Below are 230,686 nucleotides of genomic sequence, written 5' to 3' on the forward strand. Positions count from 1 at the left end.
TTCCCATGTAATAAGTACAGTCTTGAAAGAAGCCTCTGTCCTCTATATCTATCTCTGGCAACAACGAGCGATCTAGCTGATCGATGCTGATTTTTATCTGGTCATAGCCCTGAATAACTGCTTGGGCAAACTCTTTGGCACACAGAATTTGGATGTCATTCTTCAGCTGACCAATATTTCCCGGACAGTTGTAACGAGTCAGGCTTTCCACAATCTGTTTTTCCACAAAGATTTCTTTCTCAATTTTTTCTGATTCTAAACAGAAAAAAGAATCCACCAGTTGGATTCGTTCCTGTAAGGTCCGGTCTTTCAAATCTGGCAGCTTCAATACCATTTGAAACCTTCGTTTAAAGGTATGGAGCAGAGAACTCTCGATATTTTCAGTTGTTGCGCAAACAATCAGCACATTGACTGGATGGCTCTGACTGGAGGTTTCTCCCAGCTTTCGGTACTGCTGTGTATCAATAATCGTAAATAACATCTCTTGTCCCTCTGGCGGTAACCGGTGAACTTCATCCAAGAAAAGTAATCCATTATTAGCTTCCTCAATTAACCCATCCTTATCAGTATCTGCTCCTGTAAAGGCCCCCCGAACATAACCAAACAAGACAGACAGCAGTAGTTGAGGATTGTTGGAATAATCCGAGCAGTTCACGTGGACAAAAGGACTTTTACCTCTAAACTTACCGATCTCTTGGCCGTATTTGTACATTACCTTGGCAAACGTACTCTTACCTACTCCGGTTGAGCCCAGCAAAATGGTATGCAGACCATCAGGCGGATACATAATTGCAGCTTTGGCTGAGTTAACTTGGTTTTTCAAACTTTCACTTGTACCAATAAACTCAGTAAAAATGGAGCTTTTTTTAGTTGGAGAGGGTTCCTCTTTTCTGATTCTTTTAGGTAACGGTGACTCCTCAGATAACATATTCAAGATGTAAAGGACTGGTTTACCTGCAACTTTTTTTAATTGTCGGTTTTGCACTAATTTGTTCAATTCCCGACTAACGGCGGTGCGATTCATATTTAAGGCTTGAGAAATCTCTAACGTCGTAAAGGATACTTTCGATTGATCACTCTTTTTTTTGATCCAAGCTAGAACTTGTTCTGTTCGATTCATACATTCCCTCCTCAAGAAATATAATTAAAGTAAACTTCAATAAGACTGGCCTACACATTTTTCTGTGAAGGCCAGTCTTATTTTTATGAAAAACGTTGAGTTGTTGTTTCGGATTCAACTTTGTCTTGTAATGGAGATGCTGTTACTTTAAGGACCTTATTCAGCTCTTCAATATTCTTGCGTCCAATGGTTCTTAACCATTCGCGAGCAGCCTCTTCCCCCTTTACAATAAAGGGTTCTACACCATTTGCCCAGGTTGCACGACCGCAAAGAACACCGTTAAATGTTGATCCAGAATCTTTAGCAAAGTGTAATGTTTTCTGGAATAATTCTGCACTGACACCCGCACTTAAGAAGATAAATGGCAGATCAGTTGCTTTACTTTGTTCCTCAAAAAGTGCTGCTGCTTCCGATTTAGAGTAAACTTCAATTTCACCAAATCCTTCGACAAACTTCATATTGACAGGAACTTCGACCTTCAATACATCCACGTTATAACGAGGATTGGAGAACTCCTTCATCATATCATTCACTTTATGAGGTTTTACTTTGGCATATTCTTCTGAAGAGGCATCCATAATAGTGGCATCATAAGAAACCAGCTCCAAGAAGAATGGAATTCCTTCAGCCACACATTCAGAACCAATTCTTTCCATATAGGCCTTCTTTTGATCATTGATTTCATCGGCTTCATCGATGTCATAATACAATAAGAATTTGCAGGCGTCTGCTCCAGCTTCCTTCAGGCGCTTCACGGACCAAATATTTAATGAATCAGGCAACCGACCCGGAGTTGATGCATCGTAGCCTGTTTTTTCATAGGCTAGCAGCAAACCGGCATTTTCTGCTCGGGCTTTTGCTGCTGGCAAACCATATTCTGGGTCCAGCAAGATTGATGTTGCATACGGCGTTAATTCTTCTGAGACAATTTTCTTGAAATCGATAATATCTTGATCAGTCGCTGTTTCTTTGTATTTAGCGATCATCTTTTTCAAAGCACCACGCTGATCAATGGCTAAAGCACCGATTACTCCATCCGCATTACAAGTGTTCATTAAGTTAGTATATTGAACTGCATTTAATTTTTTCACGATTAGTTGGCTCCTTCTAATTGGCTTGAGATTAATTGGGCTAACTCTTTGCTTGAGTTAGTTCCGATAAATTGTGTTTTGAACTCTTCCTTCATTAACATGCGCGCTACTTGGGAAAGTACCTTCAAGTGAGTCGTACCGCCTTCAGCAACTGGGATAAATAGTGCAATCACATATTTCGTAGGCTTGCCATCCAGACTGTCCCAGTTGATCCCGTCTTTAAGTTTAACCACGATAATTGCTGGCTGACTGATCGCATCGCTTTTAGCATGAGGAATCGCAAAGCCATCCATCATTCCCGTAGTTCCTTCAGCTTCGCGTTTTTTTAACGCATCATAAACGGCTTGTTCATTATTGGCTAACTCTTTCTCTACAATGGTTTTCGCCAGAAATTGAAAGGTCGCTTCCTGGTCCGGCAAAGCCATATCGGTAAAAATCAATTCTTCATTTAACATATCTTTTTCACTCCTTTATGCTTTCTTCACTCGATTTTTTTGAATCAATCCTAATAAGACACCACCTACAATTGAACCGATTAGAATAGCAACGACCCACAAAAATCCATGAGTAACTACTGGCAAGACTAAGAATCCGCCATGCGGTGCTGGTACTTGAACTTTAAACATATAGGTCAAAACAGCTGCAATTGACGAACCAATCATCATGGTTGGCAGTACACGCAACGGATCTTTCGCTGCAAAAGGAATCGCTCCTTCTGTGATATGAGTAGAACCCAGAACAAAGTTAACCAATCCCGCATTTCGGTCATTTTTGTCAAAATATTTTCCAAACAGCAGTACGGCAAAACCAGTAATTAGCGGTGGAGCGATACAGGCTGCGGATACACCGGCCATAAAGGTTGTGTTTCCTTCTGCTAATAAGGCAGTTCCTGTTACATAAGCGGCTTTATTAATCGGTCCACCCATATCAAAGGCACACATACAGCCGACAATTATTCCTAAAACTAAGGGACTTGAATTTTCAAACCCGGCCAGAAAGTTCATCATCGCTTCATTGATAGAGGACATCGGACCAGAAACCACTGACATAATTAATCCAGTTACAGCAACACCCAAAACTGGATACAAGAAGATTGCCTTCAGCCCATCCAATGATTTTGGTAATGGTGTCAACAGCTTACCTAAGCCTAAAATTACATAACCGGCCAAGAAACCTGAAACAATTCCGCCTAAGAAGCCTGTTCCTCCATCAGCAGCAATCAATCCACCTACAAAACCAACCACCAAACCAGGACGTTTAGCAATGCTTTCGGCAATATAGGCTGAAAGTATTGGAACCATCATGCTCATAGCAAAACCACCAATGCTGTTTAAGCGAGCGGCAAGTTCGTTATATTGCGCATTGGTTGGATCAGCTGAGTAAATCCCCCACAAGAAAGAAATCGCAATTAGTACTCCTCCGCTGACAACGAATGGCAGCATATGGGAAACACCATTCATTAAGTTCTTATAGATTGAACGGCCAATTCCACTGGAGCTTTTTTCATGTTCCTGTTCAACCGCTGTTGTATTTTCTTCATGAGAAATTTTACCCTTGCCTGCTAAAGCATCATCAATTAGTTGTTCCGCATCTTTGATCCCTTTGGCTACAGGTACATCAATGACCCGTTTCCTTGCAAAGCGTTCAGCATGAACATCTTTATCCGCAGCAATAATGACAGCATCGGCACCAGCAATTTCTTCGGGGCTCAGTTCATTTTCGACTCCAACTTGCCCATGGGTTTCCACCTTAATGGTGATTCCCTTTTTCTTAGCAGCCTGTTCCAAAGCCTCCTGTGCCATGTACGTATGGGCGATACCGGTGGGACAGCCAGTAGCGGCAATAATTTGATATTTTGTCATTGCATGTTCCTCCTATTCGATTGTGATTTGTTTTTCTAATTCTGCAACATCCGACAGATCAGTTAATCCTTTTCTAAAAGCAGTTGAGCTCCCGGCTGCAATACTTGTTCGTAAAGTTTCAGCCGGGTCATTTTCTTTAATTAGTCCTGCTAAAAAAGTTCCTAATAGAGTATCTCCGGCACAGGCTGAGTTAACCAGCTTGCCCTTCGGTGAATTTCCTCGTAGACAGTGCTCCTGATTGATAAAAATGGCTCCTTCACTTCCTAATGACAACAGCACATTTTTAGCTCCTGCAGCAATCAGCTTTTTCCCGTACGTAACATACTCCTCTTCTTTCAAGCGCTCCTTGCCAAACCATTCGGCTAGTTCATCTTCATTTGGCTTTAATAGGAACGGTTTGTAAGGCAAGCATTCCAAAATTTCCGTATAGCTGCTGTCGATGATCAAGTTCACCTTATTTTCGAAGCAAATTTTACTAATCTCGATCAAAATACTCGGCGATACCCCCCGCGGCAAACTGCCGGAAACACATAGATAATCTCCCGACTTAAACTGACGAATCTGTTGAAGCAGTGTATCAATGCTTGGTGAATCAATTTCTGGTCCTTTGTTCACCAGCTTGTACTCGGTCTGCTCGCTATTAACTTGAGTAAAAACGTTAATCCGGGTTATTCCGTCAACTGGAACAAAATCGGTTTGAATGTCCTGCTTGTTTAAAAATTGTTCAATATATTCTCCAGTAAACCCGCCACTAAAACCCAGGGCTGTATTAGGAATCCCCAGCATTTTTAGCAATAGGGAAACATTGACGCCTTTTCCATTAGCCTGAATGTCGTCATCGATTGTTCGATTGACTACTTTGGGGATTAACTGCTCTGTTTCGATGTATAAATCAATCGCCAGATTCATGGTACAGGTATATACATTTACCATTTCTTTCCCTCCATCTCTGTGACTTCATTATGCCTTAGAAACTTCTGGTAATGTTTTCTAAAAAAGGGGAACCAGCCGGAAACATTTCCTAAACAGTTGGCAATTCATCTTTTTACTTTGCCTATGCCAAAAAATATCTTAGAACGGTTTGCTTTTAAAAATAAAAGAGCTTACAATATGATAAGAATTAAGGAGGGATCAAGCATGGATAGCAAGTTGAGTGAGGCAGAAGCTTATTTGTGGAAATACATAACCAAGCATATGAATGATATTCCAAACTTGTCGATTGTAAAACTGAGTGAATTAGCCAATGTTTCTACCAGTACAATTGTTCGAACCATGAAGAAAAAAGGCTATGAAGGCTTTACTTCCTTCAAACACCACTTAAAAGAACAAGCCAGCTCCACAATCAATTTTGCTAAAGTAGATCGAGTAGATGAAGAAATCCGCCGCTCCATTTTGAAAAATGAGCAGGAAGTAGTTCGTACCATTAACATGCTGGATACAGGGATTATTGAGGATGCGATTCAAAAAATCGGCAGCTCGCAGCGGATTATTCTTTTTGCCCGTGCCTTCTCTGAACTAATTGCCGAAGAAATGAAAATTAAATTCCAGCTGGCAGGAAAATATTGTGAACTGCATACTGATCCTAATATTATCAAGACCATGAGCACTCGTTTAAGTAAAAGTGATACCGTGATTTTTGTTTCTCTGAATGGCGAAACGGAGGAATTGGTGGTTGCTGCTAAAAACTGTTATAAAGAGGAGATCACAACGATTTTGATCACTGCTAATAATGACAGTCGACTGACTGACCTTTGTGAATTGTCCTTAATTGGCTTCAAATCAGAAATTTCTTTTTTCCCTGATTACGAAGTCCGCTCCCGTCTGCCTTTGTCGGTAATTGCTAGAATCTTGCTGGATTCCTATGCAATACGGGTAAGCCGCAACAAAGAAGACAATTAAAAACAAAAAACGGAATCTCCTGTGATTTTCTCCAGGAAATTCCGGTTATTTTATCTATTAATCTTCTACTGAGACAGGTACAATCTCAAATTTTGTGACATCCACCAAACCTAGATCAGTAATCTTCAGGCTGGGAATTACCGCTAATGACATAAAGCCTAGAGTCATAATCGGATCAACTTCCGTAGAAATCCCTAGTTCCTCATGAGCAAGCTGATTGATAATTGCTTCCTGCTGAGCTACTTCCACACCAGTCAGATCACTCATCAAACCAGCGATTGGTAAGGCTAACTGCCCAATGACTTCTTGATCATTGACTAATACGACTCCACCACCTAACTCTTTTAAGGCTTCTACCGCAACCGTCATGTCAGTGTCGTTCGTTCCGGTAACAATAAGATTATGGGAATCATGGGCGATAGACAACCCAATCGCACCTTTTTTCAACCCGTAATTTTTAAGCAAACCAACAAATACATTTCCAGTATTATGATGACGCTCAATCACGGCAATCTTGGTTACATCTTGATGAGCATCGTAAATAAAATCTCCCGACGCATCTCGTTGAACCGATACAACCGCTTTGTTGGTTAAGGCTTCTTTCGGTACGACCTCAATTGCTCGTGCTTTGTCAGAAGTTAGATGCATTTGGAGCTGAGCTGAGTGAAATTGGTCAATATGAACACTAGATTGAACGTTTTCTGTAGACACTTTCTGAAGTTCGGGTAAGTATTCTCCATTCTTGGCTACTAAAACACCGTCAATGTAAGTTTCTTCGACTGCAAACTTTTCCAAGTCAGAAAAGACGATAAAATCCGCCTTCAAGCCGGGAGCTACTGCTCCACGATCTGGTAATTGACAGCATTGAGCTGCATTAATCGTCGCCATTTGAATGGCGCGAATCGTCTCAAGACCCTCTTCAATACAAATTCGAATACTATTGTCTAAATGACCCACTTCTAAAATTGAAGCAGCCTGTAAATCATCGGCCACTAAAACACAACGGTGAGAATTATTCACTGTTACGCCTTTTATTAGCGTGCGTAAATTCTGCGTTACTGAACCTTCGCGCAAGAAGGCATACATCCCCCGAGCGATTCGATCCTGCAGCTCTTCAATCGTAGAGGACTCGTGATCGTTAGTGATCCCCGCTGCTGCATAAGCATTCAGATCCTTGGCGAAAACCATCGGTGCATGACCATCAATTCGTTTCCCATGATTTTTAGCTACCAAAAGCTTATCCAAAATAGCATCTTGCCCTTGAATAACGCCGGGAAAATCCATGAATTCCGCTAGACCATCCACTACTTGGTCTTTCATCGGTTGAAGCATGTCTTCAGCTGTAAGTACTGCTCCCGCATTTTCCATATTTGTGGCTGGAACACAGGATGGCAGCATATAGCGAATATCCAGCGCTGTTCCTCGGGCAGCTTCTAGCATATAATCAAGACCTTTTAAACCTAAGACATTAACAATTTCGTGAGGATCAGCTAAAACAGTGGTTGTCCCATGAGGCACCAACAATCGTCCAAATTCTTCGGGTGTCACATAAGACGACTCTACATGAATATGAGACTCAATCAAACCAGGGGCCAAATATTTTCCTTGCAGGTCATAACTCACTTTGCCCTCGTAATCACCGCCAATTCCGGCTATGACACCATTCACCACCGCAACATCGCCCTCCAAAACTGCGGCTTGATAAACGTCTATAATTTTAGCCTGTTTAAAAACGATATCTGCTGGTACACGCCCGGCAGCAACATCGATGATTTGCTTTAACTGTTGTTTGTTCAATTGGGTCACTCCTTAAAAAACATTTTCTCTATTATAACAGGAGTGCTGCGTATTGAGTAAAAAATAAAGAGGCTCCTTCAAAACTCTGCCTCTCACTTTTTGACAAGTGTTCTCCATTATTGAAGCTGCAGCTTAACTACCCCTTTTAGCCAGTTATGTACCACTTGATCTCATGCAGCATCCCTTTTAAAAACCTTCTATTACTATCATTACTAGCCAAGCTCTCTTATTATTTAACAGAGTTTAAGAAGTCCTTGTCTTTAAAACAGAAAAACATCAACATATACTTAACTGTTGATGTCTCCTGAAAGTTATGAATCTAGATAATTATTGACTAGATGCTTCAATACATGTAAATTGATCGGACCCTTATTTAGTAAAAATCTATGACTCATACAAACATACTTTTGGTCATGATCAGCATCAATTATTATTAAAACCAGTCAACCCTCTCGTAATTATTTACTGCTTAAAACTCTTGTTGAGTGACGCTCAATTAGGGTCACTGGTAAAGAAATGTCTTCCGCCTCTTTATCCGGCTCTTTAATTCGCTTCATTAACAGTTGAGCAGCCGCTTCCCCAAGCTCTTCAATGGGCTGGGCAATAGTCGTTAAGCGAGGCGTAACATACTCACACATTTCAACATCATCATACCCAACCACACTGTAATCCTCTGGAATCCTTTTTCCTAAATCTTCCAGTCCTCGATAGAGCCCAAAAGCTGTCTCATCATTAATGGCAAAGACCCCTGTAGCTTTTGTCTCTACTACTTGTTTGGCCACATTATAACCGCCGGACTTGTTCATACTTGTGTCTAAAATTGTAACTGTCTCTACTTGATTCTTGCAGGCCGCTCTGAAACCTCGTAGACGATTTTGTAAATTTTCTGGTCCTTCAACAGGCATGACAATTGCCAGCTGCTTATGTCCTAATCCAAGTAAATGTTCAGCTGCCAATCGACCCCCCTCAAAATCATCAGATACAACGGAATCAATAGCACCTTCTGTCCGATTTTGGTCAATGACAATAAAGGGATGATTATTGCCATGAAGCATTTCACATAATGCCTTGTTGGAAATGACTGGCGTTGCAATAATAAAGCCATCTACTCCACGACGCATCAGTTCTTCTAGATAGTCATGTTCCTTTGTCATATCGAAGTTCGCATTGCATAAGACCGTAACAAACTTTTCTTGATAAAGTGCTTTTTCGACTCCGGTCATTAGCTGGCCAAAGAATGGATTAGCAATATCTGAAAGCATGACTCCGATCGTTTTGCTGCCCTTGATTACCATTCGTTGGGCAAAATAATTCGGTGAATAATTTAATTCCTTCTTAGCCTCTATCACTTTAGCAACTGTGGCTGGACTAAATTTGTGGGCGTTTCCATTTAAAACCAGTGATACGGTAGCGATTGATACCCCAGAAAATCTTGCTACATCTTTAATTGTGGCTTTTTTCCCCATTATCCTGTCAATCCTTTACTCCATTATCTACAAACCTATCCCATAGATTAAACGTTTTATTTCAAAAGATGTACCGCTCTCAACCGATCCAGGTGGTGTAGTATCTTAATTATAAAATGTATTGATAACTTTTCAAGTACTTTTGGATAATTTTTGTCATGTTATGGGATTTTTCTCATTATAAAGCTAATGTTGTTTGTCTTGGAACTTACGTAAAAAACTGTGAAGCCTTAACGCACTTCACAGTTCTCTCCTAAATTAAAATAGCTATTGTTTGATACGGCTGCAACTTGAACTCAGAATTCAGTTGAGTTGCGCGATAGTTATCAACTAAAATTTCGCCAGTCAAGAACTCATCAGGCAAGTGAACGATCGTCTCCTCAGCAAAAAAATTATTTAAGACGACTAACTTTTGTTCTTCATGTTCTCGAATAAAGCCGTATACGGATTCATGTTCAGGAGCGAAAGCTCGATAACTGCCTTCTGCGATAATGGGATACTCTTTGCGCAAACGGATCAGCTTTTGATAATAAGCAAAGATTGATCCTTCTTCCAATTCAGTAGCTGCGTTAATCTCTTGGGCATGATTTCCAACCGCTAACCATGGTATTCCTTTAGTAAACCCAGCATTTGCTTCATGCGTCCATTGCATTGGCGTCCGGGCATTGTCTCGTGATTTACTTTGTACAATCGCAAAGGCTTCTTTTTCCGAGTATCCTTTTTGAGTCAGTTCTTGATAAGCATTCAAAGTTTCAACATCCACGTAATCAGCCATTGATTCAAAATCAGGATCAAGCATACCAATTTCTTCACCCATATAAATATATGGCGTCCCACGATTTAAATGAATTGCTGAGGCTAACATCTTTGCCCCTTCGATTCGATAGTTTTCCACATCTACAAATCTGTTAAGGGCCCGCGGTTGATCATGGTTATTCCAAAACCAAGCGTTCCAGCCGTTGTTTTCGCTCATTTGTGTTCCCCAAGTGTGAAACAATCTTTTTAATTCTGAAAAATTAAAGGGAACGTTTGTCCACTTTTTACCCTCTTCATAATCTACTTTTAGATGATGAAAATTGAAGGTCATAGATAATTCATGACGCTCTGGTTGAGTATACAAAATGCAGTTTTCTACAGTCGTAAAACTCATTTCTCCTACAGTAATAATCTCAGGATCTGCTCCATAAGTTGCTTCATTCATCATACGTATATACTCGTGGGCAATCGGACGATCTGTGTATTCTGGTTTACCCTCACTAACAGAATTATCTTTTAGAACCTCGTCTTTACCGATCAAATTGATTACATCAAAACGGAAGCCTTTAATCCCTTTATCCATCCAAAAACGTACAACCTTAAATAACTCTTCCCGAACTTCAGGATTACGCCAATTCAAATCTGCTTGCGTAACATCAAACAGGTGTAAATAGTATTTCCCAGTATCGCCGAAGGGTGCCCAGGCATTGCCGCCAAACTTCGATACCCAATCAGTAGGCTCTTCCTGAATAATAAAATACTCCTGATATCTTTTATCACTGGCCAAAGCCTTTTGAAACCATTCATGCTCGATTGATACATGATTTAATACCATATCCAGCATTACCCCAATTCCATGCTCTTCAGCAGTTTGAATTAGGTGTTCAAATTCTTCCATTGTTCCAAATACAGGATTGATGGCAGTATAATTGGAGATATCATAGCCATTATCTCTTTGTGGACTTGGATAAACCGGATTTAACCAAATCATATCTACCCCTAATAATTTTAAATAGGGCAATTTCTTTAAGATCCCTGCCAAATCACCAATCCCATCACCATCGGTATCTAGATAAGATTTGGGATAAATTTGATAAATTACTTTGTCCTTAAAAGACATCTTCTTCCTCCTAAAACGAGGCAGTTGTTTCACCAACTGCCCTTTGTTAATTATAAGTGTGTAACGGTCATTATCGTCTCAGCTGGGGTAATAGGCGCTGCTTCTAAAACCGGATCAACTTGAAATTCATTCGAGTTGGTTACAATAATTGGGGTTTGAACTTCGTAACCCGCTTGACGAATTGCTTCTAAATCGAACTCCATTAATAATTGTCCTTTAGTTACCGTATCTCCTTGATCTACTTTAGCAGTAAAATATTTACCGTCCAGCTTGACCGTATCAATACCTATATGGATTAATACTTCGGTACCGTCATTACTTAACAAACCGATCGCATGCTTCGTCGGGAACAATAGGCTGACCTGACCATCAAATGGCGCAAAGAGCTTTCCTTCCACAGGGTCAATCACTACTCCTTGCCCCATCATACCTTCAGCAAACACAGGATCTTTGGCTTGATTCAACGGTTGTACTTCGCCGTTTAATGGTGCAAACAATTCTAGAATCTGACCCTTTTTACTAGAGACAGGTTGATCCACCTCGTTTAGGTCAACAGACAGCTCCTCACCAATCCGATCGATTTTGTTAAAGATACCCGCACGTCGGAAGAATAACGTCAATAGGAATGGCACAACAATCGTAATCAGCATCGCAATCCCAAAAATCACATAGTCCTGTGGTCGGATCGCTAAAATTCCCGGCAAACCACCGACACCGATAGACAGTGCGCGAACTTTGAATAAAGTGACGAACATCCCAGCTATTCCGCTGCCAATCATCGCCGCAATGAAGGGATACATGTATTTTAGATTAATCCCAAACATCGCTGGCTCAGTAACCCCTAGCCAAGCAGAAATCACCGATGGAACAGATACTTGCTCTTCCTTTTTATTACCGCGGTGAGCATAAACAACCGCCGCAACCGCTGCTCCTTGAGCAATATTCGATAAACAAATCATTGGCCACAAATTAGTTGAACCAAAATCGGCAATCAGTTGAGAATCAATCGCCAAGGTGGTATGATGCAATCCAGTAATAACCAATGGCGCATAAACTGCGCCGAACACTCCTCCGAACAACCAGCTAAAGCTTGAAGTTAGTCCAGCATTGACTACTGCTGAAATCATCGTTCCGATTTTCCATCCGATTGGTCCTAAAATCACGTGAGCCGCCAAAATGGTTGGCAGTAATGAGAAGAACGGTACAAAGATCATTGAAACAGCTTCGGGAATATGCTTTCTAAAGAAGCGCTCTAGATAAACTAATAGGAAACCTGCCAACATCGCTGGTATGACCTGAGCTTGGTAGCCGATTTTCTCAACTGTTAAAAAACCAAAATTCCAAGTATAATTTGCAGCTATTTCAGCAGCTGAAGTACCATTTACCGCATAGGCATTCAATAGTTGTGGTGATACTAGGGTAATCCCTAATACAATTCCTAGAATTTCCGTTGCCCCCATTTTACGGGCGATACTCCAAGTAATTCCTACTGGTAGAAAATGAAAGATCGCTTCCCCAGGGAGCCATAAGAAGTTGTTCACAGCATCCCAAAATTGCGAGGATTCTGTGATTGTTTGTCCTCCAAGGAATCCCATCGGAACAGCTTCTAAAATGTTGCGGAACCCTAAGATCAAACCACCGACAATAATGGCAGGTAATAATGGCGTGAAAATTTCAGCTAAAACAGTAATGGCACGTTGAACAGGATTTTGATTTTGCTTAGCAACAGATTTGGCGGCCTCTTTTGAAACGCCTTCAATTCCAGAAATAGCAACAAACTCATTGTAAAAAACTGGCACGTCATTCCCGATGATTACTTGAAATTGTCCTGCATTAGTAAACATTCCCTTGACACTTTGAATATCACTAATCTTCTCTTCATCCGCTTTCTTTGGATCATTCAGTACAAATCTCATCCGCGTAGCACAGTGGGTGACCGCAGAAATATTTTGTTTCCCTCCAATGGAAACTAACAGTTCTTTGGCATCCTTTTCGTATTTACCCATCTTTTTCCCTCCAATTTAATAACTTGTATGGATAAGTTATTTCTGCCTTAACTATATGAAATTATGTTCAAATTGTAAACCGCTTACAATTTTGGCCTTTTGTTTTTAATTAGAATTATCTCATTTTATATAGCTACAAGAAAAAATTCACTGCACTTTCTTGTCTACTGTTTACCAACATGTATCTCCTAAAGCAAACAAGTCATCCTTATACATCAAAAAAAATAAGTTTTTTCTAATGTTCTAAAACCACTTAAGAAAGCGATTTACTTTTCATTTGTTTTAATTTATACTTTAGTTGCTTATCCGTACAAGTGAATATCAAGATTGGGTTAAAGGAGGTATCTGATGAAAACTTATGAAATGGTCTATCAGACAATCGAACGAGGTATTTTGAAAGGAATTTATTCTCCTGGCAGCTATTTGCCTAGTGAGAACCAATTACGCAAAACGTATGCTGTTTCTCGCGATACAATTCGCAAAGCACTGTCTCTACTGATGGCGAATGGATATATTCAAAAAATGCAGGGTAAAGGTTCCCTTGTACTGAAACGCGAACAGCTGCGTTTTCCAGTTTCTGGTTTAACCAGCTATAAGGAACTGCTAAATTCTTATGGTTATGAGAGTACCACTGCTGTTGTAAGCCTAACAAAAGTAACCATAGATGAGGATATGGCACGAATAACCGGTTTTGAGGTTGGAGAAATTTGCTGGTCCTTGATTCGTACTCGACAAATTGACCAGAAGAAAGTGATTTTAGATAAGGATTTATTACTGGCCTCCTTGATACCAGAATTGGATACAGAAATTGCTAAAGATTCTATTTATCGTTACATTGAACAGGATTTGCATATTTCTATCAGCTTTGCAGAAAAAGAGATTACCATTGACAGTTTGACAGATGAGGATCGAAAGCTATTAGATCTGAATCATCACGATATTAATATTGTCTCTGTTAAAAGTCGTGTCTATACTTCGGAAGCTCAACAATTCCAATACACTGAAAGTCGGCATCAGGTAGACAAGTTCCGATTTTTCGATTTTGCCCGCCGCAATCCTTCTACTATGTAACGAATAAAGGGCAGGTTCCATTGCATCACCCTGCCCTCATTTCTATTCGTTTTTCTCTAAGTCATCCCAATGTCGTTTGTACTGTGAAGCTGCTTTGGTAATTTGGTGAAGATCACCTGCTAAAAGATTTCCGCCAACCCCTACCATTACTGCACCTGCTGCATGCCACTCTGCTAAGTTATCCAAGTTCACGCCGCCTGTAGGCATCAAGTTTACCTGAGGCAGCGGACCCTTAATTGCTTTTATCATTTTTGGTCCAGCACTGCTGCCAGGAAATAGCTTGATTACTTCTACTCCACTTTTTAGAGCTTGCTGCATTTCCGTAATGGTAGCACAGCCGGGAAGGTATGGAATTTGATACAAATTACAAATCTCCGCTGTGGCCTGATCAAAAGCAGGGCCAACGATGAAGTCTGCTCCTGCCATAATCATACGTTCAGCACTCGATACATGTAGCACTGTACCTGCACCAATAACGATTTTTTTATTTTTAACCTGCTCCTTCTTTAATTCCTGAATAACTGATTCAGCTTCAGGAACAGTTAAAGTCACTTCAATTCCGGTAATTCCCCCCTTAATCAGTGCACGGCACACACTAAGAGCTTCATCTTTATTATTTCCTCTAACTACAGCAATTACTCCTGATTGCCTTAATTGCTGTAAAAGGTTGATTCGTTGCACTCTCTTCACTTCCTATTCTACGTTCACATGTTCATGCAACGCGTCCTGATTAGAGGTGTCATCACGTTTTGCCAGCATTAAAGTTAAAGCATCCAACGTAATATGAACAGTTTGATCAAACAATGAAGACAATAGTTGAACAGATCTTATACCTGCTCCGGTTTTCGTTGCTCCTGGCACTACAATGACCTGATCCGCTAATTCTGCTAATGGAGAGTTAGGGTCACTGGTCAACACCACAATATCCAGACCTATTTTTTGGGCAGTCTTTGTATCAGCTACAATACTCTTGGTCGTACCTGATCCAGAAATAGCGACCCATGTATCGCCTTTTTGAATGGACGGTGTGATTGTTTCCCCCATTACGTAATCAGTATACCCAATATGCATCAAGCGCATGGCAAAGCCTTTGCCTTGAAAACCGCTGCGGCCAGCTCCAATCACAAAAATTCGTTTATCTTTTTGAAAATAGGATAAAGCAGCCTCTAATTGGGTTTCATCTACCTGCTTCATTACTTCGTTAATTTCTGTCATGATGGTTGTTATCGTGCTCAATTTATTCCCTCCATAAATTGCTCTGCTGCTTGCAGCGGTTCAGATGCTTTGGTGATTTTTGAACCTACAATGACAATTTCTGTCAGTCCTTGCTTAGCTAATCCTTTCGCCTGTTCCAAATCAATTCCACCAGCAATCGCGAGATGCTTAATCGTTGGATACTTTTCGTGAAAAGTTTTCACACTAGCTACAGCGTCTAATTTATCTTTGCGATCAATGGAGTGATGCAGCGCGAAAATTGCCTGATCAAAATTTGTTAGCTGAGTAATCTTTTCATCAGCTACCTCCAGCAGGTCAATCATCATGGTTTTTTGCTGCTCCTGAGCAACTTCATAGCAAGCTTTTAATGTATCGTAAGAAGCAGCACCCATCACTGTTAATATATCTCCACCATAATGGTACCCTTGACGAAACTCGTAGGCTCCTTCATCAATTGTCTTTAAATCCACTAATAGTTCGGTGTCTGACAAAACAGTTCGAATTTGCTCAATTGCTTGATTGCCGTAATCTTTCACTAACGACGTTCCCATTTCTAAAATATCTGTTTTTCCATTTAAAGATTTGGCTAGTTCGACAGCTTCTTCAAGGGTAACTCGATCGATGGCTATTTGTAATTTCATGCTGGTTTCACCTCATTTTTTGCTAAAAAATCTGCTAACTCTTTAGGCGTAGGATAACCATCATTATCTCCTGGTGATTGAACAGCCAATGCACCTACCGCATTTGCTCGAGTAACTGATTCTTTCAGGCTTTTTCCTTCTATTAAAGCAGTAATTAGTCCTGCAGCAAATCCATCCCCCGCACCCACGGTATCCACAACTTCATTAACTGTAAAGCCAGGTATTGTAAAGCTGGTTCCATCTTTTTGCTTCACATATGCTCCCTCTGTTCCTAGTTTTACTACTACTGTTTGTGTCGCAGCACCGTTAGCCAGATAAAAGTCAGCAATTTTTTCCGGATCTCGACTTCCCATAAGAATCTCTCCTTCATTAATACCAGGTAAAATGATTTCAGCATGAGAAGCCAATTCATTAATGGTTGCGACCATTTTCTCCTGTGTTTCCCACAATTGAGGCCGCAGGTTTGGATCAAAAGTTGTCCGTATTTGTTTCTTCTCTAACAATTGAACAAAATGTCGGAATGCAGCCAGCGCTTCACTAGAAATTGCCGGAAAAATACCAGATAAGTGCACCATCTTTACTTCTGAAAAATCAATGTTATCTAAAATTTCTTGATTGAGGTGAGCGGCTGCTGAACCTTTACGGAAATAGAAGATACTCGGGTCTCCTTGACTGACACGATCCTTCAATTGAAAAGCAGTCCAATAATCTTCCGTTTGATCAATATAGTCGGTCCCTACCTGATTTTTGCGCAATTGATCAATAATAAATTCACCAAATGGGTCTTTTCCTAAACGAGTAATATATTCTGAAGTATGACCTAAACGTGAAACTCCTACTGCTACATTCACCTCAGCACCGGCTAAAAATTTTTGGAAATTCTGTGCATCTTTTAAACTTTTGTCTACCTCTGTTGATCCAAATAAAGCAATCGGTTCACCAATCGTTAAAAATTCACTCATCATTTATTCCTCTTTTCTATTAAAGTAAGATATAAGCAGTTGCTAGATTCAAAATAGTAGCCATCCATGCCCATGGCAGGCCGGTTAACAAGAAAGTCTTCGTATCCAATTTCGCGTATTGTACTGACCATAAATTCCAGGATTGAGTTATACATGCTGAGACACCCATCATAGAAGGTACTACCAGCAATCCGTACAAGAAGTATTGATCAAACATGCCGGTTCCGACTAAAATGGCAGCAGTCGCTGCCCCTGCTCCATACAGCATCAAAGGTCCTCGGAAGTAGGATAGTGGCGCGATTATGGCAATAATAATTACGAGAATCAGTTTGCTGTCTGGAATGATTTGTTGGAAAACACCTGTGAATCCTGACATTGCATGAACAGCTGCTGACTGAAACATCGTTAAAACAAACAACATAATCAGTAATCCAGCAATGTCACTAATCGCATGCTTCGCTGTTTCGTTCATCATCGTAACAAAGCGGGTATAGCTTTTCATATTTCCGGTGGCAGCAAAAGCAATAATAGTAGACAACAGCAATGCTGGTACTGCATCCCATTTAGCAAAAATGCTCAAAGCTACTGGTAACACTGGTAAAATATAGGTCCAAATAGGTACTTCAGCAATTTCTTCGCTGGAGTCGCTAGTTATAATTTCCGGCGTACCATTACGAATTTTTTTCGCATTAAATAAAATAAATAATAAAACAATCACCATTTGTACACCCATTGCAACGAAGCCAAAACGTTGGTAATGAGGGCCCCACTCAACTTGCGGAAAGAAAACTTGAAACTGAACAAAGAGCACATTGTTCACATACATTGCAGCCCCGATTGACATGGTGAAGACTAAAACAGCAATATTTCGTGGTACCCCGATCGAAAACATAATCGGGAACAAAATGACTCCGACTGCAATTGCTGACCCAACACCATAAGAACTGGTAAAAATCAACGCAATAACTAATGCGATTAATACCGTTGCTAAAACTGGACTTTTTTTACCCACGGTTTCTGTTCGTCGACTAATACTACCAGCAATTCCCGTATCCACTAGCACGCGGCCAAACCAGGAACCGAAAATAATATAGGCAGCTGTTTTCCCGTAATTTAAGACTGGTTCAGTGAAAATTTCTTGAATTGCTTGGTTAAACGGCACTCGGCCAATGATAGTCCATAAAACAGCCATGACAAAGAATCCGACCGTTAAATTACCGCCCTTCATCGCGTATAAAACAAAGACGATAAAGGTAACCGCTAACAATATTCCGACAATTGCACTACTCATGTTAGTCACCTCCTTAATATTGGTTCAATTCACTTAAAATCTTTTGATACGTTGAAATTGGTTTGGTGTGATCATCAATAAAAAATTCATTTTCCATACTATTAAATCGCTGGGCTAAATAATAAGCACTTAAGTAAGCCGCCAATGCTTCCTTAGCAGCATCCTCCATTTTTTGCTTTTCAATGATCGGTCGATTAATCGTATCCATGAAATGATAAGCGAAGGTTTCAGGATCGATTTTTGTTTGTTGGTCACGCATGTTTTTAAGCCTCCTCAAGTAATTGTTTGGCAGTCAAGATTTGTTTATCTGATGTCGTTGGGTACTCGATTGCTACTGGTATATTCTGTGGCAAAATTTCTAAAATTTTGCGCCATTTAATGACCCCTTTGTCCAATTCGGCGGCTTGAGGTTGATTGTTCTCATAAGCAACATTTTTTACATGAATGTAACGAACATATGCGGATAGTTTTTCCGCCGCGACCTCTTCAGACTCCCCAACAAATCTCCAGTTTCCTAAATCATAAACATAACCAATCGCTAGCCTCGCAATATTAACCGCTTCCATAAATGTTAAAATTGCCTGAATAGTTCCAGATGTCTGTGTTTGATCATTCTCAACATTAACCTCCACGCCTTCTTCAGTAAGCGCTTGAAGATTAGCCAATTCAATGTCCTTATGGAAATCACCAATATTCCACTTAATGTGTTTGACGCCTAATTCCTTAACTTCCATTAAATACTTGGTTAAGTTAGGATTGATCTCTCGATTTACAAATACCTCATCCGGCACACTATAAAACAACTCAATGTCATTTTTTTCAGCCAACTTTTTGATAACAGGTATTTCTTCTTTTATATTCTGAAAATACTCTCTTCTTAATTCGACTTTGTTAAAGCCTAACTCTTTCGCCTTCATTAACAACTCTGCTTGGAGTGCACCTGCTTCTGCCTCTTTTGCAAAAACAAGTAAGTTTAATACAATTTGTTCTCTCTTCATAAAACAGCTTCCTTTCAATGTGTTAACCGGTTTCTATATCAATATAGTAAACCGGTTTCCTAAAAGTGTCAACCGCTTTCAGTCTAAAAACAAAAGTTAACTGCATATAAAAAGAAGCTGAGTATGGAAAACGGTTCCCATACTCAGCTTCTTCGCCTTAATACTTTCTTAAACAATAACGGTTAAATCGATTTTCGCCAACATAATTTTGTTGGTACTATAATTTCATCGACCACAGATTCTTCATCCTGCAGCAATTGAAGAATCTGCTCAGCAGCAGTTTGCCCGATCGTCTGAGATTGCTGTTCAATACTGGTAATACCTGGTCCTACTAGCGCTGTTAGATTCCAATCATCAAACCCGGTAACCCCTACAGCCTTAGGAATATCAATTTTTTCCTCTACTAAAAAAGTCAACAAAGCCATTAATACTCGTCCATTAGAAGCAAACAACATCGTTTTTTTTGGCTGCATAATTTGTCGTCGAATCCGTTGATCAAGTTTATCTTCTAGAGTAGTTTCCAGCAATTCCGTTTCCATACCAGCCTCGTCTGCAAGTGTTTTAACGGTCTCATAACGAATTTCACGAGTTGTTGCTTCGTGCAAAGGCTCACTGACAACAACAATTTTTTGATAGTTTTCTTGAATAATTACTTTCATTATTTTATTAATTGCGGAGACATTATCAGTTATCACGGCCGGCCACAACACCGGAGAAGTTTGCCTATCCACCAGCAGTAAAGGAATGTTACGTTCTTTCAAAAATTCGTAGTGCTGCGAATCACGAGAAGAGGGCTGCAAAATGATGGCTTCAACACTTTGATCCATCAGCTTTTCCAGTAAATCATGCTCTTGCTCAACAGAGTTGGCTGCGTCCATAATAATCATTTGATAGCCTTGCTCCCCTAGCACTTCACCAATACCTTTTAATAGTAAGGAAGAGTACATATTGGAGATATCGGCAACAACGACTCCAATTAAATAGCTTCGCTTTGACTTTAGTGCTTGGGCCTGACGATTTGGTCGATAATTTAATGCTTTAATAACCGCCGCTACTCTTTCTTTTGTTTCGTGCGACATGTTACCGTAATGACCATTTAAATACCGGGAAATAGTAGTTTTAGACACACCGGCTTGTTCAGCTACTTGATTAATCGTCACTTTCTTCTTCATGTGTTTACCTTCTTCACTTTGGTGTTTCTTCTATTTTAGCGGAAGCTGCCCAGTTTGTGAAGGTTTAGTGTGCCAGCATTTCTTGTGCGATGTCCATTCCTGACAAATTGCTTGGATAATAGGTTGGCCAATGATCCATTTCCTCCAATAGCGCATCTTGGCTCTCGTTGCCACAATAAATATGAAAATGTCCCGATTTTTCTGGCTGAACTCCATGATCGCTAAATTGAATGTACTTGAACGCATCTGTGTCACCTTTTGCTTCAAATAAGAAACGAACTCCTCGATTCCCCGCTTTATAATTTAATATTTTATATCCAGCAGATTTATACTCTGCAGATTTCTCAGTTCCATCATCAAAAATAAAGGTCATTTTATCTCCTTTAATTTTGATTTCTTTGACATCGGTTTGATAACCCGTTTCATAATAAGCCTTATATTCCTCTGCCGTTTTGGAAGAATCCTTTTTGGTTTTGTATTCCATCACTTGATCCAATGTTCCATTTTCTAAATAAGGATAGACCGATTGCCAATTTCCAGCCCAGTCAGACAAAGAACGATCCTTTACATCACTGTCTTCGAAATAACCATTATAGACTGTCTTTTCTTTAGTTGGTGCCAAATTCTCTTCTTTAGGATTTTCGGTATCGGTTGTTTTCCGCAGGGCCTTCAAGTTTTGCTCCATAACGGAAACATAGTCTTCTCCATCGTCCATTTGTTGCTGAGTTAATCCTTCTAACGGATTTAATACTTCTGTTTTAATTTTCGTTTCAGCTGCTAAGGTTTCTGCGACGCTGCTTTTCGCATTCTCTTCAAAGTAAATATATTGAATCCCATTCTTTTCAACAAATTCTTTTAGTTCAGCCAATCGAGCAGGAGAAGGCTCTTCCTCAGCTGACACTCCTGAAATTGGTACTTGATTTAGGCCATATTCCAAAGCTAAATAACTGAATGCTGCATGCTGAGTCACAAAACTTTTTTGTTTAGCGTTAGAAAAAGCGCTAGAGTAATCAGAATCAAGCTTTTGTAATTTTTCCACATAATCAGCTGTATTTTTTTCAAACGTCTTTGCGTGTTCTGGATAGCTTTCACTTAATTGATCACAAATTGCTTCTACTTCTTTGATTGCTAAACTTGGGGCCAGCCAAACATGTGGATCTAATTCATGATGGTGACCTTCTTCACTGTGGTCATGATCATGTTCTTCTTCCTCACCGCCCGGCATTAACAGCATATCTTTAGTTGCTTTAATAATTTTTACATCTTCTTTTTCTAAAGAATCCTCCACATCCGGTACCCACATCTCCATATTTTCATTGTTGTATACTAAAGCATCTGCATCCTGAATCTTAGCAATCTCTTTCGCTGAAGGCTCAAAATCATGGGAATCCGTCCCAGCCGGAACTAGCAGCTCAACCTTTCCTGCATCCCCTACAATATTTTTGGTGAAATCATACATTGGATAAAAACTGGCTACGATAGTTAACTCGTCTTTTCCTGAATTCTCTTTCTTTTCTTCGTTATTTCCACAGGCACCTAGTACACCTGCTAATCCTAGTAATGCCAACCACTTCCATGCTTTTTTCATTCTTTCACATGCTCCTTTACGGTTTATATTTACAAATCGTAATATTTACGTTTTGCCGCATGGGTTTAAATTTAGCATAGACTAATTTCCTTTGTCAACAAAAAATAAAAATTTCTCTCAAAATGAAAAAACAAAAAATCTAAACAATATCCGTACTCTCTCTGCGATCCAATCAGACCGTTTCGCAAATTTTGCGTTTTAACAGAGTTGCTACTAAATATAGTTCAGATTTATTCGTTTTGTATTTTCGAAAGCTAGCCATCAATAATTTCAGTCTGATTATCCTTGTAATGCTTCACACTCAAAGTTTCAAAAACAGCCATTACCGGGTGATGATAATCTAACTGCTGCTGGAAATCGTTAAGCTTAGCCGTCAGAGCTTCATAACCTTCTATTTCTTCTAAAAAGAAGTAGCCTTTTAAAGCCAAGCTTTCATGATTAATCGAATCCACACAAAATAAACTGCCAGAGCGGTTATTTTGTATATTTTCAGCGGTTCTTCCATCCATATTAATATAGAATTTGAAATAGTGGAAACCGTTGCGTTCTAACGGCTTCGAAACTGCAATTACATGAGGAAAACCGCGACTATCAATTGTCGTTAAGGTAAACATGTCTGCCCTTTTTATTAATGCTTCAATTTCTTTATCCACTAGAATCCTCCTTTAAATTTAACTGTTTTCCTTTGGTTCGGGCACGTAAAGAGTGAGAAACTTATCCAGCCAATCCAACTCAACTGGCAAAGTTGGACCCTTGTCCCCATCAATCCGTGCAACAATATCCTGTTTTCCTAAAGGTGTAAGTTTCAGCTTTTTTGGTTCCAGATAAAGCAAGCTTTCTGTATTTTTCAATTTGCCGGTAAAAACAAAACGAGCTAACTGAAACAGCTTTAAGAATGTCATATTATGCAGCATACTGACGTGAAATGACTCTGATCCATCCTGAACGTAGTTCATACCGCCAATTGAGTGGGTGGTGGTAATTAAAGCAAACCAAACTTTTAAATTTTTTTTGTAAGAATCGGCCTCAATACTTACCTTGTAGGATCTTTTCTTACCAAATTGTTTCAACGCCTTCAATGGATAGACAATTAAACCAAATTTTTGTTTTTCCTGCTGCCGTACTTCATTGGAGATATCCGCAAAGGTACCAAAAGCAAATGAGCTGACAATCGCTTTTTTGTGCTCATCACATGCTCCAATTCCCACTTTTCGTGTGTGTCCTTTAACAATCACATCCATCGCTTGTTCTAAATCCATCGGAATGTGCCATCGTTTAGCAAAATTATTAACTGTCCCTCCAGGAATAATTCCAAAAGGCACCGTTTGATCCGCCTGTACAAATGCGGTAGCAACGATATTCAAGGTCCCATCTCCACCAATTGCTACTATCGCCTCATAATCGGATAAGTGCTCCTTGATTTTTTTGATAGCTGCCTCTGGATCAGGTGCCGTTAAAAATTCTGCTTGCTTATTGGCAGCCTTCAATTTTTCCTTAAGTTTGTGCGCTGTTTTTTCTGCCTCCCCATCTCCAGCATTCGGATTAAAAAAAATTGCGTATGTCATGTGAATCCCTTCTTTCATCAATCTAACCATACCATGACCTTGAAAAAAAAGCCGTTAAAATGATTATTTCTTACTCAAATAGTTTCCTTTCTCAGAAAAACTGCTATTATAAAAACTAGAAAGGAATGACTGTTATGTTTGAACCGAATAAAAAACGACGCAGCGAGGTATCCGCTGAGCAATTACCTGAACAAATGCAAAATGAATTGTGGCATATGATTTTCATGCGTCCTCATAAAGGATTGCCCTTAAGCTCACCACAACGCTTTAACTTTTTTAAAAATCCCAATAAAACTTTAAGTGTGGTCCATTCACAAAGTGAACCTTACTTTTCCGATAGCGTGACTGCACCTTACATACAGGCTTATGAGCACGTCTCCTTCCCTAGCCGTCTATACGTGTATGATACCGGAGAAGAATTAGTAATGACTTTAGAAGAAAAAAACTGAGTTTCTGTAAAAAGGACCCTCAAATGCAGACTAGAAATCTAACGTTTGAGGGTTACTCTCTATTTAATTACCATGACATTGCAAGAAGAGTGGTTGACTACATATCCCGTTGTAGATCCCAACATCCACTGACCTAATCTATTTAGTCCCGTTGCTCCCATCACGATCAGGTCGCTATCAAAATCTTCTGCCGCCTTAATAATTTCCAATTTGGGATTTCCAGCAGCAATCTGTGTCTCCAACGGAAAATCTACTTTTTCTTTCAGTTTAGTAATCATTTGCTGCGCTTTTTTTTGCAGTTCTTTTGTAATTTCAATCGAATTAACACTGGCAGTCCCTCGAAAACTAGTCACATCAATTACTGTTAACAACAGCAGTTGTGCCTGATTGCGTTTAGCAATTTGAGAAGCTTCTAAAAAAGCTTTTTCAGCCAAATCCGACCCATCTACTAGAACTAAAATTTTGCGATACTCCTTCACATTATCACCTTATTTCACAACTAAGACACTACAAGAAGCATTATTTACAACGAAGGAAGTTGTTGATCCCACTAAAGCTCGTCGAATCGCTCCTTTACCTGTTGGCCCCATAACAATTAAATCAATCGACTGACTTTCAGGAATAATTGTAGCAAGGTACTCTTTGGGGTTCCCAATTTCGATCACACTCGTTACTTCTTTTACTTGTGCTTGTTGTGCTTCATTAATTTTTTTCGCTATCTCCTTTTCGACCATTTCTTTTTCTTCATAAAGAATTTTCGAATACGAAAAGGCACTGTTACTAAGATCCTCTTCATTGATAATCCAAGCGATAAACAATGATGCTTGGTTAGCTAAAGCGATTGTAATGGCTTCTTTAAAGGCTTTTTCGGCTTGTTTTGATCCGTCTACAGCTACTAAAATTGTCTCATAATTTCCAAATATTGTAACCGCCTCCCTTTTCTTAATTATAGCATAATTTTGCTAAAGTACTCTTTGGGAGAGGCTCATTTTATTGCTCTTCCTCTCTATGAATGCTAAGATATGACCAAATTTTCTGAAAGGAAGCTTTGCAATGGATAGAAAACAACGAAAAAGAACTCATTTAGTTATTCACACGGCTTCTTCTACCGCAGCCGCCATTGGTGGAGGGATGGCTCAATTGCCTATCTCCGATGCGGCCGCCTTAATTCCTGTTCAAACAGCTATGATTATTGCTTTAGGCAAGATTTTTAATAAAAAAATTGAAGACGGTGCTGCAAAAGCCTTGGCAACGCAATTCATTGCTCAGCAAGCTGGAAAGATGACTGCCCGTTTCGTCGCTGGTAAAATTCCAGTTGCTGGTACGATTGTTAATGCCACTACTGCAGCAGCTATTACCGAAACTTACGGCTGGATGATTGCTAAAGAGTTTGCTGAGGAAGCTCAAGCTTTAAAAAAAGCTTAAAAGGATCGGCTTGAAATAAAAGCTGCCATTCTTTTTATTATACTATGTTTGTGGATGAACACGGTGTTTCACTCGTTCAATGAAGTAGTCTGCATTTAAGAAAGAGGTCCAGGTTCAACTCCTGGCATCCACATTATAATTCACAAGTGAAGCTTTAGTTGGGTAAATTCCGCTGAAGCTTTTTTGTGTGAAGAATGAAATGCTTCCTTTAAAATTCGAGATCATTCTTAAAGTTATTCACTAAATAACCTAATCAGATAATTTTTAGGCTCTAAATTTTTGATGCTTTCGTGGGCATATTTTTTGTCGTTTTAGACAGATGATGGTAAATTGAAGATGTAGCACATATCCCAACTACCCCATTTTTTCCGGTCACGTTTAGTGATCGGTTTTTTTATTGAATTAAAATCACTCTAATCAAGATGTGTTTCTTCTATCCTAAAGGTTACCTAGCTTTTTGTAATAATTTTAGTCACTCGTTAAATGTTATCTTTTCCTGGCAATTTTAGTATGCTATAATTCTTGTTAGATTGACCATGACTTTTAGAACCTGCAGATTACAGATAATTAATTTGTTTACAACTATTACTATCTTTCTCAGGTCCTTTAATTTGTTTACGCATGCTTCATGGTCAATCCCTTTTAAAAAAAACTATTTTTGCGGTCTTTGAGTGCTTCTCTTGTGAACTAAATTACAATCTGATATTATGACACTGTCTAGCTCAATTAGACGAGTCAATGTACTGGGGTAGTCAGGCTTGACTATCCTTTTTTAGGTGAATTTAATAGGTTTAGTGATTGAGAAAGAAGTGAAAAAATGCTCTTTATTAAGATTCCCCTACTAAACGACATTCCCCCGTTTGATTCTCCTGAAGAGTTGCGATTCACTTGTGTTACCAAAAGTCTCAGCGTCCATACAATGACACCTTATTTAGTATCTTGTGGCTCATTTTTCTATGTCGCTGAACTTATAGAAGGTGCTCCAGCAACGATTTGGACCCAACAAGACTTAGAATTCGCAAAAAGGAGTCTTAAGAGAAAAAATGCCGAAATCTATTTTAAACATTCAAATGATATGTACGAAAAGATTTCAAATTGAGTCCTGTGATATTTTTATATCACAGGTACTGAAAAACGGGTAAATAGTGTGGCTGGAACAGCTTCTTGAAAAACAAGCTGAATAACGAAAAGCTAGTTTAGGAGCTGTCCGCTTCCGTCACACACTTCTTTACTGCTCTTCTTAGAAGCTTCTAATTCCAAATCAAATTTCTGGCTGTTTATACCATCTGCTCTCCCCTATTTTGTCATTTTGCAATGAACAAATCTCATTATTCTTACAGAACTCCTTTATTTCCTGTGCTATAATCAACATAAGTTCACCGTTTGAATAAAGGAGTTTGTTATGCATAAAGTTTGTTTACACGATTTGATTACCCGAAAAACTTTTTTGGCGGAATTTTCTTCTATTCCGGCAGTTTCTGAAACGATTCAAATTGATAATAGTCAACGTTTCTATTTAATTCATGGCATTACTAAAAATATTACTGATCAAATGGAAGCTTCTCATGATTTTGATATTTATGTTGAACAGATTAACAAAGAATACTGGGTGAATTCTTTATTGGACAAAACCCAGAATTGTTAATTTTGAGAAACTTTACATATGGAAAGGCGACAATGAGATGACTACATTAACGATCAAGAGTTATCATATAAATAACGTCCAGTTAGGTGAAAAAAATTTAGTCCTTGAAACCGGGAGCCTAACTCTATCACCAAAATTACTATTTTTCGATCATCCTTTAATCGAAGCAATTACTATCAAAATAATTCCTCCAGATAATCGTAACCAATTCACGAACACCATCATGGATGTTATCCCTCTTTCGGCTAAAGCATTAGGAAGTCTAGGTGAGGGGATTACTCATACATTAACTGGAGTATATGTTTTATTGACTGGAGTGGATACAAACGGCCGCCAAATTTGCAATGGTGGCGGGTCAGAAGGTATTTTGACGGAGCAAGTTGCTTGGGGAAGAGCCGGAACTCCGGCGGATGAGGATTTCCTGATTTCCTTTAATGTGGTCTTGAAAGCAGATGCCTGGGTGTCGCGAGCTGGACCTGATGCTGCACATTTAGCGTGCGATCAGTTTTGTGCCGTTTTTCGACAACAGTTGCGTGCTTTTGACCCACAGGTCTATACTGAAAAACATGTGTTTGACGATCACCTCCGTCCTAATGCAAAGCAAGTTGTTTTAGTTAAAGAGGTTTCGGGGCAGGGTGCTATTTACGATACACGATTATTTCCTACCGAACCAGCCGGTTTTCAAGGAAGTAAATCAATCATTGATATGGGGTGTATGCCCCAATTAGTAACACCAAACGAATACCGTGATGGTATTATTCGAGCAATGGATTAAGGAGACGGCGACATGGGTTTAGGTGCAAGTATGAAAGAAACAACTTTACACCATTATCGTGATCCCTTTGTCGAACTTTTAGCTGAAGATGCTGAGATCGATTTACTGGGAGTGATTATCATGGGAAGTGCTGATGACACGCCAACAAAAATATTAGCTAGCAACCGAACTGCTCAGCTTCTTTGTTCCTTAAAAGCTGATGGAGCTATTTTGTCTTGCAATGGATTTGGCAATAATCATGTTGATTACGCTAATTTAATTAATGAAGTAGGAAAAAATAAGCTTCCCTTTGTTGCCATGAGCGTTTGTGATGCCGAGAATTTTGTGGTTACAAATAATTACCTAACTGAGGTATTGCCTTTTTACAAAAGCAATCAAGGAAAAGAGACTGGTATTTTAGCTCAAAACACCGTAACTAAAGAGGATGCTCAAAAAGCAATCGCACGTTTACGGTTAAAAATGCGTCATTCTTAAGAAGCTAAGAAGCTTCTTTTTTTTGAGGAAATCTACTTTACTTTTAGAACGTATGTTCGTATAATAGCAGTGAGGTGATGATAATGTCTATGATCAGTGCAAATTCTGTTTCAACTTTTTATCAAGCTTATTATTCTATTGTTCAAGAATCCGTTCCTTTAGCCCTATTTCTTAGCAACATTGTTGAAAAAATGGACGAAGAGCAACGAGATTATTTTAAAGTAGCGGCCAAACGTACAAAGCAAAATCAGGATAGTTACTTTTTGTTCGAACGTTCAAATGATGAACTTGTCTTTAAAGGGGTTCGCACGAAAGAAACTTGCCTTGCTTTTCCCAGTGGTAGAAATAAGGAGTGATTAGGATGAATACATTAAAAGGAACAGTCAGCCATTTGAAAGTAATAAAGTTCTCTGATTACCCTCTCGTATATTTCCAGCTAGATGATCATCATTGTTTAATCGCTAAACATAGTTTAAATTTCCTTGCTGACGTAGAAGATGGTATGCAAATCACCGTTGTTGGTCAGTTCAATGTTCGGAAACAATTCGTCGCAGCTAAATACGCTGTGTTAGGAAAAACGCGAATTATGATTGATATAGAAAAATTTCAGCAAACACATTTCATTTCATAAAAAAATCGTGAGGAGGAATCAATTGCATTCCTTCTCGCGGTTTCTCTACTCATTCTTAAAGTTTCGCGTTTCTTGTAGTGTCCCGTCACGTTTAAAAATTCTCAGTTCAGATTCTTTATTTTCAGCTATATCTTTCCCTCGTTGGATAGCTTCTGATTTTTTAGCAAACCGTTCGCTGGCACGTTTTGCACCGTCCGAAATGACTTCCCATTGATCTTCCTGATATTTGACTAATACAGTTGCATTAATTAGTTTTTTTGTATTAGGATTGGTTTCATGCGTATCATTTTTCTGTGGATTCTTAGCATTTTCTACTTGACGTAGTTCCTTCTCAGAAGCATCTGTGTACCATTTTTCCGCTTGACTAATCGCAATTGGAATTGCACGTTCTTCTGGATATCCGTCAGCTAAAAGTGCATTACCAATATCAATTGCTTTTTTGCGTGTTACCTTTTCCAAATTTTTCATAGACGCTGGATAGTCTTTCATATTCCAAGGCATTGGATTTCCCCCTTTTATGCTGCACAAATTAGACTTCTTACAGCTCCCTTCTATTGTATCGACTGATCTCTAAAAAAGAAAAAAATTAGCTCAATCAAAAAAGACACTCCTGCGATAGAGTGCCTTAGGGGAAAACATTGCTTACTCTCATAAGCAGACAAAGAAAGAATGAGAGTTTCTTTCTTCTAGATTTATCTTAGCAGATTTTCTCATCCTTTTACCATTTATATTTGAAATAATTATCCTAAATTTGCGTTGCCTATAAACAAAATGATCACTAAGTAATAAGTTCAAAATAAAAAAAGACCGTCCGTAAAAGCATACATGAATGCTTTACAAACCGCCTTTGATAATTTTTTCACAAAATGCTAGAAAAAAATTAAACATGGACGTATTCCAATTCCACTCCTCTAGCGGTATCTTCATTCACCACTACTTGATAGGTTTTGAATAATTTGGCCATTGTTTTTGAATCGAATGCAAGTACTACACTTGCTGGTAAATCAACCGCTTCAGTTACCTCGCTGATATTGACTTCCTTTTTATTTCTTTGTTGGAATTCAGCAAAAGGACGCATCATATTAGCAAACCCACTAGTCAGTGCAATCTCTTTCTTTTCACAACGAATGGCATCTCTCAGTTCGATTGGATTGGCAACAGTTTTTCTCATGTTATCACATCTCCTTTTCCATACTTTAGCATATTAAAAAAAAGAAAGCAATGAATTTGTGAAAAAAAGCACAAATGTTTTACTTGTTTGAGAGTTCGTTCACTATATCTTTATTTAATGCTATACTCAAAAAAAGGAGATTTTTTTATGAAAAGTAGCAAAAAGCAGCTTCAAACAAGAGGCTGGTTAGAAGAGGACGATCTGATAAATTTTAGAAAATGTTCTTTTGAAATGTTAATGGTACTTTTGGATTCAGAACAGTCGCTAGAACGCAGCGCTGCTGCTCGTTTGATCCCACTTACCGTTGATTCATCTGCTAAATTATTAGAAGTAGTCTCTAAAGAAAGAAAACTGTACTGCCGTTTAGAAATGATGCGCAAGCTGGAAACTGGAACGGTAGAAACAGCTAAACAAATGCTGCCTTATCTAGGAAAGATTGGAAGTAACCAACATCAGCAACCGTTGAATACACCTTCAGCTAAAAAATCTTTCCCACTGCCCCGCGATTTGATTGCTCGTTCATTAGGTAACATGTCGACAAGTATTTTACCTACGTTGTTTGAACAGTTGAATCAGTTAGACATGCCCGCATTAAGTGAATTGATCGATGCGATTGGTCTGCTTATTTTTTATCACCCTAATGAAGCATCTGATAATTACTTTAACGAACTTCAAACACTTTGGGAGGAAAGTATTTATGAGCCCTTGCTTCAATGGAAACTAGTTATTTGCTTTTCTTCCTTTCCACAAAGCGAAATGCTGCTTAAAGAAATTATTCAAACGAACGCTGATTTAGCAAGTGAAGCCCAGCGTTCATTAATCTTAAGGAGGCCTATGTAAATGAAGAATCTTAACCGTATCGAAAAACGCATTGCCCATTTTCAAGATTTTGGTAACGAACTCCCCAAGGCGAAGGTTTATTATCGTCTGGATTGGGAAATTTTATATTTCGATCTTTATGGCAAAATGTTTGGTCTAATGACCCAAGAAGTTAGTGAATCTGCTACTATCACCCTTAAAGGCTTACCCGAAAAGAATGAGGAACTGCGAGAACTTTATTCCGATATTACTCCTGGCTATCATACTAATAAAAAACACTGGAACACCATTAACTTAGCTACCACCCAATTAAGTGATGAAGAAATTGAAAATATGATTCGTCTTTCTTATCAGTTAGTGGTAAAAAATTTACCCGTAAAAGATCGAAAAAAAGTAGAAGTGTATCTTTCATAGCACTTCTACTTTTTGGCAATAATTTTTTTAATTAGAGGCTCAGGAACTGACTGGTCAAATCGAATGTTTAATCTCTTTTGCCCAGTAGCGTAACCCAAATCTTTCGCTTCCTTTACTTGTTCAGGTGTCAAATCCTCAGAGAAGCTGACACTCACGTGCGCTTTGTAAGCAGCTATATTGGCCCGCATTTCATTGTATAAGAAAAAAGGCAGTCCCCATTTAATTGTTTCTTCAACTGGTTGAGTTTTCCGTAAAAGACTCACTAATTGAGATAGAATATCTTGAGCCTCAGCAGGTGACTGTTCAATGTAATCCTGAGTATCAGTTGCTGGTATTTTTTTAGGCATCATGCTCGCTTCCTTTCGCTAACACTATAACAGAAATGCCTATATTCACCGAATGTTACGCATAAAATTTGATAATGTCTCTTAACCAGTTGGCTGCGTTCTTGCCAACACGTATTTCATAGTATTCCGTGAATCGTTCATCCAGTATATACATTTCAGCGACTCCACGATGGGCTTGGGAAGAATATTCTTGCCAACTATACTGCAACCACTTTTTGTGTAGTAAGAAGACTTGTTTGGCTAAATCACTAGGGAGTTCCGGTTGTTGACCATATTTCTTCAACTTTCTTAACAATTCTTGTTCCGTTTCTTCTTTCGTTTGAAAATCTGTTTGGGACATCGCTGACCATTTTTTGGCCGCTTTTTTCACTACATCCTCTCCATATTTTTCAAGCAGCTCTTCTCCATACTGCTCTTCGTTTTCCTGCCATGATTGCTGTTTAAACAACTCAAATTTTTCTTCATTTGTCATTTTCTGCTCTCCTTTATAATGAGCCAAGGTTTGATCAACTAATAAGAGCAACTCATCAATTTCTTGGCGTCTTTTCAGCAATTGCGTTTGCTGCTTATGAAGTGCGGTTTCAATTTTAAATTCTGGTTGATCCAAAATTTGTCGAATCTCTTTTAGTGGCAGCCCCATTGAACGGTAGACTAGGATCTGCTGCAAACGATCAACTTCTGTTTGTTTGTATAAACGATACCCTGCTAGATTAACTTCTGCAGGCTTCAACAAATTAATTTCATCATAATAGCGTAGCGTTCGAGGACTAACTCCAGATAAATCAGCCAATTGCTTAACTGTGTAAATCACTGTATTCACCTCCATGTAGTTAATTTACACCTTTACGTAACGGAAAGGTCAAGTCAATTTACATTTTATGCTTTGGTTTAATAAAGTTAAAAATAAAGAATTTACTGTATGCCATTACCTATTGTGTCAATTTTTTTACAGTTCCTTTTTTCATTAAAGGAACGTATCTCAGACCGACTTACTCTAATAGGAAAAAAATCGGTTTGATGATCTTTTTCGTCTGAATGGCAGAGTATGTTTTTCTGAATTATAGATCTAGTTTATTTTATCATGTTTTTGAAAGTTGGATTTTTCGTCCCTGCAAATCTTTTGAAAAATGTCAGCGGTATGATTTTAAAAAGAAATTTTTTTATCCATTTATTTAAAGATAGGAAGAATTAGTAGCTATTCTTTTCTGTAAGACAACCATAGAAATCTAAGAAATAGTATGAACATTTTTGTCATCTTAGCGTTAAAATTGTCACTTTCAGTAATTTTTGAAAACGTTCTCTTTTTTTGCTAAAATTATTGAAAGGAGGTTTCTTATGAAAAAGTTGTTTGTGGGAATGTGGGGTATCCTAATGTGTCTCACGCTATCCGCTTGTGGAAAGTCGGTCACGGTGAACGACCTGAAAGCCCATGATTGGGTAATGGAAACACACGAGCAAGAGGAAGATATAAAATTTATTGCATCCTTTAATGACAAGGAAATGGTTCTTACTATCGACACTCCAGAAACACCCACTGATGCATCTAACGAGTGGGAACAAGCTGGGGAAGAATTAGGTAAGGAACTGATTGAAAATATGGCGTTCCACGTAGCCTATCAATTAGAAGAAGAAACAATCCATCTAAAAAATGAAGAATTAGAATTAGATAATGATTACCGGGTGAAATTAGATGGAGAAAATGTGGTCTTCACTTCAGAAGAGCCCCAGGAAACGGAGACCATCACTCTGATTCCATTAGAAAAGACGAGTAACACGAACAAATAATAACGTATGTATTTTTTCTGTCAAAAACTAGTAAACATCCTGATTTGCTCTCCATAAATGCTTAATATTTGCTATACTATTTTTAATCAATAAAGAAGGAAGGTTCTTGTATGATCGATCATTTGAGTTTAGGCGTTTCAGATTTGAGCAAAAGCAAAACTTTTTACCAGAAAACTTTAAAACCATTAGGTTACGAAGTAAAAGTAGAAATGGAAAACGGTGTTTGCTTTGGTGCTAAAGATGGTGGCGATCTTTGGATTGTTAAAAGTGAACCTAGCAAAACCCATGTTGCTTTCAGTGCAAATACTCGTGAATATGTTGACGCTTTTTACCAAGCAGCTTTGAATGCTGGTGGTGAAACCAACGGAGCTCCAGGTCTTCGTCCCCACTATCATGAAAATTACTATGGTGCTTTTGTGATTGATCCAGATGGTTACAATATTGAAGCTGTTTGCCATAAAAAAGCTTAAAGGAGAAAATAATGATTATTATTAATGTATTACTAAAAGTAAAAGAAGAAAAAAGAGAAGAATTTTTGGTGTTTGTAGAAGATTTAGTCAACAAATCTCGGCAAGATGAAGGTGCACTGTTCTATGATTGCCTAGAAAGTCTGGATAACAGAAATCAATTCATGATTATTGAAAATTGGCGTGATCAGGCGGCCATTGATAAACATAATGCTACAGATCATTTAAAAAAATTCTTAGCAGAAATCGATCCATATTTATCAGCAGATAAAGAACTTAAAAAGGTTGAGTATCAAGGATAAAAAAGACTGATATACTTAAGAAGGAATTCAATGATGATGTGCTCATTATTGAATTCCTTTTTTTAAATTTTTTGGAGCATTGTAACGTACATTTTAAACGATAATGCCATTGATCCTTGAACTCAAAAACTCAAACCGATCACCAACCCAATCGAACAGCTATTTCTTGAAGAAATTCATTGTCGTACCTTTTAATTGTGGACCCACTTAAATAGACATCACTAGCTACTACAGCATTATCTTTACTTGGATAACCGTTTAGATACTTCGATTCGAAAATAGTAGTTATTTGATCTGGTGAATTTGATAAAGTTTCTTCGACTATTGTCAAAAACATTTTATGAAAAACCAATTGATTAATATTCCACTGAGTATTTAAATCATGCGAAACAGGATAGTCCCAAAATACATTTTTTTGATCCAATGTAACATCTGAAATATTCCTCAATACTTTTTTGATTGTTTTGATATCCCATAGAATATTACGTATATGCGTTCTAGTTGCTTTGTTCATAGTATTCTCCTTAGCGAAAAATATCCTGATAATGAAGCAGTCTAAAAATTAAATTTTTTATCCTAATTTTGACCCGTCTCATCATTCAGGATAGTTTAATCCTTTCATTCAATCGGGCTTCTCTTAGCCCCTTTTTTCTTCTTTATCTCTAATTTGTTGAAAAACTTCTCGCAGCTTTTCCGGTAGAGGAATAAACTCGGAAATATTCTCAAGAAATGAAATTCCTTCATTTGCTAAATAGAACATAATAACGATTTCCCGTAAAGGAATCGTATTTCCTAAAATTTTTTCAACCTCAACAGAAACAGCTACTACTGCAAATAGTAATACTTTTTTGATTAAACCTACAAAGCCAATTTCACTGTTGATTGTTTTCAATTTCCAAGCTTTAATCAGTCCAGTGACATAATCAAGTACCACTAAAAAGATTAGTGCATGTAAAATAGCATCCATCCCTCCAAGATAATTTACGAAGAATCCACCAATCAAACCGATAATGATAGATAGTTCGTTTAAATATTTTTCCATGTGTTCACCTCGATTCAAAACTAAAGTATTTCTCAGTTGACTGTTTAAATTATTAATACGCAGATTTTGGATTTTCTGGAGGCGCCCCTCTATACAAGAGAGCTCCTGTTACTAAAATTTTTTTAATTCCATCATTTGATGTTTTAATAAAGAAAACATGAGGCTTCTCAAAGCCATTAAATGTACAATCAGCCACTAACTGGAATGATTCAAAGCCTGCCCCGCCATAATAGTTAGGCCGAACATTATAACCCAAAATAGTAATTACGCTTTTCATATTACTAGGTACTTGTAATGCAGGGTATTTCCCGGATCCTAGTTGTACAGCATTACCCGTTTTCCAAACGCCAGCATTTTCCAATGATGCACTTGACCATCCCAGCCAAATTTCTCCACCTAAATAGATTTTCCCATTTGTTTGGAAGGCGTTTTGAGCATCTGGACTGTTATTTTCAGTATAAGGAATCGCCATATCAACATTTTTAAAAGAGGGCATCTTTGTATAATTTTTCTTTCCATTAACATCTTGATTCCCTTCTAGCATTACAGATTGAGCCTCAATGGTGTCCTTCACATTCTTCGGAGTCATCACCTTATTATTAACTGTTCCTAACAAAGCTTCCGCATCTGTAGCAGCTCCGTAATTAGGTACATTTCCTAATCCAACCTGATTCTTTGTCACAACATGGGGGTTATTTGTGTCATCAGTATGCTGCTTCAATTGATTAGTAACCTCTGCTGATTTGGCAAAACCGCTTGATTCTAAAACATCTAATGGATTCAAGGAGACGACAATCTGAACACCAACATAATCAATATCAATGTTTGAAGAGGTTACACCATTAGAACTATCCGAATAAACAAGTACATTGATTTTTCCTTTAGAATCAATAAAATTGCGATCATTAATTTCTGTTGTGAAATCATTATATTCTTGTGCTGCACTTTGCAACTGGGTAGAATAACTGTCAGTTGATTCCAAATAGATTGCAGCCTTCAGATTTTTATTGTTAGGTGAAGTTGCTTTCCCCCGCAGTGCTAGCGTAAATGAAACAAAGTTGTTTTTTATCAGCTGAATACTTTCCTCTACACTTTTTCCACTAAATACTGTTGGTGCAATCTGTTCAATGGCTTTTACTACATCAAATTTAAATAGTTGCTGCGGAATTACGCCATTTTGCGTTGAGCCTGTTGATAATCCTGAATCATCTCGAGCTACTATTTTGTTGTAAGCATCCTGATTTACTTCGTTCCAAGCTGCTGCAGGCTTTTTCAACGTGGCAGCCGTATAATCTGAATAACCTTGATGAGGATTCGTTGCTAGATTCCCAGCTGTTTTACTTGAAAAATCCATCATCTTAGGGGTATTTACTGAACCTGAAAACATTTTGATCGCATCCGCGGTAGTCAGACGGTTGCCGAAATCTCTGGTTAATCTTGCTTGTAAGGTTGGTTGCTTAATTCCTTCTGTATCGGTACGAGCTTGGACAATTTCAGGATTGCTGTCGCCAGATTCGGCAACAAGTTCGTCAAACTCATTTCTTAGCGTATCAAACTCTTGCTTATTTTGATTGGCTGTACCTACCGCACGATTGGCTGTTTCTACCGCTGTTTTTGAATCAGCGACTGCTTGATCTGCCTTTACATTTGCCTCTGCTCCGGCATTTTGAGCGATTTGTTTGGCATCATCTCCGGCATCGGCTGCAATTTGTTTGGCATCTCTGATTCCTTGCTCTAAGGTTCTTGAATAGTCGTCAACCTTTTGAGCTGACTGATTGGACTGGTCCATGATTTCGTTAATCTTTTGCCGCCCTTGATTAAGGGTATCGGTCTCTTTAATATGTTCAATTGCCATATGTTTTTCCTCCTTTAAGCTGCTTCACTTTAGCAGCTCAATTCAATTTGTAACTTCACTAAAACTGTCCGCCGATTTGACTTTGAATAAATACCCGACAAGTAATTTGCGCTTCTATTCTCGCTAATTTATTGGGTCTAATCTCGATTGTATGATTGCCCCGTAGAATTTTCCCATTGCTTTTTTTCAAACTTCCTACAATATCCAATCGATTTTCATCTAATTTATGGCTATCTTTTAGTAGTTCTCCATCCACATAAATATCTACCTTGCTGGCATTCTCATTGGCTTCATAAATTCCTAGTTGTAATGGATGTGTGTGATTTGGCAGATTTATCTTATGTTTATGTGCCGGTAAATCCACTTGATGATTATGTGCCGGAATCGTCACATTATGAGCGTGGGCGGGAATTGTAACGCTGTGGGTATGCCCAGCTTTATCAAACCTGAAATTATGGGCGTGACTTGGTAAATCCACACTGTGTGAATGATTTCCAGAAGAGCTCGCAGTATAAATGTCTTTAACTGAGCCGCTTCCACCAACAAAAAGACTATTGCCATTGGAAGCATTATAAACATTCGCTGTCTCATCATCCTTCCACTTATGGTTGACAGTATTACCACCTCGAAGCACCAAATGATTATGATCACCAGCAGGACTAGTATTGGTCGTTCCTCCACCACTTTGACCAGTTATTTCGTTTATATGGATATCCCCATCAGAACTGGTTGTCGAATTTCCTCCACCACCGTTAGAAGCAGCTACCGTTATTGCTCGATTGTTTTTACTGCTAATCGTTTTTGCACCGCCATCTTCACTGTTGATAGGTTTCGCTCCTCCATCACGAACAGCTTTCGTATACCCACGATATTTTTTGGTTTTATAGGTTAATTCCACCGTATTGATATGAAATACATCCTCATCTAAATAAAAATCAATTTTCGCTGGAAAGTTGTATTCACAATTATCCTGATAAGAGTAGCTCAATATATTTGTTGCCCCTTGGGAATAAGTTTCATTGATCTGCTGCTTCCGACTCAAATCAGAAACGGTGGTTGTGATGTCTCCGCTTAGATTGCCAAGCTCTAATTCAATATCCTGCGGAGCGCCAAATACATCATTTTTCCTTTCTTTTTTGATTCGCAAATCAATACTGCCAAAATCATTGGTATTAATCATTACGGTATTGCCCAATCTTAATTGATCAATTGCTAACGGCTGATCGGTTAGCTTCATCAGATCAGTCGCTCGAATAGTCCATGAAATTTTAGGTTCCAGCCATTTTTTTAATAGGCTTTCGGCACTGTCTTTTAACGACTGAGCCTGGGTAAAACGAGTATCTGTCCAAACATATTCAATTAATCCATGCTTCTCGATACTTTCTTTGTTTTCAATATAATAAATTCCATTGTTGACAGAAGAAATATTTAATTGGTTGACACCTTCACCCGAACCCAGAGGATAAATGCGATTGACTAAATTATTGGGATCTCTTTCAATTTCAAAGCCTTGCATGTTGTAGCCTTCTTGAATCCGAGCCACAGCGGATGTCTTAGGCTTAACCAAAGAGAGTTCAAACGGATATGTTTGTGTATTCCACTCCCACAAATACTCTTCATCAAAGACCTCTGGAATTGAAAACAGCGCATCTGCTAACCCATTCTCATTTTCCCAAGAGTAGGAAAAGTACTTCGTAAAGTCGCACTTTTTCAATACCCAATGTTTTGTCTTTTGTTTAGCTAAAATGAACTTGATCGCATCCGCTGTTTTTCTGTTTATACACTCGTGATAACCAAAGAGGACCGTATCTAGTAATGTGCACAACGCATGGGTAGCCGTATAGGTAATCGTATTTTGCGAGGCATCTTTTCGAATCGTTGAAGGCATGATCCGATACAAGCCAATATATTCATTCTCATTATCCACTAGCTCTACCCACAACATTTCTTGTAAAAACTTATTTTTAGGTTCATCCAGCGGCATGGAAAACTCGATGCTTCCAATCTGATTTTCAATTTTTTCATAACTAACATTAAATGCATTCTCAAGGATCGCTGTATACTCTCGCTTGAGATTCATTGCCATAAGCATATGCTCAGCCTCCTATAAGAATCGATTTGGATAGCGTATAGTTAGGCGGAAATCACTATCCTTTGCTTGGATGTACAATGGTTCGTTAGGATAAATATAAAAATCATTCATTGGTCGAATCATTGGTTGTCCATTTCTAGTAATATTAAAAAATTTGGTATCAATGACAACATCTGAACGGTCAAAGTCACCTAAATCAACGGTGTCATTCCTAGTCTTAATCCAAACACCTCGCCCAGTTCCTGATAAAGTAATGGTAGGTTTTACCTTCAATCCCTCAACGGTTGGATAAATTTCAATTGGTTTAATTTCTTTGCCTTCATCTCCCATTGTGTAGGCCCGATTTTGAAAAGTGATCATAGTGGATCCCCAGTAAGCTCCACCTTCAATCTTAATCGGCATATTTACGGCTCCAGATCCAGTATTTCCCATTAAATAATTTGCTTGGAAAGTAATAGTCTGAGAACCCCACATTACGCTTGTAGCATCTGAACGAGTATATTTATAAGGATCACTTAGTAAAATAGTAAAAGTGCCAATTACTTGATTTCCTCCTTCGGGCACCTCACCGACGTCCAATTTGCTGCCTGACCAACGCATCTCTGGCTCATCATTGAACCAAATGTCTACATCTTTCTCCGAAAACAAAGCTACATTCAGCCGATTGAATTTATCCCGAAAAGATTCATTGTTTGACGTCGTCAGCTGATACTTGATTGTCAGTACACGATCCGGAATTCTGGCATACACATGTCGTTTTCCGTCACGAATCCCTAATTGATAGCTTTCAACTTCTGTCGCTGCCAGTTCACGTCCGATTACATTTAATGTTCGATATCCGGGAATAAGTTTTTCGAGAAAGTTCCCATTAAAATTCAACGCCTCAGAAGGAAGAGGTCGTTCCTTTTGCGGTGCTGTTGTATCAATAAATTCATATAAACTCAAGGTTTATCCTCTCCTTCCTAATTGACTGTTCCTGCGATCCTGGTGTTTTTGAAGCAGTTTAGGCATAAAGGGTGCTGTTGTTTCAGCAATAATCCTTCCATCTGGCAACGTGACATAAATTGGTTGATCATTGCCGATAATAATTGGTTGATTCATTGATTCCGCTGAAAAATTAGCCCCAATACTTCCCATACTTTGATTCATCGCATAGTCCATCGATTGCATATCGGGAATAGCTGCCTGGGCCAACTGCTCAGAAGTTTTCTCAACGTTAGAAATCATACTGTCCATTCCCAATACAAACCCCTGACCAGTATATTCACCAATCCTTTTAAATACTCGAGACGGTGATTTTATTCTTAGAAATTCTTTAACCTTATCAACAGCCGAAGAAGCTAATTCACCTGCTTTTCGAACAACACTATCAATCATTGAGCCAATGCCCTCAATAAATCCACGCACTAAATCTTTGCCAGCCGCAATCATATTCGGCCCAGCCTCTAAAATTTTAGAAAGTAAATTCGACGCAATTTCCATCGCTTTCTCTCCTACTGCTGGAATTTTTTCAGCAATTGATTGGATAAATCCCTGGATCAGCTGAACTCCTGAGTCGATAACTTGGGGCAGCTTGTCGATTAGTCCTTGAATCAATGAACCCACAATCTCGCCCCCTTTATTCACAACATCTGCCAACTTTTCGCCAATAGTACTTAAAAATTGATAAATAATGCTTGCAGCTACTGGAATCAGCTGTACGACTGTTTTAGCAATTGCGGTAATCAATGTGCCTAAAATTTCAACCCCTTTAGAAAAAATTGTCGGTAAATATTCCGTAATAGCGCCAAGAAAAGCAGTTAGCACATTAGCAATGGTCTCGACAATTCTTCCAGTGTTTTCACTAATCCCTTGTACAATCGCCAGCAGCAGATTCAAACCCTGAATCATTAATTGAGGTGCTGCGCTAATCAAGCTGATTGCCAAAGTTTCAATCATCTGCAAGGCAGCTGGAATTAATTGCGGTAAAGCCGCAATCACTCCTTCGATTAGCGAACTAATAATTGCCACCGCTCCATTAAATATGGGTTCGATGTTGGCAGTAATAGCTTCCATTAGCGATGTTAAAATTTGCGCCCCCGAAGCGATCAAGGCTGGTAAAGCTGTCGTTATGTTAGTCACTAAGCTATTAATGATCTCTGGTCCCTTGGTAGCAATCATCGTAATCATACTGGAGATCTGCTCGCCAAATTGCTGATTGGCTAAACCTAAACCAGCCAAAACGACACCTAAAATTGCTCCTGGGCCTAATACTTTTAGTGCTAGACCAAACACATTGGTTAAACCACCAAGCATGCCGTTTACAATACCTTGAATTGTTTCAAATGCACCTTTCGATTTTTCAACCTCATCCTTCAACTGCACTGCTGGATTTGCGCCACCGCTTTTTTTCTCTCCGCTGCTTGAGGAAGAACATTTACAGCCTGAATTATCCTGGCCATCCGACTTAGCATTATCTTCTTTTTTACTTCCTAATAAGCCAGTTATTTTTCCTACTGACGAATCAACTACGCCGTTAAATTTACTTAAGGCTTTTTCTACTGGTGTAACAATGGCTTTTACATTACTCATTAATTCTAGAAATTTAGAAATACCGCTATTTTCACCTAGGGTTTCAAACGCTCGATTGACTTGATCTACACCGTTTAAAATCTTTTGCCAAGCCTTTGATAACTCATCAACACTTGAATTAACCGATTTCCCTAGGCTGTTTATGGCTTTACCAGAATTTTCCAATTCGTTTGCCGATGCACTAGAGCGCCCTGAGATTTTTCCAGTTGCTGCATCGGCTAAATTAGAAGCCATTCGTAAAATCCCTCGCACTGGCTCGCTTTCTTCTTTCGCTGCTTCTGTTCGTTGAAATAAACTATTCATATTAGAAAGTGTAATTTCAAAATTATACATGTCATCCATCTATTTCCCTCCTTTCGCATTATAATTTGCAATAAAGTCCTGCAACTGATCCTTATCAGCTTCCTTCACCGACACCTCTTCAGTTGCTCGTTTAATTGCCTTTTTATAATCAAAAAACTTATCAAAACGCGTATAAATGGGTTTCCCTTTTTTCGTTGCTTGGGCCATGGCATTAGCCCAAGCCTGTGAATGAATCATATATTGTTCATCCACCTGCTGCAGACGAAAGGCCTTCATTCTTAGTTCATATTCCACAATCGTCATTCGCTCAATATCTTTAAAATGGAAGAAGTTCAGACAACGCAAGGCGTTGATTTGAACTTCCTCATAGTAATCGCGAAATGATCGTGGTTTTACAGAGCTCCTTGAGCTTCCTGCAACGTTTGATTGACTAGGCGTTTTGTATACTCCGACTTTTTTAATTCTTCGATCACATCATTAATAAGTTTTTCAGCACCAACGTTATTTAAGTACTGATCCAATAAATCCAGCGTGATTTTAGGCTTTTCTGTCTCATTTGCCATAAGAAGTGCTTCAAATGCTGTTTGCATATCACCCAACATAAGATTAGTAATGATGGTACCAATCCCTAGTCTCAGTTCAATGCCGTTTTTATCTAACGAGTATTTTTCGTTAATTCTTGCTAAAAAACCGTACCCAAATTTAAAATGATAGTTTTTTTCATTTACCGTAATATCCACAAAAAGATCCTCCTAAGTGTTTGATTATGGTGCTGCTTCAACTTTTACTGTGTCCTTAAATGCGTAGTCGCCGCCGTCACTATCATCAATTACTAATGTTGCATACCCATTTTTTCCGGTCGATTCAATTGACCATTCTAATGAATATTCCACTTTATCTTCGGCATTATCTGTTGGTTCAAAGGTTGTAAGATAGCCTTCAAAATACTTTGCTTTATATTTAGAAACATTTTCACCAGTACCCGCTTCTTTGGTGCTAATCCGCCATAATTGCATCCGTTTTCCAGCATCAATTCCTTTCTCTTCCAATTCATCAATTCGTGTATCTCCTACTTTGTATAACGTAGTGGCTGATGCAGTCGTTTCAACAGCTCCTGGTGTAACAACTGTGCCATCTTTTGTGATCGTCGTTTCACTGCTTTTTGATTTTGAATAGCCGCTTTCTGTTGTGTAAGCCAATCCCCAAGCTGCCTCGTTTCCTTCTTCCTCTGTAAAGCGATAGCGCCACAATACATCGATTCCGTCTAATGCTGCCATATTCTATTCCTCCATTTTCTTTTTTTCTAAAGGTAATTTGTTGCTGATTAACAGACCGAGCTGATTTTTTAAGTCATCGATCATGGTAGTTAAAGCTTCCAATGCAAGCTCATGAGATTGGTCTGTTAATAGCAGCTGTTCTGTAAAACTGTATTGAAATTCTTGCCAAATTCTTTCTGATTGCCTCATAAAAAGTTGTTGGCGATAGTGCAACTCCAACCTTGAAAGCTGCTCTTCCTGTTTTTGCTTTTCTTGAGTCAGCTCTTTTTGTTGGTTCTCAAGTTGTTGAATATAAAGCTGTGTTTCTGCTAAACGTTGGCGAAATGCATTTTTTCTTGCTTGTTCTTTACCCACTCGTTTTTGCAGCTTTTCAATAATTCTTTCTGATTCCAAATGATTAGTCCTCCTACTCCCTCTGCAGCGGTTTACTTGTAACTAATTATTTTCAGATACGCACATTTTTGGTCATTGGGAGACCCCCACGTGTTTTATTTAACGTCCACAACCTCCGGAAACGGACCATTCTGTTGTTTAGAATTGTTGCGCTATTTGACATTACCAATTTAACGTATGTAATTGGTAGAAAGATATAAACGTTATTCTACTCTTACCAAAATTCCTCGCTCAATCGCTAATTTTTCTAAAATACGATAACGTTTCTTATAAATTCCAGCAGTAGAAAAGTAAGTTGCTTTAGCTATTTCAGGCCAACTCAAATAGTTGAATTCTCCCCATAAATAGATATCCACCAGCTCTTTTAGATCTTCACTTAATTGGTTATATACCTTCGTAATATCTTCATACAAAGCTGCATAATACCTGTAGCTTCTATTTCTCTCCTTTAGAAATAGAGCTCCTAATTCTTCCTCTGGGTGGGACATAGAACTTTTCATCCATATATTTACATCATTAGGATGCCATTCATCAGCTATTAGTGCCTCTGCCATTTTACTAGGTAACCTTTTATAAGAACGAAAATCCTCTTCTAAATTTGCTAATTTTGCTTTACTTAATTCTGCCATATTAACTCCTCCTTTTAATCTCTTTTCGAACATATGTTCTTTTTTAGTTAAAAAAAATTTAAATTCCCAATTTCTCCAGTAAGTTAGCAAAAAACTGATCCCGCAAACGTGTTACCTGTCGTGCACTTAAATAGACTTGATCTGCTACACTAGATAAATTGCAATTTTTGTATGGATTCATATACAGCTCTTTAATGATTATGCGAACTTCAGGAGAAGCAGTTGCTAAGGTCTCCTGAATTATTCTATGGTTTCTTTCTAAATTTCTCAGTCTCCTATCTGAAGAAATAGTTATGAGTAATCGGTCGTCAGTGTTCGGCCACTGAAGAGAAATTTCACCCTCCTTTTCCTTAATATACTCTTTCAAGTTAGGATAATCAGAAAGAATTCCTTTCAAATAATCTTTTTTCCATTTTTCCACGTGCGTAACTCCTTTCGCCAATTTTCTCATCACTTCTTTACTTAAATAGACAAATATTCTACAATAGAGAAGACGAATAGATCAGATTGGCCCTTTTTTCCGTTTCCTATACAACTATTGTATACATATATTCTGCATAATGCAACCATGTCGATTTTTTGTCTATGTTTTTTTTAGAAAGAAAGGTTATTCTCATGAATCTATACGAAAAAATAAAAATATTAGCAAATGAACAAGATATTTCCATTCGTCAATTGGAAGAACAATTGAATTTTGGCAATGGCGTAATCAATCGATGGCGAAAAAACAAACCTGGGATTGATAAAATTGAAAAAGTTGCTGATTATTTTGATGTCTCTCTCGATTATTTGTTAGACCGAGCCGCAAGTGTCAACGATACTGATGCTCCAGACAATCATTCAATTGCCAGGCAAATTATGCTTCGTTCGGATACCTCCGATCTCTCTGAAGAAGATGCAGAAGATATTGAAAAAGAAGTTGAGCGTTTCTTGAATTGGCGTCTGCAGGAAATCAAACGAGAACGTACAGAAAAGGATTGATTGTATGTCAGGCGAATTAGAGGAATATGTTCAATTTTCTACAAAAATTAACGAGTACCTTTCAGCCACAATGTTAGGGTTAGAAATGAATGTTGAAAACTATAATCACGAAGCAGTTTGGCAGTGTATAATGGGTGAAAGTATAAAAATCCGCGGTTTTTATTTCGAAGGCAAAGCACGTCAAACGCTCTCCGGAATGATCGTTAAAGATGCGCATGAAACTACCATTACTTACAATAAGCATATGAACCAAAACCGAATTAACTTTACAATTTCACACGAATTAATTCACTACCTTTATCATTTAAATAGAGAAACTCCTTACCATTATGATACAAAGCAAACTTTGAATACGTATGATTATAAATCGCTCATTGAATTTCAAGCCAATATCGGAGCTGCGGCAATTCTTTTACCTGACCCAGTATTTATCAATGTATTAAAACAAGGGAAGAAACCAGCCGACATTTCAAAAGAATTTGGTATTTCCGAAACAGCTTTAAAGCTGCGTTTAATTCAGACAATGCAAGCTGAATTTAGCGCCTCCTATGAAGCTGCCAGCAAAACTAGCTTTAAAATACTAAATCAATTCGGCCATACTGGGCAAACTTTGATGAAGGATCTGGGAACCAATCTCGAAAGAAAAATTATCGATACAAATCCTTTTTATGAGGCTTTGTGTATCTAGATAATATTTTATTAACGAACGAATAGAAAAGAGGAACAATTATGGGATTATTTGATGGCCTGATGGGCAATGCTTCTGAAGTTAAACAAACAAAAGCAGACAAAGAATTAGAAAATGTATTAATACCCAATGAAACAGTTGATTTAGCTTTTGTGTTAGTCAGAGATTTAATCGTTTTTACAGATTATCGATTAGTTATTGTCGATAAACAGGGAATGACTGGAAAAAAAGTTGAATACAAAAGTTATCCTTACAAAAGTATCTCACGCTTCAGTGTTGAAACTTCTGGACACTTTGATTTAGATGCTGAACTAAAAATTTGGGTTTCTAGTGCCCTGGAACCAGCAGAAGTACTACAGTTTAGAAAAGACAAAAATATTATAAAGGTCCAACAAGCGTTAGCTGCAGCGGTAATGAAATAACCAAAGAAGCGAAAAGTTCGTTCACTTTTCGCTTCTTTGGTACTTCTAGTACTTCTAGTTACTTAATTACATCCCAATCGTAAGCCTATGCTTGCCAGCCAGAGGCTGCATTAGAATAAATCAGCAATTGATTTGCTTGGCGCTCTTTCACTAAGAAAGTTCGGGTTGTTTTGTTTTCAATATTGATTGCATCTCCATTTGCCCAGTGAGTTGCTTGAGCACGAAGTTTTACTAAAGCCCCTCGAGTGATTTGATTTTTAGGTGCTGGGCTTACTTGGCTACTATTTACCCAACCAAAAACTTCTGGATTTGATGCCGAGGCCATTCTAGTTCCTTCAGCATTTCCACCAGTAACTTTATATACTGAGTCATATTCTGAAAGACTAATTTTGACGTTGGTGGATACTGCTTTGTACGCGTTCCATCGGGTCGTATTTTTGTTCATAGCAACATATCGCTCAGTAGCACCAGCAGGGATAATCTTATGCTTCCGCTCTAACAAACAATCCCAGTCATAAGCCCATACCTCCCAACCATTTGCCGCATCTGAATATAAAAGCAACTGGTTGTCTTTTCGATCTTTAACAATAAAAGATCGGGTTGTCTTATTTTCAATATTAATTACATCTCCTTGGCCCAATGACTTGCCGCAGCGCTCAGTTTAACAACCTCATTCGAACTAATTGTATTTGATCTGAATAGCATCAAATCTTTTTCTAAAACATTCCCTCCCCAAGCATCATCTAATGTTCGAATGTAAAGAGAACCATCATTATTGATTTTCGATACATTATACCCTCGCATCATATCATCATAGTTAATCGAGTTACCTCCATGCCATTTCGTAGCACTATTAGAAAAGTGTACCTTTTGGCCTACTTTAAATTTAGAAGTTGGAACAGGTGGTGGTGTGGGTGTACTGTTTTTCAACCGATAATAATAAACAGGTAAGCCGCTGTAATCACCCATCCAACCTTGAGCAGGGGTTGTTACAATTCCATTTTTCCCATAAGCAGGAGCTAAAGTACAATGAATGATTGTCTGATTATCTAAAAAGACCCCCGTATGACCACCAGATCCGCCAGATCCGCCAGATCCGCCCTTAACACCGGAGACAAAAAGATCTCCTTTACGAACTTCGCCTCTTCCAATCGACTGCAATACACTACCTTCTAATCGATACAAGCTGTCCGTATTACCTACCGCTGTTCCAGATGGCAGAAATCCTGCCTCCATTAATGCGAAATAAACGGAAGAACTGCAGTCATAACTATTCGGTCCCATTCTGTTAGTCATGGAATAGGTAACCTTTCCTTCTCTTGCCTTAAACCAATTAATTACTCCTTCAATACTTGCCATAAAAATCAATCCTTTCTCTTGTTTCTATTTTAGAAGTGGCCACCTCCTCATATAAATGTACACGAACTTATGTTCTGGTTGTGGACAAAAAAAAGACATCTTGATTTTTTTGATAATCTAAAAAATGCTATCTCCTACTTAGATGGACTACTGGCGCATGAATAAATAATAAGATGATCCGAACTATAAAAAATGATCTCGTCATTTAAGAATGTTCATCTCGTAGAGTTCGGATATTTTTATCGGCATTTTACTTCTATCATCATTCCTTTGAGAGGTTACACTTCAACCATTTTTTCAGCAATTTCCCACTCCGTTATTTTTCCAGCTGTTTTCATTCGGTCATAAATTTTACCATCCTTCAAGAAGATCACACTCTTCGCGCTATTGGCAACTTTATTATCATGAGTGATCATTAGAATAGTTACACCCATTGCTTCATTGATGCGCTTAAAAATAGCTAAAACTTCCGCACCTGCATTGCTGTCGAGATTACCCGTCGGTTCATCAGCTAAAATAATTCTTGGTTGATTAACCAGGGCTCGACAAATAGCTGTTCGCTGCTTTTCTCCTACTGATAAGGTTTGAGGGAGTTTATCCAACAAAGGTTCGATTCTCAAGGTATCAATCAAGGGTTTTAATTGCTGCTCTATTTCGTTGAGATTGCGTTTATCTAAAATAGCCGGCAGCAGAATATTCTCCCGTACCGTAATACTCTCCATCAATTGGAAATCTTGGAAAACAAATCCTAATTTACGGCGCCGAATATCCGATAATTCATCTGGATACAACTCCTGTGTATCTTTCCCCTCAAAGAAAACTTTTCCAGAGGTGGGTGAATTAACCATGCCCAATATTTTTAGTAACGTAGTTTTACCGCAACCTGAACGGCCCATAATACTCACATAATCGCCTTGATCAAGCTGTAAATCGATCCCCTTTAGCACATGTTGTTCCCCGTAACTTTTGAAAACATTCTTAGCTGTAATAATTGCTGTCATCAGATCACCCACTTTATAATTTGATTTCCGCACCAGCGATAACCGCAATACCAAATAAAAATGTACCCGATAATTGCTGATAAAAAGTGACTCCAGAATTCCTGACGTTCTACTTGATTAAAAAATCGTAAGCCAAACATTGTAAAAATAAACCCCATACTTGTACCTACAGCTAATACAATTGGTAATAGAAGAAATAATCGTAGTTGACGATTCACCAATTTTCGCCGATCTCTTTCACGAATGCCTAATAAGCCAAGTAGATTTTGCCGGTCCGTCCAGACATTTTTTTCACTAACATATTTATTTAAAAGTAAACTAAAGCACAGCAGCTGACTGATAATAACTAAAAAGATTAAAACCATCATTTCCAGTTTATTTTCAGTAACAACATTTTGCTTTCGTTGCCCTCTCGCATAAAATGGCTGAATCGACTCGTCCCAGCGACGTTCATCAGCATACTTTTCAGACAAAAACGCTAATTCTTTGACCATAGTCTCTTCGTCAGCTGTACGAATCAAAACCAACTGTCGAGCGAAATTGGGCTGTTCTTTTACGGCTTGTTGAAAATCTTTATTTGATAAAACAATTAGATTTTCTTGCAATCCTCGTTGAAACATTCCGGTTAAAATAGACCGTTCCTCGCTTTGAATCTGACGTATAGGAAATAGATTATCGACATTTGCTGTGTCATACTCTTCCAAAGGTTGGCCAATTCGCAAACGTGGCAACGAGCTTCCTGGATCCCAGTCAATCGGTTGCGCTTGAATACTGATAGTCTGTTGGTAAACTACATGCCAGAATCCCTTTGCTAAGTGCAGTGGTTGTTCATTCATTCCAATTTTCTTCCGTAATAGTTGATAGGTATCCTCTGATATCCCTACATGCTGCCCTTGGATAATCATCACCGGACGTTGTGTACCATACATTTCCGGTTCAGGATCCCCATCGACCGAAGTAATGGGTAACATCGGAAATATGTTCATTTCAGCATTTTGTTCTTCACTAATTTTCTTCAGTTGAAGAACATCTTCAGCTTTGACTTTTGCCATAATAGTGTAGGGAAAAATAGTTGCTTCTTCTGTCATTTGATACGTAATGATTCTAGGAATCAAAATGCCCATACAAAACACTTGCAATAGAATCAAAAGCACAACTAAACTAACACTCTTACGAAATTGATAGAAAAAATCAGTAAAATTCAAAAATTGTTCATAATAGCTGTGGCTGTGTTTCAATAGCTGCTGTCCAAGAGCTGCTCCACCATATACTATACCAAGTAACCCAATCGCTAATGGAGCAAAGATAAAGTATGTTTCTGAAGATTTTCGGCGGCTAAACCATAAAAAGGTAATGACTAGAGAAACTATCCCTACACTTAACCAAATAATTGGATATTTGACATTTCCTTTACGTACATCGACCGATTCTTTATGCTTAAACTGTAAAAGACGCAAAATTTGTTCTTGATGAAAAGCCAATGTTAAAACCGAAAACATCAATTGAATCAGTATCGCTATCACAAAAACTAACCAATCTACTCTAACTATTGGCAGCAACAAAAAAGTACCAAAAACTACAGCTAAGCTAATATTTAAAAGATATTCTCTAATAAGCATCCACAAATAGGTCTTTCGTCGAATACCCAAAAGAATCCAAAGTCCATTATTAGTTGTTCTAAAAGACAAATAAACCCCGGTAACATAAGTTAAAAAAATCAATAATAATAGACCCAATATCCCACCAGACTCAATGAATATCCGTAATAAGCCAGTTTTATTAAAGATACTCTCCTGATTATGAAGCACCGAGAATGAACGATAAAAAACCAATAGTAAAACAACAGAAGTATATGACACTAGATTGCCTACAACCAATATGACGGAATCTTGACGATAAAACAGCCAATTTTTTCGAATGATTTTTTTTAGCAGTTTAGGGTATGTACCTTTAAAGTCTAATCTCTCCTTTTTGTCTTCTTTCATAGTGAGCTTAGCAGCCTTAGTCTCAGCATATTCTCGATCTCGCTCTGGTTTTCCGTCAAGATAACGTGACAGCATAAACTCAATAAATGCCAATCCTGGAACGAATAGCAGCGCAATATTTACTTGAAAGAACTGCAAATAAGCGACCCCGATCATCAGGAAAAATAAACTAACATTTTTCATTTTTGGTAATAGCATATTTCTGTAGTCAAATGTTAACCCAACAGCTTCTGCAAAACTAAAAATAATTAGCAACAGCAGTAAGCCACTTCCAACCATTGCTTGTGTCCCAGAAGCAAAGTTGTGTTGCCAAAATGCCAAAAAATCATGATTAAATAAGCTCGTGAACCAAGCTCCAAAAACTGTATATTCCTTTTCAATTCCTTGGACAAAAGGGAATACGATCCCTAAAATAATTAGGATATATCCAAAAACGATGGAAATCTTATCTATTGGCTTTTTCATTATTTTTCCTCTTCCATTCACAAACTAATAATAACGCTTTCAATAAAAGCTTAACATGCTAATACATAAAAACAACCATGATTTTTTAGTTTTACAAATTATTTACTCAAACTTCATTTATCCAAAACAGATACTCTATACAATAAAAGGTGAAGAGAATCCACTTCAAAACAACGTAGTAGTCAACTATTCCCATTTATGCTATAATTATAAATGGAATTTCGTTATCAGCGTAATAGTTGCCTTTCGTTAGTACAAAGAAAGGAGAATGAATATGACATTCTATAACAAAGAATTAACTTATCGAGTAACTTTGGATACTGAATTGAATCTTTTCATCGTTTTTAATGAAGAGGATGCAAATCAATTTGCTACCGGTGTTACTATCGAACAAGCAGTACAAGAATTGAAAAAAATCGCATAAGGAGTGCAATTCTCAAATGAACGGTTCCAGTTCTCTGTAAAGGCATCTACTAGAAGTCAATAGTAGATGCCTTTTGTTTTGTCTTTTTATCAATATTTGCCATGTTTTTTTACTTTGAATACTGTTCTGCTAACGCTACAATTTACTTGTTGATTGTGCATCCTAATCGGTTTTTTCTATTTCCCCTTTTGCAAAAGATATGAATAAATTAACCTATATATCCTTTCAAAGAACGAGTTTGGGGAGAAAAAAGAACGTACGAAGGATCTATATTTCTCCAATTCTTAATAAGTGTTAAATTCTGACTATTGTGCTTCGCAGCTTCCATAAAAACATGCTATAATAAGTTAATACGAAAAATATTTTTATGCGACACTTTAACTCATTTTGATGAAATTTAATCAATCTGGCGTAACTATAGGGTTACAAGGATGTATTAGAAGGATTTGGGAATACATCGTTTAAACGAGAAATAGTTAATTTTTAGTAATAGTCTACACCCTCAACTTTAAAATATGAATATTGATTAGTTAGATAGCCTTCTCAGTACTGAGAAGGCTATCGTTCATTTTGCTGATATATTGAGCACTGTCGCTTTTAAAAGTATCTTCCAATTAATTTAGTAAGTAATCTGCCTTTTGTTATAAAACGGTTGATTGAGCTGCCAAAGAATGATAAAATTATCTTGTTTCGGGAGTGGATGGGTTCTGGTGTGCCCTCTGGTCTTCAAAACCAGTATGAGGAGTTAGTAGCTTCTTGGGTGGGTTCGATTCCCACACATTCCCGCCAATAATGCTTAGCCAAGCTGATCACTAGTGATTGGCTTTTTTATTTTATCAAAATAAGAGAACAGGCAAAAGTTTAAAGTGTATCGTTCACTATATACTTTTGCCTGTTCTTATACTCATTATTCAGCTGGATATAAATTAGCAGTGGTCTGATTCCCGTTTTGGGAATAGACACTTGTTGATTTTTGACCTTTTTCTTTTTCAACTGCTGCATTTTTATCATCTAAATTATGATAATCATATTTCTTAGCATCCACAGGAGTAAATCCCTGTGGTGTATAAAAACGCAGTAAATTTTCTTGATTTAGCTTATCAGATAAAGATAAAGCAGTCTTCACCTGCTTTTGATCCTTAGTCACTTGATCAGCAATTCCTGCCGCTGTGGGATCAACTACTTGACCTGTTTGATTGTCATAAGTTTGTCCGCCTAGTTCCGTGTATTGCGGAGTAACAAAATCGCCATTTCTAAAGGCAACTACTTGATTATGCTGTGGTGAAAAAAGATCCGTTCCAAAATGAATATAGCTTTTATCATCAATACCTACTAAATGCAACAACGTTGGCAATACATCAATTTCGCCACCATATTGATGTTGCACCCCACCATTTTCGAAACCTGGTATATGAAACATCAAAGGTACCCGTTGCATTTGAGCATTATCAAAGTTACTCCATGTGCTTGGATCTTTTCCTAACGCTTGTGCCAAATCTTTATTATTCGTATCAGAAATACCAAAATGATCACCATAAATCATAAAAATAGAATTCTGGTAAATCCCTGCATTTTTTAAATACGTGAAGAACTGTTGCAGTGATTCATCCAAGTAATGAGCCGTTCGCACATAATCATCTACAACACTATCACCAGTATTCAATGAAGGGAAATTGAAATTTTTGTCATCAGTATAATAAGGTGTATGATTCGTTACCGTTAAGAATTTAGCATAAAAAGGCTGTTGTAAATGTTCTAAATGCCCTGCTGATTCTCTCAGCATATCCTTATCTAAAATTCCATAACCCAAACTTTCATCTGATTGATTGAAGTAAGAACGGTCAAAAAAGTTTTCATAACCTAAATTCTTATACACATGGTCTCGATTCCAAAAACTACCAACGTTTCCATGAAAAACAGCACTGGTATATCCTGCTGATTGATTTAAAATGGCTGGAGCACCTTGAAAGACATTGTCTGAACCCAATTGGGTAAATAGCGACCCTTGCGGCAAACCAAACGTACCCGTTTCCAGCATATTTTCTGCATCACTCGTCTTGCCTTGACCTACTTCATGGAAAAAATTATCAAAGCCTAAGGTTTGCTTGTCACTATAAAGACTATTTAAAAAAGGTGTTACCTCCTGACCATCAACCTTCATTCCAATTAAAAATTGTTGGAAACTTTCCAAGTGAATAACAATCACATTCTTACCCTTAGCCACCCCAAATAAATTTGGATCAGCTGCAGCATAGTGACTGTCCGTGTATTTTTTTACTTCATCTAGACCATTACTAGAAGCATGCGCTCTTACACTATTGGCCATTTCAGTAGTGATTCCATCATATACCGTAAAAGCATCTAATCCTAAATATTTTACAATGTAGGAACGATCAAAGGTTCGCTGCAATAATTGAGGACGATTTGCTTCACTTAAGGATAAATTTACTGTGAAAAACAAAACAGATAATGCTGTCATAGCAATAGCAGCCGGCTTTTTAACTGACGGACTAACCAACGGTATTTTCTTAATGAACAGCCATAATAAAATTCCTAGAAACGTTAAAATATCCAACCAATAAAAAATATCATGTCCATTCATTAAAGCAAATGAGCTCCCTGAAATACCATCCGAAACCTTCGAAAAACCTAAAACTGACTTAACTGTAACGAAATCCGTAAACTCTCGATAAAAAATAATGTTCAAATATAAAATCAAAGTATTCAATACATCCAAGACAAACAAAGTGATTAATGCTGGTTTGATTTTTTTAACGTAAAGAAAAATCCCAAAAATTAGAGTGGTTGTTGCAACCGGATTAATCCACAAAATCATCGTTTGAATGGTTCCCTTGACTCCTAACGAAAAATCTAAGTAATAAGCTAGCATTGTTTTAGCCCAAAATAAGAGACCGACAACCAGTAAAATTACCCAGCGATTGGTAATTACCCGTCTAATTTGGTTCATCAAAACCACTTCTTTCTACTATTAAATTCTCCTCCATACACTATAGACCTTTTGATAAAAGAACGGGTCCTTCTGATAAATTATTTAGGATTTTTACAGTTTATTCTAGAAGATCAGCTATAAATATCCGATTAGTGTAACCAGACTTATTGAGTCAAGAAAACTTTCAGTCTAAACACTTAAAAAATTTTAACCTTTTATCGTTTTTTTTTCATAATTCTATCTGCGTTACATAAAATAACAAATCATCTGAAACTTACTCTTGTTGTTCAATTACTAAGTGTGTATACATCCAAACAGTAATCACATAATAAATCAAATATAAAAGGAAAAATATCCCAAATGGTATCCATAACTCTTGATAAGGATCGCTCAAAAATGCTGTGAACATTTTCAGTCCAAAAAGTACGTGAACCATTCCTAAGAAGCCAGGTCCTAAAAATAGAACTCCAATTTCTCTGCGAATAGATTGTTTCAATAATGATTGACGTGCACCAATCTTATTAAGCATACGATAACGTTGAACATCGCTATAAGCTCCAGATAAAATTTTAAACATTAGACAGCTTGCTAACATTGTCAAAAAGGCTAATCCTAAGAAGAAACCCATAAATTCAAATCCAGAAAACATGATATTATAGGAATTATAAGCAGAAACCTTTTGTGAAAAACTACCAATGCCGTCTTCATCAATTGATGGGTTGTTTTTCTCATTCTCGTGAGCCAAAGCTTGGATAGGTTTTAACTGTTTCAAAAAGTCATTTACTTGAACCAATTGCAACTTATCAATCGATTGATCAATAGCATCAAATTCAGCCTGAGAAACTAGATGCACTTCCTTGCTTTGTTGATCTGGTAATTCTACCGAACGTATCGCATCCTGAGCCGTAATATTATTCTGCATTTCTGAACCTGTATATTTTTTAACCTTGACTGAGCGATCTTGTTTGAACTCATGAGTAGAAATTGGGTTTTGATTGAACTCTTCCGTTAAATAGTACATATTCTCGGCGTCTTCTTTAAATTGATAGTTCACATCTGTCGTTGGATTTAATGCTGACACTTTTTGCTGATCTACTTTTTGAGCATTGTTTAGTACAAGGTCATACGGTGTCACTGCATTGGCCATTTTAGGAATCTCATTGCGGAAACCTAATCCTACTGTTAAAGCACCCAAAGCTAAAGCAACTAGCATGGCTACCATTGACAAAATTCGTGTATATTCCTGCATGCGAAAACTTAATTGTGATAGAGTAAAATTATTTAGTTTCTTAAAGGCAATATTATCTACTTTTTTCAGCATGGACAAAATAAAGACAATGACTGAATGGAATACAAAATAGGTGCCTAATACAATCGTAACCAGTGCTCCCGCAATTCCCAAAAGCTGAAGAACCATTAGTTGATCCATCATGACATAACCAGCTATCAGTAAAATTACACCCAGCAATGCTTCAAAAAACAAGCCCGATTTACGACGTTTTACTTGCAGCGGCGTTTGGTTTTCCCGCAACAAGGTCAAGATTGGTTTTTTAGCAATTACTGTCGCATTTGAAACAGCTGCAATCAAAAATAAAATTGTAAAGAAAACAACGGTCACTAAGAATGCTTTCCCATTAAGCGGTGAAAAGTGTTGAATTTGAATATTGAGTTTAGTTGTCAATAGATGATTCACTACCGAAGTTAATCCAAGTCCCACAATTGAACCACAAATAGTTGCGAGAATCCCAATCAAAAATGTTTCAATAAAAATCATTTGAGCAATTTTTTTTGATTTAGCTCCCAACATCATAAACATGCCATAATCCTTTTGACGCATTGCCATTAAAAAGGAATTGGCATAAAAAATGTAGACTAACGTAATAATCGACAGCAGGACAGTGCCAAAATAGAAGATAAAGACTATTGATGAAACCAACGAATTGCTTTTTAGAAAGGCTTCATTACTAGCCATAGATTGAAACATATAAAAGATGGCTGCTGCCATTATTAAGCCAGAAAACAAGACTAAATAGTCCCGCAAACGGCTTTTTAATCCTGTTAATGATAACTTGACTAACATACACATACTCCTTCTACTGTTCAAGGTTTCCTAAAGCTGATAAAATATCTCGATAAAATTTTTCGCGACTTTTTTCATCCCGCTGAATTTGCTGATAAATTACGCCATCTTTAATAAATAAGATTCGCTGGCAATAACTGGCAGATAGCGGATCATGGGTTACTAATAAAATAGAAACTTGATCCTCACGATTTAATTCTTCCATTGTGTCCAATAAATCTTTGGCACTTTTTGAATCCAAAGCGCCCGTCGGCTCATCTCCTAATAGTATTGTCGGTTGGGTCACTAAAGCCCGAGCGGCTGCCACCCGTTGCTTTTGACCACCAGATATAGCCGTTGGATAACTATCTAAAATATGGTCAATCGACAAACGTTGCGCTATCTTTTGAACCTCTCTCTTAATTATTTTTGGCTTTACCCCTTGTAATGACAAAGGAACCGCTATATTTTCGGCAGCGGTTAAATTTTCTAACAAATTAAAGTCTTGAAAAATGAACCCAATTTCCTTGCCACGAAAATCAGCTAGACGATTTCCTTTTAGAGTAGAAACATCTTTTTGGTTTATCAAAATATTCCCCTCCGTTGGATTATCCAACGTTGACAATAAATTTAATAAAGTTGATTTTCCTGAACCTGATGCTCCCATGATGCCAATAAATTCTCCTTTGTTCACTTCAAAGGAAATTCCTTTTAGAGCCTCTGTCTTTTTTTCATTTTTCTTACCATATACTTTTTTCACGTCTTGTATTTTTACTATTGTTTCCATTAATTTGCCTCCAATAATTTTTCTTGCGCTTTTTTAGGGACTTCTTTTTCTTGTACTTCTTCAAACGAAGTGACCCCCTTATTCTTGTTCCACGTCAATTTCAAAAAAGCTTCTTTACGTAATGGACGTTCTTTTACTGTAGAGAAATCCATACTCTTTTCCTCACCATTTTGATCATAGCCTGGGAGTTGGTATTGATATTTTGTATAAGTTTGGCCTTGACTATCGGTTTCATTCTGCTTTGTTCCATCCGTTGTTACTTGAACATAGTAGCTATCTCCTCCCATAACGACAATATCAGCTATTTTTAGGGCAGCTACTCCAATAACAATCAATGTGATTAAGCCAATTAAAAGTTTTTTCAATTTATATCGCTCCTTTGTTTTTTCTTGTAGTATAGGCTGAATTAGAAAAACGCTCCATCGAACAAAGACAAAAAGAACTAACAATTTTGTCATATAAAAAAAAGACTCAAACATGGATTTTTGCTCCATCGTTTGAGTCTTTTACTCCCATTATGCTAATGTTCTGATCGCTGAAGTTATGAACGCGAATTCCTCATCCTCAATTGTTCGTACATCCAAATAATTTTTTTTGTTTTTTATGCGACTAATTATTGGCATACGACTTTCCCGCAGCTTTTGTTGCAAAGATTCTGCCGAAATAACATCCGAATAAATCGATACGACATAAGTTGGCAACAAATGTTCAGGATAAGAACCGCCTCCGACTGCACTGGCATCCTTTTCAACAGTTATAGTTAAATCATTAGTATTTTTTTCTAGTTTCTCTGCTAAAATTGTTGCTTTGCTCAGACAGTCCTCTTCTGTTAATGACAACATACGTAAAACAGGAATTTCTTGAATTGCTTGCGTTGGATCGAGGTATAATTCAAAGGTTGCCTCCAAAGCACTTAAGGTCATTTTATCGATCCGCAATGCTCGCAATAGTTGGTTTTTTTTCATCTGTTGAATATATTTCTTTTTACCTACAATAATACCTGCCTGTGGCCCACCTAATAATTTATCACCACTAAAAGTTACTATATCACAGCCTTGATCCAGTGCTTCCTTAACTGTTGGTTCATATGGTAACCCAAATTGTCGCATATCAATAAATAAGCCGCTACCTAAATCATTAATCAATGGAATAGCGGTATGATCGGCTATTTTCGCCAATTCTGGTATAGGGACACTTTCTGTAAAACCGACAATTCGATAATTGCTCGTATGCACTTTCAAAATTCCGCCAGTTTCTTCATTCACTGCCTGTTGGTAATCATTTAAATGGGTTTTGTTGGTTGTCCCAACTTCTACAATTTTTCCTCCACTGGAGGTCACTACATCAGGAATACGAAAAGCACCGCCTATTTCCACCAACTCTCCTCGAGAAACCAAAACTTCCTGGCCCTTGATTAGCGTACTCAGAACTAGTAAAACCGCCGCCGCATTGTTATTAACTACTAATACATCTTCAGCACCAGTTAACTCCTTAATAATTTCCGTTAAGTGGCTGTAGCGAGAACCCCTTTCCCCAGATTCTAAGTCAAACTCTAAATTAGAATAGTGAAAACTAATATCTTCTACCTGCTGTTGGACTCGTTTACTTAAAGAGGATCTTCCTAGATTGGTATGAATTACAGTACCTGTTCCGTTAATCACACGACGTAAAGAAAATTGATGTTGTATTAGTTCTTCAGTAATCATTTGTTCAATAGTTGGCAATTGCGGTAAATCTTGACGTATTTGCTGCAGCACTTCTCGACGAATATTACCAAGAACTTCTTGAATCGCTGCTTTTACCGCTCCTCTAGGATACTCCGTGGCTAACTGTTCAATCGCGGGACGTTTCAAAAGAATATCCACTGCCGGCAATTGTGCTAAAAGCTCTTGAATACTTTTCACCATAATCTTCCTACTTCCTTCCAGCAACTTCACTCAATGCCTGTACTACCTGATCAATTTCTTTCTGAGTAGTAAAACGAGAAAAAGAAAATCGAACGGTTCCTCGTGCTGCAGTTCCCAATGCTTCGTGCATCAAGGGGGCACAATGATAACCCGAACGTGTGGCAATTTCATAGTCTTCCCATAATAAATCACTCACTAAAGCCGAATCAGCGTCAGCAATATTTAAAGAAAAAACATTTACTCGCTGCTGATTCATATCTCCATATACAGAAATATTAGGAAGTTCCTGAAGCCTTTTAATGAAATAGCGACCAACTATTTCTTGCGCAGGTGCTGGGTTTTCTAATCCCCATTGGACAGCAGCCCCTAAACCTGCAATTCCTGGAACATTTGCTGTTCCCGCTTCTAATAACGTAGGGAATTCCTTTGGTTGTGTCTTAGAAAATGAACGCATACCATCTCCACCAGTTAATACAGGTTCAACTACTATGTCTTTACGTACACAGACACCCCCTGTCCCTTGTGGTCCATACAACGATTTATGTCCGGTAAAACAAACAGCTGCAATTTCTTCATCGCTTAAATCGATCGATAAAACTCCAGCTGTTTGAGAAATATCAAGAACTAGTAACAAATCGTACTTTTTACAAAAGGTCTTTACTCGCTCCAAATCCAATACATTTCCCGTCACATTACTCGCATGATTGCATACCACTACCTTGGTATCTGGTCGTACTTTCTCCTCAAATTCTTGATAATTTAAACAACCAGTTGATGTTTCACTAGTAACAAAATCTAACTGAGCACCCGCTTGTTCTAACTGATATAAAGGACGAAGTACTGAATTGTGTTCCCAGCTGGTTGTTATTACGTGGTCTCCTGGTCGAATTATTCCTTTTAGCACTTCATTTAATGCAACTGTCGCATTATTAGTAAAAGCGACCTCATACCCTTCTGTGGCATGGAAAAGTTTCTTGATTGCTTCACGAGTTTCTTCAACTACCTGATAAGCCCGCAAAGAATAAAGGTGAGCTCCCCGTGATGGATTACCGAAACTGTCAGCACTCAACACCTCTGTTACTCGTTTAGCTACAACAGAAGGTTTATGAACTGTAGTAGCGGCATTGTCAAAATATAGACTCATCCTATTCACCCGTTTCTTTCGAAGCACCTAAAATCCGATAATTCTCCACTCTTTTAGTAATTTCTTGCTTATCCATATATTCTAAAATCAGCATTGATGATTTACGACTAGAGTTGGTCATGTCACGAAAATCTGCCAGTGTCATTTGTTCTTGTTCCTGAATTGTTTTACGGACCTTTTGAACCGCTTGCCAATAAATATTAGCCGATAATACGTATTCGTGAGTCAAAAAGATAACGGAATCTCCGTTTAGTGCCTCTAATACTTCCTCTGCATTTTTATCGAGTCCATACAAAGTATCTTTTTTAACCGGAGTATGACCATTTTTAGCCAACTCCGTTTCAATTTTTTCTTTCGCAAGCTGTTGGTATTTGTTAAAAGTAACTGTAAACTCAGTAACAGCCAATTTGTCCTGCTGTTCCTTAACTACTTCTGATTCTATCAATAGACGAATCAAAGCTGACAATTCCTTTTCAGTTAAGTGATTCCGCATGCGTGAACGAAATTCCTCTACCGGCATTCCTAAACGTAACCGATGTTTCTTATGATAGTCATTTAAGATGCCGATTGCTTTTTCTTGCAATGCTTGGTAACTACTTTGAGCCAGATAACCTGATTTCGTATCAATGATTTGCTGATCAATTACCATTTCTTTTAGTAATGGCTGTAATTCTTCAATAGACTGCCCCAGATATTCGTGCAGTTCCTTTGATGTAGTAAAAGGCTGTTTTTTATTATTCATGAAATCCAAAATGATCTCTTCAATACTTCCTGCCTCTTTAGCTTTTAAGCTTTCTAAGATTTCTACCTTGAACCGACGGTGTTTAGTTGGTGCTGCATCTAGAACTTCTCCACCAGCAATTGTATGCATTGGTGAATAGGAACGCAATATAAAATGGTCTCGTTCTCTAACTGCCACTTGATCCTCTAAACGTAATTGTAAAAAACCTTCTGTACCAGGTTTAATCCATTCCGTTCCTAAAGGTACCGAACGTGCCATGACTTCTCTAGTTCCAATCAATAAACGAACGCGATCCCATAGGCCAATTCCCATTTCAACTTCAGGCAAACACTTGACTTTTACATCTAACATCCAGGTCGGTTGCAGACTTTCAGAGGCTGACAATACATCGCCTCGCTCCAATTCGTCTTTACTTATATTAGCCAGATTCAAAGCTGTTCGCTGACCCGCCTGAGCCTGCTGAACATCTTGTTCATGAACCTGAATATTTCTAACTCGAACCTTTTTCCCACTCGGGTATACAAAAAGTTCTTCTCCCAACTGAACTGTACCATCCAACAGCGTACCCGTAATAACCGTACCAAATCCCTTAACGCTGAATACTCGGTCAATATTCAAACGAGCGATCCCGGTACTGCTTTTTTCAGACAGTTCCTCAGAGTGAACTTGGATGGCCGTCAATAGTTTTTCAATTCCTGTACCACTAACAGCATCCGTCTCAATAATCTCTACCTCTGCTAACGGTGTATCAGCCAATTGATCTCGAATATCCTCTACTACCAGTTCCTTTAATTCTGGATCAACCGTATCAACCTTGGTTAAAACCACTAAGAAGTCTTGAATACCTAGTAACGTCAAAATATCGATGTGTTCCTTCGTCTGAGGCATAATTCCTTCTGCAGCATCAATAACTAGCAGGACTAAATTGATACCTGGTAACCCAGCTACCATATTTTTAATAAACTTTTCATGTCCAGGAACATCTACGATTCCTACTCGTTGATGGTTAGACAAATCTAAATAGGCGAAACCTAGATTAATAGACATTCCTCGTTTTTTTTCTTCTTTGGTTGTATCCGTCTCAATTCCCGTCAAGGCCTTAATTAAGGTTGTTTTCCCATGATCAATATGGCCGGCAGTTCCAATTACAATATTCGCCATCTAAAGATCCTTTCTTAATTCATAGTCTGTTTTTAATCCTTCTCGTTTCACATGATAAAAGCTTTCAGACTTCACCTGCTGCAAAAGTGTACTTAATATTTCCTCTTCTGCTAACTCATACTTCAAAGAAAAGCCGCAACTGGCATGAATTTTCTCTGGAGTAGGAATAATTCGTACCTTTAGTTGGGCTTCTTTGGCTAGTTTTTCAGCTTTCATAGCTTCATGGGTGGAATAGAAAAGGACCACTCCATATTCTTGCATCGCCTGCTCCTTTACGGTTTCATCACTTTTGGCGCTTGTCGCATCATTTCCACAATACGGTACATGTTAGTGATTTCACCAATGGCTACTTTTTCTGTCAGCTCAAAGAAATTCAAACATGCACCACAGGCATAAATTTCTACATCCTGATCCGCCAAGGCTTGCAAATCTTCTAATGAGTCTGATCCCTCTGTTACAAGACTTACACCACCATTATAGAAAATAATTTGCTTTGGCAATACATCTTGTTCCTTTATAGAATAAATGAACATCTTTAAAAGATTTTTCCCAAGCTCATCTGAACCGCGGCCCATAATATTAGTATCTACCACTACAATATAATCCTCGTTTGTCACTATTTCTGGTGATTCTTTTATCTCTTCTGTATCCACCGCGTCGCCATTACCCTTAGAAATCTTTACTCGATAATTATCCTTGTCGGGTTCCATTTGGTAAATATACCCTAATTGATCCGCCATCTTTTTCAGATTTTGTGTGGCAATCTCATTATCAACCAACGTCTCCACCGCTTCATGTTCCTTTAATGCTTTCTTTGTTTCAATCACTGGTAATGGACATGCTTTGCCAATTGCATCAATTTTATACATGTTATCGTCTCCTTAATATACAATAATTTCTTTTTCTGCTGGCTCTGTTACCCTCCCAAAATCTTGCGCTGGAATTCCCGCTGAGTTCAGTTCAGAAACTAACTCTTTCACCTGTGATTCCGGTACACTAACTAATAAACCGCCAGAAGTTTGAGGGTCAAATAACAATTCTTCAATTGCAAAATCATCTACTACAAATTTTATTTTTCCCGTCATATAGTTGCGATTTCGCTGCCCGCCAGCAGTCAAAATAAATTCTTTGGCACCTTCATAGGCTTCTTGGAAATAGGGCAGCTGATCTGATTGAATTTCAGCAGAAAAATGACTATTCAACATTTCATGTAAATGTCCCGCCAAACCAAAGCCTGTGACATCCGTACAACTAGTAATCTCATAATTACGAATAATGGACATCGCGTATTTATTTAGAGTCTGCATACTTTCAGTTGCCTTGTTGAAACCTTCTTGACTAATTTCATTAGCACTATAGCCTACTGTAATGATACTTACCCCAAGTGGCTTTGTCAGTACTAAATGGTCCCCTATCTGACAAGTATTGTTTTGATAAATATGATTAGGATCAATTGTTCCAGTTACAGATAACCCATATTTTACTGAATGATCATGGATCGAGTGACCTCCGGCTAAAATGGCACCAGCCTCTTGTACTTTCTCCGCTCCACCTCGTAAAATCTCTTTTAAAATCGTTAAATCCTTCTCCTCAGGAAAAGCTACGATATTTAGTGCTGATAATACTTCGCCCCCCATTGCGTAAACATCACTCAAAGCATTAGCCGCAGCAATCTTTCCGAATAAATAAGGATCAGTAACCATAGTTGGGAAAAAATCCAATGTTTGAATAATCGCTAAATCGTCTCTTAGCTTAATGACTGCAGCATCATCTGTTGAATCAAATCCTACTAGTAAGTTTTCATCACTAGATTTTGGTAAATCAGCTAATAGTTCTCCTAAATTCCCAGGACCGATCTTAGCGTTACATCCACCGCAAACAATTAATTTTTCGATTGTATCCATCTGTGCATCATCCTCCACGTTTCCTATTATAACAGGTAATTTTGTTATTCTCTATGTAAGTTTCCTTTGCAGTTTATCAGGAATAATTAATCTTTAATTTATATCCAAAAACTTGTTTCAAAAGGCTGTAAATCATGCTACCATGACAGTGAAGTATCAGATAATTTAAGGAGCACTGCTTATGTTTATAGGATCTATCGTTAACGCATTGTCCGTTATGTTAGGCAGTATTTTAGGAGCCTTTTTAAGAAATATTACTGAACAAACGAAAGAAACCATGACACATGGTCTAAGTCTTGCTGTCATAGCCATTTCAATCCAAATGGCTACTCAGACTGCTTCGTTTATTTTAGTTATCATTTGTATTTGCCTAGGCGGTATGCTTGGAGAATTTTTTAAAATTGAAGACCGCATGAATCAATTTGGTCTCTTACTTCAAAAACGTTTTGCTAATGGTAACGGTAATTTCGCTGAAGGTTTTGTGACCGCCAGCCTAGTTTACGTCGTTGGCTCAATGGGTATCATTGGCGCAATCGAAAGTGGTATTACTGGAAGTAATCATACCCTTTTTATGAAAGCCATTATGGATGGTTTTATCTCGATTGTCTTGACCGCCTCGTTAGGTATTGGAGTCTTTTTCTCTGCATTTGCTGTTCTTATTTATCAAGGAGCACTAACTTTATTGGCTTATTTGATTGCTGAAGGTTTGCCAAATCAGCTATTAGATCCTCTGATGAATGAAATTAGTGCCGTTGGTGGTATTATTATTCTAGGTATTGGACTAAATATGCTAAAGCTGACAACCATTCGAACCTCTAACTTTTTACCTAGCATGATTGTCTTGATTTTGATTATGAGCATTAAATACTATTTTTTTTAACCCATAAAAACTCCAATCCTTACGGGCACAACCGCAAGTAGATTGGAGTTTTTAATATTAAAAAATTAAATTGGTGCTGACTTACGACTTTTACGAATATAAGTAATTCCAGTATAGATTACTACGAAGATGATGATCCAAACCAAAATTGTTAAATCTAGCCCTGTAACAAATTTCGCAGCGATAATTACTCCAACGATTCCTCCCATTGCAATACCCAAGCTTACTCGACGGGAGTATTCTCCCTCTCTAATAAAGTTCACACTAGCAACCGGCATCAAGGCCCCACAAGAACCTGACATAATTGGGAAAGCAACCAACGGACTCAAGCCTAACATATAGACCATTGCCATACATGGCGCATAAAGTCCGACACCAATGGTCATCAATGCTCCAAATATGGCATTGCCGATAATTCCAATAATTAAAAGTCCACCTGACAGGCCGGTAGCTGTATTCCCTTCCCCTAACAAATTGATCATCCCAGCTTGACGTAATGCCATCAGAACAGCTGTAACAATTAAAGCCCACCCCATCCAAAACTGGACAGTTTTTTCTGGTAATTTTGTTACTGTCTTTGAGCCCAGCCATGATCCAACAATCGAAGCTGCGATCAAAGAAAACAACGTCAAAGGATCCACGTCCACTACTGTTATAAAAATAAGGCCTTCCAATAAACAAGAAAGTGCATGTCCAACATTCAACGTTCCTGGCAACTGCTTATCGCTGTCTAATTGCTTAGTTGCATCTAACAACATAGCCGTAGGTGCAAAACTTCCGATACCCAGCGTATCTAAAAAATCTGTTACAAATCCAATCCCGATTGAGATAGGCCAACTACCGCCTCCAAGATTGGTTTTGTGTTTAATTAAATCTCTCCCAAAAACAACAATGTGCAGCAGTGCAAATAATCCTAAAGTGACCAAAACAATCTGTACCATTTTTTTCCTCCTGTTATTTGTATTAAAACATCAAAAACTACTCGTCCTTCTCTAAGGAAGGACAAAGTAGTTTTAGTAATATCTTATTATGCTGCAGCTGGTTTCATACTCTTACGAATGTAAGTAATACCAGTATAGATGATAACTACAATAATGATATACGTTAAAACATTCAAGTCTAAACCAGTAACAAATTTTGCTGCAATGATTACTCCGATGATCCCACCTGCTGTAATTGCTAAACTTACTTTACGAGCATAATCGCCGGTTTTTACAAAGTTTAAACTTGCTATCGGCATCAAGCCTGCACATGAACCCATCATTACTGGGAAAGCAACTAGTGGGCTTAGGCCTAACATATAAACCATCGCCATACATGGTGCATACAAACCGACACCAATCGTCATCAATGCTCCTAAGAAAAAGTTGATTACAACACCAATAATCAATTTGATCCCAGTCAATGCAGTAGCTGTATTATCCGCACCCAAGATATCAATCCAGCCTTGTTGACGTGCAAACATCAAAACAGCTGTAACAATCAACGCCCAACCCATCCAAAGTTGGACTTTCTTTTCTGGCAAACCTGTTACGAATCTTGAACCGATAAACGCACCTATAGTTGCAGAACCAACTAAGGCAAATAATGTAACCGGAGATACATCTACTACAGTCGTAAAGATAAATGCTTCTACCAATACGGGAATCCCATGTCCTACATTCAAAGTTCCTGGTAGCAAGCGGTCATGACTTAATTGCTTGGTAAAATCTAAAAGCATCGTAGTTGGAGCAAAACTTCCGATTCCTAGTGTGTCTAAAAAGTCTGTAATAAAACCGATGATTCCTGAAACAATCCAATTCCCATGTCCTAAATCATCTTTATGCTTAACGCAATCGCGCCCCATATTTACGGCATGTAACAAAATCAACCCAACATAAATCGCTAAAATAACTGTTACCATATCACTTACCCCTCCTTCATCTCTACCCTAAAAGGAACCCATCTTTTAAAGAATCTTTTGGATCAACTAAAAATGTATTGTATCCAGTAACATACGCTGACCCAGAGACACGAGGAATGATACCTTTATATCCACCCACTTCAGCTTCCTTAACAATTTCACCTTTGAATTTCGTGCATAAAATACTTTCGTAAACAAAAGTATCCCCAACCTTCATTTCGCCTTTACCATACAAAGTGGCAAGCTTCGCACTAGTTCCTGTTCCACAAGGAGAGCGATCCACTTGTCCGTCTCCAAACACAACCACATTTTGATAAGTCGCATCTGGGCTAGTAGCAGGTCCATAAAACTCAACTAAGTCAACTGTCTTAATGTGTTCTAAAGTAGGATGCTGAATTTCAATTTGATCATTCACTGCATCTCGAATGATCATACCTAAATCGTTAAATTTAGAAGCATTTTCTGGTTTAATCTCTAATCCGACAGAAGCCGCAGGTAAAATTGCAAAGAAGCTTCCTCCAAAAGAAATATCCATAGTGACTTCGCCAATTTCCGGAACATTGACTTTGACTGCTTCTTTGTATAAGAATGATTCCACGTTCTCAAATGATACAGATTCCGCTGAGAAATCTTCATCTAAGTGTACTGTTCCGCGAACAATTCCGGCAGGTGTATCTTGAACAACTTTGACTTCACGATCGCCTTCTTTAACTTCTACCCAACCTTGTTCAACTGCGGTAGTCATAGCAGCAATTGTGTTATGTCCGCACATATTCAGATAGCCACCCGAATCCATGAAGATAATTCCGTAATCAGCTTCTTCGTGGACAGGTTCCGTAATAAAAGCACCAAACATATCACGGTGCCCACGCGGTTCTAGCATAAGCATTTGACGTAATACGTCTTGTTGTGTTTCTAAATATTCTCTTTTTTCAGCCATTGTTTTACCAGGAAATTTTGGAATTCCACCAATGATTAAACGTGCTGCTTCTCCCGCTGTGTGTGTATCGATTGCTGAGATCATTTTTGATACTTTCATGTTTTTTCCCTCCAGGTTTATAGATATAGCTACTTTCATACTCAAATCAGCCTTAAATCAATATTAAGTAAAAGTATGCTATCTAATTTTTTGATCGTCTTTACGCATTTTCAATTTGATTGAAGCTAATGCCTTAACTGCATCTCGATGATTGATCGTATTTTCCCCAACTATCTCTGTTTCAATACCCTTTTCAGATTTATTAAAATCTAAAACAAAGTCAGTATACTTGTTTTCGACCACAAACTTAGCTTGTGATCCAATGAACTTAAGACCAATCACGCTGATATCTCTTTGTCCAATCTCTTCCAACATGTTCGCAAAATCAACATCTGAGTTACCCCATCCATCGGTTGAAGCAATTACACCATTGGTGCGCATCCCTTCAAGCCAAGCAGCTGCTCTACGGCCAACTAAATGTTTCATTTTGTTGCTTTGCGGTGTTCCCACTACCACAATGCCTTGAAAATCTATGTCAGGGTCATTCGACAAAAGATCTACTAACGGATCTTGAAAATGATGCAGTGAGGTTTCTTTTGTTGATGGGCCAATCCCCATAAAACATTCCCTCCTATCCGAATTCAAACTATACCATTGAGCGTATGACACCATCACGATATTCGTTTGCAGTAAGGTATACTGGCATATTATTCGTATCGATAATTGAAACGCCGCCTCTAAAACCACTTGGCTCTTCTGGAAACAGCAACATGTCATACATTGCACCTTGACCTGCTACTTGCTTAACTAAAGCTACTTTGGGTTTTCCAGGATTACTTTTTTCTTCATAAGTATGGGTTTCAACGGCCAGCTTACCTTCCAACATTTTCATCCGTTCTCTGATTTCTTGAATATAGTGATCTACAATTTCAAACATTTTTAAACTTAGCTCACGGTTAAAAGGCGTTCCTTTTTTCGCAATTAAGTCAATCCAAATAATGAAATCAGTTTCTTTTGGTGTTCCTGCTCGATTCAGCATCAAGTTTTCACGTAACAAACCTTCAGATGAGCCAAATTCATGCATCTGTTCGCCTTCTTCAATTGTCCCAGTCATAACAACAGTGACGCCTGTTAAAGTGTACGTGATTCCTGTCCCCAACGTTCCCAATACCTTCGTGGATATTGGTATAATATCCATGATGGTATTGGTTTCAATATCTAATTGATCAGGTTGGAGAACGTGAATGGTTAGTTTCTGAATATCGGGGCACGCACTGTCAAAGTGTTTTTTGATCTGTAGACGATCATGTGTCATATGAAATTGGTCACCAAGGGTTACCTCCGCCATATGGAAAACTTTGATTTTTAGTGTTTCGCCTCGCATAAAGTCACCTATATTCTATACATGCGCAATGTATTCGTAAGGTAATGGAACGATCTTACCTGGTGTCTCGATGGTTACTAAGTTAGTTAACGTATCTTTTAAGATACCTGTCTGCATTTCAATATTATGTGGTTCTCCAGCATTGGCGCCCATGGGTACCATCGGTGCAACTGCACGTGGTGATCCATTTTGACGTACTACTGGTGGTAATGCTGCAATTAAAATAGTAGGAATTCCCGCTTCCTCAATAGCTCTCTGCACGATCACGGCAGTTCTATGACAGGTTCCTCAGCCAGCGGTCATTACGACAGCGTCGACTTCTTCGTCCACTAATTTTTGTGCGATCTCAGGACCAGTGACATCGTGAAATGCTTCTTGGTCTCCTCCGCCGCCCATAAATGCGTAATGTACTGGTGCTGCTTCTTTGATAAAGCCTTCTTTGACTAATTCATGCAACCGGTCGATCGGGAACATTGCGTTCACGTCGCGGTTTACATCGGCGTTGTCGTACCCGCCGTGAGAGACCATCAATTCGTCGCTTGGTGTGCCGTCTGGTACTTCGCGGTATGTGGTATCTCCTGCTAAATTGAATCGTTTATCACTCTTTAAATGAACGCCTGCTGCCGTAGCTAATGCAACACGCATTTCTTTAAGCTCTTTTGTGACAGGTGTGAAGACAGATTTCGGCGTAATTGGCACGAAAATTTCTGACTGCAACCCTTCAAAGACTGTTAAGCCCATGTGTTAATTCTCCTCTCCTGGTGTCTGTGCTTGCTTCTTCTGAGTTTCCAAGCGTCGACGTTCATGCTCTTTGATGGCATGGACATAATGATCGTTGGGTTCCTCTTCCAAAACTTCTGGATAAGTCATTAAAAAGCCGACTTCCTGACCAATCGCTAAATCATATTCAGAGATGATCATGCGTCTGGGAATTTTCAATTGACCTAAACGTCCTTTAATGTCGATGGTTACACTGGCATCGTGAAGCTCGACAATGATTCCCTCAAACATTTGCTCTGTTGAAATATATTTGAGTCTATCCATAGTTATTCGTCACCCAAATCTAGTCTTTTTCGTAAATCTCTTGACGTTTTTTACTCTTCGGCAACACTTGTTCATTGTCTGCAAGGTCAATTTTCTTCCCTGTCGCTTTTTCAATGATTTCGATGTTGTTCAATTTCACATTTGGGTTCCACTTGCGTTCCGCTGTTTTGATTTCGCCGCCACCCATTAATGTTTTCAACATGGCCAAGTCACGAATCGCATCTTCTTTACACAAGGTGTTATTAGATAAGATTTCGTTTTCGATTCCTTGTTTGGACTTGTTATTATCCACCATAGCGCCCATTTCTGAGTTGCCGACAACCAATGCACCTTGAACAGCTGAATAAGAATCACCGACTACTTTCACGCCGCGTTTACCGATCTCTTCGATATGAGAAGCGAAGTCGATGTGGTTATTTCCGAAGCCTTCGGTTGTAACAATCGCTCCGTCGATATCCATCGCTTCAATCGTCATACCTAGACGTTTTGATACATAGTATTTTTCCGTGTTTGCCTGAGGTGAACCGACAAACATCACACCAACCAAGTCAATTTCTGGATCTTCCATTGCTTCCATTACCAATGGTTCTCTCCAGTAATGACGAGAGGTTTCTTTTGATGCTGGTCCAATACAGGTTAATGCATGGATTCCACCATCTAATACTTCAGTTGGAGCTAACATGATTGGCAAGTTCCCCAAGTCAACGTTTGGCTTCGCGCCAAGGGTGCCAACTGGTTCAACAGGCATAATCAAGTTATCGTGCATCGCACCTTGTCCCATGATTTCTTTCACGATCAAGACACGTTTGTTGCCAAAGCGACGTTTTTGCACGATTTCGTCTGTTTCTGCGACTAAAGCTTCATCAGCAACTTTAATGGCTTCACGAATTTCTTGTGTAATATGATCAGAAGCTTTATGAGCTGCCAAAGGTCCAGGACGTTCCATATTGGCGCCCTCTTTAATCGTTACTTGTGTTTTGATGAAGATTTCGCCTTTTTCTGGGGCACCAGGACGTCCCCACATAATATTGCGATCCAATTCACCTTCGGATGAACCAAATTCACCGATTTGTACGCCGTTGGCGTCTGTTCCAGTTACCACTAGTACGATGCCATCCAAAACACGAGTAACGCCATGGCCAATATCGCCTTCTGCTTTGGCCGCAATCGGTTGAACATCCATAATGGTTTCACTGTATTCGTTGTAACGATCGGGTGTAATAATTTCGAAGGTCATGCTTTCCACTAGCTCTTCTAGCTCAACTGCTTCCGCACACATCTCTTCCATTTTACGTAAAATTAAAGTTGTTCCTTCAATTTTAGTCTCTTCGCCAAATTCTACTTTGTTAATCTTTAAATAATCACGACGAACTGAGCGAATTACTTTTTCTTCTACCTCCGCAGCTGGTGCCTGCGGTGCAGGAGCGGCTGCTTGTTCTGGAGCAACTGGCATTGGTGCAGCTGGTGCTGCAACGCCCATTGATCCAGCAACAGACATAGGGACTTCTAAGTCAATGCCTTTTCCTTCAGCAATATGAATTTTGATGGTACCTCCTGTAAAAGGTGCTGCTGGTGATACAGGCGGTGCTGGGTGAACGGGTGCTGCTGGAGCCATTGGTTCTTCTGCCACTTCTGGTTCTGCAGCAGCTTCTTCCACTTCCTTCACACCATCAAGAATTTCTCTTGTTAAAGGAATCAAAGCATCTGTGGTTTCCTTTAAAGTTGTGCCAAGTACTTGTTCGATTGTTAACGCATTTTCAGGAATTTCCAGCAAGCCTGAATCCTCTAAATCTTCAAAGATTGCTGGATCTTCTAAATCATCTGGTGCGATTACTTTGCCTGCTTCTGCACGGCAACATAATACTGCAGGATCTTTTGCATGTTCTTTCGCAGTTTCTGCTGTGATGGACATTCGTTAATTCCTCCTAATATTTTTCTTAATTTGTCGGTAATTTACGATATAACCTGTGCCCATCCGCTCGCAGTACATGATCTGTATGATGATAAACCGGAACTCCTAACCTAGGAGCTACACCCATGACGGTGTTCGTTCAATCAGAACAGGATCCAGTCATTACTACCTCGGCGCCTTGTTTCTTCAAGGACATTACCGTCTTCGCTTGACCTGGACATATACCTGGTAAGGCACACCTATATCTTCCGTTCACTTCTACCATTCGCTTGCAGCGCTCTGCAGCGACAACTTCGGCACCCATGTTATTCACGATTTCGGTCATTCGTTCTGCGGACCCTCCGCATTCGCAAATCAGCAAACCGACTTTGCGGTGTTCCTGTGGAAACGGCATAGCTACGAGCACGCCCCCACTTGTTTTTGTAATTGGCGTGGTTTCTTCCCCGCTGCGTCCAGTCATCGGTCCACCGATGACGATTTCACCATGAGGTTCTACATAGCCGCCCACATTATTAATCAAAGTCTTGACGGGTGTTCCGATTGGCACATCTACAAAGACCGTTTCTTTTTGTTTTACACGTCCAGAAACAGTGACATCTTTGTCAATGAATGGTTTGCGGTCTTCAATGGCTTCTGCAATACGTTTGATGGTTTCAACATTGTCAATGACCGCACCGACTTCAGTCGGAAGTTGACCAGGTTCTAGAACAATATCCATGACTTCACGAACAATCATCCGTTCATCCCCTGCTGGATAAATATCCGGTAGCTGATGAACATCAATAGCAGTTTCTGTATCTACAGCTTTGATTAACCGCGTTACTAATTGGCGATGCTTACCTTTCACAGCGATGACACCTTTAGGTGCTTTAACCATCTCCATACAATACTTCATGCCACGAATTAATTGATCAATATGCTCATTCATTTGTTTGACATTATGAACTAGCAACGCTTCGCATTCCGCACCATTAGCAATGAATGTTCCCTTTGAAATTTCACAGGACAATTTTAGAAATGTTGGAAAACCAGCTCCACCAGCTCCAACCACACCGGCTTCTTCTACAGCCTTAATCATCGTGTCTGTTTCAGGGATCGGTAAATAGCTGGAAAAGTCTTGTTCTTCATCAATCATTAGGACAACGCTTTCTTCGCTAACATCTACAACTTTTCCCGAAAAACTACTATGAATATTAGCCCCAAGACCATTTGGCTCCGCAACCAACTGGCCTCGTTTAACCATCTCACCGGCTTTGACAATCCCTTTACAAGGAGCACCAACATGTTGTTTCAATGGTATAAGAATTTGTGTCAATTTATTTCACCTCCTCCGTTTTTTACTTGTTCGAACTTGAGCAAATCAGCCGCCCTTAGTTCAAATAAATCATATCACAATGACGGTTTTTAATAAAGACGATTTCTACTATTTATCTCATCTTCGTATCAATTTTATCTTCTAAGTTACTTCTATTTTTAATTATTTTTTTCGAAAAGCAAAAACGATAGAAAAAATCTTGAAAACTTTAACAAATAGCTTCAAAAGAAGAATATACGTTCATCATATCTCTTTCTAATTTCCGTCACACCATATTTTAATCCAGTTATTTATAATGATTACAAATATATCATATGCGTTATTTAGCATTTCGTGAAAGCGTTACTATTTTCGCTTTCAATAGATATTTATTATCAGATATTAGTAAATCTATCGATGTAATTTATATGTGACTCTATACACAAGTTACTCTTCACATTTTCCAAAAAAAAATAGACCTCAAAATGAGATCTATTTTTCAAACCATTATTCTGCTGTTTCCAATTTATCCAGATTTTTACTTCCAAACCATAGAATCAAACCTAAGACGATAACAATTGCGGCTAAAATACCATAGCCTCTTTGGAATTCCGCTGGAACATCGGTTTCTAAGAAAGCATAAATTTTTGGATAAATTAATTGGGCGATAAATACTGCAACCGGCCAAACACCAAGCAATAACCCCATCAATTTTGCCGGAGCTAACTTGGCAATAAATGAATTTCCTAGTGGTGAGAAAATCATCTCTCCAACTGACATTAAAAGGCTGACTAATACTAACCACATGATAGATGCATGACCTTGTCCCACCATATCCGCAACTACCATTGCCACGTAAGATACACCTACTAAAATCATTCCTAACGCTGTTTTCTTAAACATACTCATATCACCTTGTGGGCGAGCAGCTAGCTTTGTCCATAATTTACCTAAAATTGGACCTAAGATGATACAAGTTAGAGCATTCATAGAATCAAAATATGATGTTGGTACTTGGAAGCTTCCGACCACCCAGTTAGCACGACCTAAGAAGCCTGCTCCATCTCCATAACCAAAGTAGTAGTACGCTGGCATATACGCCATATACCAGACCATCCAAAATACAACTGAGAACAAAGTAACTAAAATAATAGCAAAGATTCGTTTTTTATCTCCAGAAGTCAATGGTGCATTTTCTTCACCCGAAGTATTTTTACCAGCCGACTCAAATTGACGCTGATCAATTTTAAATGGTTTCTTACCTGCTTCACCTAATGAACGGCTGTTAAAGATAAACCATACAGCATCGATTAAAAGTAAAAGGCCGCAAATCATGAAGACAAAGTTAAATCCAAAACCTGGGATTAACAATACTAGAAATGTTGTTCCACAAAACGAGCCAATATTGACGAATGAGTACTGAACAGAGAAAGCCTCATTCAATTCATTTTCATCACTAAACAATAGGCCGTTTATACCAGAAAGATTTCCTTTAAATAATCCTGTCCCAATAGCAACTAAAATGATCATTGCCCACACCATGCCCATAGAGTTTGCTTGCCAAGCTAGCATGTAACCGGCACCCATCAAAATCATTCCAACTGCTACACAAAGTCGTGGACTCAACCAGTAGTCAGCCAACCAACCTCCAAACATTGGTGTAATATAGGTTGCTGCTACGAAATAGGCAGAGATAGCTGCCCCCTGTGCACTAGTCATTCCTAATCCGCCAGAAGCAGCAGTTGTTGCGATCCAAATAGCCAGCATGTATTTTGCTGTATAAAAGGCCGCGCGTTCAAAAGAGAAGCCTAGTGAGCAGACATAAAAGCCAAAAGGTTTTTTCTTTTTAACCGGAGTCGTTTCCATGGTGTTCCTTCTTTCTTAAAATATTTTTAGTCGTGTGCAGAAAGCCACGATTCTAACAAATTCATATACTTTTCACGTTCTTCCACAAACGGCATGTGGCGACTGTACGCAAATAATTCCCATTGTGCTCCAGGAATTACGTCGTACATTGTCTTAGCAACAAGTGGTGTAGACAAATCGTTGGTTCCACTGGTAATCAATGTTGGTACATCTATTGACGATAATTTATTCGTATATTCATATGGCTGTAAGGTACCCGTTGGCATGTATTCATTTGGTCCCCAAGCAGTAACATAGCTTTCAGTTCCAGGAACTTTTTTCCGACGTAACGGTTCTGGAGAATCTTCAGTCGGTACCGCGGCTGCATGACGGATCATGAAGCGGTCATTAGCAGCTAGATAAGCCGGATCATCGTATTTGTTCTCAGCTTCTGCTTTAGCAATCGCAGCCTGATCCTCTTCCGTCATGAATTTGATCATGCGATGCTGTTCTTGTGCCCAAAGACTAGCAGAAGAAAGTGTACTAGAGAGAATCATACTCTTGATTCCTTTAGGTGCATAATCACATAAATAGATAATTTCTAGCATCCCACCCCATGACTGACCTAACAGATGAACTTCATCTAAACTCAAATATTCTCTCAAAGCGATCAACTCATTGACCCATGTTTCTTTGGTCCACAAGGATGGATCAGAAGGAACCGCTGACTTGCCGCATCCCAACTGATCATACATGATTAGTTGACGGCCCTCAACAGCCAGTTCGTCAAGAACTTCAAAATAATTATGAGTTGAGCCTGGTCCTCCGTGCATCAAGATTAACGGTTTTTTACCGCCACTTTTTTCTCCAATTATACGGTAATACGTCTTGTGATCTAAATAAGGCATATAGCCTTCTTCTACTTTCATCTTCATCCTCCTTAATTAATCAATGAGTCTGATATTTACCGATGTTTTTTTGATAGTTAACGATTTTTTGAAAGCCTTCTACCCGCAATAACTACGGATAGAAGGTTATTTCAATTTAACCGACAATTTCAAGCTCTTTTGAATAGTGGTTCAAGTTTTCACAACCGTCTTCTGTAACAATAACTAAGTCTTCGATGCGCACTCCTACTTCTCCAGGAATATAAATTCCTGGTTCGATCGAGAAGATATTTCCTACTTCAGCTACATTATCATTAGCTCCTGAAACATCTCCTGCTTCGTGACATTCAATTCCGATAAAGTGTCCTAGTCGATGAGTAAAATATTCACCGTAGCCCTTTTCTGTGATGTAATCACGAGCCGCTGCATCAATAGCTGATAACTTTACGCCTGGTTTTACCATGTCAATTGCACGTTGGTTAGCTTCCTTGACGATTTCGTAAACTTCACGACCTTTTTCAGATACTTTTTTATAGAAAAACGTACGAGTTAAGTCAGAAGCATAAGAATTTTTGATTCCACCGATGTCCAGAATTACACTATCGCCCGGCTTCACTTTAGAATCATCTGTTTCATGATGGGGGTCTGCTGCATTAGCTCCATAACCCACGATTGGATCAAATGAGAACCCGCTGTTGCCTAACTCTTTATAAATCTCACCTAATTTGTCAGCCATTTCAGCTTCTGTTAACTCCTCAGGTAATAGTTTTTTCAGACGATCAACTGCAACTTCATTATCTGCTTGTGCATCACGCATTAATTGCTTTTCTTCTTCATCCTTGATTGCACGAACGGCATCCGTTACTTGAGAACCATTACTTAATTTTGCATCCGGAACGAGTTCTAACAAGCGCAATAAAAAGTGCGCCGGCCAGTTTTTGTCAACACCAATTTTTTCATCAGTATTTATATACTCTAAAACTTTTTTCACCGCATCATCAGTATCATCAATAAATACTTTTTCTACCCCTAAGTCTTCTTCAATCGGAAATAATTTGTTGATAATCAGTGTATTTTTGTTTTCTGGAGTAATGACTAATACTAATAACCTTTCACCGGGATGAATCCAACGACCCGTTAGATAGAAAATGGTTGCTGGATCCGAAACTAATAATTGCCCATACCCTTGTTCCTTCATTTTTTCTATTACTCTTTCCACACGACGTTCTTTCAAAATAGTTCACTCCTTTTATTGGATTATTTGGCCTTTAAGGCTATTTAAAACAGTTGAATACTGTTTAAAATTATTATTTGAACGTAAATAAGAACCTGTTAGAAACCGGCGATCTTAGTAAAATCAAAAGTACAATTGCTCAACTATTCACCTATAACAGTTTTAAAATAACCATAAAAAGAGAAAAATTTCAAGTCTTTTCAAATAGAAAATTGTTTTTTTCTATTTTTCTCACTTACGTAAGTTTACTACAAATTTTTGTCAATTTAAACAATTCTTTTCATAATCCTCTAAAAACCTCTTCTTTTTTTAGCTATCTCATAAAAAGGAGCGTAAAAACCGGGAAATATTTCGTAATCCTCTAAAGCTATTTTTGCTAAGAAAGAACCAACGGATTATATTATAATAAGATTAGAAAAATCTTTATATAACATTTTTATTCTAATTGCAATCTTATGTTGCTTTAAAAAACATTCACTCCTGTATTTTTTACCTGTAATGAAAAAAAAACGAGAAACCTATTTCTAATTTTCACAGAAATGAACAAATGTCTATACACCTATACTAATCACCGTTTTTTAATAAAAAAAGAAGATAGAACACAGCCTGCTCTATCTTGAATTATTTTCAGTTGTATTTCGAATAATCATATTTTATTATTAGCCTTTTGACGACGACGATAGGAAAAAAAACATTTAGGAGACAGTTCATATCCTACTGTAATTCCGATAGAGATAGCAATAGCAATTTTTAGTACCTGAACACCTATCTGTGCCGCTTTAATTGAATCCCCGATAAAAAAGTTATACGTAAAATTGTACACACCCATTCCTGGAACTAAACAAAAAATTCCACAGATCAAAAAAATTGTAACTGGTGCTCGTAAAGCAAATGAAGCTTCTCTTGATAAAACGATTAATGCCAATGAAGCAATAAAAGTTGCTGCAATAGGAGCTGTCCAAAATTGCATTATTAACAAATAAATAAACCAACCTAGTGCACCAATAATTCCGCAAAGCAAATAATATTTCTTTGGGGCCTCAAATAGTATAGCAAAGGAAATAGTACCTAAAAAACCCGCCACTACCTGTAATATCATACTCACCATCTTTATCTTCTCCTATAACCAGTTAAATACGGTTAAAACCAATCCGACACCAACAGATACACATAATGCTGTAATTAATGCATAGATCATTTGACCCCATCCAGAGCTATAGTCCTCGTTAAATAAGTAGCGTATCCCATTTACTACAGCTACTCCTGGCAGCAAAGAAATAATTCCGCCAGTTACTAGACTAGTTAGCTGTAAGACTGGAAAAAAATGTACAAAAATACAGGCTAAAGTACTAACCCAAATACTGCAAGTAATATTCCAAATTATTTGTGACATATTAAATTTAGGTGCCAAAAAGAAACTATAAAATGCCAACAAAAATCCAAGTACAAATGCTCCAGCAGCATCCCAAAAAGTACCACCAAAAATGTAACAAAAGCTGGCACTACCAAAGGCATAAGCAAAAAATTTTAATCCAGCAGAAGCAAAATGCTCTTGCTTAATTATCGCCAATTGTTCCTTCGCTTCTTCCGGTGTATACTTCTTTTCAGCAATACGACGGGACAGGGTGTTAAGTTCTTCAATCCGTCCTAAATTGATCGGCGATATTGGGATATCGCGCACTCGTGCCTGAACTGTTTGGTCTTTTAGGCGAGCCGTCATAAAAATTCCATTAATTAAGACAAAGCTGTCAAACTCCTTCAGCTCCAGAGCATCAGCGACATGGCGGATCGTACTCTCAATTCGAACAATTTCTGCACCATTTTTTAACATGGTTTCACCAATATCATATACAAAATCAAAACGATCACGTTCATTCATACTTCAAGCCCCCCCTTTATTCCTTACAGAAAAACAACGACAGCAAACTGCTGTCGTTGACCTAGTATAGCCTATTTACCTCTTATAGTTCAATCAAATCATGAGAAATACTAATCATATTTTCGTAACCGTCATCTGTTATTAATACTTGATCCTCAATCCGTACACCACCCCAGTCAGGAATGTAGATACCCGGTTCGATAGTCATTACCATTCCTGTTTCTAACACATCTTCATATTGTTCATCGATATACGGCAATTCATGAACAAACAAACCAATGCTGTGACCAATATTTCGATAGGTATATTGAGGATATTCGGTTCCTTCTAAAGGTTTCAAGGAAGCTTGATAAACATCGCGAACCGCTACTCCATTTTTCATCACTGTCTCAGCAGCTTCCAAGCTCTGTCTTTCATATTCATAAACTTCCCGTTGTTTATCCGAGGCTTTTCCAACAACCACCGTCCGAGTCATGTCAGACATATAGCCATTGTATTGACAGCCAAAATCCATTAAGACAAAGTCGCCATATTCCACGGCTTTTTTAGATGGAATACCGTGCAATAATGAAGTATTAGCACCCGAGATTAAAATATTACCATAAGGCTGTGTATCTGCTCCTTCTTGTACCATGTATAAAGAAAGCTTGGCCGCTAATTCTTTTTCAGTTACACCTACTTTGATATCTTCTAAAATACGAGTGAAGGCACGGCAGGAAATTTCACAGGCATTGCGCATATATTGAATTTCTTGAGGAGATTTGATTGCACGCATTTTGTCGATTACACCACCAGCCTGTACAAATTCTGCAGGTGTTTTTTCATTAAAATCTGTATACATATCATAGGTTAAATAATCAGCTTCAAAAGCAATTGTTTTAATATTTTTTTCTTCAACTAGGCGTGCTACTGTGTCTCCCACTGTTTTTCCTGGCAACCGCCAGTTAATAATTTCATAATCAGGCACTTCGATGTCGGCTTGTTCCGTGTAACGCGGATCAGTTAAAAAGAATTGTTCATCTTTAGTTAATAAGATAAATGAATCATCTCCTGTCCAACCGCTGGTAAAACGAACATTAACTCTTTTAGCAATGAAGAAAGCATCAACTTTTTCTTTTTCTAAATACGCACGAATCTTCATCTCATTCATCATTTTACATACCTTCTTTTCTTTTATTCACTGAAACAATTTCTTGTTTCTATTTCTAGAGTAGCAGTCAACCTTTCAAGGGTCAAACCGTTTTCATTAAAAATAAGTAAATCCTCATTTTGACTGCATTCGTTTTTTTGTCTCTGTTTGCATGGGACTTTCATCAATCTCCCGATGTAAAAAGTAAGAAATAACTGTTCTGATGATGACAATCAGTGCTAGTTTGATAATATCCTGAAATGTCGGATTAATAATCGACTCAATGATGTCAGCAATGATAAGTACTTCTAAGCTTAACAATACATAACTACCTAAATAAGCTTTAATAAAATTATTCTCCAAAGCAATTCCTACCTGATCAGCTTTCTTTTGGAACAGATTTTTGAAGAAATCAAGACACGCAGTAAAGGCTCCCCATAAAATAATAAAGATAGATACCATATTCAATAAGAATACAATAACCTGAAAAACTGGCATCATCCACAATAAGAGCTCATGAGTAAGATTATCCATCACTTTTTCCTCCTTGATTAAAAATAGTTGTTCGAAAGGCCTGCATAGTCTCAGTGAATAGATGCTCTGGTTGATAAACTAATTGAATTTGATTATACAAACGCTGGCCCTCAAAAGACAAACAACAAACCTGATCATGATAAATCGATTGTTCCACCAACTTTTTAGGTAAAAAAGTAATTCCCGTTCCTGTGGCCGTCATTGCTAACAAAGCTGGTGAATTGATACTAGTCATCATGGGTACTGCTTGTTTTTGCTGGAGTAGTAACCAGCTATCCAAAGTCTTCCTAATGGCACTTCCTTGCTCTCGTAAAAAAAGTGGATATTGTAAAAATTCTTCTACAGAAACCGTCTTTTGCCTAGCTAAGGGGTGATCCGACCCAGCCACTACCACTAATTCGTACTGATCAAAAGGTTCAACTATTAAATCCTTTTCAGGCACACTTCCCTCCAACAAAGCCAAATCTAAATCTTGATTACGCAAGGCTGTCAAAATACGTTCAGCAGTATCCGCTTGGATTGTGACCTGATGTCCTTGTTGTATGAAAGCCGGTATTAAATCCGGCAACCAAAAATTAGCAATCGTTAAGTTAGCGCCTAATTTCATAGGTGCTTGCTTTTCAAGATAAACCGCAAAATCTTCCAGCTCTTGGTATTCTTGTAAGAAATGCTTGACCCGCTGATAAAAAGATTTCCCAGCTGGATTCAATTGGATAGCTCGCCCAGGGCGATCAAAAAGTCGAACGCCGATTTCCTTTTCTAACTCTTGAATAGTTTGACTGACGGCCGGCTGGGAAATAAATGCACGTTCGGCAGCTTCGGTCATATTTCCAACTTCTGCAACCACCATAAATAATTCTAATTGGCGGATATTCATAATTTTTCTCCTTATAAGTAAATAGTTATCGTTTTGATAATTACATTGTATTTCACTTATGGGTATTTGTCTCGTATACTGTCTTTAAGGGGGTTTTTTTTTGTCTTCATCTTATTTACGACTATTTGGTTATAATTTTTTTATTAGTGCCTTCACCTTTGGAGGTGGTTATGTAACGATTCCTATGATGGACAAATATTTTGTCACTCATGGTGATATTACCAAAGATGAGCTATTAGATTTAGCAACTATTGCTCAATCTTCTCCAGGCGCAATCGCAGTCAACCTATCAGTTCTCGTAGGAAAAAAATCTCGTGGCTACCTAGGTGCTTTTGTCAGTGGTATTGCAGCGATTTTACCATCATTTATTATTTTGTCTATTATTTCATTGGCTTATACCGCCTTTCAAAACAATCCTGTAATTAGAGCAGTACTACGAGGAATGGAGGCTGCTGTGGCGGCAATCATTGTCGATTTGGTAATTGATATGTATTTGGCTTTAAGGCGTGAAAAAAAGCTTTTACTGATGATTTTACCTTTTATTGCTTTCGTAGCTAATGCCTTCTTCAATGTCCATCCGCTTTGGATTTTAGTCGGAACCGTACTGATTTTGTTTATCCAGGCTAAAGGAGGCAAGAAATGAAATTATATTTAGAAATATTTATCAGCTTTTTCCAAATTGGATTATTGAGTATCGGTGGTGGCTACGCGACTTTACCATTAATTCAAGCAGAAATTGTTCAAGAACAGCAATGGCTTTCATTACAGGAATTTAGTGATATTGTCACCATCTCTCAAATGACGCCAGGGCCTTTGGCAGTCAATAGTGCAACATTTGTGGGATTGCGAGTAGCAGGTCCGGTGGGAGCTATTTTAGCAACCGTAGCCTGTGTAATTTCCGGGTGTTTAATTGCTCTTTTTTTAGAACGTCTTTTTACTAAGAATAAAGAAAATACCACGCTACAATTAGCTTTCTCTGGTTTAAAATCCGCCACTGTTGGTTTGATTGCAGCAGCAAGTTTATCCATGATTACTTTAGCCTTTAGCGGTACCCTAAACTGGTTTGAAGTAGATCATGTTAATTTTATTGCGGTCGCCTTATTTCTAGTTTTCTTCATTTTACTGAGGAAAAAGAAAATAAGTCCTATTTCTTTACTAATTTTAGCTGGCGTCATTGGTTTCATACTTTACTAAAAATTTTCTCAGTGTTTCATGTGAAACTCTGAGAAAATGAGTATCCTTTCCCAAATCACTTTAATAATATGAATAAATCTACTGATTGGTAAATTATTGTCCTATATGTAAAAAAGAGGCTGTGACATAAGTCTTAAAAAAATGTCGGTGAAATGACGATTATCGTTCATTTCACTGGCATTTTTGGGTAAAATAAAAGAGTATAGGTGGCTGCCTATACTCAAACTTTAATCCTCGAAAGGACCAAAACACATGACTAATTATAACATGGCTCAGCTTACTTTGAATATATCTACTTCCTATGTTCCCAAAAAAGAGAATACTGCCTGGTTTATTCATGAATTAGTTGAGGCTCTTCAGTTCAAGGAACCTTATCTTTTTGGTAGACCTCGGGAGTACGATCTTAGTTTGATGCTAAAACTCATTTTATTTGCTTATACTCGCAGCGTATTTACTAGTCGTAAAATTGAACAACTTGCGGAAGAAAGTTTGCCAGCACGCTGGTTGACGCAGGAACGTGTGCCTTCTTATCGCACTATTGCACGTTTCCGTATTTCCAACGATGTAGAAGCGTTAGTCAATCAAAGTCTGGAATCATTAACCAGCTATTTACGGGAACGTCAATTAATTGATGACGCCCTCTTTATTGATGGCACAAAGATTCTGGCCGATGCGAATAAATACAGTTTTGTTTGGAAAAAGAGCACACTTCGGTATGATCAAATGAATCGTGAAACGATCTTGGCCTTGATGACCGAGCTAAAGGAAGCCTATCAAGTAAAACATATTCCTGAAGGTTCAGACCTTACCTTGGACCGATTGGATGAAGTTCTAACACGGTTAGAGCTGCGTTTAGAAGAGGTAGAACAGGAAGTACAAGAGACCAAAAAGGTCTCACCTAATCCTGCAAAACAACAACGCCGAACAGTGAAATCACAAAAACGAAAACTAACGGAACGTCGCGAAAAAATGGCTGAGCATCACCTTCGTCTTACTCTTTGTGGAACTCGCAATAGTTATTCAAAGACGGATGTAGACGCTACTTTCATGCGGGTTAAAGAAGACCCAATGCGTAATGGCCAGTTGAAACCTGCCTATAATCTACAGCTTGCCACCTGCAATCAATATATAATAGGTTATGATGTTTACCAAAATCCGACAGACACAAAAACATTACTTCCATTTTTAGAAAAAATGGATTTGGTTGAAGAAACCGTGATTGTTGCTGATGCAGGATACGGGTCAGAAAAAAATTATCGACAATTGGAGGATCAGTACGCACAACATACTGCGTTAATTCCTTATGGAACAATGCTCAAAGAACAAAGTAAAAAATGGAAAACAGATGAACGAAAAGTCATGAACTGGACCTATTATGAAGAAGACGATTATTACGTGGATCTAAAGGGAGTCCGCTTCAATTTTCATGCCTACCGTCAACGAACGGATAAGGAAGGATTCGTAAAAGATTTTAAAGAATATCAAGCGGAGAAATATGATCAGAATAAACAAGTTATTCCAGCCGCATTAACACAAAAAGGATACACCAGAAAAATAAGCGTCAACCCTTCCTGGGAATATTTTAAAGCGAAACAAGTCACTCTGCTTTCAACTCCTGAAACAGGAAAAATCTATGCACGAAGAAAAATCGACGTAGAACCTGTTTTTGGTCGGATGAAAGCTTGTTTAGGTTTCACTCGTTACCATGTTCGAGGTATGGAAAAAGTGAAGAGAGAAACCGGCCTCCTCGTGTTGGCCCTCAATATGATGAAGTTGGCAGTTGCAGGACGAACTTCAGGACTTCTTACATAGAAAAATGCCCCCCCCTCACTGAAAATCATTGATAGATTTTCGGGAGGGGGGCATTTTTTTTATTCGTTTAGAGACTACTTATGTCACAGCCTCTTTTATTTACGTCGGCTGTGACGAGAACGTGAAAAATCTGATGAAGAACTTTTCATCGGTTCTTTTGTTTCCTTAGTATCTTGTTTGTCATCAGTATTCTTATTAAGTATCGGTAAATTAAATCTTGATGTACCTAAAGGAAGCTTTTTAATCAACAGATTACCTAAATATCCAGCTAACCAGGTCCATAAAAATAGTTGAACCGGAAATAGGAATAAGAAAAGGCAAGCCGTTGCAAATGGACGCTTTAAAATGACCGCACAAGAACTTGCTGTAAAAATCGCTACAAGTAAGCCGTTTGAAAACGGAAATACTTGAACTAAAGCTAAAGCAGCAGCTATGCTTGAAAAAATCATCGGAAAAATGATTCCTCCGCGCCAATTACACGCTAAACAAATCATAGTGATAGCTACTTTACCAAAAGCAATCAATAGTATAATGAATACACTCATGGTTTCTGCTTGCCGAGTGAACGACAAAAGACTATGTTCTCCTGAAAATAAGAAATATGGTGATACTAAGCCTAAAATCCCTAAAAGAACCCCAGCAGTAATAGTTAATGGCATTGGCCGTTTAATTCGCTGATTAAAATTCTCTGCTTGTTTTTGCATCCACAAGAAGAACTTTCCGAAAAAGGCTCCTAAAGCAATGGTCGGAATCACTAATAGAATTCCTTGCCATGACCAATTAGTGCTCATTCGTTGGATGGCGAAAACCTGTTCCTGATTTGGAAATAGACTGTAAGTCATCAAGTACCCAATAAAGCCTGTAAACGTAGCAAAAATGAATAATACGTATCTTTTTAACTTACTTTCAGTCAAATTTTGCAAATCATCTTTTTCTAAGGCACTACCGACACCAAACAACGGTGCAGTAAATATAACTCCTAATACCGTTCCTGAAGCAAATTCCAGCAAATCTTTTCTTTGCGGCAAACTTACTTTAAAATGATCACAAAAAAAAGTAATCACGCCGCCAACGATGATCATTAACGAGGCTTCAGGACTAACACTTGCACCAAACAGTAAAACAAGCATGGCACCTAAAATATTGAACAGCAACTGTCCATTTTTATATTCTAGTCTTCCTGTCTCCTGAGATTCAACAAGTGTTTCTGGAAGCATTTTAGGGTATTTTCCAACGTGCTCAATAAAAAAGCCAATGACAATCCCACCCAATGAACAAATCAGTAAGGGATAAATAAACGGATCTCCTAATGCACGTGGAATAATTTGCCATAGTAATTGATTTCCTAATTCCACCATTCCCATAAATAATGCAGCGATGACTCCTACAATCAGCCCTAGCCCGCCACTATAGACGAATGAGGTTCCTGTAAACTTATTCATATAACAGACCTTTCTGAATAGACTCTGCTACATTATAGCAGAGCTTGGGCCTCTTAAGCGCCATAAATAGGTTTTTTTGTGGTATTTTGCCTATTTTTATTAAATTTTTCTTTACTAAACACGTGTTTCACGCCTGAAAGCGTTGTTTCCAATTCTGGTGTTAGTTCATAATGATCCAATAAGTACTGCCGAGTTTTTTCTGTGAAATAGCCGCGCATAAAAGCAAAGAAAAAAGCTTCGATATTTTTAACTTTGTTAAATCGATAGATTTGTTCCAAAGCTTTTGCTACTGCATCTGCCAATCCATTTTTGTAGTACTCATTTTCTTCAAAGGTTAGTACTTTTGCCTCAGCTGGTAGTCCCGCCTTTAAAAATTGTTGGTTACTGACATACTTAGCTTTAAAAATAGTGTCCACAAACCATTTTGCTTTTTCATACTGTCCATCACAAAACGGTAGAAAACGCTGAAAAACTAAATTTGGAATCAATTGTGCATAACGTGCCTGTAAACCGGCAATCAATGCAGACTCTTTATCCACCTGTGGATAACTATTGCTGGCAGGCTCCATGTGTGTTGCATTTGTATTATTTGTTGTTTTTATTACTTGCTGTTTTTCTGTACTTGTCAGTAAATTTTGCGCGCTCGGAGCCGCAAAATTTGCATCTCGTTCAATTCCCCGGTTTTCCCCGGTAGTGGGTTCGATCATTCGCTTACTCGTCGTATAATTTTTGAAAGCCAACTTCACTACGGATCCTTCAGCCGGAGCCTCTGGGTTTGCCACATAAATTCGGTAGTTTTTCAAGCCATGACGAAGCACCTTGATCAAATCCAGCTCTGCCAAGCGATTTCTCAAGGTTGTGATTTTGCGTTCAGATACTCTTAATAAGTCAGCTGCTTCATCATTAGAAAAATAAATGTAAGGCAGTTGATTATCATCCAGCCAACTGCCATCCTGCCGACTGTTGTGGATACTGCAGGTCATACGCATGGTGTACAAAGCGTGCAGCATCATTGCTTCAATAGATAACTCTTGATATTTTGGATTATTGATTAAGTTTAGATCAATGGGCAGATAGTTCCCATTGGGTAAATTGGTTGCTGTCATTGCGTTAAAGGTAGACATGCCAATCGCTCCTTAAATTTTTATCGAAAAAAATTCTTAAGGATTTGAGAGCTGTCACACTATAAATGATTGAGAAAAGAGTGAATTTATAGTATAATAAATAGAGGTTAGTTAAACGCCAATTTTTCTAACCGATTGCTTAAATTTATATGTGACATGCTAATTCGCCAAAATTAGCTCAAACCTTGGGAGTTTAAAGATCGCCAAATCTTTAGACTCTTTTTTTTCGCTGTGCTTTACATGTATTAGAATAATGGATATAAAACGCGTTGTAAAGCGATTTGTTGCCATCTTTTTTTGAGGTTAACTTTTATAAATGTTATGAAGTGTATTATAGTTTACCGCAATTTGGCGGATAACTTTATTTGAGTTAACTTCAAATAAAGTTAAAATCTTTAAAAAGGTAAACTTAAATCAAAGAAGCATTAAGAACAGACGTTTGAAAAGTGTGGATAAACTCTTTGAGAATAGTCACTTTGTCTAAAAGATATCCACAGCTTTGGATTATCCACAACTCCAAAAAAGTAAACCGTAATCGCAAATGCTCCTTTAAAAAAGTAAACTTTAATCATAGTTTCTCAAAAAAAAAGTAAACCACAATTCATCTTTTAAAGATAATTGGAGTTTACTTTTTTTAGTTGTTTTTCTCATCATTTTCTAATTCAGCGAATAATTTCTGATATTTAGGCTTCTCTTTGTACTCTTCCATCGCTGTTTCTTCCACATGATTCAAGAAATCTCGGTCATCCTTGGACAATTCTTTCTCAATGTAGTATTCATACAGCCAGTCAAACATCTTATCCGGTGTATACCCGTCAAACTTAGCATTGATCAGGTTTTGAATCCGAATTTTTGTGCGTGCCGAAATCTTTTGCATCTCCAAAGCCTTAAGCCGCGGATCGTAGTATTGCCGTTTACGTCCCCGCTTTCCAACTTCCTCATCAGCAGAGACTGCAGGTGTCGGGGCAGATGGACGTGATTGCGGTTCAACAAAATGACTGCGATCAATCGTGTTTTCCGGTTTGCTGGTGGTCTTCTTAATTGGTGCATTAGCTAGCAGATCCTTGGAACTAGGCTTTGGTTTAGTGGCTGTCTTTTCGGTCTGCTCTTGATTGGAGTATTCGGACATTTTCTCAATGCCCTTATTCTTCTTGTTCGCCGTCAAAAGCGAGTCTAGCTTCATCTTTTTCGCCATTTAACGTCTCCCCTATTCACCCGATAATAAGTAACGATGCTCATCAATTTCATCTAAAATATGCACAAACACCTCATGCGCCCGGTTATCCCATTGCTCTACCTTGCCATTTTTATTGATATCATAGGTAATCCCAGAGCCGTCATAGCGTTTCAAGCGGCTTTGGTTCAAGACAACGGTGTTCAATAAGTGACCGCCATAGATGCCCTTTGCTGTTTCATAGATCTCTTGATCGACCGAATCTCTTTTTTGCATCATAAATGGAATGATTCCGACTACTTCCAGCTCCGTTTGATACTGTTCAACGAAAAAATTCATGTAGTCGATGTAGTTCTGGGCCCCTTTAAGTGATTTCACCTGGGTCTGCAGAATGACAATAACGTATTCTGCCACATACATCGCAGCGTTTGAATACGTACTGATCGTCGGCGGTACGTCAATGTAAATTACGTCATAGACCGACTTCAATGAAGAAATAAGCTTGTCCATGTATTGGAACTGCGACAACTTATCATTAGGAAACATCGAGATCATGTAATCCGGAAAGTCAGAGAACGAAATATTGGCTGGGATCAAGTCCAAATTCGGCATAATATTATAGATAGAATTAGAAATGTCCCCTGTTCGGACCGCTTCCCAAATTGTTGAATCAAATTCATCCGGCAGCTCGCTGTTGCCAAAGTTCTCTGCAGTCAATGACAATACGTCACTAGTGTTTCCTTGAGGGTCCAAGTCAATAACCAAGGTCTTCCGGTTCTTTCTGAAGGCACTCTCAAAGGACAACATTTGTACGGTGGTTGATTTACCCACACCACCTTTAAAGTTTCCGACAACATATGTCTGAGCTTTCTGTTCTGCCATATACTACTACTCCCCTATCCTGTGTAAGACTCTTTTAAAGTTTACTATAATTCCCAGCAAAATACAATAAGGTTTACTATTAACGAGGAAAACAGGAGGTAAACCGCAATCATTTAAGGTTTACCGTGAATAACAGCTTGAGAGACAAACGGCTTTTATTGCGGTAAACTATAACTATATGAATAAGGATTACTCTATTTACTCATGTAAAGTTTACTTTATTAAGAAATAAGGTATACTATTTTCTAATTAAGGTAAACTTCTTGTTAACAGAAATACTGTAAACATAGCGATACAGACAGCAAAAAGTAAACTTCTAGATAATTGGAGTTTACTCTAAAAATTTTAGAAGTATACTTTATAGTGTAAATCGACTAGGTTCTCTCAGAGATAAGAAGCATAAGGTAAACTTTAGTTAGTTTAATTAAGGTATACTTTCTATCTTCAGAAATACTAATATAACAGTCATCTGAAATAAAAAAAGTAAACCTTTATAGAACATTTGAGGTAAACTCTAAATACTAATCTGACTTGGCTGCTACTGTAGGAAGAGAGTTTAAAGTTTACCTTTACCAGTATAATTAGCATAAGAATTGAAGTAAACTTCAAAAATCAAAGGTTTACCCTAACTCCACAGAAGAAAATGTACAGTATAGAGCGTTTTCGATGGGTATCTTTAAAGGTAAACTCCTAAATATATGGGATAAAAAGTAAACCTTTAACAACATAAAAAAAGTTTACTTCAAATTTAAACACTGATCTGTAGGTGCTTATTTAGAGTATACTGTATAAGTATTTATATATAAGGTAAACTTTAATCATTTGAAGTTTACCGTTTGACACAGACCCGTAAGTACAAATATGTGAAAGTAAACCATAATTCGTTTCATAAAAAGTAAACCGTTAGTAGACAGTTCCAAGGTTTACTTTAAGGATAAACATTGATATAATAACTTTTATTTAAGGTATACTTCATAATGGTATTATTAAAAGGTAAACTGTATATCAATAAAGTAAACCGCATTTGTCATTGTTGAATCATGTAGAGAGTGTGTATTAAAGGTGAACCTCAATAATTAACCATTAAAGTAAACTTTTACTCATATTGTTTTAAAGTAAACTTTTACATCCAGGATTTATTTAACAGCGATTATTTAAGGTAAACTTAAAATAAGATAATTATTAAAAGTTTACTTTATATAAAAAGGTTTATCTTAATTACCCAATAAACAGAGCCATCTCAACAATTCTCTTCCTATAAAGGTAACCTTCAAATCATAAAGTAAACCTTTAATCCGTCTTGTAACAAAAAGGTAAACCTCAAATGATAAAGGTTTACTTTAATGTATATTTTAAAAAACCTTGCTATAACAGCAATAATTCTATAAATACATAAAAGTTAACCGCAAAAAATCCTATCAGAGTCAGACTCCAATAGGATTAAAGTAAACTTTATTTAGTTAAGGTAAACTTTTAAAGGGATTCGACCACCTGAATCGCTTGATAAACCTGCTCTGAAGTAATTGTCGGGTCAATCATTCTAAAGGTTTCTTCTTCACAGGCGGCATGGTCGGTACAAGGCTTCAACGCCTCTGCATCTGTTTGAGTTACATTCAGTTCAGCCAGCTTTAATGGTAAACCAGTTGCTTGATAGAAGTCCTTCAGCTTTATGATTTCGTCAATCTCATTGGTATGAGCCAATTGAACCAAGATACCATAAGCTACTTTGTTGCCGTGCAGCTGATTGTGAGTGGATTCCAAATAAGAAAGGCCATCATGGATTGCGTGGGCGCCAGCTGAACGTCCGTAGGTAGCGGCAAAGCCGCCAGTTTCTCCCGCCAAACCGACAATCGTATCAGTTACTCGTTCAAAGGCTGGCGTGATTTGTTTGCTTTCTAAGTCTTTAATGCCTTGGATGGAATCCTCCAATAGAATATCTAAAATCACCTTCGCACTAGCTATTCCCAAACGAATGTAAGCGGTCTTATCGTCTGGTGACAGCTGTTCGGTGATCCCTTTGATTTCATACCATTTAGCGAGGGTATCCCCAATTCCAGCTACAAAATAGTCCTTAGGGGTAGCTAGCAAGAAGTCATAATCGACTAAGGTTAAGTACGGCGCCTTTTTCATGAAGCCCATCTCTCGGAAAGTGCGATCCGGGTGATACACCGCAACAATGGGAGTAAACGGTGCACAGTTTGAGATCAGGGTAGGGACCATGATAGCATCGATGTTCATTTCATCAGCCACTAGTTTCCCAGTATCTAAGACTCGTCCACCACCGATAGCGACGATCACATCAGCTTCACCGATTTCTTCAGCGATTCGGTGAGCATCTTCGCGGCTGGCACTGCCATTATAGCGAAACACTGGATATTCTAGTTCTTTTTTATAGTAATCTGAAAAGATTTGGTAAGAAATAGTTCCAGTAACGACGGCTACTTTTTTGAATGGTGCTAAGTATTGAGGTAATTCGTGTAAAATATTCTTTCCAGTGGCGTAACGATTGGCGCCAGGACGTACTTCGGTTGCTAGGTTCATTAAAGCTTCAGCTCCTTGGTTTTTGAATTGAAACCAGTCTAAGCTTTTCTATTATTAAAGTCAACTGTGATTTCGATGAAATAAAAAGGTTGACAAATGAAAAATAGATGAGTAATATACGTAACATATCAAAAAGCTAAAAACGTGATGAAGAGAAAAGTATAAATGATTAAGCATCAAAGAGAGTCTGGGTAGGTGAGAGCCAGGCATGTGGAAGCATTTAGAAAATGGTCTCTGAATGGTGACGTCGATAAGTAGGCGTCAACGGGGTAGCGCTCGTTAGATACGCTCTAGTATGCATACGTACTAGTGAAGGCAAGAGTTGTGAGACTTTTGCGAACAAAGGTGGTAACGCGAGTAAACTCGTCCTTTTCTGACTCATTAAAGCAGAAAAGGACGAGTTTTTTTTAGCTTAAAATTAGGAGGAATTCATGATGAAAAAAACGCACAAATTATTAGTAGGAACATTCGCAACAGCTGCACTATTACTGACAGGCTGCGGTGGCGGCAATGCCCAATCAGAAGCTTTAAATGAAAAAGAGGTGACTGTCGGCGTTACCTCTGGCCCGCATCAAGAGATTTTAGAAGAGGTAGCCAAGCAGGCGGAAGAAGATGGTTTGACCATTAATATTAAAGCCTTTGATGATTACAATACACCGAATACGGCCCTAAATGACGGTGATTTGGATGCCAACAGCTACCAGACGATTCCGTTTTTGGATCAGCAGGTGAAGGATAAGAGCTATGAAATTGAGCAAGTCTTTGAGACGGTGGCCTTTCCATTAGGAGTTTATTCGGAACAGATTAAGAAATTGGATGAATTGAAGAGCGGCGACAAGGTCGGTGTACCGAATGATCCCACCAATGAATATCGGGCCTTGAAACTATTGCAGGACGCAGGTGTAATCACTTTGAAGGATGGCGTTAAGGTCCAAGCCACTAAGAATGATGTCGGAGAAAATCCAAGAAACATCGATATTGTGGAGCTGGAGGCTTCCCAGATTCCATCTCAATTAGGTGAGCTTACGGCGGCGGTGATCAATACTAACTTTGCCTTCAGTGCGGGTTTGACAATTAATGATGATTCAATTTATCATGAACCGCTAGTGGACAACCCGTATCCGAATGTATTTGTGGTTCGCAGCAGCAACAAAGACGATGCAGTCGTTAAGGAAATTGAAAAATACTACCATTCAGATGAAACAAAACAATTTATTGAAGAGAAATACAAAGGTTCGGTTGTACCAGCCTTTTAGTGAGGAGGATAAGCAGATGATTGAGTTGAAGCAGGTATCGAAAACTTATCAACAGAAAAATAAAACAATTGAAGCAGTGAAGGAAGTTAATTTATCCATTAAGAAGGGCGAAATCTTTGGGGTAGTAGGCTATTCAGGAGCCGGTAAGTCAACTTTGATTCGCATGATCAACTTTTTGGAGCCGCCTACCCAAGGCGAGGTTTGGATCAATCAGCACAATCTAAACGAATTAACTAAGAAGGAATTGCTGCTGGCGCGCAGGAAGATCGGCATGATTTTCCAGGGCTACAATCTGCTTTCGACTGCCACAGTTTATGAAAATATTGCCAAGCCGTTAAGCCTGGAAGGTGTGCTAGATGAGGAAATCAAGCTGCGGGCAGAAAAGTACTTAACTTTGGTTGGGTTGATGGATCGCAAAGATAATTATCCTGCGCAGCTTTCAGGCGGTCAAAGACAGCGGGTAGCCATCGCCCGGGCTTTAGCCCATGAGCCGGAGATTTTGCTTTCGGATGAAGCTACCAGCGCTCTTGATCCGGAAACCACCGAATCGATTTTGGAGCTTTTGTTAGAGATCAATCAGGAGTTGGGGATCACCATTTTCCTGATTACCCATGAAATTGATGTGGTTCAGCGCATTTGCGATCGGGTGGCGGTGATGGAGGAAGGAGAGATCATCGAAGAAGGTCCGGTGATTGAAGTCTTTACCCAACCGAAAAAAACCACTACTAAACGCTTTATTGGTGCTAACGAAAATTATAATGTGCCAGAGGAAGTGTTGAATCACTACAAGCGCACTGGCCGTCTGCTGTACCTGCAGTTTATTGGTGACGAGGCCACCGAGCCAGTATTAGCCAAAGTGGCGCAGGATTATACAGTAACACCGAACATTTTAAGCGGAAATATTAGTTACTTAAAGGATCAACGCCATGGACAGCTGTTGGTTCAGTTGGCTGGCGGCAGTGAAGATGATTACCAAAATGCCAAAGACTACATCGCATCACAAGGCGTTTTTATTGAGGAGGTTCAAGCATGACACAATTTTTTGAACAATGGGGAGCCGTCATTTTAGAGGGCTTAGGACAGACATTGATCATGGTAGTGATCGGTTTGGGCATTTCCATCATCGTCGGCATTCCTCTAGGGGTGCTACTGGTGTTGACGCGCCCGGGCGGCTTAAATAGCAGTCACGCGTTGTACTCTGTATCTAACTGGCTAATTAATATTTTGCGATCACTGCCATTTATTATTATGCTCTTTCTGATTTTGCCAGTGACCAAATTTATTATGGGAACCACCATTGGTGTCAGAGGTGTGCTGCTGCCGTTGATTGTGTACACGGCACCTTATTTGGCCCGCTTGGTGGAAACTTCACTATTAGAAGTGGACGGAGGAGTGATTGAAGCCTATCAGTCCATGGGCATCAGTAATTTCAATATCATTAAGACTGTTTTGCTGCGGGAAGCCCGTGGCGGAATTATTCGTGGTTTGACGATTGCCATGATCGGCTTGATTGGTGCGACAGCGATGGCTGGCTTAGTGGGTGCCGGTGGATTAGGAAGTATCGCTTACCAATATGGTTTTTTACGGAATGAACCTGCTGTAATGTATGGTACAATTCTTTTATTGATTATCTTAGTCCAAATCGTTCAGTCGATAGGCAATTTTATCGCAAAAAGCCTAGATCGGAGTTAACCATGAGAATTACCTTACTGCAATTGGATATTCAATTCGGTCAGCCAGAAGCTAATATGTTCCATGTGGAACAGTGGTGTGAAACAGCTCAACTTGTTCCGCACAGCTTAGTGGTGCTGCCGGAAATGTGGAATACGGGCTATGATTTAACTCGCTTAGCTGAAATTGCGGACACAGACGGCCGGCAAACTCAGCAGATGCTGTCACAACTGGCTAAAAAGTATCAGATTTACCTTGTAGGCGGTTCTGTCGCCCTTAAACGGGGAAATAAGTATTACAATACTACTTTTGTTTACGGGCCAGCAGGAGAGCTGTTAGGTAGCTATGACAAAGTCCATCTCTTTCGTTTGATGAAGGAAGAACAATTTTTGACGGCTGGTAATAGTAGTTTGTCAGTAAACATGGCAGAGACGGTTCTTTCCAATGTGATCTGTTACGATTTGCGCTTTCCTGAGTGGTTTCGCAAGCAGGCCAGCGAATCGGGGACTCAACTATTTGTTGTACCAGCACAATGGCCACTAGTGCGCATTGAAGCCTGGCGCAAGCTTTTGCAGGCTCGGGCAATCGAGAATCAAGCCTTTGTTGTCGGTGTAAATCGTGTCGGTTCAGACCCTGATAATCAATTTGGCGGACATTCAATGATTGTCGATCCGTTAGGGCGAATTGTTTTAGAACTGGATGATAATGAAGCAACTGGCTCAGCGACGATTGAGTTATCATTAATAGAAGAGGTACGAAGAGGTATTCCGATTTTTCATGATCGGCGTCCTGAACTTTATTAGACCTGAAAGGGTCTTTTTTTTAACCATTGACAGAGAAAACAGTATAATAAAATGAAGAGAGTAACAATTAAGGAGACTACTATGAAAGCAAAAGATTTATTAGCCGCTCTGCAGGTGGATACAACAGGCAAGTTAAATAGCTTATCAACAATGATTTATGTTTACGCTGATATTGGAGAAAAGCCAGTAAAAGAATTGCATTTGGATACAGCGGATGACCAGATTGAAATTAGAAAAGATCTTAAACAGCCTGCGTTAACGATGAAGGAGTTTGTTGACATTCTGAATCGTCACAAAGAAGCCAATTTATATTTGATAAAGGAAGAAAAGAAGCTGATTTATGGCTATCGCCTAATTAAAGATGGAATTGTCATTGGTTAAGAAATTCAATCTAGTTTTGGGAACTAGATTGAATTATTTTTATAATCATGTTATGATGTTGTCAACAAATAATTTGAGGTGAATTGTATGAATGCAGAGTTTAGTCGCAAGTATTTAATTGCAAATGAAGTGTTAAATGCTGTAACACATGGAATTGCAGCTGTTTTGAGTTTAGTAGGAGTTGGTTTCTTATTGCAAAAGGCATCTACTAATATTGACTATGTTTCTTTTGCCATTTACGGTGTATGTTTGTTTGTCTTGTTCTTTGCTTCTACTATGTATCATAGCTTGATCTTTACTAAGGCGCGCAAAGTTTTTCAGGTCTTTGATCATTGCTCCATCTTTTTACTAATTGCCGGCACGTATACACCATTTTGTCTGCTTCGTATCAAAGGGACATTGGGAATTATTTTGTTGGTAGTTATTTGGCTAGCGGCAATTACCGGAATTATTTATAAGAGCTTGACCTTGACGAAAAGAAACAGTGTTTCCAATATGTCAACGATATTATATAACGTAATGGGGTGGGCAGTAGTTATCGCTTTACCTACCTTATATCAAAGTATTGGTATTAAAGGTTTACTTTTATTAGTTGGTGGGGGACTTTCTTATTCAGTTGGCTCTTTATTTTATAGCATGAAAAGCAAGAAATTTACTCATGTTATATGGCATTTGTTTGTTATATTAGGAGCATTGCTGATGTTCTTTGTGGTTTACCTTTATTAATTGAATAGAACCACATAAAGTAAAAAATTCACGGTTCATTTGAACCGTGAATTTTCTTACTTATTTTTTTGCTTCGTCTAAAGCAATTTCGTAAGCTTCAACTTGAGCATATAAGCGTTGGATTTGAATTTCGTTTTCAATGTAGTTGATTGAGTTGCCTAAGCTTTCGCTGCGGCGATCTTCTAGACGTTCAACTTCTTTTTTTGCTTCGATTAACTTACTATTTAGAAATTTTTCCATGATCCTTCACTCCGTTTCTTTTACTACCTCTAAATTAGCACTTCCGTTTGAAAATTACAAAAGAATGGTCTTGAGAATCAACTATAAGTAATCATCTTCTGAGAAATCGGTATTTTCATATGTCCCTTTATCTCCGAAATAATGATTGTAGCGCTGTTTAAACTTCCGGAAGGTGAAGACCACTAACAACTTAATCATTGAATAAATTGGTATCCCGAAGATTACTCCAACTAGTCCAAGTAAATCACCCATAACCAACAAGACAATTAGGATGGTTACTGGATGAATTTTCAGGCGATCACCCATTACTCGAGGAACGACTAAGTCTCCATGGAGCATTTGGACCGCGAACCAGGCGATAACGAATTTAACTACCATAAAGGTTGAATCCTGAAAGGCAATAAAAAGTCCTGGGAAAAAGGCTAAAAAGGCGCCGATGTAGGGAACAATGCTTAGGATACCCGCTGCAATTGCAATGACCGTAGCGAACTCCATGCCAATTAATAAAAAGACTATCCAATAAATGGCTCCTAGTAAAAGAGAAGCAATCACTTGCCCCTTTAAGAAAGCTCCCAACTGCTGATTAGCAATTTTCGTCAATTCCTGCACATCTTTACGGAACCTTGGCGGTACAATCGCAATAAATGATTGATACAGCTTGTGAGGATTCTTAATTAAGAAGAAGGCCACAATCGGTCCAGTAAATAAAGTAATGGCCACACTAGAAACGGCTGAAAAGATCGTGCCTAGTCCTTGAGCTCCTTTTTGCCAATTACTGGCAATAAAGTTGGCAAAGTCCTTCACAATTGAATCAATTGAATTCAAAGCTTCGTTTGATTGAGCAGCGAAGGGTGTATTATCTAACAGATTTTGAACTGTTCCCTGAAAATCATTAAAGAATCCCGGAAGCTGTTCAAATAAATCAGAGGCTTGGCGTTCTACAATTGGTCCTAGCTGAAAGCCGCCAATTACTAAAGCTCCTAAAATCACGATATAGCTTAGTCCGATGCTTAATCCACGCGACAGGCCTTTCTTACTAAGAAAGTTAACAATTGGATTAAACAAATAATAAAGCAGCAGTGCAAAGATCATTGGTGGCAAAATTGTGGTAAAAATAACTACCAATGGGTGAAAAATGAAAGAAATCTTGTTTAATAGGTAGACGGTAACTGATAAAAGAGCCACCAGCCCGATTAAATAGTAGGATGTTTTTCCGCCAAAAAAAGCAACTAACGGCGATTTAGCGTCCTTTTTCAAAAAAAGCACCTCGTTTCGATTTTATTTCTTTTAAGTATAACGAAAGATTAAGGTTGTGTATATGTGAAAGTTTCAATTGATTTTCAATTGTGTAAAAAGGGACAAAATTGCATCATTTGAAAGCGTTTTTCTTTGTGGTATATTTAAGATGTAAATTTACTTTTTGGAAACTTTTACTGTGATAAAAAAGCAAAATAAAGGAGCGGAACGCATGGAATCTTACATTATGTCGATTGACCAAGGAACAACTTCTTCACGCGCGATCATTTTTGATAAGGCCGGAAAAGAAGTCGCTTCGTCGCAAAAAGAATTTAAGCAGTATTTTCCTAAGTCAGGGTGGGTGGAACACGATGCCAATGAGATATGGAATTCAGTTCAATCAGTAATTGCAGGAGCTTTGATTGAGGGCAGTTTAAAGCCTGATCAAATAGAAGGAATTGGGATCACGAATCAACGGGAAACAACGGTAGTCTGGGATAAGGAAACTGGATTGCCAATCTATCCGGCGATTGTCTGGCAATCGAAACAAACTAGCAAGATTGCTGATGAGTTAAAAGATGAAGGACATCAAGAAATGATTCAGAAGAAAACTGGATTACTGATTGATTCTTATTTCTCAGCTACTAAGGTTAAATGGATTTTAGATCATGTAGACGGTTCTCGGGAGCGAGCAAAAAACGGTGAGCTGTTGTTTGGTACCATCGATACTTGGTTGGTTTGGAAGTTAACGGGAGGCAAAGTTCACGTAACTGATTACACCAATGCTGGTCGTACCATGCTCTATAATATTTATAAGTTAGAGTGGGATGAAGAAATCCTGCAGTTGTTGGATATTCCGAAGGTGATGCTGCCAGAAGTAAAATCAAACTCTGAAATTTATGGTTATACTGAAGACTACCATTTTTATGGTAATAATGTTCCGATTGCCGGTATGGCAGGTGACCAGCAAGCCGCATTGGTTGGCCAATTAGCCTTTGAAAAAGGGATGGTTAAAAATACTTATGGAACTGGTGCCTTTATTGTTATGAACGCTGGTGAAGAACCGATCCTATCGGGAAATGGATTGCTAACAACAATTGGCTACGGTATTGATGGGAAGATTACCTACGCGTTAGAAGGAAGTATTTTCGTTGCCGGCTCAGCAATTCAGTGGTTGCGAGACGGTTTGCGCATGTTCAAAACAGCACCAGAATCAGAAGACTATGCGAAACGTGTAGAGGATAGCGGCAATGTTTACATGGTTCCGGCATTTACTGGTTTGGGTGCGCCTTATTGGGACCAAGAAGCACGAGGTGCAATCTTTGGTTTAACCCGTGGTGTGACTAAAGAACATTTTATTCGGGCAACCTTGGAGTCCTTGGCTTATCAAACTGCCGATGTTGTAAAAACGATGGCGATGGATTCTGGCACAGATATCAAATTACTACGGGTGGATGGGGGAGCATCTAAGAATGATTTGCTGATGCAATTCCAGGCGGATATTTTACAGACACCAGTAGAACGAGCACCGTTCTTAGAAACTACAGCATTAGGAGTAGCTTATCTAGCAGGGTTGGCAGTTGGCTACTGGGAGGATATTGAAGAAATCAAGAAGTTCAAGGAAGATGGTATTTGCTTTGAACCGAAGATGGCTCAGGAGCGGACCGATGATCTATACGCTGGTTGGCAGGAAGCAGTTCAGGCGACCATGCAGTATAAGCATCAACCGAAAACTTAAGAATGACAGGCAGCCAAGTCTAAGGTGATTTGGCTGCCTGTTTGTGATTATTTTTAGCCTAAATACTTTTGACTGATAAACCTTGCGGCGTTAACAGCACCATCTGCGTGAAAATTTTCCGCTAATTGTTGTGCTTTGTGCTGATAATCATCGCTTTGAATACTCTCAATGGCTTGACGCAGTTTGGTTTCGGAAAATGGTTTAGGCTTCAAGCGAATGGCATTGCCATAGTGTTCGCAGTATTTGAGATTCATGACCTGCTCCTGTTGAAGACCGAAACCGATGAAGGGTTTACCTGACAGACAGGCTGTTTGAACGGTTCCTTCACCGCCATGAATAATCGAGAAGCTTAAATAAGAACCCAATAAGGGAGCTGGCAGCAGATCTGTGATCATAATTGATGATTCTTGAAATTCAGCGATCGCTTTTTCAGAAAGGTATTGTTTGATCGGTGCTACCACTAAAAAATTTAATTCGCGAAGAACGTTTAAAATATTCAAGGCTAAATCTGAATTTCCCGAGCTGCCTAATGCAAAATAAACAATCGGTCTATTTTCTTGTTGTGCCGCCAATAAGGTATTCTGTAAATTATCAGGTAGCGAATCTCCCAATTGAGCAAAAATCGGTCCAACATTATGATAGTTTTGGGGATACTTTTGCCAGCTGGTAAACTCACGAAATGTGGTAATTAGATTTTCATCCCCATCTAACAAGTCAATACTATACTTTGGCAGCGACAGCTGATGCTCTCTGGCCACCGCCCTAAAAGCTTTCGGCTGCCATTTAACCTTCAATAAAAAAATGTCCAGTAAGGATTGTCGGTCATTTTCCAGCTGCGGCCGCGACATAGCATAGGGTTTAACATAAACCAAAGGAATTTTGGCAATCCGAGCACTAAGAAAAATCGTGACATTGGTTCCGGTAATAATTGCGGCGGGGCGTTTATCAGCAAGGTAGCTCAATTCACTGTTAACTCGGGAAGCAACTAACTCCTTCGTAAAAGGATTTTTCACAGATTTCATTTGATCTAGGTCCATAATCTGCTGCTCCTGTTTTTTGGTTAAGATTGGGGAAAGCAGGGAAAAATCAAAACCGTTTTGACTAATTAGTGGAGCATATGTTGGTGAAAAACCAAAAAAGTGACAGTCACAGCTTTTTTTCAGCTGTTTAGCAACTTCAATCATCCGAGTAGTCTCAGCTAAGTTAAAGGTGGCCGGGGCAAAGACAATTACTTTTTTCAAGGGTACTGCAAACCTCCTTTTATGATAGAAAAATGCGCACCTTTAACAAGATGCGCATAAAAAATCTATTTGCGAAGGTCATCCAAAAATTCGGTTTTTCCAGCCGTTTTTTCGTCCTTCATTTTGATAACACGTGCGGGTGAACCAGCAACAACAGCTCCAGCTGGAACATCTTCAGTTACAATGGCTCCTGCAGCTACCACCGCATCTTTACCGACACGCACGCCTTCCAATACTACTGCATTGGCACCAACTAATACGTTATCTTCAACAATAACCGGAGTAGCACTAGGCGGCTCAAGAACACCAGCCAGAACTGCACCTGCTCCAATGTGTGCGTGTTTTCCAACGGTTGCACGAGCACCTAAGATGGCTCCCATATCGATCATGGTTCCTTCGCCGACTTCAGCGCCGATATTAATGATGGCTCCCATCATAATTACTGCGTTATCGCCAATCTCCACCCGGTCGCGGATCATTGCGCCGGGTTCAATCCGAGCATTTACTTTAGTAAAATCAAGCATTGGAATAGCGGAATTGCGGCGATCATTTTCAACATGACTTTCCAAAATACGATCTGCTTGTTGTTCCAACAATGCTGTTACTTCTTGGGCATTACCAATCCAGATCCAAGAGTGTCCTTGACCGAAAATTTTTACCTTGTCACTTTTAACGCCAGCCAAGTCGCCTTGGACGTAAGCTTTAACCGGTGACATTTTTTCTGCATTTTTAATATATTTAGCGATCTCATATGGATCGGTTAACTTCTCTTGGGTCATGTGTAAATCCTCATTTCTCGTCAATTAGTTGTTCCATGTCATATAAGCCAGCAGGTTTCTGACTGACATATTTGGCTGCTTTCACCGCACCGTTAGCAAAAATGTTGCGGGAAAGAGCTAAGTGGTTTAACTCAATTACTTCATCTGGTCCAGCATATAATACAGTATGCTCTCCAGGGATCGTACCACCGCGAACAGCATGAATACCAAGTTCGGACAGCGGGTTGGTCAGATCATTACCATGGCGACCATAAATATAAGTTTTCTTTTCCTTCACTGCATCATTGACTGCATCAGCTAAAAGCAGTGCAGTTCCGCTCGGAGAATCTTTCTTTTGGTTATGGTGCTTCTCAATAATTTCCATGTTGAAATCATCCTCTAACAAAGGTGTGATTTCGCGAATCGCCTTAGCCAACAGGTTAATTCCGATCGACATGTTAGCCGAAAAGAAGACAGCTGTTTTTTTGCTGGCAGCCAATAGCTGTTGTTTAGTTTCTTCATCTAAACCAGTAGTAGCAATCACAACTGGCAGTTGTTTTTCAACACAATACGCCAACACAGCTGGTGTAGCAGTGTAGTGTGAGAAATCGATCACTACGTCAGCTGCTACATCACAGTCAGCCATGGTTTGAAAAGTAGGGAATTCCGCCGAAAAGGCCTCACGATCGACACCGGCAACAACCTGCATGTCTGTTTCGTTGGTGATCATTTCCTGTAGAACTTTCCCCATGCGGCCATTGGCACCGTTCAAAATGACCTTGATCATGCTTGAACCTCCAAGCCGTATGCTGTCATTTCTTTCTTCAAGCGTTCAACCGTTTCTGGCTGCGCTTCACTTAGAGGCAGACGGAAGTTTGGATCAATTTTGCCTAGCAAACCAACGGCTGTTTTTACCGGAATTGGGTTTACTTCACAGAATAAAGAATGAATTAACGGCAATTGAGCGAGCTGCAACTCTCTAGCTAAATCATAGTTGCCATCTAACACAGCCTGTGCTAATTCGTGAGTCTGTCTTGGTGCAATATTAGCGATAGTTGAAATAATTCCTTTTCCGCCTAAAGCCATCAATGGCAGAACCTGATCGTCATTGCCAGAGTAGACAGTAAAATTGTCGGAAGCTAAGCGACAAATGTCAGCAATTTGCGAAATATCGCCGCTGGCTTCCTTAATACCAACGATATTAGGGATAGTAATTAATTTTTCTACCATTGCAGGAGTCAAATTCATATTAGTACGTGACTGTACTGAATACAAAATAATTGGCAGTTTTACACTTTGTGCGATTTTCTCGTAGTGTAAAAATAAGCCAGTATCTGAGGCTTTATTATAGTAAGGAGTTACGATTAATAAAGCATCGGCGCCTACACTTTCTGCCCCAGTAGATAGTTCGATGGCGTGGTTGGTGTCATTTACGCCCGTACCGGCAATAATCGGTACCCGACCAGCTGCTTTTTTCACAACGGCCTCAATAACACTGATATGTTCATGATTAGCTAATGTGGATGCTTCACCTGTAGTACCACAGGCGACAATCGCATCAGTACCCTCATTAATTTGCCATTCCACTAACTCGTCTAAGCGTTTATAATCAACTGCACAGTCTTCTTTCATTGGTGTAACGAGAGCGACTGCTGTACCTTCAAAGATGCTCAAATAAAACACTCCTTTGTTTGTGATTTAAAAGGATGAAAAAGCTTGAAAAACCAATAGATAATCCTTTAATTATTCGAATTATATACCAAATCATTAGAACCTGTCTATTCGTTTTCTAATCCTTTTTTCGCAAATGAATAAAAACTCAAGAAATTCACATTGAAAAGCATCTTTTATACAAGGAAAAAGAGATTGTCCAAAAGGTGGTTTGACAGGGAGTGTATACTCGCTATAATCAGATCAGAGACGTCTTTCCACGAAGAAAAGATTTTTTTGTGAATACAAGCACATGTGAGTTAATCATGTCATCATCAAAGATTTGTCTTCATATAGAAAGGGGAGGACTGCGATGTATAGAAATTATTCTTGAGTTTGAGAAAAAGCAAAACTTAGAGTTTCTAAGAGAATAGATTGCCTGTTTTTCAAGCTGAATGAGTTTTTGTTTGTCGTGAAAAGACCTCTCCTTCAGTTGGATAAAGCAAGGTAAATAGAAATGGATGAAAAAATGAATCAACCAAGCAAGAAATTAGTAGCGGTTTCTCATTGTATTTTGAATCAAAATGCTGTAATTCATGGATGGGAACGGGCTAGTGGAGCATTTCCTTTCGCTCTTGAACTGCTTAAGCAGGGGGTTGCGATGATTCAATTGCCTTGTCCTGAATTCATAACACTGGGGGCTAATCGACCACCGATGACCTATGAAGAATACGCTCAAATTCCGAATTATCGCAAGATTTGCCGCGATCTGTTATTGCCAATCCTCCAGCAAATTCAGGCTTATCAACAAGAAGGCTATGAGTACCTGGGAATAATTGGTATTAATGAAAGCCCTAACTGCTCAATTACTGATCAGCGGGGTGTTTTAATGGAAGAATTTTTTTCATTGTGTGAGGTGTTCGCTGTTTCCTCAGACTTTTTTGAGGTGCCCGTTTGGTACAGCGAAGATCATCAAGAGAACATGACTGGGCTGTTAGCTCAATTTATGGAAAGAGGTTAATAAATTGAAAAATACCACGAAAGTTTTAGCAATGTGTGCCATTGCGGTAGTATTAAATGTAGTATTGGGAGAAGCGGTATCTATGTTAAAAATTCCTTTACTGTTTTTAGACACGATGGGAACAATTTTTATCGCGGCTAACTTTGGGATGAAATATGGAATTCTGACGGGTGTAACGACAAATCTACTAATGGGTCTAATTAGCGGCCCTTTGTCGATTCCCTTTGCTTTAGTAAATGTTGCGGTAGCTATTGTGGTTGCTCTAGTGGCCAAAAAAGGCTTCTGTTACAAACAGGCCTTGATTGCGGGTGTGTTGTTGGCAATTATTTGTCCTATGATCGGTGCTCCAATTCGGTTAGCTTTATTTGGCGGTTTTACAGGATCAGGAACTGATATTGTTATTTTAGCTTTAAGAGCTTCTGGTAAAGAGATGATTAGTGCTACTTATTGGGGAGCAGTCGCTGGAAATATTGTCGATAAAATTGTTTCTTGTTTAGTAGTTGCTTGGTTTATTAAGCTTCCGCAGTTGAAAAAATATACAGCATCTTTTTAATTGATTACGGGGTAACATAAATTCTATATAATTAAAAAAAGGAATAGCAATCCACTACGAGCTTTTTCACTTAGGTGATTGGCTCGTTTTTATTTACAACTAGCAGCCTTTACACACTAAGAGAGGTTTGGTAAAAGCATATGCTAAACAAAAGATGTTTGCACTCGTCAGGAAAAGGGAAAGGATCGATAATCAGAGAGGAGAAAGCAATAAAAAAGCTTTCCCAAACCTTCATTAACGAGGATGGGAAAGTATTGATTGAGGTTCAATTGAGTAACGGACAATCGCTAGAGACAAAGTTCTTTTGATCTAAAAGTGACTGCATCTTTCGTCGATATTGCAAAGGAGACTGCTGGTATTTCTCTTTAAAGCATTTGCTGAAGTAGGCGGAATTATTGAAGCCGCATTGAAAAGCGATCGACGTAGCAGGTTGATTAGACTGAAATAGTTTGACAGCAGCTAAGGCTAAGCGGGCATCTTTTACGTAACCGCTGAAGGATAATCTAGCAGTTTGGAAGCCCTTTTGCAAAGTGCGAGTCGATATTTGGCAAGCCTGTGCCGTTCTTTCCAGCGATAATGTTGCATCCCATAGATAGGAACGAATATAATCTGCAGCTTGATTCAAAAGCAGTTCCTCTGTAGAGTAGGATTTCTTTTGACCTAACCAGTCTCTCAACAGAGTAAGAAAATGATGTAAAATTAATCTATTTTCTTCCATTGAAATATGGTTAAACTGTTGTTCAAAGATAAACATGCTTTCAAGTAAAAAGCGAGCAAGACCATTTGAGCAATCCAAAACCACACTGGTAGTAATCGGATTAAGTAAATTTCGGGTATAACCGTTTTTTTCAATGAACAAGTTAATTCCTTCAGTTGGTCGTTGGCGATCATAGATGCTGATAGTGTTTAAATCAAAAATACCGATACTATAATCCTTCAAGATATTTTTCTTGTTATCGTCAGTATGAACTTCATATCCATGGCGGATAAATCGTAATGCTAAATACTCTTGCGGAGTATCAGGAATCCGAGAGAAAATACCTTTTGAACAATCAACAACACTATAGGTTAAAATCGCATCATCCAGTTGGTGGATACGAGAAACGGTCAAGCTGTCAGCAGCTGGACTTTTAATAGTATAGCGAAAATTCAAATGAGCCAGTCCTTTTGAATAATCTTGCGCTTTTAAAAAGCGTTGACACTTATGTTCCATGGATACTTGCTCCTCTCGCGTGATTCTTATAGGGCAACTGCGTAAAAGTGATAGTCTTTTTACAATAGGATCGTATACTTAAAGTATAAAGCATGATAGGTTTTTCACAAGCGTTTTTTGTCAGGAAAGTTCGATTGCCTTAAAAAATGTAAGAGGAGGAAACGTTATGGAAACAAAGTATCAAGCACTCTTTTCGCCATTGAAAGTAGGATCGGTGGAGCTGCCGAATCGAATTGCTATGATGCCGATGGGAGTATTTTCTCCACGTTTGTTGAACATGGACACCGTCGCGTACACTAAAGACGGTGCAGATTACTAGATTGAGCGCGCCAAGGGTGGTACTGGGCTGATTATTACCGGATTGATGCCAGTTGTTGACAACATGGGTTTTTGTATTCTAAGTAATCCTGAAGGTTATGTGAAGGACATGAAGTATTTGACCGAAGGGGTTCATGCAGCCGGCGGTAAAGTTTTTGTTCAGTTGACTGCTTTAACAGGTCGGGCTAATCATGGCTTAACGGGTATTACACCGGCTCCAGCACCGATTCAAAATGTTTGGGATCCAACCAAGATGGATATCGGAATGACCAAGGATGAAATTAATCAATACGTGAAGAATTTTGCGGAAGGTGCGAAGCTGGTTCAGGATGCCGGCGGAGATGGTGTGGAAATTCATGCGGTTCATGAAGGATACCTTCTTGATCAATTTGTTATTTCCTTCTTTAACCGTCGGACTGACGAATATGGTGGTTCTTTAGAAAATCGTTTGCGAATTATTAAAGAAATTGTAGAAGCAATTAAGGAAAAATGCGGTGTAGATTTTCCAGTATCCATGCGATATAGTGTGAAAAGCTATATCAAAGATTTTAACCGAGGTGCAATTCCAGGTGAAAAATTTGAAGAAAAAGGTCGTGACTATGAAGAGTCCTTTGTTGTGGCGAAAAAGCTGGAGGAATTTGGCTATGATATGCTGAACTGCGATAACGGAAGCTATGATTCGTGGTTCTGGGCACATCCACCAATGTATATGCCGAAAGCCTGTAATCTAGAAGATGTCATGAAATTAAAAGATGTAGTAGATATTCCGATTGTGTGTGCTGGACGCTTTGATAATCCAGAATTAGCTAACCGGGTAATCGAAGAAGGCAAATTAGACATGATGGGTATGGGACGACCTTTGTTAGCTGATCCAGAAATTGTGAACAAATTTGCGGAAGATCGTTTAGCAGATATTCGACCATGTATCTACTGTCATCAAGGCTGTTTAGGTCGAATATTCCAAGGCAAAGATATTTCCTGTGCAGTGAATCCTGCCTGCGGTCGTGAAAAAAGTTTTGCTTTGACACCTGCTGAAACACCTAAGAAAGTTTTAGTAGTCGGTGGGGGAATCGGCGGAATGGAAGCTGCTCGGGTAGCGGCCATTCGCGGTCATCAAGTAGATCTCTTGGAAAAAACCGATCAACTAGGTGGTGTATTTGTAGCAGCAGCAACACCAGATTTCAAAGAAGATGATCGGCAGTTACTCGAATGGTACAAGAAACAAATGAAGGATTTAACTATCAATGTGCAAATGAACACCGAAGTTACCGAAGCTATGACCAAAGGGTATGATGAAATTTTTGTTGCCACGGGTGCCAATGAAAGAAAATTGCCTATCCCGGGCTTCGAGAGTGAACATGTAGCCTACGCAATTGATGCCCTGCGTCACAAAGAAATTACTGGAGAAAACGTAGTAATTGTTGGCGGAGGTTTGACCGGTTGTGAAATTGCCTATGATTTGGCTCGCAAAGGTAAAAAGGTAACTATCATTGAAGCTAGCGAAACCATTATAAACGCATTTGGTTTATCGGCAGCTAACTATAATATGATGATGGAGCTTTTGGAGTACTATAAAGTAACGGTCATAAAAAATGCGGTTGTTGATAAATACGAAAACGACATTGCCTATGTGACCGAAATGGTCAAAAACTATCCTAACGTGGCCAATCGTGCACAGCACATGTTTGCTCTTGGAGTTCAAGGCATGCCGAAACCCCATGAAATTCCGGCGGATGATATTGTGGTTTCAGTGGGCTATCTACCAGACGATCGACTATATAAAGCAGTCAAAGGTGAACATGTACATTTGATTGGTGATGCTAAGAAGCCGACTAATGTAATGGATGCAATTTGGGCAGCTTACGAAACTGCAATGAGGGTTTAGTTTTGTGCTTATATAATAGAAGTATTCATTAGCTTCTTTTGAAAGTAAAAGAAAAAAGGCAAACTTGAGAAGAACTTTTGTCTCAATGTTTGCCTTTTTGACGTGTTTAGTTTAAAGAAGGCAAAAAGATATTCACCTTCACTAGACAATCTGCGCATTTGTACTATAATATTAGAAACTGTCAATACTATTTTAATCGAATAAACAGAATAATTTCACTGATGAAGGATGATACGATGATTGAGCTTGAGATACAAGAATTAGAAGAATTAGTCACTAAGATGCGCCGAGACCTACATCAAATTCCCGAATTAGGTTTAGAAGAATTTCAGACAGCTAACTATATTCGTGAGAAGCTGGCTTCTTTTGGCATTACAGAAATCTATGAAGTGGTTAACACAGGAACGATTGCGGTAATCCGGAGTGAACGACCAGGTAAGACAATAGCTTATCGTTCAGATATCGATGCCTTGCCGGTAGAGGAACAAACAGGCTATGATTTTGCTTCAAAAACATCAGGAAAAATGCATGCTTGTGGACACGATGGTCATATGTCAACTCTGTTAGGGTTTGCAGGCTATTTAACAAATCACCCGGAAAAAGTTCGAGGAACAATTGTTTTGGTTTTTCAACCAGCTGAGGAAGGACCAGGTGGCGCTCAGTTAATCGTAGATACAGGGATTTTACAAGAGTTAGGTGTAGAAGAAATTGTGGGACTACATGTTTTTCCAGATTTGCCCGCGGGTAAAATTTCTTGTCGTCCAGGACCGATGATGGCGCGCAACGCCGAAGTGACGATTATTGTTAAGGGACTAAGTTCTCACGGCGCTCAACCACAGCAAGGAGAAGATGCAATCGTGGCAACTGGTGGAATTATTTCCGGATTATCCAGTATTTTAGCCCGTAACATCAGCCCATTAGATAATGTTGTTTTAACTTTTGGAACCATTCATGGTGGAGAAGCGATGAATATTATCGCTCAAGAGGTCACTTTACATGGTACGATGCGAGCTTTTGATGATAAGGTTTACGATGAAGTCGTTCGACGGATTGATCTAATTGCTTCGGAGATTGCTAAAGGTTATGGTTGTGAAGCGGAAGTTATTTTCAATCATATGTATCGAGTGGTGGATAACAATCCTCGTATGGTGGAAGCCTTGGAAAAAGTTGCAACTGATTATTATGTGGAAACACCGCCATATTTAATTGCGGAAGATTTCTCAATGTATCAAACCGTTATGCCGGGAATGTTCTTCTTCTTGGGTATCCGTGATGAAGAAAAAGGATACACATATCCTTTACACAGCGGAAAAATGAAATTTGATGAAAAGCACTTATTATTAGGAATTCAAACGTTTGTAAACTTAATCGACGCATTGAACGAGGGGGAATAATATGGAAATGACAGTAAAAAATGGACATTTATTTTGGGATGGCTGTGACACGGTAGAATTAGCAAAAATTTACGGTACGCCACTTTACGTTTTCTCACAAAGTATTATTGAAGAACGCTGCCAGGAATTGCGTCGAGACTTTGTTAATAAATACGATAGGGTTCGAGTTGCCTATGCCAGTAAAGCTTTTTCAACCATGGCGATGCTGAAAATTATCGAAAAGCAAGGCTTCTCATTGGAAGTTCTTTCTGATGGTGAGTTGCATACAGCGTTACAAGCTGGATTTCCAGTAGAAAAAATCGAAATCAACGGCAACAATAAATCACTGGCTGAGCTAGAAATGGCTATCGACAATGGGATTGGCCGGATTATCGTAGACAGCCTACAAGAAGTAGATACGATTTCAGCTTTGGCGCAAGAAAAAAATAAAACCGTTAATGTTTTGTTCCGGATTACTCCAGAAGTGAATGTGGAAACTCATTCCTTTATTTCGACTGGTCAAAAAGATTCTAAGTTTGGTATTCCAATTAATGAAGACATTTTATTCCCACAAGTGCAAAAAGCGATTAACGCAGAGGGAATTAATTTCCTAGGCTTCCATTTTCATGTAGGCAGTCAGTTGTCTGACAATAGTGCTCATTTGGGCGCTGTAGATATTGCACTAGACTTAGTAAAAATGGTGAAAGAACGATTTGATTACGAAATCAGTGAATTGAATTTTGGTGGCGGCTTTGGTGTACGCTATACCGATGAAGATATTCGTCAGCCCTTTGCTTATTTCTTAGCTCCGATGATGGATAAATTGTTAGCGTTCTGTGAAAAAGAAAACTACCCGCAGCCAGCCGTTGTGATTGAACCAGGTCGCAGCATAGTAGCTGAGGCTGGAATTTCTTTGCATACGATTGGAGCGATCAAAGAATTGCCAGGAATTCGTAAATATGTCAGTATAGATGGTGGGATGACGGATAATATTCGCCCGGGTCTTTACGAAGCAAAATATACGGGAATATTAGCAAACAAAGCAGATCAAGCTGTGGCAGAAACAGTAACGGTTTCTGGTAAAGCCTGCGAAAGTACAGATATCTTGGTAAAGGATATTGAGTTGCCAGCAGTTGAAACGGAGGATATTTTTGCAACCTTCTCAACTGGTGCATATGGCTACTCAATGGCCAGCAATTACAACAAACTAGCAATTCCCGCGGTAGTCTTAGTGAAGGACGGCCAGGCTGATTTAATTGTAAAACGTCAAACCTTAGAGCAAATGATCCAAAACGAAGTAATTCCGGAATCACTGAAATAAGCATGCTAGGAGCAACTTATGAGAATACCTTTTAACAAAATGCAAGGTGCTGGTAATGATTTTATTGTGGTTAACAATATTGAACTGAATTTAACTGGCGAACAATTAAGCCGATTGGCAAAACAAACATGTGAACGTCGAGTTTCGGTAGGGGCAGATACATTGATCGCCATTGAAACAGCAAAAAGCGCTGGTGATTTTTATGCTCGTTATTACAATTCTGATGGTTCGGAAGCGGAAATGTGTGGAAACGGTGCCCGTTGTGTTGCCCGATTTGCCTACGAGACTGGCTTAGCGTCAGAAGAAATGGTAATCGAATCAATCGCGGGAGACGTACCAGCACAACGTTTGTCTGAGCGGATTTACCGGGTACAGTTGAATTCACCGACCGTGTTTAAGCAGGACTTAGTTTTGCAGATAGATGGTCGAGATTTGACAGTAGATTATGTGGAGCTTGGCAATCCAGGAATTCCACATTTAGTCGTACATTATCCTGATTTAGCTATGACTCAATTGGAGACGATCCTTGATTTGGGTCGTGAGCTGCGCAATCACCCATCATTTGAGAAAGGTGCCAATGTAAACTTTTACGATCTTTTACGAGATGGACATATAGTTGAACGAACCTATGAGCGTGGGGTTGAAGATTTCACTTTGGCGTGTGGAACAGGAACAGGCTCAACTGCTTATGTTCTAAAAAAAAAGGGCCTGACGCCGGATAATCCAGTAAAGGTAGAAGTATTAGGTGGCCAACTTCAAGTTAATGTCGAAGGTGAGAATCTCTTTTTGATCGGGGATACTAACCGTGTGGTTGAGGGTACTATTATTGATGAAAATTTAAGAGTATAAAAAGCCTAGGCTGTATCCCCAAAATGCAGCCTAGGCTTTTTGTGCGCTACAGTATTTACGATTATCAAAAATTTGAGTTCAGGTCAGCTATTTTTCTGTGGATCGCTTCTATGGATCTCTTAGCTGCAGGAATAAACCGAATAGTTGCTACTCCTGAAATATATTGAGTATTTTGAAGCATCTTAAAAAAAAAGAACCCAAAAGGAATATAGAATAAGTTAAACTATAAATACAGAGTGAAACCAAAAGTGCAGAAGCAAAAGGGGAATAACTCCGCAGCTAATTAGTCATTTTCGTTTATCACTACCAATTTTGTTTTTTTCCTTTTTATATATTCTCTCAGAAGAGTACCTCTAGTTTCTAAAACTGGAGGTACTTTTCGTACCTGTAAGGATTTAACTCCTTTTTTAACGTGACAATTAAAATGAAGATAGATGCAAAATAATAGTAAAGAATCTCCTGCTTTATAGTTTATATTTGTTTAAATACTGCATTATCTACAGCAATGATTTTAACACAAGTCATTTATGAAGCTGATAGCTAGTGTGATTGGTTTTAATAGTCATACTTTAGTACTGCCATTTATAGCTGGAGAAATGAGACAACAGAAAAAGAAGCCAAGGGATGTTTAGAGGCAAAAGTATAAAGGAGAGTATAGGCATATTAAAGAGCAACAGAGAAAAAACATGCTATCATAAAAAGAAAAAAAGGTGATAGCTATGACAGATCAAACGAAGAAAACAGTTCAGATTAAGGAATTAGAAAGTGACCTTCAAGCGTTTATAATGCAGCAGACACCAGAGATGAATCAAGAATCAAAACTTTCCTATCAAAATTTGTTAAATTATCGTTTCCAGTATATCAATCAATTATTGATCCAAGAAATTCACATTACGAATCAATTTGACCATGAATTAAAGCATAAGATTCGTAATGAGCAAGTCCACATTCAAAACGTCAATGATGCCTTGAAAACTAAAGAAACAAGAGGGCAAAAACTTGCGGATGGTATCGCTAAATTTGGAGGCAGCTGGCCATTCATCATTATATTTCTACTTATCTTAGCAATATGGATTGTTTTGAATACGCTGCCTTTGTTTTTTCAACCATTCGACAAATTTCCTTTCATACTGTTAAATTTGGCACTCTCTTGTTTAGCGGCAATTCAAGCCCCTATTATTTTGATGAGCCAAAATCGTCAGGCCGATCGTGACCGGGTAGAGGCAGACAATGATTATCAAGTCAATGTCAAAGCGGAAGTAGAAATACATTTGCTTCACGAGAAACTTGATTATCTGATGTCAACTAAATGGCAGCATATTCTTGACTTGCAAAAGCTGCAAGTTGAGATCTTACAAGAGCTTATGGCTCAAAATAAAACAGATGAGCACAATAAAAATTAAGATAAGAGATCTTTTAACAGAATAAAGGAAGTGAATCTATGGTAGTTGGTCAGTCTTCTATTATTAAGAGCAGAACAATCGAAATATAAGAAGAGAGATTAACAGTCATAGAAAGATTTGTTTTCAAGAAATTTAACGAGTGCTATAAATGCAAGAATGTATTTGTTCCTAAAATACAAAAGTTCTACTTCTGGCTTCTTTTGGGAGTTTTTTAAATCGCTGTGTCTAAATTCCCAGGCCGAGGTCACCCTGACTAAAATAATTATTATCAAAGATGCTTGGCAGCTAGTGTTACAGTACACTCAAAAGGATAATGTGCTTTTGGCAACAAGCTATTGAAGGAAATAGCGGAATAAGAATTAAGGAGTAAAATATCGACTCAGAGTATAACAGCTCTGGGTCTTTTTGGTGTTAACTAAAAAGCTATTCCTCGGTAGATCGTAATTCAGTAGTTTATGATATACTAAATGCAAATCAAATAGATGAGGTGAAGTGATGTTTGTAGGAAGAAAGCAGGAGCTTGTAGAACTGGAGGAACGATTAGCCAGTGAACAGTTTGAATTCGTTGCAATGTATGGTCGACGGCGGATCGGAAAATCCCGGCTATTGGAAGAGTTTGTTCAAGGTAAACAGACCATTTTCTTTACAGCGGATCAATTTGGGCCAGCCATTAATCTTGCTAATTTGAGTCAAGCAATCAATGACTTAACTGAACCAGATGATTCAACTAAAAATTTTGCTACTTTTATGGCAGCTTTTGATGCAGTAGCTAAGCTTGCCCAGGCTTCGGATGAACCAGTTGTCTTTGTTATTGATGACTACCCTCATTTAGCGAAATCAAATGAAGGACTTGCTGAAGAGCTACTAGAAATCATTAAAAAATCTTATCAGAATAGTGGTAATTTGCTAGTGATTCTAACTGGATCACAGGTTTCCTTTATGAAGGAACAAGTTTTAGGTAGCAAGAGCCCTCTTAATGAAAAAATCACTGGACAAATAAACCTGTTGCCATTAACTTTTACTGAGGCTCATACGCTCCTAGCGAGAATCCCTAAGGAAGTTTTTATGACTATTTATGGGTTAACAGGAGGCATTCCCTTTTATCTTGAAATGTTTAATGACAGCTTATCTTTGAAGGAAAATATTTTAACCAATGTGTTGCGTAAAAATACTTTCTTATACGAAGAGCCTAGCAACTTGTTAATGCAGGAGTTGCGAACACCAAATCGTTACAATGATATTATTACCGCTATTGCTGCAGGTGCAACTGAGGTTAGAGAAATTGTCAATAGAACTGGTATTGAATCTGGACCGTTAACTAAGTATTTGGAAACACTGATTGACTTAGAAATAGTTGAGAAAAGAACGGCATTAACTGAAATTGGAAAAAACAAGCCAATTTATGTGATCTCGGATGGCTTATTCCGTTTCTGGTACCGTTATGTTCCTAAATACAAGCAGTTTATTGAAACTGAACGGACAGAGTTGATCTGGAAATACATTGCCGAGGATATTTTGCAGTTTACTTCAAAAACTTTTGAAGATTATTGTCGCAGCTGGCTGGTAGAGAAAAACGGAAGTGAGCGGATGGCCATTTCACTCACTGAAGTGGGTTCTTGGTGGGGGAATCCGTCCACTGGAAAAAATAAAAATGTTCAACAGCAAAAAGTCAATGTGGTTGGACTGGGTACTGAAGAAGAAGATTTGTTACTAGGTGATTGCTACTGGCGAAATGAAAAAATTGATTTGCCAGCAGCTGAACAACTGATAGAGCATAGTAAATATTTTCCATACGCTACTAAAGAATTGTTTTTATTCTCCAAAAGAGGTTTCACTAAGCAAGTGAAGGAATTTGCAAGAGAGAAAAAAATTCGTTTAATTTCATTGGCAGAGATGTAGATAAAACTAGCTAGAAGAAACTGAGTCAACTCAGAGTCTTTCTAGCTAGTTTTTATTCCTGATAAAAAAGGCGGTATTAAAAAATATACAGTAAGAAATTTAGTATCTTATGATCTACTGAATTACGATTATAAATTTTTCCTGCGGGCAGAGCCTACGAACAAATTAGAAATGCGGTCGCCTATCAAAAGTTAAATGTGGTTATTGCCGCTACCCATGCTGGAATTACTGTTGGTGAAGATGGCGGGTCTCATCAAGCAATTGAAGATTTGGCATTGATGCGGGTGATTCCTGGGATGACGATTTTAAACCCTGCGGATGATTTGGAAACAGAAGCAGCGATTGATGCTATTTTGGCTCAAAATGGACCGGTTTATCTACGATTGGGTCGGCTGGCCGTACAACGAGTTCACCAGACCAAACCTGTTTTCGATATCGGGAAGGGGGAAACCTTGACGGAGGGGGCAGACGGAACAATTATAGCAACCGGACTGATGGTACAAGAAGCTCTAGAAGCTGCAAAAATTTTAGAAAAACAAAGAATTAAAGTACGAGTATTAAACTTCTCAACTATCAAACCTTTAGACGAAGAATTAGTTTTGCAAGCTGCTAGGGAAACGCCATGGATTATTACAGCAGAAGAGCACAGTATTATTGGCGGGTTAGGTAGTGCAGTGGCAGAATTTCTGGCTGAGTACCATCCAGCCAATGTCGTAAAAATTGGAGTGAAAGACTGTTTTGGTCAATCCGGGGATCCCAAGCTGCTAAAAGAGCATTATGGCTTAACTGCAGAAAACTTGGTAAATAGAGTGGTTCAATTAAATAAATAAGAATAAGCGGACCATTCGAGAAAATGGTTCGCTTATTTCTGTTGGCTATTTTTCCACACTTTCCCAAAACTCTCAACAGGTGGTATACTAAAGGAAAAGAAAAAGAAGGTCTTATTATGGCATTTTTTAAAGAAATTGGTGAAGCAGTTGGAGCCGTGCGCGGTGGGATAATCAGCGGTGTAACGAATATTGCAGCGGAACTAACGGATAGTGATGATCTAAGAGAAATTAGTAAAGATGTTTTTGAGCGGAACAAAGCAGTAGGTAAAGTAGTCGGTCAAACATTGGATGGGATGGCTAATACTGCAGTAGGTACGATTGGTAAACAAAGAATTCGTCGAGATGATGGACTGGAAGATTTAGGTGAAGTGGTTGAACAAACCAAGGACGGTGTAGTTCGAACGATCAACTTTACTACACAACAGGTTGGAGAAGTATTAGATGGCGTAAAAATCAACGACAGTAAAAAGGTTGTTTCCAGTGCTAAAAAACTGGCTAAAGAATCGGTAGTCGGTTTGTTAACATTCAAGAAGTTTTAAAGGAGGCTGATTTCAGTCTCTTTTTTTCTCTCTACTGTAAGCATATCAGTTAAGCAACATCGAAAATCATGCTACCATGAAGAAAACTGAGACTAGAGGAAAAAACGATGAAAAAAGGATTGGCACTATTTACGTTGAGTTTTTTGCTGGTAATTTTAGGCAGCTGCAGTGATCCGGATTCACTTGAACTAAAAAATGGCACGAGCATTTCGCCAGCAGTTTATACCGATTCCCAGCAAAAACAACAGATAAAAAAATATCCTAAACTATACCAAGCAGTTTATGAAAGCGAGAATCTTGACCAGCCCCGTACGTACATCATTCCTGGCTTAGTTCAGACTAAAACTTTAGATATCAATCAACAGGTATCTACCAGTACGGATATGGATCCTCAAGGTGTGGCAGTGGCGGATCGGTACGTCTTTATCAGCGCTTACAGCCATGATCATCGTCATTTTTCGGTAATCTACGTGATGGATCGGCAAACAGGTGGTTACATCAAAACCTTGGTTTTACCAGGGATGCCTCATGCGGGTGGAATTACTTATGATCCAAAAAGCGAAAATCTTTGGGTAACCTCACAGGTTGAATTGGATCATTCGCAAATTTCAGCGATCTCTCTTAAACAAATTGAGAGCTATGATTTTGATGTGAGTCACCGTCCGGTTAAGTACGACCAGAATATTCAGTTTGAAGACTTTTCCGTTACTTCCTATATCACTTATTCTGACCAGAAACTTTACGTAGGAACTTTTAAGCTGAATCGCGAAGGTGAGGTTTCTATTTATCCATTGGATGAGAAGGGGAAGCTTAAGCCTAAGCGCACAGTTGTCGATGATAATCGGGATTATTACACGATGCCTAGTGAGGCTCAAGGAATTACCTTTTATCAGAATGACTTTTTGATCTCAACCTCCTTTGGTTCTAGTGATTCAGAAATCTTGCGGTACCGCAATTCAAAGCATTTAACTCAGGATCTGACTAATGATGAGTATAGAGGGGAAATTAGAATGCCTCCTTACTTGGAACAAATCACTGCTAACGATGGACAACTATATATTCTTTTTGAATCAGCCTCAACCTATTACGATTACACCTCGGCGCCTCGAGTGGATCGAGTATTGGTAGCGGACATAAAAACATTATTGAATTAGAGACGATAATATCCTTCTATGGTGCATGGCGCCACAGAAGGGTGTCATCGCCTCATTTTTTGACAGAAATCGCTAATGCTGAGGATCTTTTACAATTTATCAAGCGTGTAAATAATGTTTCCCGTTTTCTCACTTTCGGTCATTTCTTTGTCTCTATCCTTACCGCTGAAGGCCTCAACTCCATGAATATGGACCGGAACGCGAGCATCCTTTTTAGCTAAAATATTTTCACAGAGGATCAAGTTATTATCTAACAAATGAATCGGTGATTCGAATGTCCCATGATTTCTTAAAATTCGATCATAGCGACCCTCCCACTTCTTTAATTTTTTTAAAGCAGTGTAATGTTCAGCAAGTGATGTGCTTTCGGGAAAACAGATCAAGGTGTTCTCGCCACAAGCATCTCCAAAAATAGCTATTTTTTCTTCTGGTAATAAGAAAACCATCATTCCTTGCGTATGTCCTGGAATAAGTAGAAGTTCAATTGTTACCCCACCTAAATCGAAGATCATTTCTTCTGTTAACTTTTTAAATCCATTGGCTTGTTGTGACAATACTTGATCCGGCTGCCATATTTCTGGAAGCGGAGTAGGTGCTTTTTGGATTTCTTGGATACGAAACTGTTGGGTGCAATGATAGCTTTCTAAATCGTTATCTAATGGACTTAGGTAAACTTCCTCAAACTGGCTGCTACCTCCAGCATGATCACAATGACCATGAGACAAAATGACCGTGTAGTCGGTAGTTGATAGATCATCTATGAAACTCTTTAAATCACCACAGCCCAATCCTGTATCTAACAGGGCGCCGCTTGTCTCCCCTTGAATATAATAAGCACATACTTCAAAGGCTGTTCGAATTCGGGTAATTCTTTCAGTTATTTTTTCAGAGGTAAAATACATTATTCCTTCACCAATCCTTCATCAAGTTTGAAAAACAGCATGACAACGAATCCAGAGATCAAACCAGCCGTCACGGTCACACCTAATACAATATAATTGTAAGTACTGCCGCCCACAAATCCTGCTAAACCATAGATGCCATTGGATATGTTCAATACATGACCAGTCAAATTTAAAATACCTGCGATCAAACCAGTGATGGCTCCGGCAATGGTTCCAGCAACAAAAGGTGTTTTGTAAGGAACATTCAATCCATACAATAGAGGTTCGCCAACGCCACCTAAAAACCAAGTAACCACGTAACCAAACGTCAAAGTTTTCTTCTCTTTTGATTTAAATTTATAAACGCAAGCCAGTGCCACACCAGTTCCAGCCCATGAAGCTGCTAAAATTCCTGGCATTAAGAAGTTATCGTAGCCTAATGCTGGAAAAGTTGTAAACAGATAGGTAAATAGAACGGGATGCATTCCCGTCATAACGATAAAAGCAAACGTTGCTCCCACGACACAGACGGCTAAAGGTCGTGCGAAGGTATTCAAGGCAATCAAAGCTTCACCTATATAAACCCCTAAAAATCCACCTAGTGGACCAAAAATTATCAGCGTTAAAGGAAGCATTACAAGCAAAGTACCAAAGGGAATCAAAAATACTTTTAGCACATCCGGTGTGTATCGTTTCCAAAACTTCTCAACAAAGCTCATTGCCGCAATCGTCAAGATCATTGGCAAAACAGTACTTGAATAATTCTGCAGCATCGTAGGGATTCCGTAAACAGAAAATGAAACACCATCTTCCGCCATTTGCATAAAATTAGGGTACAGCATCACAGCACCCAGCAGCATTCCAATAGGAATACTGCTCTTTAATTTGCGGGCGGCTGACCAGCCAATAAAAACAGGTAAGAAATAGAAGCCAGCATCTCCAACAAATGTAAACAATTGATAAATATCACTATTTTCTGTGACTAGGCCCAACAATGAGGGGCCCAGTACAACGCCAACTGTTTTACATAGCGACGCAACTAAAAGAATCGGAATCAACGGCGTCAAAGAACCTGAAATATAATCCAATACCTGTTCAAAAATTGCTTTTCCATCTTTTTTATGTTTAACCGTTTGTTCTTCCGTTTGTTCCTGACCGGCTGCTGGTAATAATTTTTCAACAACATCATAAAGACTCGCGACATTCGGTCCAATAATTAATTGATATTGACCGCCTTTTCTAGTAACTCCCATCACACCAGCAACGTTTTTTACTTTTCCATCATCTGCTTTTCCATCATCTCTCAGAACAAATCGTAGACGGGTCATGCAATGTGTCACATTGTCGACATTCCCGGTTCCCCCTACTGCGTCAATAATCTGTGGTGCGGCTTCTTGATAGTTCATCTTTTTGTACCTCCATTTATTTTAGTTGATTAAAATAAAAGGTCTAGCCGGCTTTTCCCGTAACCATCCAGTACGAAGTCATTTTCCCTCCTTAATAGTCAAATTATCCGCTGATTTCTTTAGCGGTTGTTAAACGAATGACGTGAATCATTAAAAACAGGCGCTCTCCTTCGATTTCTTTTTGATATTTTTCAGAGATGACCTGCATAATTGTCGACACACAGACAGACTGATGAGGATATTCCTTCATTAATAGTGCCATCATGTGATCGCTTTTATCGTATTGTAATATTCCTTCTTGAATAATTCGTTGAAGTAAAAAACGTAGATGCAGAACAAAGCGGGCCTTATCAAGCTCGGAGTTTTCGAGAAATACAGTAGTATCCATACATTCTTCAATCACAAGCAAGATTTGATTGATTGTCTCGGTAATCCTAACGGTTTCTTGGATTTCTAAATCCATTTCTGAGTTGACAATGTGTATCGCGATAAAATTGGCCTCAACGTTGGCAACTGGCAAGTCAAAATGCTGCCGGATCATAGCAACCGCCTGGACAGCTAATTGGTATTCTTCTGGATATAGTGCCTGAACATTCCACAAAAGAGTACTGTCGAAGTGAATGCCTAATGCCATTCGTTCTAACAGATTTGAAATATGATCGGTTAATGTGATATAAATTTTGTCACTGATGGTTTTTTCAGTGCCATTTTTTATCACTTCAATAATCTCTTCAGTCAGTTCGATGATATCTTCTGATATATCCATAATGATTTCTTGATATTGGCGAATGGTTTCCGTAGTATCTAACGTAAACACTTTTTCAGTTTTACTTTTATCTGCTTTCTGTCCAGGCTTCTTCCCAAAAGCAATTCCTTTTCCTTTAACAATTATTTCTGCTCCATTGGGGTCCAGACTAATAATCGTATTGTTATTAAGTACTCTTTTTATGATCATTATTCCACCTACTTTATTGTAAGAATAGGGGTTGCACAGTCCACTTCACCTAATGAAGCTTTCTTTTCAATGCTTTTTCCGGCAGTATTTGTGATAATCAGCATCACATCTGTATCATATCCGGCCTCTTTTATACTTGAAAAATCCATGTCAACGAGTAATTCGCCGGCTTTGACCGATTGATTCAACTGAACGTTACTTTGGAAAAAATTACCTTTAAGAGCTACGGTGTCTATTCCTAAATGCAATAACAGTTCAATTCCTTCTGCTGTTTTTAAACCAATGGCATGACCAGTTGGGAATACAGCAGTTACCTCAGCATCTGCTGGAGAGACGATTCGCGGGTCTCGTGGTAAAATAGCCACTCCATCTCCTAACATCTTGGTAGCAAACATTTCATCATCTACCGTTTCAATCTGTTTTAGTTTCCCGATTACCGGACTTAACAAATCCATTTTAATCCCTCTCCTTTTCTAAAAAAATGAACAAAAAAGACCCATTTACACAAAATCTCCACGGATTTTGGTAAACCGGTCATGCTTAGCCGAACTAATAACATTCCTTAATTACACTTTAAAGTTATCATATGTCTTCATTCTTGTAAACCTTTTCTTTTTAAAAAATAAATAGTAAACCCCGCTCCGTTTCGTATATATGTAGTAAAAATCATTAACGAGAACTACATAATGAGTGCGAGTAAACGAAGTAGTTTCAATTCTATTCTTAATGGTTTTCGAGCAGAATTGACATACAGACTGTATGTATGCTAAAGTCAAAGGAAAAATGGAGTGAGGCAGGATGAAGCACAAGGATCACTATAATGATGCCTATGTTGGTGAACTGGCAGGAAAAATAGCGGAGGTTTCCCCAAATTTTGATGCGGCGAATTTTACCAAAGAAATACAGGGACAACTGGAAAACAAAGAACTTTTTGCTCGTTTTGATTTCATTGTAGATGCGATGGATAAATATATGAGTCCTGATTATTTCGAAAATATTCAGATCTTTTATCAGCTGCTGGGCCCGGAATTGGAAAAATCAGAAGGTATGTTTAGCTTTGGCTGGTGGCTGTGGCCGATTGGTCGTTATGTCGAACGCAACGGTAATCAAGATTGGCAGGTGTCGTTGGCTTTTTTAAAGGAGCTAACCAAACGTTTTACCGGAGAGTATGCAGTTCGTCCTTTACTGAAGGAGCATCCTAAGGAAGTCATGGACGAATTGATCCAGTGGACTTTAAATGATAATGTACATGTCAGAAGACTAGCTTGCGAAGGGGTTCGTTTACGTTTGCCATGGTCAGAAAAACTATCGATGGCGCTGGACGAACACGAACGTTACTGCGAAATTTTGACGAATTTAAAGGATGATCCTGAAAAATTTGTGCAAAAAAGTGTTGGTAATAACCTAAATGATCTTTATAAAGACTCTCCTGACAAAGCAGATGCGTTGATTGCCCAATGGCGGCAATCACCTAGCACCAAAGCCCAAGATTGGATTATCAAGCATGGAACTAGAAATCAAAAATAGAAAGGAAATTCTATGAGAAAAGAAGAGGCAACTCGCAAAACAACAGCCTTGCTGACGCAAATCGCGCGTAGGCATTTTACTCAATATGGGTATCATAGTGTTTCACTGGAGAAAATCGCTGAAGAAGGTCAAGTAACTCGTGGTGCAGTGTATCATCATTTCAAAAATAAGCAGGGACTTTTTCTGGCTGTATTGGATCACGTACAGCAGGATGTCGCTGCACAAATCGAAAAAAATGCACGAACCAGTGACGACCCTTGGCAGCAACTAATTCTCGGGTGTATTGGTTTCATTAAAGGAGCCAATGCGCTGGAATGTCGACGAATTTTATTGGTGGATGCTCCTGCAGTGGTTGGTTGGGATGCCTGGCGCAAAGCGGATCAAGAAAACTCAATGAATTCTTTGCAACAGCACTTGATGGATTTAAAGGCACAGAATTATTTAACCGATGAAGTAAATCCAGTATGGATCACCCATGCCCTTTCAGGGGCACTTAATGAGATGGCTTTGAATTATCCAGCCGCAGTTAATGATGAAAGTGACCAAATGATTGTTCAAACAGTTACTCGATTAGTTGCAGGTTTTAAAAAGATGTAAGAAAGTAAGTTCAGATTATTCCTAATAAATGCCCCTGAGCAAGTAGGTGAAACTAACTGCTCAGGGGCATTCATAATGCATACTTTTTCTAAATCCCTCAAGCTAAAATGATAGCTGCTATAGCCTCAGTGACCAGAAAGTTTATGGACACTTCGAATCGAATAGAGCTTTTTAGGAATATCGGCAGTTACTTCATCAATATTGTCTTGACGAAATCCTCCTTTTGCAATAAAGGTTAAGTTATCCTAACTATAGCATAATAAGTTTTTCAGAGAACCTCATCTTTTTAAGTAAAAGAGACGTCAGCTATAGTAGTCATTCCTTCACAATTTCCGACTCGCCATCCAGCTTTAAGAAAAGATAAACGAGCAACAAAATCGTTAGGGCATTCAACACGGGTCCTAGCCAAAAGGTATTATTCCAAGGTGAATTCCAAAGAAAATGTAAAATGATTGGAGCTAACAGCCACAGGTACGCACGTTGTCCTTTTACATGCTTGATTAAATAGAATACACCTAATGTAAAAATGCCCGTATAAACCCAATGAGAACTGACTGATCCAGAGACACGATTCAATGCTTCAGGAATTACTTCGCGCAGGGATTTTTCTGCGGCGTCCGAAATATAAGCAATATCTTCAATCAGCTGAAAACCTAATCCTACTCCCATTCCAGTAAGCAAGGCTCCTTGCGGCTTTTCAATTTTCAACAAATAAAGAAAACAAAGGGCAAATAAACCCTTGGAAAATTCTTCGACAAACGGTGCAGAAAGTGCATCTGACCACTGCTTCAATAGTGCTGAATGACCAAATAGTGCAGTCAAACCAGAGCCGACTGCCTCATTACCAAAAGTGGCGATCCAGCCGCTGGAAAATCCGCCAAAGAGAATAATAAAGGGAAACAACATCAGGGATATCTCCCAACGCTTCGCTGCCGTATGGAACAAATACAAGAGCGGTAGAACGTAAATAAGCAGAAGTAAAATAGCAGAAAAAACTTGCTGATAGTCATGGGTGGACAAACCCAAATCAGCCATATTGCCAAATTCATAGTCCAGACCCAAAAAAGCAATTACCAGTAAGAAAAACAGAACCAATGCTTTCTTCATAATAGTGACTCTAACCTTCCTTCTTCTTCCAAATTGTAGCATGACTGAAGCTAAATAGTGGATTGAGAAGGCTTGAACTGTGGCTCTTTTTTTAACTTTCTCAAATCAACTAAACTTCTCTGAAAAAGATTGTTCAATTCAAATTTGATGAGTAGTTGTGGAAGGGAAATTACTGCGTGTTGAGGGAGTAATCAACTATAACGGTAGATTAAGAGTTTCGTTTTTTTGTTTTGAAATAGAGAACTCATCTGGTTAAACGTTTTTTAAAAACGAATAAACCAAGGACTATTTTATATGATAAAAATAGAATGACTTTTACAAAAATCAGCAGAGAAACAAAGTATTTTTGAAACGATGTTCTAAGATGGACCCAACAACGTTTTTTGATAAAAAGATAATGATACTATTTAAACAAAGTTAGGAGGAATTTAACATATGAAAATTGTTGTTATAGGTGGAGCTGGACATATCGGTACGTACCTCACACCCAGATTAGCCAAAGCAGGACATGAAGTTATATCTATCAGTCGTGGTATCAATAAACCATATATTGAAGACCCCGCATGGGAGAAGGTGAAACAAGTGAAATTAGATAGAAGTAAGACTGAGGATTTCTCTCAAAAAATTGCAGATTTGAATGCTGATGTGGTTGTTGATTTAATCAACTTTACGCTGAAAGATGTAAAAAGCATGGTAGAAGCATTAAGAGAAACAAACCTTTCCCACTACTTATATTGTTCGTCTATTTGGGCACATGGTAGAGCTGAGCTTGTTCCAGCGGATCCCAACGGTGTGAAACATCCATTAGATGAATATGGTTGCCAGAAATACAAAAGCGAACAGTATTTGAAAAAAGAGTTTCGCACCACAGGCTTCCCTGCCACTGTAATTATGCCAGGACAAATTTCAGGACCAGGCTGGACTTTTATCAATCCGCTAGGAAATGAAGATAGTATGGTGTTTCAAACAATTGCTGAAGGTGGGAAAATCTATCTTCCAAATTTCGGAATGGAAACATTGCATCATGTACATGCTTCAGACGTGGCACAGATGTTTGTAGATGCAGTTAATCATAGGAACCAGGCGGTGGGTGAGAGTTTTCACGCCGTAGCAGAAGAATCACTGACTTTATACGGATATGCAACCTTGATGTACCAGTTCTTTAATCGTGATCCCAAAATCGAATTTTTGTCCTGGGAAAAATGGTGTGAGTATATAGATGATGAGTATCATATTGATAAAACATATTACCATATTGCACGCAGCGGTCACTATAGCATTAAAAATGCTAAGAACCTGATTGGCTATTCGCCAAAATATAAAACAAGTGATGTGGTGGAGGACAGTTTAAAGAGTTACATTGAAAGAGGGATCATTTCAGTTCCCTAATAAAGTATTGGAAGAAATGATTTAAGACGTAATGACAACCGATCATTACGTCTTTTTAAGGTGAACTTTTAATCAAAACTAAACTCAGCCTGATCATCTACTATTTGATTTTGAATTTGTCTATGTTCTGTTCTTCGGGCTAAGTCAATTTTATAATCATAGTTTTCTTGGAAATGAATTGCAAAAAAGTTTGAATAGAGAATATCCAAAATTAACGAAATCGATTCTAGTGAAGAAAAACCACCAATTTTTGAGTAGGAAGTTTCCCGAGTGGAGATCCGGAGAATCACGTCAGCAAATCTTGATAGGCTATTTTCTCCAATGCTTGTAATAGCAATAATAGGTACTTTGTTTTCACGTAATATTTTGCATGTATCTAAAAGTTCTCCAGTTTCTCCTGAATAGGATAGGCAAATTGCACATTCAGCAGAAGTCATCATTGTCGCTTCTTGGTACAAGGCATTGGAGACCATTACTATTTCCGCCCGTTTATTTATATGTTTCAGTTTATGAACAAACTCTTCTCCGAGAAATAAGGTGTTGTATAGTCCGAAAACTTTGACATTATTCGCATCCTCGAGAATTCTTACTGCTTTTCGCAAGGTGTCATGCTTTAAAAGTGAAAGGGTATCATTAGCACTTTCAATTTTTAATTGCGTTATTTTCGCAGCAATAGTCATAGGTGAATCCTTTGAACTGAAGGGCTTGTTTGCATCAAGGTTGCTAAAACTGGACTGTAAATAATGAACCTCTTCTAAAAAGGCTGGTTTGAAATCATTCCACCCATTGAAATTCAATTTCTTTGCTATTCGAATTAAAACAGAAGGAGAGGTATAAGTTTCCCCAGCAATTGATTTAGTGGAATAGGGTTCTATTTGTTCTTGTTTATCTAAAATGAAATCAACGACAATTCGTTCATTTGGGGAAAATCGTCTCTGCTTCATTTTTTCTTGTAAAAGCAATACTAACACCTCCTATTGTTTATTTTAGTAAGAGAAACCTTAGAGTGCAAGAACCAATTTAGTAGTGTCCCAAAAGATTAGGTAGTGTCGACAGCCTCGGGGACACTATTTTTAGCTGTTAACCATTGCTATTAAAGGAAATACGATTAGTTTAATATTGGCACGCTACTTGCTTAATAGTAAAGTGAAGAGAGGTGAAGAAATGTATCATATAGTGATCTCATCCCATGGAAGTTTATCAGATGGCTTTCTTGACACATTAAGATACTTTACAAAGGATCTTGAGCAGGTTCATTCCATAGCACTTAGAGATAAAAGTGTCTATGACTATCAGCAAGAAGTGCACGAGCTGATAGAAAAGCTGGAAGGCGATGTTCTGGTAATGGTAGACTTATTTCAAGGAACACCATTCAAAACATTCTATCTGGAGCTTCAAAAAAAAGAGGAAGCAATCATCTTGTCAAATGTCGGCTTTCCACAAGTACTAAATGCCGTACTTATGCAACAGTCGAAATTGAGTGAAATATTACCGATGATTGAAGAATGCGGGGAATTAACTGTTACTAAGTGCGGAGAAATTGTAAATGTTGCCACAGAAGAGGATGAATAGGGGAGGAAAAAAATGGAACCGAATGTATTGCAAATAGCATTTGTTATCTTTTTTGGTTTTTTTATTAATTTGGATCGTTACGGGCTGCACTTTAATTTATGGCAGCCAGTAGTTGGTGGAACGATTGTTGGGTTGATTTTAGGGGACATGCAAACCGGGATGTATATTGGTGCTAGTCTACAGCTGATGACTTTAGGTGTGAGCCAATTTGGTGGGGCCTCTGTACCTGATTATGCAACGGCTGCAGTAGTAGGAACGTTTATTGCTATTACGACTGGGCAAAGTCGTGAATTGGGTGTTACTTTGGGGATTCCTGTTGCGCTATTAATGGTTCAATTAGATGTTTTAAAAATGACCATCAATATCTTCTTTCAACATGAAGCTGAAAAAGCGGTACAAAATGGCAATTACAAAAAAATCGGTATTAGTCATTGGATTGCCACAGTCTTGACTATGTGTTCTACCGGTGTACCAATTTTACTCTGTGTATTGATGGGACCAACACTCGTTGATTTTATTGTAAATCGGACGCTTGAATGGCTAATTGGGGGATTAACTGTTGCAGGAGGACTACTGCCAGTAATGGGTTTAGGGATCTTACTACGCTATTTGCCAACCAGAGACTACCTTACCCCTTTGATTGTTGGCTTTGTACTAGTTGCTTACTTTGAAATACCTATTATGGGGGTAGCTTTATTAGGTGGAGCTTGGGCGCTCCATGTATTGAAGACATATAATAAAAACAATGGAGAAACTGTTGGTGCAATCACCACAACGTCATACGAAGGAGTGTTCGATGAAGATGAGTAATACGGAAAATAAAACATTTACCAAAGCTAGAACCAAATCTTTAGTTCGCTGGATGTTTACCAGCTGTAATTCATTAAATTATGAAAAGCAATTATCCCTTGCCTATGCTTACTCAATGCTGCCGGTTCTGCAAGAAGTATACAAAGACAAGCCCGAAGATTTGAAAAAATCAATGACGGCACACTTGCAGTTCTTCAACTGCACCCCTTGGGTATGTCCGTATATTTTGGGCTTGAATGTTGGAATTGAAGAAAATGAAGGAGCCAAATCATTAGAAACAGTGACTTCTTTGAAAACAGCGTTAATGGGACCTCTATCGGCACTGGGAGATACTGTGATGATTACAATTCCTTGGACAATTTTTGGAGCGATTGCTTCATACATGGCTTTAGAGGGCAATGTTTTTGGAATTATTCTATGGCTGATCGTCAGCTTAGTTTTGCTAGGTCTGAGCTTTCCATTTTTCAAAGCTGGATTAATTTCAGGGATGTCCTTGATTGATTCACTTAATGAAAAAATGGCCAGCATTACAGCTGCTGTTTCTACGATTGGGTTGATGGTTGTAGGAGCATTAATACCTTCAGTCGTCAAAGCGAATGTTGCTTTTCAATATAAAATGGGCGATGTAACGCTGAAAATACAGGATCTTTTGGATCAGATTATGCCGAATTTGGTTCCTGCTTTGCTGGCTGTTTTTGTCTACTATTTATTAGGGAAAAATAAAATGACTCCAGTCAAGGTAATTGGAATTCTATTAGTATTTTCTATCCTTTGTTATGTATTAGGTATTTTAAAATAGGAGGGTAAATGAATGAAAGGGATTAAACATATTCGTATTGATGATCGATTGATCCATGGACAGGTCGCGGGACTGTGGACAAATAATTTGAAAGCAAATCGAATCATGGTCATCAACGATCCGATTGCAGCCGACGAGGTTCAGAAGAACTTATTGAGAATGGTTGCACCGCCAACGGTAAGAACTTCAATCATTGCTAGAGATACTGCAGTAGCAAATATTTCAAATGGAAAATACCACGGACAAAACGTTTTCATAGTGGTAAAGTCGCCAGAGGATGTTCTCTATTTGTTAAACAACGGATTAGACATTAAAGAAGTAAATTTGGGCAATATCTCTTCAAGAGAAAATACTGAAAAGATTAAAGCAGGAATTAATGTTACTGCCTCGGAACGCGCAGCACTTAAAGAGCTTTTAGCAAAAGGAGTCAGAATCACCACTATTCGTACACCTTCTGACCCAGTAGTAGAATTGACCGTCAGCGAATTATAGGAAGAGAGGAGATGGAAGGTTGTTTCTCATTGATCAACTCGATCAATAGAAAATCGTTCGTCTCCTTTTGACTTTTTGCAGACTATTTGGATAAAAACTCTCGAAATTCAGGAAAAGCCTTTATCGAGAAAAATTTTCAAAATCAGAATAAAGCAGAGCAAAAAGATTTTTTTTAAAAGCAGACACTGAGATAACTAAAAAACTATTTAACTATAATATAAAAGCCTTTATGATAGAAATAACTATCCTTATTGGAGGTCAGTTATGGATACAAAACAAAATAAGATTATCAGGTATATCAGAGACACCCAGGAAAAGGCGGAATTTTACACGGCATCATGCATTTCTACAGCACTGAATATAAGCCGCAACAATGCCAGTCACCATTTGAATCGTTTGGTTGAAGAAGGGGTCTTAACGAAAATAAATACTCGTCCGACCAAATTTGTTTATAAAGAAAATCAAGAAAGCAGTCAAGCCTTTGAGGGCTTTATTGGCTATGATTCCTCCTTAAAAAACAGCATTCAAAAGTGTAAAGCGGCGGTTAATTACCCAAAGGGACTGCCATTGATGCTGCGAGGAGAAAGTGGGACAGGAAAAAGTTATCTAGCCAGCTTGATCTTTCAGTATGCGAAAGACAATGGTGTGATTCCTCCTCAAGCACCACTTGTAGTTTTAAATTGTGCTGACTATGCAAATAATCCGGAATTGCTGTCATCAGTTTTATTCGGACATATTAAAGGAGCCTTCACTGGTGCAGAAACCGATAAAAAAGGATTAATCGATGAGGCGCAAGGCGGCTTTCTCTTTTTGGATGAGGTTCACAATTTAAGTGCTGAAAATCAGGAAAAGCTCTTTCTTTTAATAGATTCACAAAAGTTTAGGCGTTTAGGAGATAACGACAATTGGCAGTCGTCAGATGTACGACTAATTATGGCTACTACAGAAGAAATAACTTCTAGTTTATTGACCACCTTTAGACGAAGAATTCCTCTGACTATCACGTTGCCAAAGTTTACCGATCGACCATTGATAGAACGCCACGAACTAGTTTTAGCCTTATTTCAATCAGAAGTCAAAAAAGTAAAGAAAACCATCCAAGTTTCCTATGAAATAATCGAAGGGCTTGAAAAAAGCCAGTATGAAGGCAACGTTGGGGAATTAAAAAATGAAATCAAAGTAATGGTAGCCAAGCATTACTCCCAAACGACCATCGTTATTAATAAAAAAGGTTCTTCTGATCAAAGGTATCAATTATTTTCAACCGAAACAGCAAGTAAGGGACAAGCAAAGAAAAGCAGCAGCTTGTTAGAATTGGCAGATACCTCAGCGATAAAAAACTTTCAGGGATTGCTGAATTCGGTCGAAAATTTAGTTTTTAATATTCACTGTTGTATTAAACAAGAATACGGCAGCTATCAAATTTTCATCGAGAATGAATTTGAAGAAAGCCAGGTTGAGTATGATAGAGATTTGGTGAAAAAGCTATTTAACCAACGAGGGATACCATTAGAACAAATGGAGCTCGACAAATTTATAGAGCTGTTGCATTTTTTCCAACATTTTGATTATGTTTACCCACTTTCAATTGAGCTTAATACCAAAGAACGAATGCAGCTACACAAATACCTTCGATTAGCAAAAACAGTGGTTTCAGAATTATTGGTTTATACCGAAAAGGCTGATCAATTGGTTTTATTTTTCACGGCCTTCTTTTACAAGAAAAAAATCATCACATCGATAATACCAGCCGTAATTGCAATGCACGGATTCAACAATGCAACAAGCATGGCAGCAATGGCCAATCAATTGGTGAATGATTATATCTATGATGGCTTCGATTTGCCGCTAGAATTATCAAGCACTCAGCTGATTGAAGAAATTGTTCAATATATCAAGCAAATCGATACGAAAAATGGCTTGGTTGTTTTTGTAGATATGGGATCTTTAGAAGAAATGTATGTAAAAATCACCCCTTTTGTCGAAGGAGATTTACTTGTGTTAAACAATGTTTCATCGGCAGCCGCGCTAGATATTGCCCTTCAACTGAAGGCGAAGGTTCCCATGAATGAGATTGTGAAGGTAGATACGACGAAATACACCGTTGAAAAACGATACTTTGAGGGGCTGTCTCAAAAAAATAATATTTTAGTGACCTGCTTATCTGGAGAAGGAATTGCGATCAAGGTGAAAGAAATTCTTAGCCATTATTTTGATCATGAAAAAATTGAGATTTTGACTATGGATTACAAAAACGTTCAGCAGCAATTTAAGCGGGAGGATTTAACCATTTTTAAAAATACGATTGCCATTTTTACAACCCCTAGTATGAATGAACAGCGGGTCCCCGTGGTCAACATTGAAGAAATTGTAAATGGACGAGAAACATTGGAACGATTTGCTTTATTTATTGCTGAAGAAAAACGGAAAGACTGTATCAATGAAATTGTTAAATTATTTACGATCGAAGGGGCAACGGCTAGATTAACCTTTTTAAATCCCGAAATGGTCGTTAACGAAATCGAGGAAGCCATTATTGCTTACGAAGAATTTTACGATATTGAGATTCAAAGCTTCATAAGAATCAACCTATTCCTGCATCTGTCATCTATGATTGAACGGATTTTACGGCATGATGAGATCGATGAGGAGCTATCCCCAGATGTTCTTTCGCAAAAAGAGAAATTTGACGATTTCTTAGGTTTTTCAAAGCTTGTTTTCTCAAAAATCCGTCAAAAGTACAATATCCAAATTCCCAAGAGTGAATTTGGAATGGTTTTCCAATTAATCAATGAGTTGATTTCTAAAAAGAAATAAAGGTGGTCACTAGTCATCACTAAGTAGAAAGGACAAACGATGCTTAAATCAATAATAAAAAATACCCAATTAAAAGCCAGCGTTTTTAACAAGCGTTTTTCGAAGAATTATGATTATATGTTAAGCTTGCGGACGGATAATTTATTGCGTAGTTATTTGTTAGAAGCAGGTCTTTGGAGTTATAGCGGGAATTCTAGCACAACCATTGATCCGGAAGAGCAAGTAGAACAGCCAGATGAGTGGCATTGGGGATGGGAAGCTGTCACCTGTGAAATTCGTGGTCATTTTCTCGGCCATTGGTTATCGGCCGCTGCTAAAATTTACGGAGCAACTAACTCACCAGTGATCGCTGGAAAAACCGAAGAAATTATAGCTGGTTTGGCTAGGTGTCAGCAGGCCAACGGCGATGGCTGGGTGGCTTCTATTCCCGAAAAATACATGCAGCGGATGGAAAAAAAGCAAGCTGTTTGGGCTCCCCATTACACCATTCACAAAACGATGATGGGCTTGTTAGATGTTTACAAATATACTAATAACGAAGAGGCACTCGCTATTCTTATTCAGTTCAGTGAGTGGTTTATTCATTGGTGTGAGAGAGTAAATGAGGAGACTTTTCAAAATATTTTGTCTTATGAAACAGGAGGGATGTTAGAAATCTGGGCGGAGCTGTTCGCCATTACGAAGGATCCGCGCTATCGCCAATTAATTGACCTCTATTATCGGCATTCTTTTTTTGATCAGCTGTTAGAAGGAAAAGATGTATTAACCAACAAGCATGCGAATACTCAAATTGCTGAAATTCTGGGTATCGCCCGTATTTGGGAGGTCACTAAAGAAGCCAAGTATCGATCGATTGTAGAAAAATTTTGGGAAATGGCAGTTGAAAAGCGCGGGACTTATATTACAGGGGGGATTTCCTGCGGGGAGCTGTGGACTCCGATTAAAGATTTTTCGGGTCGTTTAGGCAAGGCTCAGGAGCATTGCACGGTCTATCATATGATTCGTTTGGCTCACTATTTATTTAAGTGGACGGGGGATTCTAAATATGGAGATTTTGAAGAATTGAATCTATACAATGGTATTCTGGCACAGCAAAACAAAAACACTGGAATGGTTACTTATTTTCTTGATATGGAGCCTTGTAGTCAGAAGAACTGGGGCGATCCCTTAAAGCATTTTTGGTGTTGTCATGGCACTTTAGTCCAGGCGCAGAGCTCGTATCAAGAGTGTGTTTTTTATCAAGAAGAAAATACGGTAACCATAAACCAATACATTCCTTCCCAAACGATCCTAGAAGCAAAGGAAGGTCAGCTGAAAATAAAGCTTATTCAAGATAGTCAGCTGGGGGAAGGTCCCTTGGAGCGTTCTAATAAATTTGGCAAGCAGGTTATTCAGTCCTATGAATCTAGCAGTGATATTCCCAGCAAACGACCATCAAGCTACCGATATAAAATTATCCTAACAGGTGAAGGCTTCTGTACATTGAACTTTCGTGTGCCAAAATGGTCAAAGGAGACACTTCTATGGGTCAATAATCAACCACGAAATTATATAGCTAATCGAGGATTTGTAACCATCGAAAATCTTACCTCAGTTAGTGAGATTGTAATTGAATTTAAAAAGTCTATTGAAATGGTTACGCTGCCTGGCAATCCTAATCGCGTAGCCTTTATTGATGGCCCCTTAGTTTTAGCCGGATTAACTGAGAAAGATGTACCAATACACATCCATGAGGGGCTTTTCCAGCCACTGAATGAGAGACACCATAGTTTTTGGCGGGACAGCACCTATATCACCACAGGACAAGAAAAAAATATAAAATTTGTTCCCATATCAGAAGTTTCAAATGAGACCTATTCAATCTATTTTGAAAGAAAAGGATAACAAAGTAACATATCTAAGAACTGTTGTCCAATAAATCATTGTTATCACAGCTTCTATATACAGATGATGAAAAAGTGTCAATAAGATAGTCATTTTAACGACACTTTTTCATCATTCAGCAAGTAGCCAGTCAACAATATAAATAATCGGAATCCCATCCACCTGCTCAACCTCAGAGTAGCGGCCAGTGATGACTATTTTTTTGTAGTTATCTTTTATATGAAGTAAATTATCCGTCTCGTGCTGATTATCGGGTAATTCGTAAGTGATTTGGACGTAAAGGGTTTCATCCAATTTTCTGGCGACAAAGTCAATTTCTTTTTTACTCAGCTTACCGACATCAACGGTGTATCCTCTACGTAATAATTCAATGTAAACAATATTTTCTAAGCGATTACTGTAGTTTCCATCTTTTCTCCCTACAGCATTTCTTCTTAAACCAGCATCCACAATAAAGTATTTGCCATTTGTTCTTAAATACTCTCTGCCACGAATGTCATATTGTTTAGCCTGGTAAAACAGATAACCGTTCTCCAATAAATCCAAATAGCGATTAACTGTATGATTAGTGGTTTCGATGCCTTCGCTTTTCAACGTATTGACAATTTTTGACGCATTGACCAATTGTCCAACATTATCGGCTAAGAAACGAATGAGTGATTTTAAAACAGCGGGGTCTTTCACACCTGCTCGTAAAGCGACGTCGTTCAAAACAATCGTATCGAAAATCCCCGCTAAGATGGTATCCTTGATTGACTCCTCAGCGATGACCACGTTGGGAAAACCACTATATTTCTCATACTCATTATAAGCACTATCTACTTTACGAGAAGCTAGATCAATATTTTTTGCTCGTAAAAATTCTTGAAAAGAGAAAGGATACAGAGGGATTTCAATATAACGTCCATTTAAAAGAGTAGCCAATTCACCTGAAAGCATGTTTGCATTAGAGCCTGTGATCACAATATCACTATTAAAGCTGACACGAAGACCGTTGACTACCCGTTGCCAACCATCAACGACTTGAATTTCATCAAATAGAAAATAGATTCTCTGATCATCCTTAGGTAATAATCCGCTAATTGTATTGCGAAATTTTTCTTCGGTAGTGACGGTTTGATACGCAAAGCTTTCTAAATTTATATAAATGATATGATCTTCAGGAACCCCTTCTTGTAATAAATACTCCCTAAAAAGCATCAGTAAAACAGACTTTCCAGCACGTCGTACACCCGTAATGACTTTGATAAAATCAGTATTCTCAAATTGAATGAGTTGTTGAAGATATTCTGGTCGCTGAAACATGAGCAGTCCTCTTTGAAGTAAACTTCCAATTTCGTTTAAAATTAATAGAATTTGAAGTAAAACTAAATTTGTGCCTGATGAACTATCTCATCAAATAAAATCAAATCAAAGCTTACTATTTTATTTCACCTCTCGATAAACGTTGATATAAAGCTTTTTCTCAAGAGGTGAAATAAATTGACTACTATTTTAAAAATTTACGTACTTTGCAAACTTAATAGCCGCTTCTCCTTCTAATGGAATCATTTTAACGGTAACGGGTAAATTGTCGTGTAAATAAGCAGTGATTCCTAACTGTAACGAAGTATTTTTTTTCAATATTAAAATGAAGGTCTACATCATCGGGGTCGATTGACCTTTCGTGAAAATCATCACGTAATTCAATGCCGTTTTGAAAGAATTTATATTTAACGAGCGAACCCATAAAAGATCTTTTGTTATATAAAGAAGAATCATTTCTCCAATCAAATTGGAAATTCATTGTTGTACCTTCTACTTTTACATATAAAGGCTTTAAGTTAGCACGGTCAAATTGAAAATCGCCAAAAGAAGTAAGATCAATTTTTGTATCTATTTTCTTTTCGCTTTCTTGTACTGATGATTCTTTAAAAAGATTTTGCAAATGGATTGAAGGGCCGATAGTTACAAAGAAGCTTAATACATATACGGCAATAGATGAAATAAAAACTTCTTATTATATTTTGTTTTTCCATAGTAGAATATGCTTACTAGTCCGCTTAAAAATATTCATGGTCTTTCTCCTCCAATGAATTTATTTTACGTCATACGTTTTTCTGTAAAGACATTTCTTGTTCTTCCGTTAGCCAACATTGATAAAATTCCTCATTTAATTCATAGCCTTTTCCCCATACGGTAGTAATGACATCATAAGGAAGGCCACATTGTTTAAATTTATTTCTAATTTTTTGGATTAAGCAGGACAACTGACTCAAATTAGAATTAGTAATACCATCGTTCCATAAATAATCACACAAATCTTTTCGTGACAAAATAGTTTCTTGATTTTGTGCCCATAGTAAACGGTCGAATATATTTTTCTGAGATTTAGTAAAATTCATATAAACACTTCTTAAATTTCCAGCGTGTAAAGGTATAACATGTTTTGTAGAAAAGCTTTTAAAATGATCCTTATTACCTATCTTTTCCTCCAATATAATAGCGGCTTCCGCTAATCCTTCCCTTAATTCTTTTACAGAAGGGAGTTTGTTAATCCAATGAAGGATGCCATTTTCTTTCCACATTCTCTTTTCATCGGGAGAAGGAGATTCACCAGCCCGAATAACGACCAATCCATAAGAATTCAAAGTAGGTAAAATATTTACGACTTCATTGTCGCTTATAGTTTCGCTGATAATCACTATTTTAAAATAAGAAATTACAGGCAAAATTTTACCATCTTCTAAAGGTTGAATAAGGTGAGCTGAACATAACACTTCATAGTTTAAATAATGAAGTTGCTGAATTAATGATTCCTCAGATAAAACATTTCTAGTTAAAATTAATACGTGTTTCATAAGGGGGCACCTCTATTTTAAATTTTTAGACTTTCCATATAATTATTGTTTTACCTTAATATGAAATGGATGTTTTGTTCATCGAGCTGTTTTTTTGCATCTTTAAAAACTTTTTCTTTTCTTGAAGGTTCAAGTGTTTGATAGATTTAATCTAATGGTAAGTTTGTAATTTTATATGCCGAAAGGCAATATACTTTTTGGAATAACGGTATAACTATTAATATAAATTTGCTTTTAGCTGTTTTTCAGCATAGATAAGATTTTTTTCGTGAGGGTTCTAATTTGAAGTAAAATAGTTTCCTATAGATGAATTATGGTTTTATCATCTGAAACATTTTAAAACGTTTCAGATGATAAAATCCTCTAAAAAACCTCTTTTTTTCTTAAAAGCAGCATGTGGGAACAAATGATTCAATTTAAATAAATTTCGTTTAGTGTTAGTTGTTTAATCGGTTGTATTTTTTCGTTGAGTTGTTACTTTGCGGCTTTAAAAACTTTTTCTTTTCTTGATGGTAAGCTTGTAATTTTATATGTTGAAGGGCAATGGTGGATGTAGTTTTTTTTGAATACTTTTGAATACCAAAAGATCGTTAAACGTTGCGAGTGATTGTGAGAGGTATTAGTCGCAAATGCTTTTAAACCATTTTTTTGTGAAAAGTCCTGACTTCTTTATTATGTGAATTCAAAGCTTACTATTTTATTCATGATTTGCACAAGGTCTTCTGGCGATTCTTTTTGACCAGTGTTAATCCATTCCTGCAAAACGCCTAATATTGCATTGCTTAAAAAGGTCACTAAATAATGCTTTTCTGTCTCGGTATCCAGTTGGATATTAATGTGGGCAATTATATTTTTCAGAGCATTCTTTTTCAATAATTGCTTCACTTGATTCTGAATTTCTGGTGACCCATGATCAGAAATTAGAAGGGCTAATAGTTCTCCATCATTTTTCAGGTAGTTAAGCATATGCAACATCAAGTCATTCCTTTTGATCGTACTTTGTGAAGCTGTTTGAATGATTTTATTGGCGTGAGCCAGTAGCTCCAGCTGATGTTTTTCAGCTAAATCATACTTATCAAGGTAATGTAGATAAAATCCGCTGCGGCTTATTTCGGCATATTCACAAATATCCTTAACGGTTATCTGATCAAAGTTTTTTTCCTTTAGTAAGCGAACCATAGCTGCTGTAATCCGCTGTTTGGTACGATAATAACGGATATCTTTTTCTTGTTTCATTAAAGAGCACCTCAGTTAGTAATCAATTTTTGACAAGTGTCCATTAAGTCAGTAAATGTCTTGTAGTTTTTTAAAATCATTCTATACTACAAAGAGTACAAGATAATACACACGATGTCCATTAAAATGAGGAGGGATTACACGTGGGGAAAAACACTCAAATCGCTGCAAAGATGACTCAAGCATCCATATCATTTAATCAACGTAAAATATTAGATAACGTTAATATTAAGCTTGATTCTGGTTGTATATTAGGATTAATCGGTCCCAGTGGAGCAGGAAAATCAACGACGATTAAATGCTTAATGGGAATGGAAAAACTAGATCAAGGAACAGCAGAAATTTTCGGAACAACGATGCCAAATCGTCAGATTTTAGGCCGGATCGGATACATGGGACAAAGTGATGCTTTGTATGAGGATCTGACTGCAAAAGAAAATTTAGTCTTTTTCGGTAACCTGATGGGTCTGAAGAAAAAGGAGCTAGACCAGGCAATTGATACAAACATAAACCTCGTTAACTTGACTCAGTTCATAAATCAACCCGTGAAAACCTACTCAGGAGGAATGAAGCGTCGACTTTCCTTAGCGATTACATTATTAGCTAATCCTGATTTGATTGTGCTGGATGAGCCAACTGTTGGGATCGATCCGAGTCTGCGAGTGACTATTTGGGAGCAGCTGCAGACTTTGGCTGCTATGGAAAAGGCAATCATTGTAACGACTCATGTAATGGATGAGGCAGAAAAATGTGATTACGTTGGATTGATCATCGAGGGGCAGCTCTTTGCTTTAGGAACGCCTAATGAATTAAAGAAAAAATTTGATGCAGACAGTATCGAAGAAGTCTTCTTAAAAGCAGAGGTGAATGCAAAATGATTCGATACAAAGCAATGTTGACTCGTGTGGTGAAGGAGCTGACTCGAGATAAGCGTACCTTGGCGTTAATGCTTATCGCACCGATAATCGTTTTGAGTCTTATGAATGTCGTCTTTGATACAAATGCAGAAACCCACGTTAAAATTGGGGTCGATGAGACGGTGCCGGCTGCTCTAACCGACAATTTTCCAACGGACGAAGTAAAAGTGAAAAGGTACCGTGATGCAAAAGATAGTGAGGATAAAATGTTGACCGACAATTTAGATGCATTTGTCACACTAAAAGGCTCTACCTTTCATATTTTGTATCAAAATGAGGACTCTAGCAATACAGCGAAAGTGAAAGCACTGTTCCAAAATATCATTACTACAAGTAAACTGAAGAAACTGAGTGTAGATTTGCAGAAGCTGGCAATGCAAACGGGGCAAAAAGTACATGTTGAAAACTTCTCAATCAAAAATACCTATGTATATGGTGATGCGGACAGTTCCTTTTTTGATAAAATATTTCCGATTCTAATTGGCTTCTTTGTTTTCTTTTTCGTTTTTCTGATTTCAGGAATTGCTCTGTTACGGGAACGAACTACTGGAACTTTAGAACGTTTGCTTGCGACACCTATTAAGCGGAGCGAGATTGTTATGGGGTATTTAACAGGCTATGGGATATTTGCTATCCTGCAGACACTCATTATCGTTTTCTTTTCCATCTATATTTTGGATTTACAAATAGCCGGGAATCTGCTGTGGGTTATCATAACCAATAGTTTGATCGCACTGACAGCATTATCTATGGGGATTTTTGTTTCGACCTTTGCCAACTCAGAATTCCAAATGATTCAGTTTATTCCTTTAGTTGTTATTCCTCAGGTTTTCTTTTCTGGCCTGATTCCATTAGATAGTATGGCAGATTGGGTCCGGTATATTTCCTACATTTTCCCCTTAAGTTATGGAGGAGAAGCTTTAACGAATGTAATGATCAAAGGGCAGGGCTGGTCAGCCATTTCCTTTGATTTAGGGGTGCTAGTTCTCTTTGTTGTCGGATTTACATTGTTAAATATTGTTGGGTTACGGCGGTATAGAAAAGTGTGAAGCAACTTTTTTTCACTCTGACATCTTTCGCGACAAGCTTGATTTTCAACAGCAAAAAGAGAACTGCTCGATTTTCATTGTGAGCAGTTCTCTTTTTATAAGTAAAAAATGAGAAAAAAGAACAAATCCGACACTGGATAAGCTTTTTGCCAAATGATGCACCCAATTTCTGTGACAACCAACGGATGGGGTGTTTTATGTATACTCTCAAAAATTCTAGCAGAAAAAGCAGTTAATTTTCGATCTTAATAGACTATAGAAACTCAAAAATTTAAGTTGAGGACCAGTTGTAACTTTTAATGATTAATCAATCAGACTGCGAAGAAATATTCTCAAAGTGAATAGAGCGTCATTTTTTTGCCAAGCAATTGTAGCGGTTTATTCTTGGTGTTACGATACAAGCGAAAAGAATGGAGGAGGCTCGAATGAAAACGAATTTTGAGAGAATAAAAAGCGATATTGAAAACTTGGCAAAATATAATGCGACCCCAGAACTAGGTATTACACGATCAGCTTATTCAACAGAAGATCGTCAAGCGAGAAATTACCTAATCGATGAAATGGAGAAGCTAGGTCTGGAGATTTGGGAGGATGGGTTTTCCACCTTGTTTGGAAGACGACCAGGTAAAAAAACTGAAGCTCCGGCGGTGATGATTGGTTCACATTATGATTCAGTCGTAAACGGTGGACAGTTTGATGGTACTGCTGGAGTTGTTACGGCACTGGAAACGATGCGAGTCCTTGAAGAAATTAATTTTGAAAATGAATACCCGATCGATCTCATTTTAATGAATGCAGAAGAAGGTGAGACCTTTGGACCAAGTACTGGGGTTTCAAATTCACGAGCAATGATGGGGACTTTAACTATGAAGGAATTAGAAACGGTTAAGAATCGTCATGGTCAGACGAAATTAGCAGCATTGCGAAACTACGGTGTTGAGCCTGATTTGGAAAAAGCTAAACGAGATCCCAAAACCATTAAAAATTTTATTGAACTGCATATTGAACAAGGTCCTATATTAGAAGATGAGGGGAAAGATATTGGATTGGTTGAATTTATTCCAGGAATTGGCCGCTTTAAAGTACGCTTTTATGGTGAGACTGAAGATTCTACAGCACCGATGACTACTCGCAAAGATGCTTTAGTTGCAGCTGCTCGTTTTGTCTTATTCATGAATAATTGGATGTTATCTTTGGGAGATAATATTGCAGGTACTGTTGGAAAATTGAACATTGAGCCAAACTCTAATCAGTTTGTTCCTCACTTTGTCGAAGCACTTGTGGAGATTCGAACGTTTGATACAAAAACCATCACACCAGCTGAGGTAAAGGATAGTATGTCGAAAGAGTTGGTCGAGATTCAAAAGGATACAGGGGTGCGTTGTGAACTTGAGGAAATGGCCCGAATCGGTTACAGCAACCCAACAGAACCAAGTGTGATGGATCAAAGAAATGTAGAAAAAATGAAAGAGATTTGTCATCGATTGGATTATACGTATCGTATTATTAATAATGGGACTGGCCATGATGCTATGATAATGGCGGATTTTGTTCCAACTAATATGATCTACATTCCTTCAAAAAATGGCGTTACTCATCATCCTGATGAATGGACAGATCTTGAAGATGTTCAAAAAGGTGCCGATGTTCTACTGAATCTAGTGATGGCTATTGCGATGGAATAGGAGGCGGTTCATGGGAGTCTTCAAGTGTTAGTTAAGGAAAACCAACAGGTATTTGTTGGAAAGCCATTGCTTGTTTTTGATGCAGAACAGATTCAAGCAGGGAAGCTTTCCGATACGATAATGAGTTTGTTCCCTGAAGAGAAAGAATTCATTTTAGAATTTACGGAACATGAAGTAAAAAGTGGGAAACTGTTATTAAAAGTATAAAATAAACTTATCAAAGCTGTACTTTCGTATTACAATGAAAGTACAGCTTTTAATTTTTTTAGAGGAGGTCTGGGGATATGACACTCGAACAACTGATTAATGAGCATCATGGGCTATTAAATGAAAATGATGAATATGTCTTAGGATTCATTACTCGTAATATGGAAAAAAGCATCAAACAAACTGTTTCAGAATTGGCTAGACAGGCGAATGTATCAGATTCAACAATTATTCGCTTAACAAAGAAATTAGGGTTTAAGGGGTATGGTGAATTCCGTTATTTTTTAAAAGAGGAATACGTACGCAACCAAAAGACAAGAGTGGATATGAGTGATTTATTTCAGCCCACTATCCTTTTGGAGGATGTTCAGGTAACGATTAAACTATTCGAGGATGATAAAAGTGTAGAAGATATTTATGAAGCCATTCGTCGTTCGAAAAGGATTTTTGCTTACGCAACAGGCCATGGACAACGAATGATGCTGAATGAATTTGCCCGATGCATGTGGAATCTAGGAATTTATATAATCATTGTTCCTGAAAAGAATGAATTGAAATTAATCTCAAATGATATTACTGATGAAGATTTGCTGTTTGTTGTCTCATTGTCTGGAAGATTAAATACGTTAGAAGAAATCGTCCGAAAAATTCAATTAAAAGGAACACAATTAATTTCTGTTACACGTTTTGGTCAGAATAAGCTAGCCAGTCTGGCGGATACCAGCTTGTATTATCAAGTCACGAACATTAATAATGTCAATGGATTGAACAATTCTTCTTTTTGTACCTTAAACCTTGCTTTGAGTCTACTCTATGAGGGGTACCTCAATTATCAAAAAATGAATAGCTGAGAGTTCTTCAGCTGTTTGAAGACACGTTTTCGTGTCTTTTTACTTTTGAATGACCATTCAAAAAAAGAACGAACAATCATCCGTTGAATACTGATTTTATAGCCTTCTATCATATTGTTAGCGCTTTTTCAGGGTGCTATACTCACCTTGTAACAGAGAGATAAACGTTTATGTCAATCTAGAAAAAGAAGGTGTTAATTGTGAGAACTTATGTCCAAAAGTTAGGTAAATCATTGATGGGCCCCTTATCAATCATCGTTGCTTCGGGGTTGTTGTTAGGTATTGTATCGATTTTACAGAATCCTACTCTGGTGGGGGAAGGATTTGCAAATGCAACGATTATTCAAGGCATTGTTGGAGGTGTCCAAACGGTTGTCGGGACCATGTTTGGATTATTACCAATTTTGTTCGCAATTTCAGTTGCGATAGGGATGTCACAGGAAGACAAAGAAATTGCAGCTTTCTCTGTAGTTATAGCTTTTATTTTATTCCATGTAGTCATTAACTATTTGTTGAAACTAAAGGGAATTGATGCTGACAATACAACAGTTGAGCACTTAATGGAAAACGGGATGAGTCAGATTCGTGCTGTTGAGACTTCGAATATGTATGAAACTATGTTGGGAACCTTTACTTATCGGATGGGGGTTTTTGGTGGGATTATTACCGGACTTTGGACTGCAATGATCCACAATCGCTACCATACCAAACAATTACCTACAGCATTTAGTTTCTTTAGTGGTAATCGTTTTGTTCCTATTATGATTATCTTGACCATTCCTATTGTATCAATCATTTCCTATTTTGTATGGCCATTTTTCAATACTGCCATTAATGCATTAGGTGGTTTGATTGGTAACTCTGGAGTTATTGGAACATTTTTGTATGGCTTTTCAGAACGATTGTTGATTCCGACGGGCCTCCACCACGTATTGAATCAATTGATTCGGTTCTCACCGATTGGCGGAACAGCTACGATTGATGGGGAAACTATTTCGGGTGCATTAACGATTTTCAATGCTGAACTAGCAGCTCCGGTCAAAGACATGGAAATTATGCGCAATGCTACACGTTTCCTGACACAAGGCACACATCCATTTATGGTATTTGGTTTGCCGGCAGCTTGCTATGCAATGTACAAAACATCTTATTTAACACAGCGACCTAAGATCAAAGGTATGCTGATTGCAGCAGCAGCTACTAGCTTTGTGACAGGGATTACTGAACCAATTGAATTCGCATTTATCTTTATTTCACCGATTTTATGGGTTTTCCACGCCTTTATGTCAGGTTTGTCATTCATGATCATGAACTTACTGGGTGTAGCTGTCGGAAATGCCGGCGGCGGGATGATTGATTTAGCTATTTTCGGTATTCTCCAAGGGACCTATACCCGGTGGTACTTAGTCGTAGCTTTAGGATTAGTTTACGCGGTAGTCTATTATTTCGTTTTCAAATATGTAATTGAGAGATTTGACATCAAAACGCCTGGTCGTTCAAAGGATGATGTTTTAGAAGATGCTGACGAAGAAGTGGCAGGTAGTGAGTTAGGAAGTTTAATTATGCAAGCACTAGGTGGATTCGATAATATTAAGGAGATTGATAACTGTATTTCTCGTTTGCGTTTGGTGTTAGAGGATACAAGTATTATAAATGAGCAGCGGCTAAAGAAAACCGGATCGATGGGCATTGTCAGAATTGATGAGAAGAACCTCCAGGTGGTTTATGGTGGAAAAGTAGAAAATGCGGCACGTTCTTTGAAGAACGAAATGAAATCAATAAAAAGGAATCAGTGAGAGTGATCCTTACTAGGTGAAAAATAGTGACAACAGGAAAATTCGCATTTTTTATTTTTCCTAGGTGAGTGTCACCAAACTGCATTATCTTGCAACGATATACCTTTGTTTACCTCCGAATTAATTGACGTTCTTATCATCAAGAAACAAAAATACTGCAAGGGTAGTGATATCGACTACCCTTGCAGTATTTTTGATTTTGTTCAGCCATATTTACCAATGCTTTAGATGTTGTTGGACATCTAGTTTGCAAATCGAATGAACTCTCACGAAGGTGAAAATGATTCAAGTTACTTTCGTTTTCCTTCATAGCCACTAATTCCATCTGTAATGAGCTACATCGTTTTTTCTTCCTTAAAAAGATCCAAGCTGCCTCTATTAAGATTTTCATCGTTTAAAAGAATTGTTAAAAATACTTTTTCAGTGGCTCGGCGTACTTTACGTGGGACAAATTGTTGAATCCCCTCTTTGTTGTAACCAAGCTGAAGCTTATTTTCGTCGAACATTATAGGATGTTTCAATAAATCAGGATAATCCTCCAGCAATTTAATCAACTCATTAAAGGACAAGTCTTCAAAGTCAATATTCAATTCTCTATAGGATTTCGAACGAATAGAAATAATGTCTTCTGTTCCGTTTTCTGTTTTGCTAAGAAGCTCTTTAAGCTCTTCACTGGTGAGGGGGTTATTGATAATGTTTCTTTCTTCAAATGGAATTCGATTCTCTAACAGCCAAGAACGGGCCTTTTTGCAAGAATCACAATATGAAGCTATATACAATGTAATCATGTCAGTGACACCCCTTTCTGCCTGTAGATAAACCATAGGAATAGAATAACATATCTTTTATAGAAATCCACCATGATCTGATTAAGGTTATCTAATTTTTTCAGGAAAGGAAGGGGGAGGTCACAAAATTCAAGGCTGTCTTCTAACTGTTTTCCGATTTTTTCAGTGATTCTGGGGTTCATTTTTTCTGACATCAGCAGCTGCATCTAGGGTTTAGGCGCAATGAGCAAAAGTTTCTGGAAGTTTGTCTGGGTACTTATCCTAGTTCTAAAGTAAAAATCTCAGACAAATACATCGTCTCATCCTCAGCAATCGCAATTCCATAAGCATCTTCACTTATCATTAAAGTTGATAGTCGTTCAACCTTTTTTTGTATTGCCTGTTTTCTATTTGTTTAACAAGTACTAAAAAGTAGCGCAATACTAGCAAATAGCAAACCTTTTAACTTCTCTCAATCTTAAAAAGTAAAGTCGGGTGATAAATCTCCGGTATAGGGTTTATGTTCAACAAAAACTTTGATCTCTTCTCCAGCTTTATCTTTTCCCATTCGAGTATAGGTAAATTGTTTATCATTTAGTTCAGTCAATTCCAGAACAGCACCATATTTGTTTTCACCTAACGAAACGTGGGCACGAACTTTATTATGATCTAATACTTTAAAATATCCGAAATCTCCGCGGCTTTTTCCCGAAGTTTTATCAAAGAACTCATATTTATTAGTCGCAGCGTCAAACTTAGCTAAACTAATAAACATTTGATTTTCAGCAGTGACATCATTACCGTCTTCATCTACTACTTTTGTACCATTCCATAATGTTTCACCTAATAATTGGTTACCATCTTCATTTGTAACAATTTTTCCTGTACTTGTGGTAAGTTTTTGAGGCTCATTTGTGAAGGCTAATTCTTTTTTCTCGTAGGGCACATGTTCAACAAAGACTTCGACTTCTTTGCCGTTTTGATCTTTGCCCATTCTTTTATAAGTAAATTTTTCATTCGTTACATCCGTCAAATCAACAACTGCTTGATAATTTTGCGAGGTTGAAATCAGAATGCGCTTTGCACCATCTGCTGTTATAAAGAATGTTCCTTCATCTCCGCGGCTTTCTCCGGTTTCTTTATCAAAAAACTCATAATGACCGGTTGTCCCATCATACTTCGCCAGTCCAATAAAATTAGCATTCTCCGCTGTTAAATCGTTATTGTCTTTGTCATATACACGTGTTCCTTGCCAATCCGTTTTTGCTAAAATAGTCGTTAGGTCATCCCCTTTAGTCGAATTTTTATTCTTTTCAGATGTAGTTGCTGTACTTTCAGTGACCTTTTTAGTAGAAGCTGAGTTACTGCATCCTGCTAATGTAACGCCGCCAACTGCTGCTAACGTTAACATTAAAATCAATTTCTTTTTCATAATTGTTCCCTCTTTCCTATTGGATGACCTTAGAATAGCATCCCTTCCTAAACTGCTTCTGTCTTAAATATGAACAAAAAATAAACTCTTTAGTGATTTAAAGGAAATCACTCGCCTTTCTCCACTTCTTTCGATACACTAAATTAGAAATTGAGAGTAAAGGAGGAAAAGCTGTGACGATCAAACGACGTTTTTTTATTTCTTATATAAGTGCCATTATTATTACATTAAGTGCTGTGCTGATCGTACTGTCTTTGGCTTTTTATATTACTTCAGGCACCGTTCCCAGTGTTCCGCAGGCATATAAAATGATGACGAAACAACGACCGTTGACTCAAACGGAAGAAGAGAGTTATATCACACTAGATAAATTGGTCAAACGCTCTCCTGAGCTGCTCACCCTTCCTATGAACAGTGAGTTATCAGAAGCCATTCATTCTATTGAAAACAAAGGCTTAGAAGTCGTCATCCGTAAAAATGCTTCCTTTCCATATTATTCAAAAGACCTGGTTGAAAAATCCTTGATTGTTCATAGCCCTGATTATGAAATGAATAATTTTATGCCGACAGGAACTTTAGACAATGCCGGTCGACTTTATCATTATGTTAAATCTGATTTTCAATATTTAGATGGAAGTAAGGGAAGCTTCATTATTTTAAAAAGAGAAAGCAACCTCTTTGAATTCATCACGCGATGGATCATTTGGGTAGTTATTGTGATTATCATCATTGCCTTTTTAGCTGCTTGGTATATCAATAAAAGATTAACAAAAACAACCATTGAACCGTTAGAAGATTTAGAAAAAGCGTCCAAAAAAATCAGTGATCCTACTCTGACGAATAATCCTTTTACCACAAAAGATGAGCAAAAATTATCATCTGAAGTAAAACAGTTACAAATTAGCTTTGAACAAATGTGGCAAGACTTACAAGAAGCCAATCAACAAAAAGAACTAGACGAAGATAGCCGAAAAGAATTGATTGCTAATATTTCTCACGATTTAAAAACACCAGTTACCTCTATTTTGGGTTATGTTGAGGGACTTTTAGATGGTGTTGCTAACACAAATGAAAAAAGGAACCACTATTTAAAGGTGATCCATGAAAAAAGCATCGCTTTAAATGAATTGATCGAAGAACTTTTCTTCTATTCAAAACTGGATTTAGATCAATCTCTTTATGAGCTGCGACTAACAAATTTTGTTTCATTCATTCAACCAATTTTAGAAGAATATCTCTGGGAGAAAGATATTGAGTTAACAACTGACATTCCAGATAAAAAATTACTGGTTAATATGGATGAAATTCAAATGAGACGTGTAATTACTAATTTAATCCAAAATAGCATAAAATTTGCTCATTCAGAAAAAGACGTATTAAAAATCTTTTTTAGTATTACCTATTCATCTACTGAATTGACTCTCACGATCACCGATAATGGGATCGGGGTTGCTGAAGAAGAACTCCCATACCTTTTTGATCGGTTTTATCGAACAGACAAGTCCCGGACCCCAACGATCAAAGGCAGCGGTTTGGGATTAAGTATCGCTAAACAAATTATTGAACACCATCAAGGAAGTATCTCCATAGACAGTAAGCACAAAACAGGCACGAGCGTAAAAATCCAATTACCTTTAATGAAGGAGGCTCACTAATTTTGCCACACATTTTGATCATAGAAGACGATCCTGATATCGCTGAACTTCAAAAAGACTATTTAGAGATCAATAATATGAATGTTTCGATTGAGCACGATGGGAAAATGGGGTTACAACTGTCTTTAGAAAAAAATTTTGATTTGATTATTTTAGATATCATGCTGCCTAGCATGAATGGCTTTGAAATTTGTAAAGCCATTCGTGAAAAGAAACAAACACCTTTGATCATTGTTTCAGCAAAAACGGAAGATATCGATAAAATTCGTGGACTTGGATTAGGGGCAGATGATTACATTATCAAACCATTTAGTCCTAATGAACTGGTTGCTAGAGTAAAAGCTCATATGAATCGTTATCAATTATTGAGCGGAAATACTTACCAGCCAAAAACAATCGAACGAGCAGATATTTCAATCAATATCGATGCCCATAAAGTTTATGTATTAGAAGAAGAAATTATTTTTACTAACAAAGAATTTCAGCTGCTATTGTTTTTGATGGAACATCCCAATCGAGTATGGAATAAAGAAGAATTATTCGAACGTATTTGGGATTTCGATGTTCTAAATACATAAGTATCGACGGTAACCGTTCATATCAAACGAATTCGTGAAAAATTGAGAAAAACTGAATTGTCTGAATTACCCATTGAAACACTATGGGGTAGCGGTTATCGCTTTAATGCATAAATTTTGTAAAGAGTAGGGAGCTTAGCAAAAAATCGCACTTCTGCGGCAATGAGGAAAAACTTACTTTAAAAAGGCGTTTTAACGAATAAGACAAGACCGTTTATTGAAACAAATAAATATAAACGATTCGCATAAATATATTGGAGTTGGTAAAACTTTCTTAGCACGTATTGGGATAGCTGCGATGAAAGAAATTCTACAATAATCTCCAAAGTATCAGCAGAAAGACAATTAAAGACTAGCAATGATATTCATGGGTAGGGTGTTAGGGTTAGTTGACTCGGAGAATTTATCGAATCGAACAATAGAGAAAAAGGGACATAGGTTGTCGAGTGATGTGTATGAGAGAATTGATCCAATTATGGCAGATGAAATAGATATACAAAAGCATAAGCATAAATATCGATATATCTGAATCAAAAAAATAGAAAAGTGAAAGCTCTCTTTGAGACTTCGCTCTTCTATTTTTTTCATTTTTAGCGTGTGCAACGTTTTGAAAAAGATAACTACTTTGTTATGAAGCATCTCTTTACATAAAAGGTGAAAGCTGGTAGCTGTTACCCGAAAGGCTAGAATCACTTCTCCCTGAAAGTCCAGATCCTATTTTAATCGAATGATGCTGAAAAGCTGACTCAGATCGGAAATGGTGGTTTTCTCGCCTCATAGAATACTGTATAGTTCGTGCTCGGAAATCACTTCTAGTCCTTGCAGCAAACAGTCAAAATGAATAGGAAACAGCCCAAAATAAGTTATGTCCTTCTATACGGATTTCAGAAAATTATTTTACTCTGCTTTAGGTATATAAGATTATCTGAAAATGTGTTTAAAATAAATTAAATGAACTTTTGATTAAGATAATATGTTATAATCTCTAAGGAACTTTACTTTAAGGTGCATAGTAAAGTCGAAATTAAGGAGAAAAGAAGGATAAAAATGAAAAAACTAGTCAATGGGGTCATCTTACTATTATTATCACTCTCAACAATATCAGTAGCAACAACTAAAGTAGAGGCTTTATCCAGTAGCCAAGGTGCGGTATTGTCGACACCAGAAACGAATTCAGAATTTGGTCATGTTCTTTATTTTCCAAATTCAGAATCTAGCAAAATCAATCGCTATTCATTAAATCGAGCGAGAAAATTTTACAGCTCAGATTTGAAGGCTTCCTGGACTACTCTTATTCCACAAGAGCAAGAAGGCTCACAAAAAATTGAAATGAATTCTTTTAAAATGACTTTAAGCTATAACGGCACAATGGCAACAAAGCAAGACTTTCTCGATCATGGCATTGCGTTTCATTTTTACATTACTAAAGATGGAACTAATTTTACTGAAATGACGGATCTTATGGTTCCTCAAGAAGGTTATTATCAAATTCCTGGTGAATTTATTGGCTATCGTTATGAAATGATAAAAACTAATCCAACGGCAACAATTGAAGATACGTTTCAGGTTGAAGCCAATTGTTTAGTTGATGTAGATTTAACCAAAATTACACAGGACCAGTTTGCTGGTCAAGCTGGATTAGAAAATTGGTTAGATTCAAAATCTCCGAATGAACAGCCAACGAGTAATTATCAAAATGTATTCGCCATTCAACCAACGATTAGCGGCCAGGTTAATTATCAACAGTTAGCAGCTGAAACGGATTCTCCAGTGTGGGATAGTTCAAATGCAATTGAAGGGATTACTGTTGATTTATTAGAAGATACGCCCACTGGTGAAAGAATTGCTGCGAGCACTTCAACGGATGCACAAGGGACATTTACCTTCTCTGCTTTATCTGGTAAAAACTTTAGTATTACTGATACGAACAACCAATTAAGCGTTCGTGTTCGTCCAAAAAGTTATAAGGGATGGCTGGTCCAAGACAATACACCGACAGCCAGCAAAAATTTAGTCGTAAATGTTGGCCGATTGTCTGACATCGCGCGCCAATCAGGAGCGTACGCTCTTGCAGAATCAAAAACAACTTGGCTTGCTCCTTTTGATGAAGTTTTAGAAGCAGGAAAAAATGCGACCAATAGTAAATTTATTTTAACCGATTTTGAAACAACCCCACCAACCACTGAACCAAGCACTACTGAACCAAGCACTACCGAACCAAGCACTACCGAACCAAGCACTACCGAACCAAGTACCACTGAACCAAGCACTACTGAACCAAGCACTACCGAACCAAGTACCACTGAACCGAGCACTACGGCGCCAAGTACTACTGAACCAAGCACAACGACATCTACTACTAGTACAACAGTAGGGATAGTAACCAATAAAAATAATACGAATAGAACTGGTGGATTAGGATCAAATAATTCAACCGATCAGAGAAAGCTGCCAGCAACAGGTAGCCAACAGTCGTTCTTATTTATTGGTTTAGGTAGTTTAGTTTTGCTCATTGCAGCTTCTCTTTTACTATTTGCTAACCATAAGAAGGTAGACTAATCGAAAAGACTTAACAATGAAGAACTCGGATTCCTATTTAATTCCTACTAGCAACTTTAACGAAAATAAGCGGCATACATTCTCTTGGTAAGTAACTCAAAAGCACTCTGTCATGAATCCTAACAACTGAGTTATTAAGGATTGCAGTTCTTTGTGACCTGATTTCACCAGAGCATTGAGAAGCCAGAAATACTTAAAAAATTAGTTACAATGAGTTTGCGAAATGCGGAGATTTCGAATGCTAGAAGCACAAAGAGGCTAAAAAATAAGTGAAAAGATGACTTCAAATTCTGAACAGAGAATCTGAGGTTATCTTTTTTCTAATTGAGCTAATTTCATAACCGAGTACCAGTATTTAGCACTGATATGGAACTAACTTAATTAGAAAATATTCGAAAACGGGTGTTGGTTAACTATCTGGTGTTTTTTTATTGCTGAAGACCATCGGGTGGTCAATATCGTTTTTATACATAACCGATTGAAAGAGGAAAGATAGACTACTGAGAGAGCCCACTCACTTTAGGAAAAAATTAGAAATTAGCGGATGATAAATTATATTGTATTCTATAGATCAGTATATTCTTATAGAAGATTGCCTCTATTTCTTAGTTTCGTAATGAGCTTACAAATTAATTCAGTTGATCTTTTTGCGGATTAACAGGATAGGACTTTTAGTTGTAATTGGTTTTGGTTTGTTGCTGAGATAGTTGGCAGTTAGTTGATAAAACAATGTTTCTATGTAGCTTTTGTATTTACATTGCTTCCTTTTAGATATACAATGAACGTACAAAGGATGTGGTATTTATGTCAATGACGACAATTAATTTTAAAGTTGAGGAAGAGGTAAAAGAAGAAGCACAGAAGATTTTTAAAGAAATGGGATTGAATATGACCACTGCATTTAATATGTTTCTTGTTAAAACAATTCAAGAAAGGCAACTACCATTTCAACCAACCGCAAATCGAAAAACAGAAATAGACTGGGAAATGCTCCCGCCAACTATACAAAATAAAATCGATGAGGCTCTTCTTGAATTGAACAATGAGAACAGCTACACGATTCAAGATTTAATGAAGAACAAAGAAAAACTGAGAGCGAAATATGAATGAGACCTATTCTGTCGAAATAAAGCAAACTGCATTGGATGATATGGAAGCTATCTACAGTTATATTGTCCGTAAGTTTAAAAGTATAGTAATAGCAGAACAACATTATGAGGCATTTATTCTTAGTATTCAAGGATTAGAGTATGACGCAGGTATGCGACCCATATACGTAGAAAGAAAAGGGATAGACATTTATCGAAAGTCTGTAAAGAATTACATGCTCCTCTACACAATCAGTAGTAGAAAAGTAATTGTATTGAGAGTACTGTATGAAAAAAGAAATGTTTATACCCACTTAAATTAAATTTAGACTTAGCAAAAGCGGGATTACTAATGTAAGGGAACCAATTTCTATCTTTTATAGCTCGATTTCAGCAGAGTATTGAGAAGCTAGATATGATTGAAAAAACTATAATTAGCTTGCGAAATGTGCAGAATTTAAGCAGCAATATGTTGGCAAAATATACTTTGGCAAATCAAAGTAAAAATAAAAACTATGCTACAATAAAAAATATAAAATAAGAACCAAAAAAATAGTTAGGATAAAAAAAGAAGCATATAAAATTTCTTTTGATAGCCTCTTTAATGGGAATAGCATTGGCAGGGTGTTCAAACAATTCATCCGATTCTGTAGAGTCTTCCAGAGAGACAAGCGATCAGTTGAGCTCCAGTTCAGTTATGGAAACTGCGACAATCAGCAGCGAAGTACCCAGCTCAGCTTCAACAGAATCTACCCCTACTACGACAACTAGTTCAGAGGAACAAATTGTTATAACTGGACTGTCAGAAGAAGCGATATTGAATAATGATTATTCTTCATTAAATGGAACCTGGACAAATTCAAATGGGCATGAGTTAACCATTCAATAATGGTTTAGTTACTTTATCTGGTGAAGGACTTGGAGGAGTAACTGAGTTTTCGCTGAGCAATCCACAGAAACAAAGCAATGTGATCTTTTTGTCATTTGAACCGGCTCCTGCACCAACTGGTATGAGCTTGATGATAGCTTCGAAGGGCACCACTCCGGAAGGCATCGAAGCAGACGGGACAGACTCAAATTATGATCGTATTATGATGGGAAACAATGGAGGTACGTTGTTGTTTGCTCCTAAGGAAAACGGCGGCATCCCAGATACAGCATATTATAGAGGGAAATAACACGCTAAATGATCAGCTCTTATCTTTACGAGTGCAGCGCAAACAGATTGTGCTGCATTCTTTTTTTGTTGCTAGAATTTTTACCTGTCAGATAATAGATATTCATAGCGACTTTATAAAAAACTAATGTAAAAGCTTACCTGTGTCTTTCTTTTTTTAGGATATTATATGTAAAACCTGCGTGGATTTTACAACTTTTCAATAGGATCGCAATCAGTTTCTTCAAAAAACACGGTCAATAATTCCCCATATACTATTTCTTGATTTATCAATCATAGAAGAGACAGGCATCCTATATGCAAGTATCAAAAGTTAAACGTTCTCAATGAATCAAAATCATCTAAACTATCTATAATATTTCTAGCTATTTTGTCAGCAACGATATTCCCAATGATTCCATTATGCGATTTTACATTCAAAAAATGAATATTCAATTCATAAGTATCAATGTTTTCAACAATTTGCTCTTGCACAGCAGTGGTCACGCCTCTAATTTTCATCTGATTTCTAGCCACTTTCTCCAAGTCATCAAAATCATATACTAAAATAAATTCTTTAAACTCATAAAGCCCGATAACCAATTTTAATGCAAATAGGAGTGCTTCTACTTCCCCATCAATATTGTTTTTTTTACTTACTTCGGCCTTTGCAAAAGTGGCAATCGTGGTACTTTTTTCGCATATCACAACAGAAGAACTGTACCGTTTTCGATGAGGAAAGTAAGAACCATCTACATAAATTACGGGTAACGACTTGCTTTCATAGGCTATAATCACTTCTTTATAAAGGCTATTTTTGTATTTACGAATAAATGCTGTACGCTCGTCGAACCATTTTTGTGCGTCTTCCCTGCTTTTGAAGTTATCTTTGCCCCAACTATTTTTTATTCCTTTCAAATTATTATCGAATTTTTTCTTATCTGTATAAATGCCTGCACGCTTGCCAATAACAATTGCGTGGTATTTTTTTTGATTCTTGGTGACTCTCTCAAGCCATTTTTTAGCTTGTCCTTTATTTTTGAAGCCCCCTTTAGCAATTACATCTCTCGAACCAGAACTATACTTCTGGTATTTAGTAATATCAGTATAGATACCTCTGCGTTTTCCTTTAGCTACGACATAGTATCTAGTCTTTTTAGGAGATTTCTTTTTGTCAGTTGCTTTTTCGACCTTTGACTGCTTAATCAGATTCGGTTCGGTAGTTTTAACAAGCTTGTAAGATCTTACAGCAAGCCACTCTTCAGCATCCGCCAATTGTCTAAATCCTCTACTAGAAGAACCACTATGACCTTTAATTCCAGCTTGATAGTCGTCAAAATTTGTGAATATCCGTCCGGTATTATCTGTATATTTAACTGAATAATAATTGTTTTTAGACACGTTATCCTCCTTGAGAAAATTTTTATCTAATTTTCATTATACCAGCAAGTTTATTCAACTGATCTATTTAAGTGAGACCTTGTGTTAAGAAGTTTGTACCCTGTGAGCTCTTAGAGGATTGTCCATTGTTGTGTTGCGTGAAGTTGAAATAGACCGACAGAAGAAGAGACCCGAGAGACACAACAGTAAGAATTAGTGACTGGATTCGTAAAAGCTGTACGCAGGAAGATCTGCAGGAAATTCTCCAATGAAATTAAGTGATTCCGGCAACGATTTGCCATTCTCCCAAAACCATGAAGAAGGACGGTGCGCTGTCTATTCTGTTGAACATCCGGTTTGCCCGTTAAGAAAAGTAGCTGCTGAAAATTTTGTTTGATCGGAAAGAAGAGATCGTGTCGCGACAAGAACTATGCATCCTTTTGTGGGGAGGAATGCTACGCCATCCAATTTGAGACAGCTTTCCAGTATTGTCAACCGGCTCAAAAGAAAGTTCGAGGAAAGAGAAAATGATTCTCACCTATTGGAGCAATGGGTATCAGCTTTCCACTAATTTTTATAAAAAGATGCCCGATCCGTTTCAAAAGATCATTGTCAACTGTTTCAGAAGATCAAAATAAGAAAACAACTAGGAAAGTAAAGTCACAGTACGAACTTTCACTTACCTAATTGTTTTTCTCTTATCGTGAACGAATCTATGAGTCTAATAATAGCCACTAAGACGGGCAATTACAACTTAAAAAACACACTCTACGCATGAAAAGGCAAAAGAAAATGATCCTTAAACGAAGTGATACACACCCATAGAATCAGCATAGGGATAAACAATATGTTAGATTTACCCAAAGAATAAATCTATAAACAGGGAAAAGGGACGTAATTCAATAAAATTACAACTGGTAAAAGCGTTCCTCAAAAGATCAATTACAGCTGATTTATTCAATTATCAAATATCGCAATCGCCAATGCCAACGCCTGATGCACTGTCATGGCGGAAATTCTTAGGATAAATATACCAGCATCACTTTTTTTAAGAGTTTAACCACTTTTTTAGACGAAATAAATAGTTTGAAGCTATTCTAATCTGTTAGGCATTCACCCTAATCTATTATCGAGCCAGATTTTTGCGAAGCCCTTAAAAATATCTGAGGCTGCAGAAGAATAGACCTCCGGGTTTCTTGCAATGACTAGGGAACGGTAATAGTGTTCCTTGATCGGTCGAATAGCGACAGTTACATGATTAGGTATGCTATCCAAGAAAAATTTTGAAAAGATACTGATGCCAAATCCTGCTTCAATAAGTTTTAAAGCCACCAATTCGTCGAATATTTCGAAAGTATATTGTGGTTCCAAACCAAGTGAATGGATAAAATTACCAATTTCAAAGTCAAATCTTTCGCCGGATAAAATGTATGTTTCTTCAACTATACGATTGATGGAAATAGTTGACTCTGTAACAAGTGGATGATCGCAGGGTAAGACCACGACAAACTCATCTTTTAGAAATACTTCACAAGAAAATTCTTCCATACCATACATAGAAGTAAAAGCAATATCAATTTCATTTCTATGTAATTTTGTATAAATCTCTTGCTGGTTGCCTGTAAAAATCTCAAATTTGATCTTTGGATATTTTGCTGTAAATTCTTTCAATATTTTTGGAAGGTAAGTCATTGCAAAGCTTATAAAACTTCCAATACGCACAGTTCCGATTTCCGATTGGGTCATAGAATCTGAGAGCTGTTGTAATTTTTGGTTTTCTTGATGAATAATTTCAAGCGATTTAATAACATCCTGTGCATTTGGTAAAAGCTGCACACCCGAATTTAAGCGTTTAAAAATCGGAAAGCCCATTTCACTTTCAAATGATTTAATTGTTTGACTAATTGCTGATTGACTATAGTTCAAATTTTTTGCGGCCTTGGAAATATTGCTTGTTCTTACAACTTCTAATATAACATCGTATTTCTCCATTTTGACCTCCAAATAGTAATCTTGTTGTTAACTAAAAAGTATGGGCCTTTTTCGATTTAATGTCAATTGCAGGTATTAATAAAAGTGATATCGGCCAACAGGATGCACGGTAAAGTCATGAGTAATTGTGAAATAAAACACATGTTTTTTTAGGTATTAAAATTTATGATAACGGCTATCGCTTATTGTTTGTTTATTAATGTCCCTTCTGTAATTACAATGAAATCGATAATACAACACCTTTAGAAAGGATGAGTTTATGAAGACAATTGATGAAACTCAGGTCAAGGCATTTTTGAATATGGAGAATGTCATTGAAGTAGTGAACAATTTATATTTAGAATGTTCAGCAGGACAGATTTACGCGGGAAATAGAATATATATGCCTATCCGCGGTGGAGAAAATGTGGGGCAATGGCTAGTAGCTAACTCACTGAATCAACCTTTTTTTGGTTCAAAGTTTTCCTCGGTATTTCCTAATAATGTGACGATGGGTTTACCAAGTACAATTTCGAAAATCAGTCTCTATTCTGCAAAAACAGGTGAGCTGCAAGCTTTGATTGATGCGAATTACCTTACCGCTATCAAAACGGGAGCGAGCGCAGCTGTTGCAACGGATTTAATGGCAAGAAAAGATGCTTCTGTTCTATCTATTATTGGTACAGGCTTACAGGCATTTTCTCAAGTGTTAGCTATTCAAGAGGTAAGGAAACTGGAAAAGGTATATGTTTATGACGTGGTTCCTGAACGTATAGAACAATTTATCGCACTATTAGAAAAAGAAAAGAGTCATGATTATCCAATCGTGGCAGCGGCTTCCGGAGATGAATGTGCCGAGCAAGCACACATCATCTGTACATGCACGACGGCTAAAGCTCCTGTCTTCTCAGGGAGAAAGCTGAAACCTGGTACACATGTAAATGCTATTGGTTCTTTCACGCCATTCATGCAAGAAATCGATGAAGATACTGTTCTTAAAGCTTCAAAGATTTTGACTGAGCATGTTGATGGCTTGTGGGAAGCTGCCGGTGATATTTTGATTCCCTTTAATGAAGGTAAGATCACCAAAGAGGATGTAACTGGATCTATTGGGGATGCTCTGACTAAAAAAGTTTCTGCTAGAGATAATGACAATGAAATCACTCTGTATGAGAGTGTGGGTTCAGGCGTCTTAGATATAGGTCTATCAATCTATGTCTATCAAAGTCTTTATGAAGAAGAAAAAGGGAATTGATTATGGAAACACAAATGAGCTATAAACTTGCGCCATTAATGACCATTCACAAAAAAGTATTTCTCTGTATGCTTTTGGGACAAATGGCTTGCTCCTATGCTTTAGGTATTGCTGGTACAGCATTGACACAAGCTTCTGGACCATTAGGGCTTAACAGTTTTTGGATTGGATTAATAGGGGCAGGTACGTTAATTGGTTTAATGGGTAGTATAGTGGTTGGTAATTTAGCCGATCACATTGGCAGACGAATTCTTTTTAGTTTAGATATGATTTTATTTACATTCATTTCCCTTGCCCAATTTTTTGTAGTCGGGCCAGTAAGTTTATTTATTTTGAGAGTTGCATTGGGATTGATGATAGCGATTGATTATACAGTAGGAAGTGCATTATTGACCGAATGGTTACCAGATAAATTAGCAGCCAAATTCCAAAGTTACCTCATTATTTTTTGGAGTATTGGATTTGTTGCCTCTTACTTTGTTGGGAGTGCAATGACTAGTTTAGGGAGTGAGATGTGGAAATGGATCTTTATGTCTTCTGCTCTATTTGGTGCCGTAGCCGCTATTGTTAGAATTGTTCTCAATGTTCCAGAATCTCCAGAGTGGTTAACAACTGTTGGTAAAAAACAAGAAGCTTTAAAATTAATACACACACAGGTAGGGGCAGAATATAGTTTACCGATTGTTGAACAAGGAGAAGCTGAAAAAGTTAGTTGGTCTGAGCTGTTTAATAAACACAATCGAATGAATACCTTAGTAGGTAGTGTCTTTTATGGTTGTCAAGTATTTCCGTACTTTGGTGTGAGCATCTTCATTCCAATATTGGTGAAAAATATGAACATGGGGAATAGTGGTACATCAGGTACTATTTACAATATTTTTGTGGCAGTTGGTGCGATTGTTGGAGTTATTTTCTTTGATCGGGTATCGCGGCGAGCCTTTCTACTGACAACTTTCTATGTACCAGCTGTTGCGGTTATAGGAATGATTATTTTACAAAATGCGCCAATTGTTATTACGATTATTCTATTTTCTATTTTCGCTCTGGGAATGGCGGCTTCTGTCGTTGCAGAGAATCCGTATCCACCTGAATTATTTTCAGCAAGATTAAGAGCTTCAGGTGTAGGTGCCGTGATTGCGATAAGTCGTATTGGTGCCGCTTTAGGAACATTTCTTTTGCCGATAATTGTGGATCGTTTCAGTGCCTATACCGCTCTTGGTGTATGCGCAGCTGTTCTGCTGTGTGGGGGTCTATTTTGCCAATTGTATGCACCTGAAACGTCTAAGTAAGTAATAGTTAAACCAAGTGAAAGGAGGACTGCTCTATGCCCCATATTGCTATTCAAATGTTTCCAGGAAGAGACCAAGTGACCAAAGAAAAAATTGCTGAAAAAATGCAAACGGTATTGGCTGAAGAAATGCAAGCAGATAAAAAATATTTTTCAGTCTCCATTGAAGATATTGCACCAGAAAAATGGAAAGCGATGGTTGAAGATAAAATTGAACCAGAGAATCTGTATATTCCAGCTGAATTTTAGTGTGATAAAAATACAAAATAAAAAGGAGTAAAGATTATGGCATTTAAACGAATGATTAATTGTGTAGAAACACATGATGGTGAACCAATGCGTGTGGTAACTGGAGGCGTTGGGCATATTCCAGGAGACAGTGTCTATGAAATGATGCAAAATCTAAGAAACACCGATGATGGCTTGCGGAAATTTCTGCTAAGAGAACCTAGAGGCTATCCACCACTATGCTGTAACATAGTGGTACCACCGAAGCATCCAGATGCTGAAGCTGGCTTCATCATCATGGAACAAGTGGAATATCCTATGATGTCTGGAGGAAATACAATTTCAGTAGCCACCGCTTTGTTAGAGACAGGGATTATTCCAATGCAAGAACCCTACACCGAATTTAACTTAGAAGCTCCTGCTGGGTTGATTGGTATTAAAGCAAAATGTGAAAATGGGAAAGCTACAGAAGTGACATTCAAAAATGTACCTGCCTTTGCTGCTTATACGGATACAGTGATTGAAGTTCCCCACATCGGACATGGTGTTGAGAAAGTAACAGTTGATGTTGCTTGGGGAGGGATGTTCTATGTTATGGCAGATGTTCGTCAGTTCCCTTGGGTACAACTAGAACCTGATCAAGGACGTGAAATAACTCGTATTTCATCATTGATTTTAAAAGCTGCACAAGATCAATTATCAGTAGCTCATCCTGACTATCCAGGAGTAGGTATTACTATTTCTCAATTATTTGGACCAACAGACGATCCTGATGCAGATATAAAAAATGCGGTAACCGTAGCAAGCGGTGAGGTAGATTTTAATAATCCTTCCACCTGGATTGGTGCCCTTGACCGATGTCCTTGTGGTACGGGAACCTGTGCACGAATGGCCGCAATGTATGCTAAAGGTGAATTAAGTCTAAATGAACCTTTCCGTCATCAAGGTCTTTTAGGTGTAGTCTATAAGGGTGAACTTGTCGAAGAAACAACAATTAGCGACTATAAAGCAATTGTACCTACAATAACCGGATGTTCATGGATTTATGGGTTCAATAACCTTATTTTAGATCCGACTGATCCATTCACTGAAGGATTCACTATTGGAGATATTTGGGCTTAAGGGTGTAATTACAACTTCTCGATTATCGATCGAGAGAGAGCAAAAAAATAAGTTATCAATGCTATAGAGATAAAATTAATAAGTAAAGTGTACAGGAAAAGTTTCGCTTCTGTACACTTTTTTTAGATGAATTCGTTAAGAGAGTCAACAAGTTCATTGGTCATAAACCCGCTTTCAAATCATGTTCAAATAATTCAGAGAAATAGAGTTAGAATGTAAGTTGATACGTCTTGAAAAGCAGTGCTTATATTAATAGAAGAAACTAGTTAGTTGAAGCAAATGATACTCAAATTTGTGAGTTCTAAAAACGTAATATATTTCGATTCAGTTGCATTCATAACTATAGCAATTTAGGAAAGATTGTATTCCTAAGAGCCGTTATTTGTTCATTTAAAACGTAGAATAATACTCTCTTTACCATGTTTTTGCCAGGCTGGTCACTTAATATTTTTAGCTGTAAGGTAATTGGATACTGGGTCAAAGGACTGATATAAAAATATATTTACTATTTTTAACAAAATATGTATAATTATTATTTGATTATCAAAATAATTTTTAGATGGGGTTTCGAGATGAAAAAGGAAGTCAAAAGTGGGGATTTTTTTAGTTTAGCCATGTTAGCCTTTGGAGGCGTAGGTTTAGAACTATTACTATTGTTTATAGAAAGCTTAGTCTATAGCAATTCACTTAATGAAATGACCACTATGCAACATATTCTTCATTGGTGCTTAACAAGCTTTGTTTGGGGAGCATGTACGCTGCTGCTAGCAAGATATGCAAAAAATCACTATTCTTTTGATATTACAGGCAGTAGGGAATCTATAAAAATATCAAAATTAATCGTGGCTATTCTGTTGGTCCTAGTTTGTATTGCTTCAAACGCATGGAGTTGGGGAACGTTAAAAATTTTAGGAGAACTTGCTAAAAAAGGGAGTATTGCTCTTTTTCTTTTCCAATACATCTACTACATTTTTGAAGTTGGACTAATACTATCAATTATTGCTTATGGTCAAAAAGCGGGTGAACTTCGGTTTGGAAAAGTAAATATTCCATGGGGAGGGTTCATCGTAGGCTTAAGTTGGGGATTGATGCATGCATTAACAAAAGGAAGTTTGTTTATTGGGGCGGAGGCTATGATTACAGGTGTTTTGTATGGCAGTATTTATCTACTAGTTGAAAAACGTAGTTGGTATTCTTATTGCTTGATTTTATTAGCCTTTGTTTTATAAAAAAGTGTCATAAAACAATTCTACTATTCTTGAAATAGTATTCAAGTTAGCAAAAGGAGCATGTTAGCAGCATGCTTTCAGACTATAAACAAAGTCAATTAGATAGCGTAACGATGAATATATGATAATAATTATTCAATACTATTTTTCCATCCTTACCCATGCTATACTTTACTAAATCAGAATTTAAAATGGAGATATCTATGGACTGCTATAATTATATAATTGAAAATAGTGAAGCTTGGTTACAATACGCTGTGCGATTTAATGTTATGAATGAGAATAAAAAAAATCTGCAGGAACTGAGAACGCAAGTTATTACAGATGTCAAAATCAAGAAGTACCTGCATGATATTACCGATTTTCACAGTATTCTGGTACGTAACCATAAGAATCCTGATTTGCCTATTCACAAACTGATATTTCTCTTAGATATTGGGTTAGACACAGATGTTCCGGAGATACAAGCTGCAGTAAAGGAAATAATGGCACATAAAGACGAAAACGGTGTATATCAGTCTTTAACCAATGTCCCAAAACATTTCGGTGGCAGCGGTACTGATATATTCAGCTGGTGCCTTTGTGATGCACCTTTATTGTTATATGGCTTACTAAAAGCGGGAATTGATTATGAAAAACACATAAAACAAGGGGTAGATTATCTTTTAAACTTTTATAAGCCACACGGGTTCCCGTGCACTGTTTCACAGGAATTAGGTAAGTTTAGAGGCCCCGGAAGGAAAGCGGATTGTTGCCCATATGCTACATTAATAATGCTGCGATTGCTTATATCGATTTCAGAATATAAGGATAGCGACATGGTAAAAGAATCAGCAGATGCTTTACTTTCTTTATGGGAGAATAGTTTAGAAAGACATCCATATATGTTCTATATGGGAACCGACTTTAGAAAACTAAAAGCTCCTACTATATGGTATGATATTGTAAGCGTTGTTGATGTATTGAGCCAGATTGACTCTGTTAGAGAAGATGTACGCTTTAAAGAAATGATTCAATTAATAAAAAATAAGCAGGACGAAAACGGTTTTTTTACGCCAGAATCTGTTTACCAAAAATACAAGGGATGGGATTTTGGACAAAAGAAGAAACATTCATCTTATCTCACATATCGTTGTTGCTTAATTTTAGAAAGGCAAGTCTTTAAAAGCGATAAAAAGAATTAAATGTATGCTGAATAATTGATGAACTAAATTCATATTTAACGATTAAATAATAATCGCCCAGGTAAGTAATTTATCTAGGCGATTGCATATTAATGCGAATATTGTATAAAGCAAACAAAATAAATTAGTTTGTCTACGGTCTGGGAGCATGTTAGCAGCATGCTCTTTTTGCTCTTTCCTAACAGGGCTTTGTATAGGGTATCCCACAATAGAACCAGACAAAGTAATAGTTCGTTTTCATAAATTTAGATTCCTTATAACACTAGTAACTTAATCTATACGAAAAAATCCATTCTTTGAAATTATAGATGTTTTAACACCTTAAGCCACAAGTTTATTAGTTTCGGAACAGTAAAGATCTCCATGAATAGGGATATCTTGAGATCAAGGTACAAAATAGCGAGCTTATCATCACAACCCCGAAACCTACATCCCAAACCAATAACGATATTAAAAATTCTAATTTTCTCAATCCTGTCTATGCTTTTTCGTATGCTTGACTAAAATTATATAATCTATGGCAAGCTACATAGTTCAAGATCTAATTAAGAATAAAAAAAACTGAGAACGAAATATGAATGAAGCATATTGTGTCGAAATTAAGCCAACTTTCTGGAAGACTTGGAGGCTAGTTCTGCTAATATTGTCCATAAGCTGAACAACATTATTAGCAGTCATTTGTTCTAGGTATTCAGGAAGTAGAGTATGAATCATCTATTTGCCCCGTATTCATAGAAAGAATAGGCATTCATCTATAAAGAATGAAATGTTTATACTAATTTAGAGTGAATTCAGACATAGCAATAAACGGAAATTGCCGATGTAAAAGAACAGATTGTCGCCCTTTTGTACCTCGGTCTCAAAAGGGCAGTGAGAAGCTAAAAACGCCATAAGAAGTTTGCGAAATGTGAAGATTCCGATTGTCAAAAGCACGAAAACCTTACTCAGCCAGGAGTAGTTTTTAATCGCTGGATGCGACAGTCAGCGCGGGAGTTAATGCACAACTGCTATACTAAAAGGTATCATTCTTTTCCATGTTCACGTTTCAAAAAATCTAGAACGCTAGTAAACATACGGTGATATGCCGGATTGAAAACAAAATTATGATACAATAAAAGCGATCAAATAAGAACTGAGAAAATAGTAAGGAGGAAAGAAATGAAGCCTATAAAATTTCTTTTGATAACATCTTTAATGGGGATAGTCTTGGCAGGGTGTTCAACTAATACAACGGAGTCTTCGGATACTTCAAAAGAAACAAGTGAGCAGGGAAGCTCCAGCTCACTTGTAGAAACCACGACTAGCAGCAGCAAATCAACTAGTTCAACGTCAATGGAAACAACGGCTGCTACAACAAGCAGTTCAGAAGAACAAGCTGCTGTGACTGGAGTAGTAGAAGAAGCGATATTGGATGGTGACTATTCTTCATTGAATGGAACTTGGACAAATTCAAATGGTTACCAAGTAACGTTCAATAATGGTTCAGTTACCTTATCAGGTGAAGGGCTTGGAGGGCAAACCCAGTTTTCCTTGGACAATCCACGAAAGCAAAGCAATGTTATCTTTTTAGCATTTGATCCGGCTCCAGCTCCGAATGGAATGGAAATAATGCTCGCTTTGAAAGGAACAAGTCCTTCAGAAGGTATCGACGCAGATGGAACGGACTCAAATTACGATCGAATGATCATGGGGAACAATGGAGGGACGTTATTGTTTGCGCCTAAAGAAAGTGGCGGCATTCCAGACACGGCGTATTACAGAGACAAATGATAGGGAACTGATTATTTTTTATCTTCACGAATGAACCGAAATTAGGAATAAAAGCAAGCACACCTAACTAAAAGAAAAGTTTGTGTGCTTGCTTTTTTGAGATCATGTAGTGTTCAATGTCAAAAATATATAAATGAATTTAGCTTTCATAGGGACCTAGTTCAATTATTCCAAGAAAGTAGACCCATTTGGAAATTTGCCAATCATTGTCAATTTTCTTAAATTCAATTTCATAGCGACCACAGGCATGTTCAGTCGTTGCGTTATCTTTTGTAAAAACGTAAGGATGCTTTCTCTGTTTGTGACCGGCCATTCTATAAGCTAGGACTTTGGCGATGTCTTTATCCACTTGGAGATCGTAAATCAAAACGGGGTGTGCCCAGTAACGATCTTTTTGACGGTGGTACTTGAGACATTCTAGATAATGGCGTTTATTCATTGGACCCCAGGGCGGCATAGCACCAGATAGATCTTCAGAAAGAACTGAATTTACGTGATCAAACGCTAAATTGTCCACACCGAAGTTGTATTTAGAGAAGGCTTCCTCGATTTTTTCTTCTTCAGTCAAGTAGTCCTCAGCATCTTTTATTCTATTCCAAGGGGAGTCAAGTTCACCACTGATACATGGATAGTGTAATCCTGGAGTGGTTTTTACCACAGTATCCTCGAAAAACCATTCCGTTGTAAAGGTCTCTATATCTCCACCATGAGAACATACATCCATTCTCATTTCGTCTATCATCCAATTTTTTTCTTTTTTAATCCAATGATTCGAAAAGATGGCGGTGAACTCGAAAGATTTGGTTTTGTTCGTGCTCTTTTCAAATGAAAGTGCAGTACCTACGACTTCAGCGCTTTGCTGCGCTTCATGTTGATTTGATTTACAGACAAAATTGCACACCCTTGTGTGTAACTGATCGCTCTTTGGAAAATCACGCACAAAACTTTTCACGCCAAATTTACTGTGTTGAGAACCATCAGCATAGGCAGCAACGATACTTAGATAACACTCAATCTCACTATCTATAATCCGATCTAACTTCTTTACCTCTTTTGTTTTCCAAGTTTCAACAAATTCATTGAATTTGTTTTTAATTTCGTTATAGTCCTTCTTTGACATTATCGATCCTCCTAGTATACGCCTTGGTTTTTAATTAAGTCTTTGTACCAATAAAACGAGTCTTTTTTGTATCTTTGTAAGTCCAATAAATCCTCATCTGATCTATTTACATAGACGAAACCATAACGCTTTCGAATGCCCTGATGAGTAGAAATCAAGTCAATCGCTGACCATGGACAATAGCCTATAATGGGTACGCCATCTTCCACAGCTTTAGCAAGCTGACCAATATGCTGTTCGTAATAGTAGATTCGTTCTTGGTCATGAATGGTTCCGTCTTCTTCTAACGTATCAAAAGTCCCAATCCCATTTTCAGAAATTAGAAGCGGTAATTGATAACGATCGTAGACTTCCCGTAGCGTTACTCTGAATCCAACTGGATCAATTTCCCAACCAAAATCCGTTTCTTTCAAGTGAGGATTGTTAACCTGTCTATAGTAACCCTCTTCGGCCATAGCGATTTGTTGATCACCGTATTCACCGGCAGAGTTAGTATTTTCTAAGTTCGCCTCGACAGTCATCGTATTATAATAATTTACTGCGATAAAATCTGGCTTGGCCTGTTTTAAAAGATCCATATCTCCTGCTTCAATTTTAGGTAAATAATCTCGTTCTTTTAAATAGTTCCACGCTTGAAAGTTATATTTCCCATAAACAGACAAATCTAAATACAACCAGTTTCTAATGGCTGTGGCATTCATTGCTGCCAAATAATCTTCTGGGCTGCATGTTTTTGGATAAGCTGGCGAGATATTTGGTGCAGGACCAATTTTTGCGTTTGGAGCTAACTCGTGACAAAGAATAGTCGCTTTTGCTTGGGCGAGCTGCATGTAATGGTTTTGTTGGTATAAACTTCTCCATTTTTTCTCAGCTTCAAGTGAAGTCCCAATGACATTTCCATGTAGAATCATAACATTTTGCTCGTTAATCGAAAGAAAGTAGGGGACCTTTTCACCATACTCTGAAAAGACGATTTTACTAAATTCTTCGAAGGCATCGATTGTTGAGGGATTAGACCAGCCACCCTCAATTTCTAGCGCATAAGGCAAATCAAAATGAAACATGGTGGCAATCGGAACAATACCATAGTTGATACACTCATCAATTAATTTGTGATAAAATTCTACACCTTTTTGGTTAACTTCACCTCTGCCATTTGGAAGCAGTCTAGTCCATGCAATCGAAAATCGGTAAGCTTTTAAACCCATTTCATGAAAAAGCTTGATGTCTTCTTTGTATCTGTTGTAATGATCTACGCAAACTTTGAAGTCACTCGTATTTTCGTAGACTTCTTTAACATCTTGAACACTTTTACCTTTATTATCAGTCTCCCATGCGCCTTCAATCTGATATGCACTTGTTGAGGCACCCCATAGAAAGTCTTTGCTGAATTTATAATTTTGTTTCATTTTATTTACCTCTTTCTTCGAAGTGAAAGAACTTAGTTTCCTTCGCTTTGATTTTTCCTGATTTATCTAGTTTCACCTTATAATTTATCAAATTTGTAAAAATGACAGGACTAATTACAGAAACTTTAGAAGCTAATTGCGCTAAATCGACTGTCATAATTAATTGACCAGCCTCTACCAACTCGTCCTGATTAACTAAAATTTCAAAAGGTGAACCGTTTAGCTTAACAGAATCTAAACCAATATGAATGAGTATTTCTTTCCCTTCATCAGAAAGAATGCCAATGGCGTGCTTTGTTGGAAAAACATTATCAATTTTCCCATTCACTGGTGAATAAATTTTTCCATCCGAAAGCTCAATGGCAAATCCTGAACCCATCATTTCTTCGGAGAAAACTTTGTCTGGCACTTGATCAATCTCCAAGAGGTTTCCTTCCATTGGAGAGAGAATAGATTCTGTTAGTCCAATTTCATTAAGGGTTTTTACTGGGGTAACGGTCTTCTTAACAGGAACCTTTCCATCCATGATGGACTTGATTTGTTCCTTAAGAAAACCAGCTTGAGTTCCAAAAATGATCTGTAGAGAAGTTCCGACCTGCATCACGCCACTTGCACCCATTTGAACGAAGTCGTCCTTGTCTATATTTTCTAAAGAATTTAAACTCACTCGTAAACGTGTTGCGCAGGCATCAATACTTGAAATATTGCTAGAACCTCCTAATCCATTGTAAACAGAGTAGGCTAAGTCATCGACGGGTATTTTCTTGGAAGAAGTTTCAGAAACAGCATCTTCTCTTCCTGGTGTTTTGAAATCAAATACCTTAATAATGAGCTTGAACAAGAAGTAATAGGCTACACCCACGATTAGATTCAATGGAATAATCAATGCCCAGCCTGGAGCATTTTGCAATACACCATAAACGATGAAGTCCATGATTCCACCACAGAACGTGGAGCCGACATGAACACCAAAGATGTTAAGCAGAGGAAAGGACAACGCCATGAAAAATGAGTGAATAATGTACAATGGAAAAGTTGTAAATAGGAAAACAAATTCAATTGGTTCGGAAATTCCTGTAAAAAGTACGGTTACAATACCAGCACTAAATAACCCAAGAATTCTCTTACGATTTTCCGGTTTTGCCATTTTGGTAATAGCTAAGGCAGCCGCGATACAAAATGCAGGAAATAGATAACAACCACCAGAAAAGCTTCCTGCTGTAACAGGTACACCATCAGCAATTTGTGCTAAGAAAATGTTGATATCACCATGGACCACTTCACCAGCGACTGTGGTATAATTTCCAAATTGGAAAAAGAATGGAGGATACCACAGATTGTGCAGGCCAAATGGGATTAGTAATCGATTGACTAATCCATAAATGTAAAGTGTCAAAGGACTTTGCGAATTTACCATAGTATCCGCTAGGCTTAAAATGCCACTTTGAATTGCCGGCCAGACTAGAGCAAATGGGATAGCTACAATACAGGCAGCAAAAATATTAATAATGGGAACAAATCTTTTTCCTTGAAAAAACGATAATGCTTGTGGAAATTTTATGTCTTTAAACTTCTTATATGTCCAAGCAACCGTCAATCCGACAACAATCCCTGCGAATATCCCTGTTTGCAGAGTTGGAATTCCTAACACTGTGGTATACATGGCCGGATCTTTTGCCATAGTTTCTGTTGTTATCCCTAAATAACTTCCAATTGCTGTATTCAAAGTCAAGAAAGACAAGACGGCACTTAACGCCGCTATACCGTCATGATCACTTAAACCTTCTGCGATGGCTACTGAAAATAAAATGGGCAGATTTCCTAAGATGAGTCCACCGATGCTGCTGAATAGAGTTGCTATTGCTACAATCACACTAGAGCCTAACAGTGGAATATCCTGAACAAAGGTTTCATTTTGCATGATGGTCCCTAACCCGAGTAGTAATCCACCAACTGGAATTACTGCAATAACTATCATCATAGCTGGTCCAAATTTCTGGAGCTTATCAAGTATTGTTTTTCCGATAGTGTTTTTCATTTCTTTTCCCTCCAATAAAAAATAGGCGCAAAAGAGACTCAAACCATTTAGAATAGTTTGAATGTCTTCTACACCTAATTTAATAGTTATGCAAAAAATATTTAGTTAACAGCTGTCACTTGCATTGTAGTATCTTAAAAAAAGAAAGTCAAGTATTTTTCGAAAATAAAAAAACATTGACTTTTAAATAGTTATTCGCTTACAATATGCTTAACAGCTGTCAAACAAAAAAATATCGTGTATGACTATTAAATTAGGTACATAAATATCCTCATCATTAGGGGATATTTATGTACTTTTTTGCTTGGAGGTAATTATGGAATATTTAAAAAAATACATTGACTTCTATTCAGGAAATAACAGGAAAGAATTATTCTCTCAGTTTTACAGTTTCATCTCTTCTTTACAGGACAACAATTTTGAGAATTTCGCTGACTTTTTTGTCGAGGATTGTAAAGCGGATATAAGTATGACCGGTCACTTTGAGACGATTGAAGAAGTCAAAAATGGATTAAGATGGCCGGGTCCGTCGATGGACATCCAACGTATTACTATTTGGAATTTTGTGGCTCGATCAACGGGTGATAGGGCGCAGCAAAGCGCGTATGTTCAATGCATATATGGTAAAAAGTCAGGCGGGATCATTCATCCTTTCGTTTTTGGCGGTCACTTTGTTAATACGTTCAAGAAAACGATGAATGGCTGGAAAATTTCTCATCTTAAGTTCGATTTGATGTATGAGAGCGGGAATAATTCTTTTGTTAAGGATCATTGGACTTTAATGGATTACGGGATTTTTTACGGTCACAAGCCGATGATTAATGCGGAACTTGATTCTCCCTGGCATGTGATCCCTCACGATGAGGAAGAACAAAGTGATGCAGAAAAAATATTTGATACTGAATTTAAATTGAACTTTGGTATGGATGGTGGAAATTTTGAGATGACAGCATCGACTTTCACTACAGATGTACAGTTTAAGATGGCTGCTCATAAGAACGTCAATAAGTATAACCCTTCTCAAACGGACGGTGATTATTTTGGAATAGCTGAGTGCAATAACTTTTTGAAATCTAAGCATCATAAGGAACCACGTTTGCAGCATACAGATACCATGGGAGATATCGTGATTAATGGAAACGAGGCAACTGCCTATATGTTTCGAAGTGAATTTAATCGTATCGCAAATAGAATTTATGATGACAAAACCGTCTTTACCAATGTAAATAATGCCCTCCATAGAAATAAATTTCGAAAAGAAGAGGGGGAGTGGAAGCTATCGGAATTTACGTATGATCCTGTTCTTGATTTTGTTGAAGTACCTGAGCATTCTCTTTGTTACGATGACTTAATTTGTGGAGGTAAAAAATGGTCAACTATCAAACAATAATCAATAATTTTCTAATCGCTTATACGAACAACGATTCTGAAGGAATGCAAAAATTACTCTCGTCGGACGTGTCAATCAATTACTCAAATTTAGGGTCAGCAAAGGGGATTGAGGCTGTATTGCGGGCACTTTGTTTTGAGGAAAATTTTGATGTGTTTACTGTCAACACAACGGGAATCATGACCTATACATTAAATGATAAATTTGTAGAAGCTCTAACAGTCCATCACATGGTAGCTGACGAAAAATTCAACACTCTTTATCCCCTTGTTTTTGGTGGTAAATATGTCTTTATAATTGATAGACTAAGTAATAAAATAGAAGAAATTTCTTTTGTCTTAGAATATCAGGCGGAAAATACCAGCTACATGATAAATAAATGGAACTTCTCAACGGGTAAGAATAATTACAAAGGTCTAAACAAGTTCAGCTTGAAGTCTTATCTTAACTCATTGAGGTTTGAAATGCATTTAGACAACAAAGCGAAAGATTACTCCAAAATTCTTTTCTGGTGCCTAGATACTGGTGAGGTAGATATATTAAGAGAGATTGTAACGAAAGATTTTTTGATTCAAAGAGATAAATCTGTTGGCGAAGAAATATTTTCAGGAGCACCAGATAGTTTGGACCAGTATATTTCAGAAACGAGAGCTTATTTTGATTTAGATCAGAATAGCATTGCTTTGAAAGAAGTTCATTTAATCGATTCAGGTTTGATTGTGGAAGGTCAACATTTAACGTCACATAGACTGGGAACAAAGAAACTGAACTCGTTGACTAAATACCATACGTTCTTTGATGAAGATGTATCGATTGAATTAACCAAAACAAATGATTGCGATTTGAGAATCAGAAAAGTTCAAATGAAAAAAGCTGCAGATGTTCACTATAATCGTGTGTCTATAATTAACTATTAGAATGATGGAGTGAAACGATGGAATACGTAAAGGATTATTTGAATTTTTATTCTGGAGAAAATAGAAAAGAGATTTTTCAACTTTTCTATAAGTTTTCCTCTTTTTGGAGAGACAATGCGATTGATAAACTTGAAGAGTTAGTAAGTGAAAATTGTATTTTTGATGTCAGCATGACCGGTCATTTTGTAGGACGAAAGAATTTAAGGAATGCGTTATCTTGGGAAGGTCCTAAATTGGATGCAGCGATTCTTAATTTTTCAAATTTTGTTTGTCGTAGTCAGAATGATTCAGCACAGCAAAGCGCATATACACAACACAAGTATGCCCTTATCGACAAAGATGGCCAGACTGTCCATTCATTCATTTTTGGCGGTCAATTTTGTAATTCCTTAAAAAAAGAAGAGGGTAAATGGCTTTTCTCGCATATTCGCTTTGATTTGATGTATGAGCATGGCAACAATTCGTTGATTAAAGATCATTGGAAGCTGATTGATTATACAAAATTCTATGGGCACACCCCTATGATCAATCCTGAGCTTGAATCACCCTGGAGGGCCATCCCCTTTGATGAAGAGCCGCAGTCAGATGAAGAAGTACTATTTGAGTTAGAATTCAAAAACAACTTTGGTATGGATGGCGGCGATTTTTCATTATGTCACGAAGCTTTTTCAGACGAAATACTCCTGGATTACTCAAGTCATAAGAATATGAACCGAAATGATCCCTTTGCTGCGGATGGTTCTTACTATGGAAGAAAGGCTGCGATAAATTTCTTTAAGTCCAAGCAGCACAAAGAAGCAAGACTGCAACATACAACCAGTATGGCTGAACTCATTATCGAGAAAGATTGTGCTACAGCCTATATGATTCGAAGTGAATTCAACAGAACTAAGAATCATATACTTAGCGCAAGCTCGCTCTCTCTTCATCCTTTGACCGCTATTCATGTCATAAAGGCGGCAAAAGAACAGGGAACTTGGAAAATGAAAGAAATGAAGTATTATCCAATCATGCAACTTGTGGATATTCCCCCTTCAGTTTTATGCTTTGATGAATTTATTTGTAAAAATAACTACTGGAAAAAACTAAAAAATAACTTGGCTATCTAAAAAAAGCAAGGTCCGATAAGAATGTTATTGGAACAATTCTTTGAGTTAAAACTATGGGAGATAAAAAATGGAAAAAATTGAGGATCTTTTCTTACCTCTGGTATTACCTAATGGGGCTACTATTCCGAATAGGATTGCTATGGCTCCAATGACCACTAAAGGTGCTACTTATGATGGTATCGTTCTTAAGGAAGATATAGATTTTTATTCTTCTCGTTCGAGTGTAGGCGGTCTTATAATTACAGGTGCAACAGCAGTGTCAGAGCATGGTGAAGCTTTTTTTTATCAAGCATCAGTTTCAGACGATCGATTCATTGAAGGGCTAAGTAAACTTGCTTCGGTCATGAAAAAAGAGGGGGGACGAGCCATTTTGCAGATATACCATGGGGGTAGACAAGCCGAAGTGTCCCAAAAAAATCTGGGGGTTGTTTTTGCACCAAGTTTCATAGAGTTTCCTTTTCTTGAGTATGACGTTAAAGAACTACAGCTGTGTGAGATATGGTCGATAATTGATGATTTTGGACAGGCGACGAGACGAGCCATTTCAGCCGGGTTTGATGGTATCGAGATTCATGGTGCGAATCATCATCTGATTCAGCAATTTTTCTCTTCTTATTCGAATCGCAGAGAAGATTATTTTGGTGGCAGCCTTAGAAAAAGAATGAATTTTCCACTAGAAATAATCAAAGCAGTAAAAAAAGTTGTATCAGACAATGCCTCAAAGGAATTTATCATCGGCTACAGAATTACTCAAACAGAAATTCATGGTGAAAATATAGGGTATGGAATTGAAGACTCTCTACAGTTGATTGACGAAGTATTGAAAATAGGAATCGACTATCTACATGTCTCTCGTCCAGAATACGGAGATCTAATTAAGCAGTGTATTTCTAACCGTGCTGCCTATATATTTATGCCAAGAGCAGCTTCTCTAAACGAGGTGGTACATGCTGCTTCTGTAGGAGACATGGTTTCAATAGGCAGATTAGCTATTTTAAATCCGGCGTTCTCCAAAACTATAAAGACTAAACCAGAAAAAATTTCTTATGAGTTGACCTCCGTATCAACCATTGAGACATTAGATCTTCCAACAAAATTGAAATATTGGTTTAAGAATTCTGATTCTGGCATTCCCAAATTTAAAGGTACAGAGTTTCTAGAATGATTGAGCACAAGTTATTGAAATAAAAATACACTACTGTTCTGCTATTTGGAGGAAAGGATGGTAGAAATGGGACGATATATAATAAAAAAGGTTCTAACGAACAATATTTTACTTGCCATGGAAAACGACAGGAATGGTGAGGAAGTCTTTTTAATAGGCAAAGGGATTGGTTTTAGTAAAAAATCAAAAGATATCATCGTATCATCAAAGGTCGATACTGTTTTTGTCCTAAAAGATCGTTACGAAAAGGAAATGTACTCTCAATTACTTGAGAACACTTCTCCAAAGATTGCCGAAATTTCAAGTGAAGTTGTTGCACTGATTCAGGAAAATCTTTCAGAGAAACTAAATGAGCATATCCATGTCGCTTTAACAGATCATATTTCTTTCTTAATTAAAAGAATTAAAATGGGGATTCCAATTGAAAATCCGTTTGCTATGGAGCTGCATGCTCTTTATTCTAAGGAATTTGAAATAGCTAAAAAAGTTGTTTCATTCTTAGAAGAAGAATTTACTGTTGAAATTCCTGAAGGAGAAGTAGGATTGATCACTTTGCACATTGTAAGTTCGATTAAGGGAGAATCTATTGAAGATATGCAAAGAATATCCTCTCTGATCCAAAAGTTGATTGAGCTAATAGAGGACTATATTGGTGGGAAAATTGACAAAACTAGTCTAAACTACGGCCGATTAGTGACTCATTTCAAATTTGCAATCGAGAGAATTCGCAGAAATGAAGTATTGGAAATCCCTGCTGAGATGGAGACTCTTTTAAAAGAAAACTATGCACGTAGCTATTCATTAGCCTGGCGACTCGTAAAAGTCATGCAAAATGATTTAAACAAAAAGATCAATAGATCCGAGGTTGGTTATATTGCCCTTCATTTATATAGATTTGGAGTGGATGCATTTTAATCAGATCCTATATTTATTCGGTAATGTTTCATAGTAAGGATTCGAAAGCTGCTGCCATCCAAAATAAAATTGATGAGGCTCTACTTGAATTGAACCATGAGAACAGTTATACCGTTCAAGATCTAATTAATTTAAGTTTCGCACATGAAAAACTTGAGTAAATCCTAACTTACAGTGCTTCTTTGAAAATGAAATAGGGACCTTGACATTAACTGCGTTTCTTTCAAGAAACTACACAAAGAGAGTCCCCTTTGCTTTATAAGGAGTTCGTCTAAAAATCACATTAAGCAAGTAGACTCTTCACTTGTGTTAAATTGAACACCTATCAAAAAGCAATTAGCAAATGAAATTTTTGCCGTTTTTTCTGAATCAAAGCTGTTCTATTCTGTTAGAAATTCTGCGATTATCAAGCAAAAAATGGGTAACACCGCTTTTTGTACACGGTAATATTTTCCCTCGTCTTCAAAGGAAACTCGTTGAATCAAGTCTAAAACAGTGTGATAAAGAATACCAAATCTCACTTACTGAGACAGCTGATTTTCGCAATACATGACACCTTTCTGTTTCAAGAGCTGGCAGCTTCCTCTGCTTATTTTATCAGTTTGTTAATTGATAAATGGTAAACAATCATACTATAATGATGTTGCGAAACGATAGTAATTGTGTTGCATTGCAGCATGAAAGCCAACCCTATGCGACTATGGTTGGCTTTTTTTTACGTTCGTTGTGTGGGATAGATAGCAAACTTGTTCTATCAATCTTACACGGTATTCCTAGCGGACGCTTTTCTTTTTTACCAAATTTAGTTATATAAATTCTTTTAACTGGTTTCGCTGAGTAGTGGTTCGGATTCAGTAGTCCAATGGCTTGGAATCTTAGAGAGTCGCTTTTCCAAATGAGCCACCCTGAAAAAAGTTTTACTAAAACTATAACCATGTTCAAAGCATTCCCACTAAATCCCCTCACAAAACCTTAGGGGACTTAAGAGCCACGTCCAATCCTTGGCGGCACCTGAACCGCAGGGTTTAAAAAGCAGGCTTTTTCATCAAAAAAAACATAATCCCAAAAGAGAACCGCCATTCTCACAAGGATTTTAGATGATAAGAGTATTCTTTTTTTGTCCACCACGTTCCGACCGCCACCACCACTTAGGTGGACAAAAAAAAGCGGGCAAAAGCCCGTTAGATCAATCCTGAAATTGGTTTTTAGCATACTTTGTGGTATAATGAAAAAGTAAAGAGGGGGAGTTAGTGCTCCACCCTCAATAAAGATGTAGACCGTTTAAAGCGGTAGCATGGATAATTTTTGGAAAAGTAATCCCGTCAATCCCGCTAAAGATTATGACGGGTTACTTTTTGTCGTTTTTTAGCAATTTAACAATCAAGCTAATCAAAGCAATGGTAAATGTACCAAAGCCAAGAATGACCTGAATTGTCTCATATGCAGACAAATGCGCGCCTCCTTTCGTCAGATTTCCGGTGTTGTGCATAGAGCACCACCCTCTTTCTTTCGAATAGGATTTGCTACCGCCATAAACTTCCTACCCTTAAATTATATCATATAGAAGCACTGAAATCATTGATGTGACAATGTTTTTAGTGCTTTTTTGTTAATGACTTTAGTCAGTTTTGCTCGCGTTAGCGAGTGAAACAACAAGTTCTTTACGTCTCCTCTCTTAACGATTACAGGCATTCGATCATGGATCAGTTTGATCGAACGGTTCGCCTTCGTCGTTGGTATGGAATATTTAACTGGTCAGACTGAAGACCAAGCCAATGCTGGTACCTGGTTAGTTAGACGTGAGAAAAATTGGATAGTTGACTTTGATAGACGCGTAGACTCCGAAAAAGCTGCACGAGAAATGATAGCTAGAGAAATAGCAAAAAGAATTAAACAGCAGCTGTATGCAGATAGAGTTTGAACAGCTCGAGCAAAGGCCTATCAAGTCCAAAGTGGTCATTACCTATAGCCAAGTTGATAAGCGGCGAAGAAATTATACTCTTATCCCTCTACTCTTAAACAAAACTGACTAGGAGGAAAAGGCAGATGCTGAAGCTGTTGTATCTGCAGTTATATGATTGCTAGAGATTAGTCAAGCTACGGTTGCCAGTGCTGCTTAGTATTAGATAGTTAATAGAACTATTAATATCGCAAAAAATATTTCAAAAAAACTATTAGTAAGTAGGGATTGCTACTCCATTGTCATGTCTTTCCTATTCTGAAAATTGCCAACTGGCATTTCTTAATAAACCTGCGAAACGACAGTGTATGTACTGCATTGCAGCACAAAAGCCAGCCATATTGCGAGAAGGATTGGCTTTTTTTACGCTCGTTGCGACTACGAACATGTGGACTAGATAGCAAACTTGCTCTATTGATCGTCGCCTTTGTCCTTCTCATCTAGCCAGTAAGAAAATAGCTTTGTAGCTATACAAACAATAATTGGTGCAACAATCAACGATAGTAATTGTGCAAACATTCCGGCACTCCCTCACGGGGCAAGCTGTCAAATCATTCTTGGTGTGCTATTCGTATTCGTTTTGTAGAATCAGTCGCAAACTAAAATTAGGGTGCTAAATCACCAAATAATATAAAAAATCAGACTCATTCATAGATATGTATTCTTCCATCCATCTCGCCAATAAATTACAGCCAACTGCCACTAAATATTCTTTTAGATTTATTCAATTTTCAAAGGTCACAGTCCACCAACATACCGGCAGAAAAAAGCTGAATTTCATCCTCAATTATGTAGAACCTTTTTACTCAAAGCAGAGGTGCTGCGCGCATAACACCTCAAAGAGCACCGTTTAAGACGGTGACTGTGAGTAGAGCTCGGTACTATTTCTTGTTGTGTCGATCAAGGGTAATGATCAAGGTCGCAAAGGCAATTGCCAATGTCAACGCCTGATACACAGTCATGGCGGAAGTTCCTTTCCTAGGATGAACATGTCAGCATCACTCCTTTCTTAGAGTTCAGCCACCGCCAGAAACACTGCTAAGTTAGCATCACCTCCTTTACGACAATCAAGGTTAGGTGAGGGACTTAGCGTTTTTTCTTTTTCCCTTTTTTCTTCTTGGTTTCATGAAAGGCTCGAACTCGATCTACTTGTGCCTTTCGCGAATTCACAGGCTTTTGGACTGTGAGACTGTCGGTTGTAGGCGAGGCAGACTCATTGGTCAGAGCCTCTAACTGCTGTGCTGAGTTGCTTGATACAAGATTAGTTTTTTCAACAATAGCTGCTAGAGTTTCAGGTTTAACAGAAGCAGCTGATACGTTAGATTTTTGTTTCATTGGATTCACCATTTTTGTTGCTGGAACTTCGGCTTCCATAGTTTTTGGTGCAACAACTTCTTCTTGTGCTACTGCTTCTATTGTAATTTCTTCTTCATTTACGGCTGGTGTTACTGAGACTTGGGGTGTTTCTTCAGAAATAATGTGAGCTGAAAAGATATTGTTCGGATCAGCGATATAAGCTTCTAGTGTTGGCTTCGATAGATCAAAAATTGGTGTTTCAATAGTTTCAACGAATTTCGCAGAAACGACCTTAGTGAATTGTCGGATTCCGTCTTTCTGAAATAGATTTAACGTAGTTATGGTATCTAAGGCTGTTTTGATTTCCTCTGGACTCTTCGTTGGATCTGGATCATTGTAGCCCCAGCGATGGGTTCTTCCCGCGGCATTTTCAAATACGGCTGCTAGTTTAAACATAGTTTTTTCTCTCCTTTAATTTTTTTATCTTTATATAGTAGTTTTCTTTCAGGAACTTTCTAAAGTACCCTGTTCATTTCCTTCAACAGTTGACGGGACGACTTCCATTAATTCTGTAGTAACATGACTTGGTGGAAAACACCGAGCTGACAAGATCTCCCACTCATTCTCTTCAAAATATTCTCTAAAAAAATAAAAGTAACGGCGCAAGGCACGAGTAATCCGATTGTTGACAAAGAGATGCTTAACTAAATCCTGCAGGAATAATTCAAAATCGGATTCGCCTAACATATGGCGAACTTTCATGGCTAACAACAGTTGAATCGTCACAGAACTATCTTGGGTTTCTTGATAATAGTGGCTGATTTGTTCCTCTAATTTAGTGTGTTTTAAATGAAACAGTTGGTATTGAGTGAATGGTTGTTCAGTCATCGGTGGTTTCCTCCTTCAGCTCCCGCGGCGTTTTAGCCGCGGGGCATACTTGTATTTAAAATAGTGGGGTTTCTTTGGTAGTAACGAATTCTGCACTTTCCACTGAGAAAAACTGGCGGATGCCATCCTTCTTGAAGAGGTTTAGAGCATTTAGTTCCTCTAGGCTTGCTTTGACTTCTGCTGGAGTCTTAGTAGTATCCGGTTCGTTGTAGCTCCAGGTGTGCGTTTTGTCCGCTTCTGTTTTAAAGCGAGCGATCAGTTTTGTTTCGGGCATAACTTCCTCCTTGGGTTTATTTAGTAACACGAGTTTGGTTGGTAACAATGATGTTGTCTAGGCTGCTGCCATCTCCTGCTAGATCAGCCATGACTTCGCCTAACTTTGTAATGTCTGCTTCTGCTGGGTTTGAGACGATGTTGCTGAAGTTCACTTTCTTTTGTTTGTCTTCGCCTGCTTGTTCGATTTGTACCTGTAATTTAGTTCCTAGCTGTTGGATCATTTGGGTTCCTCCTATGAGATAATTTTTTTGTTCCGGCCGGTGACTAAACAATAAACTAAAGGAATAAAAAAACAAACTAGCAAAGTTGCCAAAAACCATATAAATTTTCCAGTCTCGTTTGTCATAATGCTGATTTAATCGCACAGTAAAATTTACCTTTGGAAACTTTCTATCCCTCTTGGAAACTTTGACCTTTTCATCGAATAAGTGTTAAAAGCTGTTACAAAGCCATTTTCATTTTTTTAGTACTCTACGACTAGAGTTAAAATAACGTTTAAGTGGTTTCCGTTTCTTTATCTATCCAAAAAAAAGGAAAAAGCCCCCATCCTAACCTTTGTTAGAATGAGTGCATCACTTAGTTACTCTATTTTCGGAAATTCACCTTCAAGAGATTGATACCAAAGCAGATGTTCCTCCAGTTTATATTGTCTAGAAAATTCACCAGGCGTTAACAGCCATTCCTGCAGCAGCTTTTGCTTAACTAATGTCCGACCAAATGGTGTGGCGGGAATCATCACGTAACTCAACGGATGTCCTTCAGATCTCATAAAGGTGGAATAATCCTGACGATAGGTAGCCAATGAATAAATCGCCTTATTAGTCAAAGCAACCAAGGATTTCTTAACAATAGGTAATTTCAAGGAGAGTCCGTTGGTTAACGTTATAGTAGTGTACCCAGCATCTTCAGCCACTTGAAAAATGGTTAAGGGATTCAACCATGTAGACATCTCTGGCTTGGTAATAGGAAACAACACAAAGTGGGCGTTCACAATAGGTACCTTTTTCGAAGGCAAGCCCTCTAACGATTGACAGGTCCGACGCATCAACTGATAATCCATCAAGCGGTGAGTGGCAAAGAACTTCTCAATCATTTTTAATGGTCCTTCAGTAGCCAAGTAAGGTAAATCATCTTGTAAAACAAAGGTGCCTTTCTCTCCCGGAATAGGGCACACTAAGTGAATCTCCTTCATATTCAAATAATTGAACACAGGAGCTGTGTCTAAGAAATATTCCCAATCATCTGACATTTCTTCTCCCAACACTTTTCCCTCAAATACACGCTTCTTACTTATGACAATCACTCCGATCAACAGGTATGTAGTGCATTGTTTCGAAATCTAAGCTGTGGCTACACAGGGGGAGGGTGGCACAAATTTGTTTTTCATAAAATCCTGAAAAGGGGGATGTTGAGGAAATACCAAGAATTTCTTTACTAAAGTAGAATTCTTTTGTGACAGGAGCGAATCAATCAAAGCCAGCTGCTTTCTCAAATACTGATTAAAAGGTGTATCCAAAAGGTGAAAAGACTCGACTAAATTCTGATGAACAGAACGATACAGGGTGAACGTATAAGCTGTTTCAACTGATAATCGTAGAAAAAACTGACAATCAATAGCCATATCCAAGCTCAGACCATTACTTAATTCGACTAAAACGCCTTCATTTCCACAATATAACTGAAAAATATGCAAAGGATTCACCCAAAGCACCCCTTCTGAATGCGGAATAGCACTTAAGCAAAACGTTGAAGTCACTAAAGAGACCGTTCCCGATGAGGACGGTTTCAACTCAGCATTCACGTAACGATGGAGGGTCAACCATTTTTCCAACACGTCCAATGGTTTCTCTTCAGCATAAAAGAGACCGAAATCCTTCACCACTAATGTACCCAAATCACACGGCATCGACATTAAAGCTGTTATTTCACCTAAGTCATAATAGTTCAGTGGTGAAGCTGCCTCACAAATATGAACCCAGTCTTCAGATAATACCTCCTCTCTTAGCACCTTGTCTTTTAATAACCAATCATACTTCTTCATTTTCAAACTTACCTCCTCAATATGGTGTTACTTCAATAATAATACTATATAAAAAACCATTGTAAATAGACATATTTTCGGTATGGACGAAAAAATAACGATATAAATTATTGAAAAGATAGGGTATATGATTAAATCAGCTGAAAAGTTCGTTTATCAAATTTCATACATGAAACAATCATGTGTTATATAGTTGAAATCGTGTAATTTCCGATGTGTTTCCCATTCCTAATGAAATTGTGGGAAAGAAAATAATGAATCTATAAGTAAAATCGGTGCTTATTCGATGAATTATTAAGCAGCAAAAGTTAGATGATAAATAAAAGGTGTAAAAATAATTAAGGAAGCCTTACGGAGTGAAGAAGATTCTAAAAGGAACAATAAAAGAAGAAATTTTCTTGAGGAGGCATCAAAAGAAGAGCTGAAAAATATGGTCATAAAACGATAGAAAATTCAATAAAAATAACGAAAAATAGATTTGAGTGGAAAGGTGTTTGTAGTGGTTAATCTTATTTTTAGAAATAGATAAGTGAGATAAATGTTGCAATAGTAGTAAAAATTGGCTTTACTCATATTTAATGAGCAAAGCCAAATGAAGTACAAATAAATCGATTAAAAAACATCCGTGATTTTGTATAAGTTATTGATTATTTAGTGATGATTTGATAAATTGACAGTTGGCTTGTTTTCCTGTTTGGCTGTAAAACTGGAAAAAAGTTCAATAGAAGCCTCAAACTTGTTAAATAATAGAATAAACTAATTTAGCAAAACCTTCATTTCATAATTATTGTAAATTATTCAAACCAATAAATCAATAGTTTAAATAAAAAATGTGTGATAATAATTTTTTAGCGAAGGAAATTAGCTATTTGAAGTGAAATTAATGACGGAAATTAGGTTAGAAATTGGCCTTTTTACGTCGTCAAAATAAATCGTCTACTAGAGAAAAAGGGAGTGTTATCTTATGGCGCGAACAGGTGAAAATATCTATCACCGAAAAGATCTTCGTTGGGAGGGCCGTTTTCATAGAGGCCGTAAAGCTGACGGAAAAATTAGGTATGGCTATATTTACGGTAATTCGTATGAAGAGGTCAAAGAAAAGTTAGGTCCGTTACGCAGACAAGCTCAAATCACATTAGAACTTTACGGAAAAAGCGTTGTAGAATATGACGAATGGAGTCAAACGTGGCTGGCAGAACAACAAAAAGTCGTCAAACCAGCAACTTATTCTAGTTACCTAAGCAAGCTCAAAAAATATATTTGGCCGCATATTGGGAAGGTAGCATTGTATCAATTAGATGAGTCCACCATCCATCGCATGATTCAAGCCTGGATTCAAACTGGTTTATCATTAAGTAGTATAAAAGTGATTTTTCGGATCGTAAAACAATCTTTGAAGTATGCAATTCAAAAAGAATTAGTACAGAAGAACCCTTGTGAATGGATTCAATTACCCAAAGGACCGAAAGGAAAAGTGCATGCTTTAACAACCAAAGAACAACAGCGTCTAGAAAAGGCTGTCTTAGCCGAGAAAGATATTCGCACAAAAGCGGTCATTTTAGCAATGGAGACAGGTATGCGGATTGGAGAGATTGCTGGTCTAAAATGGGAAGCGATCGATCTGGACAAACGGATGATCGAAGTGAACTACACGTATCAACGAGTACTATCCGTAACTGGAACCAAAACAGCTTTACACTTAGGACCGCCTAAATCACAGTCTTCTCGGCGAGTAATCCCCATGACAAGCAAGCTGCATCAGTTGTTGTCTAGCCTAAAGGAAGAATCAAACTCAGAGTATGTTTTCTCCGTGAAAGGCAAACCATGTGAACCACGACTGTTAACGTATCATTTTCATCGTGTTCGCAAAAAGGCAAAGCTGGAAGACATTCACTTCCACCAGCTACGCCATACGTTTGCGACCCGTTGCTTGGAATCTTCAGAGGATATCCTAAATGTCAGCATCTTGCTAGGGCATACCTCTCCACAACTGACCACAACGGTCTACTTTGATTCCATCGTACAAAAACGTATCGCTGTGATCGGTTCAATGGAACGTGCACAACAAAATATCGCTTAATTAGTAAGTAACCGATTTAAAAAAACGTTTTCGGTTCTCCTTACCCTCCCTTTTTTTCTTTTTTTGTATGTAATCGCTTTCTGTGGGAAAGAATTCAAACTAACTCTATTTTTTTCAAAAAAATCATTCCTTGTTGAAAAACTCATCTCAAAAAAATTTTTCAAATTCTCTTTTGTTATTTAATATCGCCTAAAGGCAAGTGTGCGCCGTCATTTTACGCCGTAATAAAAAGTGTATCCTTGTGGATCTAGGTATTGAGGTAGAAATCGTGTTTTACAGCCAAACAGGAAAAAGTACAAGACTAAAAAATAGTATACGAATCGTTTTTGATGAACTATCAATAGTTAATCATCCTTACTTAGGCATCAATAAATGAATAGCAAAGATTTATTTCGAACAAAGATTATTAATTTTTTGAAAGCTGACTTTCTTATTCTTAATATAGAACAGGATAAAAAAAGCTTCAAAAAGCCATCAAGTAAAAGTATAGCACTTTTACTGTCATACCGGTATCAATGGGGGAGTAACCTTGATATAGATCTCAAAATAACAACATAGAGGAGAGAAAAAGAGATGAATAAGAAAAAATTAGCAACAGCACTATTGGGTACAGCAATGATGGGTGGTTTGTTGGTGCAGGCAATGCCGGCAGCAGCAGCACCAGTTAGTGGAGGTTCTACTGGGGGTAGCGTTGGATTCACAGGACACACCCCACCAACTCCAAATGGTGGAGATTTAGACTTACTTTGGTATCCAACAGCTTTTGAGTTTGGTAATTCTAACACACACACAACAGCAGCAAAAACCTACACAGCGACAAATGGAGCAACAAAATATGCCGTTGTAAAAGACGAGCGGATCGCAAATGGTACAACAGTTCCTACGGACAATGGATGGAAATTGACTGCAGCAGCTAAAAAATTGGAAGCTGGAACGGATGTACTAACAAATGCAGAATACTCTTTTACTGGCAATGTGTTAAAAGAATACGTAAGTGCTAGTGGACAAGATACTGAAGTTCCTGAATCAACAGGAGCTATCGTACCATTCTCACCAGCGCCTACCGAGGTTAGTGTAGCTGGTACGACAAGTGTAACTTTAAAAGCATCTGGTTTATCAACTGATACAGTAACTATGATGGAGTCGACAGATCCAGGTATTGACGGGAAATTTGCTCTAGAAATGAATGCTATTTCATTAAAGGTTCCTGCAAATACATCAAAAGACGGAAAACAATATGCCGGCAAAATTGATTGGGTATTACAAGATTCTATTTAATAAAAACCAGAAGAAATGGGAGTGGGAAATTTCCCGCTCCTTTTTTCAACGATTGTTTAGAGGTGTGAATATGCAGATAAAGAAAAAATTTGGGTTCTTACTCATACTTATTAGTTTCTTCTTGGTTGTTTCTACAGGAAGTATAAGTGCCAATGCGGAGGATAAAGCAGCATCTGATGTAGCTGATCAAACAGGCTATTCAGTTGAAGCAATTCAGCCGGATACACAAATTGATAAAAGTTATTCATTCTTTTATATTCACGCAGAACCTGACGAAGAGCAGACTATTAAGGTAAAGATAGCGAGCAAAAGAAAAGAACCCTGCAAAGTGAAAATTAGTTTGAACAATGCAACGACAAGTACAAACGGACAAGTTGTTTATGGAAATGAGAAGAACCTCTTAGATGACAGTCTTGACTATCCATTGACTGAAATAGTAAAAATTGTTGAAAAAGAAGTCACTGTTAAGGATTTTGAAGAAAAGATTGTAGACATAAAAGTGAAACCGCCAAAAGAAGCTTTTCAAGGCGTTCGTTTGGGTGCGATAGCTTTTCAAGGAATCGAAGAGGAGTCAACTAGTGGAGGAGTTAATAATACCTATGGCTACAAGATAGGTTTAATGATCAATGAGGACCTTCGACCTTTCAATGAAGGTGGTCAAATAAAGTACAAAAAAGTTCAAGCGATTTTGCGAAGTGGTGAAAAAGTAATTGCAACGACCGTTCAAAATCCTGAGCCAAAAGTGCTAGAAAATGTGACCATGCAAATGAATGTCACGAGAAAAGGCGAAGAAGAGGTTCTGTATTCTAACGGTTTGGCGAATATGAAGCTCGCTCCAAATAGTTCATTTGATTTTCTACTCTATACAGGAATTGAAGATTTGGTTCCCGGAAAATATATTCTGACAGCCACAGCAACAGATGGCAAAGAAAATTGGAACTGGGAAAAAGAATTTGAAATTACTGATAAACAAGCCAATCAAATCAACAAAGATGCAGCATACAAAATCACAATGCCAAAACTTTACAAAATTATCGGGATCATTTTGCTTGTCTTGACTGCAGGCAATATTGCTTACCTGATTTATCGAAGAAAGACACAGCAAGGAGGAGGAAAGGATGATGCGAAAGAAGAGTAAGCAAGCAGGGATCATTGCTTCTGCTGCTTTGATCTGTCTTTTTTTAGCAGGCACGACTGCGTTTGCCAACACTAAAACCTACATTGGTTTTGAAAAATCAACCAGCAGTTCACAAACGAGTACAAGTAGTTCAGATACATCCACAAGCACTACAACCAGTAATTCTACCAGCAGCACCACTGAACCGAGCAGCAGTACAACCGACTCAACAAGTAGCACTACTGAGCCAAGTGCGACAACGGATACTACCAGTACTGGCGAACCGGCTAGTACCACTAGTTCAACGAATCAACAGGGTAAGACATTACCTAATACCAATGGAGGTTCCGGTGGTTCATCTGGCTCAGGCAACAAGTGGCTGCCCCAAACAGGGGAGAAGAAGCAGCTATTTTGGACTGTTTCAGGATTTCTATTATTAGTGTTTCTAACCACAATTGTCTTTATCAGACGATCAAAGGAGGAGAAAACCTATGAAAAATAGGCAGCGAAACCTTCGTCTTAGTTCTTGGCTGATGCTTGCTTTGATGATTGGGTCCATTCTTTCTCCAACAATTAGTTTGGCAAATACCGTTGAATCAACGATAAGTTCAGAAGAACAGACAGGAAATACCTTACAAACATTAAGCAGTGATCCTTTGTTGCCAGAAGCAACATCAGAATCATCTACTGCAAGTTCAGAAATGGAAACAGTAGAAACATCAGATGAAGCAGTAGAGCCTGTGATTACCTATGGTGCAGAAACAATTGATGAAAATGAATTGGAGCTGCATGAAGATCAGAAGAACCCACAACCAAGTATCAAAGACCAGAAAATAGAGCAGGTAGAAGATCGAGTTCATTTTTCCGGAAAGTTGTTTGCAGGAGTGGAGGAAACAGAGAAGACGAGAAGTACAACTGTGGTCACTTCTTTTGAGTTGCAGAGAAAAGCTTCTTCTGGTGAATGGGAAACGGTTAAGGAGTGGCCGGAGCAAGAAGTGGCGATTCAGGAGCAGAATTATTCATTTGAGACTGAAGTTTTATTGGTAGAGGATGAGGTAACTACTTTTCGTTACGTAATAAAGTATAAGATGAATATTTTTGATCAGGAAGACCAGAGTTTAGAAGAAAAGAATGATCAAGGGTATTTATTGGTAGAGGATGAGTATTCTTATAATTTGGATGAGAATGCAGAAAAGACTCAAACGGAAGGGACTCATAAAACAGCCGAAGAATTGGTAGAAGTGAATCGGGTTGAGGAAGTATCAGTCTTTGATCAATCAATTAAAAAAGAGCAAAGTATTCCTGAAATTAGCCCAGATAATTCAGTAAAAAGTATTTATTCTGATATGGGAATTACTCCTTTTGGTGCGGAGACTGTAGAAACAAGCAGTAATGGACAAACTTGGAAGGTAAGAAATGTAGTTGGAGCAGGGAATAAAATTACCTTTGATTTTTTTTGGGATAGTGATCCAATGTCAGGCTATATCGTTACTTCAGTGACTAACTTATTTGTTTATATGAAGGCTTCTGATGGTAGTTATCCATCAGTAGGGACGCCATTGCCAAAACCAGCAGGAGGTTATGGCAAGTTGAATTGGACTTCTGTAGAAATACCTGGACTAACGCCAGGTCAGCGATACGAGTTTCAACTGCATGTGACATTTTACGCTGAAAATTATGGTATTTGGGGAGAAGGCGTATATCCATTTCAAAAAATTTTTGACATAACGGTTCCAGCGCCACCACCACCGCCTAAAGCACCATCAATTTCCAATTTAAAAGCAACTCATAGAGGAGAAAATTATGCTTTAATAGATTCAACGTTTTCTGTTGAGGGAGGTTTCCTAAGCGCAGATATTTCTGTGTATAGTGATGCTGCCTGTACAAGTGAGGTAGGAAATAAAACACCGATAGCATTAAGTGTGACACAGACTCAAATGCTTGTTGAAAATCTTACGCCACATGCGGTTTACTACGCTAAACTTTCTGTGAAAGATGTAATTGGGAATGAAACTACTCAAGTAATCAGGTTTACGACTTCACAGATAGCGGCATACCCGACTTATACAACTGCTGATTTGCATCATAGATTCTATGTAGATGACTATTCAGGTGCTACTTCTATTCAATTTTTTCATAGAAAAGTCGGAACAAGCAGTTATATTCCAACAACAAGTACTGCGACTGCCGAGCATGGAGATGGTAATCTATCTAGATATATAACTGTAGGTAATCTGACAGGCTTAAGTGCTGATACAGAATATGAGTGGTATTCCAGAGTTGAACTGAGTAACGGAACAATTATAGAAACAAAAGTTAATAAGTTTAGAACCTTGTTTGCTCCCAAGCCATCAATTACAAATTTTACCGCAGAGTATAGGGGAGAGAATCATGCAAGCTTTAGTGCAAATTTCAATGGTAATGGTATCGTAGAAAGTTCACCAATTAGCTTATTTAGTGATTCAGCGTGTACTATCAAAATTGGTGATGTAACATATACAAATTTGACTGGGACAAGTTGTAATGGGTTCATACAAGGACTTACACAAAATTCAGTCTATTATGCAAAGTTGTTAGTTCGCAACACAGATGGTGGAGAAAGTACTGCGGTTTTTAGATTTACTACATCACAAATAGGCGCTTATCCAGCGTATACGACTGCAGACTTGCACCATAGATTTTATGTGGATGACTACTCATTTGCTACTTCTGTTCAATTTTTTTATAGAAAAACCGGAACAAGTAGTTATACAACCTTAACAAGTAGTGCAAATCCTGAGCATGGAGATGGTAATTTATCAAGGTATCTATCTATAGGTAATTTAGTAGGTTTAAGCGCAAATACAGAATATGAATGGTATTCCAGAGTTGAACTAAGCAATGGAAATGTCATTGAGACAACTCCAAATAAGTTTAGAACCAATTTTCAAGTTTTGCAAGAATACTTTGATTTGACTGGTACATCTATAAAAAATGAGGCGATTCATGTTACTGGTGGTAGTAGTTACACGCCAACTCCAAGTAGTTCCTTCACCCACTCCAGCCAAGCCTACATCTATAAAGGCTGGCTTAAAGAATCCGAGTGGGATGGCAATAGTGCAACACCAATGCCGGCATTACGTACAGGAACAGTGGATTCGTTAAGAACTCATGGAGAAAAAGTCTACCTAATCTACGACTTAGACTCAAACTCTCTACGTCTAGACGAATACCCGAACAAATTCGATTTCGGTAACCAGCATAGACCTGAGAGCTACAATCAAATCTTCAATCTGGATGCTTCAAAATACGCTTCGACAGAACCAACCGATGGCTTTAAGCTGCGGGTTCGTGATGATCGAGCGACGCACCCAGGATGGAAGTTAACGTCTACCTTCTCTCAACTAGTTGGAGTGAATAATACTTCTGACCAGCTTGTGGGAGCGAAGATTTCCTTTGGTGTTGAATTGAAAGAGATTCAAAATCCGGGAACACCTGGTGAGACAGCGATTACGCCAACACCAGCAATTGCTCCATCATTTGGTGCACCTGTATCTGGCAGTACAGCCACTTTGTCTGCGGATGGTACAGCACTACCATTCCTAAGCGCATCAAATACCAAAGGCGAAGGTGTCTGGGATGTGCTGATCGATTTTGATTCTGTGAAGATCTTTGTACCTGCGGGGCAAGGAAATACAGGGGAAGAATATCAAGGAACGATTCAATGGGATTTGGAAGATACCCCTTAATCAATAAAGGAGCTGCAAAGAATGAATACGTGGATTTTTGGAACGATTGGTGTCGGTACAGTTGTCTTGATTCTTGCGATTGTCTTTTTCGTAAAGGATAGTCATGCGATGCTACAATGGCAGAAAAAGGGCAATTATTTGTTGCCGAATCTTTCGTTAACGATTTTGTCGTTTGTATGGATTGGCTTGGCAGTTTATCTGTATTTAGACGTACAAAATCAGATCAATTTTTTCTTGAAATAGGAAACGGGGTGTCTGCTTGCGAGAGCAGGCACCTAATACATAGTAGAAACTGACTAACGTAAACGATAGCTGTCTACTAAAAGAAAAAAGTACGCATATATGCCAAGTTTTGATAGTAACAAAATGTTCTTTTGCGAAACCGGAAACGGAACAGCAAATTCACTTGCTAGGACATGAAGCCTATGCGACGACATCTGTTTTGTTAGATTTACCGAAGAAACGAGCAGTAGTGGATGTGTTTTTTGCTTATTTTCATTTGATACTTTTAAGTGAAATGATTTCTGAGTATGAGAAACCGGAGCTGCTGGTTCAATTGCTTGAACAAAATTTGAAAATTGTTCAGAAAGTAGCGCATCAGCCATTACGAAAAAATACAAATATTCAAAAAATGACCAATCGGGATACTTCTCAAGAAGAAATCGACCGTATCGCTAATGGATTGCGGCTTTTTGTTTGTCATGCTGCTGGCATTTGGTGATCTTGTATCTTGATTGGCATGATAATAGAATTATTTTCTATCCTGAGAGTTGAAAAGGGAAGGGGACTTCCCTTTTGACTACTTTTTTCAAAGAGTTTGGGTGATTCTTGCCTACATAATTCATTCACTAAAAATAGAATAGAGAGAAGTGTAATCATGAGCCGAATTTTGATGTTAACAAAGTGCCAATACGCGGAAGAAAATCTAGAGAGAATGATTCGAAGACTGGGGCATGAGTTGTTTTGTACGACGAGTATTTTGGACGCTATTAAGTACGGAAAACCTTCCTCAGAGTTTTTGGAGCAATTTCAGATTATCCTTCTAAGCGAGACAATCTCCAATAAAGAGTGTCTAGAAATCATTGGAAGATTAGATGAGAATCAATTCGTCTTCATTCAATTAAGCGGAAAAGTCCTTTCGAAGGATGAACAAGAAAGAAAAGGGAGTGAAGGAATTACTCACTGCTTATCAACTTCAGCCTCATTAGAAATGTTTAGAGAAGTGTTAAGCCAGCAGCCAAAAGGTAAAACCAAAGAAATCTTTTCTCTGAGTGCGAATGGAACGTATCTACCGGAAGACTTAATTGAGAAACTAGCACTCACTAAAATGGAAAGACGAGTGTTTCAGCTATTAATCGACTCAGAAGGACAAACTGTGTCTCGCGAGAACCTCTGCCGCGAAATTTGGAAAGTAGAACCTAGTCAGTCCACCCAATCGCAGTTATCAACATTGATCAGAAAAATAAAAGTCAAAATGAGTAAAACAGGGATAAATAGCGGCTGCATTAAAACACAATGGGGTCTAGGATACATGCTTGATATGAATGTTTTGCGTAGTGGTTCGACTATCGATCACTCAGTCCTATATCAAGCACAATAGATGAAAACGGCTATGCTTACGTATGCATACAGCCGTTTTTTTGTGTTAGAGGAAGTATCAATAAGATTAAGTTAGATCGGAAAATCAAGTGGGGGACTTATTTTGAATTCGGGTTTATTTCCTATGTCCGTTACATTTTTATAAAACTGCTGGAAGTAATGTTAAGGGAAGCGAGTTAGTCTGTTGAACTAAAAGAAGTATGGATATCGGCAGAAAGGCATCTAATGATATCTGTCCTTTGTTTATAGTAAATAATTTGTTACAGCTGCTGCTAAAACAAAATTTCTACAAGTTTATAGCCTACATATTTCAACGAGGAAGTAGAGATTATTATTGAAATAAAGCACTAAGTAAACAGTAGATCAATGGTACAATAATTATAAATAAAATATGTAATCATTTAGAGATAATTTATTTAGTTGTCTGTATGTAATACAGGGAGAGTGACATGAAAAGGTCGGTAGTCGGAGATTTGTACTACGTGACTTAGAAAAAATTTATTCTATGATACCAAGGTTAATGAACTGCCTGATCATCTAATAATTGATGTTGTTGCCATTTATTAACTATGGAAAGGATTCTTATGAAAAAGTATAGGCGAAGGGAAACGAACCATGCGAGTGAATATGTCATAAGAAGGCCCTTATTTTGGCCGATCTTCCTTTTGATCATGTGTTTGTGCTGCTTAGTTCTCTGCTTTCAGGATACAGCATCGATAGAAACCAGTTACCTAATTGATGAAGTAGATCGATTTTTCTATGCAATCGTGGGGTTTTCTATTTGGATACCGATCACGATGGTTATGTTCAGTATATTAGCAATCCACCTCTATTTTCACCTCCGATTCAAGGTAGTGATCCATGGAAAGGGTCTCGCTGTTACCCCACTTTTTGGAGCAACCTACGATCTTCCTTATTCTTCGGTAGAAAAGGTAGTGCATGTAGGATGGTCCACAAAGGGATCTTTTATTGACATCTTCTACCATAATAAAAAGCTTCATATTCCCTATACTTACAACAGACATGGCCGATTCAAGCAGGAGGGATTTGAAGTTCTACTGAGGAAGTTTAAAAGCTGCAATGTTCCTATTAGTGAGCATTTGGATATGCGTGAGAATTGGGGGAAGAAGCACTTTTCTTAAGTTTTTAAACGAGGAGGGACTCACATGCAGATAATTCGTAAATATAAATGGTTCTACCTCTTGAACAGTTTCAGTATTTATATTCTTCCGTTGTTGTTCCTAATAATAAGCGGTTCTTATTTCGACTTCCTGATAGTCAGCGCAACTTTTCTTGTCCCTTTTGGCTGTCTCATTCTTGGAACGGTGTATGGTTTTCTTTGCAAAACAGCGGGCGATATTCCACGGTATGCAATTACAGTTTCCTTATTAATTTTTCCTGCAGTATTTGTGCCCAGCCTTACGGGCGATTCTTTTAGTGAGAAGTTGCTGACGTTCATGCTGCTGTACACCTGCTATTTTGTTCTTACTATTTTTGCAGGCTTGCTGGGTCAAGTACTTCGAGCTTTATTTTTTAAAATCCGTGCAGGAAAATAAGACATTTACATAGCTATTTTCCTTGCTAAGAGGCTGGTTAGACTAAATTGTGTGGGTGTTTACTTGATGAAAACGAAGGATAGGAAGGATTGAAGCGAGGATGATCGAGGTTTCAAGTCAGTTAACAAAAGAAGAGTGGATACACTTCAACGAAATGTATCGAAGCTATGCGTCAAAGGCAGCAAGAAAATGGGTTTTGGTTGGAATGGTTTTGTTTTCTTTTCTACTCCTCTGGTTGGGTATCGGGTTGCTTAGAGATCTCTATTTTACTTTTCACATGGTAGACTTTCCCTGGTCCTTCACGTTTGTATCGTTGGCTTTTCAACTTTATGGTTCTAGAATGCTTCTCATGTTCCTATGCCTGGTCTTTTTCCTTTATTATCTGTATCGGATATACGTTCTCTTTTCTACAAGTTATGTCAGGAAGAAAGTGGGTAAAAGTTTCAAGGAGAGTCAGGGGAGTCGTGTTCAATTAACTGACCAATCCATTGGCACCTATTCTGACACTATTGATTTGCGTTTAAATTGGGAGCAAATAACTAAAGTAGTTACTACTAACGAAGTGATTGCCTTATTTGGCACAGATCCACAATGCATCGTGATTTCGAAGCAAACACTTTCTGAAGAGGAGATTCAACAGGTGGATAAGAAGATAGAGGGATGTTTTTCGGGGACAATTGTTAGATTGTAAGGAAGTCCAACTGGTGTTTGTTGGGGTAACTATACTTAGTGAATAGGAAAGTACTTTTGCGATTGTTGCCCGAGTTGATAAATGTCGAAATTTATAGTGAGTCTGAAGATAAATTATATTTCTAGATCAAGTATCATTTCACTGAAAAAAGAACGTGATAAAGTATGTTAACCACGAAGATAGCTCGTGAGCGGTGGTCTTCTCTTGGAAGGATGTGGTACTTATGAAAGTGAGTGCTGAAATCTACAGAAAGGAGAAGATATTTTGTCTACTAAGGACGTTATTATTTTGATGTTTATAGCAGCAACTGCAAAGAATAAAGTTAGAATAACTTTTTTGTGATTTCATAATAATCCCTCTTGACACTAGCGAAATGTTTAAACACTAATTTTATTTGTATTGAATTTCTTTAGATTGAAACCTGCATGTCCTTTTATGGAAATGCTAATTTTGACATTGTACAGAAAATGTCCCATTTCTGTACAATGTTTTTTTGCTATATACTTTGAAAACTACCTGCTATATGGGGGGGCAAAGAGCCTCAAACGAGTTAGAAAAAAGCCTTCCAAATTGTCAAAAACGTACCACAAACAAATTAGGAGGTGTCCAAATGAAGAAGGACAAAAAAGTTTATTACATAGTGTGTTCTGAAAGTGAAGGAAATTGAAAGGAAAATTGGAAATTAGGTAATTTTGTAAACTTGGATTAGTCAATTTATTCGCTATTGAGGAAGCGCTAAACCAATGAAATCAATACTAAAGTCCAATATATTCTATTATTGTTCTAGTAATTATTAAAAGTGGGATTCGAGAATAGACGGTCAATCCACTAACATCCATTATCTTTTCACTATGACCAATAATAGAAATATCTGAATAGTCTTCTAATTCTGTTTTTTCCTTACAACATAAAGTAACAACATTTGCACCGATTTTTTTAGCAGCTTTTGCCGACTCTAATAACTCTGGAGTGGAATTTCGGACGGAGACAATAATGATAACGTCCTCTGAAGTAACAATCTGATTTGTATTTTTCATCCACATACTATCTTTTACAATGATCGCATTATAGCCTAGTAATTGCAGATACATTTGGAATTCATCAGCTATCAGTGACGTAAAGCCTCTTGAATAAATAAAAATTCGACCAGCCGACTTAATATATTCAATGATTTGAAAAATAGTTGTTGAATTAATCGAATCGATAGTTTCGGTGCATTCCAAATATGACTTAGCCAAAATGTTATTGACAACATATGGAGCATGAACTTCATCTTTTGTTTTTCCTTGTTGAGAAATCTTGTATCTCAATTCATTAATACCAGAAAAGCCACACTTTTGAATGGTCCTAGAAACTGTTGCAGATGAGACAAACGTCTTTTTTGCAATTTTCGTAATTGACAAATCAGGAATTGCTTTCTCATTTTTATTTAAAAAGTCAATGACTACGCGTTCTGAAGCTGATAGATTCTGATAGATTTCTTTTTTTACATCTATAATCATACTTGACCTCCTAATGTTCTAACGTATTATACCATGAATCGATTTTCATAAATCGAGTAAATCACTCTAATTCTGTAACGGTTTTCCTTTACAGATTATAGATTTGCCCCAAAAAAAGCTATATGATGAATATGAATCAAACGTACGTATATTCTAACGTTGATTGTATTCTTTTTGAATGAAATCACAGATGGCCATCTTATTGTTAGGAGATTCGGATTATGCTTAGGGGGAAACGTTGATGTATGTGACATTAAAAGAAGTGTTAAAAGATGCCAGTCAATTGAATATGGCCGTAGGAGCATTTAATACCCATAACTTGGAAATGCTACCAGCAATAATTAAAGCAGCCGGTAATCAGAAAACGCCAGTTATTATTCAAACTAGTTGTGGCACAGCTAATTATGTAGGGCACAGAAACTTAGTAGCTGTTTGTAAATCTATGGCAGAAGAGTATGGAGTAAATGTAGTTTTACATTTGGACCATGCAAAAGACTTTGCTGAAATTCGTAAAGCAATCCGAGCTGGATACAGTTCTGTAATGTTTGACGGCTCTTCATTACCATTCAAGGAAAATATTCTAGGCACAAAACAAGTAGTAAATTTTGCCAAAGAATACGGAGTAAGTGTTGAAGCCGAATTAGGAACAGTAGGTGGAACAGAAGATGGAATCGTTGTTAGCCAAGATGAAGTTTTCTACACTGATCCAAAAGATGCAGTAGAATTTGTGGCTGAAACGGGAATAGATGCTTTAGCTGTTGCAATTGGAACAAATCACGGACAGTATATGTCGAAAACGGACATCAGCTTTGATCAGCTGAAACAGATTAATGATGCTGTTACTATTCCTTTGGTTATTCATGGCGGAACTGGTGTTAAGGATGATGATGTAAAAAGAGTTATTGATCTAGGGATTCGCAAATTTAATGTTGGCACGGAATTATTAGTAGGATGGAACAGAAAGTCTAAAGAATGTTATGACTCTCATAAAGAGAACGTATCTAATAGAGACAATGTTGTTCCTTGTTTAGAAACGATTGAAGAAATCGTAGAACGGAAAATCAAATTGTTTAAAAATTTGAGTGACTGAGGTAGGTAAAATGAAGGCAGGATATTATGTTGGTGATTATTCTTACGAAGTTCGAGACATTCCTGAAAAAGAGCCTGAGAAGGACGAGGTTAAAATCCGAGTAGCTTGGTGCGGATTATGTGGAACGGACGTCCACAAATTTCAAGGAAAGAACGGCGCAAGTGTGGTGAAACCACCGATCATTTTAGGACATGAGTGTTCAGGAATTGTTGTTGCAGTAGGGCCAGAGTGTAAATATTTTAAGCCTGGAGATCGAGTAGCTTGTGATCCGAGTTATGGATGTGGCAAGTGCTCGTGGTGTCAACAAGGTTATCCCAATTTTTGTCTAGTAAGACATGGTGTTGCTAAGGGATTTGCTGAGTTTGTTTGCCCACCAGAGAAAAATGTTTATCATATATCGGATAAGCTGGATCTTAAAGCAGCAGCGTTCACTGAACCACTATCCTGTGCTGTACATGGACTTGATCTTATACAAATTGAAAGTGGTAAGACAGTTGTCATGTATGGTATGGGATCAATTGGCTCGTTGATGCTTCAATTGATTTGTTACAGTGGTGCTACAGAAGTAATTGTTGTAGAAAGAGAAGTTCAGAAGAGAAAGTTAGCTTTAGAACTTGGTGCAACTGAAGCTGTATCAGATCAAGAAATTGAGGCAATAAGTCAAGCAAAAAACATTGATTATGTTGTAGAGTGTATAGGTCTAAAACAAACTATGGAACAAGCAATTAAAATTGCTGGGAAAAATGGCAAAGTGTTACTATTTGGATTGGGTGATCCTGAGGAACCAATCTCATTCAATCAGTTTGAAGCTTATACAAAAGAGTTAAGTATTTTTACGTCTTATTTAAATCCTCATACTTCGGAACGAGCTGTAAAACTTTTAGAAAGCGGTTTAATTAATACAGAAAAAATTATTAGCGCAGAGTTGAGTTTAAAAGAAATTGGAAATGAACTCAAAGAATTAAGATATTCAAGAATAGGAAAAGTGATGGTGTATCTGAGTAAAGAGTATTAGTTATTAGGGAGGAAGAAAATGGTAGTATCCGCGATTTTGGTTGCAATACTGGCAACGATGGGGCAATGGTGGTTCTTCGGTCCAGTCACGAAATGTTTAGTGTATCCACTAACCACTGGAACTTTGGTGGGGTTATTTATGGGTGATCCAATGCTGGGCATGCTAGCAGGAGCAAATATCCAATTAATTTACCTGGGTTGGATTTCAGCAGGTGGTACAATGCCGAGTAATACAATTGTAGCTGGTATTTTTGGTACGGCTATGACGATTTTATCAGGCGCCGATCCAAAAATGGCTGTAACTTTTGCAATTCCTTTTAGTATGCTTGGTCTTTTATTAAATCAAGTATATATGACAGTAAACGCTGCTTGGATTCATAGAGCTGACAAACTTTTAGAAAAGGGGAATTTAAGAGGCGTTAGGTTAATGAACTTTGTTCCTTCAGCATGTATGGCATTTGTTCTATATGGAATTCCAGCTTTCTTGTTAGTTTACTCTGGAAGCAGTTGGGCACAACAATTAATAGATATGGTTCCAACACATGTAATTAGCGCACTTGAAGTAGTTGGAGGAATCATGCCAGCTTTAGGGATTGCTATGTTACTCAACTATTTGGGTAAAAGAAATCTTATACCATGGTTTTTTGGAGGTTTCTTCCTAACAGTTTACTCTGGACTTGGAATGACAGCGATCTCTATTTTCTCAGCAATTATAGCATTGATCATGTATTTGAATAGTAATAATAAGACATCAGATAAAGTAGAGAAGAAAAAAGTAAAACGATTGTCAGTAAATAAAAAGATCGAACCTGTCGAGGTTGTAGATAAAACTGCTGAAGCAGGCACTGCAGCACCAGTTATCGAATACAATAAAAGGTTATCTAAGAGTACATTAGTAAAAACTTGGCTTTGGTCAACGAGTACAGAATCTTGTTACAACTATGAACGATTACAGGCCTTAGGAGCTGCTAACTTAATGATAACACCGATTCGAGAATTGTATGATACAAATGATCGCCGCGCAGAAGAATTAAAAAAATATATGGTTTTCTATAATTCAGAAGTATTTACAATTGGACCGATCATTAATGGGATTGCTTGTTCGATGGAAGAAGCTAGGGCAAATGGTGAAGATATTGAGGCTAAAGATATCAATGCAGTACGAACAGGTTTAATGGGACCAGTAGCAGGTATTGGCGATACTGTAATGCAGGGAATATTGTTCCCAATTATCTTTGGTATCGGTTGTTCTTTAGCATTGGAAGGAAGTTTCTTAGGCCCTATTTTATCCTTTGTAGTTTTTGAAGCATTGATCTTTGGTTGTGGTTATTTCATGTTTATGACAGGATATAAACAAGGGAAAACATCACTACTGAAAATTCTAAAAAACGGAACAATTGATAGAATTATCAACTCATTTAGCATTGTTGGTTTGATGGTAGTAGGAGCTATGGCTGCTAGTCGAGTTACAGTGAACACACCCTTAGCAATTACAGTAGGAGAAGGTACCACAAAAATTCAAGATGTTTTAGATTCTTTGGCACCAGGGTTAATTCCTTTAGGACTAACATTACTTGTGTGGTGGATGTTGAAAAAGAAAATTAACACACTTTACATTATTATTGCGATATTTGTTGTTGGTATTCTTGCATATTATCTAGGCTTACTAGGTTATGTAGCGTAAAATTAAAAGAGGTGATTTAATGGTACATGTTGTAGTGATAAGTCATGGAGCTTTCTGTGAAGGATTGTTAAGTAGTTTGAAAATGATCTCTGGAGACACTTATGGGGTTAAAGCAGTTCCTTTAATTCCTGGAGAAGCCCCTGAAAGCTACAGAGAGAAGCTAGCCAAAGTATTGTCAGAATACGAAAATCCAGTAGCTGGATTTATCATTTTATCTGATATTGCTGGAGGAACACCATTTCAAAGTGCTGCTTACTTATCAAAAGATTTTAAGATTGGTTTGGTATCTGGAATGAACATGCCGATGCTTCTGTCTTTAACTTTGGCAAAAACTGAGGATGATACTCTAGAAGATTTAATGAAAAGGGTAACTGAAGAAGAGTGTGTTGGAATTCAAAGCAAGCTATTTGGTAAAGGAGAGAAAAAACAACGTGCAAAACTTAGTGTTAACAAGAATAGATGATCGTTTAATCCATGGACAAGTAATGACTGCTTGGATTAAAAACAAAGGTGCAAATCAGGTTGTTATCGTCGACGATGGTACTGCCAATGATGAGTATATGATTGAAGTTTTGGAAATGGCTATACCAGAAGAAATTGCCATTGGAATTTTTACAAAAGAAGAAGGGGTTCAATTCTTTAGTCAAGGATTAGATGAAAAAACTATTCTTTTAGTTAAAGGTCCAGATGTTTTAAATTATCTTGTTGATAATGGTATTCAGATTGATGAGGTTGATGTCGGAGGTATGGGAACTAGAAATGATCGAAATGTGCTTTACAAAAATATTTCTACCAGTGAAGAAGAAAACAAACAATTTCAGTCATTACTCGAGAAAAATGTAAATGTATTTATACAGGTTATGCCGCAAGACAAACCGGTTAGTGTTGGAAAATATTTGAACTAGGGGTGCAAAAGATTATGAAAAGAATGGATGGAAAAGTTTTTGTCATTACTGGTGGAAGTAGTGGTATGGGAGCAGCAATGGCGAAAGATTTCGTATCACGAGGAGCAAAGGTAGCCGTATTTGATTTAGATGAAAATAAAGGTAAAGCTCTTGAAACTGAGGGTAATGGAGATTTGTTTTACTACAAAGTAGATGTAACTTCTAAAAATCAAATCAAAGAAGCTGTCAATAAAGTTGAGTCCCAATTTGGACCCTTAACATCTCTAGTGAACTCTGCAGGTGTTTCTAAGATGGTGCCTTTCTTAGAAAGCAGTGAAGAACTATGGGATTTGACTATGGATGTAAACTTAAAAGCGACATTTTTAACTTGTCAAGTGGCGATTGAACGTATGCTAGAACATGGTGGGGGAGAGATTTTGAATATGTCGTCTCTATCTGGAAAAAAAGCAAGTTCATGGCAGACCATTTATTGTGCTAGTAAATTTGGCGTGCAAGGTTTAACGCAATCGATTGCGAAAGAATTTGCTGATCAGAATATTCGTGTTAATTCAATTTGTCCAGGCATTGTGTATACAGAAATGTGGGAAAAGCTTAAACATGAATATGCTAGAAAGCGAAATATTGATCCTGAAGAGGTAATGGACTACTTCAAAGGAAATATTCCTATGCATCGATTAGTTGACATGCAAGACGTTATCAATGCTGCGGTTTTCCTATTGACTGATAGTTCAAGTTATTTAACTGGGCAATCTATTAATCTTGTCGGTGGAGAATGGATGGATTAACAAAGTAAGGAGGATGGCATAAATGATTGCGCTAGATTTTAGTGGTAGAGAGCAACTCTATTATCAAATTTATGATCGGCTGTTTCAAGGAATCATTAATGGAACCTATGCAGTGGGAGAATGTATTCCATCAGAAAGTGAATTAATGAAAAATTATCAAGTAAGTCGAGCAACTGTCAGAAAATCAATGGAGATGCTTGCAAATGATGGATTTGTGAAAAAGCAAAGAGGTCATGGTACCGTAGTCATTTCTGCCCATCCTAAACACTCACCTCAAAGAGTTGCTAATTACTCTAGAAAATGTGTGATTAGTGATGTTGTTGCTCAAAAGAAAGTTATAAAATTCGGCGTGATTTCAGCTCCACAACAAATTTCAGATTCACTTGGCTTTTTAAAAAATACTAAACTGATTTGTTTGGAGAGAGTTAGATATGGAAATAGCGTTCCATATTACTTGGAAGTAAATTACTTTGAGAAAGATTATGTCCCTGAAATGCTAAATCGAGATTTTTCGGAAGAATCTTTACGTGTTTTCCTAGATAAGACTTACAATATCAAATGGGCATATGCAAAGCAGGAAATTCACTCTATGATAGCAGACACTTATATAGCAACTCTACTTGAAGTTAAAGTAGGTACTCCATTACTAAATATCAAAAGAGTTTCTTTTGATATTGAAGATACTCCGAGAGAATATGTTGATACATATTATATAGCGGATAAGTATCATTTAGAAATAGAACTAACGATATAAGGGAATGAGAGACTAGATGAAAAAATCTTTAATATTATTAGCGGGATTTCCAGGAACAGGAAAATCATATTTGTCGAATCTCATTATGGAAAAGTTTCCAGAGATTTATCTCATTTCACCGGATGAATTGAAAGAAAAAAATTGGGATAAATTTGGTTTTGAAAACCTTGAGGATAAAGAAAAATTAATACAACGGAGTTGGAAAGAATACTATAGTGAATTGGAAAATTCATTCCAAAAGGGAAAAAGTGTTATTTCTGATTATCCTTTTAGCGATAAGCAAAAGAGTACAATAGAAAAACTAACTGAAAAATATGGTATTCAAGTAATTACTATTCGATTAATTGCTGATTTGGATGTACTTTTTGAACGACAAAAAATTAGAGATTTAGATGATAGTAGGCATTTAGGACATATTTTAACTTGCTATAATAAGGATAATAAAGAAATAGAACATCAGACTGCCGATAATTTGTTAGACTATCAGGAATTTATAAAAAGATGCACGACTCGAGGATATGGCGAATTTAACCTAGGTCTTTTATTTGAGATAGATGTTACTGATTTTTCAAAGGTTGATTATGATTCGTTGCTGGAAAATCTTGAAAAAGAACTCCGAATTTGAATCATCATAAATACGCTAGGAATAGCAGCCAAGATATTCTACAAGATATCTTAGCTGCTATTCCTAGTGTGTTTATTCCTATGCCTGGTCTTTTTCCTTTATTATCTGCATCGTGATTTCGAAGCGAACACTTTCTGAAGAGGAGATTCAGCAAGTGGATAAGAAGATAGAGTTTTTTTTCGGGGATAATTGTTACTTTATAGAGGATGGGAATGTTCAAAATGTGTTCTTTAGGGTAACTATACTTAGCGAATAGGGAAGTACTTTTGTGATTATTGCCCGAGTTGAAGGATTTACAGTTTAAATGACTTTTATTTGAAATAGTCATTGATTTAGGTGATGGTTGAATCTATTTATCTATCACAGATATATTAACACTAACTCACTTTTTTCATGAGTGTTGCAAATTATTATAGTATATGATCATTTTCATTCACCATAATAACCTAAAGCGATGATGTGATAATCATGAATCTGTTGAAGCTAAGAAGACCTCCGAGAGCTTCAAAAATCAAGCAGATTTCACTTCTGCAGGTTCTCTTAGTTCTTCTTCAGAATGTGCTGGTAATCACTCAACTGAAGAGTATGTTAAGCGTCTTCTAGAAGATCTATTGATGAATCTCTAGGTGCATAAGAATGAAAAAGCAAGTATCGTTGTAGATAGTGTTTGCCTTTTGTTTAAGCTTTTCATTTTTTAATCAATTGCTATACAAAGGAATACATTGAATTTACGAATAGCAGCAAAAGTAGTACAATATATTACAAAGGGGTGGATTAATATGGCACAATTAAATATGAGGCTGGATGATCAGTTGAAGAAAGAATCAAGCGAGATATTTGACAGTTTAGGAATGGATTTGACGACAGGTATTAAAATATATTTAACCAAGGTAGTTCGGGAAAAAGGAATACCTTTTGATTTATCCTTGCCGCAAAGTGAATTGGAGGAAGCATTAAGAGACATTGAAAAGGGCAACTATAAGACATTTTCTTCCAAAGATGAACTGTTGAGAGAATTGAACAATGGAGATTAGAGTAGCCCCGCCGTTTGAACGTAATTATAAAGCTTTAAAGAAGAAACACTATGATATGAATAAGATCGATGAAGTTTTAGGTCTGCTCATTGATCAGGAAATAAATATACTAAGACAGAAGTACAAAGATCATGCACTAAAAGGAAACAGAAAAGGCTTGAGAGAACTTCACATAGAAAGTGATTGGCTGTTAGTTTATCGAATAGATAACGATCACTTAGAGTTGTGGTTGCTTGCTACGGGTTCACATGACCAAATATTCAGAAATACTTAAAGGATTAGAAGGACGAATTTTTGTAAATATAGTTTTCCATTGAATTGAATATGACGAATGCAAGTTGCTTTTTTACTCGTCACTAAAAGGTGATGTTTATGTATATTTTCCTATTTCTATAGAAGAGAGTAGCGTTTTTGTCTATTGTTGAAGCAATTGGACGGAGGATTCAGCTTGGATCATTTGTTCTGTTTTTCATTGGCATAATGTTGACAATTAGTAAGCATAAAAAAACGTCATAATCTTTGGTAGGGATGATGGGGTATTTAGTCTATAGAATTTTGACACCGTTTTAAACGGGCTATGCTTAATAGTTATGCTGATGCATAGATCTTTTTACATATACAGTATGCCGTAAATCCATTCTATTCCAATTACTAGCTTTTCAAATCTACAGGTATAAAATACTACTTACATTTATATTTCTTATCTTTTTCCTTTTCTGCAAGTTATATCAGGAAGAAGGTAGGGAAATAATTCAACCCAGAGAATTTTCAAGAGAGTTGTGTTCAGTTGACTGACCAATTTTTGGGCACTTATTAAAATAGTAGCGCTTTGCGTTTAAGCTGGAACCGGATACCCAAATTTTTTTATACGAAAGAAGTGATCTTTTTTTATGGGACAGATATACAAGTGCATCCTGATTTTGAAGCAAACACTTTATGATTCCATCAATACCAGGAGTGCTCTTCCCTTGATTTAATATCATCTTTTTAGATAAAGCTTTTGCGTAAAATGAATGTGTCATTAGGAAATGGAGTCTTTTAACAAGTCTCCATTTTTTTTGTTGTGTAGTTCTTTACAATACTCAGTTGCAGTCGTTTTATATAGTCCTCAGTTTGTCTCCATTCAACGGTTTTACATGCAAGTTGTCCTCATTTTCGTGTCGTAGAACTTTACTTGTTAGATAACATCAGCTGATTCAAGTAATAGAATACCCTTTGGAAGTCAGCTACCCTTTAGTACGGGGTAAATTTTGAATCTCTATTTCAACGATTACAGCCGAATAGTCGCTTATCCCAAAATCCTACATCCCCAGTACATTGTACGTTCTTCACAGATTACCTACTCGTTGGGAGCACCTGGAACCTACCCTGTTTCGGCAGGGGTGACTCACTCAAATCCCATCACGGTCCATCGAAAGTTCACTTACGTCAACTAAGTATATTTTTCCTAGCAGCATTATCGGATTGTTCTGACAGCTTCACACTCCAAAATTACTTTTAAGCATGATCTGGTATGGATATTACGAGTGGAAGCAATAGCTCTATTAACAATTTTATAGACGATTTTTCAGGTCACAAATCCCCTTGCCGAGGCAGCTGCCAAGAAGTATCATGCCGTTGTAAGATCTACTATGAGGTCCGTTATTACTAAATTTGGTGTGTGACAGAAAATTAAAATTAACTCCAAAAGAAAGAAAAACCTTTATAAAAAATGGTGAAATTGATATACTAATATTAGTAATCATGAAAGGAGTGCTAAAAATAGGTAATAAATATTTAGATGTCTTAGATTGTTGTTGATAATGACAACGAATGTTATATCGTTGCTAACAGCAGTAAACTAAACAACAAAGTAAGCCAATTCGCACCAACAAGAAAAATCTGAAATTGATACGAGACATGAAAATCACAATCTAGAAGAGGGCGCTAAACCGAGGGTATCCACGGTAAATACTGTCGCTCTAAATGAATTTATTAGTATACGAGTTACTGATTCCTTTGATAATGTCACAAATACATCAATAGGGGTATAAGATTCATTTCGTATTTATGGAGGTTTTACAATTCCGAATGATCAAGTGAGTGCTGGGGATGCAGCAAAAATTACGTTGCCAAACACGCTAACTTTTTATGCAACAGAAAGTTTTGATGCTAAAGACAGGGAAGGAAATGTTGTAGCGAATGCGGTTATTGATCCTGATACAAAAACAGTTGTATTAACTTACAAAGACTATCTAGAAAAATTCAGATAATTCTGGCATATTTTTTCCGAGCGGAAGTTAATACTGAAATCATAAAGGAAATAGAGCCTATTAGTGTTGATGTTGATGGAACAGTAATTATTAGTGTTATATGCAATTCAAAAAAAAGGGGAAATTCATATTATTTTTCAAGAAATTATCTTGGGGTACATGGAACATAGAAACGAAATAGTACGGTAATATACACAAGCCGAAAATGGCGAGTATTTTTCTAATTTTTAATCTCAGCACAAATGAAGTATTTTGGGAAATCTTCATTTAGGACTTATAAGCGCAGAGGGGGAAAAATCTCTATAACCAATATTTTCGCTTTTTTTGCCGTCATTTCACTCCTTAAATTATCAGTTCTCCACAGGAAGAACTTGTGTACCTAACTTTTACGTGAAAATGGGCCGATGATAGTGCAGTCACGTGATATCCAAGATAATTCAAAGAAACAATTAATGGGAGGATACAATGAAAAAATCATATAATTTGTTATGTATAGCCATAATATTTTTAGGTCAATTATTTTTACCGGTTTCTGTTTTTGCTGAAACAGCAACTAATAATAGCGAAGCAATTGATACCTGGATGCCGGATAAAAACTTACAAAAAGCAGTTGCTGAAAAGTATAATGTTGATGTCGATCATTTAACAAAAGAGCTATTGGAAAATAATAAAGAATCATTTGTGGATCTTATGTTAACTGACGACCTTAGTGCAGCAAACGAAAGTGGACGTTATTATGTAGAAAATTTGGAAGGGTTACAATATATTTCAGGAATGTTATACGCTGATATTAGCTTATATCATACGACTAATACGAGTATGAGTATCAATCAATCCTATTTTTTAACTATCAAAAATGATTCAAAAAGAAATCATGCGATCTTTAATGAAAACTATAACCCAGATTTCACCAATTTCTCTTTGTTTTGGGATTATTTAAATGATGATAATGCGTATTCTTCTTTTTCTCTATCTGACAATACATCAATGAATCGAATAACTAATTTACGTTTAGAAACATCTATCGATGACTATAGAAAAATAGTCTTGCCTATTTCTGATTTTTATCAAAAAGGAACCCCTTTTTCAGATTCATATAGTGGGGCCCGTTTGTCCATATATCCGTTAGAAGCAGTATGGGATAATGATTTTGATACAACAGAAGAGGAAGAAAATCCACTTAATTTTTTAGATTATGTATATGTTTCTCAAGAAGATACCAAGTTAGTTTATGCTATATATTTGGAAGATGATAACCTTGTCTTTAAACTAAAGAAAGGTGAACTAAATCTATCCGATATAGACTTAGATAAACCGTTTAGCACTAGTTTATCGTTTTATCATATGTTAATACCTACTAGAAGTCTATTAGGCAATTATCGTTTTAGTACACAATTAAACACAGACATATATTTAAAAAAACCTGTGAATGTAGGGGAGAACGTGACCGTTCAGTACCAAGATACTGATGGCAATACGATTGCTCCTGATGTGATAAAGTCTGGAAATGTTGGAGATAGTTATACAACAGAGCAGCTAACGATTGACGGATACTCATTTAAAGAAGTTAAGGGAGCAGCTACCGGGACATTTACCACAGAACCACAAACAGTTACCTATGTTTACACGAAGAATCCTGTTAAGGGCGCTGAAGTAACTGTTCAATACCAAGATACTGACGGTAATACTATAGCGCCTGATAAGATAAAGACTGGAAATGTAGGGGATACTTATACTACAGAGCAACTAACGATTGACGGATATTCATTTAAAGAAGTTAAGGGAGCAGCCAGCGGAACATTTACCACTGAGCCACAAACGGTTACTTATGTTTATACTAAGGATCCTATTAAAGGTTCTGCAGAAGTAACTGTTCAATACCAAGATATTGATGGTAATACTATAGCGCCTAATAAGATAAAGACTGGAAATGTAGGGGATACTTATACTACAGAGCAATTAACGATTGACGGATATTCATTTAAAGAAGTTAAGGGAGCAGCCAGCGGAACATTTACCACTGAGCCACAAACGGTTACTTATGTTTACACGAAGAATCCTGTTATAGGTTCTGCAGAAGTAACTGTTCAATACCAAGATACTGATGGCAATACGATAGCGCCTAACGTGATAAAGACTGGAAATGTTGGAGATAGTTATACAACAGAGCAGCTAACGATTGACGGATATTCATTTAAGGAAATCAAGGGAACAGCCAGCGGAACATTTACGACAGACCCACAAACAGTTATCTATGTTTATACGAAGAATCCTGTTATAGGTTCTGCAGAAGTAACTGTTCAATACCAAGATACTGATGGCAATACGATAGCGCCTAACGTGATAAAGACTGGAAATGTTGGAGATAATTATACAACAGAGCAGCTAACGATTGACGGATACTCATTTAAAGAAGTTAAGGGTGCAGCAGCCAGCGGAACATTTACCACAGACCCACAAACGGTTACTTATATATATACAGATAATCAGGTACCTCCTGTAAATCCTTCAGATAGCAATTTAGTGAAGACTACAGGAAACACTGTACCTGTCAATTCAAAATCAACAATGAAGCTTCTTCCTCAAACTGGTGAATCAAAGACTATATTATTCACACTACTTGGTGGGGTTATTCTAATCATTGGAGTATATATATTTATTTCAAAACAAAGAAAACTTAGATAAAAAAGTTCATTTAATAGTTGGTTTTTGATCAACTGGTGTTGATGAGGGGAAATCAATGGAATAATACAAGCGGCCAGGCAGCTCTTTTGCCTGGCCGCTTGTTTATCGTAGGTATAATCTTAATATCTTCTGTTAGTTTTATATCGTATTTTCAACTCATTATTTGATCTGATCTCTTGAGAGTGTACTCTTAGTATTCTTCTTTCTAGTTTGATACCATTTCAAAACTTACATAAAAAAAGAATCTTGGAGAGTAGTTAGACGCAAATGAAAAAAAGATCAAAAAGGTTCTGTTGCAGGATCAACTGCAGATCGTTCTAAAATTTATGTTCAAATTCTGCAAAAGCTGCGAACAGTAAGGCATCAATTGACCAGTAGAACTAGATTCATCCATCGGAATATTTTCTTGTAGACTATGGAAAGTAACCTCACATTCGTTCACTCTATTTAGAATCGAAATTAAATCTTCCATTTTTCTTCCTAGTCGATCCAATCGCCAAACAACCGAGGTATCTCCTGAGCGAACAAAATCAATCGTTGTTTCTAAACTAAATCTTGTAATTTTTACCCCACTCATAGGATCAGTGAATACATTCAGTATCAGCATTCATTCTCTTGAAGATAAAACGAAAAATAAAATAGTCTGCAAAATAGTAAATAGTAAAATAAATGCCATGGAGTCCAAACGAAAAATTGTAGGAACAGCCTGCAATATTGATACTGGATGGTTTAAAACATTCACACTATTAAATCTTAAAAAACGTCCCAAAAAAACACCAATACTAATCAAAAAGAACAGGATAAAGAGTATTGTCAGATTTTTATTTCGTGTAAGTGAATATTTTTCCGATAATAATCTTAGAATAGCTTGTTCACTTTGTACCCCTAAAATATATAGGCTTAAAATTCCGCCTACTGCTAAGACAAACATCATCCAAATTAAAACATTCTCTGACATAACTAGATTGGACGAAGTATAAAAATTGATGCGATTCAAGTGAACTAAATCTGTTAATAAATAAGCATTGTTAGGAATAAACAGAATATAAAAGATGAAGAATAGTGTGGTTCTTTTTTTTTGAAATCTACCTTTCATGTAAGAATAAATTTCTAATGGTAAGTAGGCTAGTAAAGAGTCAATCAGTAAAAAATGAATGGGTAAATCATACACATAAAATGGGATAAGAGCAATAATGTAGATGCTAAATAGGATTCTGATGTTCTTTAGGTTATTCATAGTTCTCCTTTAAAAAACTGAATTCATTTTGATATATCTTATGTCATTGTTTTAATATAAACAGGCTTTTTAAAATAGTGATTAGTACACAGCTGAAAGTAGCACTGATTGGTCCAAAAGAAAAAGTGATAGAATAGGATTCTTGAAAATAATAAAAGCGTTACCAATAGTTACACTCCATATCCGTTTTTTATCTAACCCTTTTATTAAATTCTAGATTTTACGTACCTTGAAAATTCGGATCTGCACACGGCTGGTTATGAGCCGGATGCTGTTTCAGTGTAGATTAATTGAGCACCTCTGTGATTCAACGAATCAATTTGAAAATCTAAATTTCGTTCAAAAGTTGAAACTCGAGCATAACTAAATAGTTTCTCATGCTAAGAAAACCTCCCTAAACTTATGATAACTAAAGTATATAGGGAAGTAGAATTAGGGACAAGAAAAGTAACGTGATAGACCAAATAATGATCTAAATTTTTATGAAACATTTATAAAGAATACTAACCGTACAAAACTGGCAGAACCCTGCTGTTACATCATAATAAAAAAGAATAGCAGTGATCTGGAATGAATCAATTATAGTGTTAATTTATTGAATTTTGTGTGATTAGATTTTTGGTAATCGCTCACTTTTTACATCCAATCTTCCATGAACGGAAGAGTCCCAACTAATTCATGAATAAATCGGGCAGGATTCTCTTTTTATGTGAGTATAGGAAATAGATATATCCAAAGTAAGTTGAGTAATGTTATAAGTAGTTATGTGTTTTGATCCTTTCGAGGATTAAAGTGTGAGTATAGGCAGTCCACCTATACTCTTTTATTTTACTGGCATTTTTTACTAAGGAAATTAATCGAAAAAAACTTTCTATAATTAAAAATAAACTAAATCAATGAATGTGAGTACTTCTTCCACTAGCTGTTTTGATATAATTGTGAAGAACAAGTGGATAAACTTAGAGATAAATTAACTAAGGAGAACGAAGTAAATGAAAAATAAACTAACGACTTATCTGAGCATATTTTTGATGATGACTTCCTTTTTAGCAGCACCGTTAACGGTGTTGGCAGAGACAAATGATAGTAGTGGTACACAAGCAACACAGTCAGAAAGTATGCAGCCAGCAGAAGCAGCTAAAAGTACGGGAATCACAAAAGAAAAGGCTGATCAACAAGAAAATCCTCTGAAAAAAAGTGAGGAAGTAACGACTAGTAAATCTGATACTTTGAAAAATACCCAAACAGATCAAAAACAAGCATCAGCAACTACTCAATCAACGAACCAACAGACACGAGCGCCAAACCAGACGAAAAGTATACAAGAGCCTGAGGTAAACGCAGAGGAAAATAGTTTGAGTATAACATCATCTTTGAGCTACCCCTCTGGTCAAGATTACGTAGTAGCTACTTCAGATTGGTTGACAGTTGCGATGGATTTAACTTTACCAGCTATGAAAATGGGAGATACAGTAAAGCTCACCGTGGCCAATTCAGATTGGGCATATTCTGACCAGCCGTTTGTTGTTGGCGATTATACAATAATACCTGATAGTAAAAAAGATGGCACTTTTATCATAAAAGCAAACACAGATACCTTAGCGGAGAACATAAAGCTAGATATTAACATTAGATACAAAGAAAATCTCTCTTCTTCTAAAGTAACACAAGAACTACCCATATCTATTCAATATCAAAATCAAGTTAGCAGTGATAACAAATATGTTGAAATTCATCGATTTAAAGATACTATACCCAAAAATGAATTCATCAAAAAAGTAGCGTATGGGATAAATGAAGACGGGAATGCTTTATGGGGATTATATTTTAACTACAATAATTTCAATTTAAGAGGTAATGATACGGTTCCCTTTATCTTTAAAGATATTTCTGACAAAGGACAAAAAATCATTCCGGAATCAATTTTGGCATATGATGTTTCTAAACCTACACTAGAAGTTGATGGGTCTATGGAAAGAAATCCAGACCATGATGAATATAATTATATGGTATCAAAATATTTAATAGATCATGTGAACGATGGAATTCTTGATATTCAGTCGAATTCGTCCAATCCATTGGGATTAGATGATATAACAAAATCTTTTTATATATTTTTTGAAACTAAGCCGGAAAAACAACCAGAAGTGGGAGAAGTGCTTTCGAACAAGGTCAATGTTCAAATAGCAGGGGAAAATGGAGAGACTCAAAAAGATGAGAGCGAAGCTTCTGTCACGATTCCTCCTATTAATAATGGTGAACAGTTTATTAAGATATCGGGCACTAAGACTTGGGCAGACAATGATAACCAAGATGGCAAACGTCCGGATAAGATCACTGTAAATTTATTAGCCGATGGACAACAAATTGCTACCAAAGATGTGACTCAAGCGGATGGTTGGGCGTACGAATTTAAAAATTTACCAAAATTCAAGAACGGCAAAGAGATCGGCTATACAGTCACTGAAAATCAAGTAGCGGATTATAATACAGACATTAAAGGCTTCGACATCACCAACAGTTACACCCCAGGTAAAACTAGTATTTCTGTTACCAAGCAATGGGAAGATGCCAATAATCAAGACGGCAAACGTCCAAATAGTATTCAGGTTCAATTAAAAGCAAATGGCGAAAGTCAAGGACATCCTGTTACATTAAATGCAGCGAATAATTGGACCACGACTTGGAATGATTTGCCGCAAAAAGCCAAAGGACAAGACATTGTCTATACAGTAGAGGAAAGTGCCGTTCCAGGCTACATTACAACAGTGGATGCCTCGGATAAAGGCAATGTGAAGATTGTCAATATCCATACACCAGAATCAACCGAAGTGAAGGGAACAAAAACGTGGGCAGACAATGACAACCAAGATGGCAAGCGTCCGGACAAGATTACCGTCAACTTGTTAGCGGACGGGCAACAAGTAGCTGAAAAAGAAATTACCGAAGCTGACGGATGGCAGTACAACTTTTCCAACTTACCGAAATTCAAAAACGGAAAAGAAATTGTATATACTTTGACTGAAAATGCAGTAGAAAATTATACAGTAAGTATGGATGGGTACAACATTACCAATACGTATTCACCAGGAGAAGTTAGCGGAACAGTGACCAAGCATTGGGAGGATAGCAACGATCAAGCTAGGGTTCGTCCAGAAAGTATAAAAATCCAACTTTATGCTAATGGGAAGGAACAAGGTAAGCCAGTGGAAGTCAAAGCCAAAGACAACTGGACATATACTTGGACACATTTAAAAATCACTGATAAAACTGGAAAAGTGATTCAGTACAGTTTGAAAGAAATTGGTGTTCCAACTGGTTACACAGCAGCAATCACTGGGGAAAATACAGGAAACTTGCTAATTACTAACACATATACACCAGTAAATTCTACCAAACCAAACCAACCAACAAAACCAGAAAATTCAACTATACAAAAGTTCGAAAAATGGTTGCCAAAAACAGGGGAAGAAAAAGCAGCCTGGTTAACTATAATTGGCGCGTTCTTAGTTTGCAGTGTCGTTGGGTATCTTTATTTTAGAAAAAAAGCCAAATAATATTGAATAAAAAACGAACGATTATTATCTAAAAGATATTAACCGTTCTTTTTTTTAGTCCTTTTCTTTCTTGTCTTGTACGGTTGTATGAAGAATCCCGAAATGTTTAAAAAATCGCTCGATAGAATATATGCTTTGGTTTAGGATAGGCTGTTGATATACTTTTAAGTTTGGAATAGTCCAAAACAAAAATGCAGGGGCGGACGGTTCATCACTGAAGAATCCCACCTTAATTCCTAAGGAGTGGGAATTCAGTGAGTGAAAAATAAGCTAAAGACCTTTAAAACTTGCAATTATTATCATTTTACAATATTTTGTTTAAATTATATATTTTTTTATATGTCAGACTTTGATAGATGTACTCTTTTTTTATAACACAGGAAAGATTTTAATATCTGAGCTATAGGGACAGTCTTTACAGTTATTAGAGTAGTATATTTATTTGTTAAAATTGTCAAGAAGTCATTTACATGTGTCCCCGTCTTTTTTTCTTCGTTGAAAATAGGAAGAAAATAATTTTTTTGTTGAAAATAAAGAGAAAATAACTTATGATAACAAAACAGAAAAAATTATTTGCGTAGTATAACGAAAAGGGGAGGAATACGGTTGGATTTTTTAGCAGCGCTGTTTGAAAATGATTTGCATTCTCTAGATTTGATGAAAATTCCGATCTTATTAGGATTGTTGATTGTTGGAATTTCTGTTTTTTCGCTGAAAGGGATTGGGCAAATTGAAAAAAATAAAAGGGAAAAAAGAAATAAAGAAAAACGGTAGTCTGTATATATGGATACTGATTGTTTGGGGAACCTTGAGCGCCTTCGGTTTAGTTGCCTTCATTAATACAATTCTGCAGAATAGAGCAATGCATGTATCTGTATGGACAATTATACTTTTAATTGTAAATACTATTTTCATTCTATATTTTTGGTTGAATGGAACCAAAGATATCGTTTACATTTTCTTTTATCAGTTTAAGTATAAAAAAATGCAAAGGCAAGAACTAAAGGTGTTGGAAACAGAGTTGCTACCCAAATACAAGGATGCGCGTGTTTTGTTGCTTTACTGCACTTGTAATGATTTTATAGAAGAAAGCTTATTCGCTTCTATGAATCAGAAATATTCAAATTATAAAACAGTTATTCTGGATGATTCCAGTGAAAATCAGTACAAAGAACGAATTGATAATTTTGCTCAACTTCATTCAATTGAAGTGATAAGAAGAGAAAATCGTAAGGGGTATAAGGCGGGTAACTTGAATAATTATCTAGTCGGTCGTGAGGATTATGATTTTTTTGTTATTTTAGACAGTGATGAAATTATTCCAGAACATTTTATTGCTAAGGCCTTACAATACTTTTCCTATTATCCAGAAGTAGGACTGTTACAGGCAAATCATATATCGACTAGAAACAGAACGAAATTCATGGAACGTTTTTCTGTAGGAGTGGATGCACATTGGCCAACCTATCAAGCAATGAAAGAAAGATATGGGTTTATGTCATTTTTAGGACATGGAGCAATGATTTCTAAAGAATGCTTTGAATCAGTGGAACGGTTTCCGCATCTTGTTGCAGAAGATTTGTGTTTTTCCATAGAAGCTAAAATTAAAGGATATTTTACAGCGTTCTCTACTTTTATTGTATGTGAGGAAGAATATCCAGTAGATTACTTTGCCTTTAAAAAGAGGCACCTGAAATGGACAGGGGGAAATTTAGAATTTATAAGCAACTATGCAAAAAAATTATTTTACAGCAAAAATTTACGCTGGTTTGAAAAATTGGATGTGGTTCTATTCACGTTTAGTTTGCCAATGTCTACAGTATTCTTTCTATTTTTGATTATCAATTTAATCCTGCTGCCGTTATTGGGTGTGAGTGCAGGATATCCGTTATGGCTAATGACACCGACAATCATATTCTTGTACGCGCCCACAATTAATGACATGGTCTATTTATTAGGACGTTATCCGTTCTTTAAAAGTATTGGATACTTATTTTCTGCATTCCTTCTATATGGTTCACTATATTGGATCAGTTTTTATGGAGCAACAAAAGCATGGATTGGGATTAAACCAAAATTCATTGTAACGCCGAAAGAAAATCGACAGTATTCATTAGTAGAAATAATAAATGGCAATATTCAAGAAATTCTATTTTCTCTTGGATTGATGGTTTTGTCTGTTTGGTTTACGAAAAGTCTATTGCCAGTTATTCTAATTGTTCTCCCAAGCCTATCTGGAATTTATCTAACTTCTTTGTGTAAAGAAAAGAGGTTAGATAAAAATACAGGTGATAAAAAAGAGGAAAATAGATCAATGAATACTGAAGAATTTGAAGAAGGAATTGGTTAATCGTTAGAATGATAGTTGCAGATCGTTAAGTGTACAGAAAAAGAGGATTTATTGATAAGTTTATGGGTATAAAACCAGTGAAATTTCAAAGTTACAGTCCAAAGAAAGTGTACAAACACATAATTTTTGTACACTTTCTTTGTATGTCTTGAAAAGCACTTGCTATCATCGAGTGGCGACTAAACATATCTTTAACTTAATTGGTAGAGCATACGACTCATAACCGTTGGGTCACAGGTTTTGATAGTGCAAGGGTACATGAAATCCAGAATCTAACAAAAGTGTTAGATACATAAATGAGTAAAGTCACATATTTTTGCTATGCTTACATAAGATGCGAGATATCTGAAAAAATATTGGAATAATAGTTATAGAAGTAATAGCTGTAGGTCATTTTGGATATAAGTATTACTCAGAAACGTATAAGACTGAAGTTGCTTACGCTATCATTCCAAATGAAGTATCAGAGAAAGAACTCGCAGCAGATGCTGATAGGAAATAACTATTCCTATAATTACAAGTTTGGATTCGTAAAGAAAAATGGCAATGTTCAGGAAGTCGAGTATGACTTGTCAAAGCTTAGATTAGTAAGAAAAGGATAGTTTTTGATTCAAAGAAAGTATTTCTGAAATGACAAAATCTTTATTTGTAAAGTTAAACTGGTCCAGTTGATAAGAATTGAGGTGATAGGATGAGCACATTTGGAATCATTGGAATGGTCACTTTTTTAATCGGAATGGCTATTTTTTTATTCGGTAAACAATTTATTCTTTTGAGGGCTTTTTTTGGTGATAGAAGCATGTTTTACCAATTATTTTGGGGAACTATTATTGCTATAATCGGATTAGCGATAATGTACTTCGCCGGTGTATTTCATTAACAATTACCAAATAGATCATATGGAAAATTAATTTCATAAAAAAGACAGTTTAAACTACCTATCTTTAGCTAGCACAAGTTTTCTCCCGTTAACTGCAGCAAGTGGTTAGCTCGTTTTTTAAACAAGCTATCCATGCGGTTAAATTATAGACTTGGATTTTCAATTTAAGTGCAACACATAAAAAATAACTCATAAGGAATATTCGACTAAAATAGGTTTGTCTAAAAACACTACCAGGGAGAATTCAATTATAAATTCTTATCACAAACCACAGATTGCTGTTTCATCGTCGTACACTTCCTGCTTCGAAAGCTACTAACATGTATTTCTTTACAAAGTATGCTGTAATTTACTTGCGAATATGGAAGATTTCGGATGCTAGAAACGCGAAAGCCTTACTCGGTCCTGAGTAAGGCTTTTTCTCTCACTGGATACAACGTACAATTTGCGAGTTATAGTGAAGCTGTTTTTTCAGTTGTCGACCCAAGTATCTAACTGGTGAACGACTAGTGTGTTGCTAGAATTACGAAACCCACGACACAATGAAAATCATGCGAACCGAAGTGAAGGTAATAGCTGTAGCTGAATATGGCAAAATTTTTTTTAAACAGGTGAAGTTGACGAGAGTGCGCCAGAGTATATTAAAGAAGCAAAACAAAAAATTGATTATTATCAGCTAGATAAGGAGGAAAAAGCAATGATCATGAGAATTGATAAGGCCAAGGCAATAAAGAATGTCGAATTAGCTACAGCTCGTGAGGAAGGGCTGGATCAAGGAATAGACATCGGAAAACTAGAAGTTGCAGTAAATCTCTTAAAAATGGGTATGGCGTCAGAACAAGTTGCTCAAGTGACCAGATTGAGTCTGAAAAAGATCAACGAGTTGAAGAAAGAACAGGGCTAAGGATCGATCGTAATTGTTGGTAACACAATTTTAATGCGTTGATTTGCCAAGGGAAAGGCATTGAAGAAAAATGCATTCTACCAGTTACGAATTTTGTTTTACAAGAAAATACCTTTGCTGAAGTTTTACAGTTTTAGTTACAGGAATTAATGGAATGACTTTTTTCAGTAAGTCATTCCTTTTCATTTTGCAGCAATTACGAGATGTTTGTTCAGTAGTTTGGAAAAGTACGTACAAGCTTCTGAAAGAAGTAGTTTGATGATAAATTAGGTACTTTGATACTTAAACCACGAAATAGTGTGTGGAAAATTTGTGTTTTCCGCAAGCCGTTGGTAGTCAATGCTTTGTTTTCTCCCCGCATGGAAGAACGAGTCACTAGAAAATTTACTTTTTAGTAAAGGAAAGAAGCTATTCAATAAATGGTGCGCACCCCGTCAATAGGACAGTGAAATAGTATAAAAATTTTGTGGACTGCTCATCAAAAATAGATGAGTAGTTTTTTTTTGAATATACCTTGGTGATTTATGCAGCTTTGTAGTAATTGTTGTGAAATTCCATCGGCGTCATTACTTGTAATTTTCGTTGGTAACGTCCAGTATTGTAGTACTTCATGTAGTCAGTAATCATTGTGACGAGTTCTTCGCGACTGGTAAACTTTCGTCCATAATAGTTTTCTCGCTTAAGCATTCCCCAGAAACCTTCCATAGGCCCATTATCAGTACATTTCCCTACACGAGACATACTCTGAATCATATCGGCTTTTACGATGCGGCGGAAGAAGTTCACATGGGTATATTGAAACCCTTGATCACTGTGGAAAATTGGATGAGCCTCTGGCTCCAATTCGACTGCTTGATCAAACGTATCAAAGACCAAGTCCAAATCATTGGTGTCACTCAGTACATACGTGACAATGCGGTGATCGTAAAGATCTAGAATCGCACTCAAATAGAGTTTTTTGACTATTGGTCCAATAAAATACTTGAATTCTGAAACATCTGTCACCCACTTCTGATTCGGCGCCTCTGCATGAAATTGGCCACGCAAAACGTTCTTTGCTTTGTAGTACGGAGCATAAGCACGCCTTGTAATACAATTTGCTGGATGTTTTATCCTCGATTGGATTTGTTCATGACGACAGATGCGTAAGACTCGTTTATCGTTAACATTTATCTTATAGGTCCGCTTCAATTCATCTTTAATTCGACGATACCCCATATCTGGATGCTTCTCATGAATTGTTCGAATGTCTTTTGTGATTTGACGATTGATTTGTTCACGTACACTCTCTGGATGTTTCAACCAGCGATAATAGGCAGAGCGTGTTATCCGCAAGAGTTCGCACAAGGGTTTTATCGGGTAGTCCATTTCTTCGTGCAAGAATTTGATTGCTTGGTAAGCAGCCACGTTTCGAAATTACCCTAACGATTCCTCCTCTCCAATTCCCTCACTTTTTTTAACAGGTCATTTTCCATTCTCAATTGTCTAATCTCACTCTTCAATTTGGCTAGCTCAATTGCTTGTTCTTCTTCTGGTGTTCGGCCGACTTGTTTCGCTTTGCGTCGGCCTCGCCGATCTTGAAGCCCGTCATAGCCTCGCTGCTCATACTTCTTCACCCAGTTATAGACGTTCTGATAGGACACTTGATACTTGATTGCCATCGCTCCATAATCCTTATTATTGGCTAGACACTCTAATACAATCTTCAGACGTTCCTCTTGACTGGTCTCACGGGTTTGACTCATTCTACTTCCACCACTTTCTGATTTGAAGTCTTTATGAGTATTATAAACCTTGATCCAGTCCTGTAGTTGCCTCTTGCTTCTTAATCCATACTTTTTGGCGATATAAACTTGGCTGCCTCCACCAGTAAAGTAATCTTGAACGGCTATCAGCTTCAAATCCTTCGAATAATTGTTATTCTTTCTTGAAGCAACCAAACCTGCGGCTCCTTCATTTTCATACAAATTGCACCATCGTTTGATTGTTTCTGTGGAAACCTGTGCTTCCTTGGTGGCTCTCTTCAAACTGATCTCATGTCTAAGATAACTCTCGACAATCTTTAGACGTTCTTCTGGACTCAGCTTCATCCTTCTTTTTCCCATAACAAATACCCCTATCTAGGATTTAATTATTTCCTTGTCCTAGATAGGGGTAGCATATCAAAAATAAATCAGCCTTTTGTTTCAGGCTGTTTTTTTGAATGCTTTTGATGGGTGCTTTGGTAGATAAGTTCTAGCGAAATGAAATATATTCTGTGACAATCGATTATGCTTTGTCCTTTTAGAAATTCCCACAGCACCTATCAAAATTAGGTGTTTTTTTTTGCATGAGCATATCAAAAAGTAAATCTACGTACCAACGTGTACCAAAACCACTTGATTAACGAAATATTCATCTAGTACGGCAACGGGTTTAGGAGTGTTACTTTTTTCTAATAGTATAGAGGACTGTTCAAACAGGCGGCGTTATTTATACAGGAGAGTTTGTCTTGCCTTCAAATTGCACACTTAATTCCGGTCGAATAAGAAGGTACGTAAAACCTAATAAAATGTTCTAAAAGTTATTTCTCTTGTCAAGCATATCCTGATTTTATATATCATTTTCTCTTGAGTGGAGTAATTAGTTTATAGATTTACTTATGATATACATAATCTGTGCAAGGTATTTCGGCATAATATACATTAAAAGATTGAAATGAAGAAAACTGTATAGTAAACTTAGAGTAATCTTAGTTATATTTTATTTTTAAGGCAACATATTTTTCTTTAATTAATTTTTCTAGATATAATTATTTAATCTCAATGTTCATACTAAGTAAAGGGAAGAAGGGGATGAAACAAAAGATGAATACTTTTTTTAAAGACGAAAAAAATATTTTTTGTTTGTTTGTTATTGTTATTCTCTTGTTTTCTACTTTGGTTCCAACACTTTCGCTCGGTCAATCACAGGAAACGACAACTCCTTCTTCTGAGCTTTTGAGTGAAAAGGTGAGCAAGTATGATGAGTTGTTATCCAGTACAGAAAGAGTGGAAGAAGCGTCCGTTGAAAGCAGTACTAACGGATCAAGTGAATCAATTTCTTTAGAGGAAAGTACAACGGAATCTTCAACCACATCGCAGGAAATCCAGACATTTCAAGGGAAAGCTATTGCAGGAGATATTCTTAGTTCAGTAGTTGTAAACGACTGGGAACTATTTAGAGATAAAAATGGCAGTCGTGAATCATTGACAGCAGAGCCTAAGAGTACTGCAGCTTCGAACCAAGCCTATACCTTTGGCTTCTCTTGGACTATTGTTGCTGAAAAGTTAGAGAGAAACCTGTTGCCTGGCGATTATTTTGTTTTGGAAATCCCTCAAGTTGAAGATTCTAATAGTGGACATTGGTATGCGCCGGGAAGTGCTTGGAGTACAATCACGATTGATACTGAAGAAGGGCCAAAACCAGTTTATCGCTATCGAATTGAACATTCTACAGAAAAGGATAAACAGGTTGTTCGTGTCGAATTTTTAGACGGAGTAGACCAACTTCACATTAATACCTTGGATACTGAACTAGAGTTTCCAGGATTCATGAACTATGTGATGAAGGAAGGAACACAACAAGTAACCTTTGGACAGGATAAAGATGGGAATGCACTAGCAAAAGCAATAACCTTTGAGAAAACACCATTGAATGCTGCGAATGGATTCTCCTACAAGTTTGGAGGAGCAGCTTCCAACAATACGATTCAGTGGGGAATCCAATTTAATGGTGCTGCGAATGTTGAATTGGGCGGAGATGAAGTAAATTACAGTGTAAATGGTGGTGCAGGAAGCCAGAATCAAGGTTTTTATCTAAATAAACCTGATCGAGATGTATGGAATCCTTGGGGAAGTCATTACACGGATGTTGACGCGCCCATCGGAAAAGAGGGCGGCGGTGAATTAGGTGGTTATGTAGAAGATGTATTGCCAGCCGGTGCTGAGCTGGCCGCTTTGACAATTGCTGCGTATATTCAAATACCGATTGGTTTGACACCTGAAAACTATAATCAGCAAACGGGAGTATATCCATCTTCGGTAGCTGGGTATCAATCGTTTGTTTTAGCAGATTACGGGAGTGGTCCTACATATCGCTCGGGTTCGGATACTGAAGCGATCCTTAAACCCAAGGTAGGAACGGGTTTTTCTTTGCTGACACAAGGAACTGGTGAAACGAAGGCAGCATTCAAGCAGAGAATTCAAAGTACACCTTATCAATACGGTGTTTATAAAGAAGCTTCTGGAGTATCAACCGTCATGATGCACTACGGTTCACTGAAGAAAGCAGATAATCAGCAGCAAAAACTTAGCGAATTAACAACCAGTCCATATACAGGCAGGACAATTACGAATCCGATTTCGAATCAATCGGTGAACATTACTGAATTTGCTGCTCAAGCAGCTGACTTCTCAATTAAGCTCGGGTACTACGCTGAAGAGGATCGTGAATTATTAGAAAATTATTACTCCATTACGTATGGTGATTCAAATGTCATCAAAGGAGCAAGTGCATCATACAATATTTCTCTAGCTATTCGTTATCCACCAGATACCCCATCTGGTGAAATAGAAAACACTTCGGAAATTTATACGCATAGTGCGTTAACCTTGAATCGCCCCACTCCAGAAGCGATGCCGAAAAGGAATACCGGTAAGGCTGATTTACAAAATCCTTACGGCAGTATCAGCTTGAATGCCAATCAAGTACTGCTGCAAAAATTTGATGTCGAGCGCGATGCAAACGACGGTTACATTCCAATTAATGGTGCAAAATTCAAATTGCAAGTCAAAAATGGCACGAAGTGGGCGGATGTCAAAAAGAGTGATGAAGTAGTTTATTTTACTACTGATGGCATCAGTTATTATGAAATAGAAAATGGCGTCACGGTAGAGAAAATAGCAAATGGATTAGTGAAGGTTGATTTTAGTGCATTAGGTTTAGCTGATGGGACGTATCGTTTTGTCGAGACCGAGGCTGCAGCTGGTTATGATGAAGAAAACTCTCCTAACTGGAATGGAGAAGCCGTTGTATCAGATGAATTTGCAATTCCTTCAGCTACTTCCAAAGGACCGACAGTAACAGTCTGGAACAAGAAATTACCACAGGCCAAATATACTGTTAAACACTATGTACAGAAAAATGAAGTAAGTACAGCAAAAGATAATTTCAGGCTGGATAAAACAGAAGAAAAGTCAGGTTATATCGGACAGAAAATTATTGGCGAACCATTGCTGGAGTTATTAACCTCTTATAACTATAGTGAGGTTCTATCCATCGAGCATGGATTGATAGAAGGGCGCGTAACTGCAGATGGCGAATTAATAATAGAGTTGTACTATACTATCGCTGCGGAGGTACCTTTCACCTTTTATAAGCAAGGATTAAACGGTGATATGATGCCGTCTGTAGATTCAAACGGTAATCAGCTATTTGATGAAGAAGGTCGAGAAAAAAAGGTAGTTTTTGATATTTATGAGTATATTGGACCAGATCGCCCGGTAACATATCCAGACGGAACAGGACCGAAAAGCAAACCTGGTGATTGGAACAAACTCTATACTGTTACGACGGATGCATTAGGAAGAATTCGAGTTCCTGAGATTAATGATCCTGCAGAGTTAGCGAAATATTATGCCATTGTAGAGGTGGAGACCTATCCAGGGTATGTTTTGCCAGAAAATAAATTAGACCAAAATAGCGACCGAGAAGTTTATTGGGTTGTCCGATTGAGCGATGAGACTATGTTCTCCATGCCAAGTTGGGCGCATGGAACAGAAGTAGACAAGCCGGATTTTGAAAAACCTAGCAGCAATAACAACAATCAGTATATCTTGAAAAATCGTAAGCCTGAGATTTCTTTATTCAAAGTGAATGAACGTAATGAGCCTATGCCGTCGTCTGATAAACAAAAAGTTCAGTTTGATATTTATCGATGGACTGCGGGCGGGTATTTTAATGAGAGTGATCCATATTATTGGTCACCGCAATGGATGAAGCTGGACTCAAATGTGACGACCGATAATCAAGGATACTTTGCGAGCATTGGGAAGACTGGATTAAGTGGTTCTGAAAATAAAAATTTTGATTGGTATGCCATTCGTGAAACCAGTACCTACAGCGGATATCAGCTAGCAGAAGGCTATTGGTTAGTGAAAACTGGTTGGAATCCAACCACGCAGCAGTTTGAAATTTTTGACGTGAAATACAAAGTCGTCCAAGAAAATGCTGGTATTGATGCCGAAAGTCCTGGTCATAAAATCAGTGACGATAAAAAAGATCTGTACTTAACTAACAAAGTTAAGGCAACTAGTTTTTACAAGGAAGATGGGCAACAAAATCCGTTAGGTGGAGTCCATTTCTCACTCTATAAGCCAAAAGCAGGCGAGGCTGGTGAGACGGGAAGCGAAGATCCGGAAGCAGTAAATACAAAATGGGATTTGACAAATCCAATTGAAAAAATAAGCAGTGAAAGCAATTCCGATAAGGGAAAAGTTACTTTTGAAGATATTGTCCAAGGAGATTATTTATTGGTAGAAACAAAGACGCTCCCTGGTTATCAGCTGCCCTTAGGCTCTTGGATTATTACAATTAATTTTTATGGTGAGATTGAAGCGATTAAGGGGCGTGGAGACCCTTTACCGCCAGCATTCCGAGTGGAAGCGGGCAATTACTATTTGCCGAATTACTTAATTAATAGTCTGCCGAAAGCAGGTGGCTATATGAGAATGGCATTAGTGGTACTAGGTATTGTTTTATTGGGTTCTGGGATTATTCTTTCACAGAACCGAAAGAAATCTAAACGAATGAGTGAGAAGGGGAAAGAAGATGAGAAAAAAAATAAGTAAATTAATCACAATGCTATTCATTTTAGCAACAATCTTAGGTGGGGGGCTTTCGGCGCTTGCTGCACCAGGTGCAAAACCAACCAAGGGTGACTTAACGATTCATAAACACTGGGCGGAGACAGCGAACGATATACAGGGCGAGGGTACTGGTGAGAAATTGAACCCAGGAATTACCAATCCTGCTATTTCTGGAATTCAATTTGATGTGTATCAGTTAGCACCAAAGGGGAATCCACTTGCACCTGCCACACCGCCATCGGATAAAGATGGTTGGACGTACACAAGAACAAATAATGAATTAACTGTGGCAAAGGGAGCAGTTGAGCATAAGTACGATTTGACTAAGAAAACTTCAGCTACTACAGGTGGCAAGACCGATACCAATGGTGAGCTAAAATACACAGATTTACCTGCTGGCTATTATTATGTAGAAGAAAACTTAGCAGCTTCAACTGGGTATCAAGTACAAGGTACTGGCAATGAAGACAAGAAAATCACCTCGGGGGCAAAGCCTTTTATTGTAGCAGTCCCAATGACGTCTGCTGACGGCACAGATTGGAATGACGATGTCCATGTCTATCCAAAAAACCAAGGTTTGAACCCCGAGAAAAAACCGGAAAAACCATCGGTAAACGTTGGTGACAAGGTGAAATGGACCATCACGGCTAATGCACCAGCAGACTTTGCAGACTATAATCAATTTGTAGTAACCGATGAGCTGGATAAACGATTGAATTATGTTGGTACACCTGCTCATAGTGTAGTGGTAAAAGGAATTGATGCTAGTTCTAATCTTTTAGTGACACTGAATAATCCTGCTGATTATACTGTTGCTCATACTGCAGCTACCCCTGCTGATAAAGAAAAGATTGTCATTACGTTAACAACAGCTGGGATTGCTAAATTAGCTGCAGCTACTGGGATTGAGAAAATTTCCATTGACTTTGAAACGACAGTCAACGGAAATATTCTAAATGACGACGAAAACAAAATCGAGAATAAAGCCGATATTGACTTTGAGAATGGTTCAAGTGAAACGGGAAAAATTACGACCGATCCTTCTGAAATACACACAGGTGAGATCAAAATCAAAAAAACTTACTCCGGTGGCGACACATCAATTAACAAAAGTGCCCAATTCCAATTAGCAACTTCTGAAGCTGCTGCTAAAGCAGGAGAATACTACCGGGTTGTTCTAGATGCTACTAATACACACATCGAAGACATCGTTGCTCCTGGCGAAACAGGATATGACACGGCTAAGAAATGGGTCGCAATTCCATCGCATGCTATTAAGAGTGAGACGTTAGGACTTGACGGAGATACCTTCTACGTTGAATCCTTTGAAGGTCTTCAAACCTACACAGAAAACGCTGGCGGAACAAAAACGTACAACAAGTATTATTTAGTGGAAACCTTAGCACCAGATAAATACAACTTGCTAGACGGACCAGTAGAGGTAACCTTTGAAAATGCCAATACTCAACATATACAAACAAAGGATATTGAAAACAAACGTGGATTCACCCTACCAAATACTGGTGGAGCAGGTACGTTGCTAATGGTGATTGGCGGAATTATTTTGATCGGTTTAGCAGTTCTGTTAACAATGAATAAGAAAAAAGCTGCGTAATTGAGGTAAAAAAGCCGAGAATTCTCGGCTTTTTCTCTGCATAGGAAAGGTAGGTTGGGGATGAAACGAGCCATTTTAATCATTGGATTATTAATTTCAGGGGTCGGTATCATCGTATACCCATTCTTGGGAAATTATTTTAATCAGAAAAATGCGACCCAAGTAGCTGAGAGCTATCAAGAGAAGGTGGACCAGCTAACGCCTGAGCAAATTGCTGAAGTCTTTCAACAGGCAAAAATTTACAACGAAAATTTATTAGGTCAGCCAGCTCATGATCCTTTCATACCAGGATCAGGCATTGTGATGCCTGCCAATTATTATCAAGTATTGAGGGTTAAGGGAATAATGGCTCAGGTTGAAATTCCTAGTATTGATGTGAATTTGCCTGTTTACCACGGAACCCAGGAGGATGTCCTGCGCAAAGCCGTGGGACATTTGGAAGGTTCTGCTTTACCGATTGGTGGCGAAGGGACCCATTCGGTACTGACCTCCCATACCGGCTTAACTCACGCAAAGTTGTTCACTGATTTAACTGAACTGAAAAAAAGTGATCTTTTTTATGTTCATGTATTGGATCAGACCCTAGCTTATGAGGTAGATAAGATCTCAGTCATTGAACCGGAACACACAGAACTATTAAAATCAGTAAAGGGAGAGGACTACGTGACACTATTGACCTGTACCCCTTATGGAGTCAATTCTCACCGGTTGTTGGTCCGTGGAAAACGAGTTCCTTATGATCCTAGTAAAAAGGTGAAGAAGAAAAAGTTGACTACTGAGAATCATTTGTTGTTAAAAACAGCATTGATAACCAGTGGCATCATGCTGCTATTAGTCTTACTAAATTATTGGCGAAATAAACACAAATCTAGTTAAAAATAGTTATCTTACCTGAAAGTTATAATAAATAAAATACATAAGCTGCCTCCTGAATTTTAGAATATAAAATTTGGGAGGCAGCTTATATGTACATCAAAATTTAGTTAGTAATTGAAACAGTATGAATTAATTTTCATCTAATCGTTTGAGATGCTTTTGATATATTAAGAAAACTTTTTCAAAGAAAGAAATTTTAGCCAATCTAGATCATTTCAACGATAAAATGTAATCCTTTTTAGCTATATTACTATATAATAGAAGTATGAGGTTACAAGAGTTTTATTGAATATACAAAGAAGGTGAATACGACTATATGAAAAAGTTTGCGTTAGGGAAATGTTTATTATTTATGGTTCTCACAATTAGTATTGCTGCTTTGAGTGCTTGTGGGGAGGAGAAACCGAATATCCGTAATATCTTAATAGAGAACTCGGATAAGTGGCAACTAGTTAGTGAGCAAGGTTCGGTTGAAATGATCTTTGGGGGGAATGGTATCGCGGAATTGTCCAACGACAATGGCGAAGGGCAGGCCACCTATGAAATTAATGAACGTCAGACGGAGATAGAGCTTCAATTTATGCAGGAAATTTACTCAATCAAAAGTGGAACTATGAAAAATATTCAGGTAGAGAATGACGAATTAATTCTCGCTGACTACACTGAAAAAGACAGCGAGGCAAGTGTACCGATTAGACTTGAGAAATAGCAATTTAATAAATAATACCCAAAAATGGGATACAATCAGCCATTCGTTTTATGCGGGTGGCTGTTTCTTAAAAAAAGATTAGGTATATAGTAAGTGATAACATGCTAATACGTACACTTATTTAAAAAAAGAGAAAAGACTAGTTAGATTATGTATGGGATAGAAAATTTTGGTTAAAAAAATAGTCCAAAGTCTCATAAAGTTGATTACAACAGGCATTTACTAGGGTAAACTATAAGTAGAACGATACGGGGGAGGGGTTGGTAAAAATGAATCTTGAAAACGAGAAAGCGGGAATTCTCGCAGGGTTAGAACAGCTTTACTTGAGAAATAAACAGGAAGAAGGCTATTCACAGCTGATGAATTATTTAGATTCTATTTCTTCAGTATTTATTGCTAAGCGGCCGAACTCTGAGCTGCTGCCTAAACTACGAACTGTGCCAATTGCTCGACTACGTAATGGAAACGAAGTAGTGCTGCTTTCTCCTAGCCTGCCTCTATGGATAAATAAAACTGAGCAAGAGGACGAAGCGGATGCTGAAATTGTTGTATCTGGATTGACTCGCTTGATTGAAATTGAATGGGCGATTAATGATTAAAAATAGATGCAAAGAAGCTTACGGCAGTAGCCTGCTAGCAAGTTTTTGTTATTTATAAAAAAGAGAAGCTGCAACCAGCTTCTCTTTTTAGGGCTCAATTTTCCACTTTAATCGTTACTAGCCTTTTAAAAACACTTAGGTCTTCCGTATCTTTCACTAGAATGGCGATCGATCGGCCTTCAACATAGGCTTTCGAAGATCTTAGATTTTTTAGTACATCAATTGGCAAATTGGCTTCTTCAGCAGCTGCAACAGCTTTTTCACCAAAAACAAAAGTGGCTTGCAAATGAGCATCCTTTGGTATCAGGTAAAACATTGTACGTTTATTTGACTTTACTACATAGGTCCAACCAGCTGCTTTAGTGTAGAATTTCCATTCTCCTTGTGTGATTCCACCGAATTGTTCTACAAAATGAATGGCCTCGTTCCAAAGAAGCTGTGCTTCTTTTAATACGGACAGCAACATTGTATCATCTGGTGTAGTAGCTTTATCATCAAATATACTAACGGCCATGAAAAACTGCTCCTTTCTGAATAACCTACATTTATTATATCAATTCAACATGACAAGATATGTCATGTTGAATAATTTTTAATTAAACTGTGTTAGGATTATAGAAAAAGGAAGAATTCTATGCAAATTCAACGATTATTTGCCCTGACTCATTATCTACTGGCTAATCGCTCCGCAACTGCTGCGGAATTAGCTCAGCGTTTTAACGTATCCCTTCGAACTGTATTTCGAGATATTGATATTTTGAGCAGTGCAGGAATTCCGATTTATACTTCGCAAGGAACAGGCGGTGGGATTTTCATAGATAATGATTTTGTCTTAAGCAAAACAACTCTTACTAGTGAAGAGCAAAAAAAGATTTTACTTTCACTAAGCAGTCTGGCAGCGACTAAACAAGATGACCTATCTTTTTTATTAGAAAAGCTATCAGGCTTGTTCCAGAACCAACCATCTGATCTGATCGAGGTAGATTTTTCCCGTTGGGGACGCACAGGTGAAGACAAGGACAAATTCAATAAAATCATTTCAGCAATCAGTAGAAACCAGATGCTTGGTTTTTCTTATATCAATATGCAAATGGCACAGAGCAATAAAATTGTGATGCCAATAAAGCTTCTTTATAAATCTCAAGCCTGGTATTTAATAGGCTATTGCCAGGAAAAGCAGACGTATCGAACCTTTAAAATTACTCGAATGTCTGAGGTGTTTGTAAAAGTAGAAACCTTTGATCGGAAGAATCTGCCAGTGAAAGAACTGGACAAAACGGAACAAATCTCTTACACAATGATCCCCCTCGTTTTAAAATGTTCAGCCGAAATGGTGCATCGCTTATATGAAGATTTTCATGAGTCACAGGTTACCATAGCAAAAGATGGAACCGGCACATTGCGAGCGGAGGTTCCTGATACACCATGGCTTTACGGATTCATTCTTTCCCTGGGGGGTGAAGCTGAAGTTCTTTCACCGTTACGTTTGAGAAACAAATTATGCCAGATGATAAAAGAACTGATGAACAGGTATAGTGAGGATTAGCTTTTTATTCAACAAAAGAATAAGGAAAAACACTTTCAAATCAACAAATGATAATGAAACAATTCCATTAGATGTTTAAATAATATACTGTAAAAAAACTGCAGGTAAGTTATAATTACTTGCAAACTGATTTCATAGTTTCATGGGAGGTAATAAGTAAGTGGCAAAGTTTTACGCAATTCGAATTGGAAGAAAACCAGGAGTATATACAACCTGGAACGATGCACAAAAGCAGGTAAAGGGCTTTCCTGGTGCAATTTTTAAATCGTTCCCGACAAAAGAAGAAGCACAGCAATTTGTGAATATGAGTTCAGAGAAAAAAACAGTAAATCCTGATGAATACCAAGCATATGTAGATGGCTCCTTTAATAAAGCTCGGCAGCAATATGGTTCTGGTGTCGTTATTTTAAAAGGTGAAAAAGTGATAGAGAAGCTTTCCTTCGGTGGAAATGATCCTAAATTTATCTCTAGTTATCAAATTGCTGGCGAAGTGTTTGCTTGTATCGAGGCAGTAAGATGGGCAAAAGCAAACCAGATTGATGAGATTGCGATCTTTTACGATTACCAAGGAATTGCTTCTTGGGCTGAAAAACAATGGGCAGCTAACGCAGCTATATCAAAGGCGTATGTTGCTTTATTTGATGAAGTGTCAAAAGACTTAAAGGTGC

At 37.7% G+C, this 230,686-nt stretch carries 224 protein-coding genes, 1 tRNA gene, 3 pseudogenes and 1 other annotated feature (2 of these 229 running past the window's edge); of the genes and pseudogenes, 112 read left to right on the forward strand and 116 right to left on the reverse strand.

Going from position 1 to position 230,686, the window contains the following annotated elements; translation table 11 throughout:
* The 5 genes from IGI46_RS22425 to pfkB form a co-directional block, all read right to left on the reverse strand.
* Positions 1-1,120: the beginning of a sigma 54-interacting transcriptional regulator gene (locus IGI46_RS22425; protein ID WP_429974326.1), read on the reverse strand. The gene continues 1,316 nt to the left of window position 1, outside the view; only the first 1,120 of its 2,436 coding nucleotides appear in the window; its start codon is at positions 1,118-1,120; the stop codon falls past the left edge of the window.
* 83 nt (positions 1,121-1,203) lie between these two features.
* Positions 1,204-2,211, reverse strand: coding sequence for a tagatose-bisphosphate aldolase (gene lacD / locus IGI46_RS22430; protein ID WP_429974327.1), 1,008 nt, complete (start codon positions 2,209-2,211; stop codon positions 1,204-1,206).
* Between the two features lie 2 nt (positions 2,212-2,213).
* On the reverse strand, positions 2,214-2,666 hold the full coding sequence (locus tag IGI46_RS22435; RefSeq protein WP_429974328.1) for a fructose PTS transporter subunit IIA: 453 nt from the start codon (positions 2,664-2,666) through the stop codon (positions 2,214-2,216).
* Between the two features lie 15 nt (positions 2,667-2,681).
* Positions 2,682-4,073: a PTS fructose transporter subunit IIC gene (locus IGI46_RS22440; protein WP_429974329.1), complete on the reverse strand. Its 1,392-nt coding sequence runs from the start codon at positions 4,071-4,073 to the stop codon at positions 2,682-2,684.
* 12 nt (positions 4,074-4,085) lie between these two features.
* On the reverse strand, positions 4,086-5,006 hold the full coding sequence (pfkB, locus tag IGI46_RS22445) for a 1-phosphofructokinase (protein ID WP_429974330.1): 921 nt from the start codon (positions 5,004-5,006) through the stop codon (positions 4,086-4,088).
* A 204-nt stretch (positions 5,007-5,210) separates the two neighbouring features.
* On the opposite strand from pfkB, the gene IGI46_RS22450 reads away from it, so the two are divergent.
* Positions 5,211-5,972 carry a MurR/RpiR family transcriptional regulator gene (locus IGI46_RS22450; RefSeq protein ID WP_429974331.1) on the forward strand — a complete coding sequence of 254 codons (762 nt, stop codon included), beginning with the start codon at positions 5,211-5,213 and terminating at the stop codon, positions 5,970-5,972.
* A 57-nt stretch (positions 5,973-6,029) separates the two neighbouring features.
* Here the strand turns inward: IGI46_RS22450 and ade are convergent, their stop codons facing one another.
* The 4 genes from ade to treP form a co-directional block, all read right to left on the reverse strand.
* Entirely contained in the window at positions 6,030-7,769 is a 1,740-nt protein-coding gene (ade, locus tag IGI46_RS22455; RefSeq protein WP_429974332.1) for an adenine deaminase, read from the reverse strand.
* A gap of 458 nt (positions 7,770-8,227) precedes the next feature.
* Positions 8,228-9,238: a ribose utilization transcriptional repressor RbsR gene (gene rbsR, locus IGI46_RS22460; protein ID WP_429974460.1), complete on the reverse strand. Its 1,011-nt coding sequence runs from the start codon at positions 9,236-9,238 to the stop codon at positions 8,228-8,230.
* Between the two features lie 250 nt (positions 9,239-9,488).
* On the reverse strand, positions 9,489-11,111 hold the full coding sequence (treC, locus tag IGI46_RS22465) for an alpha,alpha-phosphotrehalase (RefSeq protein ID WP_429974333.1): 1,623 nt from the start codon (positions 11,109-11,111) through the stop codon (positions 9,489-9,491).
* A 50-nt stretch (positions 11,112-11,161) separates the two neighbouring features.
* Positions 11,162-13,117: a PTS system trehalose-specific EIIBC component gene (treP, locus tag IGI46_RS22470; protein WP_429965635.1), complete on the reverse strand. Its 1,956-nt coding sequence runs from the start codon at positions 13,115-13,117 to the stop codon at positions 11,162-11,164.
* Positions 13,118-13,465: 348 nt separating this feature from the next.
* Between treP and treR the strand changes: the two genes are divergently transcribed.
* Complete coding sequence (treR, locus tag IGI46_RS22475) at positions 13,466-14,188, forward strand: trehalose operon repressor (protein WP_429974334.1); 723 nt, start codon at positions 13,466-13,468, stop codon at positions 14,186-14,188.
* 42 nt (positions 14,189-14,230) lie between these two features.
* Here treR and IGI46_RS22480 read toward each other — a convergent pair whose 3' ends face one another.
* The 11 genes from IGI46_RS22480 to IGI46_RS22530 all read right to left on the reverse strand — a co-directional run bounded on the left by IGI46_RS22480 (position 14,231) and on the right by IGI46_RS22530 (position 23,620).
* Complete coding sequence (locus IGI46_RS22480) at positions 14,231-14,869, reverse strand: bifunctional 2-keto-4-hydroxyglutarate aldolase/2-keto-3-deoxy-6-phosphogluconate aldolase (RefSeq protein ID WP_429974335.1); 639 nt, start codon at positions 14,867-14,869, stop codon at positions 14,231-14,233.
* A 12-nt stretch (positions 14,870-14,881) separates the two neighbouring features.
* Positions 14,882-15,424, reverse strand: a complete 543-nt coding sequence (gene hxlB, locus IGI46_RS22485) for a 6-phospho-3-hexuloisomerase (protein ID WP_429965633.1) — start codon at positions 15,422-15,424, stop codon at positions 14,882-14,884.
* The gene (locus IGI46_RS22490) at positions 15,421-16,044 is read right to left on the reverse strand and encodes an orotidine 5'-phosphate decarboxylase / HUMPS family protein (RefSeq protein WP_429965632.1); all 624 of its coding nucleotides are present in this window, start codon (positions 16,042-16,044) and stop codon (positions 15,421-15,423) included. Before IGI46_RS22490 ends, hxlB begins: the two co-directional genes overlap by 4 nt.
* Entirely contained in the window at positions 16,041-17,006 is a 966-nt protein-coding gene (locus IGI46_RS22495; protein ID WP_429965631.1) for a sugar kinase, read from the reverse strand. Before IGI46_RS22495 ends, IGI46_RS22490 begins: the two co-directional genes overlap by 4 nt.
* Before the next feature lie 19 nt (positions 17,007-17,025).
* Positions 17,026-18,297 (reverse strand): gluconate:proton symporter, encoded by a 1,272-nt coding sequence (locus IGI46_RS22500; RefSeq protein ID WP_429965630.1) that lies wholly within the window; start codon positions 18,295-18,297, stop codon positions 17,026-17,028.
* A gap of 13 nt (positions 18,298-18,310) precedes the next feature.
* Positions 18,311-18,556, reverse strand: coding sequence for a hypothetical protein (locus IGI46_RS22505; RefSeq protein ID WP_429965629.1), 246 nt, complete (start codon positions 18,554-18,556; stop codon positions 18,311-18,313).
* A 4-nt stretch (positions 18,557-18,560) separates the two neighbouring features.
* Positions 18,561-19,295, reverse strand: coding sequence for a sugar phosphate isomerase/epimerase family protein (locus tag IGI46_RS22510; RefSeq protein WP_429974336.1), 735 nt, complete (start codon positions 19,293-19,295; stop codon positions 18,561-18,563).
* Positions 19,296-19,477: 182 nt separating this feature from the next.
* Complete coding sequence (locus IGI46_RS22515) at positions 19,478-20,467, reverse strand: LacI family DNA-binding transcriptional regulator (protein WP_429965627.1); 990 nt, start codon at positions 20,465-20,467, stop codon at positions 19,478-19,480.
* A gap of 64 nt (positions 20,468-20,531) precedes the next feature.
* On the reverse strand, positions 20,532-22,055 hold the full coding sequence (locus IGI46_RS22520) for a zinc ABC transporter substrate-binding protein AdcA (RefSeq protein WP_429965626.1): 1,524 nt from the start codon (positions 22,053-22,055) through the stop codon (positions 20,532-20,534).
* A gap of 254 nt (positions 22,056-22,309) precedes the next feature.
* Entirely contained in the window at positions 22,310-22,708 is a 399-nt protein-coding gene (locus IGI46_RS22525; protein ID WP_207702765.1) for a pyridoxamine 5'-phosphate oxidase family protein, read from the reverse strand.
* A gap of 18 nt (positions 22,709-22,726) precedes the next feature.
* Positions 22,727-23,620, reverse strand: coding sequence for a diacylglycerol/lipid kinase family protein (locus IGI46_RS22530; RefSeq protein WP_429965625.1), 894 nt, complete (start codon positions 23,618-23,620; stop codon positions 22,727-22,729).
* A gap of 134 nt (positions 23,621-23,754) precedes the next feature.
* On the opposite strand from IGI46_RS22530, the gene IGI46_RS22535 reads away from it, so the two are divergent.
* Entirely contained in the window at positions 23,755-24,069 is a 315-nt protein-coding gene (locus IGI46_RS22535; protein WP_207702763.1) for a DUF960 family protein, read from the forward strand.
* Between the two features lie 59 nt (positions 24,070-24,128).
* On the opposite strand, the gene IGI46_RS22540 is transcribed toward IGI46_RS22535, so the two are convergent.
* Positions 24,129-24,548: a universal stress protein gene (locus tag IGI46_RS22540; RefSeq protein ID WP_429965624.1), complete on the reverse strand. Its 420-nt coding sequence runs from the start codon at positions 24,546-24,548 to the stop codon at positions 24,129-24,131.
* Between the two features lie 9 nt (positions 24,549-24,557).
* The gene (locus IGI46_RS22545) at positions 24,558-24,992 is read right to left on the reverse strand and encodes a universal stress protein (protein WP_429966083.1); all 435 of its coding nucleotides are present in this window, start codon (positions 24,990-24,992) and stop codon (positions 24,558-24,560) included.
* A 130-nt stretch (positions 24,993-25,122) separates the two neighbouring features.
* Between IGI46_RS22545 and IGI46_RS22550 the strand changes: the two genes are divergently transcribed.
* The 6 genes from IGI46_RS22550 (at position 25,123) to IGI46_RS22575 (ending at position 29,019) form a co-directional block, all read left to right on the forward strand.
* The gene (locus IGI46_RS22550; RefSeq protein ID WP_429965623.1) at positions 25,123-25,494 is read left to right on the forward strand and encodes a hypothetical protein; all 372 of its coding nucleotides are present in this window, start codon (positions 25,123-25,125) and stop codon (positions 25,492-25,494) included.
* A gap of 1,402 nt (positions 25,495-26,896) precedes the next feature.
* The gene (locus IGI46_RS22555; RefSeq protein ID WP_207702760.1) at positions 26,897-27,139 is read left to right on the forward strand and encodes a hypothetical protein; all 243 of its coding nucleotides are present in this window, start codon (positions 26,897-26,899) and stop codon (positions 27,137-27,139) included.
* Between the two features lie 37 nt (positions 27,140-27,176).
* Positions 27,177-27,914, forward strand: a complete 738-nt coding sequence (gene prdD / locus IGI46_RS22560; protein WP_429965622.1) for a proline reductase cluster protein PrdD — start codon at positions 27,177-27,179, stop codon at positions 27,912-27,914.
* 12 nt (positions 27,915-27,926) lie between these two features.
* Entirely contained in the window at positions 27,927-28,388 is a 462-nt protein-coding gene (locus IGI46_RS22565) for a glycine/sarcosine/betaine reductase component B subunit (RefSeq protein WP_207702758.1), read from the forward strand.
* Positions 28,389-28,471: 83 nt separating this feature from the next.
* On the forward strand, positions 28,472-28,744 hold the full coding sequence (locus IGI46_RS22570; protein WP_429965621.1) for a DUF5960 family protein: 273 nt from the start codon (positions 28,472-28,474) through the stop codon (positions 28,742-28,744).
* Positions 28,745-28,749: 5 nt separating this feature from the next.
* Positions 28,750-29,019: a hypothetical protein gene (locus IGI46_RS22575; protein ID WP_429965620.1), complete on the forward strand. Its 270-nt coding sequence runs from the start codon at positions 28,750-28,752 to the stop codon at positions 29,017-29,019.
* Between the two features lie 45 nt (positions 29,020-29,064).
* Here the strand turns inward: IGI46_RS22575 and IGI46_RS22580 are convergent, their stop codons facing one another.
* Positions 29,065-29,520: a DUF2188 domain-containing protein gene (locus IGI46_RS22580; RefSeq protein ID WP_429965619.1), complete on the reverse strand. Its 456-nt coding sequence runs from the start codon at positions 29,518-29,520 to the stop codon at positions 29,065-29,067.
* A 379-nt stretch (positions 29,521-29,899) separates the two neighbouring features.
* Positions 29,900-30,190 (reverse strand): hypothetical protein, encoded by a 291-nt coding sequence (locus IGI46_RS22585; RefSeq protein ID WP_429965618.1) that lies wholly within the window; start codon positions 30,188-30,190, stop codon positions 29,900-29,902.
* Positions 30,191-30,337: 147 nt separating this feature from the next.
* Between IGI46_RS22585 and IGI46_RS22590 the strand changes: the two genes are divergently transcribed.
* Both IGI46_RS22590 and IGI46_RS22595 read left to right on the forward strand, forming a co-directional pair.
* Positions 30,338-31,030 (forward strand): hypothetical protein, encoded by a 693-nt coding sequence (locus IGI46_RS22590; protein WP_429965617.1) that lies wholly within the window; start codon positions 30,338-30,340, stop codon positions 31,028-31,030.
* Positions 31,031-31,423, forward strand: coding sequence for an MmcQ/YjbR family DNA-binding protein (locus IGI46_RS22595; RefSeq protein WP_429965616.1), 393 nt, complete (start codon positions 31,031-31,033; stop codon positions 31,421-31,423).
* Positions 31,424-31,428: 5 nt separating this feature from the next.
* On the opposite strand, the gene IGI46_RS22600 is transcribed toward IGI46_RS22595, so the two are convergent.
* Positions 31,429-31,770, reverse strand: a complete 342-nt coding sequence (locus IGI46_RS22600; protein ID WP_429965615.1) for a DUF1801 domain-containing protein — start codon at positions 31,768-31,770, stop codon at positions 31,429-31,431.
* Positions 31,771-31,825: 55 nt separating this feature from the next.
* Complete coding sequence (locus tag IGI46_RS22605) at positions 31,826-32,581, reverse strand: MerR family transcriptional regulator (protein ID WP_429965614.1); 756 nt, start codon at positions 32,579-32,581, stop codon at positions 31,826-31,828.
* 524 nt (positions 32,582-33,105) lie between these two features.
* Between IGI46_RS22605 and IGI46_RS22610 the strand changes: the two genes are divergently transcribed.
* From IGI46_RS22610 to IGI46_RS22620, 3 genes are all read left to right on the forward strand, one after another.
* Positions 33,106-33,555: a hypothetical protein gene (locus IGI46_RS22610; protein ID WP_207702749.1), complete on the forward strand. Its 450-nt coding sequence runs from the start codon at positions 33,106-33,108 to the stop codon at positions 33,553-33,555.
* A 110-nt stretch (positions 33,556-33,665) separates the two neighbouring features.
* Entirely contained in the window at positions 33,666-34,025 is a 360-nt protein-coding gene (locus IGI46_RS22615; protein ID WP_429965612.1) for a VOC family protein, read from the forward strand.
* Between the two features lie 11 nt (positions 34,026-34,036).
* Entirely contained in the window at positions 34,037-34,324 is a 288-nt protein-coding gene (locus IGI46_RS22620) for a putative quinol monooxygenase (protein WP_207702747.1), read from the forward strand.
* 139 nt (positions 34,325-34,463) lie between these two features.
* On the opposite strand, the gene IGI46_RS22625 is transcribed toward IGI46_RS22620, so the two are convergent.
* From IGI46_RS22625 to IGI46_RS22680, 12 genes are all read right to left on the reverse strand, one after another.
* Positions 34,464-34,838 carry a transcriptional regulator gene (locus IGI46_RS22625; RefSeq protein ID WP_429965611.1) on the reverse strand — a complete coding sequence of 125 codons (375 nt, stop codon included), beginning with the start codon at positions 34,836-34,838 and terminating at the stop codon, positions 34,464-34,466.
* A 123-nt stretch (positions 34,839-34,961) separates the two neighbouring features.
* A complete protein-coding gene (locus IGI46_RS22630; protein ID WP_207702745.1) occupies positions 34,962-35,366 on the reverse strand; it encodes a phage holin family protein in 405 nt (134 codons plus the stop codon).
* A 52-nt stretch (positions 35,367-35,418) separates the two neighbouring features.
* On the reverse strand, positions 35,419-37,221 hold the full coding sequence (locus tag IGI46_RS22635; protein WP_429965610.1) for a hypothetical protein: 1,803 nt from the start codon (positions 37,219-37,221) through the stop codon (positions 35,419-35,421).
* A 58-nt stretch (positions 37,222-37,279) separates the two neighbouring features.
* Positions 37,280-39,313, reverse strand: coding sequence for a phage tail spike protein (locus IGI46_RS22640; protein ID WP_429965609.1), 2,034 nt, complete (start codon positions 39,311-39,313; stop codon positions 37,280-37,282).
* A gap of 12 nt (positions 39,314-39,325) precedes the next feature.
* Positions 39,326-40,258 (reverse strand): distal tail protein Dit, encoded by a 933-nt coding sequence (locus tag IGI46_RS22645; RefSeq protein ID WP_429974337.1) that lies wholly within the window; start codon positions 40,256-40,258, stop codon positions 39,326-39,328.
* A gap of 3 nt (positions 40,259-40,261) precedes the next feature.
* Positions 40,262-42,226: a phage tail protein gene (locus IGI46_RS22650; RefSeq protein WP_429974338.1), complete on the reverse strand. Its 1,965-nt coding sequence runs from the start codon at positions 42,224-42,226 to the stop codon at positions 40,262-40,264.
* Positions 42,227-42,490, reverse strand: a complete 264-nt coding sequence (locus IGI46_RS22655; RefSeq protein ID WP_429965606.1) for a hypothetical protein — start codon at positions 42,488-42,490, stop codon at positions 42,227-42,229.
* Between the two features lie 89 nt (positions 42,491-42,579).
* Positions 42,580-42,927: a tail assembly chaperone gene (locus tag IGI46_RS22660; protein ID WP_429965605.1), complete on the reverse strand. Its 348-nt coding sequence runs from the start codon at positions 42,925-42,927 to the stop codon at positions 42,580-42,582.
* Positions 42,928-42,951: 24 nt separating this feature from the next.
* Positions 42,952-43,464 (reverse strand): phage major tail protein, TP901-1 family, encoded by a 513-nt coding sequence (locus IGI46_RS22665; RefSeq protein WP_429965604.1) that lies wholly within the window; start codon positions 43,462-43,464, stop codon positions 42,952-42,954.
* 3 nt (positions 43,465-43,467) lie between these two features.
* Entirely contained in the window at positions 43,468-43,857 is a 390-nt protein-coding gene (locus IGI46_RS22670) for a hypothetical protein (protein ID WP_429965603.1), read from the reverse strand.
* A gap of 203 nt (positions 43,858-44,060) precedes the next feature.
* Positions 44,061-44,486 (reverse strand): transcriptional regulator, encoded by a 426-nt coding sequence (locus IGI46_RS22675; RefSeq protein WP_429965602.1) that lies wholly within the window; start codon positions 44,484-44,486, stop codon positions 44,061-44,063.
* A 58-nt stretch (positions 44,487-44,544) separates the two neighbouring features.
* A complete protein-coding gene (locus IGI46_RS22680) occupies positions 44,545-44,907 on the reverse strand; it encodes a transcriptional regulator (RefSeq protein ID WP_429965600.1) in 363 nt (120 codons plus the stop codon).
* A gap of 194 nt (positions 44,908-45,101) precedes the next feature.
* Between IGI46_RS22680 and IGI46_RS22685 the strand changes: the two genes are divergently transcribed.
* The 3 genes from IGI46_RS22685 to IGI46_RS22695 are packed head-to-tail and all read left to right on the forward strand — an operon-like array spanning position 45,102 to position 46,577.
* Positions 45,102-45,467: a helix-turn-helix domain-containing protein gene (locus IGI46_RS22685; protein ID WP_429965599.1), complete on the forward strand. Its 366-nt coding sequence runs from the start codon at positions 45,102-45,104 to the stop codon at positions 45,465-45,467.
* 4 nt (positions 45,468-45,471) lie between these two features.
* The gene (locus IGI46_RS22690) at positions 45,472-46,155 is read left to right on the forward strand and encodes an ImmA/IrrE family metallo-endopeptidase (RefSeq protein ID WP_207702734.1); all 684 of its coding nucleotides are present in this window, start codon (positions 45,472-45,474) and stop codon (positions 46,153-46,155) included.
* Between the two features lie 41 nt (positions 46,156-46,196).
* Entirely contained in the window at positions 46,197-46,577 is a 381-nt protein-coding gene (locus IGI46_RS22695) for a PH domain-containing protein (RefSeq protein ID WP_429965598.1), read from the forward strand.
* 85 nt (positions 46,578-46,662) lie between these two features.
* On the opposite strand, the gene IGI46_RS22700 is transcribed toward IGI46_RS22695, so the two are convergent.
* From IGI46_RS22700 to IGI46_RS22715, 4 genes are all read right to left on the reverse strand, one after another.
* Complete coding sequence (locus IGI46_RS22700; protein WP_429965597.1) at positions 46,663-47,217, reverse strand: hypothetical protein; 555 nt, start codon at positions 47,215-47,217, stop codon at positions 46,663-46,665.
* The gene (locus IGI46_RS22705; protein ID WP_429974339.1) at positions 47,199-47,936 is read right to left on the reverse strand and encodes a peptidoglycan amidohydrolase family protein; all 738 of its coding nucleotides are present in this window, start codon (positions 47,934-47,936) and stop codon (positions 47,199-47,201) included. The genes IGI46_RS22700 and IGI46_RS22705 overlap by 19 nt, the downstream gene beginning before the upstream one ends.
* A 278-nt stretch (positions 47,937-48,214) precedes the next feature.
* Positions 48,215-48,937 (reverse strand): ABC transporter ATP-binding protein, encoded by a 723-nt coding sequence (locus IGI46_RS22710; protein WP_429965595.1) that lies wholly within the window; start codon positions 48,935-48,937, stop codon positions 48,215-48,217.
* The gene (locus IGI46_RS22715; RefSeq protein ID WP_429974340.1) at positions 48,937-51,387 is read right to left on the reverse strand and encodes a hypothetical protein; all 2,451 of its coding nucleotides are present in this window, start codon (positions 51,385-51,387) and stop codon (positions 48,937-48,939) included. The genes IGI46_RS22710 and IGI46_RS22715 overlap by 1 nt, the downstream gene beginning before the upstream one ends.
* A 274-nt stretch (positions 51,388-51,661) precedes the next feature.
* Here IGI46_RS22715 and IGI46_RS22720 point away from each other — a divergent pair, with 274 nt between their 5' ends.
* Both IGI46_RS22720 and IGI46_RS22725 read left to right on the forward strand, forming a co-directional pair.
* Positions 51,662-51,811, forward strand: coding sequence for a hypothetical protein (locus tag IGI46_RS22720; RefSeq protein WP_207702730.1), 150 nt, complete (start codon positions 51,662-51,664; stop codon positions 51,809-51,811).
* Between the two features lie 692 nt (positions 51,812-52,503).
* A tRNA-Sec gene (locus tag IGI46_RS22725) sits at positions 52,504-52,600 on the forward strand.
* A gap of 118 nt (positions 52,601-52,718) precedes the next feature.
* Here the strand turns inward: IGI46_RS22725 and IGI46_RS22730 are convergent.
* The 10 genes from IGI46_RS22730 to selD all read right to left on the reverse strand — a co-directional run bounded on the left by IGI46_RS22730 (position 52,719) and on the right by selD (position 64,465).
* Positions 52,719-54,779, reverse strand: a complete 2,061-nt coding sequence (locus IGI46_RS22730) for an LTA synthase family protein (RefSeq protein WP_429974341.1) — start codon at positions 54,777-54,779, stop codon at positions 52,719-52,721.
* Positions 54,780-55,035: 256 nt separating this feature from the next.
* Positions 55,036-56,841 (reverse strand): ABC transporter permease, encoded by a 1,806-nt coding sequence (locus tag IGI46_RS22735; protein ID WP_429974342.1) that lies wholly within the window; start codon positions 56,839-56,841, stop codon positions 55,036-55,038.
* A 13-nt stretch (positions 56,842-56,854) separates the two neighbouring features.
* A complete protein-coding gene (locus IGI46_RS22740; RefSeq protein ID WP_429974343.1) occupies positions 56,855-57,607 on the reverse strand; it encodes an ABC transporter ATP-binding protein in 753 nt (250 codons plus the stop codon).
* Complete coding sequence (locus IGI46_RS22745) at positions 57,607-57,972, reverse strand: YxeA family protein (RefSeq protein WP_429974344.1); 366 nt, start codon at positions 57,970-57,972, stop codon at positions 57,607-57,609. The genes IGI46_RS22740 and IGI46_RS22745 overlap by 1 nt, the downstream gene beginning before the upstream one ends.
* Positions 57,973-58,122: 150 nt before the next feature.
* Positions 58,123-59,514 (reverse strand): L-seryl-tRNA(Sec) selenium transferase, encoded by a 1,392-nt coding sequence (gene selA, locus IGI46_RS22750; protein WP_429974345.1) that lies wholly within the window; start codon positions 59,512-59,514, stop codon positions 58,123-58,125.
* Between the two features lie 7 nt (positions 59,515-59,521).
* On the reverse strand, positions 59,522-60,658 hold the full coding sequence (locus tag IGI46_RS22755) for an aminotransferase class V-fold PLP-dependent enzyme (protein ID WP_429974346.1): 1,137 nt from the start codon (positions 60,656-60,658) through the stop codon (positions 59,522-59,524).
* A gap of 1 nt (position 60,659) precedes the next feature.
* Positions 60,660-62,561, reverse strand: coding sequence for a selenocysteine-specific translation elongation factor (gene selB / locus IGI46_RS22760; protein WP_429974347.1), 1,902 nt, complete (start codon positions 62,559-62,561; stop codon positions 60,660-60,662).
* Positions 62,562-62,822: a DUF3343 domain-containing protein gene (locus IGI46_RS22765; protein WP_207702722.1), complete on the reverse strand. Its 261-nt coding sequence runs from the start codon at positions 62,820-62,822 to the stop codon at positions 62,562-62,564.
* Positions 62,823-62,833: 11 nt separating this feature from the next.
* Positions 62,834-63,430 (reverse strand): sulfurtransferase-like selenium metabolism protein YedF, encoded by a 597-nt coding sequence (gene yedF / locus IGI46_RS22770; RefSeq protein ID WP_429974348.1) that lies wholly within the window; start codon positions 63,428-63,430, stop codon positions 62,834-62,836.
* 12 nt (positions 63,431-63,442) lie between these two features.
* On the reverse strand, positions 63,443-64,465 hold the full coding sequence (gene selD, locus IGI46_RS22775; protein ID WP_207702720.1) for a selenide, water dikinase SelD: 1,023 nt from the start codon (positions 64,463-64,465) through the stop codon (positions 63,443-63,445).
* Between the two features lie 181 nt (positions 64,466-64,646).
* On the opposite strand from selD, the gene IGI46_RS22780 reads away from it, so the two are divergent.
* Positions 64,647-65,345 (forward strand): DUF554 domain-containing protein, encoded by a 699-nt coding sequence (locus IGI46_RS22780; protein ID WP_429965585.1) that lies wholly within the window; start codon positions 64,647-64,649, stop codon positions 65,343-65,345.
* Positions 65,346-65,410: 65 nt separating this feature from the next.
* Here IGI46_RS22780 and IGI46_RS22785 read toward each other — a convergent pair whose 3' ends face one another.
* The 17 genes from IGI46_RS22785 to IGI46_RS22865 all read right to left on the reverse strand — a co-directional run bounded on the left by IGI46_RS22785 (position 65,411) and on the right by IGI46_RS22865 (position 82,246).
* Positions 65,411-66,286: a sulfite exporter TauE/SafE family protein gene (locus IGI46_RS22785; protein ID WP_429965584.1), complete on the reverse strand. Its 876-nt coding sequence runs from the start codon at positions 66,284-66,286 to the stop codon at positions 65,411-65,413.
* A gap of 86 nt (positions 66,287-66,372) precedes the next feature.
* The gene (locus IGI46_RS22790) at positions 66,373-67,248 is read right to left on the reverse strand and encodes a sulfite exporter TauE/SafE family protein (RefSeq protein WP_207702717.1); all 876 of its coding nucleotides are present in this window, start codon (positions 67,246-67,248) and stop codon (positions 66,373-66,375) included.
* A 22-nt stretch (positions 67,249-67,270) separates the two neighbouring features.
* The gene (locus IGI46_RS22795) at positions 67,271-68,287 is read right to left on the reverse strand and encodes a proline racemase family protein (protein WP_207702716.1); all 1,017 of its coding nucleotides are present in this window, start codon (positions 68,285-68,287) and stop codon (positions 67,271-67,273) included.
* A gap of 78 nt (positions 68,288-68,365) precedes the next feature.
* A complete protein-coding gene (locus tag IGI46_RS22800) occupies positions 68,366-68,845 on the reverse strand; it encodes a glycine/sarcosine/betaine reductase component B subunit (RefSeq protein WP_207702715.1) in 480 nt (159 codons plus the stop codon).
* 28 nt (positions 68,846-68,873) lie between these two features.
* The gene (gene prdD, locus IGI46_RS22805; RefSeq protein ID WP_429965582.1) at positions 68,874-69,611 is read right to left on the reverse strand and encodes a proline reductase cluster protein PrdD; all 738 of its coding nucleotides are present in this window, start codon (positions 69,609-69,611) and stop codon (positions 68,874-68,876) included.
* 15 nt (positions 69,612-69,626) lie between these two features.
* Positions 69,627-70,352, reverse strand: coding sequence for a D-proline reductase (dithiol) protein PrdB (gene prdB / locus IGI46_RS22810; RefSeq protein ID WP_278253196.1), 726 nt, complete (start codon positions 70,350-70,352; stop codon positions 69,627-69,629).
* Between the two features lie 3 nt (positions 70,353-70,355).
* Positions 70,356-70,655, reverse strand: coding sequence for a CBO2463/CBO2479 domain-containing protein (locus tag IGI46_RS22815; protein ID WP_429965581.1), 300 nt, complete (start codon positions 70,653-70,655; stop codon positions 70,356-70,358).
* A 19-nt stretch (positions 70,656-70,674) separates the two neighbouring features.
* On the reverse strand, positions 70,675-72,567 hold the full coding sequence (prdA, locus tag IGI46_RS22820) for a D-proline reductase (dithiol) proprotein PrdA (RefSeq protein WP_429965580.1): 1,893 nt from the start codon (positions 72,565-72,567) through the stop codon (positions 70,675-70,677).
* A 25-nt stretch (positions 72,568-72,592) separates the two neighbouring features.
* The gene (prdC, locus tag IGI46_RS22825) at positions 72,593-73,882 is read right to left on the reverse strand and encodes a proline reductase-associated electron transfer protein PrdC (RefSeq protein WP_429965578.1); all 1,290 of its coding nucleotides are present in this window, start codon (positions 73,880-73,882) and stop codon (positions 72,593-72,595) included.
* 486 nt (positions 73,883-74,368) lie between these two features.
* On the reverse strand, positions 74,369-75,727 hold the full coding sequence (locus IGI46_RS22830) for a peptide MFS transporter (protein ID WP_207705464.1): 1,359 nt from the start codon (positions 75,725-75,727) through the stop codon (positions 74,369-74,371).
* Positions 75,728-75,753: 26 nt separating this feature from the next.
* A complete protein-coding gene (pepI, locus tag IGI46_RS22835; RefSeq protein ID WP_429965577.1) occupies positions 75,754-76,635 on the reverse strand; it encodes a proline iminopeptidase in 882 nt (293 codons plus the stop codon).
* Between the two features lie 115 nt (positions 76,636-76,750).
* Positions 76,751-77,827 (reverse strand): M24 family metallopeptidase, encoded by a 1,077-nt coding sequence (locus tag IGI46_RS22840; RefSeq protein ID WP_429965576.1) that lies wholly within the window; start codon positions 77,825-77,827, stop codon positions 76,751-76,753.
* Positions 77,828-78,473: 646 nt separating this feature from the next.
* The gene (locus IGI46_RS22845) at positions 78,474-78,935 is read right to left on the reverse strand and encodes a threonine/serine exporter family protein (RefSeq protein ID WP_429965575.1); all 462 of its coding nucleotides are present in this window, start codon (positions 78,933-78,935) and stop codon (positions 78,474-78,476) included.
* 12 nt (positions 78,936-78,947) lie between these two features.
* Positions 78,948-79,706, reverse strand: coding sequence for a threonine/serine exporter family protein (locus IGI46_RS22850; RefSeq protein WP_207702899.1), 759 nt, complete (start codon positions 79,704-79,706; stop codon positions 78,948-78,950).
* An 82-nt stretch (positions 79,707-79,788) separates the two neighbouring features.
* Positions 79,789-80,859, reverse strand: coding sequence for a M24 family metallopeptidase (locus IGI46_RS22855; protein WP_429965574.1), 1,071 nt, complete (start codon positions 80,857-80,859; stop codon positions 79,789-79,791).
* 111 nt (positions 80,860-80,970) lie between these two features.
* Positions 80,971-81,369 carry a DUF1622 domain-containing protein gene (locus IGI46_RS22860; protein ID WP_429965573.1) on the reverse strand — a complete coding sequence of 133 codons (399 nt, stop codon included), beginning with the start codon at positions 81,367-81,369 and terminating at the stop codon, positions 80,971-80,973.
* Complete coding sequence (locus IGI46_RS22865; RefSeq protein ID WP_429965572.1) at positions 81,362-82,246, reverse strand: LysR family transcriptional regulator; 885 nt, start codon at positions 82,244-82,246, stop codon at positions 81,362-81,364. Before IGI46_RS22865 ends, IGI46_RS22860 begins: the two co-directional genes overlap by 8 nt.
* 100 nt (positions 82,247-82,346) lie before the next feature.
* Between IGI46_RS22865 and IGI46_RS22870 the strand changes: the two genes are divergently transcribed.
* From IGI46_RS22870 to IGI46_RS22880, 3 genes and pseudogenes are all read left to right on the forward strand, one after another.
* Positions 82,347-82,889 (forward strand): chromate transporter, encoded by a 543-nt coding sequence (locus IGI46_RS22870; protein WP_429965571.1) that lies wholly within the window; start codon positions 82,347-82,349, stop codon positions 82,887-82,889.
* A complete protein-coding gene (locus tag IGI46_RS22875) occupies positions 82,886-83,440 on the forward strand; it encodes a chromate transporter (RefSeq protein ID WP_429965570.1) in 555 nt (184 codons plus the stop codon). Before IGI46_RS22870 ends, IGI46_RS22875 begins: the two co-directional genes overlap by 4 nt.
* A 252-nt stretch (positions 83,441-83,692) precedes the next feature.
* Positions 83,693-85,228: pseudogene (locus tag IGI46_RS22880) on the forward strand (IS1182 family transposase); the annotation flags it as partial.
* 119 nt (positions 85,229-85,347) lie between these two features.
* On the opposite strand, the gene IGI46_RS22885 reads toward IGI46_RS22880, so the two are convergent.
* The 5 genes from IGI46_RS22885 to IGI46_RS22905 all read right to left on the reverse strand — a co-directional run bounded on the left by IGI46_RS22885 (position 85,348) and on the right by IGI46_RS22905 (position 92,415).
* Positions 85,348-86,694, reverse strand: a complete 1,347-nt coding sequence (locus IGI46_RS22885; RefSeq protein ID WP_429965569.1) for a chloride channel protein — start codon at positions 86,692-86,694, stop codon at positions 85,348-85,350.
* A gap of 53 nt (positions 86,695-86,747) precedes the next feature.
* Positions 86,748-87,818, reverse strand: a complete 1,071-nt coding sequence (locus tag IGI46_RS22890) for a replication initiator protein A (protein ID WP_429974349.1) — start codon at positions 87,816-87,818, stop codon at positions 86,748-86,750.
* 634 nt (positions 87,819-88,452) lie between these two features.
* Entirely contained in the window at positions 88,453-89,013 is a 561-nt protein-coding gene (locus IGI46_RS22895) for a hypothetical protein (RefSeq protein WP_429965567.1), read from the reverse strand.
* Positions 89,014-89,025: 12 nt separating this feature from the next.
* A complete protein-coding gene (locus IGI46_RS22900) occupies positions 89,026-89,874 on the reverse strand; it encodes a ParA family protein (RefSeq protein WP_207702908.1) in 849 nt (282 codons plus the stop codon).
* A gap of 1,473 nt (positions 89,875-91,347) precedes the next feature.
* Positions 91,348-92,415 (reverse strand): iron-containing alcohol dehydrogenase family protein, encoded by a 1,068-nt coding sequence (locus tag IGI46_RS22905; protein WP_429965566.1) that lies wholly within the window; start codon positions 92,413-92,415, stop codon positions 91,348-91,350.
* A 138-nt stretch (positions 92,416-92,553) separates the two neighbouring features.
* Positions 92,554-92,789 (forward strand) — a binding site (T-box leader).
* A gap of 57 nt (positions 92,790-92,846) precedes the next feature.
* On the opposite strand from IGI46_RS22905, the gene IGI46_RS22910 reads away from it, so the two are divergent.
* From IGI46_RS22910 to trhA, 6 genes are all read left to right on the forward strand, one after another.
* Positions 92,847-93,671, forward strand: coding sequence for a MetQ/NlpA family ABC transporter substrate-binding protein (locus IGI46_RS22910; RefSeq protein WP_429965565.1), 825 nt, complete (start codon positions 92,847-92,849; stop codon positions 93,669-93,671).
* Positions 93,672-93,687: 16 nt separating this feature from the next.
* Entirely contained in the window at positions 93,688-94,704 is a 1,017-nt protein-coding gene (locus tag IGI46_RS22915; RefSeq protein ID WP_429965563.1) for a methionine ABC transporter ATP-binding protein, read from the forward strand.
* A complete protein-coding gene (locus tag IGI46_RS22920; protein WP_207702912.1) occupies positions 94,701-95,363 on the forward strand; it encodes a methionine ABC transporter permease in 663 nt (220 codons plus the stop codon). Before IGI46_RS22915 ends, IGI46_RS22920 begins: the two co-directional genes overlap by 4 nt.
* A gap of 2 nt (positions 95,364-95,365) precedes the next feature.
* Positions 95,366-96,145, forward strand: coding sequence for a carbon-nitrogen family hydrolase (locus IGI46_RS22925; protein ID WP_429965562.1), 780 nt, complete (start codon positions 95,366-95,368; stop codon positions 96,143-96,145).
* A gap of 51 nt (positions 96,146-96,196) precedes the next feature.
* Positions 96,197-96,526, forward strand: coding sequence for a hypothetical protein (locus IGI46_RS22930; protein WP_429974350.1), 330 nt, complete (start codon positions 96,197-96,199; stop codon positions 96,524-96,526).
* Between the two features lie 87 nt (positions 96,527-96,613).
* A complete protein-coding gene (trhA, locus tag IGI46_RS22935; RefSeq protein ID WP_207702915.1) occupies positions 96,614-97,252 on the forward strand; it encodes a PAQR family membrane homeostasis protein TrhA in 639 nt (212 codons plus the stop codon).
* A gap of 60 nt (positions 97,253-97,312) precedes the next feature.
* Here the strand turns inward: trhA and IGI46_RS22940 are convergent, their stop codons facing one another.
* Positions 97,313-97,492 carry a hypothetical protein gene (locus tag IGI46_RS22940; protein WP_207702916.1) on the reverse strand — a complete coding sequence of 60 codons (180 nt, stop codon included), beginning with the start codon at positions 97,490-97,492 and terminating at the stop codon, positions 97,313-97,315.
* 81 nt (positions 97,493-97,573) lie between these two features.
* Positions 97,574-98,749 carry an AI-2E family transporter gene (locus IGI46_RS22945; protein WP_429965560.1) on the reverse strand — a complete coding sequence of 392 codons (1,176 nt, stop codon included), beginning with the start codon at positions 98,747-98,749 and terminating at the stop codon, positions 97,574-97,576.
* Positions 98,750-98,960: 211 nt separating this feature from the next.
* On the opposite strand from IGI46_RS22945, the gene glpK reads away from it, so the two are divergent.
* Entirely contained in the window at positions 98,961-100,466 is a 1,506-nt protein-coding gene (gene glpK, locus IGI46_RS22950; protein ID WP_429965559.1) for a glycerol kinase GlpK, read from the forward strand.
* Between the two features lie 53 nt (positions 100,467-100,519).
* Here glpK and IGI46_RS22955 read toward each other — a convergent pair whose 3' ends face one another.
* From IGI46_RS22955 to dapA, 4 genes are all read right to left on the reverse strand, one after another.
* Positions 100,520-101,650, reverse strand: a complete 1,131-nt coding sequence (locus IGI46_RS22955; protein ID WP_429966082.1) for a glycosyltransferase — start codon at positions 101,648-101,650, stop codon at positions 100,520-100,522.
* Positions 101,651-101,772: 122 nt separating this feature from the next.
* On the reverse strand, positions 101,773-102,486 hold the full coding sequence (gene dapD / locus IGI46_RS22960) for a 2,3,4,5-tetrahydropyridine-2,6-dicarboxylate N-acetyltransferase (protein WP_429965558.1): 714 nt from the start codon (positions 102,484-102,486) through the stop codon (positions 101,773-101,775).
* A gap of 10 nt (positions 102,487-102,496) precedes the next feature.
* Positions 102,497-103,252 carry a 4-hydroxy-tetrahydrodipicolinate reductase gene (gene dapB, locus IGI46_RS22965; RefSeq protein ID WP_429965557.1) on the reverse strand — a complete coding sequence of 252 codons (756 nt, stop codon included), beginning with the start codon at positions 103,250-103,252 and terminating at the stop codon, positions 102,497-102,499.
* Positions 103,249-104,139: a 4-hydroxy-tetrahydrodipicolinate synthase gene (gene dapA / locus IGI46_RS22970; RefSeq protein ID WP_429965555.1), complete on the reverse strand. Its 891-nt coding sequence runs from the start codon at positions 104,137-104,139 to the stop codon at positions 103,249-103,251. Before dapA ends, dapB begins: the two co-directional genes overlap by 4 nt.
* Before the next feature lie 493 nt (positions 104,140-104,632).
* On the opposite strand from dapA, the gene IGI46_RS22975 reads away from it, so the two are divergent.
* On the forward strand, positions 104,633-105,136 hold the full coding sequence (locus IGI46_RS22975) for a CD3072 family TudS-related putative desulfidase (RefSeq protein ID WP_429965554.1): 504 nt from the start codon (positions 104,633-104,635) through the stop codon (positions 105,134-105,136).
* A gap of 4 nt (positions 105,137-105,140) precedes the next feature.
* Positions 105,141-105,689 carry a CD3073 family putative ECF transporter S component gene (locus IGI46_RS22980; RefSeq protein ID WP_429965553.1) on the forward strand — a complete coding sequence of 183 codons (549 nt, stop codon included), beginning with the start codon at positions 105,141-105,143 and terminating at the stop codon, positions 105,687-105,689.
* Between the two features lie 265 nt (positions 105,690-105,954).
* Here IGI46_RS22980 and IGI46_RS22985 read toward each other — a convergent pair whose 3' ends face one another.
* Entirely contained in the window at positions 105,955-106,902 is a 948-nt protein-coding gene (locus tag IGI46_RS22985; protein ID WP_429965552.1) for a helix-turn-helix transcriptional regulator, read from the reverse strand.
* Between the two features lie 166 nt (positions 106,903-107,068).
* Between IGI46_RS22985 and IGI46_RS22990 the strand changes: the two genes are divergently transcribed.
* The 10 genes from IGI46_RS22990 (at position 107,069) to IGI46_RS23035 (ending at position 118,473) form a co-directional block, all read left to right on the forward strand.
* Entirely contained in the window at positions 107,069-107,221 is a 153-nt protein-coding gene (locus IGI46_RS22990; protein ID WP_429974351.1) for a hypothetical protein, read from the forward strand.
* Positions 107,222-109,105 carry an FAD-dependent oxidoreductase gene (locus tag IGI46_RS22995; protein WP_429974461.1) on the forward strand — a complete coding sequence of 628 codons (1,884 nt, stop codon included), beginning with the start codon at positions 107,222-107,224 and terminating at the stop codon, positions 109,103-109,105.
* A gap of 236 nt (positions 109,106-109,341) precedes the next feature.
* The gene (locus IGI46_RS23000) at positions 109,342-110,499 is read left to right on the forward strand and encodes a M20 metallopeptidase family protein (RefSeq protein WP_429965550.1); all 1,158 of its coding nucleotides are present in this window, start codon (positions 109,342-109,344) and stop codon (positions 110,497-110,499) included.
* A 1-nt stretch (position 110,500) separates the two neighbouring features.
* The gene (gene lysA / locus IGI46_RS23005) at positions 110,501-111,799 is read left to right on the forward strand and encodes a diaminopimelate decarboxylase (RefSeq protein WP_429965549.1); all 1,299 of its coding nucleotides are present in this window, start codon (positions 110,501-110,503) and stop codon (positions 111,797-111,799) included.
* 18 nt (positions 111,800-111,817) lie between these two features.
* Entirely contained in the window at positions 111,818-112,648 is an 831-nt protein-coding gene (dapF, locus tag IGI46_RS23010) for a diaminopimelate epimerase (protein WP_429965548.1), read from the forward strand.
* 719 nt (positions 112,649-113,367) lie between these two features.
* Positions 113,368-114,051, forward strand: a complete 684-nt coding sequence (locus IGI46_RS23015) for a DUF1003 domain-containing protein (protein ID WP_429974352.1) — start codon at positions 113,368-113,370, stop codon at positions 114,049-114,051.
* A gap of 495 nt (positions 114,052-114,546) precedes the next feature.
* Entirely contained in the window at positions 114,547-115,950 is a 1,404-nt protein-coding gene (locus IGI46_RS23020; protein ID WP_429965546.1) for an ATP-binding protein, read from the forward strand.
* Between the two features lie 134 nt (positions 115,951-116,084).
* Positions 116,085-116,780, forward strand: a complete 696-nt coding sequence (locus IGI46_RS23025) for a transketolase family protein (protein ID WP_429966081.1) — start codon at positions 116,085-116,087, stop codon at positions 116,778-116,780.
* A 116-nt stretch (positions 116,781-116,896) separates the two neighbouring features.
* On the forward strand, positions 116,897-117,319 hold the full coding sequence (locus IGI46_RS23030) for a hypothetical protein (protein WP_429974353.1): 423 nt from the start codon (positions 116,897-116,899) through the stop codon (positions 117,317-117,319).
* Positions 117,320-117,426: 107 nt separating this feature from the next.
* Positions 117,427-118,473, forward strand: a complete 1,047-nt coding sequence (locus tag IGI46_RS23035) for a YncE family protein (RefSeq protein WP_429974354.1) — start codon at positions 117,427-117,429, stop codon at positions 118,471-118,473.
* An 89-nt stretch (positions 118,474-118,562) separates the two neighbouring features.
* On the opposite strand, the gene IGI46_RS23040 is transcribed toward IGI46_RS23035, so the two are convergent.
* The 4 genes from IGI46_RS23040 to IGI46_RS23055 all read right to left on the reverse strand — a co-directional run bounded on the left by IGI46_RS23040 (position 118,563) and on the right by IGI46_RS23055 (position 122,173).
* Entirely contained in the window at positions 118,563-119,375 is an 813-nt protein-coding gene (locus IGI46_RS23040; RefSeq protein ID WP_429974355.1) for an MBL fold metallo-hydrolase, read from the reverse strand.
* Positions 119,375-120,763, reverse strand: coding sequence for a PTS transporter subunit EIIC (locus IGI46_RS23045; RefSeq protein ID WP_429974356.1), 1,389 nt, complete (start codon positions 120,761-120,763; stop codon positions 119,375-119,377). The genes IGI46_RS23040 and IGI46_RS23045 overlap by 1 nt, the downstream gene beginning before the upstream one ends.
* Before the next feature lie 103 nt (positions 120,764-120,866).
* On the reverse strand, positions 120,867-121,718 hold the full coding sequence (locus IGI46_RS23050) for a PRD domain-containing protein (protein ID WP_429974357.1): 852 nt from the start codon (positions 121,716-121,718) through the stop codon (positions 120,867-120,869).
* A gap of 8 nt (positions 121,719-121,726) precedes the next feature.
* On the reverse strand, positions 121,727-122,173 hold the full coding sequence (locus tag IGI46_RS23055; protein ID WP_429965540.1) for a PTS sugar transporter subunit IIA: 447 nt from the start codon (positions 122,171-122,173) through the stop codon (positions 121,727-121,729).
* Positions 122,174-122,516: 343 nt separating this feature from the next.
* Here IGI46_RS23055 and IGI46_RS23060 point away from each other — a divergent pair, with 343 nt between their 5' ends.
* Together IGI46_RS23060 and IGI46_RS23065 are read left to right on the forward strand one after the other, a co-directional pair.
* Complete coding sequence (locus IGI46_RS23060; RefSeq protein WP_429965539.1) at positions 122,517-123,245, forward strand: DNA alkylation repair protein; 729 nt, start codon at positions 122,517-122,519, stop codon at positions 123,243-123,245.
* Between the two features lie 12 nt (positions 123,246-123,257).
* Positions 123,258-123,842 carry a TetR/AcrR family transcriptional regulator gene (locus IGI46_RS23065; RefSeq protein ID WP_429974358.1) on the forward strand — a complete coding sequence of 195 codons (585 nt, stop codon included), beginning with the start codon at positions 123,258-123,260 and terminating at the stop codon, positions 123,840-123,842.
* 315 nt (positions 123,843-124,157) lie between these two features.
* Here IGI46_RS23065 and IGI46_RS23070 read toward each other — a convergent pair whose 3' ends face one another.
* Entirely contained in the window at positions 124,158-124,949 is a 792-nt protein-coding gene (locus IGI46_RS23070) for a PrsW family glutamic-type intramembrane protease (protein ID WP_429965537.1), read from the reverse strand.
* A gap of 435 nt (positions 124,950-125,384) precedes the next feature.
* Here IGI46_RS23070 and IGI46_RS23075 point away from each other — a divergent pair, with 435 nt between their 5' ends.
* Positions 125,385-126,338 (forward strand): NAD-dependent epimerase/dehydratase family protein, encoded by a 954-nt coding sequence (locus IGI46_RS23075; protein WP_429965536.1) that lies wholly within the window; start codon positions 125,385-125,387, stop codon positions 126,336-126,338.
* 68 nt (positions 126,339-126,406) lie between these two features.
* Here the strand turns inward: IGI46_RS23075 and IGI46_RS23080 are convergent, their stop codons facing one another.
* Positions 126,407-127,300 carry a MurR/RpiR family transcriptional regulator gene (locus IGI46_RS23080; RefSeq protein WP_429969603.1) on the reverse strand — a complete coding sequence of 298 codons (894 nt, stop codon included), beginning with the start codon at positions 127,298-127,300 and terminating at the stop codon, positions 126,407-126,409.
* Positions 127,301-127,502: 202 nt separating this feature from the next.
* On the opposite strand from IGI46_RS23080, the gene IGI46_RS23085 reads away from it, so the two are divergent.
* The 6 genes from IGI46_RS23085 to IGI46_RS23110 all read left to right on the forward strand — a co-directional run bounded on the left by IGI46_RS23085 (position 127,503) and on the right by IGI46_RS23110 (position 134,712).
* Entirely contained in the window at positions 127,503-127,910 is a 408-nt protein-coding gene (locus IGI46_RS23085; RefSeq protein WP_429965534.1) for a PTS sugar transporter subunit IIA, read from the forward strand.
* Between the two features lie 12 nt (positions 127,911-127,922).
* A complete protein-coding gene (locus tag IGI46_RS23090) occupies positions 127,923-128,720 on the forward strand; it encodes a PTS mannose/fructose/sorbose/N-acetylgalactosamine transporter subunit IIC (protein WP_429974359.1) in 798 nt (265 codons plus the stop codon).
* Positions 128,707-129,519, forward strand: a complete 813-nt coding sequence (locus IGI46_RS23095; RefSeq protein WP_010757691.1) for a PTS system mannose/fructose/sorbose family transporter subunit IID — start codon at positions 128,707-128,709, stop codon at positions 129,517-129,519. Before IGI46_RS23090 ends, IGI46_RS23095 begins: the two co-directional genes overlap by 14 nt.
* Before the next feature lie 12 nt (positions 129,520-129,531).
* The gene (locus IGI46_RS23100; protein ID WP_429965532.1) at positions 129,532-130,011 is read left to right on the forward strand and encodes a PTS sugar transporter subunit IIB; all 480 of its coding nucleotides are present in this window, start codon (positions 129,532-129,534) and stop codon (positions 130,009-130,011) included.
* Between the two features lie 264 nt (positions 130,012-130,275).
* Positions 130,276-132,828, forward strand: coding sequence for a sigma 54-interacting transcriptional regulator (locus IGI46_RS23105; RefSeq protein ID WP_429965531.1), 2,553 nt, complete (start codon positions 130,276-130,278; stop codon positions 132,826-132,828).
* Positions 132,829-132,867: 39 nt separating this feature from the next.
* On the forward strand, positions 132,868-134,712 hold the full coding sequence (locus IGI46_RS23110) for a beta-L-arabinofuranosidase domain-containing protein (protein WP_429965530.1): 1,845 nt from the start codon (positions 132,868-132,870) through the stop codon (positions 134,710-134,712).
* Positions 134,713-134,823: 111 nt separating this feature from the next.
* Here the strand turns inward: IGI46_RS23110 and IGI46_RS23115 are convergent, their stop codons facing one another.
* The 4 genes from IGI46_RS23115 to IGI46_RS23130 all read right to left on the reverse strand — a co-directional run bounded on the left by IGI46_RS23115 (position 134,824) and on the right by IGI46_RS23130 (position 138,788).
* Positions 134,824-136,017 (reverse strand): ATP-binding protein, encoded by a 1,194-nt coding sequence (locus tag IGI46_RS23115; protein ID WP_429965529.1) that lies wholly within the window; start codon positions 136,015-136,017, stop codon positions 134,824-134,826.
* Between the two features lie 247 nt (positions 136,018-136,264).
* On the reverse strand, positions 136,265-136,639 hold the full coding sequence (locus IGI46_RS23120) for a hypothetical protein (protein ID WP_429974360.1): 375 nt from the start codon (positions 136,637-136,639) through the stop codon (positions 136,265-136,267).
* 160 nt (positions 136,640-136,799) lie between these two features.
* Entirely contained in the window at positions 136,800-137,552 is a 753-nt protein-coding gene (locus tag IGI46_RS23125) for a winged helix-turn-helix domain-containing protein (RefSeq protein WP_429965528.1), read from the reverse strand.
* Between the two features lie 672 nt (positions 137,553-138,224).
* Positions 138,225-138,788 (reverse strand): TetR-like C-terminal domain-containing protein, encoded by a 564-nt coding sequence (locus IGI46_RS23130; protein ID WP_429965527.1) that lies wholly within the window; start codon positions 138,786-138,788, stop codon positions 138,225-138,227.
* A 173-nt stretch (positions 138,789-138,961) separates the two neighbouring features.
* Between IGI46_RS23130 and IGI46_RS23135 the strand changes: the two genes are divergently transcribed.
* The 6 genes from IGI46_RS23135 to IGI46_RS23160 all read left to right on the forward strand — a co-directional run bounded on the left by IGI46_RS23135 (position 138,962) and on the right by IGI46_RS23160 (position 145,293).
* The gene (locus tag IGI46_RS23135) at positions 138,962-139,666 is read left to right on the forward strand and encodes an ABC transporter ATP-binding protein (protein ID WP_429974462.1); all 705 of its coding nucleotides are present in this window, start codon (positions 138,962-138,964) and stop codon (positions 139,664-139,666) included.
* Positions 139,663-140,754, forward strand: a complete 1,092-nt coding sequence (locus IGI46_RS23140; protein ID WP_429974361.1) for an ABC transporter permease — start codon at positions 139,663-139,665, stop codon at positions 140,752-140,754. Before IGI46_RS23135 ends, IGI46_RS23140 begins: the two co-directional genes overlap by 4 nt.
* Before the next feature lie 425 nt (positions 140,755-141,179).
* Positions 141,180-142,439 carry a M20 family metallo-hydrolase gene (locus IGI46_RS23145; protein ID WP_429965525.1) on the forward strand — a complete coding sequence of 420 codons (1,260 nt, stop codon included), beginning with the start codon at positions 141,180-141,182 and terminating at the stop codon, positions 142,437-142,439.
* Positions 142,440-142,463: 24 nt separating this feature from the next.
* Positions 142,464-142,646, forward strand: coding sequence for a hypothetical protein (locus tag IGI46_RS23150; RefSeq protein WP_429965524.1), 183 nt, complete (start codon positions 142,464-142,466; stop codon positions 142,644-142,646).
* A gap of 77 nt (positions 142,647-142,723) precedes the next feature.
* A complete protein-coding gene (locus tag IGI46_RS23155; RefSeq protein WP_207702958.1) occupies positions 142,724-143,497 on the forward strand; it encodes a MurR/RpiR family transcriptional regulator in 774 nt (257 codons plus the stop codon).
* Positions 143,498-143,697: 200 nt separating this feature from the next.
* A complete protein-coding gene (locus IGI46_RS23160) occupies positions 143,698-145,293 on the forward strand; it encodes a PTS transporter subunit EIIC (protein WP_429965523.1) in 1,596 nt (531 codons plus the stop codon).
* A 335-nt stretch (positions 145,294-145,628) separates the two neighbouring features.
* On the opposite strand, the gene spx is transcribed toward IGI46_RS23160, so the two are convergent.
* Together spx and IGI46_RS23170 are read right to left on the reverse strand one after the other, a co-directional pair.
* Positions 145,629-146,081, reverse strand: a complete 453-nt coding sequence (gene spx, locus IGI46_RS23165; protein WP_429965522.1) for a transcriptional regulator Spx — start codon at positions 146,079-146,081, stop codon at positions 145,629-145,631.
* Positions 146,082-146,538: 457 nt separating this feature from the next.
* Entirely contained in the window at positions 146,539-147,492 is a 954-nt protein-coding gene (locus IGI46_RS23170) for a DUF4822 domain-containing protein (protein WP_429974362.1), read from the reverse strand.
* Positions 147,493-147,803: 311 nt separating this feature from the next.
* Here IGI46_RS23170 and IGI46_RS23175 point away from each other — a divergent pair, with 311 nt between their 5' ends.
* The 7 genes and pseudogenes from IGI46_RS23175 (at position 147,804) to IGI46_RS23205 (ending at position 154,550) form a co-directional block, all read left to right on the forward strand.
* A complete protein-coding gene (locus tag IGI46_RS23175; RefSeq protein ID WP_429966079.1) occupies positions 147,804-149,147 on the forward strand; it encodes a sensor histidine kinase in 1,344 nt (447 codons plus the stop codon).
* Positions 149,147-149,839 (forward strand): annotated as a pseudogene (locus IGI46_RS23180) (response regulator transcription factor). The gene IGI46_RS23175 and the pseudogene IGI46_RS23180 overlap by 1 nt, the downstream one beginning before the upstream one ends.
* Positions 149,840-150,772: 933 nt before the next feature.
* A complete protein-coding gene (locus IGI46_RS23185; RefSeq protein ID WP_429974363.1) occupies positions 150,773-152,284 on the forward strand; it encodes an LPXTG cell wall anchor domain-containing protein in 1,512 nt (503 codons plus the stop codon).
* A gap of 804 nt (positions 152,285-153,088) precedes the next feature.
* Positions 153,089-153,394, forward strand: a complete 306-nt coding sequence (locus IGI46_RS23190) for a type II toxin-antitoxin system RelB/DinJ family antitoxin (RefSeq protein WP_429965519.1) — start codon at positions 153,089-153,091, stop codon at positions 153,392-153,394.
* Positions 153,387-153,695 (forward strand): type II toxin-antitoxin system RelE/ParE family toxin, encoded by a 309-nt coding sequence (locus IGI46_RS23195; RefSeq protein ID WP_429974364.1) that lies wholly within the window; start codon positions 153,387-153,389, stop codon positions 153,693-153,695. The genes IGI46_RS23190 and IGI46_RS23195 overlap by 8 nt, the downstream gene beginning before the upstream one ends.
* A gap of 281 nt (positions 153,696-153,976) precedes the next feature.
* Positions 153,977-154,261, forward strand: a complete 285-nt coding sequence (locus IGI46_RS23200; RefSeq protein WP_429965517.1) for a DUF6287 domain-containing protein — start codon at positions 153,977-153,979, stop codon at positions 154,259-154,261.
* A gap of 121 nt (positions 154,262-154,382) precedes the next feature.
* Positions 154,383-154,550 carry a hypothetical protein gene (locus IGI46_RS23205; protein WP_429974365.1) on the forward strand — a complete coding sequence of 56 codons (168 nt, stop codon included), beginning with the start codon at positions 154,383-154,385 and terminating at the stop codon, positions 154,548-154,550.
* A 305-nt stretch (positions 154,551-154,855) separates the two neighbouring features.
* On the opposite strand, the gene IGI46_RS23210 is transcribed toward IGI46_RS23205, so the two are convergent.
* Positions 154,856-155,929, reverse strand: coding sequence for a viroplasmin family protein (locus IGI46_RS23210; RefSeq protein ID WP_429974366.1), 1,074 nt, complete (start codon positions 155,927-155,929; stop codon positions 154,856-154,858).
* 247 nt (positions 155,930-156,176) lie between these two features.
* On the opposite strand from IGI46_RS23210, the gene IGI46_RS23215 reads away from it, so the two are divergent.
* Entirely contained in the window at positions 156,177-156,305 is a 129-nt protein-coding gene (locus IGI46_RS23215; protein ID WP_429965514.1) for a hypothetical protein, read from the forward strand.
* A 716-nt stretch (positions 156,306-157,021) separates the two neighbouring features.
* Here IGI46_RS23215 and IGI46_RS23220 read toward each other — a convergent pair.
* The gene (locus tag IGI46_RS23220) at positions 157,022-157,900 is read right to left on the reverse strand and encodes a LysR family transcriptional regulator (RefSeq protein WP_429965513.1); all 879 of its coding nucleotides are present in this window, start codon (positions 157,898-157,900) and stop codon (positions 157,022-157,024) included.
* A 259-nt stretch (positions 157,901-158,159) separates the two neighbouring features.
* Here IGI46_RS23220 and IGI46_RS23225 point away from each other — a divergent pair, with 259 nt between their 5' ends.
* The 7 genes from IGI46_RS23225 (at position 158,160) to IGI46_RS23255 (ending at position 165,955) form a co-directional block, all read left to right on the forward strand.
* Positions 158,160-159,134, forward strand: coding sequence for an ornithine cyclodeaminase family protein (locus IGI46_RS23225; protein ID WP_429965512.1), 975 nt, complete (start codon positions 158,160-158,162; stop codon positions 159,132-159,134).
* A gap of 2 nt (positions 159,135-159,136) precedes the next feature.
* Positions 159,137-160,423, forward strand: coding sequence for an MFS transporter (locus IGI46_RS23230; RefSeq protein ID WP_429974367.1), 1,287 nt, complete (start codon positions 159,137-159,139; stop codon positions 160,421-160,423).
* 35 nt (positions 160,424-160,458) lie between these two features.
* On the forward strand, positions 160,459-160,671 hold the full coding sequence (locus tag IGI46_RS23235) for a tautomerase family protein (RefSeq protein WP_429965510.1): 213 nt from the start codon (positions 160,459-160,461) through the stop codon (positions 160,669-160,671).
* Positions 160,672-160,707: 36 nt separating this feature from the next.
* Positions 160,708-161,772: a proline racemase family protein gene (locus tag IGI46_RS23240; RefSeq protein ID WP_429974368.1), complete on the forward strand. Its 1,065-nt coding sequence runs from the start codon at positions 160,708-160,710 to the stop codon at positions 161,770-161,772.
* A 521-nt stretch (positions 161,773-162,293) separates the two neighbouring features.
* On the forward strand, positions 162,294-163,001 hold the full coding sequence (locus IGI46_RS23245) for a hypothetical protein (RefSeq protein ID WP_429974369.1): 708 nt from the start codon (positions 162,294-162,296) through the stop codon (positions 162,999-163,001).
* A gap of 203 nt (positions 163,002-163,204) precedes the next feature.
* Entirely contained in the window at positions 163,205-164,185 is a 981-nt protein-coding gene (locus tag IGI46_RS23250) for a hypothetical protein (RefSeq protein WP_429974370.1), read from the forward strand.
* A gap of 1,158 nt (positions 164,186-165,343) precedes the next feature.
* Positions 165,344-165,955, forward strand: a complete 612-nt coding sequence (locus tag IGI46_RS23255) for a DUF6287 domain-containing protein (RefSeq protein ID WP_429974371.1) — start codon at positions 165,344-165,346, stop codon at positions 165,953-165,955.
* Between the two features lie 139 nt (positions 165,956-166,094).
* On the opposite strand, the gene IGI46_RS23260 is transcribed toward IGI46_RS23255, so the two are convergent.
* From IGI46_RS23260 to IGI46_RS23270, 3 genes are read right to left on the reverse strand one after another with little or no spacing between them, the layout of a single operon-like run.
* Positions 166,095-167,075, reverse strand: coding sequence for a nuclear transport factor 2 family protein (locus IGI46_RS23260; RefSeq protein ID WP_429965506.1), 981 nt, complete (start codon positions 167,073-167,075; stop codon positions 166,095-166,097).
* 11 nt (positions 167,076-167,086) lie between these two features.
* A complete protein-coding gene (locus tag IGI46_RS23265) occupies positions 167,087-168,484 on the reverse strand; it encodes a glycoside hydrolase family 1 protein (RefSeq protein WP_429965505.1) in 1,398 nt (465 codons plus the stop codon).
* A 1-nt stretch (position 168,485) separates the two neighbouring features.
* Positions 168,486-170,522 (reverse strand): glucose PTS transporter subunit IIA, encoded by a 2,037-nt coding sequence (locus IGI46_RS23270; RefSeq protein ID WP_429974372.1) that lies wholly within the window; start codon positions 170,520-170,522, stop codon positions 168,486-168,488.
* A 316-nt stretch (positions 170,523-170,838) separates the two neighbouring features.
* Between IGI46_RS23270 and IGI46_RS23275 the strand changes: the two genes are divergently transcribed.
* The 5 genes from IGI46_RS23275 to IGI46_RS23295 all read left to right on the forward strand — a co-directional run bounded on the left by IGI46_RS23275 (position 170,839) and on the right by IGI46_RS23295 (position 176,018).
* The gene (locus IGI46_RS23275; protein ID WP_429965503.1) at positions 170,839-171,912 is read left to right on the forward strand and encodes a nuclear transport factor 2 family protein; all 1,074 of its coding nucleotides are present in this window, start codon (positions 170,839-170,841) and stop codon (positions 171,910-171,912) included.
* Positions 171,891-172,829 carry a hypothetical protein gene (locus tag IGI46_RS23280; protein WP_429965502.1) on the forward strand — a complete coding sequence of 313 codons (939 nt, stop codon included), beginning with the start codon at positions 171,891-171,893 and terminating at the stop codon, positions 172,827-172,829. The genes IGI46_RS23275 and IGI46_RS23280 overlap by 22 nt, the downstream gene beginning before the upstream one ends.
* A gap of 17 nt (positions 172,830-172,846) precedes the next feature.
* Positions 172,847-173,938, forward strand: a complete 1,092-nt coding sequence (locus IGI46_RS23285) for a hypothetical protein (protein ID WP_429965501.1) — start codon at positions 172,847-172,849, stop codon at positions 173,936-173,938.
* A gap of 67 nt (positions 173,939-174,005) precedes the next feature.
* Entirely contained in the window at positions 174,006-175,103 is a 1,098-nt protein-coding gene (locus IGI46_RS23290) for an NADH-dependent oxidoreductase (protein WP_429965500.1), read from the forward strand.
* A gap of 57 nt (positions 175,104-175,160) precedes the next feature.
* Positions 175,161-176,018: a PRD domain-containing protein gene (locus IGI46_RS23295; RefSeq protein ID WP_429965499.1), complete on the forward strand. Its 858-nt coding sequence runs from the start codon at positions 175,161-175,163 to the stop codon at positions 176,016-176,018.
* A gap of 981 nt (positions 176,019-176,999) precedes the next feature.
* On the opposite strand, the gene IGI46_RS23300 is transcribed toward IGI46_RS23295, so the two are convergent.
* The 3 genes from IGI46_RS23300 to IGI46_RS23310 form a co-directional block, all read right to left on the reverse strand.
* Positions 177,000-177,230, reverse strand: coding sequence for a hypothetical protein (locus tag IGI46_RS23300; protein WP_429974373.1), 231 nt, complete (start codon positions 177,228-177,230; stop codon positions 177,000-177,002).
* Between the two features lie 136 nt (positions 177,231-177,366).
* Complete coding sequence (locus IGI46_RS23305; protein WP_429965498.1) at positions 177,367-177,507, reverse strand: putative holin-like toxin; 141 nt, start codon at positions 177,505-177,507, stop codon at positions 177,367-177,369.
* An 86-nt stretch (positions 177,508-177,593) separates the two neighbouring features.
* Positions 177,594-177,710: a hypothetical protein gene (locus IGI46_RS23310; RefSeq protein WP_429974374.1), complete on the reverse strand. Its 117-nt coding sequence runs from the start codon at positions 177,708-177,710 to the stop codon at positions 177,594-177,596.
* Positions 177,711-177,726: 16 nt separating this feature from the next.
* Here IGI46_RS23310 and IGI46_RS23315 point away from each other — a divergent pair, with 16 nt between their 5' ends.
* Positions 177,727-177,939, forward strand: a complete 213-nt coding sequence (locus IGI46_RS23315; RefSeq protein ID WP_429974375.1) for a hypothetical protein — start codon at positions 177,727-177,729, stop codon at positions 177,937-177,939.
* A gap of 450 nt (positions 177,940-178,389) precedes the next feature.
* Here the strand turns inward: IGI46_RS23315 and IGI46_RS23320 are convergent, their stop codons facing one another.
* The 8 genes from IGI46_RS23320 to IGI46_RS23355 all read right to left on the reverse strand — a co-directional run bounded on the left by IGI46_RS23320 (position 178,390) and on the right by IGI46_RS23355 (position 182,479).
* Positions 178,390-178,497, reverse strand: coding sequence for a type I toxin-antitoxin system Fst family toxin (locus IGI46_RS23320; RefSeq protein WP_429965496.1), 108 nt, complete (start codon positions 178,495-178,497; stop codon positions 178,390-178,392).
* Between the two features lie 362 nt (positions 178,498-178,859).
* The gene (locus IGI46_RS23325; protein ID WP_242704509.1) at positions 178,860-178,940 is read right to left on the reverse strand and encodes a putative holin-like toxin; all 81 of its coding nucleotides are present in this window, start codon (positions 178,938-178,940) and stop codon (positions 178,860-178,862) included.
* Between the two features lie 124 nt (positions 178,941-179,064).
* Positions 179,065-179,730 carry a DUF2922 domain-containing protein gene (locus IGI46_RS23330; protein ID WP_429974376.1) on the reverse strand — a complete coding sequence of 222 codons (666 nt, stop codon included), beginning with the start codon at positions 179,728-179,730 and terminating at the stop codon, positions 179,065-179,067.
* Positions 179,731-179,778: 48 nt separating this feature from the next.
* Complete coding sequence (locus IGI46_RS23335) at positions 179,779-180,162, reverse strand: hypothetical protein (RefSeq protein WP_429965494.1); 384 nt, start codon at positions 180,160-180,162, stop codon at positions 179,779-179,781.
* A gap of 55 nt (positions 180,163-180,217) precedes the next feature.
* Complete coding sequence (locus IGI46_RS23340) at positions 180,218-180,436, reverse strand: DUF2922 domain-containing protein (RefSeq protein ID WP_429974377.1); 219 nt, start codon at positions 180,434-180,436, stop codon at positions 180,218-180,220.
* A 16-nt stretch (positions 180,437-180,452) separates the two neighbouring features.
* A complete protein-coding gene (locus IGI46_RS23345) occupies positions 180,453-180,659 on the reverse strand; it encodes a hypothetical protein (protein WP_429974378.1) in 207 nt (68 codons plus the stop codon).
* 359 nt (positions 180,660-181,018) lie between these two features.
* The gene (locus IGI46_RS23350) at positions 181,019-181,741 is read right to left on the reverse strand and encodes a hypothetical protein (protein WP_429974379.1); all 723 of its coding nucleotides are present in this window, start codon (positions 181,739-181,741) and stop codon (positions 181,019-181,021) included.
* A gap of 36 nt (positions 181,742-181,777) precedes the next feature.
* A complete protein-coding gene (locus IGI46_RS23355; protein ID WP_429974380.1) occupies positions 181,778-182,479 on the reverse strand; it encodes a hypothetical protein in 702 nt (233 codons plus the stop codon).
* Between the two features lie 964 nt (positions 182,480-183,443).
* On the opposite strand from IGI46_RS23355, the gene IGI46_RS23360 reads away from it, so the two are divergent.
* From IGI46_RS23360 to IGI46_RS23405, 10 genes are all read left to right on the forward strand, one after another.
* Positions 183,444-184,559 (forward strand): site-specific integrase, encoded by a 1,116-nt coding sequence (locus IGI46_RS23360; RefSeq protein WP_429974381.1) that lies wholly within the window; start codon positions 183,444-183,446, stop codon positions 184,557-184,559.
* Positions 184,560-185,132: 573 nt separating this feature from the next.
* Positions 185,133-185,837, forward strand: coding sequence for a WxL domain-containing protein (locus IGI46_RS23365; RefSeq protein WP_429974382.1), 705 nt, complete (start codon positions 185,133-185,135; stop codon positions 185,835-185,837).
* Positions 185,797-186,975: a DUF916 and DUF3324 domain-containing protein gene (locus IGI46_RS23370; protein ID WP_429974383.1), complete on the forward strand. Its 1,179-nt coding sequence runs from the start codon at positions 185,797-185,799 to the stop codon at positions 186,973-186,975. Before IGI46_RS23365 ends, IGI46_RS23370 begins: the two co-directional genes overlap by 41 nt.
* A complete protein-coding gene (locus IGI46_RS23375; protein ID WP_429974384.1) occupies positions 186,959-187,456 on the forward strand; it encodes an LPXTG cell wall anchor domain-containing protein in 498 nt (165 codons plus the stop codon). Before IGI46_RS23370 ends, IGI46_RS23375 begins: the two co-directional genes overlap by 17 nt.
* The gene (locus IGI46_RS23380; RefSeq protein ID WP_429974385.1) at positions 187,446-190,682 is read left to right on the forward strand and encodes a WxL domain-containing protein; all 3,237 of its coding nucleotides are present in this window, start codon (positions 187,446-187,448) and stop codon (positions 190,680-190,682) included. Before IGI46_RS23375 ends, IGI46_RS23380 begins: the two co-directional genes overlap by 11 nt.
* Positions 190,683-190,703: 21 nt before the next feature.
* Positions 190,704-190,925 carry a hypothetical protein gene (locus IGI46_RS23385; RefSeq protein ID WP_429974386.1) on the forward strand — a complete coding sequence of 74 codons (222 nt, stop codon included), beginning with the start codon at positions 190,704-190,706 and terminating at the stop codon, positions 190,923-190,925.
* 109 nt (positions 190,926-191,034) lie between these two features.
* The gene (locus IGI46_RS23390; protein WP_429974387.1) at positions 191,035-191,403 is read left to right on the forward strand and encodes a hypothetical protein; all 369 of its coding nucleotides are present in this window, start codon (positions 191,035-191,037) and stop codon (positions 191,401-191,403) included.
* A gap of 156 nt (positions 191,404-191,559) precedes the next feature.
* Positions 191,560-192,282, forward strand: coding sequence for a winged helix-turn-helix domain-containing protein (locus IGI46_RS23395; protein ID WP_429974388.1), 723 nt, complete (start codon positions 191,560-191,562; stop codon positions 192,280-192,282).
* Positions 192,283-193,447: 1,165 nt separating this feature from the next.
* Positions 193,448-193,837: a hypothetical protein gene (locus IGI46_RS23400; RefSeq protein ID WP_429974389.1), complete on the forward strand. Its 390-nt coding sequence runs from the start codon at positions 193,448-193,450 to the stop codon at positions 193,835-193,837.
* 430 nt (positions 193,838-194,267) lie between these two features.
* Positions 194,268-194,528: a YcxB family protein gene (locus IGI46_RS23405; protein ID WP_429965479.1), complete on the forward strand. Its 261-nt coding sequence runs from the start codon at positions 194,268-194,270 to the stop codon at positions 194,526-194,528.
* Between the two features lie 755 nt (positions 194,529-195,283).
* Here the strand turns inward: IGI46_RS23405 and IGI46_RS23410 are convergent.
* Positions 195,284-196,030 (reverse strand): MurR/RpiR family transcriptional regulator, encoded by a 747-nt coding sequence (locus IGI46_RS23410; protein ID WP_429965478.1) that lies wholly within the window; start codon positions 196,028-196,030, stop codon positions 195,284-195,286.
* 241 nt (positions 196,031-196,271) lie between these two features.
* Here IGI46_RS23410 and IGI46_RS23415 point away from each other — a divergent pair, with 241 nt between their 5' ends.
* The 10 genes from IGI46_RS23415 (at position 196,272) to IGI46_RS23460 (ending at position 204,195) form a co-directional block, all read left to right on the forward strand.
* Positions 196,272-197,120 (forward strand): class II fructose-bisphosphate aldolase, encoded by an 849-nt coding sequence (locus IGI46_RS23415; protein WP_429965477.1) that lies wholly within the window; start codon positions 196,272-196,274, stop codon positions 197,118-197,120.
* 10 nt (positions 197,121-197,130) lie between these two features.
* On the forward strand, positions 197,131-198,135 hold the full coding sequence (locus IGI46_RS23420; RefSeq protein ID WP_429965476.1) for a zinc-dependent alcohol dehydrogenase family protein: 1,005 nt from the start codon (positions 197,131-197,133) through the stop codon (positions 198,133-198,135).
* 18 nt (positions 198,136-198,153) lie between these two features.
* Positions 198,154-199,818: a PTS system mannose/fructose/sorbose family transporter subunit IID gene (locus IGI46_RS23425; protein ID WP_429974390.1), complete on the forward strand. Its 1,665-nt coding sequence runs from the start codon at positions 198,154-198,156 to the stop codon at positions 199,816-199,818.
* 19 nt (positions 199,819-199,837) lie between these two features.
* Positions 199,838-200,281, forward strand: coding sequence for a PTS sugar transporter subunit IIA (locus IGI46_RS23430; RefSeq protein WP_429965474.1), 444 nt, complete (start codon positions 199,838-199,840; stop codon positions 200,279-200,281).
* Positions 200,250-200,723, forward strand: a complete 474-nt coding sequence (locus IGI46_RS23435; protein WP_429965473.1) for a PTS system mannose/fructose/N-acetylgalactosamine-transporter subunit IIB — start codon at positions 200,250-200,252, stop codon at positions 200,721-200,723. Before IGI46_RS23430 ends, IGI46_RS23435 begins: the two co-directional genes overlap by 32 nt.
* Positions 200,724-200,746: 23 nt before the next feature.
* A complete protein-coding gene (locus IGI46_RS23440; protein WP_429966076.1) occupies positions 200,747-201,508 on the forward strand; it encodes an SDR family NAD(P)-dependent oxidoreductase in 762 nt (253 codons plus the stop codon).
* 22 nt (positions 201,509-201,530) lie between these two features.
* Entirely contained in the window at positions 201,531-202,262 is a 732-nt protein-coding gene (locus tag IGI46_RS23445) for a GntR family transcriptional regulator (RefSeq protein WP_429965472.1), read from the forward strand.
* Positions 202,263-202,278: 16 nt separating this feature from the next.
* Positions 202,279-202,887 (forward strand): AAA family ATPase, encoded by a 609-nt coding sequence (locus tag IGI46_RS23450; protein ID WP_429965471.1) that lies wholly within the window; start codon positions 202,279-202,281, stop codon positions 202,885-202,887.
* A 779-nt stretch (positions 202,888-203,666) separates the two neighbouring features.
* Positions 203,667-203,921: a type II toxin-antitoxin system RelB/DinJ family antitoxin gene (locus IGI46_RS23455; protein WP_429965470.1), complete on the forward strand. Its 255-nt coding sequence runs from the start codon at positions 203,667-203,669 to the stop codon at positions 203,919-203,921.
* Positions 203,911-204,195: a type II toxin-antitoxin system YafQ family toxin gene (locus tag IGI46_RS23460; protein WP_429965469.1), complete on the forward strand. Its 285-nt coding sequence runs from the start codon at positions 203,911-203,913 to the stop codon at positions 204,193-204,195. The genes IGI46_RS23455 and IGI46_RS23460 overlap by 11 nt, the downstream gene beginning before the upstream one ends.
* A gap of 478 nt (positions 204,196-204,673) precedes the next feature.
* Here IGI46_RS23460 and IGI46_RS23465 read toward each other — a convergent pair whose 3' ends face one another.
* Positions 204,674-204,943, reverse strand: a complete 270-nt coding sequence (locus IGI46_RS23465; protein WP_429965468.1) for a hypothetical protein — start codon at positions 204,941-204,943, stop codon at positions 204,674-204,676.
* Positions 204,944-205,984: 1,041 nt separating this feature from the next.
* On the opposite strand from IGI46_RS23465, the gene IGI46_RS23470 reads away from it, so the two are divergent.
* Both IGI46_RS23470 and IGI46_RS23475 read left to right on the forward strand, forming a co-directional pair.
* Positions 205,985-206,173 carry an Ig-like domain-containing protein gene (locus IGI46_RS23470; protein WP_429969609.1) on the forward strand — a complete coding sequence of 63 codons (189 nt, stop codon included), beginning with the start codon at positions 205,985-205,987 and terminating at the stop codon, positions 206,171-206,173.
* Positions 206,174-206,638: 465 nt separating this feature from the next.
* A complete protein-coding gene (locus IGI46_RS23475; protein ID WP_429965467.1) occupies positions 206,639-208,858 on the forward strand; it encodes a MucBP domain-containing protein in 2,220 nt (739 codons plus the stop codon).
* 329 nt (positions 208,859-209,187) lie between these two features.
* Here the strand turns inward: IGI46_RS23475 and IGI46_RS23480 are convergent.
* A pseudogene (locus IGI46_RS23480) lies at positions 209,188-209,450 on the reverse strand (recombinase family protein); the annotation flags it as partial.
* Positions 209,451-209,465: 15 nt separating this feature from the next.
* Positions 209,466-210,029, reverse strand: coding sequence for a DUF1361 domain-containing protein (locus tag IGI46_RS23485; protein ID WP_429974391.1), 564 nt, complete (start codon positions 210,027-210,029; stop codon positions 209,466-209,468).
* A 1,058-nt stretch (positions 210,030-211,087) separates the two neighbouring features.
* On the opposite strand from IGI46_RS23485, the gene IGI46_RS23490 reads away from it, so the two are divergent.
* The 5 genes from IGI46_RS23490 to IGI46_RS23510 all read left to right on the forward strand — a co-directional run bounded on the left by IGI46_RS23490 (position 211,088) and on the right by IGI46_RS23510 (position 217,786).
* A complete protein-coding gene (locus IGI46_RS23490; RefSeq protein WP_429965465.1) occupies positions 211,088-213,652 on the forward strand; it encodes a Cna B-type domain-containing protein in 2,565 nt (854 codons plus the stop codon).
* Between the two features lie 606 nt (positions 213,653-214,258).
* Entirely contained in the window at positions 214,259-214,426 is a 168-nt protein-coding gene (locus IGI46_RS23495) for a hypothetical protein (RefSeq protein ID WP_429965464.1), read from the forward strand.
* Positions 214,383-216,002 (forward strand): glycosyltransferase, encoded by a 1,620-nt coding sequence (locus tag IGI46_RS23500; RefSeq protein WP_429965463.1) that lies wholly within the window; start codon positions 214,383-214,385, stop codon positions 216,000-216,002. The genes IGI46_RS23495 and IGI46_RS23500 overlap by 44 nt, the downstream gene beginning before the upstream one ends.
* 691 nt (positions 216,003-216,693) lie before the next feature.
* Positions 216,694-216,882, forward strand: a complete 189-nt coding sequence (locus IGI46_RS23505; RefSeq protein ID WP_429965462.1) for a hypothetical protein — start codon at positions 216,694-216,696, stop codon at positions 216,880-216,882.
* A 697-nt stretch (positions 216,883-217,579) separates the two neighbouring features.
* Entirely contained in the window at positions 217,580-217,786 is a 207-nt protein-coding gene (locus IGI46_RS23510; RefSeq protein ID WP_429965461.1) for a hypothetical protein, read from the forward strand.
* Between the two features lie 522 nt (positions 217,787-218,308).
* Here the strand turns inward: IGI46_RS23510 and IGI46_RS23515 are convergent.
* Both IGI46_RS23515 and IGI46_RS23520 read right to left on the reverse strand, forming a co-directional pair.
* Positions 218,309-219,193 (reverse strand): IS3 family transposase, encoded by an 885-nt coding sequence (locus IGI46_RS23515; RefSeq protein ID WP_429963057.1) that lies wholly within the window; start codon positions 219,191-219,193, stop codon positions 218,309-218,311.
* A 14-nt stretch (positions 219,194-219,207) separates the two neighbouring features.
* Positions 219,208-219,891 carry a transposase gene (locus IGI46_RS23520; protein WP_429963056.1) on the reverse strand — a complete coding sequence of 228 codons (684 nt, stop codon included), beginning with the start codon at positions 219,889-219,891 and terminating at the stop codon, positions 219,208-219,210.
* A gap of 729 nt (positions 219,892-220,620) precedes the next feature.
* Here IGI46_RS23520 and IGI46_RS23525 point away from each other — a divergent pair.
* The 5 genes from IGI46_RS23525 to IGI46_RS23545 all read left to right on the forward strand — a co-directional run bounded on the left by IGI46_RS23525 (position 220,621) and on the right by IGI46_RS23545 (position 228,472).
* Positions 220,621-224,655 carry a SpaA isopeptide-forming pilin-related protein gene (locus IGI46_RS23525; RefSeq protein WP_429974392.1) on the forward strand — a complete coding sequence of 1,345 codons (4,035 nt, stop codon included), beginning with the start codon at positions 220,621-220,623 and terminating at the stop codon, positions 224,653-224,655.
* Complete coding sequence (locus IGI46_RS23530) at positions 224,636-226,288, forward strand: SpaH/EbpB family LPXTG-anchored major pilin (RefSeq protein ID WP_429974393.1); 1,653 nt, start codon at positions 224,636-224,638, stop codon at positions 226,286-226,288. The genes IGI46_RS23525 and IGI46_RS23530 overlap by 20 nt, the downstream gene beginning before the upstream one ends.
* Positions 226,289-226,348: 60 nt before the next feature.
* On the forward strand, positions 226,349-227,164 hold the full coding sequence (locus tag IGI46_RS23535; protein ID WP_429974394.1) for a class C sortase: 816 nt from the start codon (positions 226,349-226,351) through the stop codon (positions 227,162-227,164).
* A 316-nt stretch (positions 227,165-227,480) separates the two neighbouring features.
* Complete coding sequence (locus tag IGI46_RS23540; RefSeq protein WP_429965457.1) at positions 227,481-227,873, forward strand: hypothetical protein; 393 nt, start codon at positions 227,481-227,483, stop codon at positions 227,871-227,873.
* Positions 227,874-228,142: 269 nt separating this feature from the next.
* The gene (locus IGI46_RS23545) at positions 228,143-228,472 is read left to right on the forward strand and encodes a hypothetical protein (RefSeq protein ID WP_429974395.1); all 330 of its coding nucleotides are present in this window, start codon (positions 228,143-228,145) and stop codon (positions 228,470-228,472) included.
* 94 nt (positions 228,473-228,566) lie between these two features.
* Here IGI46_RS23545 and IGI46_RS23550 read toward each other — a convergent pair whose 3' ends face one another.
* The gene (locus tag IGI46_RS23550; RefSeq protein WP_429974396.1) at positions 228,567-228,986 is read right to left on the reverse strand and encodes a DUF3788 family protein; all 420 of its coding nucleotides are present in this window, start codon (positions 228,984-228,986) and stop codon (positions 228,567-228,569) included.
* 120 nt (positions 228,987-229,106) lie between these two features.
* Between IGI46_RS23550 and IGI46_RS23555 the strand changes: the two genes are divergently transcribed.
* Positions 229,107-230,018 (forward strand): helix-turn-helix transcriptional regulator, encoded by a 912-nt coding sequence (locus IGI46_RS23555; protein ID WP_429974398.1) that lies wholly within the window; start codon positions 229,107-229,109, stop codon positions 230,016-230,018.
* A 160-nt stretch (positions 230,019-230,178) separates the two neighbouring features.
* Positions 230,179-230,686 carry the 5' portion of a viroplasmin family protein gene (locus IGI46_RS23560; protein WP_429974399.1) on the forward strand. The gene runs 92 nt beyond the window's last position, so only the first 508 of its 600 coding nucleotides appear in the window; it begins with the start codon at positions 230,179-230,181; the stop codon falls past the right edge of the window.

The sequence above is a fragment of the Enterococcus sp. AZ163 genome (genome assembly GCF_050498925.1).
GTDB classification, from domain to species: domain Bacteria; phylum Bacillota; class Bacilli; order Lactobacillales; family Enterococcaceae; genus Enterococcus_A; species Enterococcus_A ferrettii.

What these genes read in the sequence shown, in the direction of transcription:
- IGI46_RS22435 (WP_429974328.1), bottom strand. Translation starts at nt 2,666, where the DNA reads ATGTTAAATGAAGAATTGATTTTTACCGATATGGCTTTGCCGGACCAG.
- IGI46_RS22440 (WP_429974329.1), bottom strand. Translation starts at nt 4,073, where the DNA reads ATGACAAAATATCAAATTATTGCCGCTACTGGCTGTCCCACCGGTATC.
- pfkB (WP_429974330.1), bottom strand. Translation starts at nt 5,006, where the DNA reads ATGGTAAATGTATATACCTGTACCATGAATCTGGCGATTGATTTATAC.
- IGI46_RS22450 (WP_429974331.1), top strand. Translation starts at nt 5,211, where the DNA reads ATGGATAGCAAGTTGAGTGAGGCAGAAGCTTATTTGTGGAAATACATA.
- treC (WP_429974333.1), bottom strand. Translation starts at nt 11,111, where the DNA reads ATGTCTTTTAAGGACAAAGTAATTTATCAAATTTATCCCAAATCTTAT.
- treP (WP_429965635.1), bottom strand. Translation starts at nt 13,117, where the DNA reads ATGGGTAAATACGAAAAGGATGCCAAAGAACTGTTAGTTTCCATTGGA.
- treR (WP_429974334.1), top strand. Translation starts at nt 13,466, where the DNA reads ATGAAAACTTATGAAATGGTCTATCAGACAATCGAACGAGGTATTTTG.
- IGI46_RS22490 (WP_429965632.1), bottom strand. Translation starts at nt 16,044, where the DNA reads ATGAAATTACAAATAGCCATCGATCGAGTTACCCTTGAAGAAGCTGTC.
- IGI46_RS22495 (WP_429965631.1), bottom strand. Translation starts at nt 17,006, where the DNA reads ATGAGTGAATTTTTAACGATTGGTGAACCGATTGCTTTATTTGGATCA.
- IGI46_RS22500 (WP_429965630.1), bottom strand. Translation starts at nt 18,297, where the DNA reads ATGAGTAGTGCAATTGTCGGAATATTGTTAGCGGTTACCTTTATCGTC.
- IGI46_RS22505 (WP_429965629.1), bottom strand. Translation starts at nt 18,556, where the DNA reads ATGCGTGACCAACAAACAAAAATCGATCCTGAAACCTTCGCTTATCAT.
- IGI46_RS22510 (WP_429974336.1), bottom strand. Translation starts at nt 19,295, where the DNA reads ATGAAGAGAGAACAAATTGTATTAAACTTACTTGTTTTTGCAAAAGAG.
- IGI46_RS22515 (WP_429965627.1), bottom strand. Translation starts at nt 20,467, where the DNA reads ATGAAGAAGAAAGTGACGATTAATCAAGTAGCTGAACAAGCCGGTGTG.
- IGI46_RS22520 (WP_429965626.1), bottom strand. Translation starts at nt 22,055, where the DNA reads ATGAAAAAAGCATGGAAGTGGTTGGCATTACTAGGATTAGCAGGTGTA.
- IGI46_RS22530 (WP_429965625.1), bottom strand. Translation starts at nt 23,620, where the DNA reads ATGACATACGCAATTTTTTTTAATCCGAATGCTGGAGATGGGGAGGCA.
- IGI46_RS22535 (WP_207702763.1), top strand. Translation starts at nt 23,755, where the DNA reads ATGTTTGAACCGAATAAAAAACGACGCAGCGAGGTATCCGCTGAGCAA.
- IGI46_RS22550 (WP_429965623.1), top strand. Translation starts at nt 25,123, where the DNA reads ATGGATAGAAAACAACGAAAAAGAACTCATTTAGTTATTCACACGGCT.
- IGI46_RS22555 (WP_207702760.1), top strand. Translation starts at nt 26,897, where the DNA reads ATGCATAAAGTTTGTTTACACGATTTGATTACCCGAAAAACTTTTTTG.
- prdD (WP_429965622.1), top strand. Translation starts at nt 27,177, where the DNA reads ATGACTACATTAACGATCAAGAGTTATCATATAAATAACGTCCAGTTA.
- IGI46_RS22565 (WP_207702758.1), top strand. Translation starts at nt 27,927, where the DNA reads ATGGGTTTAGGTGCAAGTATGAAAGAAACAACTTTACACCATTATCGT.
- IGI46_RS22570 (WP_429965621.1), top strand. Translation starts at nt 28,472, where the DNA reads ATGTCTATGATCAGTGCAAATTCTGTTTCAACTTTTTATCAAGCTTAT.
- IGI46_RS22575 (WP_429965620.1), top strand. Translation starts at nt 28,750, where the DNA reads ATGAATACATTAAAAGGAACAGTCAGCCATTTGAAAGTAATAAAGTTC.
- IGI46_RS22580 (WP_429965619.1), bottom strand. Translation starts at nt 29,520, where the DNA reads ATGCCTTGGAATATGAAAGACTATCCAGCGTCTATGAAAAATTTGGAA.
- IGI46_RS22585 (WP_429965618.1), bottom strand. Translation starts at nt 30,190, where the DNA reads ATGAGAAAAACTGTTGCCAATCCAATCGAACTGAGAGATGCCATTCGT.
- IGI46_RS22590 (WP_429965617.1), top strand. Translation starts at nt 30,338, where the DNA reads ATGAAAAGTAGCAAAAAGCAGCTTCAAACAAGAGGCTGGTTAGAAGAG.
- IGI46_RS22595 (WP_429965616.1), top strand. Translation starts at nt 31,031, where the DNA reads ATGAAGAATCTTAACCGTATCGAAAAACGCATTGCCCATTTTCAAGAT.
- IGI46_RS22600 (WP_429965615.1), bottom strand. Translation starts at nt 31,770, where the DNA reads ATGCCTAAAAAAATACCAGCAACTGATACTCAGGATTACATTGAACAG.
- IGI46_RS22610 (WP_207702749.1), top strand. Translation starts at nt 33,106, where the DNA reads ATGAAAAAGTTGTTTGTGGGAATGTGGGGTATCCTAATGTGTCTCACG.
- IGI46_RS22615 (WP_429965612.1), top strand. Translation starts at nt 33,666, where the DNA reads ATGATCGATCATTTGAGTTTAGGCGTTTCAGATTTGAGCAAAAGCAAA.
- IGI46_RS22620 (WP_207702747.1), top strand. Translation starts at nt 34,037, where the DNA reads ATGATTATTATTAATGTATTACTAAAAGTAAAAGAAGAAAAAAGAGAA.
- IGI46_RS22625 (WP_429965611.1), bottom strand. Translation starts at nt 34,838, where the DNA reads ATGAACAAAGCAACTAGAACGCATATACGTAATATTCTATGGGATATC.
- IGI46_RS22630 (WP_207702745.1), bottom strand. Translation starts at nt 35,366, where the DNA reads ATGGAAAAATATTTAAACGAACTATCTATCATTATCGGTTTGATTGGT.
- IGI46_RS22635 (WP_429965610.1), bottom strand. Translation starts at nt 37,221, where the DNA reads ATGGCAATTGAACATATTAAAGAGACCGATACCCTTAATCAAGGGCGG.
- IGI46_RS22640 (WP_429965609.1), bottom strand. Translation starts at nt 39,313, where the DNA reads ATGCTTATGGCAATGAATCTCAAGCGAGAGTATACAGCGATCCTTGAG.
- IGI46_RS22650 (WP_429974338.1), bottom strand. Translation starts at nt 42,226, where the DNA reads ATGGATGACATGTATAATTTTGAAATTACACTTTCTAATATGAATAGT.
- IGI46_RS22655 (WP_429965606.1), bottom strand. Translation starts at nt 42,490, where the DNA reads ATGACGATTGTGGAATATGAACTAAGAATGAAGGCCTTTCGTCTGCAG.
- IGI46_RS22665 (WP_429965604.1), bottom strand. Translation starts at nt 43,464, where the DNA reads ATGGCAGCATTAGACGGAATCGATGTATTGTGGCGCTATCGCTTTACA.
- IGI46_RS22675 (WP_429965602.1), bottom strand. Translation starts at nt 44,486, where the DNA reads ATGGCAGAATTAAGTAAAGCAAAATTAGCAAATTTAGAAGAGGATTTT.
- IGI46_RS22685 (WP_429965599.1), top strand. Translation starts at nt 45,102, where the DNA reads ATGAATCTATACGAAAAAATAAAAATATTAGCAAATGAACAAGATATT.
- IGI46_RS22690 (WP_207702734.1), top strand. Translation starts at nt 45,472, where the DNA reads ATGTCAGGCGAATTAGAGGAATATGTTCAATTTTCTACAAAAATTAAC.
- IGI46_RS22695 (WP_429965598.1), top strand. Translation starts at nt 46,197, where the DNA reads ATGGGATTATTTGATGGCCTGATGGGCAATGCTTCTGAAGTTAAACAA.
- IGI46_RS22705 (WP_429974339.1), bottom strand. Translation starts at nt 47,936, where the DNA reads ATGGCAAGTATTGAAGGAGTAATTAATTGGTTTAAGGCAAGAGAAGGA.
- IGI46_RS22710 (WP_429965595.1), bottom strand. Translation starts at nt 48,937, where the DNA reads ATGACAGCAATTATTACAGCTAAGAATGTTTTCAAAAGTTACGGGGAA.
- IGI46_RS22715 (WP_429974340.1), bottom strand. Translation starts at nt 51,387, where the DNA reads ATGAAAAAGCCAATAGATAAGATTTCCATCGTTTTTGGATATATCCTA.
- IGI46_RS22720 (WP_207702730.1), top strand. Translation starts at nt 51,662, where the DNA reads ATGACATTCTATAACAAAGAATTAACTTATCGAGTAACTTTGGATACT.
- IGI46_RS22730 (WP_429974341.1), bottom strand. Translation starts at nt 54,779, where the DNA reads ATGAACCAAATTAGACGGGTAATTACCAATCGCTGGGTAATTTTACTG.
- IGI46_RS22735 (WP_429974342.1), bottom strand. Translation starts at nt 56,841, where the DNA reads ATGTTAGTCAAGTTATCATTAACAGGATTAAAAAGCCGTTTGCGGGAC.
- IGI46_RS22740 (WP_429974343.1), bottom strand. Translation starts at nt 57,607, where the DNA reads ATGGAAACAATAGTAAAAATACAAGACGTGAAAAAAGTATATGGTAAG.
- selA (WP_429974345.1), bottom strand. Translation starts at nt 59,514, where the DNA reads ATGGTGAAAAGTATTCAAGAGCTTTTAGCACAATTGCCGGCAGTGGAT.
- IGI46_RS22755 (WP_429974346.1), bottom strand. Translation starts at nt 60,658, where the DNA reads ATGAGTCTATATTTTGACAATGCCGCTACTACAGTTCATAAACCTTCT.
- selB (WP_429974347.1), bottom strand. Translation starts at nt 62,561, where the DNA reads ATGGCGAATATTGTAATTGGAACTGCCGGCCATATTGATCATGGGAAA.
- IGI46_RS22765 (WP_207702722.1), bottom strand. Translation starts at nt 62,822, where the DNA reads ATGCAAGAATATGGAGTGGTCCTTTTCTATTCCACCCATGAAGCTATG.
- yedF (WP_429974348.1), bottom strand. Translation starts at nt 63,430, where the DNA reads ATGTATAAAATTGATGCAATTGGCAAAGCATGTCCATTACCAGTGATT.
- selD (WP_207702720.1), bottom strand. Translation starts at nt 64,465, where the DNA reads ATGGATACAATCGAAAAATTAATTGTTTGCGGTGGATGTAACGCTAAG.
- IGI46_RS22780 (WP_429965585.1), top strand. Translation starts at nt 64,647, where the DNA reads ATGTTTATAGGATCTATCGTTAACGCATTGTCCGTTATGTTAGGCAGT.
- IGI46_RS22785 (WP_429965584.1), bottom strand. Translation starts at nt 66,286, where the DNA reads ATGGTACAGATTGTTTTGGTCACTTTAGGATTATTTGCACTGCTGCAC.
- IGI46_RS22790 (WP_207702717.1), bottom strand. Translation starts at nt 67,248, where the DNA reads ATGGTAACAGTTATTTTAGCGATTTATGTTGGGTTGATTTTGTTACAT.
- IGI46_RS22795 (WP_207702716.1), bottom strand. Translation starts at nt 68,287, where the DNA reads ATGAAAGTATCAAAAATGATCTCAGCAATCGATACACACACAGCGGGA.
- IGI46_RS22800 (WP_207702715.1), bottom strand. Translation starts at nt 68,845, where the DNA reads ATGGGGATTGGCCCATCAACAAAAGAAACCTCACTGCATCATTTTCAA.
- prdD (WP_429965582.1), bottom strand. Translation starts at nt 69,611, where the DNA reads ATGCGAGGCGAAACACTAAAAATCAAAGTTTTCCATATGGCGGAGGTA.
- IGI46_RS22815 (WP_429965581.1), bottom strand. Translation starts at nt 70,655, where the DNA reads ATGGATAGACTCAAATATATTTCAACAGAGCAAATGTTTGAGGGAATC.
- prdA (WP_429965580.1), bottom strand. Translation starts at nt 72,567, where the DNA reads ATGTCCATCACAGCAGAAACTGCGAAAGAACATGCAAAAGATCCTGCA.
- IGI46_RS22830 (WP_207705464.1), bottom strand. Translation starts at nt 75,727, where the DNA reads ATGGAAACGACTCCGGTTAAAAAGAAAAAACCTTTTGGCTTTTATGTC.
- pepI (WP_429965577.1), bottom strand. Translation starts at nt 76,635, where the DNA reads ATGAAAGTAGAAGAAGGCTATATGCCTTATTTAGATCACAAGACGTAT.
- IGI46_RS22845 (WP_429965575.1), bottom strand. Translation starts at nt 78,935, where the DNA reads ATGGTGAGTATGATATTACAGGTAGTGGCGGGTTTTTTAGGTACTATT.
- IGI46_RS22850 (WP_207702899.1), bottom strand. Translation starts at nt 79,706, where the DNA reads ATGAATGAACGTGATCGTTTTGATTTTGTATATGATATTGGTGAAACC.
- IGI46_RS22855 (WP_429965574.1), bottom strand. Translation starts at nt 80,859, where the DNA reads ATGATGAATGAGATGAAGATTCGTGCGTATTTAGAAAAAGAAAAAGTT.
- IGI46_RS22860 (WP_429965573.1), bottom strand. Translation starts at nt 81,369, where the DNA reads ATGGATAATCTTACTCATGAGCTCTTATTGTGGATGATGCCAGTTTTT.
- IGI46_RS22865 (WP_429965572.1), bottom strand. Translation starts at nt 82,246, where the DNA reads ATGAATATCCGCCAATTAGAATTATTTATGGTGGTTGCAGAAGTTGGA.
- IGI46_RS22875 (WP_429965570.1), top strand. Translation starts at nt 82,886, where the DNA reads ATGAAATTATATTTAGAAATATTTATCAGCTTTTTCCAAATTGGATTA.
- IGI46_RS22885 (WP_429965569.1), bottom strand. Translation starts at nt 86,694, where the DNA reads ATGAATAAGTTTACAGGAACCTCATTCGTCTATAGTGGCGGGCTAGGG.
- IGI46_RS22890 (WP_429974349.1), bottom strand. Translation starts at nt 87,818, where the DNA reads ATGTCTACCTTTAACGCAATGACAGCAACCAATTTACCCAATGGGAAC.
- IGI46_RS22895 (WP_429965567.1), bottom strand. Translation starts at nt 89,013, where the DNA reads ATGGCGAAAAAGATGAAGCTAGACTCGCTTTTGACGGCGAACAAGAAG.
- IGI46_RS22900 (WP_207702908.1), bottom strand. Translation starts at nt 89,874, where the DNA reads ATGGCAGAACAGAAAGCTCAGACATATGTTGTCGGAAACTTTAAAGGT.
- IGI46_RS22905 (WP_429965566.1), bottom strand. Translation starts at nt 92,415, where the DNA reads ATGAACCTAGCAACCGAAGTACGTCCTGGCGCCAATCGTTACGCCACT.
- IGI46_RS22910 (WP_429965565.1), top strand. Translation starts at nt 92,847, where the DNA reads ATGATGAAAAAAACGCACAAATTATTAGTAGGAACATTCGCAACAGCT.
- IGI46_RS22915 (WP_429965563.1), top strand. Translation starts at nt 93,688, where the DNA reads ATGATTGAGTTGAAGCAGGTATCGAAAACTTATCAACAGAAAAATAAA.
- IGI46_RS22920 (WP_207702912.1), top strand. Translation starts at nt 94,701, where the DNA reads ATGACACAATTTTTTGAACAATGGGGAGCCGTCATTTTAGAGGGCTTA.
- IGI46_RS22925 (WP_429965562.1), top strand. Translation starts at nt 95,366, where the DNA reads ATGAGAATTACCTTACTGCAATTGGATATTCAATTCGGTCAGCCAGAA.
- IGI46_RS22930 (WP_429974350.1), top strand. Translation starts at nt 96,197, where the DNA reads ATGAAGAGAGTAACAATTAAGGAGACTACTATGAAAGCAAAAGATTTA.
- trhA (WP_207702915.1), top strand. Translation starts at nt 96,614, where the DNA reads ATGAATGCAGAGTTTAGTCGCAAGTATTTAATTGCAAATGAAGTGTTA.
- IGI46_RS22940 (WP_207702916.1), bottom strand. Translation starts at nt 97,492, where the DNA reads ATGGAAAAATTTCTAAATAGTAAGTTAATCGAAGCAAAAAAAGAAGTT.
- glpK (WP_429965559.1), top strand. Translation starts at nt 98,961, where the DNA reads ATGGAATCTTACATTATGTCGATTGACCAAGGAACAACTTCTTCACGC.
- IGI46_RS22955 (WP_429966082.1), bottom strand. Translation starts at nt 101,650, where the DNA reads ATGATTGAAGTTGCTAAACAGCTGAAAAAAAGCTGTGACTGTCACTTT.
- dapD (WP_429965558.1), bottom strand. Translation starts at nt 102,486, where the DNA reads ATGACCCAAGAGAAGTTAACCGATCCATATGAGATCGCTAAATATATT.
- dapB (WP_429965557.1), bottom strand. Translation starts at nt 103,252, where the DNA reads ATGATCAAGGTCATTTTGAACGGTGCCAATGGCCGCATGGGGAAAGTT.
- IGI46_RS22975 (WP_429965554.1), top strand. Translation starts at nt 104,633, where the DNA reads ATGGATGAAAAAATGAATCAACCAAGCAAGAAATTAGTAGCGGTTTCT.
- IGI46_RS22985 (WP_429965552.1), bottom strand. Translation starts at nt 106,902, where the DNA reads ATGGAACATAAGTGTCAACGCTTTTTAAAAGCGCAAGATTATTCAAAA.
- IGI46_RS22990 (WP_429974351.1), top strand. Translation starts at nt 107,069, where the DNA reads ATGGAAACAAAGTATCAAGCACTCTTTTCGCCATTGAAAGTAGGATCG.
- IGI46_RS23000 (WP_429965550.1), top strand. Translation starts at nt 109,342, where the DNA reads ATGATTGAGCTTGAGATACAAGAATTAGAAGAATTAGTCACTAAGATG.
- lysA (WP_429965549.1), top strand. Translation starts at nt 110,501, where the DNA reads ATGGAAATGACAGTAAAAAATGGACATTTATTTTGGGATGGCTGTGAC.
- dapF (WP_429965548.1), top strand. Translation starts at nt 111,818, where the DNA reads ATGAGAATACCTTTTAACAAAATGCAAGGTGCTGGTAATGATTTTATT.
- IGI46_RS23015 (WP_429974352.1), top strand. Translation starts at nt 113,368, where the DNA reads ATGACAGATCAAACGAAGAAAACAGTTCAGATTAAGGAATTAGAAAGT.
- IGI46_RS23020 (WP_429965546.1), top strand. Translation starts at nt 114,547, where the DNA reads ATGTTTGTAGGAAGAAAGCAGGAGCTTGTAGAACTGGAGGAACGATTA.
- IGI46_RS23030 (WP_429974353.1), top strand. Translation starts at nt 116,897, where the DNA reads ATGGCATTTTTTAAAGAAATTGGTGAAGCAGTTGGAGCCGTGCGCGGT.
- IGI46_RS23035 (WP_429974354.1), top strand. Translation starts at nt 117,427, where the DNA reads ATGAAAAAAGGATTGGCACTATTTACGTTGAGTTTTTTGCTGGTAATT.
- IGI46_RS23040 (WP_429974355.1), bottom strand. Translation starts at nt 119,375, where the DNA reads ATGTATTTTACCTCTGAAAAAATAACTGAAAGAATTACCCGAATTCGA.
- IGI46_RS23045 (WP_429974356.1), bottom strand. Translation starts at nt 120,763, where the DNA reads ATGAACTATCAAGAAGCCGCACCACAGATTATTGACGCAGTAGGGGGA.
- IGI46_RS23050 (WP_429974357.1), bottom strand. Translation starts at nt 121,718, where the DNA reads ATGATCATAAAAAGAGTACTTAATAACAATACGATTATTAGTCTGGAC.
- IGI46_RS23055 (WP_429965540.1), bottom strand. Translation starts at nt 122,173, where the DNA reads ATGGATTTGTTAAGTCCGGTAATCGGGAAACTAAAACAGATTGAAACG.
- IGI46_RS23060 (WP_429965539.1), top strand. Translation starts at nt 122,517, where the DNA reads ATGAAGCACAAGGATCACTATAATGATGCCTATGTTGGTGAACTGGCA.
- IGI46_RS23065 (WP_429974358.1), top strand. Translation starts at nt 123,258, where the DNA reads ATGAGAAAAGAAGAGGCAACTCGCAAAACAACAGCCTTGCTGACGCAA.
- IGI46_RS23070 (WP_429965537.1), bottom strand. Translation starts at nt 124,949, where the DNA reads ATGAAGAAAGCATTGGTTCTGTTTTTCTTACTGGTAATTGCTTTTTTG.
- IGI46_RS23075 (WP_429965536.1), top strand. Translation starts at nt 125,385, where the DNA reads ATGAAAATTGTTGTTATAGGTGGAGCTGGACATATCGGTACGTACCTC.
- IGI46_RS23085 (WP_429965534.1), top strand. Translation starts at nt 127,503, where the DNA reads ATGTATCATATAGTGATCTCATCCCATGGAAGTTTATCAGATGGCTTT.
- IGI46_RS23090 (WP_429974359.1), top strand. Translation starts at nt 127,923, where the DNA reads ATGGAACCGAATGTATTGCAAATAGCATTTGTTATCTTTTTTGGTTTT.
- IGI46_RS23095 (WP_010757691.1), top strand. Translation starts at nt 128,707, where the DNA reads ATGAAGATGAGTAATACGGAAAATAAAACATTTACCAAAGCTAGAACC.
- IGI46_RS23100 (WP_429965532.1), top strand. Translation starts at nt 129,532, where the DNA reads ATGAAAGGGATTAAACATATTCGTATTGATGATCGATTGATCCATGGA.
- IGI46_RS23105 (WP_429965531.1), top strand. Translation starts at nt 130,276, where the DNA reads ATGGATACAAAACAAAATAAGATTATCAGGTATATCAGAGACACCCAG.
- IGI46_RS23110 (WP_429965530.1), top strand. Translation starts at nt 132,868, where the DNA reads ATGCTTAAATCAATAATAAAAAATACCCAATTAAAAGCCAGCGTTTTT.
- IGI46_RS23115 (WP_429965529.1), bottom strand. Translation starts at nt 136,017, where the DNA reads ATGTTTCAGCGACCAGAATATCTTCAACAACTCATTCAATTTGAGAAT.
- IGI46_RS23125 (WP_429965528.1), bottom strand. Translation starts at nt 137,552, where the DNA reads ATGAAACACGTATTAATTTTAACTAGAAATGTTTTATCTGAGGAATCA.
- IGI46_RS23130 (WP_429965527.1), bottom strand. Translation starts at nt 138,788, where the DNA reads ATGAAACAAGAAAAAGATATCCGTTATTATCGTACCAAACAGCGGATT.
- IGI46_RS23135 (WP_429974462.1), top strand. Translation starts at nt 138,962, where the DNA reads ATGACTCAAGCATCCATATCATTTAATCAACGTAAAATATTAGATAAC.
- IGI46_RS23140 (WP_429974361.1), top strand. Translation starts at nt 139,663, where the DNA reads ATGATTCGATACAAAGCAATGTTGACTCGTGTGGTGAAGGAGCTGACT.
- IGI46_RS23145 (WP_429965525.1), top strand. Translation starts at nt 141,180, where the DNA reads ATGAAAACGAATTTTGAGAGAATAAAAAGCGATATTGAAAACTTGGCA.
- IGI46_RS23155 (WP_207702958.1), top strand. Translation starts at nt 142,724, where the DNA reads ATGACACTCGAACAACTGATTAATGAGCATCATGGGCTATTAAATGAA.
- spx (WP_429965522.1), bottom strand. Translation starts at nt 146,081, where the DNA reads ATGATTACATTGTATATAGCTTCATATTGTGATTCTTGCAAAAAGGCC.
- IGI46_RS23170 (WP_429974362.1), bottom strand. Translation starts at nt 147,492, where the DNA reads ATGAAAAAGAAATTGATTTTAATGTTAACGTTAGCAGCAGTTGGCGGC.
- IGI46_RS23175 (WP_429966079.1), top strand. Translation starts at nt 147,804, where the DNA reads ATGACGAAACAACGACCGTTGACTCAAACGGAAGAAGAGAGTTATATC.
- IGI46_RS23185 (WP_429974363.1), top strand. Translation starts at nt 150,773, where the DNA reads ATGAAAAAACTAGTCAATGGGGTCATCTTACTATTATTATCACTCTCA.
- IGI46_RS23190 (WP_429965519.1), top strand. Translation starts at nt 153,089, where the DNA reads ATGTCAATGACGACAATTAATTTTAAAGTTGAGGAAGAGGTAAAAGAA.
- IGI46_RS23195 (WP_429974364.1), top strand. Translation starts at nt 153,387, where the DNA reads ATGAATGAGACCTATTCTGTCGAAATAAAGCAAACTGCATTGGATGAT.
- IGI46_RS23200 (WP_429965517.1), top strand. Translation starts at nt 153,977, where the DNA reads ATGGGAATAGCATTGGCAGGGTGTTCAAACAATTCATCCGATTCTGTA.
- IGI46_RS23205 (WP_429974365.1), top strand. Translation starts at nt 154,383, where the DNA reads ATGAGCTTGATGATAGCTTCGAAGGGCACCACTCCGGAAGGCATCGAA.
- IGI46_RS23215 (WP_429965514.1), top strand. Translation starts at nt 156,177, where the DNA reads ATGAAATTAAGTGATTCCGGCAACGATTTGCCATTCTCCCAAAACCAT.
- IGI46_RS23220 (WP_429965513.1), bottom strand. Translation starts at nt 157,900, where the DNA reads ATGGAGAAATACGATGTTATATTAGAAGTTGTAAGAACAAGCAATATT.
- IGI46_RS23225 (WP_429965512.1), top strand. Translation starts at nt 158,160, where the DNA reads ATGAAGACAATTGATGAAACTCAGGTCAAGGCATTTTTGAATATGGAG.
- IGI46_RS23230 (WP_429974367.1), top strand. Translation starts at nt 159,137, where the DNA reads ATGGAAACACAAATGAGCTATAAACTTGCGCCATTAATGACCATTCAC.
- IGI46_RS23235 (WP_429965510.1), top strand. Translation starts at nt 160,459, where the DNA reads ATGCCCCATATTGCTATTCAAATGTTTCCAGGAAGAGACCAAGTGACC.
- IGI46_RS23240 (WP_429974368.1), top strand. Translation starts at nt 160,708, where the DNA reads ATGGCATTTAAACGAATGATTAATTGTGTAGAAACACATGATGGTGAA.
- IGI46_RS23245 (WP_429974369.1), top strand. Translation starts at nt 162,294, where the DNA reads ATGTATAATTATTATTTGATTATCAAAATAATTTTTAGATGGGGTTTC.
- IGI46_RS23250 (WP_429974370.1), top strand. Translation starts at nt 163,205, where the DNA reads ATGGACTGCTATAATTATATAATTGAAAATAGTGAAGCTTGGTTACAA.
- IGI46_RS23255 (WP_429974371.1), top strand. Translation starts at nt 165,344, where the DNA reads ATGAAGCCTATAAAATTTCTTTTGATAACATCTTTAATGGGGATAGTC.
- IGI46_RS23260 (WP_429965506.1), bottom strand. Translation starts at nt 167,075, where the DNA reads ATGTCAAAGAAGGACTATAACGAAATTAAAAACAAATTCAATGAATTT.
- IGI46_RS23265 (WP_429965505.1), bottom strand. Translation starts at nt 168,484, where the DNA reads ATGAAACAAAATTATAAATTCAGCAAAGACTTTCTATGGGGTGCCTCA.
- IGI46_RS23270 (WP_429974372.1), bottom strand. Translation starts at nt 170,522, where the DNA reads ATGAAAAACACTATCGGAAAAACAATACTTGATAAGCTCCAGAAATTT.
- IGI46_RS23275 (WP_429965503.1), top strand. Translation starts at nt 170,839, where the DNA reads ATGGAATATTTAAAAAAATACATTGACTTCTATTCAGGAAATAACAGG.
- IGI46_RS23280 (WP_429965502.1), top strand. Translation starts at nt 171,891, where the DNA reads ATGGTCAACTATCAAACAATAATCAATAATTTTCTAATCGCTTATACG.
- IGI46_RS23285 (WP_429965501.1), top strand. Translation starts at nt 172,847, where the DNA reads ATGGAATACGTAAAGGATTATTTGAATTTTTATTCTGGAGAAAATAGA.
- IGI46_RS23290 (WP_429965500.1), top strand. Translation starts at nt 174,006, where the DNA reads ATGGAAAAAATTGAGGATCTTTTCTTACCTCTGGTATTACCTAATGGG.
- IGI46_RS23295 (WP_429965499.1), top strand. Translation starts at nt 175,161, where the DNA reads ATGGTAGAAATGGGACGATATATAATAAAAAAGGTTCTAACGAACAAT.
- IGI46_RS23300 (WP_429974373.1), bottom strand. Translation starts at nt 177,230, where the DNA reads ATGCTAAAAACCAATTTCAGGATTGATCTAACGGGCTTTTGCCCGCTT.
- IGI46_RS23305 (WP_429965498.1), bottom strand. Translation starts at nt 177,507, where the DNA reads ATGCACAACACCGGAAATCTGACGAAAGGAGGCGCGCATTTGTCTGCA.
- IGI46_RS23310 (WP_429974374.1), bottom strand. Translation starts at nt 177,710, where the DNA reads ATGCCTGTAATCGTTAAGAGAGGAGACGTAAAGAACTTGTTGTTTCAC.
- IGI46_RS23320 (WP_429965496.1), bottom strand. Translation starts at nt 178,497, where the DNA reads ATGTTTGCACAATTACTATCGTTGATTGTTGCACCAATTATTGTTTGT.
- IGI46_RS23325 (WP_242704509.1), bottom strand. Translation starts at nt 178,940, where the DNA reads ATGACTGTGTATCAGGCGTTGACATTGGCAATTGCCTTTGCGACCTTG.
- IGI46_RS23330 (WP_429974376.1), bottom strand. Translation starts at nt 179,730, where the DNA reads ATGTTTAAACTAGCAGCCGTATTTGAAAATGCCGCGGGAAGAACCCAT.
- IGI46_RS23335 (WP_429965494.1), bottom strand. Translation starts at nt 180,162, where the DNA reads ATGACTGAACAACCATTCACTCAATACCAACTGTTTCATTTAAAACAC.
- IGI46_RS23340 (WP_429974377.1), bottom strand. Translation starts at nt 180,436, where the DNA reads ATGCCCGAAACAAAACTGATCGCTCGCTTTAAAACAGAAGCGGACAAA.
- IGI46_RS23345 (WP_429974378.1), bottom strand. Translation starts at nt 180,659, where the DNA reads ATGATCCAACAGCTAGGAACTAAATTACAGGTACAAATCGAACAAGCA.
- IGI46_RS23355 (WP_429974380.1), bottom strand. Translation starts at nt 182,479, where the DNA reads ATGAAGAAGTATGATTGGTTATTAAAAGACAAGGTGCTAAGAGAGGAG.
- IGI46_RS23360 (WP_429974381.1), top strand. Translation starts at nt 183,444, where the DNA reads ATGGCGCGAACAGGTGAAAATATCTATCACCGAAAAGATCTTCGTTGG.
- IGI46_RS23365 (WP_429974382.1), top strand. Translation starts at nt 185,133, where the DNA reads ATGAATAAGAAAAAATTAGCAACAGCACTATTGGGTACAGCAATGATG.
- IGI46_RS23370 (WP_429974383.1), top strand. Translation starts at nt 185,797, where the DNA reads ATGCCGGCAAAATTGATTGGGTATTACAAGATTCTATTTAATAAAAAC.
- IGI46_RS23375 (WP_429974384.1), top strand. Translation starts at nt 186,959, where the DNA reads ATGCGAAAGAAGAGTAAGCAAGCAGGGATCATTGCTTCTGCTGCTTTG.
- IGI46_RS23380 (WP_429974385.1), top strand. Translation starts at nt 187,446, where the DNA reads ATGAAAAATAGGCAGCGAAACCTTCGTCTTAGTTCTTGGCTGATGCTT.
- IGI46_RS23385 (WP_429974386.1), top strand. Translation starts at nt 190,704, where the DNA reads ATGAATACGTGGATTTTTGGAACGATTGGTGTCGGTACAGTTGTCTTG.
- IGI46_RS23395 (WP_429974388.1), top strand. Translation starts at nt 191,560, where the DNA reads ATGAGCCGAATTTTGATGTTAACAAAGTGCCAATACGCGGAAGAAAAT.
- IGI46_RS23400 (WP_429974389.1), top strand. Translation starts at nt 193,448, where the DNA reads ATGCAGATAATTCGTAAATATAAATGGTTCTACCTCTTGAACAGTTTC.
- IGI46_RS23410 (WP_429965478.1), bottom strand. Translation starts at nt 196,030, where the DNA reads ATGATTATAGATGTAAAAAAAGAAATCTATCAGAATCTATCAGCTTCA.
- IGI46_RS23415 (WP_429965477.1), top strand. Translation starts at nt 196,272, where the DNA reads ATGTATGTGACATTAAAAGAAGTGTTAAAAGATGCCAGTCAATTGAAT.
- IGI46_RS23420 (WP_429965476.1), top strand. Translation starts at nt 197,131, where the DNA reads ATGAAGGCAGGATATTATGTTGGTGATTATTCTTACGAAGTTCGAGAC.
- IGI46_RS23425 (WP_429974390.1), top strand. Translation starts at nt 198,154, where the DNA reads ATGGTAGTATCCGCGATTTTGGTTGCAATACTGGCAACGATGGGGCAA.
- IGI46_RS23430 (WP_429965474.1), top strand. Translation starts at nt 199,838, where the DNA reads ATGGTACATGTTGTAGTGATAAGTCATGGAGCTTTCTGTGAAGGATTG.
- IGI46_RS23440 (WP_429966076.1), top strand. Translation starts at nt 200,747, where the DNA reads ATGGATGGAAAAGTTTTTGTCATTACTGGTGGAAGTAGTGGTATGGGA.
- IGI46_RS23445 (WP_429965472.1), top strand. Translation starts at nt 201,531, where the DNA reads ATGATTGCGCTAGATTTTAGTGGTAGAGAGCAACTCTATTATCAAATT.
- IGI46_RS23450 (WP_429965471.1), top strand. Translation starts at nt 202,279, where the DNA reads ATGAAAAAATCTTTAATATTATTAGCGGGATTTCCAGGAACAGGAAAA.
- IGI46_RS23455 (WP_429965470.1), top strand. Translation starts at nt 203,667, where the DNA reads ATGGCACAATTAAATATGAGGCTGGATGATCAGTTGAAGAAAGAATCA.
- IGI46_RS23460 (WP_429965469.1), top strand. Translation starts at nt 203,911, where the DNA reads ATGGAGATTAGAGTAGCCCCGCCGTTTGAACGTAATTATAAAGCTTTA.
- IGI46_RS23465 (WP_429965468.1), bottom strand. Translation starts at nt 204,943, where the DNA reads ATGACACATTCATTTTACGCAAAAGCTTTATCTAAAAAGATGATATTA.
- IGI46_RS23475 (WP_429965467.1), top strand. Translation starts at nt 206,639, where the DNA reads ATGAAAAAATCATATAATTTGTTATGTATAGCCATAATATTTTTAGGT.
- IGI46_RS23490 (WP_429965465.1), top strand. Translation starts at nt 211,088, where the DNA reads ATGAAAAATAAACTAACGACTTATCTGAGCATATTTTTGATGATGACT.
- IGI46_RS23505 (WP_429965462.1), top strand. Translation starts at nt 216,694, where the DNA reads ATGAGCACATTTGGAATCATTGGAATGGTCACTTTTTTAATCGGAATG.
- IGI46_RS23510 (WP_429965461.1), top strand. Translation starts at nt 217,580, where the DNA reads ATGATCATGAGAATTGATAAGGCCAAGGCAATAAAGAATGTCGAATTA.
- IGI46_RS23520 (WP_429963056.1), bottom strand. Translation starts at nt 219,891, where the DNA reads ATGGGAAAAAGAAGGATGAAGCTGAGTCCAGAAGAACGTCTAAAGATT.
- IGI46_RS23525 (WP_429974392.1), top strand. Translation starts at nt 220,621, where the DNA reads ATGAAACAAAAGATGAATACTTTTTTTAAAGACGAAAAAAATATTTTT.
- IGI46_RS23530 (WP_429974393.1), top strand. Translation starts at nt 224,636, where the DNA reads ATGAGAAAAAAAATAAGTAAATTAATCACAATGCTATTCATTTTAGCA.
- IGI46_RS23535 (WP_429974394.1), top strand. Translation starts at nt 226,349, where the DNA reads ATGAAACGAGCCATTTTAATCATTGGATTATTAATTTCAGGGGTCGGT.
- IGI46_RS23540 (WP_429965457.1), top strand. Translation starts at nt 227,481, where the DNA reads ATGAAAAAGTTTGCGTTAGGGAAATGTTTATTATTTATGGTTCTCACA.
- IGI46_RS23545 (WP_429974395.1), top strand. Translation starts at nt 228,143, where the DNA reads ATGAATCTTGAAAACGAGAAAGCGGGAATTCTCGCAGGGTTAGAACAG.
- IGI46_RS23550 (WP_429974396.1), bottom strand. Translation starts at nt 228,986, where the DNA reads ATGGCCGTTAGTATATTTGATGATAAAGCTACTACACCAGATGATACA.
- IGI46_RS23555 (WP_429974398.1), top strand. Translation starts at nt 229,107, where the DNA reads ATGCAAATTCAACGATTATTTGCCCTGACTCATTATCTACTGGCTAAT.